Below are 227,577 nucleotides of genomic sequence, written 5' to 3' on the forward strand. Positions count from 1 at the left end.
CCTCGATATCGGCCATGAGCGCCCGCCCGAAGTCGTCGAGCCGCAACGCGCCGGCCGCCGCGGCCCGTCCCATGCACGCCTCGATGTGCGGGGTGGGCGCGGTGGTCTCCGGGCCGCGCAGCCGGGGCAGGCGGCCCGATCGCGACGCCAGCAGCACCGGGCCGGTGTGCCCGCGCGCGGCCAGCGTCAGGGCGATGTCGACGGCGGTGAGCCGGGTGCCCAGCACCGCGACCCGGGCGTCGCTCGCGATCTCCGGCAGTTGCCACGGATCGGTGAAATATCCTGCCGCACCGGCGATCCCGGGATACGGGTCCCCCTGCGGCAGCATGCCTATCCCGACGACGACGCGGTGCGCGTCGAAGCCCTGCCCGCTCGCGCACTCCACCCGCCAGCGGGCGCCGGTTCCGGTCCGCACCCCGACCGCCTCGTCGGTGATGACGTCGACAACGACCCCGGCCGCCGTCGCCTCCTTCACCGCCCGGTCGAACATGTCGCGCACGTAGCGGCCGAACCAGTACCGGGCCGGGAACTCGGTGACCGACTCGCCCGCGGCCGCGGCCTGTTCGGAGACCCAGCGGTCGTACTCCTCCGGATCACCCAGGTTCAGACTGGATTTCGCGGCCCGGGTGTTGATCAGATGGGTCGGCTCCGGCGAACCGAACGGCAACTGCGGGGCCGCCGGATCCCGGTCGATGACGACATAGCGCGATCCGGGCGGCATGGCGGGCAGCAGGTGCCGTGCCAGCGCGGTGCCGGTGGGCCCGCGCCCGATCTGGACGACCGCGCTCCCGACGTCGATGGTCATGGGCTGTGCACCTCGATCCTGTTCTGCGACAGCGGCGTCAGGCGACGATCAGCGGCTCGCCGGCCACGAATCGGTCCAGCGGCTCGGCGATGTTCATGCGCGCCGGCGGATGGAAGGCCAGGGCCCGGCAGCCGGTGTAGAGGTGCGCGGAGTCGCCGGTCATGAAGGCGATGCCGCCGAGCAGCTCGGTCGCCAGCGCCGAGGTGCGCTCGATCACCCGCTGGGTGGCGAAGCGCAGGTGCAGCGCACGCGCCACGGTGGCGGGATCGACAGCGCCCCCGTCGATGTCGGCGGCCACCGACTCGATGGCGGCCATGGCCGTGTCCAGATCGCCGACCATGGTCATCCGGTCCGCGGCGGTGCCCTTGCGGCCGTCCAGGACCCGCTCGACCAGCCCGCCGGCCATGCCGAGGTAGCAGGAGGACACCAGCACGCTGAAGGTCAGCCAGGCCGCGCTGAGCGCGTCGTTGAGGGTGTCGTCGGCGCCGCCGAAGAACGAGACGGCCTCGTCGGCGACCTCGACATCGGTGAGGACCACCTCGTGGGTCTCCGAGCCGGGGAAGATCGCGGTGCCGGGCAGCGGACGCACCTCGACACCGGGCGAGGCGGCCGGAATGACCGCCAGCGCAAGCTGATCCGCGTCGGCGCCGTCCGGGCGCAGGCGCACGCTCGCGGTCAGGATGTCCATGGACTTGGACAGGCTGCACGGCTTCTTGCTGCCGCTGATCCGCCAGCCGCCCGCCACGCGTTCGCCGTGCAGCGTCGGGGTGACGACGCTCGCCCCCGGAATCCCCTCGGCGAAGGCCGACGCCAGGTACAGCCGGGCCTGGGCGACCATGTCCAGCATCATGTCGCCCGCCGGGCCGGGCGGCATGGCGGCGACCGTGCACGAGTGCATGTTCACCGCGATGGCGAGCGAGGGCGACCGCGCGCCCAGCGCCCGGTGCACCCGGGCGGCCTCGACCAGATTCGCGCCGCTACCACCGCGTTCGGCGGTAATGAGCAGACCGGTGCCGCCCGCGTCGCGGAACAGCGCCAGGGCCGGGGTGTCGGCCGATTCCAGCAGATCCAGCGGCATGCCGGCGAGCTTGGCATCCAGTCCGGGGAGGAAACGCTCGGTTGTCTCGCGTTCTCTGACCATGAAGTTCATTGCGTTCCTTGGGAAGTCAGGTGGTTGCGGGTCAGATGACGAAGAGCTGATCGGCGAGCATCTCGTCGAGGCTCTTCTCGAACGCGTGCGCCACCTGGTCGAGATCCTCGATGGTGTGCGCGGCGCTGATCAGGAAGCTGTGCAGTTCCGGCAGGTACACCTGGTGCTTGCGCATGTAGTACGCCAGCGCGATCGTGGCCTTGAAGTTGCTGCCCGCCATACGCTCTCGGTACAGCCCGGCCTCTCGATGGCTGAAATTGAGCGAGAAGATCGAATTGCGGGCATTGATGCGGCAGGCGATCTCACGCTGCGCGGCGGCCTCGCGCATCAGATCCGCCAGGCGCCCGGTGTTCTCGTCCAGCGTGGCGTAGATGTGCTGGTTGTCGCGCAGGTACCGCAGCGCGCCCAGGCCGGCCGCACAGGTGAGCGAGTTGCCGCTCAGCGTGCCGCCCGCGAACACCTTGTTCTCGTAGTCGTAGTACGGATCCTGCGAGCTCTTGGCCATATCGATGAAGCGCGCCTCGCCGATCACCGCGCCGCACGGCAGCCCGCCGCCGATCACCTTGCCCAGGGCCGTCAGGTCGGGGTGGATGTCGGCCATGACCTGCACGCCGCCGTAGGCGACCCGGAAGCCCGAGACCACCTCGTCGAAGATCAGCGGAATGCCGAGTTCGGTGCACAGCCGCCGCAATTCGACCAGGAAGTCGCGGTGCAGGGCGACCACCGAGGTGGGCATGGGCTCGAGCAGGACGCAGGCCAGTTCGTGGGCGTGCTCGCGCAGCCGGGACAGCCCCGCGATGTCGCCGTACTGCAGCACAACGGTATTGGCCACCGCGCCGGGGTCGACGCCCTGCGATCCGGCCACCGGATCGGGCCGGTCCTTGTCGCCGGCGAAGCGGAACCACGAGCTGACCATGCCCTGATCGGAGAAGCCGTGGTAGTGGCCCTCGAACTTGGCGACCATGTTCTTGCGCCGGTAGCCGCGGCACATGCGAATGGCGAACTGGATCGCCTCGGTACCCGAATTGCACAGCAGCGCTTTGTCCGCCGCTGGGAAGGCGTCCACCAGCAGTTCGGCCAGCTCGATCTCGGCGCGATTGCCGATGCCGTTGACCAGGCCGCGCGCGGTGCCCTCGGTGATGGCGGTGTTGATCGCCGGATGCGCGTACCCGAGCAGGTGCGGGCCGTAGCCGCCGGACAGGTCGATGTACTGGTTGCCGTCGTAGTCGGTGACACTGCCGCCGGCCGCCTCGGCCACGAACACCGGGAACCCGCTCGGGAAGAAGTACCGGTCGATGTGCGTCGGCGCCACGAGCGAATCGCGGGCGCGGTCACGCAGTTCCAGCGAGGCGGGCATCTGCCGTTCGAAGTCGACGGCGAAACGCCGCTCCACCTCCGCGTTCATGTACGGCGAGTACCGGTCGGTGAACTTGCGGGCATTGGCCCAGATGTCGATATCCGGATCGATCTGGGTGGCGAAGCCCTCGCACGACAGGAAGACCAGCTCGACCTTCGTGAAATTGGTGGTGTAGCGCGAATCGTACTGACGCAGAATGGCATTCACGTCGTTGAAGTACGAGATGGTCGACCACTGACTGGAGCTGATGTCGAAGTGGAACTTCAGGACCTCGGCCATTTGCGCGTCGTAGGCGGCGCGTTCACGCTCGAGCTTGTCCCCGGCGATGACGAAGTACCGCGTGAAGCGGTCGATCGCGATGTCCCATTCCTTGCGGGTGCACGCGTAGTAGAACGACGACAGCCCCCACTTCTCGTCCTCGGTCAGCTCCACCGTCACGCCGTAGTCCAGCAGCACGAGCTTGCCGTCGGGGGTGAACAGCACATTGCCCGGATGCGGGTCGCCGTGACAGACCCCGTGCATGTACAGCATGGTGTAGATGACGTCCTGGAGCCGGCGCGCCAGCTGGTCGTCCGGGAAATCGACGGTGCGCGAGAGCTTTCCGGGAATGCCCTCCATGAACTCCATAACCAGCATGCGCGGCGTGACCAGCTCCGGGATCACCGAAGGGACCAGCACATAGGGGTGGGACTTGAAGTTCCGGTGGATCCGCTGCTGCTGACGGGCCTCGTAGGTCATGTCGGCCTGCGGCCGCAGCAACCGCGCCACCTCCGCGAAGCGCTCGGGCAGGCCCAGCTCGCGCACCTGCGGGGTCACCCGGTGCACGAGCTTCACCAGCGAGCCGATCGCGGTGAGGCTCTGATCGATCTGCTCGGGCACGGTGTTCTTGACCAGCTTGACCGCGACCTTGCGACCGTCGGGCAGCGTGCCGATGTGCACCTGTGCCACCGAGGCGCTGGCGATCGGGACCAGATCGATGGAACTGAAGGTGGATTCGAGCGGCCCGCGCAATTCCCGCTCCAGCGCCGCGCGCGATTCCTCCGGGCTCATATGGGGCGCCTGGTCCTGCAGCACCCGCAGGGTGTCGACCCAGGAGGGCGGCAGCAGATCCGAACGGGTGGCCGCGATCTGGCCCATCTTGATGTAGATGGGCCCCATGCGCAGCAGGAACGCCAGGATGGCGTCGGCGCGCCGCTGCTCGGCGCCGACGTCCTTGCGCAGAATCGACGCCACCGAGTACTCGGCGGCCCCCAGCGCCGTGCACGCGGTCGCCTTGGCTAGATGTCGCAACACTGAAATCACCTGATCCGATCGCGTGTCAGAAGACGAAAGTGAAGGCGCCGAAGGACATTCCGGCACTGCCGACCCAGCCGACGGCCCGATCACCGGGCCGGACCAGGCCCTGCTCCAGCGCCGAGGCGATGGCCGCGGGCACCGACGCGGAAACCACGTTGCCGGTCCGGTCGAAGACGTGGTGGATGGCCGAGCCCAGACCGACCTTGTCGGCCATGCCCTGCCAGTAGCGCTTGCTGGAGGCGTGCGTGAACAGCGCCTTCACCTCGTCCACGGGCGGGTCGAGCCGTTCGAACACCTCGAAGCCGTCGTCGGCGTGCTCGTGCATCTCGAAGCCGTAGGAGGTGAAGAAGCCGACGCCGTTCGCGGCCAGCTTGTCCGACGGATCGCAGAAGCCCTCGTAGCCCTCGAGGGTCACGTTGCACAGCGGCGCGAGATCGGGCCGCGACGCGAAACGGAACTCCCACGGCTCGTGGTCCTCGGCGGTGAGCACGGTGGCGGTGGCCGCCTCGCCCAGGGTGTAGGCGGGGAAGATCGACTCCAGCGCCTCGACCTTCGGAATATGGAACAGATGCGGGAACACCACGCCGCCCGAGCGCAGATTGAACTCGGCGTTCACGATCAGCGCGGTGCGGTACTGCCCGCTGCGGAACAGGGATTCGGTGACCTGCACCGCCCGCGTCCAGCTCATACAGGCATCCAGGATGTCGAAACAGTGCGCGTTGTCCAGCCCCATCGCCGCGGCGGAGTGGTACGCCCCGCCCGGTTCGATGAAGCCGCGGCCGATGCCGGTGTAGATCAGCAGATCCACGTCTTCGCGCCGCACCTCGGCCTGTTCGAGGGCGGTGCTCGTGGCCGCTCGCAGCAGGTCGATCGGGCGTTCGCCCTCGTCCAGCCACCGGCGCGATTCCGAGCCGGCGTATTTGAGGTAGTACTCAACCTTGCGCAGGGCGTCGTCGAGATCGCCGGTGAACCCGGCCGCGCTGTGCTCGGCGATGAGGGCGGTGATGTCGGCGTTGGTCACCGTGCGCGAGGGCAGACCGGCGACGGCGGATTTGAGTCTCATGTCAGCGCACTCCCACCGCGGAATCGGTGGCGGGCGCGGTGATGTGCGCGGCGATCGCCTCGATCATCTCGGCGACGGACGGCGCGTCCCACATGAGCTCGGGCGGGAAGCGCTTGCCGGACCAGGACTCCAAGTGTTCGTGCAGGGTCATCTGGTCCAGGGAGGCCAGCCCGAGCTCGGCGAGGGAACGGGACTCGTCGAGTTCGGTGTCACCCGGGTGCTCGGCGAACCATTCCCGCGTCGCGGCCAGCAGCCCCTGCTGCACGAGAACGCGCATCGAGGGCATCCCGGTGGGGCCGGATTCGGTTGTGGTGGTACTGGTTTCGGCGACAGTGGTGGTTTCCGAAGCCATGTCGGCCTCCCATCGGTAGACCTCGCTGAGCGCACCCGCGAGGTAGTCGGTTCGACATTGCTGCCGGCGGAGCTTGCCGCTGGTGGTCCGGGGCACCGTGCCCTCGGTGATGAGCACGATCGCGCTCGGCGCGATGCCGTGCGTGCGTGCGACGGCGTCGTGGACGGTCGCGACCAGACGTTCGGGGTCGAGATCCTCGGCGCGTGGCTCCGCGGCCAACACCAGGCTCTCCTGGCCGGCGCGTTCGACCGCGAACGCGAGAACGGCCCCGGCGCGCAGGGATTCGTCGCAGTTCACCACCGTGGCCTCGAGATCCTCGAGGTAGTAGTTGACGCCGTTGACGATCATCAGGTTCTTGATGCGACCGCAGATGTAGAGCTCGCCCCGGTGGAAGAAGCCCAGATCGCCGGTGCGCAGGTAGGTGCGATCGTCCTCGGCCCCGGTGATGCGAGCGCGGAAGACCGCGGCGCTCTCGGAGTCCCTGTTCCAGTACCCGGGCGCGACGATCGGTCCGCTGGCCCAGATCTCACCGATCTCGCCGTCCGGCACCCGCACACCGGATTCCGGTGTGACGATGGCGATTTCGGTGGGCAGCGTGGTGGTTCCGCAGGCGACGAGTTCGGTCGCGGGCGACATGCCGCCCGGCACCACCTTGCGCCGGCCCAGCGCCTCGTTGTCGAAACGGGTCGCGACGTAGGGCGCGGCCGAGGTGCCCGAGGCCAATTTCAGGGTGGCCTCGGCCAATCCGTAGCCGGGGGTCACCGCGGTGGGCGGCAGACCGTGCGGCGCGAACGTCTCCTGGAAGCGGTCGAGCGTCGCCCTGCGCACCGGCTCGGCGCCATTGCTGACCATGCGCCAGGAGCTCAGGTCGAGCGCGGCGCGTTGCTCCGGGGTGGTTTTCTCCGAGCACAGGTCGAACGCGAAATTCGGTGAGCCACTGTGTGTTCCGCGATAGGCGGTTACCGCGTCGAGCCAGCGGATCGGATTCTTGACGAAAGTGGCGGGTGCCATCAGTACGGCTCGGATGCCGCTGTATACGGGCAGCAGCACGCCGCTGACCTGCCCGAAGTCATGGAAATGTGGCAGCCAGGAGACCACCGTGCTGTCGGTGTCGATGCCCCAGGTGTACGCCAGTTCCGCGCACTGCTGGAGCATCATCCGATGCGTGATGATGACGCCCTTCGGGGCCGACGTGGAACCCGACGTGTATTGCAGATAGGCGATATCGAAAACGCGCGGAGTGAATTCGGAGATTGAATCCGGTGCGGCCTCGAAAGAATCCGAAGAAATTCTCGGAAGGCTCTCGAGATAGGTTTCGCCCGGTGCTTCGCGCATTCTGGACAGTGTCGCCGATGTGCTGATCACCACGCTCGCCGCACAGTCGCGCGCCACTTCGTCGATGTGATCCAAGCGTGCGCGTTGCGGTGGAAAAAGTGGTACTGCGATCACGCCGGCATACAGGCAGGCGTAGAACGAGATGACATATTCCAGTCCCGGCGGATGCAGCAGCAGCGCTCGATCGCCGGGTGAATATGTGCTGCTCAAGTGGGTTGCCAGCGCCTTTGCGCGCAGGTCGAGTTCGCGATAGGTGAGCGCTTCGGACGCACGGCCCCCGTCGTCGAGAAATTCGAATGCTGCTTTCTCGCCATTCGTGGTGGCACGGTCGCCCAGCAGCTCGATCCAGTTTTCGAATGCGGCGGACTGAATTGACGCTGAATTCATCGACTACTACTCCCGTTGGTCCCCCCAAACGGAACTGAAGACTTCGCCACGAAGATGCACTGCTGCGTCGGAGATGCAATGTGGGGCTTGAAATCCGAAGCCGACGTTAGACGAGGCGGAGGGGCCCGTCAACCGATGGAATTTAAATTCGAAAATATGACATCCATGTTAACTGGACGCGGAAACCCCCGCTACGCTGCGGGTTTAGTGAATCCGAAGTGCTTGTGTTGCAACATATTCGACCAGTATTAACCTGAATACCCTTCATCTTCAGCATGTTTCAGCGATAGCGTGTGTGAGCATGTCCGATTTCTGTGACTCAGACCTTGTCCTGCTGCCCGCCGCCGAGCTCGCACAGCGGATCCGCGGCCGGCGGGTGTCGCCGGTGGAGGTGGTCGAGGCGTACCTCGCGCGCATCGACGCGGTGAACCCGGATCTCAACGCCTACGTCAGCGTCGCGGCCGACACCGCGCGCGAGGACGCGAAGACGGCCGAGCGTGAGCTGAGCGAAGGCCGGCTGCGCGGGCCGCTGCACGGCGTCCCGATCGCCATCAAGGATCTGTTCGACTTCCAGCGGGGCGTGCCGAACACGTTCGGCGTCAAGGAGTTCGCCGGCTATCTCCCCGAGGAGACCGCCCCGCACGTCCAGCGGCTGCAGCGGCTCGGCGCGATCATCCTCGGCAAGACGAACACCCCGGAATTCGGGCACAAGGCCACCACCGACAACCGGCTGTTCGGGCCGACCAGCACACCGTTCGTGACCGGTCACAACGCGGGCGGCTCCTCGGGCGGCAGCGCCGCGGCGGTGGCCGCCGGGCTGTGCGCGCTGGCGCAGGGCTCCGACGGCGGCGGCTCCGTGCGCATCCCGGCCGCGCTGTGCGGCGTGGTCGGGCTCAAGCCCAGCTACGGCCTGCTGGCCGGTGTGGTCCGGCCCGACGCGTTCTTCGCCTTCAATCCGTTCATGGGCAACGGCCCGCTGACCCGCACGGTGGAAGACTGCGTGCTCATGTTCGAGGCCATGGCCGGCTTCGACGCCCGCGATCCCGGCAGCGTGCCGCTCCCGGCGCGGTCCTACCGCGAGGCCCTGTTCGCTCCGGCCGCGGGCCTGCGCGTCGCCTATCTACCCACCCTGGGCGGCTTTCCGGTGGCCGCCGACGTCGCCGCCGTCGTCGAGACCGCCGCGCGCACCCTCGAATCCGCGGGCGTCGTCGTCGAACAACCCGCCTTCACCCTGCCCGCCGCGCACACCGAGGTCACCGATCTGTGGCTGCGCTATACCGGCTCGGCGATGATCGGCCTCATCGAGACCTTCCGCGACTCCGGCCTCGATCTGCGCGCGGTGTCCTGGGAGAACCTGCCGCCGCAGCTGCGCGCCGCCGCCGACCGCGCCGAATCCTTCTCCGTCGCCGACACCCGGCGCGATCAGTTCCTGCGCACCGCGATCTTCGACGCGCTGGCCGCGGTCCTGGAGAACTACGACGCGATCATCACCCCCACGACGGGCGTGGCCGCCGTGCCCAACGCCGCCGACGGCTGGACCGTCGGCCCGGCCGAGATCGACGGCGAGGCCGTGGACCCCGTCCTGGGCTGGTGCCTGACGCACCCGTTCAATTACACCGGCGGCCCGGCCATCTCGGTTCCGGCGGGCCTCACCCCCGACGGGTTCCCGGTCGGCCTCCAGATCGCGAGCCGCCGCTTCCGCGACGACACGGTCCTCACCCTGGCCGCGGCGTTCGAGCGCATCGCCCCGTGGCACGACCGGCTGCGGTTCCCCCGCTGGGACTCGAACGGCACCGGGCTCACTGTGGCTCCGTCCTTACGTGCCGGTGCCGCATGAGGATTCGGGCGGATTCGCCTCGCCCGGTGACGCCCCGCGCGGGCGCGACGGCGCCGCTGATCGAATCGGCGACGGCGCCCGTTCGAACGCCCCGCGATCCACCGCTCGGTGCCCCGCGTACCCAACTCGGTGCGATGCCTGCCGCCAACTCCCGTGGCATCTCCCGCGGTCGCCGCAGGTAGACGGGCAAGGCGGTCATCGGCCACCCGCAGTGGCGTCGGCGGGGCGCAACCGCATCCGGATCGATGGGATGCCCTGTCTATCAAGGGTGATCGGGCCTTGTCGGGGACGGGACACCGCGTCCCCGGGCGCGATCGGACGACACGGTTCCCACGGGGCGCTCGGCCTGACAATGGTGCGGGGTCTCGCGCCTCGATGGCATGTCCGCTTCGCCAACGGGCCGGAAAGCTCAGGGGCGCAGGGCCGCCCGCCGGTGCTTGATCGCCCACCACACCCGCAGGGCGGTGTTCGCGGACTTCAGGTCTATCCCCGCGAGCTCCTCGAACCGGCCGATCCGGTAGCGAATCGTATTGGGGTGCAGCCCGAGCCGCTCGGCCGTCGTCTCGAACCGCATGCCCGTGTCGAGGAAGGACTCGGTCGTCTCGATCAGAGTTCGTGCCTGCTCGGCGTCACCCAGCGGGTCGAGGTAGCGGCGGGTGAGTTCGGTTCCCACGTCGGTGTCGGCGATGACCGCGGTCAGCAACCCGGCGCGTTCGAGATCGATCGGGCCGTCCAGGTCGAAGGCGCGGGCGGTCGCCAGCAGGCGACCGGCGAGCCGGAAGGAATGGTCCAACTCGCTCAGCCGGGCCGGCGGGCCGTAGCCGACGCGGTCCTCGAACTCGAACAGGGCCGTGCCGCCGCGGAATCCGGCGACGTCGCCGTCGATGGTGGTGGTGAACACCGGCGCGCCCGGGGTCGCGCGCGACCGATGCCGCAGCTCGGCGTCGACGACGGGGTGAGCTGAGGCGTGCGCCCGGAACGCCCGGTACTCGGCCTGGAGATCCAGCCCGTACTGCTGTGCGCGAATGCGCAGATCGGCGGGTGTCAGCGTGCCGAGCAGCAGGCCGCGCGTGAACTCCGCGCGCGCCTGGTGGTCGCGCCGGGTCAGGTCCAGTTCGACGTCGTGATGGCCGCTGGTGTACGCGTGGGTGGCCTCGTCGATGATGTCCAGCAGATCGTGGGTGAGCTCGAGCAGGGTGCGGTCCGATGCCCGGCACGCGCGTCCGGCGGCGGTGAGTTCGGCGCGGGCCCGGATCAGCGCGATCCGCCATCCGGTCTGCACGTCGATCAGCGAAATGCCCTGTCTGGCACGGACTTCGCCGTACTTCCGCAGGTTCCGCACATCGTCGGCGGTCAACGCGCCGATCCCGCTCAACGCGGTGAGTATGCGATCGACGATGGCGGTGGTGTCGCCAGTGATCGTGGTCTCGGACAGCGCCGCATAGGCGGGCAGGCGTTCGCGGGTCGTCTGCGCGATCGCCGCGGCGATCGCGTCGGTGCGCGCGGTCATTCGGGCGACGACTCGGGCGCGCTCGCCGGCGGCGCGGGGGGAGGGCCGACTCTGCTCGCTCAACTCGGTGGATCCTTCGGGCGGTCGGAGCGGTCGGCGACCGGCGGGGCCCGAGTTCGATCCGTCTCCATGGTCTGAGGGCGGTTGCCTTCAGATGCTGGAAACTTACAGCACGCGGTCGCGACCCCGCCGTCGGTCCGTGGCCGTCACGCCGATCGGCGTAGCGCGGGCCGGCGTCCGCGCTCTCGGCCTGGATCTATGCCGATGTCGCGTCGCGCGACGGCTCGCACGCGTTCGGCAGGGCCGTGTCGGCGATGCTGCTGCGGCCCGCGGTGGCTAGTAGAGCGTCGTGTTCCTCGATCAGCCACTTGCCGCAGACGCACCGCAGGTAGCGGACGCTGCCGTGGGTGGACACGAGGGTCGGGTCGGGCCAGGAGCAGGACGGGCAGGTGGCGGTCATGAGGCCACTCTGATGTAATGGTCTAGTGCATTTCAACCCTTACGGCGGGGCCGCGGTGGAACTGGCCGTCCGGCTGGTGAACGCGCCACCGGAACGGGACCTGAGCGACCTGCTGCGGGAGTCCGACTACCGGCCGTTCGTGCCGGTGACGCCCGCGCAGGACGCCGAACTCCGGAGCTGGATCCGGGAACTGGACGCCGTGTTCCGCGCCCCCTCGGTCGACCTGCTGAACGCGCTGCTGGCCAAAACCACCAGCCGGCCCTACATCTCCACGCACGACGGCAGAAGCCCGCACCTGCACTACTCGCAGGAGACCGCGCCCGTCGACGAACGCGTCAAGGCGTACACCGCCTTCGGCCTCGCCGCGCTCTTCTGCGAGGCGCCCACCCGCATCGGCTGCTGCGCCCGCCCGGGCTGCGCGATCGTCTTCGTCGACACCTCCCGAAACGGCAGGCGCCGTTACTGTTCCACCCGCTGCGCCACCCAGGTGCACGTCGCCGACCACCGCCGCCGCGCGTCCTGAGCAGGGTCGCGGCCACTCGCCCGCGCGGGCTCGGGACTCGGCTCGGTCGATCCTGCCGCGCATCGGCTTCGAACCGACCCGGCAGAGGCGGGACCGCTCGCGCCTGGAAGGGTTGAGGCGTGCGAATTCTGGTGACCGGCGCGGCGGGATATCTGGGGCGCGAGGTCGTGCGAGCGCTCGCCGGCGCCGGGCATACGCCGATCGCGATGACGCGGGCCGAGCCGGTGGCGATCGCCGGCGCGGCCGAGACGCGGTACGCGGACCTGGCGGATCGGGCCGCGCTCCGGGCGGCCGTCGATGGTGTCGACGCGGTGTGTCATCTGGCCGGGCTGGCCCGCGCACGGGAGTCGGTGACCGACCCGCTGCCGTTCTTCCGGGTCAACGCCGAGGGCACCGTCGCGCTGCTGGAGGCCATGGCGGTCGCGGGCGTCGAGCGCCTGGTCTTCGCCTCCACCGGGGCCATCTACGGCACCCCGGAGCGGCAGCCCATGACCGAGGACTGTCCCGACGCGCCGCCGCACCCCTACGCGAGCAGCAAACTGGCCGCCGAATACGCGATCGAGGCGCAGGCCGGGTCCGGCGCGCTGGGCGCGATCGTGGTGCGGTTGCTCAACGTGGCCGGGGGCGACGACCCGGACCCGACGCGGCTGATACCCCGGACGCTGGCCGCCGCCCGCGAACAATCGGCGTTGCGAATCAACGGCGACGGCACCGCCGTGCGTGACTACCTGCACGTCCGGGACGCGGCCGCCGCGTTCGCGGCCTGCGCCGAACGGGTGCCGGCAGCGGGGGAGTGCATCCGCTACAACATCGGAAGCGGCCGGGGCACAAGCGTTCTCGACGTGGTTGCGGCGGTCGAGCGGGTGACCGGGCTGGCGGTGCCCGTGGTGCACGGCCCGGCCGCGCCCGAACCCGCGGCGCTGATCAGCGATCCGGCCAAGGCCCGGACCGAACTCGGCTGGTCACCCGGCCGGTCGACCATCGACGACATCATCGGGGAGATGGCGGCTCGCTGACCGCGGCGCGGACTTCCCGGCGGGTGACCCGCGTCGATACCGACCTACTCCTCCGAGAACACGCCCATGACCGGCAGCCACTCCACCGCGCGCTTGTCCTCGATCAGCCCCAGCTTGGCGAACGGATCCTGCGGCAGCAGATCGGTGACGAACTCGAGGCTCTCCGCGCGGAACAGGATCAGCGCACCCGTGCCGTCGGGGTAGGGGCCGCTGGTCAGGATGGTGCCCTGATCCACCAGGTTGTTGAGCCAGGCGCGGTGCTCGGGGCGGTTCTCCAGGCGCGCGGCGGCGGTGGCCTCGGTGTAGACGTAGTGGACGGCGAAGATCGGCACGGGTGTCGCTTTCTGGCTCGAATGAATCGGGGGTGAATCGAATAGTTCAGAGGGTCAACAGCATTCGGGTGTTGCCGAGCGTATTCGGCTTCACGAAGCTCAGGTCGAGGAATTCCGCGATGCCCTCGTCGTAGGAGCGGCACATCTCCTCGTAGACCTCGGCGGTCACCGGGGTGCCCTCGATCTCGGCGAAGCCGTGCCTGGCGAAGAAGTCCACCTCGAAGGTCAGCACGAACAGCCGCGACAGGGAGAGCTCGCGCGCGACCGCGATCAACTGCCGCACCAGCAGATGCCCGGCGCCGGTGCCCTTGATGTCGGGCCGCACCGCGACCGTGCGCACCTCGCCCAGATCCGCCCACAGCACGTGCAGCGCGCCGCAGCCGATGAGCTCGCCGTCGCGCTCGGCCACCCAGAACTCCTGGACCGACTCGTACAGGGTGACCAGGTTCTTCTCCAGCAGGATCTTGCCCGCGTAGAAGTCGATCAGCTTTTTGATACCGGGCACGTCAGAGGTTCGGGCGCGACGAACGAGCGGCGCCGAGGCCGTCGTACCGTCCGCAGAACCGCTGTGGGGTGCCCGTGTTGTCATGGGGTGCACAGTAGTCGGCCCCCGTACCGATAGGCTTGGGGTGTGTCGTACTTCCAACCCCTCCCGATACCGGATAACTCCGGGAACCATGGCCGTTGCCGCGGCCGGTGGGGGTGCTGGTGACGGTGCAGCGTGATGAGGTGGAAGGTCGCTGGGCAGATGCCGCTCCGGCGAGATCCGGATTTGCCCCGGCACCCCGGACCGAACCGGGCGCGGTAGAACCGGCGGCGGTGCCGCTGATGAACATCGCCAACGTGCTGACGGTGCTGCGCATCGTGCTGGTCCCGATCTTCCTGGCCGCGCTGTTCGCCGGCGACGGGCACGATCCGGGCTGGCGCTGGGGAGCGGCCGCGCTGTTCGGCATCGCGGCCATCACCGATCGCATCGACGGTCAGCTGGCCCGCAAATACGGCCTCGTCACCGACTTCGGCAAGCTCGCGGATCCGATCGCGGACAAGGCCCTGATCGGCGCCGCCCTCGTCGGGCTGTCCATGCTCGGTGATCTGCCCTGGTGGATGACGATCGTCATCGTGGCCCGCGAAATCGGGGTGACCCTGCTGCGGCTGGCCGTGGTGCGCCGCGGCGTGATCCCGGCCGGGCGCGGCGGCAAGCTCAAGACGCTGGTCCAGTCGGTTGCCATCGGGGTGCTGCTGCTACCCCTGTCCGGCGGGTTCGAGTCCGCCGGAATGTCTTTGATGTATCTGGCCGTCGCGCTGACCGTGGTCACGGGCCTGGACTACGTGGTGCAGGCGGCCCGGCTCTGGTTCGGTTCGCCCGGCGGCAGCCGTGCGGCCTGAGCTCGACTCGGCCTCGAATCCCGGATCGCTCGATCCACTCGCCTCCGCCGTGCCCGCCGCCGATCTGGTCGCGGCCCTGAAGTCGGCCCGGCTCACCGTCGCCACCGCGGAATCGCTCACCGCGGGGTTGCTCGCCGCCACCATCGCGGGAATTCCGGGCGCGAGCGCGGTGTTGCGGGGTGGGCTGATCGTGTACGCCACCGATCTGAAACACGACCTTGCCGGTGTGAGTACCGATACTCTCACCAGCGATGGACCGGTTGCCGCGAGTACCGCCGAACAGCTGGCCGTCGGGGCCAGACTGCGCTGCGGCGCGGATTGGGGAGTGGGGCTCACCGGCGTGGCGGGCCCCGATCCGCAGGACGGTCGCGAGGTCGGCACGGTGTTTCTCGGGCTCGCCGGTCCGGACGGCACGGAGGTCATCCGGTTGAAACTCCCGGGCGACCGGTGGACGATCAGGGTGGGCGCGGTCCGCGAGGCGATCACCGAGCTCGCCCGGAGTATTCGGGGCGGGTGAGCAAGACCGGGAACGCAAGCCCGACGCCGGACGTTGTCCAGTCAAACGCTGGGTCCGGCGAGACGAGTGTGAGGAGAACGAGATGACGCTGCTGCGAGAAGCGATCGGGGAAAGCCTGCGGCGTGCTCGTGTCGCCCAGAGCCGGACCCTGCGTGAGGTCTCCACCTCCGCGCGGGTGAGCCTGGGCTACCTTTCGGAGGTGGAACGCGGGCGCAAGGAGGCTTCCAGCGAGCTGCTGGCCGCCATCTGCCAGGCACTGGATCTGCCGCTGTCACAGGTACTTTTCGATGTGAGCGCCGCCATGGCCGACGCCGATCGGGCGCAGGGTCGCACGACCCCGGCCGAGTCGCTGTCCGCGGCCACCGCTCCGGCTCCGGCGGGCGCAGCGCGCCGGGCCGAACCGGTCGGCGCCGGCGCCAAGGCCCCCGCTGCCTCGGCGAATGCCAAGATTTCGACCGCCCGCAAGGGCATGCCGCCCCGCCGCGGGGACGGTGGTTTCGGCCCGCGCATCGTCATTCCGGCCCCCAAGTCGGACCGTCTGGTGCTGGTGGCCGCGAAGTGAACGATGTGCGCTGGAGCCGAAAGGGATAAATTCTCTGTAGGCTTCGTGCCGGAGGCGTCGCGCGGCTGCGAGTTTTCCGGTCGCCGCCGCGCAGTGGATTAGTAGGGACAACCGGGTGCGTGACGGTCGCGCACTATGTCGCGCGGCAGCGCGCGGCATGTCAGATGGAGGCGGGATCAATCGATGGCTAATCCGTTCGTGAAGGCCTGGAAGTACCTGATGGCCCTCTTCGATTCCAAGATCGAGGAGCATGCGGATCCGAAGGTTCAGATCCAGCAGGCTATCGAGGAGGCCCAGCGGCAGCATCAGGCCCTGTCGCAGCAGGCGGCGTCGGTGATCGGTAACCAGCGCCAGCTGGAGATGAAGCTGAACCGCCAGCTCGACGAGGTCGAGAAGCTCAATGCCAATGCGCGCCAGGCGGTTCTGCTGGCCGATCAGGCGTCGGGCGCGGGCGACACCGAGAAGGCGATCCAGTACACCAACGCCGCCGAGGCGTTCGCGGCGCAGCTGGTCACCGCCGAGCAGTCCGTCGAGGATCTGAAGGTGCTGCACGATCAGTCGCTGCAGGCGGCCGCGCAGGCCAAGAAGGCGGTCGAGCAGAACGCCATGCTGCTGCAGCAGAAGGTCGCCGAGCGCACCAAGCTGCTGTCCCAGCTCGAGCAGGCCAAGATGCAGGAGCAGGTGTCGGCCTCGCTGCAGCAGATGGATTCGACCCTGTCCGCCCCCGGCTCCACCCCGAGCCTGGACGCGGTGCGCGAGAAGATCGAGCGCCGCTACGCCAACGCGCTCGGTTCGGCCGAGTTGGCGCAGAACTCGGTGCAGGGCCGCATGATGGAAGTACAGCAGGCGAGCATTCAGATGGCCGGTCACAGCCGTCTGGAGCAGATCCGCGCCTCCATGCGCGGGGACGCGCTGCCCGCCGGCGGCAACCAGCAGGCCGTCCCGAACCCGGCCGCGGCGCAGCCGCAGATCAACAAGGGCCAGGCCGCCCAGCAGTAGGCAGGCGCGGCACCGAAAGGCGTTGGAGTGATGGGGAGATCGCGGGCCGGACAGGACCCCGCGGCCTCCCCTGCGCGTTTTCCCCGCCTGACCCGCACGAAGAAGGCTCCGTCCCCGATCCCCGGCTTCCCGACTCTGCTGGAAGCCAATTCGCCGGGCGCGCGCGACAGCGCCCCGCCGGCCCCGGATTCCGCGCCCGGCGCCCAGCCTCCGCCGCGCGAGGACGGCGCGCACGCCCCGGACTCCGGGCGTGCCGCCCGGTCCGTGACCGGGGACAGCGCGCCCTCGCATACGGTGCCCCTCGCGGACGCGAACACCGTTCCGGCGCACGTCGACCCCGCGCGATCGCACGCCCACCCTCCGGCTCACCCCACCGAGCCGCTCCCGAATCCGGGCGCGTCGCCGACCCGCCGCTATCCGCCCGGATTCGAAAGTTCTTCCGCCGCAACCGAGTTCGCATCCGGCCGAGCGGGCGCTGGTTCTACAGCTGTCCCGCATCGAGGTGCGCCGGGTGCTGTTCCGACCGGCACTCCGCCGGGTGAGACCCCGTGGGCGGCTGCTCACGCGCCGTCGTATTCGCCGTCGGCCGAAGGGTTCTCCGCGCCGCAGGTGTCGTTCGGCGACGTCCGGCCGCGAGCCGGGGCCGAACCCCAGATGGACCCCGCCGCCGACGCGCGGGCACGGCGTCGTCGCGGCCGGGCGGCCGATCGCGAGCGAGATGTGCCGCCGCCGCCCGGATACGGGTTCGACGCGGGTGCCGCGTCCGTGCCCGGTGACAAGGGCGGCAGGCGTGAGCGGGCCACCCGCGTCGCCCGAGACTTTCTGGCTCCCACCGGCGTCGAGCCGGAGGAACTCGCGCAGCGACTGCCCGACACCCTGCGCGGGGTGGGGGAGCAGGCGCTGGTCGCGGTGCGCAAATGGGCCGACCCGCGCGAGCGGGAACTGCGCAAGCGCAGGCGGTCGCGGCGGCGCAGCTTCCGGCTCGGCACCGCCTCGGGCCTCACCACCGCGGGAACCGTTGGACTGGTGCTCATCTCGGCCCCCGCCTGGGCCGTGATCGTGGTCGGCGGCGGCGCGGTCGCCCTGGTGACCGGTGCCGCGGTGACGACCCGCCGCTACCTGCAACTGCGCAAGGAGCCGTTGCCGCAGGCCGCCTTCATCCCCCGGAAGCTGCCGCCCGGGCGTTCGGCCGCCCGCGCCTCGATCGCCCGGCTCGTGCGCGCCGAACGTGCGCTGCACGGTCTGATCGGCCAGATCGCCAAGTCCCAGCGCCTGCTCGCCGACGACCTGACCGACACCGTCGACACCGCCGCCTCGGGTGCGGCCGCCCTGCACGCCCTGGCCGCCGACGTGGTCGCCATGGAGAACGCCGCCGGCGCCCTCGGCCCCCGCAATTCCCCACTGGGCGAGCACATCCGGGCGGTCTCGATCCGCCTGGATTCCGGCGTCGTCGAGTTCGAGGGCATGGTGGCCGCCGCCGCCCGCGTCCTCGCGGTCCCCGACAGCGCCCCTCTGGCCGACGATCTCGGCTGGGCCACCCTGCACCTCCGCGACGCCGCCGACCGCCTCGATGGCTGGGCCCAGGCCCTCACCGAGCTGGCCGACGGCCGCTTCCGCGCCGGCCCCTGATCCCCGGCGCTCGGCCCGAAGCTCTTTCACGCCCGCCATCCCGCCAAGACTCGGCGCCCGACTCCGGCCTCTCGATCCGGACCGGCGCCGGGTCAGGGGGTGTGGGTGGGAACCCTGAACTTTCCCGGATATCGGGTGTGACCTGGTGCTTTTCGATCGGGAGGCGGCCAGTATGGAGGGTGTCGGATCGCGCTGACGGCGGTTCGGAGACATCTCCGGGAGGATTCACCCATGTTGTGGAAGATCATCGGCGTCGTCGCGGTCATCTGGATCGCGCTCGCCATCATCGGTGCGCTGATCAAGGGTCTGTTCCCGATCCTCATGATCAGCCTGGTGGTGTTCGGCCTGTACCTGCTCTACAAGGCGGTGTCGGGGTCGAACGACAAGTCGCCGCTGAGCAAGTTGTAGCGCTCTGTTTGCGGTGGTCGCGCCCGCACGGCGCGCGACCGGCGAGTGGGCCGTCCGGATTTCCGGGCGGCCCACCGGTGTCCGGGGAATCGATCACCGCGCGGCGACGCTACGTTGAGGTATGACAATCGCGATCGTCGCCACCGCCTACGGTGGCCCCGAGGTACTGGCTCCGCTGGAGATCGAACTTCCCGATCCGGGACCGGGCGAAGTCACCGTCGAGATCCGCGCGGCGGGTGTGAACCCCTTCGACTACAAGCGCTACAGCGGCGCGTTCGGCACCGACTCGAGCGCCCTGCCGATCCGCCTCGGCCTGGAATCCTCGGGCGTGGTGACCGCGGCCGGTCCGGACGCGGTGGGCCCGGCCGGTCCGGTCCGGGTCGGCGACGAGGTCATCGTGCGCGGCGGCGCCTACGCCACGGCGGTGACCGTGCCCGCCGATCGGGTCGTGCCCAAGCCGCTCGAGATCGGCTGGGAGGTCGCGAGCGGTTTGCTCGCCGTCGGCGGCACCGCCGTGCATCTGCTCACCGCCACCGCCGTCGGCCCGGGCGACACCGTGCTCGTGCACGGCGCGGCGGGTAGCGTCGGCTCGCTGGCCGCGCAGCTCGCCGTGGCCCGCGGGGCCCGGGTGATCGGCACGGCCTCGGCCTCGCGGCACGAACGGCTGCGGGGCTACGGGGTCGAACCGGTCACGTACGGACCGGGTCTGGCCGATCGGGTCCGGGAGCTGGCTCCCGGGGGCGTCACCGCCGCCATCGACACCGCGGGTACCGATGAGGCGGTGGATGTTTCGCTCGAGCTGGTCGCCGATCGTTCCCGCATCGCCACCATCGTCGCGTTCGGCCGCGCCGCCGAGGCCGGCTTCCAGGCCCTGGGCGGCGGCCCCGGCGCGGATCCCGGTACCGAGATCCGGGCGGGCGCGTGGCGCGAACTCATTCCGCTGACCGCCGCCGGAAAGCTGGATCTGGTGATCAGCGCGACCTATCCGCTGGCCGAGGCCGCCGACGCGCACCGGTACGTCATCGGCGGACACGCCGGTGGAAAGGTTGTTCTGCTGCCCTGATTCGGCGAATTCCCCCGTCGGGGTGACCCCACTCGCATATGTTGTTGCCCACAACATATAGCTCGCGCACGGCCGCAATCCGGTGGCCGCCGCTCGAAAGGGTCACCCTGATGAGGTCGAAAACCCCGCTCCCACAGTTGTATCCGGGCCACCGCCGCGGCCGCCGAAAAACGGCGATGCTGGCCGTCGCCCTCACCGGATTGCTCACCCTGACCGCGTGCGGCTCCAACTCCAGCGGCGACGACGCGCCCGATTCCCCCGCCGGCGGCGGCGCCAACGGCACCGTGGGCGTCATCCTGCCCGAGACCGCCACCTCCGCCCGCTGGGAGTCCTTCGACAAGCCGATGCTCCAATCCGCTTTGCGCGCTGAGGGTTTCGACGCCGACGTGCAGAACGCGCAGGGCGACGTGCAGAAGTTCAGCACCCTCGCCGACGGCATGATCGCCAAGGGCGTCAAGGTCCTCATCATCGCCTCGATCAACAGCGAGGTGGGCGGCGCGGTGGCGGCCAAGGCCAAGCGCGCGGGCATCCCCACCATCGACTACGACCGCCTCAATCTGGGCGGATCCTCGGACTACTACGTGTCCTTCGACAACGTGCGGGTGGGTGAACTCCAGGGCCAGGCGCTGGCCGGCGCGCTGAAGGACAAGCCGGGCGCCGAGGTCGTGGAGATCGAAGGCGCGCCGACGGACAACAACGCGACTCTGTTCCATGAGGGGCAACAGAAGGCGTTGCGTCCGCTGTACGACTCGGGCGCGCTGAAACTGGTGCGCAGCCAGGCCATCGACGGCTGGGACAATCAGAAGGGCGGCAGCACCTTCGAACAGATCCTGACCGGCAACGGCGGCAAGGTCGACGGCGTGGTCGCCGCCAACGACGGCCTCGCGGGCGCGGTGATCACCGTGCTGAAGAAGAACGGTCTCAACGGCAAGGTGCCGGTCACCGGCCAGGACGCGACGGCCGACGGCCTGAAGGCGATTCTGCGCGGGGATCAGTACATGACCGTGTTCAAGCCGATCCGCGACGAGGCGGAGGCCGCCGCGAAACTCGCGGTGGCCCTGGCCAAGGGCGACACCGCGGCCGCGGATGCGCTGGCGCAGGCCGTGAGTCAGGATCCCAAGGGCAAGCGCACCGTGAAGTCGGTGCTGCTCACCCCACAGACCGTGACCCGGGCCGAGGTCAAGACCGTGACCGACGCCGGATTCGTGAAGCCCGCCGACATCTGCGGCGGTGATCTGCAGGCCGCCTGCGCCGAACTCGGCATCTCCTGAGTTCTCGGCCACCGCTCGCTGACAAGGAATGACGACGTGACCGAGCCGCTACTCCGAATCACCGGTCTGAACAAGAGTTTCGGCCCGGTGCACGTACTCCACGATGTGGCCTTCACCGTGCCGGCGGGGGAGGTGACCGCGCTGGTCGGCGACAACGGCGCGGGCAAATCCACACTCGTGAAATGCGTCGCGGGCATCCACCCGGCCGACTCCGGCGAGATTCGCTTCCGGGGTGAGCCGGTCCAGGTGAAAGCGCCGAAAGACGCTGCCGCACTGGGGATCGAGGTGGTCTACCAGGATCTGGCCCTGGCCGACAATCTCGATATCGTGGCCAACATGTTCCTCGGGCGCGAGCGCGGGAAACCGTGGCTGCTGGACGAGGCGAGTATGGAGGAGGCGGCGCGGCGCACGCTGGCCTCGCTGGGCGTGCGCACCGTGAAGTCGGTGCGCACGCCGGTGGCGGCGCTGTCCGGCGGGCAGCGCCAGACGGTGGCCATCGCCAAGGCGGTGCTGTGGAACAGCGAGCTGGTGCTGCTGGACGAGCCCACCGCCGCCCTCGGGGTGGCGCAGACCAGGCAGGTGCTGGATCTGGTGCGGCGCTTGGCCGAACAGGGTCTGGGGGTGGTGCTCATCAGTCACAATCTGGCCGATGTCTTCGAGGTGGCCGATCGCATCGCGGTGCTGTACCTGGGTCGCACGGCGGCGCAGGTGCGCACCGCGGACGTCACCCACGCCCAGGTGGTCGAACTGATCACCGCGGGGCGATCGGGTGACCTGGGCCTGGCTCGCCCTGAGGCGGTGGCGCTGTGAGCGAGCAAGCGGCGGAACGGGATTCGGTGACCGAGCGGGTGACCGAGCAGGCGGTCGCCGATTTCGGTATCGACACCACCACGCTCACCACGACCGAGGCCGTGCGCGAGTACCTCACGCGGCTGCGCGCCGGGGAGATCGGCTCGCTGCCCGCGCTGCTCGGGCTGGTGGCGCTGGTGGTCCTGTTCTCGGCCCTGTCCGATGTCTTCCTCTCGCTCAACAACATCGCCAATCTGCTCGCCCAGGGCGCGGGTCAGACGATCATCGCCATCGGCATCGTGTTCGTCCTGCTCATCGGCGAGATCGACCTGTCGGCGGGCACCGCGTCCGGGGTGGCGGGGGCGGTGCTGGCCATGCACTACGTGGAGAACGGAAACCTGCTCGCGGGCATGGGAAACACCGTGTTCTTCCTGTTCATCGCCATGCTGCTGCTCGCGGCCCTGCTGGCCGGGCTGCTGCGGATCTGGCCCGGGGTCGCGTTCTCGCTGCTCGGGGTTCTGATCACGGTGCTCGGCCTGGCGGCCAACCCGTGGGTGGAGATGCTGCTCGCGGTGTGCGTCGGCGTCGGAATCGGTTGTATCACAGGATTTCTCATCGCCAGGATCGGCATGCCGTCCTTCGTGGTCACCCTCGCGCTGTTCCTGACCTGGCAGGGCGTCATCCTGCAACTCATCGGCGAGGGCGGGGTGCTCGGCATTAGCTCCTCACCCGTGCTGGACAAGGTGGCCAACGGCAATCTGTCCACGGCGGGCAGCTGGGCGCTGTGCGTGCTCGCGGCCGGGGGCTACGCGGCGGTGACCCTGGGCGGTCAGCTGCTGCGCCGGCGGCGCGGCCTGGTCACCCCGCCCACCCCGCTGGTGGCCGCAAAGGTAGTGGCGCTGTGCGTGTTCGCGGTCGGGGTGACGGCGCTGCTCACCATGAACCGCTCACCGAGCACGCTGATCGAGATCTCCGGCGTGCCCTACGTGGTGCCGATCGTGCTCGCCCTGCTGGTGGCGGGTACCTACGTGCTCACCCGCACCACCTACGGCCGGCACATCTACGCCGTCGGCGGCAACGCCGAGGCAGCGCGCCGCGCCGGCATCAACGTGACCCGTTTGCGGGCAAGCGTTTTCGTCATCTGTTCGGCGTGCGCCGCCGTCGGCGCGATCGTGTATTCGTCCAAGGTGGGTTCGGTGGACCCGCAGGCGGGCGGGCTCAACACCCTGCTGTTCGCGGTCGGCGCGGCCGTGATCGGTGGCACCTCGCTGTTCGGCGGCAAGGGCCGGGTGGCCGACGCGGTGATCGGCGGCGCGGTGCTGGCGGTGGTCTCCAACGGCCTCGGGCTGCTGAGCCAGCCCGCTGCGGTGGTGTCCATCGTGACCGGTCTGGTGCTGCTGCTGGCCGCGACCGTCGACGCCCTCTCGCGCAGGCGCGCCGCGGTCGCGACCCGATGAGGGCGGGCGTACCCGAACCGGGCGGTGCCGTCGCGGCCCGCGCGGTAGTGGTATTGCTTTCTCCATGACCGTCGCCCGACCGGACGAGGTGCGCCGCTTCAACCGGTCGAGCCTCCTGCGCCTGCTGCACACCGGGGGCCCGGCCACGCGCGCGGCGCTGGCCGCCGCCCTGGGACTGAACCGGTCCACCATCAAGATGCTGGTCGACGGGCTCGCCGAGGGCGGGTTCGTGGAGGAGCGGGTGCCGCGCCTGGCGCGCGGGGCGGGCCGTCCGTCACTGCTGGTGCTCCCGCAACCGCACGCGGCCGCGGTGCTGGCGGTGGACGTGCAGGCCGAGCGGGCGGGTATCGCGGTGATCGGGTTCGGCGGGCAGATCCTGGCCCGCAACAGCTGGAATCTGCACGGTCGCCAGCGCGAACCCGATGAGCTCATCACCCACATCGCGGAGTCGGCCGCGCTGCTCACCGGCGATCTCGGGATTTCGCCACGGGCGGTGGGTGTTTCGGTGCCGGGGGTGGTGCGCCGCGCCGACGGGCTCGTGCACACGGCGGTCGCGCTGGGCTGGTCCGAGGTGGCCCTGGGCCGACGCCTGAGCACCGTCCTGGACCTGCCGGTCGTGGTGGGCAACGACGCCGAATTCGGCGCTCTGGCCGAGCATGTGCGCGGTGCTGGACGCGGCGCGAACGACACCGTGTTCGTCGCCGCCGATGTCGGGGTCGGCGGCGGGCTCATCGTCCAGGGCGCGCTGTTGCGCGGCGCCGCCGGGTATCTGGGCGAGATCGGCCACATGAGCGTGCGCCCGGACGGCCGCCCGTGCCACTGCGGCAACACCGGGTGCTGGGAGACCGAGGTCGGCGAGGCGGCGCTGTGCCGGGCGCTGGGGTTGCCCGGCTACGGCCCGCGCGGGGTGATCGTCGCCGAACTCCGTGCGCTGCGGGGTGATTGGGAACCGGCGTTGCGCGACTACCTGGACTGGCTCACCCTCGGCCTGGTCAACGTCGTCAATATCCTGGGTCCGGAGCTGGTGGTGCTGGGTGATCTGTTCACCGCGCTGCCGGACGCGGCGGTGTCGCGGGTCGGCGAGCAGGTCCGCGCGCGCAGCATGGTCAGTCGCGCGATCGGCGGGGTGCGGATCGAGAAGTCCGGGCTGGGGCCCGATCTCAAGCTGCTCGGCGCGGCCGAAGCCGCCTTCGACGACGTGCTGTCCCAGCTGTGAACGCGCCGTGCGCCGCAGGAGTGTGCGTATTCGACCGGACGGCGGTTGAATTCAGGTATGGAACAGCTTCCCGAGGATTGGCAGCGCGGCCTGGTCATCGTCGCGCACCCCGATGACATCGAATACGGCGCCGCCGCGGCGGTCGCCCGCTGGACCGCGCAGGGCAAGGACGTGCGCTACCTGCTCGTCACCAGTGGCGAGGCGGGCATCGCGGGGTTGCCGCCCGCCGAATCGGGGCCGCTGCGCGAGGACGAGGAGCGCGCGAGCGCCAAGGTGGTCGGGGTGAGCGTGGTGGAGTTCCTCGGGTACCCGGACGGGCGGGTGGTCGAAAGTCTGGAACTCCGAAGGGATCTGGCCGCGGCGATTCGCAGGCACCGGCCGGAACTGGTGGTGCTGTTCAACTTCGGGGACATCTGGGCGCGCGGCTACGCCAACAGCGCGGACCATCGCGCCGTCGGCCGTGCCGCCCTGGACGCGGTCTCGGACGCGGGCAACGAGTGGATCTTCCCCGAAATCGCCGATCTGCCCAGGCATTCCCCGCGCTGGGCGGCGGTGGCCGGGGTCGCCGACGGCAGCCACGCGGTGGACGTCACCGACCATATCGAGCAGGCCGTCGAGTCGCTGACCTGCCATCACCGGTACCTCGCGGCGCTGAGCGACGAACCGGTCGCCGACCAGGCCCGCGCGGTGCTGGAGATGACTTCCGGTCCGAAGGAGGGCTTCCCGGCCGCCCGGGCGGTGGCCTTCGAGCTCTACAACTTCGGCTGAACCGATGCCCGGCTGGGCGACATCGGCGGTGTTGGTGCCGCCGTTCCCGGCGGGATATGACACCCTGGGCGCGTGCGAGTAGCAGTGGTGGCCGGGCCGGATCCCGGACATGCCTTTCCGGCGATCGCCCTGTGCGTCCGATTGCTGGCGGCGGGCGACGAGCCGGTGCTGTTCACCAGCCCGCGCTGGTTCGACGCGGCGCGCGACGCCGGGATCGGGGTGCGCAGGCTCAAGGGCCTGGCGCCCCGCGCCGGGGACGACGACGCCGACGCGGGCGCCCGGATTCACGAACGCGCCGCGCACATCTCGACCGAGATCCTGCCCGATCTCAGTGCCATGCTGCCCGAGCTGGTGGTCTCGGACGTGCTGACCGCCGGGGGCGGCATGGCCGCCGAACGACTCGGCCTGCCGTGGCTCGAGCTGTCGCCGCATCCGCTGTATCTGCCGTCCAAGGGGCTGCCGCCGATCGGCAGCGGGCTCGCCGCGGGCGAGGGCGTGCGGGGCCGGGCGCGCGACTCGGTGCTGCGCACGCTGACCGCCCGCGATATCCGCCGCGGGGAGACCCAGCGCGGCCACGCGCGCGCCGGTGTCGGTCTGCCGGCACAGGATCCGGGGCCGACGGCACGGCTCGTGGCGACGCTGCCCGCGCTCGAGGTGCCGCGCCCGGACTGGCCGGACAACGCCCACCTGGTCGGCCCGCTGCTGTGGGAGCCGACCCGGGATGTGCTGGCGCTGCCGCCGGGCGACGAGCCGCTGGTGATGGTCGCGCCGTCGACCGCGCACACCGGGGTGGCGGACATGGTCGAGACGGTGCTGGCGGGTCTGGACGGCGCGGGCGTCCGGGTGGCGGTGTCCACCCTGGACACCCCGCCCGCGGATCTACCCGACTGGGCCACAGCGGGTTTGGGCCGCCAGGACGAACTGCTGAAGCACGCGTCGGTCGTCATCGGCGGCGGCGGGCACGGGTTGCTGGCCAAATCGCTGCTGGCCGGCGTGCCGCTGGTCACCATCCCGGGCGGTGGCGATCAGTGGGAGCTGGCCAATCGCGCTGCGCGCCGGGGCAGTTCGATACTGGTCCGCCCGCTCACCGCCGACGCCGTGCGGGACGCGGTCGCGCGTGTGCTCGCCGATCCCTCCTATCGGGCCGCGGCGCAATCGGCCGCCGCGGGGATCGCGGTGGTGTCCGATCCGGTTCAGATCTGCCACGACGTGCTCGCGGCCGCGCGCGCGTGAATCGCAGGGGAACTCGGGTCCTCGACCCGTGCGGGTGATCGGGAGCGGCGCGGACGTCCGCACCTCGGCGGCGTTCGCGTGCGGCATGGTCACCTACCCCCGCTCTCCCGGTGCGCGGCGGTCGATTCGGCCCGTGGCGTAGGCTCGCGGCCGTGCGATTGACGGAATTCCAGGAGCTCCTGCATACCGAATTCGGCACGGCGCGCGGTGACGCGCTGCTGATCGACCATGTGCTGCCGTCGATGGGACGTACCGGCGCGGCCGCCATCGAATCGGGTGTCGACCCGCGGGATGTGTGGCGGGCGCTGTGCGCGGAGTTCGACGTCCCGCGCTCGCGCTGGTGAGCACCCGCTGATCACTCCTCGGCGCGCGTCTTCTTCGCGTAGTGCCGGGTCGCCTTGGCGCGATTGCCGCAGGTGAGCATGGAATGCCAGCGGCGGGTGCCGTTCTTGGACGTGTCGTAGAAATACAGCACGCACTGGGGGTGAGCGCACTGTTTGATGCGCTCGGGCGCCAGGCTCCACAGCCGCAGCAGATCGTCGGCGGCGAGCCAGGCCGGCAGCCAGCGGGCCTGGCCGACATCGGGCAGGTCGGCGGGCCCGTCGGGGGTGAGCCTGCGGCGCACGCGCCCGTGGTCCAGGACGGTGTTCAGCGCGTCGAACGAGTGGTCGCCGATGGCGGTGGCGATCGCCGCGCGGGCGGTGAGCAGCGCGCGCAGGGTGGGCTCGTCGGCGGGCGCGGTGAGGGCGTTCTCGGCCAGCCACTGGCGCAGGCCGTCCACATCGGTCAGCAGGTCCTGCGGTCCGTCGGGGGATATCCAGCGGGTGTTCAGCAGGTCCAGGGCGAGGGGTTCGCCGAGATGCGGGCGGGGAACGAGCACGCCTGAGGGTAACGGGCGGACGGTCGTCATCGTGGGAACACCACCTTCCACCGGGTGAACTCTAACCGGTAATCACCGTCACAGGGGTTGACGTGGTCCTGTCGACGGCCTTAGTTTCTAACCTGTCAAACAATGAACGACCGTTAGTTCTTCCGGTCCCGCTCGAGAGACAGGACGCGTGATGCGACCCCCTTTGCCACCCTTCGACCTGGATTCGGCCACAGCCAAGGTGCGGGCCGCCGAGAACGCCTGGAACACCCGCGACCCCGAGACCGTCGCCGGCGCCTATACCGAGGACTCGGTGTGGCGCAATCGCGAGGAGTTCCTGACCGGCCGAGCCGAGATCGTGGACTTCCTGAAGCGCAAGTGGTCCACCGAGAACGGCTACGCCCTGCGCAAGGAACTCTGGGGCTTCCGCGAGAACCGCATCGCCGTGCGATTCCAGTACGAATGGCACGACGAGTCCGGGCAGTGGTGGCGCAGCTACGGCAACGAACTGTGGGAGTTCTCGCCCGAGGGGCTCATGTCGCGCCGCGAGGCCAGCATCAACGACACCCGTATCGAGGAATCCGAGCGCCGGATCTTCGGCCCGCGCACCGAAGCGGACGCGGAGTGGGAATTGCCCCTGCGGTAACTTCGCGCGACGGGTTGAGTCCGGGCGCGCCGAGGATCATGATCGATATGAGCATCCCTGCTCTGGTCGCGCCCGAGCCACAGCGGTTTTCAAGATCCCGGTACCCCGCTGCGGCCGGGCGCGCCGACTCAATCGACCGGGATCGGTGCGGGCTGTCGCGCGGTCACCGCGGTTCCCGCGCGCCGCAGCAGTGCGAACGCGGCCGCGCCGAATCCGACACCGACCGCTCCCGCCACCACGAGCGCGGTATCGAGCCCGGAGACGAACTCCGCGCGCGGCAGCGGCCGCTCGTCCCCGGCCGTGCCGCGAAATACGGTGCCCAGCACCGCGACTCCCAGCGCCAGGCCCAGTTGCCTAGCGGTGTTCACCGCGCCCGCGGCGATGCCGGCCTGCCGCGCCGGAACCGCCGCCATGCTCGTCGCGACCAGCGCCGGGGCGTTGATCCCCGCGCCCGCGCCGATCACCATGAATCCGGGAATCAGTGCGGTCCACGAGGATTCGGGGCCGATCAGGGTGAGCAGGCCCGCGCCCGCGCCGATCACGATCAGACCCGCGCCGATCGTCCACGCCGGTGCGGCGTCGTGCAGGATCCGCCCCGTCGCCCCGGCCACCACGAACGCGGTGATCGCCATCGGCAGCATCGCCAGACCGGTGTGCAGCGGTGACAGATTCAGCTGCTGCTGCAGCCACAGCGAGAGCAGCGGGGCGGAGGCGAACGCGGCGAAGGTTTGCCCGGAAGCGCCGAGCAGCGTCGCGGACAGCACTCGGTTGCGCAGCAGGCCGAGCGGGAACATCGGTGCGGCGGAACGGGCTTCGACGGCCGTGAACAGGATCAGGGCCGCGCCGCCCAGCAGCAGCGCCGCGAGCGTGCCGCCGTCGGCCCAGCCGTGCTCGCCACCGCGAATGATCCCCACGGTGATGCCGGCCGCCGCGGCGGTGAAGGTCGTCATGCCCGGCAGATCCAGCCCCCGGCCCGGAACGCGTTGCGAGGCCGGGAAAGCCAGTACCGACAACGCGATGGTGAGCGCCGCGACCGGCAGGTTGACGTAGAAGATCCAGCGCCAGGACAGCAGGTCGGTGAGCACGCCGCCGAGCACCACCCCCAGCGCGGCGGCCGCGCCGCCCACCGCGCCCCACGCGCCGAAGGCGATACCGCGGTCGCGGCCGGTGTAGGTGGCGTGCAACAGGGCCAGGGTGGTGGCGAACATGGCCGCGCCGCCCACCCCCTGCGCGATCCGGGCGACGACGAGAACCGCGGTGTCCCCGGCCATTCCGCAGGCCAGGGAGGCGATCGCGAACAGGGTGAGGCCGGCCAGGTAGACCGTCTTCGCGCCGATCCGGTCCGAGATCGAGCCCATGGCCAGCACCAGCGCCGCCAGGGCCAGCGCGTAGCCGTCCACGATCCATTGCAGGCCGGACAGGCCCGCGCCGAGATCGGCCGTCATATCGGGGAGCGCGACATTGACGATGGTGACGTCGATGAGCAGCATGAGCGTGCCCAGGCACGCGGCGTACAGCGGGAGCCATTTCCGCACGGGAACCTCCGGGAAAACGAAAGAATATGTTCGCTCAGCCTGTGACTCGCGCCGGTTTTGTCCTACTCGTGGCCGGAAAATCGTTAGATTCCTCCGGTGGAGGTCGAAACACCGCACTATTCCGTCATTTTCGATGATCTAGATAAACGAATCGTCCACGCGCTGGTCGTGGACGCGCGCATACCGTTCGCGAAACTCGGTGAGATCCTGGGTGTGTCGGAGCAGACGGTGGCGCGGCGGTACCGGTCGTTGCGCGTGCGCGGAATCATCCACCTCTCCGGGCAGGTGAACGTGGTGCCGCTCGGGCACGCGCGCTGGATCATGCGCATCAGATCCATGCCGGACGCCGCGCTGCGACTGGGGGAGTCGTTGGCGCGCATACCCGATCTGAGCTGGGTGTCGCTGCTGTCCACCGGATCCGAGGTGATGTGCGTGAGCCGGGCGCGGTCGGCGCAGCGGCGCGACGCGCTGCTGCTGCAATTGATTCCGCGCGCCCCGCACGTCACCGGCCTGCTCGCCTACGAAGTGCTGCACAACTTTCCGCTCGACGAGGAGTGGCCGCGCTACAGCCGGTTGTTCGACGCCGATCAACTGCGCGAGCTGGGACCCCGTCGCCCGGTACAGGATCGGGCCGTGCACGAGTTGCCCATCGCCCTCTCGCCCGAGGACGAGGCCATGCTGGCCGTGCTCGGGCGCGACGCCCGCGCGCCGTACGCGCAGCTGGCCGCGGCCACCGGGTGGAGCCCGCCCCGGGCGGCGCGGCGCATGAGCGAGCTGATCGAGGCCGGGGTGCTGTACTTCGACCTCGACTTCGCCTTGGAGCGTATGGGTTTCGCGGTGCGAGCGGCGCTGTGGATGCGGACGAGGCCGGCGGATCTGGCGGCGGTGGGCGCGATCCTGGCCACGCATCCCGAGGTCACCTACGTCGCTGCCACCACCGGGCCGACCAATCTGACCGCCGCGCTGGTGTGCCGGGACACCTCGCACCTGTACCGCTATCTCACCGAACGGCTGGGCGCGCTGGCCGGCATCACCGACGTGGAGGTGACGCCCGCGCTGCGGGTGTTCAAACAGGCGCAGACGCTGCTGGACGCGGATCGGATCACGCCGGTGCCGTGAGTGCCGGACGATCGCGGGGGAGTCATGCGTGATCGCTATGCCCGGTGTCCGCTCGCGCGCGGATTGGTCCCGCGTGTCGCGTGGCGTGGTGTTTGCCTCGAACAGGTGTTCGTTTAAGCTGTCGTCGGAACTTGTCGGTGCCGCCCTCTAACGTGGGCGCCAACCACAGATTGAGACTCACCCGTCGAAAAGGGGACCAGACGATGGCACCACAGGCATTCGATCGCGACAAGGCACTCGAGCTGGCGCTCGCGCAGATCGAGAAGGGCTTCGGCAAGGGCGCGGTCATGCGCCTGGGCGAGGAGTCCCGTCAGCCCATCGCGGTGATTCCGACCGGCTCCATCTCGCTGGACGTCGCGCTCGGCATCGGCGGTCTGCCGCGTGGCCGTGTCGTCGAGATCTACGGTCCGGAATCCTCCGGTAAGACCACGGTCGCGCTGCACGCGGTAGCCAACGCGCAGGCCCAGGGCGGTGTGGCGGCGTTCATCGACGCCGAGCACGCGCTCGATCCCGACTACGCCCGCAAGCTCGGCGTCGACACCGACGCGCTGCTGGTCTCCCAGCCCGACACCGGTGAGCAGGCGCTCGAAATCGCCGACATGCTGGTGCGTTCCGGCGCCATCGACATCATCGTCATCGACTCCGTCGCCGCCCTGGTGCCGCGCGCGGAAATCGAGGGCGAGATGGGCGACAGCCACGTCGGTCTGCAGGCCCGCCTCATGAGCCAGGCGCTGCGCAAGATGACGGGCGCGCTGAACAACTCGGGCACCACCGCCATCTTCATCAACCAGCTGCGCGAGAAGATCGGCGTGATGTTCGGCTCTCCCGAGACCACGACCGGTGGTAAGGCGCTGAAGTTCTACGCCTCGGTCCGCCTGGACGTGCGCCGCATCGAGACCCTCAAGGACGGTTCCGACGCGGTCGGCAACCGCACCCGCGTCAAGGTCGTCAAGAACAAGGTCAGCCCGCCGTTCAAGCAGGCCGAGTTCGACATCCTCTACGGCGCGGGCATCTCCAAGGAGGGCTCGATCATCGACATGGGTGTCGAGCACGGCTTCATCCGCAAGTCCGGCTCCTGGTACACCTACGAGGGCGACCAGCTCGGCCAGGGCAAGGAGAACGCCCGCAAGTTCCTGCTCGAGAACAACGACGTGCGCGACGAGATCGAGAAGAAGATCAAGGAGAAGCTCGGCATCGGCGCCGATGTCACCGCGGAAGCGGCGGCGGCGGCCCCCGCTGACTTCTAGGCCTTCGTGCCCGATGAACGTCCCGCCACCGGGCCCCGGCAGCTTCCGCCGGGGCCCGCTGGTTCGCGCCTGGACGCGGTAGAGAACCTCCGGCGCCAGTTCGAGAACTCGAAGTCCCGAAAGTCCCGTTCTCGCGGCGGTTCCCGCACCGCCGATCCGTGGGCTCCCACCAGCCGCTGGGACGAAGGCGGCGCCGCGGGTAACTGGGATTCCGGCGCGGCCGCCGACGAATCGGCCCGCGTGGCAACCAATTCCCGCCACATCTCGGACTGGGAGAACGCCGCCCCGCCCGCCGGCGCCGATCCGTGGGGCGCACCCCCGCCGGTCGACGACGCCGCCTGGCAGGGCGTCACCACCGACGATTCCTGGGACCGGACGGGCACCCGCGAAGATCCGTGGGCCGCACCGTCCGAGCCTGACGAGGGGACCCGCACCGAGCCGGATGGCCGGAACGAACTCGGCGCGGGCGCGCGGAATGCCGCGGCGCAGCGCACAGCAGACCCGCGCGGCACCCGCTCCGCACCCGGCTCGAATGGCACACCGCCGCACCGCAGCCCCGAATACTCCGGTCGGCGTCGGCCGAACGGGCAGCGAGAGGAAGCGCCGCCCGCCCCAGGCGACGCCGACCGGCTCCGCCCCGAAAATCACTCGGCGGCAACGTATCCCGACGCCGACGCCCGGGATTCCGCGAGCTCGCCCCGTCGTGCCCGCCGCTCGCGTCCCGCACCCGAGGACTCCGGCGAGCCACCCCGCATCGAAGATTTGTTGCGCGCGGGCCTGCTCCGCCGCGGCACCGGCCCGGCGGACGAATCGGGTGACGACGCGTCGTCGGATGATGGCCGGCCGGGCGGCGGTCGTCGCTCGCGCGGTGACGATGAGCTATCTGGCGCGCGGGAGTTCGGCGCTGACGACGCGCGGGATGGCCGGTCGTACGGTGCGGCGGACACGGACGCGTTCGAGCGCGAAGATCGTGGGCGACGTCGGCGCGGGGGCCGCCGGGGCCGCGAGGATTCGGCGGGAGGCCGGGACGATGACGAGTCGCGCGCGGGCGGGCGGTCGCGGCGGGCCCGGCGGATGCCGGGGGAGCCGTTGCCGGACGGGGGCACCGAGGTCGCGGCCAAGGACGCGTGCCTGCGGCTGCTGACCGATCGGGCGCGCAGCCGGTCCGAGCTGGCGGATCGACTGGCCACCAAGGGGTTCAGCGTCGAGGTCGCGAATCGCGCCCTGGACCGGCTCACCGAGGTCGGGCTGATCGACGACGCCGCTTTCGCACAGGAATGGGTGTACTCGCGGCACACCTTCTCGGGTAGGGGCAAGAAGGCCCTCGCGCTGGAGTTGCGGCGCAAGGGCATCGACGAGGATCAGGCGCAGGAGGCGCTCTCGGCGATCAGCTCCGACGACGAAACCGAGCGCGCTGCCGAGCTGGTCCGGCGCAAACTCCGTTCCCTGCCCGCGTCTCTCGACCGCGAGAAGGCGATCCGCCGCCTGGTCGGCATGCTGGCCCGGCGCGGCTACAACCCCGGCACGGCCTACACGGTCGTCAAAGCCGAACTGGAAGGCTTCACCTTCGCCGCGCCCGGCGATGATTCCGAGGAATAGCGCACCGGCACGGTCTTTTCGACGACGTGTGCGCAGCGGGTCGCCGATCGATTGGCACCGTCCTGCGCGTGCCATTTCCGTGTCAGCGGACCTGTCAGGCGGCTGTCAGCGTGGTGTCAGCCGGGCCCGACAAAGTGTGTACATCAACGAAGCGAGCGGCACCGGGAACCGAAACACCCGGGCCGCGAACAACAATCGAGGAGTACACCATGTCGAACGCCACCGTCGCCCTGACCGCCGAGAACCAGAGCGTCCTGCGCACCGCCGCCTACGGCGCGGTCACCCTGCTGGCCGCCGCCGGCGCGCCCGCCAAGAGCGTCTCCCGCGGCTCCCACGCCCTGCTGTCCGCGACGGGTCTGGTCGGGCACGTGCTCTCCGGCAAGTCCAACGACATCCACCTGTCCGGCAAGTCGGTTGCCGACATCGCCGAGCAGGTCCTGCCGAGCCTGACCGCGACCGTGCGGCTGCTCGATCAGTACCCGGGCGAGGCGGCCAACTTCCGCGACACGGTCATGGTCGCGGTGGCGGCCGCGTCGCAGCCGAAGAAGGGCGAGCCCGCCCCCGCGGTGGTCGCGATGTCCCAGAAGATCGCCGCGGCCCTCGCGGCGTGACCCCCGCGCCGGTGGTTCCAGCCACCGCGGAAGGCCTGGCTCGAGGCCGTGCTGCGGGAGCGGCTGGGTCGCGGCGAATATGCCGCGACCCAGCGTTCTCGCCTCGGTTTTCCCACCCCGGTATCGGGGCTCGGGTGCTGTCGGCCGTGACACCGGACGGCGGTGGTGTTGCGGCCCAAGGGATGCGGCTTCGCCGAGTATCGGCGAGGCCGCATCGGCGCGGGTGCGCCGGATCAGTTGGCGGGCGCGGGCATCACCCCGCGCGGCACCACCCGGACGAAATCGGTGGGCCCCAGGTTCCCGTCGACACCGACGCAGGTGACGTCGACGCCGCCGCCGGGCACGCTCGCGGGCGCGGCGATCGTATAGAACGGCAGGTAGGTGCCGCCGTGTGCGGCGGATTCGGGTTCGGCGTCGGCCGGCGGCGGCAGCAGTTCGACCGGGCTACCCGCGGAATCGACGACCGTGCACTGCACCCAGGCGGGCTCCCACTTCGCCTTGCCCTTGATGTCGAGCACCGCGTCCGCCGGCACCGCCACCCGCTGGGTGTCGCCCAGCGGAATCCGCACGCCCCCGCCCTGTTCGCCCGGGTCGTCGCTCTCGTTCGCGGGCCCGGGCGTCGGGGTGACGGACGTGACCGACGTGACCGTCGTGACGGGCGCACTCGGCGTCCCGGCCTCGGCCCCGGCGTCGTCCTTCGTCGAACATCCGGCCATCGCCAGCCCCGCCGCCGCGACAGCCGCTACCACCACAACCTTCTTCCCACCGAACATCGCAACCTCCCGACTAGACGAATGAGTTCAGACGGTAAACCGGCAGCATTCAAACCGCTGTTACCTCGAGTGGCACCTGTCACGCCCGCCGATAAAAGCGATGAAACTAGCCTTGAAAAGCGCCTATAGAACAAAACCGCACGGTGATGATAGGCGAGTTCATCAATCGAATCGGCAGAGTCCAGCGATTGACACGCGCCGAGAAAACGATTCAGCAAACTTTTCGCACACGGTGCGTCTCATCTCCCCGAAACCCGTTCCCGCTCTCCACCGTCGCCCGATGCGATGATCGGACGGTGAACACGGATCTCGAGACGGCACTCACGGCCGTGTCCTCCGCGTTCGACACCTATCCCCGCCGCCCGGTCCTCGACCGCTGCCCCCCGGTCCACGTCTGCTCGACCACGACTATTCGCTGAGTCGGCCGCTCCCGGAACAGCGGGTTGTAGTGGGCGCTGCTCGCCGAGTTCCCGGCCGGGCGGGGTGCTTTCACCGACACGGGGCAAATTCCTCGACTCCACGCGTCGTCGGGACGCACCCGGATCACGTACGGAACCGATTGATTCAGTGCAGGATTCGGCCGGTGTGGCGGGTGGGGGCGCGGCGGGGGCGGCGGTGGTCGGTGCGGCCGGCGGGGCGCGGGGCCGGGGGGCGGGCGGGGGAATCGGGGCGTCTGGGGGGAGATTCGGCGGCGGACAGGTGGTTTCGGGCATCCTCCACCAGGCGGGCGCCGATCGCGGCGGCCAGGGCCGCGCAGAGGGCGGCGAGGGGGGCGATGACCGCGGCCACTATCAGGCCGAGGTACAGCTGCCTGCGCGCGCGGTCATGGTCGCTCATGAGATTCAGTATGGGAGCCGGGAGCGCCGATTGTCCTGCTCTCCAGTGACATTGGACGTAACGACTCGGCCCGGCGGAACCGGATCGGGCGGAATCGGACAGCGAAACGGCCCCGGAGGCGGAACCTCCGGGGCCGGTCGCGGTCGTATCTACGGGCGGGCGACTACTTCTTGCCGCCGGTCAGATCCATACCGGGGGTCGCGTCGGCGATGTTGGCGTCGGCCGACACCACCGCGCTGCCCCGCTTGCGCGTGCGCAGCCACTTCTCCAGGCGGGTGGCCGCCACGGACAGCGCGTAGTTGAGCGCGATCATCAGCGCCGCCACCACCAGCAGCGCGGGAATGGTGTTCTGCTCCGCCGCGCCCAGGCGCTTGCCCGCCCGCACCACCTCGGGGTAGGTGATCGCGTACCCCAGCGCGGAATCCTTGAGCGCCACCACCATCTGCGACACCAGCGCGGGCAGCATGGCGGTGATCGCCTGCGGCAGCAGCACCAGCCGCATGAGCTGGCCCTTACGCATGCCGAGCGCGACCGCGGCCTCACCCTGACCGCGCGGCAGCGAGCGGATGCCCGAGCGCACGATCTCGGCGATGACCGAACCGTTGTAGATGGTCAGCGCCGTCACCACCGCCGCCAGCGCCAGCTGATCGGACGGGAAGACGTTGTACTCGGAGTAGATCGCGAACAGGAAGATCATCAGGATCAGCACCGGAATCGCCCGCGACACCTCCACCACGGCGCCCGCGATCCAGCGCACCACCCGGTGGTCGGACAGCCGCAGAATGCCGAAGTTCATGCCGATCAGCAGCGCGAGGGTGATCGAGAGCACCGCGGCCACGATCGTGCCCTGCAAACCCGGCAGCAGGTAGGTCGTCCAGACCTGCCCCTCCAGGAACGGCTTCCACTTCTCCGCGGTGAACTGATCCTTCTCCGCGAGCCCGCTGTAGACGAACCAGCCCGCCGCGAGCACCAGCGCGATCACGACCACCGAGTACAGCCGGTAGCGCAGGCGCGCCTTGGGACCGGGCGCGTCGTACAGGACCGAAGCCGACGTCATCGTGCCACCTCGTATCGTTTGGCCAGCCAGCCGAACAGCAGCCCGGCGGGCAGGGTGAGCAGCACGAAGCCGAAGGCGAAGATCGCGCCGACCAGCAGCGGCGCGGCCTCGACCTCGATCATGTCGTCCATCAGCAGCGCGGCCTCGGTGACACCGATCACCGAGGCGACGGTGGAGTTCTTGGTCAGCGCGATGAACACGCTGCCCAGCGGCGCGATCACCGCGCGAAAAGCCTGCGGCAGCACCACGAGACGCAGATTCTGGAAGAACGTCAGCCCCAGCGAGCGGCCCGCCTCGGACTGCCCCAGCGGCACGGTGTTGATGCCCGAGCGCAGCGACTCACACACGAAAGCCGCCGTGTACACGCTCAATCCGAGCACCGCGTAGCGGAAGTTGTTCTCCATGAGGTCGTTCGGGCCGTCCGGCGCCAGTTTGATCTGCAGCGTCGTGTACAGGCCGAGCGAGCAGAACACGATGATCACGGTCAGCGGCGTGTTGCGGAAGATGTTGACGTACGCCGTGCCGACCCAGCGCGCGATCGGCACCGGCGAGACCCGCATGCCGGCCACCAGGGTGCCCAGGATCAGCGCGCCGAGCGCCGAATACAGCGTCAGTTTGATGGTCACCCAGAACGCGTCGTACAGCTGGGTGTCGTACCGGGAGATCAAGTCGAACACGGCTGTCGCGTCCCTCCGATCGAAATGCGAAGCGTGCCGGGCGGATTCGGAAGAACCGCCCGGCACGCGCCATCAACTCAGTAGCGGTCGACCGTCGGCGGGGTGGGGACCTCGAAGCCGACGCCCGCGAAGTTCTTCTCCACCGCGCTCTTCCAGGCGCCGCTGGTGATCATGGCCTCGATGGCGTCATTGATCTTGTTGCGCGACTCGGTGTCGCCCTTCTTCACGCCGATGCCGTACTTCTCGGTGGTGAAGGGCTGCCCGACGACCTTGAACACGCCCGGCTGCTGCGCCGCGTACCCGGCCAGGATCACCGCGTCGGTGGTGACCGCGTCCACGGCCTTGCCCTTGAGACCCTCTAGGCACAGCGAGTACGTGTCGTAGGTCTGCAGCTGGGTCTCGGGGTAGTTCTTCTCGATGTTCTGGGCCGGGGTCGAACCCTTGACCGAGCACACCTTCTTGCCCTTGAGGCTGTCCGGCCCGGTGATGTCGGTGTTGTCCGAGCGCACCAGGAACGACTGTCCCGTAATGAAATACGGCCCCGCGAAGTCGACCTTCTCCTTGCGCTTGTCGTTGATCGAATAGGTCGCGACGATGAAGTCGACCTGCCCGTTCTCGATCAGCGTCTCACGCTGCGGGGACGGGGCCTCCACGAACTTGATGTCCTCGGCCTTCACGCCCATCTTGTCCGCGACGTAGGTCGCCACGTCCACGTCCAGGCCGCTGAACGAGCCGTCCTTGTTCTGCAGCCCCAGACCCGGCTGGTCGTACTTGATGCCGATGGTCAGCTTGCCGTCGGCGGCGTTCTCGCTGGCGGTCTTGTCACTGCCGCCGCCACAGCCGCTGGCGACGACCGCGAGCGCGAGTGCGCCGGCCGCGACCTTGAGCGTGTGTGTGAACCTCATCGCGAGTCCTCTTCTCTCGGTGAAACGTCTCTCGGTACTGCTCGGTCAGTGGCTGAGGATCTTGCCCAGGAAGTCCTTGGCGCGATCGGATTCGGGTGCGGTGAAGAATTTCTCGGGGTCGGTGTCCTCGACGATCTGCCCGTCCGCCATGAACAGCACTCGATTGCCGGCCTTGCGCGCGAAGCCCATCTCGTGGGTGACCACGACCATGGTCATGCCGTCCTTGGCCAGCTGCACCATGACCTCGAGGACCTCGGACACCATCTCCGGATCCAGCGCGGAGGTCGGCTCGTCGAACAGCATGACCTTGGGATTCATGGCCAGCGCGCGGGCGATCGCCACGCGCTGCTGCTGCCCGCCGGACAGCTGCGCCGGGTACTTGTCGGCCTGGTTGGCGATGCCGACCCGGTCGAGCAGCTCCATGGCACTGGTCTTGGCCTTGGCCTTGTCGATGCCCCGCACCTTGACCGGCGCGAGCATGACGTTCTCGAGAATGGTCTTGTGCGCGAACAGATTGAAGGACTGGAACACCATCCCCACATCGGCGCGCAGCTTGGCCAGGGCGCGGCCTTCGTCGGGCAGTTGCACCCCGTCGATGGCGATGGTTCCGGAGTCGATGGTTTCGAGGCGGTTGATGGTGCGGCACAGCGTCGACTTGCCGGATCCGGACGGTCCCACCACGATCACGACCTGCCCCTTGGGCACTTCGAGGTTGATGTCCCGCAGAACGTGCAGCGAGCCGAAGTGCTTGTCCACCGTCCGCATGGAGATCATCGGCGCGGATTTCGTGACGGATACAGGCGCGTCGGTCATGACCAGTGACCTTAGAGGGATCATGCCCGAAATGCTCGTCTTTGCTCTGGCAAAGGACACTGTGCCGGGACTCGACATCCCCGCGTAACCGCGGGTTGACGCTCGTGTGACCGGGGAGAGCCAGGTCACCGTCGGTGGACGGGGTGGATGAGCCGATCCGCACAGCCATTACCCTGGTTGGGTGAATTCGTTGGGGCAGGTTTCGGCACTTGGCGTGGTTGACGGGCTCGGCGCGGACGCGGAGCTGGGTACGGCCACGCGGACCTATGAGGTCCGCACCTACGGGTGCCAGATGAACGTGCATGACTCCGAACGCCTCTCGGGTCTGCTCGAGGACGCCGGCTACCGCCGCGCCGTCCCGGGCGCCACCGCCGACCTGGTGGTCTTCAACACCTGCGCGGTGCGCGAGAACGCCGACAACAAGCTGTACGGCACGCTCGGGCACCTCGCGCCGATCAAGGCCGAGCGCCCCGGCATGCAGATCGCCGTCGGCGGCTGCCTGGCGCAGAAGGACCGCGACACCGTGGTCAAGAAGGCGCCGTGGGTGGACGTGGTGTTCGGCACCCACAACATCGGCTCGCTGCCGGTGCTGCTCGAGCGCGCCCGCCACAACGAGCAGGCGCAGGTCGAGATCATCGAATCGCTCGAGGCGTTCCCGTCCACGCTGCCCGCCAAGCGGGAGTCGGCCTACGCCGGGTGGGTGTCGATCTCGGTGGGCTGCAACAACACCTGCACGTTCTGCATCGTGCCCGCGCTGCGCGGCAAGGAGGTCGACCGCCGTCCCGGCGACGTGCTGGCCGAGGTGCAGGCCCTGGTCGATCAGGGCGTGCTCGAGGTGACCCTGCTCGGCCAGAACGTGAACGCCTACGGCGTCTCCTTCGCCGATCCCACCGAGGAGCGCGACCGCGGCGCGTTCGCCAAACTGCTGCGCGCCTGCGGGAACATCGAGGGGCTCGAGCGCGTGCGCTTCACCTCCCCGCATCCGGCGGAGTTCACCGACGACGTCATCGAGGCCATGGCCGAGACGCCGAACGTGTGCCCGCAACTGCACATGCCGCTGCAGTCCGGGTCCGACCGGGTCCTCAAGGCCATGAAGCGGTCCTACCGCAGCAAGAAGTTCCTGGGCATCATCGAGAAGGTGCGCGCGGTCATGCCGCACGCGGCCATCACCACCGACATCATCGTCGGCTTCCCGGGCGAGACCGAGGAGGATTTCCAGGCCACCCTGGACGTGGTGCGCGAGGCTCGGTTCACCAGCGCCTACACCTTCCAGTACTCGATTCGCCCGGGCACCCCGGCCGCGGACATGCCCGACCAGCTGCCCAAGGAAGTGGTGCAGGAGCGCTACATGCGGCTCATCGCGCTGCAGGAGCAGATGTCCCTGGAGGGTAACCAGGCGCTCATCGGCACCCGGGTCGAGCTGCTGGTTGCCGAGGGCGCGGGTAAGAAGAACGCCGCCACCGCCCGCATGAGCGGGCGCGCCCGCGACGGCCGCCTGGTGCATTTCCGGCCGCCCGCCGACCTGCCCGCGGGCTCGGAGATCCGTCCCGGCGACATCGTCACCGTGGACGTGACCGAAGCGGCCCCGCATCACCTCATCGCCGACAGCGCGGTCTTCAGCCATCGCCGCACCGCCGCGGGCGACGCCCACGAGCGCGGCGTCACCCCCAAGACCGCGCCCATCGGCGTCGGGCTGGGCCTGCCGCGCATCGGCGCGCCCGTGGTCGTGGAGACGGCGGCGGCCGGTTGCGGCTCGGCCTGCGGCGACTGATTCGGCCGGTGGCGGCGGATTCCGGGACGACGCGCGCCGCCTGATTCCGACACCCCGTAGTAGATCGAATCGGCGGCCGGGCATGATGTGGGTCGACACCACTCCCGCATGACTCAGGACCACACCCCATGAGCGAGCACAAGCCCACCGGCCCCGAAGATGCCGAACCGGACCGTGTCGAGAACCGGGACGCGGCGAGCGGGCGTACGGAAGATCAAGCCGCACAATCCGATTCGGCGCCCGACCGCGCGCCCGAGGCGAACGAGGAGACCATGAAGTCGGCGAAGGACAGTCAGGACTTCGAACAGTTCCGCGCGGATCTGGAAGCCGTCGAGCGCAGGATCGCCGGGGAGATCGACCCGGGCGTGCGCGCCATGGTGGTCGCGATCGCGGTGTTCGCCCTGCTGATCTCGCTGGTGCTCCCGCACGCCGGCGGCGCGCGCGGCTTCGACGTACTGCTCTACGACGCGGCCGCCCAGGCCGAGCACATCGGGCTGCCCTCGCGGATCTTCGAATGGTTCGTGGTCGTGTTCGGCATCGGCTTCTCGCTCCTGGCGCTCATGACCCGCCGCTGGGTGCTGGCCTGGATCGCGGTCGCCGGCTCGGCCATCGCCAGCGTGTTCGGCGTCTTCTCGATCTGGCACCGCAACACCCCCGGCCTCGGCAACTACCAGGGCGCGGGCCCCGGCTTCGGCCTGATCCTGGCCACGATCGCGGTGATGGTCCTGACCTTCCACTGGATTCGCGTGGTGTGGAGCCGGACCGCCCTGCACCTCGAGGCCGAGGAGCAGCGCCGCCTGGCCGCCGCCGAGGCCGAGCAGCGCGATCGCCGCCGCCTCTTCGGCGAGGACTGAGCGGTAGGTCCTCAGGAACCCAGGACGAACTCGGCGAGCAGGTCGTACTGCTCCTCGTCGATGCCGTCGTCGAGGGGAACCGCGACCAGGACCGTGCCCTCCTCCTCGCCGACGAACAGGGCGGGGTCGTTGCAGTCCGCGAAGCCGATCGCGTCGATGCCCGCGAAAGCCGCGCCGCCGCACCAGCCGTGGTCGGCGACCACCAGATCCGGCGGCGGGGCCCCGGCCGCGGCCATCGCCTCGAGGACCACCCGCGCGGCCTGGGCGGTGTGCGAATGCACCGAGTTGCCCGCCACCGCCACGGTCGCCACACCCAGGTCGAATCGGACTTCCTGTTCCTGCACCGCCCATTTCGTATCGCCCTGGAAGCGCGCGCCCGCACCGAATTCCAGCACCGTGCCGCCCGCCTCGTTCAACTCCCGCGCCAGCCGCTGATACATGCGCCGCAGCGTGCGCGGATGGCCCGTGGCGAACAGCACCCGCTCCCGCTCACGCAGCGCCCGGCGGAAGCGGACCGCGTACCGCTCCAGCGCGTCGGCGGTCAGTTCGGGGTCGATGGTGTCCACCCCGCGCCGGAAGTTCAGCCGCGGGTCGACCCCGGCCCGGCGCACCATCACCCCCAGCACGGCGTCCGCGTCCCATCGCCCGCCGAAGTCCATCCCGAACTGAAAGTATGTGTCCCCCTCCGCCATCAGGCGGTAGTGCTTGAGGTTGTTCTCCCGGGGCGTGGCCACCGACCCCGCCATGCCGGTCTTCAGCAGATGGGTGATCAGTTCGTCCCGTGTCGGAGCCATCTTCCGAGCGTAACCCCGCCCGACCCGCCGCCGTGCCCCTATTTCCCCTGGAGCCCAACACGATTGACGCACGGACCCCGGCCGGCTGCCCCACACCCACCGGCTGCCCGACAAACCCGTTCCGGGACAACGACTTCGAGACGCGAGTTCCTGGTGCGCCACGTCGCGCCGGTGAGCGTGCCGTCGCGGTCCCTGCACGACAGCGCCCGCCGACCACAAGGTCGGCGGGCGCGGTTGCTACCTCGGGGCGGGATCAGCGCTGGCTGACCGCGCCTTCGGCGGCCTCGGCCCATTCACGCCACTGCTTGGCCTGCTCCAGGGCCTTCTCGGCGTCTCTGGTCTTGCCCGCGGCCTGGGCCTTGGCGGCCTGTTCCTCGAACTGGGCCACGCGCTCGCGGAACTGGGCCGCGCGGGCCATCGCTTCGGGATCGCTGCGCCGCCACTGGGCGTCCACGGCGTCGCGCACGCGCTTCTCGACCGCGCGCAGGCGGGCCTCGAGGTCGTGGATGCGCTCGCGCGGCACCTTGCCGATCGCGTCCCACTTCTCCTGCAGCTCACGCAGCGACGCGCGGGCGGCGTCGAGACCCGTTTCGGGGTTGAGGTTCTCGTAGTGCAGCAGCAGCTCTTCCTTGGCCGTCGCGTTCTGCTCGAACTCGGCGTCGCGCTCGGAGGCGGCGGAGTTGCGGGCCGCGAAGAACACGTCCTGCGCGGCCTTGAACCGCTTCCACAGCTGCTCGTCCGCTTCGCGGGGCGCGCGACCCGAACCCTTCCACTCGGCCAGCAGATCGCGGAAGATCGCCGCGGTGCCCGCCCAGTCGGTGGAGCCGGACAGCTCCTCGGCCCGCACGCACAGCTCTTCCTTGTGCGACTTGGCCGAGGCGCGTTCGCGATCGAGCTCGGCGAAGTGCGCGCCACGGCGCCGGTTGAACGCCTCACGCGCCTTGGAGAACCGCCGCCACAGCGCGTCGTCGACCTTGCGGTCCACGCCGCGGATGGTCTTCCACTCGTCGAGGATCTCGCGCAGCCGGTCGCCGGCCACTTTCCACTGGGTGGAGTCGGCGGCGATTTGCTCGGCCTCGGCGGCCAGCGCTTCTTTGCGCTCGGTTTGCTCGTGCCGCGAGCGTTCCTTCTCCTCTTTGGCGTGCGCGGCGGCCTCGTCCGAGTGCTCGATGATGGCCCGCAAGCGCACCGTCAGCCCGTCGATATCGCCGATGACCGCGGCGGTCGGCAACGTTTCGGCAAGCGCGGTGGCGGCCGCCTTGGTCTTGCGGGCGTCGGTGCCGGCGGCCAGGCGCGCCTCCAGCAGGGCGACCTCGGTGGCCAGATCGTCGAAGCGGCGGCCGAAGTGGGCCAGCCCCTCGGTGGCGTCGCCGGCCTGCCAGGATCCGATGACGCGTTCGCCCTCGGTGGTCTTGACCCACGCGGTGCCGTCCTCGTCGACGCGTCCCCACTGGCTGGGGTCGCTCGAGGCGGGTACGACCACGGGATGCGGGTGCGGGGTGGCCGGGCCGGGAGCGGGCTTGACGGCGTGGGGTTTCGGGGCTTCCGGTTTGTGCGGCACGGGCCCGGGACGGGGTCCGGCGGCAGCGGCCGGTGACGGTCGCGCGGCGGCGCCGGACACGGGCGTCGCGGTCGACTCCGGGTGGGTAGCCTTCTCGTTTCCGCTGTTCTCGGTCATCGCTCCTCGTCCCTGCCGCGCGTCACGGCTGCCTGGTTACGCCCTAGCTCATCTGCCTAGCAGATCCCATTCAACCAGGCTGAGGTGGGAAATGCTGTCTTTGAGCCCACCTCCGTGGCGCGGCGACCCGGGCGGGGTGGGGCTGGTGAGGCACGGTAGCGCTACGGTTGACGGCGTGTTCTGTGTTGCGTCGCTGGTTCCTTCCCCGCCCGTGCTGGTGCCCCGGCTCGGGGGCGCGGCGGGTACCGCGGCCGAGGGCGAGGTAGCCGCGCTGCGTGCGGCGGTGCGCCGGGCGGCGACCGAACTCGCCGAGGCCGCCGACCAGTGGATCGTGGTCGGCGCGGCCGACGCCGATCGGGTTCTCGGGCCGGAGACGGTGGGCACGTTCCGGGGATACGGCGTGGATGTGCGCGCCGGTTTCACCGAGACCCCCCTTGACGACAATTCCGCGATCGCCGACCCGACGCTGCCGCTGCCCGCGCTGATCGGCGCGTGGCTGCGCGAGCAGGTGGCCCCGCACGCGGTTGCCCAGGCGCGCCTGGTCGCGGCCGACACCCCGGCCGCCGAGTGCGTGGCCTTCGGCTCGTGCCTGCGCGGCTCGCTGGACGCCGGTCCCGCGCGCTACGGCGTCCTCGTGGTCGGCGACGGCGCGGCAACCCTGACCACCGCCTCACCCGGCTATTTCGACGAACGCGCCGCGGACGTGCAGGCCGAGATCGATCGCGCCCTGAGCGCGGGGGACAGGCGCGCGCTGGCCGAACTCGATCCCGGCCTGTGCGCCGAACTGCACATCGGCGGCCGCGCCGCGTACCAGATACTGGCCGGGCTCTTCCAGCCCGAGGCCGCCGACCCCAAGGTCGAAACCCTGTACAGCGCAGCGCCGTTCGGGGTGAGCTACCACGTGAGCGTCTGGCATCCGGAAGGTAGCGCGTGAGGCCGCCCATCGCGGTGGTGGGACCCACCGCCACCGGAAAGTCCGATCTCGCACTGGATCTGGCCGAACACTTCGACGGCGAGATCGTGAACATCGACGCCATGCAGCTCTATCGCGGCATGGACGTCGGCACCGCGAAACTGACCCTCGCCGAGCGCCGCGGCATCCCGCACCATCAGCTGGACGTGCTGGACGTCACCGAAACCGCCACCGTCGCGGCGTATCAGAGCGCGGCCCGCGCCGACGTCGAGGCCATCCTGGCCCGCGGTCGCACCCCGGTCATCGTGGGCGGCTCCATGATGTACGTGCAGGCCCTGCTCGACGACTGGGATTTCCCGGCCACCGACCCCGCGATCCGCGCGAAATGGGAAGCGCTGCTGGCCGAACGCGGCGTCGTGGTCGTGCACGAGGCGCTGCGCGCGGCCGATCCGGTGGCCGCCGGCACGATCCTGCCCACCGACGGCCGCCGCATGGTGCGCGCGCTCGAGGTGGTCGAGATCACCGGCCGCCCGTTCGCCGCCTCCGCGCCGCAGATCGGCGAACCCCGCTGGGGCACGGTCATTCTCGGCGTGGATCGCGACACCACGGCGCTCGACGCGCGCATCGAACTGCGCACGGCGGGTATGTTCACCTCCGGCTTGGTGGAGGAGGTGCGCACCCTCATCGGTCAGGGCCTGCGCGAAGGGCAGACCGCCCGGCGCGCAATCGGTTACGCACAAGTCCTGGACTACCTGGACAACGAATACGACCTGAACGAAGCACAGGAGCGCACCTTCATCGGTACCCGGCGCTATGTCCGACGGCAGCGTTCGTGGTTCCGCCGCGACAAGCGGGTGCGATGGGTGGACGGCGCCGATCCGGAGCTGCTGGTGACGGCGCTGGCCCGCATTCACTCCGCTACGACGAGGGATGAACAGGAAGTCCGGTAATTTGACGCGCCGCGCGAACGCCCGCAACGCCTCGGTCCAGGTGTGGCAGGCCTATTTGAACAACCGGGCCAGCAGACTTCGTGACAATCGATTCCTGATACACGGCCGCCGGCCGATCACCCGCGCCCTCGAATACCGTTGGCCCCTGGAGACTCTCGTCTACCGGCTGGGCTCGACCGAGCTCTCGGAGTGGGCCCGGCAGGTGCTCGAGACCAGCGGTGTGCCGAGCGTGGGGCTGGTGCCCGAGGTGATGGCCGAGCTGGCCGAGCCGACCGAGGGGATTCCGGAGGTGGTGGCGGTGGCGGCCACCCGGCGCATGGAGCTCGAGGATTTCGCGCCGGGCAGCCCGCAGGAGCCGCCGACCGTGGTCGTGATCGACCGGCCGACCGCGCCCGCGCGACTGGGCGCGGTCATCCGCTCGGCGGTGGCCTTCGGCGCGGGCGGGGTGATCATCACCGGCACCGGCGCCGACCAGTACGACCCCCAGACCGTGCGCGTCTCCGACGGCGCGCTGTTCGCGATCCCGGTGCTGCGCGCCTCGGGACCGAGCCAGGTGGCGGTGTTCGCCGACCGGCAGGCGGCGCGGGGTATCGAGACCCGTATCGTCGGCAGTGACGATCGCGGTGGAATAGCCCTCGACGACTTCGAGTTCGACGGGGGAACCATCCTGGTTCTCGGTGACGAGCGGGAGGCGCTCGATACCTCCTGGTCGCAGGTGTGCGACGAGCTGGTGTGCATTCCGACCGACGGCACCCTCGGTGCGCCGTCGGCGGCGGCGGTGGCCCTGTACGAAATTTCCCGGCAGCGCCGGGCGGTGCGGTGAGTGGTGAGGACTATGGCGAACGAGAACGCGGCTGATATCGCATTCAGCAAAGGGCACGGCACCCAGAACGATTTCGTGGTGCTGCCCGACCCCGATGCCTGGCTGGAGCTGACCGAGTCCCGGGTGCGGGCGCTGTGCGACCGGCAGCGCGGCCTCGGCGCGGACGGTGTGCTGCGCGTGGCCCGCGCGGGCGCGCTCATCGAAACCGGCGCTCTCCCAACCCTGCCCGAGGGCGTGAGCGCCGACGACTGGTTCATGGACTACCGCAACGCGGACGGCTCCATCGCCGAGATGTGCGGCAACGGCGTGCGCGTGTTCGCCCACTACCTGGTGGCCACCGGCCTGGAAGCGCGCACCGAGTTCGTGGTCGGCAGCCGCGCGGGCGCCCGCCCGGTGGTCGTGCACCACGCGGACCCCGTGCACGGTGAGGTCACCGTCGCCATGGGCCGGGTCGGCGTCCTCGGCGCCTCGACCGCGACCGTCGACGGCCGCGAGTTCACCGGCCTCGGCATCGACGTCGGCAACCCCCATCTCGCCTGCGTCGATCCCGCCCTGACCCCGCTGCTGCTGTCCGAGCTGGACCTGACCCGCGCGCCCGCCTTCGACCGCACCTTCTTCCCGCACGGCGTCAACGTCGAGCTCCTGACCCCCCTGGCCGTCGCCTCCGACGGTCAGCGCGGCGTCCACATGCGCGTCTACGAACGCGGCGTGGGCGAAACCCGTTCCTGCGGAACCGGAACCGTGGCCGCCGCCGCGGCGGCCCTGGCCGCAGAAGGCTTCGACCTCGCCACCGACACCGGCCACATCCAGGTCCACATCCCCGGCGGCACGGTGACCGTGGGCGTCGAGTCCGGCGCCGCCTGGCTCCGCGGCCCGTCGGTCCTCCTGGCGACCGGTACCCTCGCCGCGAAGTGGTGGCAGGACGCCTGACCCCACGGAACCTCCCCGCGAATCGCGGTGAAATAACCGAATGCGTCATTCGGTTGGTCCGTGGGACCATGGAGGCGTATGAGTAAACAAGAAACGTACGAGTTCACTCCCGCTGAGGAGCACACCGACGACGCCGAGACCGGTTGGTCCGCGTCGCCGACCGTCGGTGAGTTGCAGCTCGAGGAGCGCGCCGCACTGCGCCGCACCGCCGGGCTCTCCACCGAACTCGAGGATGTCACCGAGGTCGAGTACCGGCAGCTGCGTCTAGAGCGCGTCGTGCTGGTCGGTGTCTGGACCGAGGGCACCCCCGCCCAGGTCGAGTCGAGAATGGCCGAGCTGGCCGCGCTCGCCGAGACCGCCGGTTCCGAAGTGCTCGACTCACTGATCCAGCGGCGCGACAAGCCGGACAAGGCCACCTACATCGGTTCGGGCAAGACCGACGAACTGCGCGAAATGGTGCTCGAGGTGGGCGCCGACACCGTCATCTGTGACGGTGAACTCTCCCCGGCGCAGCTGACCGCGCTGGAGAAGGTCGTCAAGGTCAAGGTCATCGACCGCACCGCCCTGATCCTGGACATCTTCGCCCAGCACGCGACCTCGCGGGAGGGCAAGGCCCAGGTCTCCCTGGCGCAGATGGAATACATGCTGCCGCGCCTGCGCGGCTGGGGTGAGTCCATGTCCCGGCAGGCCGGTGGCCGCGCGGGCGGCGCGAACGGCGGCGTGGGTACGCGCGGTCCGGGTGAGACGAAGATCGAGACCGACCGCCGGCGCATCCGCGAGCGCATGGCCAAACTGCGCCGTGAGATCCGCGAGATGAAGACCGCGCGCGACACCAAGCGCGCCAAGCGCACCGCCAGCGGCATTCCGCAGGTCGCGATCGTCGGCTACACCAACGCCGGCAAGTCGAGCCTGATGAATTCGCTGACCGGCGCCGGGCTGCTGGTGCAGGACGCGCTCTTCGCGACCCTCGATCCGACGACGCGCAAGGCGGCGCTGGAGGACGGTCGCGAGGTCGTCTTCACCGACACCGTCGGGTTCGTCCGGCACCTGCCGACCCAGCTCGTCGAAGCCTTCCGGTCGACCCTCGAAGAGGTCACCGGCGCGGACCTGCTGCTGCACGTGGTCGACGGGTCCGATCCGCTGCCCGACATGCAGATCAAGGCCGTGCGCGAGGTCATCACCGACGTCCTGCGCGAGACCGGAACCCCGGCCCCGCCCGAGATGCTGGTGGTCAACAAGATCGACGCGCTCGACCCGATGGAGCTCACCCAGCTGCGCGGCTGGCTGCCGGAGGCGTCGTTCGTCTCCGCGCACACCGGCCAGGGCATCGACGAGCTGCGCGAGCGGTTGGCGACGGCGCTGAACCTCGACGTGGAGGTCAGCGTGCTGCTGCCCTACACCCGCGGTGATCTGCTGGCCCGTATTCACGCGGACGGACGCATCCTGAGCACCGAGCACGAGGAGTCCGGCACGCGCCTGCGGGCCCGGGTGCCGCAGTCCCTCGCGGGGGTGCTCGCCGAGTTCGCTTACGCGGGAAACGAATCCACGGATTCGGACGAGTCCGCCGACTGACTCCCGATTCGGCATCCGGCGCCGAGGTGTTGCCATCACCGCGGCGCCGTCTCCGGGTGTGACCCCACACACGGTGCCCCGCACGGGATTTCGTTAGCATGCGGCTATCGAATATCTCTGCAGGGAGGGATGTCTTGTCTCGAAATGACGCCGATTCGGCCGTGACCGATCGGCTGACCGACGGTGCGCCGTTGCATGTCGAGTTGACCGATGGGGATCGCCGGTTGATCGATGTTCTGGTGGCGCCGTCGCGCGCCTGGTTCAGTCCCCGGTTCTACGGGCTGGAGAACTTCCCGACCGAGGGCCCGGTGCTCCTGGTCGGCAATCACACCCTCGCGGGTGGCACCGACGCGCCGCTGCTGGCGCACGAGATTCTGGTGAAGCACAACCGGCTGGTGCGGGGCCTGGCCGAGAACGTGCTGATCGATGTGCCCGTGCTGCGCGACGCGCTGCACCACCTGGGGATCGTGAGGGGCAATCGGCACAACTGCACCGCGCTGCTGCGCGAGGGCGAGGCCGTAGCGGTGTTCCCCGGCGGCGGCCGCGAGGCCATGCGGGGCAAGGGCCAGAAGTACAAGCTGCTGTGGGAGGGCCGGACCGGCTTCGCGCAGATGGCCATCGAGACCGGCGCGCCCATCGTCCCGATCGCCATGATCGGCGGTGACGACATCTTCGACATCGTCTTCGACGGTGACGACGCGGTCATGCGCCCGGTGCGCGGCCTGGTGCGGGCGCTGGGGTTGCGCGGCAGTCTGACGCCGCCGCTGATCCGGGGCCTGGGCCCGACCATCATTCCCAAGCCGGAGCGTTTCTACTTCGCCCTGGGCACCCCGATCGACACCGCGCCCTGGCGCGATACCGCCGACATCGCCGCCGCGGCCGCGGAACTGCAGGTGGTCGTGGCCAAGGCGGTGGAGGAGGAACTGGGGTTCCTGCTCGGCGAGCGGGATCGCGATCGCGGCCGCAGCCTGCTCGGGCGGACCCTGTCCGCCGTGGGTCTCTGAGACCCTAGGTTTACCCAGGTTCCCGCACTGTGGACTGCGGCTCTTCGGTTAGGAGTCGCAGTTCGAACCTCTTTCCGGAGACTCGAAGTTAACAGCCATTCCGTTTTCGAGTACCGTGGACCACATCGGCGATGGGCCGCTGTGGCACTCAGGAGGTTGGCGTGGAACGCACTATTTTCGAACCGGAGCACGAGCTGTTCCGGGAGTCGTTCCGAAAGTTTCTCGATCAGCATGTAGCGCCGAACCACGAGCAGTGGGAACACGACGGCGTCGTCGATCGGGCGGTCTGGCTGGAGGCGGGCAAACAGGGCTTCCTCGGCATGGCGGTGCCGGAGGAGTTCGGCGGCGGCGGGGTGAAGGACTTCCGCTACAACGCGGTGGTCACCGAGGAGGCGACCTACGGTCAGTACTCCGGCCTGGGCTTCGGCCTGCACAACGACGTCATCGCGCCGTACCTGCTGGAACTGGCGAACGACGAGCAGAAGGCGCGCTGGCTGCCCGGCTTCTGCACCGGCGAGATCATCACCGCCATCGCCATGACCGAACCGGGCACCGGCTCGGACCTGCAGGGCATCAAGACCCGCGCGGTCAAGGACGGCGATGACTGGATCTTGAACGGGTCCAAGACCTTCATCACCAACGGCATCAACGCCGACATCGTGATCGTGGTCGCGCAGACCGATCCGGCCAAGGGTGCCATGGGCTTCTCCCTGCTGGTCGTCGAGCGCGGCATGCCCGGATTCGAGCGCGGCCGCAACCTCGACAAGATCGGCCTCAAGGCCCAGGACACCGCCGAGCTCTCCTTCCAGGACGTGCGGGTGCCCGGCAAGAACCTGCTCGGCACCGAGGGTCAGGGTTTCGTGCACCTCATGCAGAACCTGCCCCAGGAGCGCCTGTCCATCGCCGTGATGGCCGCCGCCGCCATGGAGGGTTCGCTGCAGGGCACCATCCAGTACGTCCGCGATCGCAAGGCGTTCGGCAAGCCGATCGGCGCGCAGCAGAACACCCGTTTCGTGCTGGCCGAGCTGGCCACCAAGACGACCGCCGTCCGCGTCTTCGTCGACCGCTGCATCGAGCTCCTGAACGCCGGGAAGCTGACGGTCGAGGAAGCCGCCATGGCCAAGTACTGGAGCACCGAGGAGCAGCTCGACCTGATCACGAAGTGCCTGCAGCTGCACGGCGGCTACGGCTACATGCGTGAGTACCCGATCGCCAAGGCCTACATGGACGCGCGCGTGCAGACGATCTACGGCGGCACCACCGAGATCATGAAGGAGATCATCGGCCGCGGTCTGAAACTGACCTGATCCCGGCCGATGTCGCGGGGCCGCGCGGGTGTTTCCCGCGCGGCCCCGCGTGGCGTCGACGGGGGAGCGGCCGGGCGGGGAGGTGCGCCGGCGCAGGTCCGGGCCACTTCTCCCGGGCCGGAATCTCTACAGACCGAGTGGTCTCATTTAGGCGACAGTACTGAGCAGCTAACTGATAGCGAATTAGCATGGCGTGTGGGGTCGGGTCCTACCCGATGGAGACACGCAATGCGAACAACCCGAGAGATTCTCAGGAACGCACTGGCCGTCGGCATGGCTGCCGCCGGTTTCGGAGCCGCCATCGCGCTTGCCCCGGCGATCGCGCCCTCCGCGCACGCCGACGCCGACTACGGCGGCGGGTGCGTGCTCTACGACGGCGATCGCGCGGCGACCATCGATTCCTTGAGATTCAGATGCGGCCCGGGGCAGCTCGAGGCGCTGTACCGCGACGCACCGCAGGGCGCGGTGCCCATGGGCGTCAAGAACGGGTGGGTCGCCGAGCCGGCCGACATGCAGGTGTGGTCCCCGGCGCTGTGGATCGGCAAGACCTTCTTCACCGGACCCGACGGCGGCTACCTGCTCAACCGCGTCACCGGCGCGGGTGTCGAGGTCTACCAAGCGGACGTGTACCGGGGCCCCTCGGTCGTGGACGGCGGGCCGACCTGGGTCCTGAACTACCGCCCCTCACCCACCCCGCAACTGTGGGACGAGATCCGCGAAGTCACCCCGGGCGTGTGGTTCGGCTACTCCTATTGGCGTGACGGTCGCGACGCACAGCTGTTGAGTTTCATCCTCACCTGACCCCACCCCGGCTTGCGATCACCGCGCACGTAACTCTCGTGGCGGGGGAGTGTCCCTTGATAGACGTGGACTCCGTTGTCCACGAAAGGGATTCAATGACAGCCCCGCTTCACGTCAGTGCCGCCGCGCGCGGCGAGCCCGGCCGGTCCCGGGCCCTGGCCCGGATTCTCGACGGTGCCGGCCGAGGACGCGGCGCCGGGATTCGCCACGACTCGGGAGCGTGCGCGTGAGCTCGCCGCCCGATACCGAACCCGCCCTCTGGGCGCCCACCGGCCGGACCGTCGGAGCCGTCTGCGCGGTAGGAATTCTCGTGGTCGGGCAGCTGTATGTCGTTCTGCCCGTGCTGAACCGGCTCGCGCAGGACTGGGAGACCTCCAGATCCGCGGTGACCTGGACCACCACGGCCTTCGGATTGGCCTACGGCGCGGGCTTTCTGGTGACGGGTCCGCTGTCGGATCGGTTCGGGCGGCGGCCGGTCATCGTGGGCGGCCTGCTCGCCACGGTGGTCAGCTCGCTGATCGTCGCGGCCGCGCCCGGGCTCGGTGCGGGGCTGACGGCCCGGGTGCTACAGGGTCTGACCGCGTCGTTCTTCGCCCCGGCGGCCTTCGCGTACCTGTCCGAACGCATTGCCCCCGAACGCAGGATCTTCGCGCTGACCTGCTTGACCAGCTCGTTCCTCGCCGCCGGGGTGGTGGCGCAGGTGCTGGCGCAGCTGGTGGGCAACGCCTGGGGCTGGCACGCGATCTTCTTCACCGGCGCGGTCGCGTTCGCGCTGTCGGCGGGACTGCTGTGGTTCGTGCTGGGTGCGAATCCGGCGGCGAGGGAGCCGGTGCGGCGGTCCGCCGACGGCATCGGCGACACGCTGCGAACGGTTTTCGCACCCTTCGGCACGCTGCTGCGACGCTTCCGGCTGGTGCTGCTGTACGTCAGCTGCCTGGCGGTGCTCGGCTCGTTCGTCGGCATCTACACCGGAATCCAGCTCGCGCCGCCGGACGGCGTCGGCGCGAGCAACGGCGCGCTACTGGCGTTGCGCGCCAGCGCGATTCCCGCCATGATCGCGGTCCCGCTGCTGGCCGGTCGGCTGGGCGCCATCGCGCCGGAGACCCGGGTGATCGGCGCGCTCGGCATCGCCGGGTTCGCGGCGGCGGTGACCGCCGTACCGTTCGGGGGCATCTGGGTCGCGGCCTGGCTGCTGGTGTTCGTGGCGGCCATCGCGGTGGCGGCGCCCGCCGCGGTGCAAGCCATCGCGGCGCAGGCGGGCGCGGCACGGGGCGCGGCCACCGCGCTCTACACCTTCGCGCTGTTCCTGGGTGCCAGCCTGGGGCCGCAGCTGGCGAATCTCGTTGCGCACCGGGGGTATTCGTGGGTCGCGCTGGTGATCGCGACCCTGGCGCTGGCGGGCGCCGCACTGGCCTACGCCTCGACCCGGGTGGGGGCGGTCGCCGTCCGGAATTGATTTCGACCACGCTGGTTTGAATCATTGTTGGTAATACGCAGTGCCACATAAGTTTTCGAACACGGTCATGAGTTCCAGCGACAAGCCCCGGCTTGCTGGGCGGCAACCCTCCAGTGGCGGCGGGGTGCTCCGGGTGACGACCGGATGGCGGCGAACGCGTCGCCATAAGCGTCTTCGCTCTCGGAGGAAAACAATGTCTGTAGCCCAACTCTCTTCGGCGACCCCGGAATCCGCGACCCTGAACCTCCGCGAGGTGGTACTGGTGGCGGACCGATTCCGGGGTCTCGCGGAGGACGACCGGGCATTCACGGTCTCCGGTTTGGTGGCCGTGCTGCGGAGCGGGGGATTGCGGGAGGCGGCCGAGCCGCTCACCGTCCGGATCGGGCAGGGGATCACCCGGCACGACCTGGACTACATCGAGCACGTGGCGGCCATTCACGCGCCCGCCGGGCTCCGGGTGATCGACACGGTCGCCGAACCGGCGCCGCGGCATCAGGTGCACAAGTACCAGAACTCGAATGTGTTGCTGGCGAACCTGGTTCAGGAATCGGCGACCGAGTTCAGCGCCGATCTGCGCATCCACGGCGACAACGAGCTGCTGCTGGATCATCAGACCGGCGAGCACGTGCAGGGGATCGTCATCGTGGAGGCGGTGCGCCAGCTGTTCCTCGGGGCGTTCGAGCTCGAGTACGGCCGGCGCTGGCCCGAGCAGCACTTCTACATCGTCTGGAACAGCATCGAACTGAACTTCACCTCGTTCCTGTTCCCGCTGCCCGGCACGCTGCACGCGGTGCTCACCCCGATCTCGATCGAGGATCCCGGCAAGCTGGAATTCTCGATCGAGGTGCAGGTGCGCCAGGCCGGGAACAACGTCGCCGACGCCCGGATCGGGTACGCGGCGCTGCCCAACGAGCGCATCACCCGCATCGAACGGCACAAGGCCGCCAAGGCCATCGCCGCGCACCTGAACGAGGTCGCGTGAGCGCCGTCGCGCCGGTGCGCGCGGCGGCGTTCTTCGACGTCGATGAAACCCTCATCACCGTCAAGAGCATGTTCACCTTCCTGCGCTTCTGGCTCGCCGAGCACGGTGACGACGGGAGCCGCTACGCGCGTATCTCCGGCGAGATCAAGGAGCGCGCGGCCGCGGGCGTGCCGCGCGAGGAGGTGAACCGGCACTACTACCGCGCCTATCGTGGGGTGCCGGGCGCGGAACTGGCCGAGGCGGGGCAGCGCTGGTTCGCCGAGTTCGAGGCCGGTGGCGCGGCGTACTACACCGATGCCGTGCAAGCGCTTGCCGCACACAGGGATTCGGGTGCGGTCACCGTACTGCTGTCCGGGTCGTTCGCGGCGGCCATCGCCCCGGTCGCCGCGGCGCTGGGCGCGGACCGGCTCATCGCCACCACCCCGGTGATCGATGATCACGGGCTGCTGACCGGGGAGGTGCTGCGGCCCATGATCGGTGCGGCCAAGGCGGACGCGGTCTCGGAGTTCCTGCGCGAGAACGGAATCGAGTTCGAGAACACCTTCGGGTACGGCGATCACGCCAGCGATCTGCCGTTCCTGTCGGCCGTGGCGCACCCCGGTTTCCGCGGGTCGGATCCGGTCCTGCTGGAACGGGCGGGCACGCACGGCTGGATTCATCTGAGCGATCGGGTCAGCGCGGCGATCGGTGCGCCCGGTCGCGTGCTGTCCGAGCAGGAAGCGGTATCGGTATGGTGAACAAGATCTACGAGCTGACCCCGACCACCCAGGGTCCGCTGTACCCCCCGAGTGAAGTGCTGGACGCCGCGGGCGATTTCATCGTTGTCGGCTTCCTCAACGACGCGGGGCCGGACGGTTCGGTGACCAGGCGGTGGGGGCGGGCGATCGTGGCCGCCGACACCCCCGTGCCCAAGTTCGGCGCAGCCGCGCCGTACACGATCGTGCGCGAACTGGACGCGGAGCTGTCGCGTGCGGACGCGGAGAGCGTGCTCTACACGCTGCCGCTTCCGTTGCCCGCCAACAACTATCCGATCGTGTTCGCGCCCGATCAGCGTCCGGACGCGGAATCGGTCCGGCGCCCGAGCTACGCGTTCCACGAGACGCCGATCCCGGACCTGCGACCGGAGGACGGGCGCAAGCTCACCACCCCGATCACCCTCGAGCAGTGGCTGCGCGCTCGCGGGACCGTCGAGGTGAGTGTGAGCGCGGACGGCCATCACGGTGAGTTCCGGTTCGAGTTCACCGACCTGATCCCGGATTCGCTCTACACCGTGATGTCCCTGCGGGCAAAGGATCTGGACCCGGACGCACCCACCAGGCCGGGCCCGCTCGGCGTGCCGAACGTCTTCGTCACCGATGCCGCCGGCGCGGGTTCGTACCGCGCGACACTGCCGAATCCGTTCCCGGATCCGGAGTCCCCGGGCGCGAACCGCGTCATCAGCGTCGTGGTGCTCTGGCAGAGCTACCAGCAGAACTACGGCGGGGCCATCGGCCACTTCGGCCTGGGCGGGGACATCCACGCGCAGTTGAAGCTGCCCACGCCCACCTTCGAGGAGTTCCGCACCGCCTGACAGCTTGTCGCGATGGCAACGGCCGCGTGGTCCCGGACCGCGCGGCCGTTGCCGTTGCGGCGCAGGGTTTCCGGCTGTGGTGTGGGAGCCGGACAGCATCTCCCGCCGCGCTGATCCTCAGCGTTCGGCCGGGCTCCCCGCGAGCAGGCGATGCGCCTCGAGCGCGAGGTGGATCTCGGTCGCGGCGTGCGGTGCGGTCAGGCGGCGCCCGGTGAGTTCGGCGACGCGATTGAGCCGGAAGCGCACGGTGTTGCGGTGGCAGAACAGTGCGGCGGCGATGGCCGAGACTTCGCCGTCGTGGGTGAACCAGGCGCGGACGGTGTCCAGCAGGATGTCCCGGTCGTGGTCGGGCAGTGCCAGCAGCGGGCCGAGCACCGCGCCGGCGAGGGTCATGGCGGTCTCGGGGGAGCCCACCAGGAGGACCGGGATGAGGGCGTCGCTGTAGCGAACCACTTCGCGTGAGCCGGGCTCCGTTGCGGCGCAGGCGAGTTCGGCCTGGCGCAATCCGGTCGCGGCGTCGGCGAGCCCGCCGAACGGGGAACCGATCCCGACCCGCCCCACCGCGCGCTCGGTGAGCATGGTCTGCAGCCGGGCCTGGGTGAATCGCGCTGTGAGAGTGACGATTCCGATGTGGTGATCGGCGCGCAGCCGCCAGGCCGAGGCCACCCCGAGCATGGACAGTGCCTTGTCGATGCCGGGCAGCGCCTCCTCGGCGGAGTTGCCGGTCCCGGCCATGACCACCACGAACTCGCCCTGCACCGGGAGCCCCAGGGTGCGGGCGCACTCCCACAGGCGCGGCCCCTCGGCCTGGCCGCCGAGCACCGCGTCCAGTGCGGCGTCCTGGGCGCGCGCGTCCCGGCGTAGCTGCTCGGTCACCGTCTCCTGATATCCGGCGGTGAGGGCCTGGGAGTAGTCGTCGACGAGCTTCCAGATATCGGTGGCGCGGATGAGCAGTTCCCGATTGGATTCGGGGTCGGCCCCGGCCATGGTCACCAGTTCGTCCCAGATCACACCCGATCCGATGCGGAAGGCGCGCAGAATCGCGGGCAGCGGCACCCCGCTCTCGGCGCGGCGCTGACCGGTGCCGTGCGGTGCGGCGGTGTCGGGTCCGGTGTGGTTTCCCGCGAGATAGCCGAAGACCGCCTGCAGGTTCTCCCGGGTGGTGCGGCGCAGCTCGTCGGGCGAGACCTCCGCGGTCGGTCCGTAGACCGGGACGGTGCGTTCGATCTCCGTGGCCACCCGGTCCACGAAGGCGTCGAGGCGCTCCAGCAGCGCGACGCTGGCCCGGGCGAGAAAGCCGCCGGGCGGGGTGGGCGGGGTGTTCATGGACGATGATCGTACCGCCCGTCATCCCGTGCTCGCGCACCGTGACCTGCGCCTACCCGTCGCACCCCGGGTGCGCGCCCGGCGCTCGCGCGGTCGCGCCACGCCGAGGTCCACAACGGCCCGGCCACACCGGTTTCCGCCGGGCCCCGCGCGAAACACCCTCGTGGACGAGGGCTTCCGGCCTACCATCTGTGCCATGTCAGCCCCGCGAACCGGTTCGACAATGATCGAGGGGCGGGTCGCGCGCACCTCCCGGAGTCTGGAGATCACCTTCCACAGCGGCCCCGGCGACCCGCTCGCCGTCGCGGTCCGCGGCGACAGCGGCCGTACCGCGCGCATGGCGGCGTGGCTGGGCTTCCACACCGCGGGTACCGGCACCCACCGCATCACTTACTCCAACGGGACGACCCTGCTGGTTCGCTCCCGCACCAGCGCCCCGACGCTGCTCACCCGCAGCGACGGCACGGCCATCGCGACCATCTCGCGGGCGAGCACCTCCACGGCCGTGGCGGGCACCGCCGGCACCCTGTTCCACTTCGTCCCCGCGCCGAAGGACGCGGAGACCCCGGCCCTGTTCCGCCTGCACGTCCTGGATCGGATGGGCGAGAAGTTCGCCCGCCTCAACATCGTCCGTTCCGGCGAGGGCCCCACCCCGTTCCTGGGCACCCGGCTGCTGCTGTGCACCCCGCCCGACGCCACCGAACGCGACATCCTGGTGGCGGTGTGCGTGGACATCGCCCTGGGCCTGCGCCCCTACATCACCGCGATGAAGTAGCCGGATCTAGTCGGCGACCCGGATGACCGACTTCCCGAGGTTCTGCCCGACGAGCAGGCCCTGGAAGGCCGGGACCGCGTTCTCCAGCCCGTCGACGACATCCTCGAGGTAGGTGAGGCTGCCGTCGGCGAGCCAGCGGGTGGCGTCGGGGTAGAAGTCGGAGAACTGGTGCAGGAACTCGGTCTGGATGAATCCGCGCAGGGTCAGGCTCTTGCGCAGGATCAGCGACATGAGCTGCCCGAGGCGATCGGGCCCCGGCGGCAGCTCGGTGTCGTTGTAGGAGGAGACGAGCCCGCACACCGGGATGCGCGCGAACGAATTGAGCCGGGGCAGCACCGCGTCCAGGACCGCACCGCCGACGTTCTCGAAGTAGACGTCGATGCCGTCCGGCGTGGCCGCGGCCAACTGCTCGGCGAAGTCGGGCGCGCGGTGATCCAGCGCCGCGTCGAACCCGAACTTCTCGCGCAGCAGCGCCACCTTGCGCGGCCCGCCCGCGATGCCGACCGCGCGAGCGCCCTTGATCCGCGCGATCTGCCCCACGGTCGCGCCGACCGGACCCGTGGCGGCGGCGACCACCACGGTCTCGCCCGGCTGCGGCCGCCCGATGGTGAGCAGCCCGGAGTACGCGGTGAACCCCGGCATGCCGAGCACCCCGAGCGCGGTGCTCAGCGGCGCGTCCGCGGGATCGAGGGTGCGCAGGTACCGCACGTACTCGACCGAATGCGTCTGCCAGCCGCCGTATCCCAGCACGAAGTTCCCGGGCCGCAGCGCGGGATCGGCGGATTCGATCACCCGCGACACCGTCGCCCCGCACATGACGTCACCGACCGCGACGGGTTCGGCGTACGAGGGCGCGTCGCTCATCCGCCCGCGCATGTAGGGATCCAGCGACAGGTACAGCGTCTGCAGCAGCGCCTGCCCGGGCCGCGGCGGCTCGAGTTCGACGGTCTCGGTGCGGAAGTTCTCGGCGGCGGGCATGCCGGTGGGGCGGGAGGCCAGGACGATGCGGGTGCTCTTCATCGGCGGCGCGACCTTTCGATGGGCGAGAGCCCCAGTGTGGAACACCGGGGCCCGCGGCCGACCGCTATTCGGGACGCGTGTCCCGCTCAGTGGACCCGATCGGGGCTACCGCAGCGCGCTGCCTGCCACCCACTGCTCCCACGGCACGCCCCAGTCGCCGCCCTGCCAGATGTCCAGCGGGTCGCCGCCGGTGTTGCGCACCTCGAGTACGTCGCCGGGCAGCGCGAATTCGTAGAACCAGCGCGCGTTCTCGGTGCTGAGGTTCAAACAGCCGTGTGAGACATCGGTATTGCCCTGCGCCCAGATGGTGGAGTCGAGCGCGTGCACGTAGATCCCGTCGGTGCTGACCCGGGTGGCCCAGCCGATCGTCTCCTTGTAGCCCAGTCGCGAGTTGACCGGCAGCCCATAGGAAGAGGAGTCCATGATGATCGGATTGGCCTGATCCATCACGGTGTAGATGCCCGGCTGGGTCCAGAACGAGATCGTCCTGCCGCCGACGGTGGTGGATCCGCCCATCCCCATCGAGGTCGGCATGCTGCGGATCAGGTTGCCGTTCTCGAAGACGTCGATCATGTGCGTGTTGTCGTCGGCGATGGACACGTGCGCGGGGCCGATGGTGAACCCGACGCGCGAGTTCTCCTGACCGAAGAGTCCGGGCGCGAGTTCGACCCCGTACAGATCGGCCGACACGCCGACCTTGGTCCCCGGGGCGTAGTAGTCGCGCGGCCGCCAGTGCGCGAGCCGGTTGTCGAGCCAGTGCCACGCGCCCTCGACCTTGGGCTCGGTCGTCACGACCAGGTGCTTCTCGGCCGCGGCCCGATCCAGCACGTCCTCGTCGAAGTGCGCGCGGATGATCGTCCCGACGCCGTAGACCCCGCCCTCGGCCAGCAGCACCCCGCCCGAGGTCTTGAGCTGGGCCCTGGTCTGATTGGCCGGGATGAGCGTGGTGAACGTGGAGGTGACGGGCCCCGTCGGCCCGGTGACGCTGATCCCGGTGGCCGAGATCGTGTAGCTGCGCCCGTATCCCGGGGCCTCGAACGGCGTCCAGGCGGTCTTGTCCGGGGTGAGCGCGCCGTCGTGGACCCGGCCGGTGTCGTCGGTCATGGTGACCGTGCCGAGGATGCCGTTGGTCGTGCCGACCCGGACCGGCAGCGCCGGATTCACGAACTCCGCGCCGGTCGCGGGCGCGATCGTGATGACCTGCGGGGGCGGCGCGGCGGTCGGCGGTATTTCGCTCGAGGTGGCCGAGGAACACGCGGAGAACAGCAGTACCAGCGCCGCGAATGACCCGATGGCGGCGGAGGGCCGAAAACGCCGGGGTTGCATAGGCTCTCCCATCCTGCACCTTGTTACTGGGCAGCCTAGTAGATGACCCATGGATTTCCGGGCTTGTGCCGACGTGGAGTTTTATCTACTGTCTACGGACGTAGATAGTAGATAAGGACTTGCGCCGGTCGACCACCCCGGCGCGGGCATCACCGCTCGGTGATGAGCTCGGAAGAAGCCGGGGCGTGCCACCCCCTCATCGGCATGCCCCGGCTTTTCTCCGCGCGCTACTGCGCGGGCGCCGGCAACTCGCCCCGCACCAGCCCGCGCACGGTGCGGGTGGCCACGACCGCCCAGGCGGCGACGAGCAGCGCGTACAGCGCCACCGCGACCACGGCGAACAGGTCGGCCCCGGTGTGCTGGAAGAGCACGCTGCTGCCGGTGACACAGGTGCCCAGGGGGAAGGTGAAGCCCCACCAGGTCAGGTTGAAGGGCATCGACTTCCTGGCGTGTGCGGTGACCGCGACCGCGAGCGCCAGCCACAGCATCGCGAATCCCCAAGTGGGAACGCCGAATACGAGCGAGAACACGTCCATGCCCGCCGAATCGCGATCGGGCAGCGCGGTGGGCGCGGCCGCGGCGAGCATGCCCGCGGCGGTGACCGACTGTCCCAGCGGGCCCAGCACCAGCCAGACGGTGGCGACCATGCCGGCGGCGGGCAGCCCGTGATGCAGTAGCCGCGACCAGATCAGGGTGATCATGACGACGGCGGCGATCAGGCTCAGCCCGAACATCGCCAGGCAGGCGAAGAACATCGTGAGCCGGGCCTGGCCCGCGGGCAGGTGGGGGATCAGCAGCGCTCCGGTGGCGGCCGAGACCATGGGCGGCACCACGGGCATGAGCCAGCCGCCGAAGGCCGAATCGGCGTCGAAGTGGTGCCGGGTGATCATGCGGTAGGGAATGGCGGCGGCGGTGAGCAGGCCGACGACGGTGCCGGCCGACCACAGGATCCAGTCCAGGGTCAGTGCGGCGCCGAGCCCGATCACGTCCCTACCGAGCATGAGCGCGCCCGCGCCCACGGTGAGCAGCGCCATCGGCAGTGCGCCGTAGAACTGCATCATCACCGGATTCGCGCCGTGCCGCCGGGCGCTGTCGGGGTAGCGGATCCAGTGCAGCGCCCACGCGCCGACGAGGGTCAGCAGCAGCAGCGCGGCCAGCGCCCACACCAGGGTGGCCGCGGCGCGCAGGCCCGGGAACTGCAGCGGGAGGGTCGCCGCGGCGTTGCCGATGATGCCGGTGCCCATGACCACGGCGAACCAGTTGGGGGCCAGGTGCCGCAGCGGCTGGGCGGGCGCCTGCGACCGGGTTCGCCCCGCGTGCGGCGTCGACAATCCGGCCCGAGTGCGCGCGGTCGGCTCGTGTTCGGTGCGGCGGAAGGTCACTGTGGTCATGTATCGAGCATCGGCCCGGACGAGATCGCCCGGTAGCCGCCGCGATCCGATGGGTACATAGAACGGTTCTATGCCCTTGGGCCGGTCGATGACCACGGCCGGTCAACTGACGACCGAGAACCGCCTGCCCGGTGTCGCGGCCCGCAGGTGCCGGGCCAGGCCCAGATCCGTCGGCTTATCCCGGCGGCTGTCGAAGCGCTCGAACACCGCCGCCATCTCCGGTGACCAGCGCGCGAACTCCCCGCGCACCGGACCGGTGGTCCCGAGTTGACACAGCACGCCGAGCGCGGTGAGCAGGGCGCGCGCGAACGGCGTGACGTAGGCCGGAATGGTCATCTGCCGGTGCGCGTTGGTCAGCCGCGGATCCAGGACGTAGCGCACCCGGTCGCGCATCCAGGCGGTGCTGAACCGGAACTCGCTGTGCGCCAGCGGTTCCGTGACCATGGCCACGCCCTCGGCGATGGCCCGCACGTCGTAGTCGCGCCGCGGTTCGACGAAGCCGTGCCGGCGCAGCGCGGCGTCCAGGTCGCCGAGATCGCCGTTGAACACCGCGTCCATGACCTCGCTGACCAGATCCTCGAATCCGGCGTGCGGCCAGGACACGCAGGCCCCGAAATCGACGACGCCGAGCCGCCCGTCCGGCAGCACCCGGAAGTTGCCCGGATGCGGATCGCAGTAGAGCAGCCCGGTGCGCACCCACGACGAGAGCAGGAAGCGCAGGATCAGCATGCCGACCCGATCGCGCTCCTCGGGCGCGCCGGATTCGATCACGCGGGTCACCGGGGTGCCGTGCAGCCATTCGCTGACGATGACGTCCCCGCGCTGGGTGACGACCCGGGGCACCACGAAATCCGGGTCGTCCGCGTAGGTTTCGGCGAAGATGCGCTGGTGCTCGGCCTCGGCCGCGTAGTCGAGTTCCTCCACCACGCTGGTGCAGATCGCCTCGGTCACCGCGGGCACGTCGGCGCCCGGCACGAACACCGTGGCCAGCACCGACAGTCGCCGCAGCTGTTCCAGGTCCCCGCGGACCGAGCGGTGCGCGCCGGGATACATGACCTTCACCGCGACCGGGCGGCCGTCGCGCCACACCGCGCGGTGCACCTGGCCGATGGAGGCACCGGCCGCGCGCCGGTCGTCGAATTCGCGGAAGTTCCAGCGCCAGCCCTGGCCGAGTTCCGAGGCCAGTACCCCGTGCACCGCGGCGGGCATCATCGCGGGCGCGGAATCCTGCAGCTGGGACAGTGCCGTGCCGTACGGTTCGGCGAGTTCGGGCGGCAGCGCCAATTCGTAGAGCGCCAGCAGTTGCCCGAGTTTGGCGGCGCAGCCCTTCAATTCGCCGAGCACCTCGAAAATGTGCTGCGCGGTGCGCATCTGGATGTCGAGATTGATATCGGCGGTCGAACGGCCGCGGGCGCGCTGGGCGACCCCGGCGGCCTGTCTGCCCGCGAAAGCGATGGGCAGCGTGGCGATTTTGGCGTTGCGTACCGCCTTGCGAACCGGTGGTGTCCCGCCGGTACCCCCCGAACGATTGCCGATTCGACGCTTCGCCATTGTTCACCTCATTGTGTGCACGGCCTACCGCACCGCGCACGTGCAGTTTGGCATATGGAAGCATAAACTGTCTGGGACGTATCCGATAGTTGTCGAAAGGTGACGGGATGGGTGCCCGGACGGTCGTCGGCGATGTCGCCGACATCCTCGCGCGTCGTGTCGCGACCGGCGAGTACGCGCCCGGTGACCTGCTGCCCTCGGTCCGCCAGGTCGCGGACGAATTCGGAATGAACAGGGCCACGGCGCAATTGGTGCTCGGGCGACTCGAGTCCTACGGGTTCGTCGTCGCGCATCGCGGGCGCGGGTTCATCGTGCGCGACGTGCGCCGGGCCGGCGGGCTCGACGTGTACCGCCGCCTGTTCCCGCTGTCCATGCACGCGCCCGAGGTGGCGGCGGAGATGTTCGCCGACATCGTGGCCACCGAGCGGGTGATCGTGCTGGAGGCGCTGCTGGACTACACCGATGCCGGTGGCGGCGTCGACCCGATCGAATTGCACGCCGCCGTGGACGAACTCGAGGGCTTGGCGCGCGCGGACGAGCCCGATCACGCGGCCATGCTGGGTATCGAGATCGATATCGTGCGTGCGCTGCTCACCTGTCTCGGCCACGGGCTGCGGCGTTCGGTGCTGAACTCGGTGGGGGAGACGCTGTTCGAGGTGCCCGAGGCGGTACGGGCGTACTTCGCGGCCTCGCCCGATCTGCACGTGCTGGTGTGGCGGGCGCTACTGGCGGTGTGGGAGTCGGACTCCGGGCCGACCGAGGCGCAGCTGGCGCTGTTCGAGGATTTGTTCGGCCTGTACCACGAGAACGTGGTGGCCCGTTTCGGCGAACTGGCCGGGGTGCGCGCGGACGCGGTGGCCGCGCGCGGGGAGACCGCCTGAGTGCCGACCCGCCGGGATGCGGGAAGCGCAGTGCCGCAGTCCGTTTGACCTACTGTCTGAGACAATCTAGATTCGGGTTGTGTGCCCCGCGCGCACCCGCCTCGCGGTAGTGAGGCGGCCTTCGCGAAATCGAATCGAGGCACCCGATGGCGGGCAAGAGAAGAACCGGCCTGGCGCGTTCGGCGAAGATCGCCGCGTTGCCCGTGGGCATCATGGCCCGGCGCCTGACCGCGACGAGCAAGGCCATCATGACCGGGGCCGATCGCGCCACGATCGACGAGGCGCTCGTCGACAAGGCGGCGGACGAGGTGTTCCGGGTGCTCGGCGAGCTCAAGGGCGGCGCGATGAAGCTCGGACAGGCGCTCAGCGTCGCCGAGGCCGCGGTGCCCCCGCGCTTCGCCGATCGCTACCGGGATGCGCTGGCGCGCCTGCAGAATCAGGCCCCACCGATGCCGCTGGCCCAGGCGCATCGGGTACTGGACGAGCAACTGGGCACGCGGTGGCGCGAAAGATTCGCCGGCTTCGAGGATGTGCCGGTGGCCGCGGCCAGCATCGGCCAGGTGCATCGCGCGGTGTGGAAGGACGGCCGGGCCGTCGCGGTCAAGATCCAGTACCCGGGAGCCGATGTCGCGCTCATGTCGGATCTCAAACTGCTGCGCATGCTGTCGGGCACGTTCGGGGTCTTCGTGCCCGGCGTGGACGTGAAATCGCTCATCGAGGAGTTCGTCGAGCGCACCGCCGACGAACTCGACTATCGCATCGAAGCCGACCATCAGCGCCGGTTCGCGATCGCCTACGCCGATGATCCCGACTTCTTCGTGCCCAGGGTGGTCGCCAGCGCGCCCAAGGTCATGGTGACCGAATGGATGGACGCCGTCCCGCTGGGCCGCGTCATCGCCGAAGGCACCGCGGCCCAGCGGGATCGGGCCGGGGAGCTACTGGCCGCGTTCGGCCTGAGCTCACCCGTGCGGGTCGGTTACCTGCACTGCGATCCGCACCCGGGCAACTATCAGCTGCTCCCCGACGGCCGCCTGGGGATCCTCGATTTCGGAGCCGTCATCGCGCTGCCGGACGGGCTGCCGCCGGTGGTCGGCGCACTGGCGCAGCTCGCGCTCGACCGGGACTACGACGCCCTGGTGCGTGCGTTGCGCGACAACGGCTTCGTGCGCCCGGGACATCACCTGGACATGGAGCCGGTGCTGCGCGTGGTCGAGCCCATCGTCGCCGAGTTCCACGGCGATAGGCTGCGGATCAGTCGCGAGCTGGTGCAGGGGCACATGGAGCGCGCCACGGATGTGCGAAACCTGTCCGTGCAGAACACCTTCGCGGTCCGCACGCCGCCGGAGCTGCCGGATCTGGTCATGCTGGGCCGGGTGCTCGGCGGCATCGTCGGGGTATGCGCGCAGCTCGACGCCGAGGCGCCGTATCTGGCGCTCGTGCGGCGCTGGCTCCCGGGCATGCGCCCGCCGGGGGTGGCGGCCGGGCACGAGCCGCGGACCGCGGGTGAGGGGCAGGAGCCGGTCCCGGCGCTGTGACGCACCGGGTCGCTGCCCGCCGGTGAGTGTGGCTGCCCGGTCGGCAGCGGTGCTCAGCCGACCATCATTCCGGCGGCGACGAGCGCGGCGATCACGGTCAGCGCCATCGCCGCCAGGATGACCAGGTTGCGGCGCAGCGGGGGCTCGGCGGGCGCGGGCTCTCGTTGTGTGCCAGACGGTTTGCCCGCGGATGTGGTGGACGCACCTGTGCCGGAGACGGTTTCGGCGCCCGGCTCGGGCGCCGCGTCGCCGGAACCGGTCGCGGTGGGCCGGGCAGCCTCGGAATCGGCCGGGATCGGCTCGGATTCGGCGGGGGTGGGCGGAACGGCAGTCACGGTGGTTCATCTCCTCATCGGTGTCGGTGGCGACGGTGGATCATCGTATTCCGGTGGTTCCCAATAGGTTTGCAGGCCCGGTCGCTGCGGCATGAGTTCGGCCGCCTCGCGCGCGATGCCCAGGACCGCGGGATGGTCGATGGCGAAGCGCACCGCGCGCTCCACCTCGGGCCCGCTGATGGTTCGCATGAGTGCCCGGGTGAGTCCGGGAAAGGCGCGGGTGAGCCGGTATGCCAGCTGGGATTCCGCGCGCAGGGGCAGGATGTCGCGGTTCGCCGCGGCCGCTTCGACGATCCTGCGACCGGCTCGGTCCGGGTGCATGCCGAGCAGGGTCATGCCCTTGACGACCATTTGCCGGGTGATCGCGACCTGTTCCCTGCTGAGGGTGGCCAGGGTGGCGGTGGCGGCGAGATTGGTCGCGACCAGACCGGGGCAGGCGACCGTCACACCGATTCCGTGCGTGGCCATTTCGGCGCGCAGGCTCAGGCTGAAGTGCTGCACGGCGGCCGCGGTGAAGCAGTACGGGGTGCCGAGCCGCAGGGCCGCGAAGGCGGCGATCGAGGAGATGTTCACCAGGTGGCCGCCGGTCCCGCGCTCGGCCATCTGCGCGCCGAACAGCTTGCAGCCGTGGACGATCGCGGTGAGGTTCACATCGACGATGCGCCGCAGATCGGCGGGCCGGATGTCGAAGAACGGCCCGCCGACCACGATTCCGGCGTTGTTGACCACCACGTCGGGTACCCCGTGCGCGGTGCGCACGTACTCGGCGAACGCCTCCAGCGAGAGTGGGTCTCCCACGTCCAGGGCGTAGGACGCCGCGCGCCCGCCGTTCGAGCGAATCAGCGCCACGGTGTCCTGCGCTGTAGCGAAATTGATGTCCGCGACGATGACCTCGGCACCACGCGCGGCCAGCGCCTTGGCCGTGCCGCGTCCGATGCCGCTGCCCGCTCCGGTGACCACCGCGAGTGCCGGGTGGAAGGGTGTCATAGCTCGTCTCTCCTCCGGCCGGAGAGGCAGAGTGTACACTGTCTGGGACAGATGATTCCAGTCGAAATGCGCAGCGCCGCAACCGCGGACACAGGGGGCAACTCATGCCAGGCTTCGACGAAGAGGTTGTCGTGGTCACCGGCGCGGGCGGCGGAACGGGCCGCGCGGTAGCCCACCGCTTCGCGCGCGAGAGAGCGATGGTCGTCGTCGCCGATATCGACAAGGCCCGCGCGGTGCGCACGGTGGAGGAGATCGAAGCCCGCGGTGGCGCGGCCGCGCCGTTCGCGGTGGACGTGGCCGACGCGGCGGCGATGGAAAGCTTCGCGGACGACGTGCTGGCCGACTTCGGGCCGCCGAAGGTGCTGGTGAATGCCGCCGGATTCGTCACGGCCGGCCCGTTTCTCGAGCACACCCTCGAGGACTGGGAGCGATTGCTGGGCGTGAACGTCTGGGGACTGGTGCACGGCTGCACCTACTTCGGACGGCAGATGATCGCCTCGCGGCGAGGCGGGCGAATCATCAATGTCACGTCGGTGGCCGCCTTTGCTCCGAGTCCGTCCAGCACCCCGTACTGCGCGACGAGGGCGGCCGCCCGGATGCTCACCGAAGGGCTGCGGCTGGAATTCGCCGGAACCGGCGTCGGTGTTACCGCCGTCTGTCCCGAGCCGGCGCCGACCGGGATCTACGACGCCGACGGTCCGGACGGCATCGCCCGCATGATCGTTCGCATCGCGGCGCGAAATCCGGCCGTGGTACCCACACCGATCGAAGCCGGGGCGCTGTATCTGGCGAACCGGGTGTCCCCGCGCGTCGCGCGGCGAGTGGCCCGGATGCTCGAGCCGGAACCGCTGGCTCGCCTGCGGGCCCGGCGGATCCGCCCTCAATAGCGCCCGAACAGCACCGCGGCATTGTGCCCGCCGAAACCGAACGAATTGTTGAGCGCGAAGTCCACGGTGGTCCGGCGCGGCGCGGTGTGCACGACGTCGAGATCGATCTCCGGATCTAGATTGTCGAGATTGAGCGTCGGCGGTATCACCTGATCGCGCAGGGTGAGCACCGACAGGATCGCCTCGAGCGCGCCCACCGCGCCGACCGAATGTCCCAGCGCCGATTTGGGCGCGTACACCGCCGGATGCGTGCCGACCGCGGCCGCGATGCCCTTGGCCTCGGCCAGATCCCCGATCGTGGTGCCGGTGGCGTGCGCGTTGACGTGATCGACCTCGCGGGGGCCCACCCCGGCGGTCTCGAGCGCGCGGCGCATGGCTCGCGCGCATCCGACCCCATCGGGATCGGGGGCGACCAGGTGGTAGCTGTCGGCGGTGAGCCCGGCGCCGAGCAGCCGGGCGAGTGGTTTGGCGCCGCGCGCCAGTGCGTGCTCCTCGGCCTCGATCACCAGCAGCGCCGCGGCCTCGCCGAACACGAACCCGTCCCGATCCCGGTCGAAGGGCCGGGACGCGCGCTCGGGCTGCTCGGCCCGGGTGCTGACCGCCCGGGCCATCGAGAATCCGGCGATGGCAACGGGATTGATGTACCCCTCGACCCCGCCGGCCACGATCATGTCGGCCTCACCCAGCACGATCGACCGCCACGCGTGCACCAGCGCCTCGCACCCCGAAGCACAGGCCGACACCGGTGTGACGAGGCCGGCTCGCGCGCCGATCTCGAGCCCCACCACGCCGGAGACGCCGTTGGGCATCGACATCGGCACCGCGAAGGGAGACACCTTGCGGTACCCGTGATCGCGCATGGCGTCATTGGCTTCGACGATGGAATCCGCGCCGCCGAGCCCGGTGCCGATGCACACGCCGAGCCGCTCGGGATCCACCCCGGGTCGTCCGATGCTGTCCCACAGTCGTTTTCCCATGGCGTAGGACATCTGCTGCACGTAGCACATGCGCCGTTTGCGGACCCGATCCAGTTCATCGGTGGGATCGTCGACGAGTTTGCCGCCGATCGTCACCGGCAATTCGAGCCGGGCCAGTTCCGGATCGGTGAGCTTGCCGATTCCGCTGGCCCCGGTGAGCAGGCCCTGCCAGGTGCCTTCGGTATCGGCGGCGATGGAGGTGGTCATCTCCACGGCGGTGACGACGACATCGCGGAACCCGCCGCCGCGGGTGGAGAAGGTCTCGAGTGTATTCACTGTGGAACCCCTTAGCGACCAATCAGCAAGCACGGCAGTGTTATTGCGGTCTCGACGAGGGTAGCCGCCACCGTCCGCGCGGGTGGGGTGAAGCTCAGATCCGCGTGCGGAGCCCGCCGAGCGCCCAGGCGGCGAAGGGACGCACGAAGGGAGCGCCCCAGCGCAGCGGCAGGAAGCGGCCGAAGCGCGGGCGCACGGCGATGGTCCACGCCACGGTGGTGCGGCCGTTCAGCTCGGTGAATCGGTAGTCCTGGGCGAAACCGGTGACCAGTAGGGGAATCGAGAGTCCGGTGCCGGTGGCGGCGAGGCGCGTGTGCGGGGCCTGGATGATCACCCGTTCCCGTGCCGCGAACAGTGGCGCGTCGATCACGCGAGCCGCGCCCTCGTGGCGGCGGTCATCGGCGTAGCGAATGCCGTTGACCAGCGGCAGCCAGGAGTAGGCGCCGTCGAGTTGCAGCGCGTCCCAGACCCGCGCGGCGGGCGCGGCGAACTCGCGGATCGCGGTGACGGCGAAAGTGCCTCGGTCGGCGAGGAATTCGTCGACGTGCTCGGCGGACACGGGACGCACCTCGAAGCCGCCGCCGGACAGCACCGCGCGTCGCCGGCGATGCAGGACGGCGGCGCTGATCGTGGCGGCGACAGCGCTTGCCACCAGGAGAACGATCGCCGCGACGAGAAGGGTTTCGATCATGGCTCGGCTGCTTTCGGGAGAACTGCGGGGCAGCTGCTCCGAGACTGTCGACCGCAGTGCACCCAGATTGTCTCAGACACGATAGCGGCTTACGTGGAATCGTGCCGCCCATCGCCGTGCGATCGAGTGGCCCCTCTCGCTGACGGTGGCGCTCGCCGTCGGTGCCGTGGTCGCCGTCTTCGCGGTAGAGCCGCGTGCCGGGACCGAGGTCAGAAAGGTTTGACGCCCTTGGTGTTTCGTCGTCCGAGATTGGTGAATGCCGTATTCGCCGCACCGGCCGCGGCGCGGGCGGCGCGCACGCTGCGCAGCCGGAAGATCCGCCACACCCCGACCAGGGCGGCGAGTCCCGCCGGAATCAGCATCATGGCTGAGGTGAGTCCCAGCGCGGCCCAGTGTGGCATCCACTGTCCGAGCAACTCGACGACGAAGGCGAAGAAGTAGATGGTGCCGTAGACCGCGGCGACGAGCGCGAATCCCAGTGCGGCGACGATGAACGCGGCCCGCGCGAGCTCGGCGCGCACCGCTCGACCGGCTCGATGCGCCCGCGGTGCGAGCCACCTGGTGAACTCGGCGAACAGCTCGCGCGCCGCCCGTTCGAACGGGCCGGGTGGCGTCTGCAGCGCCGTGCCGTAGGTGTGCTGACGGTCGGCCATCGCGGCCCCCTCGATGCGATCGGTAGGCGACGGCGGCCCGCCGCGAGAACTGTCGCAGCCTAGCATGACCGGCTACTCTGTCTCAGACGATATTTGCGCGCGTAGGAAGAGTGTGAAGGTGATGGCACAGGTGCACACGGCCGCGGCGAAGGCGGTCAATCCGCCCCTGATCGCCCGGCGCTGGACAGCCGACGATATCCCCGACCTCAGCGGCAAGACGGCCGTGGTCACCGGTGCCAACAGCGGCCTGGGCCTGCGCACCGCCGAAGCCCTGGCGGCCAAGGGTGCGCACGTTCTCATGGCCTGCCGCAACGAGATCAAGGCCGCCGCCGCCCTGGAGTCTGTCGCCGCCGGAGCCACCGGACCCAAACCCGAAGTCCTGCCGCTGGATCTGGCCGACCTCGGTTCCGTGCGGCGCGCGGCCGACCATCTCGATGTGCGCGGTGTTCCCATCGATCTGCTGGTCAACAACGCCGGCGTCATGGCGCTCCCGCGCAACGCGCGCACCGCCGAGGGCTTCGACGCCCAATTCGGCACCAATCATCTGGGCCACTACGCGCTGACGGGTCTGCTCCTGCCCGCGCTCCTGCGCGCCCCCGCGCCCCGGGTGGTGACGGTGTCGTCCATCGCGGCCTGGGGCGGCGCGATCAACTGGCTCGATCCCCAGTGGCGCGTGGTCTATCTGCGCTGGCTGGCCTACAGCCAGTCGAAGCTGGCGAACCTGCTCTTCACCGCCGAATTGGACCGGCGAGCGCGCGCCCACGGCACGCCCCTGGTCGCCGTAGCCGCCCATCCCGGCCTGTCCGCCACCAACCTCTACGAGTCGACCCCCGAAAGCGGCTGGACCGCACGCATTTCCGCGCTACAGCAGCGCGCGCTGGTCGGCCTGGCGCAATCGGATCGGATGGGCGCACTGCCCCAGCTCTACGCGGCGACGGTCCCCGGCCTGGCCGGGAACTCCTACGTCGGCCCCGCCCTGGAGACCCTCGGCTATCCCCGGCGCACGCTGCGAAACCCGTTGGCCTACAGCCGCACCCAGGCCGGCGCGCTCTGGCGGTTGAGTGAGAAGCTGACCGGCGTCGCCTATGACTGGCCCGCGTAGACGGGGCTCGATGGCGTGCGGCTGCGGGCCGGGGCCGACGGCGGAGGAGTGCTGGAGGAGCGTGGGGAGCGTCGGCTGGGGTTGGGATTGGTGTGCAACCGGGGGAGTGGCCTCGAGAACGGAGTGCTGGCGGGGCCTGTCGGGTGCGATGGCAGCTGGATTCCCTTCCATGGGAAGGGAGCCTGGATAGCGGAGTACCGGCATAGCCGGGTTGGGTGTCCCGAGCGCGGTTGGGTGCCCAGCCGGAGCGACGAAGCCCGGATGACTGCGTGTCGCTGGGGGCGCGTCAGATGCTCGGTTAGCGGTGGGGTGCCCTACCGCAGGCGAGAAGCCAGGAGAACGGGTACCGGCAGAGCGCCTGGAAGACTCGGCGGCGGCTGGGTGTCCTACTGCGGGAAGACGCTCTGACAACGAAGTAGCGGCGGGGCATGGCGGACACGCGATCGTGGTGGAGTGCCCTACCGCAGGAGAGAGTCCTGGAAAGCGGAGTACGAGTGGGGCACGTTGGGTGCCTCGATCGCGTGGGAGCCCTGGGGAGGAAGAGAAGCCTGGACAGCGGAGTACCGGCGGGAAGAGTTGGGTGCATCGGTCGCGGCTGGGAGGGCTACCGCAGGGAAGATGCCTGGACAACGGAGTACCGGCGGGGGCACGTCGGGAAACTCGGCGGCGGTTGGTTGCCCTACCGGGGGAAAAATGCCTGGACAACGGAGTACCAGCAGGGGCACGTCGGGAGGCTCGACGGCGGTTGAGTGCCCTGCCGGAGGAAAGACGACTAGAAATCGGAGTACCGGCGGGGGCACGTCCGGAGACTCGGTTGCGGTTGGGTGCCCTACCGGGGAAGGAAGCCTGGATAGCGGAGTACCAGCGGGGGCGGGTTGGGTGCCTCGGCGGCGGTTCCAGCCCTTCCGGGCCGATAGGCGGGATCGAAGCCCTTGGATGCGTGGCCGGGTTCCGAATTCGGCACCGGGCACGGCAATCACCGCCCGGGCATAACCCCCATCCGGGGATGACGAGTCTTTGTCGGTGAGTCTCGAGAAGGTTCCCACGGCCGGCCAACCGGGCTGGAAGGGCGAACGGGCTCTCGGCTGGGGAGCCATAGGTCGGGTACGGCAGGCGAGGTAACCAGCACTGCCGCATCTGTTTTGCCTGCTCTCCCGAACCCCGCTGGAAGCCAGAGGGTGGGTTCGGGTTCGGGCTACGTCGGCCACGGGCGTGAACACCGGTGCGTGTGGTCGCACCAGCGGTGTGGGTGGGATGGCCGGGTCGGGGGGAAGGTGGGTGGGAGCACGTTCGGTGTCGAAGGACATGAGGCGGCGAGCGAAAGTGCTTAGAGCAGTGAGCGGTTCAAGGCCGGGGTGTGGTCGTGGGCAGAGTCGCCGTGCGGGGATGCCCGGTGCTGGGGTCGTGGTGGAGTTCGGGAGTGTTCGACGCCAAGGGGGTGGGTGGGGCGTGTCGGCGCACGAAAGCCTCTTCGGCATAGGTAAGCCGAAGAGGCAGAGTGGAAAGCAGTGAGCGGGGGAGTCGCGACCGGGCGTGATGGTTAGCAGCGCCATCGTGCGGGGATACCCGGAAACTGTGGATGGTGGCGGAAGTTCACACGTGGCCTACGACTTCGGTCGATGTGTGGTGGAGGAATCCACCCGGTTTTGCCTGGATTCTCCGAATCCTCGCCCATGACAACCGTTTCCCACCCGTTCGGGCCGGTGTTGATCTGGGCGTGGCAGGCATCGCACGCCAGGGTCAGGTTTTCGATGTCCGTTTCACCACCATCTGACCATTCCTTGATGTGGTGTACAGCCGAGCGGCTCGCTGGCGCGTCGCATCCGGGGCGCGTGCACCCATGTTCGGTGGCGGTGAGCGCCAACCGTTGCGCCGGGTTGGCCAGGCGCTGGCCTCGGGACAGGTGCAGGGGTCGGCCGTTGCGGTCGAGCACTACCAGGTACGGGGTGGAGTTCCTGGCGACCTGGAGGGCTTGGGTGATCGACATCGTGCCACCGGTCGCGGTCGTGGCAACCCCGGTGCGGCGTTCGAGGTCTTCGATGCTCATGGTGATGATGGTCGAGACCGGCAGCCCACGATGCGATCCCAGCTTCGTGGGTCCCATGTCCGGGCGGAAGAACACCAACAGGGCATCGTGGTGGCGCTGCTCGGCGGTGCGGCGGTCCCGTTTGGCTGCCGCGCGCAGTTTCGCACGAGCCGCAGCGCGGGCACGCTCTGCCGGGGTCAGCGAAGGATCATCGGCCCTGGCATCATCACCGATGTCGTCGCCATCGTCGAGTTCGGTATCGAGACCCAGTTCGGCGGTGGTCCACGGGCTTTCGGGGTCGTCCGGGTTGCACATGCCGGGGCGCCCGAACTTCTCGAACATCGGGATCATGACCGCACCCAACTGCGGGGTGAGGTATCCCGAGATCGGGTACATGCCGTCGATGCCCTGGTGCCCGATCTTGATGCACCGGACCCGCTGGCGGTCACGGTCCTCGGTCAAACGCCCGTCGGGATCGACATGCGCCAAAATGTGCACCCCGAGCTTGGTCACACCCTTCGGATCACCCTCACGGGCATAAGAGGTCAGATGCTCCTCGGCATGATCCTTCACTTCCGGACCGGCGGCGTCGGGGATCCGCTCGAGCGCATCCTTGATCGCTTTCACATGATCGGCGGAGATCTCCCCGGCCCGTTGCGCTTTAGCTACGAGCGGCAATTTCGGCGGCCGGGTGCTCGAACCCACAGACACCGTCGACAGCAGATCAGCGTTACGAACGCGGGCGGCGGCCTCGGCGTACGACAGGCGCAGGGTCTGTTGCAGGAACAGGATCAGGCTCTTCACACCCGCCCGAGGGCCCAAGTCTCGTGCTCCGCACTCGAGTGCGAACCGCTGCTTGACGGCTTCGAGCTTGCGGAAGCTGGTTTCGAGCTCCTGCATGACGTCGATGACCTCGTCCTTGGCCAACGAGTACATCGGCAATTCGAGCAGGTTCTCCACCGCGGCGCCGAGTGCTTTGGCACTGGTCGCGATGGTGGGTACCTTCCTCGAATCCATGCCTCTATTCTACTCCTTCATAGCGAGCATGAATAGCCCAATTCTGTTGTGACACAACGACATTCGGGCAAATAGCGCGTTTCGACCAATGGAAATTCGTGAACACCATTACGCTCGCAACCGGCCACGCCCAGAACTCCGCGGTGGAAACCTAGCCCGGCCGAAACCCGCCGCACGTGCGAGAATCTGCGTGCCGTCGGGTCCCGCCCCGCCCGCGCGGTCGCACCTGTCGAGACCACCGTGAGGAGACGTCGTTGAACGTCAAGTACCTGGCCACCCTCCCCGCCGCCGTCATGGCGGTGGCCCCGGTGTTCGTCGTCGCGGGATCGCCTTCCGCGGCAGCGGCGGCGCCCCGCGCCTACGTCTGCACCGCCGAGACCTGGGGCGGCGATCCGCTCCCCGCCGTCACCGTCGAGGCGCGCAAGAACCTGCGCCAGGCCAAGGGGCTGGCGCAGACCGAATGGCGCGGCACCGCCAAGTACGCGACCATCGAATGCAAACCCGCCTGAGTGTTCGGCGCACGGCCTCCGGGGGTTCTCGGACCCCGGGAGCCGCCCGGGTTCGCTGCTAGCGGTCGAATGCTCCGGCCCGCACGCCGGAAATGAAAGCGTCCCAGGACGTTCCGTCGAAGACGAGCGCCGGGCCGGCGGGGTTCTTCGAATCTCGCACGCCGACCATTCCTTCCGTGAGATGCGTCGCCTCGACGCAGTCCTGCTGCGGTGTGCTGCGGGAGCTCTTGAACCACCGAGCTGCTACCAGCTGCGCGGAATAGTCGATCGAGTATGTGTTGGACGGTTCGAAGTTCACTGCTCTAGATCCTTTGCGATACGACTGATCAGCGCTCGGCTTTCCTCGCTGCTGACCGATGCTTCGGCGATGCCCTCGAATGCACGGTAGTACTTCTGGACTTCCTCGTCTCGTCCCAAGTAGAGGCTTCCCGTGAAGTGCTGCAGATACACCGTCGGCGGCTCATCCGGAATCCATTGCTTATCGCTCTTCGGCGACTCCAGGACGACGAACGGCCCTGTCGCCAAACCGATGTGCGGAGTGCCCTCGGGGATGATCCGAATCGAAACGGTGGGTATTTCGACCAGCGTCAGAAGCCGCTCCAGTTGGTCGCGCATAACGGCCGCGCCGCCGATAGTTTGGCGCAGGACACGTTCTGCCAGTACCGCAACAACTTCGAGCCGGGCCTGGCTGGTCTCTTCGAGCCGCCCCTGTCTCATCGTGGCCACGGCGATACTCGACGTGACGGAGTCTTCCGGGGCGTTGGGATCGATCACGTACGCCATCGCGCGTCGATACTCGGCGGTTTGCAGCATTCCCGGCAGCAACGTGTCCTGATAACTGATCATCCGTTGTGCCGAGTTCTCGCGGGCGACGAATTGCGAGAAGCCCGGAGTCATCGCGTTGTCGAACTTCTGCCACCAACCGGACTCGCTTGCCCTGCCCAGTAGATCCAATATCGTTTCCTGCTCGGCGATGTCGGCGTCGTACAGCCTGCACATCGCCAGGATCGAGACCTTCTTGGGTGGTTGTTCCCACTGTGCTCGCTCGTATCGCCACAGTGTTTGTTGGCTCAGCCCAAGGAGTTTGGCGGCGGCCTCGCGACTCATCGCCGGTCGGATGCGCTCTCGCAGCGCCTCCAGCGTCATCCCCATCAGCCGCGCCGGCAGCGTATGGCTTTTCACAACTGTCTCCCTTTGTGTTGGAACAAAGCTTCCAAGCCGGAAGGAAAGATTGTGTCGTAGTTCACTGGGAAGCTTCCACGAGCATAACTCCGGCGCGCAGACTTGTAGGCACCCGCGGCGGGGCGACCAGCGTCGATCCCGCCGCAGCCATCATCGATCCGCGAGCCGACCGGAGCTGCCGAATGAACACCGCCGCACAGCAACTCGATCATGATCCCGTTCCCGACCATGAGCTGACCGCCGAGCGTGCCCGGCGCGAACTCGCCACCCATCGGGAGTGCCCGACCTCCGTCTGCCGTCGCAAGGCGCAGGCGAAAGCGCTGCTGGCCTTCGACATCGACGCGCCGGCCGCCGTTCCGGAACTCCCGGCGTGGGTGCGCGTCGGCGCCCGTGTCGTCGAACTCTCGCAAACCCGGGGGATCGTCCTGTCCCGCTTGCGGATCACCGCGATCACCGACCGGGCGATCGTTCTCGAAGGCGGGTACCGCTATCCGCTCGAGTCGATGCATACCTGCGTCACCACCGGGCACACTGTGTTCACCCGTCAGAACCCCTATCTCCCCAACTGCCGCCTCCGCCTCGCCGCTCCCGACCACCCCGAAGCGCGGTAATCCCATGAAATCTCCCGAGGGTCAACCTCTTCCGCACTCCGCTCCGCGACTCGGCGACTCCGTCAGTGACGCCATCGCCACCCGCTCCGCCCAGCTCGCCGAGTGCGATTTCCCCACCGACGCCTACCTCGGCGTGATCGAGGCCGCCCAGGCCCGAGCCGCACACCGCACCTGCGATCCCGACGCGTGCACCACCCTGCTGCGCGCCGATCAGATCCTGCGCGCGGCGACCGAGATGCTCTTTCCCGGCGCGCCGCAATAAACGGCGGCCCAACATTTTTCGTGATCGACTCCTCCGGGTCGCCCGAGCAGTATCCCTCGGGCTCGTCGGGCACGGTCCCGGAGTAGACCTGCGGCCTTCGCGCTCAGGGCCGGTGGTCTTCCGATCGCGCTCCATGTTCCGGCGCGGAGCGCCCGGCACCGCTCCCACGTGTGGTGATGCTCGCTACGCTGGGCGCGTGGAGTGGGACATCGCGGACAGGGCGCTCGTGTCGTGGCTCGGCACGCCCGACACGGATATCGGGTGGTGCGGGTACGAAATACCGTCACACCCCGACGCCGTGTGGGTGCTGAACGCGATGTACGAACACGACTCGGCGCCTTCGCAACTCACCTACGACGAAGCGCGCAAGCGGCGGCTGGCCGCCGGCCTGGAGCAGCCGGTCACGTTCCCGGGGCTGGCCACGCTCGATGCCAACTCCGTGGAGACGGGCGGGTCGGTGGGCCGCTCGCGCCATCCGGGGCCCGGATGGCGGCGGCTGCGCTGGGCCGAACTGGCCGAGCGCGTGGGGGAAGAGCCCGTCGCCGAGGGCGTCCTGCCCTGTTTCCGCTGCATGCCCGGCGCGACGGTGAACGGCAGCTGGCCGGTCAGCATTCGCCCGCCCGCCGAGGGCTCGCTCGACCGCGAGTCGTGGGAAGCCCTGCTCGAGGTATTGATCGCCTGGTCCCCGCAAGGCGCGGAGACACCCTGCGTGGCCTACTTCGGCCCCGGCGCGAGCGGCGAGTTCGACACCGGCGTAACGCTTTCCGGCCCGCTCGGATCGGCGACCGCGCTCTACGACCACCCCGCCGGCGCCGGTTCGCCGTCGAATCTGTGGGCCGCGGACCGATCCTGGATCACCTGGTCGGATTGGGACCTCTGGGGCACGAAGGTGACCGGCCCGCCCGACCTCGTGAACGCCATTCTTGCGAAATCGGAACTCGAGGCGCTGCGCCTGCCTTGGGGCTGACACCCGACAAGAGCTGCGGACGGGCCGGTTCTTCGCTCCCAACGGGCAACCCTGCCCGCGATCGAGGCCCCGCGCCTGCCTTTGGGCCGACACTTGACAGGGTCGGCGGACGGGCCGGTTCGCACCCAACGGGCAACCTTGCTGGCGATTGAGGCCCTGCGCTTGCCCGGGGGCGACACTCGACAGGGGCGGCGGACGGGAATTCGGACCGGCCGGTTCCTCGCTCCCTACGGGCACCTGCCGGCGGGGGCGAACGTAACCGCGTTGGCGGCGAGCATGATTCACCAACGCGGTGCGTGCACCCTGGACGCGACAACCCGTCCGCAGCCGCCGAACCGCCGTACGCCCGTGTCCTCAGTGACAATCACTCGGGCTCGACGGGCAACCACAGCTCACAGGTCGCGGTGGTGAAATCTGCCGTGCGGTCCAGGATCGCGACGATCGACGGGCCCGGGCGCAGACGCCACGGGTTCGAGGGGAACCAATCGGTCGCGGTCGCGGCCCAGGTGTCCTGGAGGGTTTTCGGGTGGGGACCGGACGTGCGGAACACCGCCCAGGTACCGGCCGGGACATCGATGGCGTCGAGGTCTCCGGGGACGGGGGTTTCCAGCTGCACGGCGACGCCGTGCAGGTAGGTCAGTTCGGTGCCCTCGACGCCGTCGGGATCCACGCCGTCCGAAACCTGCAGCAGGCCGGCGGGATCGGTGTCGTTCAGGTCCTTCAGCCGGACATGCTCCTGCGGGGGCAGCGCGGCGATGTGCTGCTGGATGTGCGGGTTGACGCCGCGATGGATGAGTGGAACCCGGGCGGCGTGCCCGACGAGCCGGAAAGCGGGGCGGTCGATGATGCGGGTGTCCATGGGGGTGCTCCCTTCTACGGTCAGGCGGAACCTGAGCTGCGGTTGTGTGCGAAGGGGGCCTCCGTCGCGGCGCACGTCACCGGGGCTCGCGCCGTGGACCGCGCGGAACGCGCGTCCGAACGCCTCGCTCGAGCCGTAACCGTGCCGGACGGCGATGCTCAGCAGATCGTCCTCGCCGCGAACGACTTCGGCGGCGGCGACGGTCATGCGCCGCCTCCGCACGTACTCCGAGAGCGGCATGCCCGCGAGCGACGAGAACATCCGCCGCAGGTGGTACTCGGTCGTGCCGAGCTCCCTGGCGAGCCCGCCGATGTCGAGCTCGTCGGTCAGCTGCTCGTCGACGAGGTCGACCAGCCTGTTGAGTGCCGAGATCACGAGGCCTCCTTCCACCATCAACCCTGTCGCACGGCACCCCGGCCGCACCCGATCACAGCGATCCGATCCGATCAGTCGATTCGACCATGCGAGTGGGGATGCCAGGGCGTTCACTTGCCGCTTGTGTCCGCGCCTCCGGGAGCTTCGATCGGCGGCCGCGCTAGTCGCCCGGTCCGCGGGCTCGCCGACCTGCCGACCCGATGGCCTGCCGATCTGATGGCCTGCCGACCCGGCGGTTTGTCGGCCCCGGCCGTGCTCCGGCGGGTTCTGGCCGGTCCCCTCCGGCCCGAACTCCGCGGGCCGAAAACCGGACTCGTGAATAGGATCGACCCGTGACCAAGCTGCGAGACCTGCAACACCGAGTGGTGACGACGGCGCAACGACACATCGGTAACCCGATCATGGGCCGGCTACCGGTACAGACCCTCCTGGAAACGACGGGCCGCAAGAGCGGTGAGCCCCGGATCACCCCGATAGGCGGCCGCCGCACGGGCACCACCTTCTGGCTCGTCTCCGAGTTCGGCGAGAAGTCCCAGTACGTCCGAAACATTCTGGCGGACAACCGCGTTCGCCTGCGCCTTCGCGGCCGCTGGCACACCGGCATCGCACACCTGGTGCCCGACGACGACGCCCGTGCCCGCCTGCGCGCTCTACCCCGGGCCAACAGCGCGGTCGTACGCGCGGTAGGCACCCAGCTGCTGACCGTTCGCATCGACCTGGACTGACCCGTCGCCGGAACTCGATCGCCCGTCCGGCTTCGCACCATCCTGAAGTCGTCTTCGCTGGTGCTCGGGGCCGGATGGGTGGCCGAACCCGAATTCCTCTGACCACCAGATCGTTTCGGTGAAGGCGGGGCGCATCGGCGGTTTCCGGTGATGACCGTGCTCACGGTCGCGGTCGCCAGTGCCCGGGTCATCCTGCACGGCAACCGTTCCCGCGCAGGAATGCGATCGCGCCCCGGCCACCCTTGCTGATTTACTGGCGCGCGTGAGAGTTCGGGACGCGAGCAAGCGATTCTGGTACCTGCGGCGCAGATTCGCGCCGTGGCGGCGGGTGGTGCAGCCGTACTACATCGCGTTCGAGAACACGTATTTCCGCTACGAGGTGCCGGCGGGTGCGCCGCAACCCATCGAAGCGGAGCAGGGGCGGCAACCGACGCCCAGAACCGTGCGCCGGGAGCGGCGGCAGGCCGAGCGCGAGGCGAAGCTCGATGGGCTCAGTGGGTGGGAATGGCTGTGGAAGTTGCCTTTTCTGCTGGTGTTCCTGCTGGTCGTGGTCGTTCTCGGGCAGGCCCTCGAGCTGCTCGCCCTGCTGCTGTGGCTCGTGCTCGTCGTCGTCTCGCTCGTCGAGATAGCGGCCCAGGTGATCGTCGGTGTGCCGTTGCTCGTGGCCCGCGTGCTCGGGCCGGCCGCCTCGCGGGTCGACGTCTTCCGGGAGCAGGGCAACCACCTGTCCTCGCTCACGGTGCTGCGGGTATCAGGTCATCGGCGGGCCGGGCAGCTCCGCAACGCCCTGGCCGAGCACCGCCGCACCGCGGACACGCCTTTCGACCCCGTTCGCGATCCGCACGTCGCCATGCTTCTGCGGCAATACGACGCCGAGGTCGTGAGCCACGACAGCCTGTACACCGGTCCCGGCGCCGAGTCGTACGCGCCGCCGCCGCAGCCCCGGCACAGCCGTGCGTAGACCACGCCGACCGGCGGCCCACGCCGCACCCGGACGCTGTCGGCGCGGGTCGGTAGTGTCTGCCCGGTGACCGACGCCAGCGACCTGATCCGGCTGTTCCTGGCCGAACCGGACCAGCCCTTTCCACCGGTCGAGCACGCGGACCCGTCGGGGCTGATCGCGTTCGGCGGGGATCTGTCCGAGCAGCGGCTGCTGGACGCCTACTCCGCGGGCATCTTTCCCTGGTACAACCCCGGCGAGATCATCCATTGGTACTGCCCGGACCCGCGCAGCATCCTGGTGCCGGGCGCGCTGCGGGTGACCAGGTCACATCGGCGGGCGGTCGCCGCCGCCGACTACACCGTCACCATGGACCGGGCCTTCACCGAGGTGATGGTGAATTGCGCCGCGCCGCGCGCCAAGGAGGCGGGCACCTGGATCGGCGCGGACATGCTGGCGGCCTACGTGCGGCTGCACGAACTCGGCCACGCGCACTCGGTCGAGGTGTGGCGCGGCGGCGAACTCGTCGGCGGGCTCTACGGGGTCGCGCGCGGGCGTTCCTTCGCCGGGGAGTCCATGTTCTCCCGTGCCCGGGACACCTCGAAGATCGCGCTGTACTGGCTGTGCGCGCAGCTCACCGCATGGGATTTCGCGCTCATCGATTGCCAGGTGACCTCCGAACATCTCGCCTCGCTCGGCGCGATCGACCTGCCGCGCGCGGACTTCCTGAGCCTGCACACCGAGGCCGCCGCGCGTACGGGCGTCCCCGGCTCCTGGCGGTTCGACATCGCGGTTCCGCACCGTGCCGGAGATCTGCCGGAATAAGGCCGAACCGTCCCGGGCAGCCATGCCGAAATGCACTGCGCGAGGTGGACATCGGTCCCGATTGCGCGAATGATCGCCCGGTCGGTGCAGAACATACTCGGGGGTCGAGTCCATGTCGTTGTGGACTTGGGGAATCGAACCCTGTCCCCGCCGACGCGCTTACTTTTCGATCTCGGCCTCGCGTGGCTGGTCGAGCCGCTGTCGGTGCTGGACACCATCTGCACGTCGAACGCGGGCTAACGCCGGCTCGCGCAGTACCGGCGACCGGGTCGTTCACTGATCGGCGGACCCGTCGCCCCGGCGCTCGATCGGCCTGTCCGCGCGAAAGGGCGGGCCGAATCGCACCGGAACGCCCGGGGAGTAGAGGACGCTGACCGGGCCCTCGCCGGTGACGGGCACGCCCGCGGCCGCGACGAGATCGTCGTCGCAGTCCAGTAGTTCGGCGCGGTGCAGCGGCCACGCCGGGTGCTCGTTGGGCATGTAGAGGGTGCGACCGCCGCGCGCGACGTGCAGCCCCCACCGGGCGGTCAGGAACTGCTCGAGCGGCGTCGGCTCCGCGATCGGCTCGCCGGGCCGCACCCGCACCCGGCTCCCGATGTCCCCGCGCCGGCGCCGGCATCGGTATTCGACAGTGCCGGAGGTCTTTTCGATCCGCAGCGCCGACCACAGATACGGCAGCGACACCGCCGCGCGCCCGGCCAGCGCCGGTATCAGGCGGGCGGCGTCCAGCGACAGGAACACCACGCCCCGCCGCCCGCGCTCGTCGACCGAGTACAGCCGCACGTTCGTCTCGCAAAACGAGCCCAGATACGGCAGCCGCAGCGTGCGTTCCATCCGGAACGGCACCAGTCCCACGTAGGCGCGCCCGTCGAACAGATCGGGCCGGGTTCCCGGCGGCAGCAGCGCCGCCACCGCGTCCGGCTCCACCGTCCAGTGCAGGAACGTGACGTCCCGCCACCACTGCGTCATCACCGCCCGCCGCACGGGCCGCGGGGTCCGCTCACTGACCGGCTCGACGACCATGACGCCAGGCTATCGAATCCGGTGACCGCTTCGGCCGACCGAGCGGGACCGGAGCGGCGCCGGTCGGATCACGCGCGGTCGTGCAGGGTGATCCGGTAGCCGTCCGGGTCGGCGAACGTGAAGGTCCGGCCGAAGGGGCCGTCGATCGGTGCGGCCACGATCGGGTGGCCGTCGGCGGCGAGCGCGTCGTGTATGGCTTGGACGTCCGTCGCGTGCAACCAGATCGCGGCGCCGATGCCCGGCTGGGCGACGGCGTCGAGGTCGGTGCCGGGGACCACGTCGCGCAGGGCGAACGCGATCGGCTTCGTCTCGAAGACGACGGCGTGGGGCGGCCCGGCGGGTGAGCGGACCAGGCCCAGGTAGTGCTCGTAGAACGCCTGGGAGGCGGCGAGGTCGCGCGCCTGGAGCGAGACGAAGTCGGGGCCGGTGACGGGCATGACGATCCTCCTCTGTTCGTGTCAGTTAACTGACACGAACCACGGTATGTCAGAATACTGACATGAGTCAAGACGCCGTCGACCTGGAGACCTCGCTCGGTTACCTGCTCAAAGAGGCGTCCAGCGCCCTGCGCACCGCCATGGAGGAAGTCCTGCGCCCGCTGGGTATGAGCGTCACGCACTACTCGTGCCTCGAACTTCTGGCCCAGCGCCCGGGCCTGTCGAACTCCGATCTCGCGCGCGGTGCGTTCGTCACCCGCCAGACCATGAACGTCCTGCTCCAGTCCCTCGAGCGCGACGGTTATGTCGCCCGGCCCGCCGAGGCCCCGGTCGGCAAGGCGCTGCCCGCCCGCCTCACGCCCAAGGGACGCCGCAGCCTCGAAAAGGCTTCCGCCGCGGTCCGTTCCGTCGAACTCAGAATGCTGTCGGGGATGACGGAACCGGAACGGTCGGCCGCGTTCCACGCGCTGCGAGGCATGATCGACTCCCTGCGCGGCGGGCCCGGGGGCGACTGACCCGCGTCCCCGTCGGCCCGGGCCACCGGACGCCCACCGACCCGCTCTCCGTGGTCCGTTCCGTGGTCGGCACGGATGCCGGCCGGTGGGGCCCGTCCATATCTTTATCGGCATGGAAAACAACACGCTCACCAGCACCGATATCACCGTTCAGCTCGAGGTCGAGGACCCCGCTGCCGCCGCCGCGATCTACGAAGCCGCCTTCGGGCTGGGTGACGCAATCGGGTTCCGGCCGACGCGCGGGGAGTCGGCGGGATTCCGTGGATTCATGCTCTCCCTCGTGGTGTCGCAGCCGTCCACCGTCGACAGCCTGGTCGGCACCGCGGTCGAGGCCGGGTTCACGATCGTCAAGGCCGCCAAGAAGAGCTTCTGGGGCTACGGCGCGGTGCTGCAGGCGCCGGACGGGTCCGTATGGAAGGTCGACACCTCGAACAAGAAGGACGTCGGCCCGTTCACCCGCAAGATCGACACCGTCGTCCTGCTGCTCGGCGTCTCGGATGTGAAGGCCGCCAAGCAGTTCTACGTCGAGCGCGGGCTGACCGTGGCCAAGAGCTTCGGCGGCAAGTACGCCGAGTTCGAGGGCAAGGGCTCGCCGGTCACCCTGGCGATGTACCCGCTCAAGGCCGCCGCCAAGGACGCCGGCATGGCCCCCGACGGCAGTGGCTCGCACCGCATCGTCGTCAGCAGCGGCATCGGATCCTTCGCCGACGCCGACGGCTTCGTGTGGGAGACGGCGGTCTGACCCGGGAATCAGACCCCGGCCGCGAGGGCCAGGGTCCGGGCGGACTGGTAATGACAGTGGGCGCGTTCGAATTCCGCCGCGAGAGCGGCCAGCGGGGTGGTGTCGCCGTCGAGTATGGCGGCGGCCCGCTCCACTATCGGACCTGCTATCGGGTTGCCGGACACCGTGGTCCGCGCCGCGGCAACGACGCCGCGCGCATCCGGATGGCCGGACAGCACCGCGGCTTCGGCGCGCAGGGCGACGTACCAGTGCCGCCAGATCCAGATGGCGCGCTCGTCGGGCGAATCCTGTTCGATCGCCAATTCGTCCAGCGCCTTTGTCGTTTCGCCGCGATCGAGCAGGACGATCGCCTCGAACACCGCGCGGTAGGCGGACTGCTGTTCCCCGGCGCCGCCGAGCGCGTCCACGATCGCGAGCCACTCACCCCGCGCGACATCGTCGCCGCGCAGCCCGTGCGCCATCGCGACCGCCGCGGCCGCCGGAGCCAGGCCGGGGGAGTGCGGGCGGCCGGACAGCTCCCACGCATCGAGGAATCCGCCACTGCGAGTGAGCACGTCGTCGAGATCGCCCGCCAGCGCCTCCGCCACCAGCAGGGCGGACGTGGCGAAATCGCCGCGCTCGGCCAGCAGCGGCAGATCGTGCAACTGCTCGGCCACCTGCCGCGCCGCCGCCAGATCGCCCACCCCGATGGCGATCTCGGCCGCCTCGGACAGCGCGTTGACGTGTTCGAGGGAACTGGCCGGCGTGGGCGGCATGGCGGACAGCAGCGCCACGCGCCGCCGGGTGGTCTCCGCGGTGGCGACGATGTCTCCGGCCCAGCACTGCGCCGCGGCCAGGGCATCCAGGGCGGCACTGCGCGCGAGCGGGTCCCGGGTGTTGTCGGCCAGGGTCACCGCGTGTCGCGCGCGCGACAGCGCTTCGGAGGCGGGACCTTCCGACACCCGGGCGGCAGCCGGATCCGAGTCGCCGACCTCGGCGTCGGCATGGGCGAGCACGCCGCATTCGGCCAGCGCCACCGCGGCCAGCGCGAGCGGATCCGTCCCGGCGAGTGCGCGTGCCTCGTCCAGCAGCGCCGCGGCCTCGCTCACCGCGATCGGGCGCGCGAACGTATCGGCCATGCGGAAGACGGTGATCGCCGCGGTGGCCAGATCCCGCGCCGCGGCGGCCGAATCGGCTGCGCCACAGGCGATCGCGGCGGCCGCCCGGTACAGGCGATACATGTCCTCGCCGCGCATCCGGCAGCCCGCGACCTCGGCGGCCCGCCGCAGCGTCTCGGCGGCGGCGGCCGGGTCCGCGGTCAGCGCGGCGGCCTGTTCGTAGCGCCGCTGGGATTCCCCGATGAGATTGCGATCGAAAGTCAACCGCGCCAGGGACATCGCGAGGGCGAACGCGTCGTCGCGCCGCTCGGCCTGCGATGCCGCCCAGGCCAGTGCCGCGCGCGTGTCGTCGGCGATCGCGTCGAACGCCGCGGACCGCTCCCGCACCGGGCGCGCGGTGTCGGCGAGCAACTCCGCGGCCGTCGTCGCGCACCAGTGTGCGTGCCGCGCAAGGGTTTCCTCGAGCTCGCCGGCGCTCACCAGCTCCTCGCGCTCGTACTGGCGGATCGTCTCCAGCGCCCGGTACCGGGTCCCGCGCGCGGACCGGACGACCGTCAGCAGACTCTGTTCGGTGAGCCGGGCCAGACCGTCGGCGACCGCGATCGAATCCAGCTCCGCCGTCCCCGCCACCGCCATGGCATCGACGGCGGTGAACGGGGCGACGAACACCGCGATCCGCCGCAACACCCGCCGATCCTCCTCGGTCAGCAGCGCCTGGCTCCAGTCCAGCATCGCGCGCACCGACCGATGCCGCTCGTCGGCCCGGCGGCCGCCGACCAGCAGCCGCAGCGGATCCGCGAGACTCGCGCCGAGCCCGTCCAGCCCGAGCGTGGGCAGCCGGGCGGCCGCGAGCTCGATGGCCAGCGCCAGTCCGTCGAGCCTGCCGCAGATCTCGTGCACGCGATCCAGCTGCTCGGCGTCCACCGGCCAGCCCAGCGCGGCGGCCCGGTCCAGGAACAGCGCGACCGCGTCCTCGGCGTCGTCGCCGAGCGAGAGCGGGGGCACCGTGAAGACCTGTTCGAACGGCACCATGAGCCGGGCCCGGCTGGTCGCGAGCACCGTCACGTTCGGGCAGTTCGCGAGCAGGTATTCGATGAACGGCGCCACCCCGTCCCGCAGATGCTCGCAGTTGTCGAGCACCAGCAGCACCCGGCGCTCGCCGAGCGTGGCCGCCACCGACTCCTCGAGGGTGCGACCCTGCTGCTCGCCGATCCCGAGCGCGCGCGCCACCGCGGCCCCTGTCATCGCCGGGTCGGTCACCGGCACCAGGTCCACGAACCATGCGCCGCCGGTGAATTCACCGGACAGGTCGGCGGCGACCGCCAGCGCCAGCCGCGTCTTGCCGACGCCCCCGGGCCCGAGCGCGGTCACGTGCCGGTGCGCCCGCACCGCCGCGCGCAGCTCGTCGCGCTCGCGGGCACGGCCGACGAACGAGGTCAGCGGCGCGGGCAGCACGGCGGCCGGCGCCCCCTCCGCCTCGGTCCGGTCGAGCTCCGCGGCCCGCTCGGCCAGCGCCCGCCGGTCCGGCACCCCGACCTTGCGCAGCAGCGAGGACACGTGGGTCTCCACGGTCCGCACGGAGATGAACAGCTGCGCGGCGATCTCGGCGTTGCTCCGGTACCGCCCCACCAGGGCGAGCACTTCGGCCTCACGGTCCGAGATCCCGCCCGCGGGCTTCGACTTCGACACGTCCACATTCTCACGCACCGGCGTGTCGCCGGCGCGGGAACACCCCGGTACGGGGTTCCGCACACCGCTGGTAACCCCGGTCCCAACCGCTCACCCACGCCGAACCGCCACCGGGCCTCGACCTCGCAGTCGCGACGACCCCCGTCGACACGGCCGCCGTCAGCACCGAACTCGAGTTCCTGGTCCTCGACGCCCAGGTCGCAGAACGATCCGGTTGCGCTGCATACGTACGAGTTTCGGCTATGGTGCGCGAGGATGCTCGTGGCGCGGAGTTCGGGAGGGCCGCGGTGACGGGGCTGGGTCATCAGCGCTGGTCGAGGGCTGATCGGCGGCGAGCTGTCGCAATGCGGTTCCTCGGACGGCGTGGCACGTGCCGTGGCGTGCGTCGCGCCCGCGATGATCTTGGAGTGGGGAGCGAGAGGCGGGCCGGACGGACCCGCCGTGAGTCAACGGGAGAGCGCACATGAAGTTTCGGTCGCAGGTCGAGCCGCCCGAGCCGATGCGCGGACTGGAGGTGCCGCCCGAGGTGGTCACCGCGCTCGGGGACGGTGCGCGGCCGCCGGTCACGATCACCATCAACGGGCATTCCTGGCGGAGCCGCATCGCCCTGATGCGCGGCCGGCATCTGATCGGTCTCAGCAAGGCGAACCGCGCGGCCGCGGGGATCGAGATCGGCGACGAGGTCGAGCTCGAGGTGGAACTGGACACCGAGCCGCGCGAGGTCGTCGAACCCGCGGACTTCGCTCAGGCGCTGGACGCGGACCCCGAAGCGCGCGCCGCCTACGACGCGTTGTCCCACAGTCGCAAGCGCGAACACGTGCTCGCGATAGAAGGCGCGAAGAAGCCCGAGACGCGGCAGCGGCGGATCGAGAAGGCGATCGCGAGCCTGCGGGGCTGAACCGGGGCGAGTATCCCCGCCGGCGGTACGCACCTCGAGCCGAGCCGAGCCGAGCCGAGCCGAGACGGGGCGGGCGGTCGGATGCGCTGTGGCGGACGGGGTCTGGCTGACCAACGTTGCCTCGGAATCGGTCTGCACGGCCAAGGCCAACATCGCCATCGCCACCACCGCGCGCTAGGTGCCCGTCGGATCCGAGCAACCCGAGCAGTCCTTCCGCTCTGCGGCTGGATTCTTCGCCGAACGCTGCGCCGAAGGGGCGCAGCGTGATTCGGATGCCGAGGCCGGACGCGGGGCATAACGCTGTACGGCGACCGTGATCTACATCCCGCCGGTCGCCGCAATCCGAGGTGATCGAAGCGGGTACGTGTTCCACGAAGTTGATGCCTCAGACGGGCGCACTTCCGGGACAACCTGCGTGGTCATCGAGCGCTCCGGCGAACGCCGCACTGCCGGTGGACATTCGGCGGCCGGGCGGTGGCAGCGACCGGTCCTGCGAAACCGGCCGATCTCTGACACACTGGCGAACCGTTTCGTCGGGCGTGGTGAAGGGGTGGGGATGATCGAGATTCCGGAGTGGTCGAAGCAGTCGCCGGCCGGTATCCGTATCGACTGGGGATTGGCGGGGGCGCGGGCGCTCGGGCCGGGGTGTGCCGCGGTCGTCGTCGTGGACGTGTTGTCGTTCACCACCTCGGTGTCGGTCATGGTCGAGGCCGGCACCCGGGTCCTGCCCTACCCGTGGCGCGACGGCAACGCGGCCGAATTCGCCGCTGCGCAGCAGGCGGAGGTGGCAGTCGGGCGCAGTGCCGTCTCCGCGCGGCAGCCGTGGTCGCTGTCGCCCGCCGCACTGCGCCGGGCGCCCGCGCCCGCGCGACTGGTCCTGCCCTCGCCGAACGGATCGGCGATCTGCGCCGCCGTCACCGGGATTCCGGTGCTGGCCGCGTCCCTGCGCAACGCGACCGCGGTCGCCGAGTGGATCGCCGGGCAGGGGTGGGGCACCGAATCCCATCCGGTCGCGGTGATCGCCGCCGGGGAACACTGGCCCGGCGCCGACGTGCTGCGTCCTGCGGTCGAGGACTGGCTCGGCGCGGCCGCCGTCATCACCGCTCTCGCACAGCGCGTTTCGGGGCCGCTCTCATCGGAAGCCGTGCTCGCCCGGGCGGGTTACGAGGGCATCGCCGACGTTCGGGCCCTGGTGCGCGACTGCGCGTCCGGCCGCGAGCTCGCGGCGAAGGGCTTCGGTGACGATGTCACCGTGGCGACGGAACTCGAATCGAGCAAGGTCGTTCCGCTGCTGGTCGACGGGGCGTTCGTCGACGCCGCCTGATCGCGCGCTGGGCGCCCGATTGCGGTGTCGCGTCGTGCAGCGCGAATGTAGTTGGCCCCCAAGCCAAGTCCGCGCGCACCGACTCGCTACGGCTAGTACGCGCGGCGGGCGAGCGGCCTCACAGATCAGCGAGTTTCTTCTCCAGCACCGACTTCTCCCGTTCGTTGCCGCACAGCCCGATCGCCTCGGTCAGCGCCGCGCGCGCCTCGGCGTTGCGCCCGATGCGGGTCAGCAGCTCGCCCCGCACCCCGGGCAGCAGGTGCGAATTCGCCAGTGCCCCCGCCGCGGTCAATTCCTCGACGATGGGCAGCGCCGCGGCCGGCCCGCTCGCCATCGACACCGCGACGGCGCGATTCAACTCCACCACGGGGGAGGGCGCGAGCCTGCCCAGCGCCTCGTAGAGCACGACCACCCGCTCCCAGTCCGTCGCCTCGACAGACGGTGCGACAGCGTGACATTCGGCGATCGCGGCCTGCAGGCCATACGCGCCAAGACCCCGCCCGGCCTCGGCGGCCTTGCCCAGCGCGGCCCGGCCCCGCCCGATAGCGGACCGATCCCAGCGCCGCCGGTCCTGCTGTTCGAGCAACACCGGCGACCCGTCGGGAGCCGTGCGGGCGGGAAAACGCGCGGCGGTGAGCTCGAGCAGCGCGAGCAGCCCGTACACCTCGCCCTCGGGCATCAGCCGGGCCAGCACACGGGCGAGCCGCACCGCCTCCGCGGCCAGGTCGGTGCGGATCAGGTCGCCGCCCGTACTGGCCGAGGACCCCTCGGTGAAGATCAGGTAGATGACGCCGAGCACCGATCCGAGCCGCGCCGGGCGCTCGGCCGCGGGCGGCACCTCGAACGCGACCTCGGCGGCGCCGAGCGTCTTCTTGGCCCGGGTGATCCGGGCCTGGACCGTCGCGGTCGGCACCAGGCACGCCCGGGCGATCTCGTCACTGGTGAGACCGCCCACCACCCGGAGCGTCAACGCCAGGCGAGCCTCGCGCGAGAGCACCGGGTGGCAGGAGATGAACATCAGGGCGAGGACGTCATCGTCGATCTGATCGGGATCCCACAGCACCTGCGCTTCCGCACCGGCCGGTTCGGCGGGCTCGCCGCCGGTCAGCGCCCCGCCCTCACCGAGATTGCCCGCCAGGGCGTTGTACCGGTCGTCGAGGGCGGCGCGGCGCCGGAACGCGTCGATCGCGCGGCGCCGCCCGACCGTGAGCAACCACCCGGCCGGCTGCCGCGGCACGCCTTCGCGCGGCCACGTCACCAGCGCTTCGGCCAGCGCCTCCTGCGCGAGATCCTCGGCCATCGCGAAGTCGCCGGTATAGCGGGCCAGCGCGCCGACGATCCGGGCGGACTCGATGCGCCAGACCGCCGCGACGGCTTCCCGGCCGGTGGGGTGCGTCATCAGAGCTGGCCGGTGGCCTCGCGCCAGGCGCGTTCCTTCTGGATCCACTGGTTGTCCTGCGGGAACTCGTCGATCGAGGTGACCCGGCGGATCTCGGTCTTGACGCCCGGGCCGGTCATCGGCATCCGCTTGGCCCACTCGACGGCCTCTTCCTTCGACGCCACGTTGAGAATGTAGTAGCCGCCGAAGAGCTCCTTGGTCTCGCCGTACGGCCCGTCGGTGACCACCGGGGTCTCCGAGGCGTAGTCCACGACCACGGTCTGGGCGGCGTCCTCGAGGCCCTCGGCCGCGACCAGGATCCCGGCCCGGATGAGCTCGTCGTTGAACTTGCCCATGGTCTCGAGGATCTCGTCGAAGTCGTACTTCTCCATCGCGGCCCAGGCGTCGTCGGTCGCGCGCATGATCAGCATGTACTTCATGGTCTTGTCTCCTGGGGTAGGTGTTCGTCTTGCTTGCATCCCTAGGTCGAACGGGGGGTGTCGGAGATCGACAAGCCGCCGAAACTTTTTTCGGCGAATTTGCCGCGACGGTTCGCCGACGGCCATTCTGCCCGCTCGGGCGGGCCGGCGGAGTCGATCCCGCCCGCGAGTCAGCGCCGGTGCGCGAGCACGTTGATCACGGTGCCGCCGGGGTCCTCGACGAAGAACCGCCGCACGCCCCAGGGCTCGTCGGTGAGCGGATAGACGATCTTGGCGCCGCACCGCACGGCCTCGGCGTGCGCGGCGTCCACACGGTCGGGGTCACCGAGATCGATGCCGAATCGCGGGGTGGGGGTCTCAGTTCCGGGGGCCAGCACGATGAGCTGCGCCGCCGGATTCCCGGGCGCGCGCAGGCCGAGCACGGGTGTCTCCATGGCGACTTCGAGACCGAAGACGCCGGAGTAGAAGCGGGCGAAGACTTCCGGGTCGTCGCCGTCGATGTAGGGGTGGATGCGTTCGATCATGTGCTGATCCTGCCGGTCGGCCGGGCGGGATCGCTTGTACGAATCGGAACGGAACGGCGCCGATCGGGTTCGCGTGAACTGCGGTTTCCCCGAAAGTTGGGATTGGTAGGCGAAGTTCGCCGCGTGTACTTACCGCATGACATCTTCTCAGTACCCCGCGAACTCCACCGGCCTCGACAAGAAGACGAGCGCGATCCTGTCCTACGCGCTCGGCTGGGTCACCGGAGTGATCTTCCTCTTCGTGGGCAAGAACGACCCGGACGTGAAGTTCCATGCCTCGCAGTCGATCGTCTTCTTCGGCGCTGTCTCGGTCCTCAACATCGTCCTGAGCATCGTGGGCTCCCTGCTCGGCGCCCTCGGCATCATCTTCAGCCTCGCCGGCCTGGCCCTGATGGTCCTGAGCCTGGCGGTCTGGATCATGGCGATGCTGCAGGCCAACCGGGTCGGCGGCGTCCGCGCCGAGCTGCCCCTGGTCGGCAAGTTCGTCGCCCCCTACGCCGACCAGCTGGCCAACTCGGTCAAGTAGTCCACATCCCCTGCCTCCCAGCACAATCCGTCCCCGATATCCGCCCTCGGCGGCTCATATACCGAAGACGAACGGCCCGAGATGATCTCGGGCCGTTCGTCTTCGGTCTGTCGGTTGTCGCCGAGACGTCGGCGACCGGGAGCCGAGGCGGCCCGCGGTCCGGCGTAAGTGGGCACTGTCGCCGGACGACATTGGGTATGCGGGCCGCCTCGCGGTGTCGTGGATCCGGCGGGGTACTCACCGGGTCCGCAACGACGGACCCAGACTATAAGTGTCTGAGACAATTTGCAACCGGTGGGCGGGCCGGATCGGTCACGCGTGTGCGAGTCGCGCGTCCCGGTGGGGCGACCGAGGCTGTGGATGGGCGAGAAGCTGTCCACAGACCGGGTTTTCGCCGTTGCGGGCGGGTGGCAGGTGGATAGGGTCGATAGCGGAAGGGGGTCGCTCATGGGGGAGATGTTGCGGGTCGACGTGGAGGCTTTGCGGGTGATGGCGGCGGGGGTGCGGGTGCAGGCCGACGTCATCGGGGGGATCGACCCGGTCGATCTGATCGCCGAAGCGGGGCGGGCCATGCCGGACTCGGCCATCGGGGTCGCGGCGGCGGGAGTCGGGGAGCCTCTGGTTGACACGTTGCGGCAGTTGGCGGATCGACTACGGCACATGTCGGACGTGGCCGAGCGGGGGATGCGGACCTACGAGGAAGCCGACGCGGCGTTGGCGGGCGAGATGGAGATGTACCTGCGCGGGCTGCCGTAGCCGTTCTCCTCGGGAACCGGCCGAAAGCGAAGCCGGGCGAAACATGCACGGCGGCAACGATTGTCGTCTGACTGCGGATGGAGCGGGCGACGTGGCTGCTGTCGATCCGCCCAGGGGTGACGACGTGTTCGCCGTCTTCCGTGCGGACAGGGAGGAGGGGGCGGGGATGCGGCAGACGGTGAGTCAGGTGTTGCGGTGGCGGCCCGACGCCGCGGTGGCCGCGGCGGACGGGGTGGTGGCGGCCAACCGGGAATTCGTCGCGGCCATGGGGGCGGTGGGGAACGCGGTCGACGTCGCGGTGAGCCGATGGGCGGGGTCCGCCGCCACCGCGCACGCGCTGCGGGCGCTGGAAGCTCAGTGGTCGGCGAATCATATCGACGCGGCGCTCGCCGACATCGCCGACGCGCTCGCCGACGTCGCGGCGCTCGCGGGGGTGTGCGCGGTCATCGCGGAGATCGACGGTGAGGCCCGGGCGAACGGCTGTGAGATCGGCGAGGACGGGACCGTGCGCGCGCCGCGCGCCGAATCCGGCAACGCGGCACTGGATGTGGCGCTGCAGGTCTGCTTCGACGCGCAGGCCCGCACGCTCCAGGCCCGGCTCGTTCCGCTGCTCGACACGGCCGGTGAGACCGACCGGGAGGTGGCCGCTCGCCTCACCGCGGCCGTCACCGCCCTCGCCGCGCTGCGACACGCACCCGGCGGCGGGCCGCTCGACCACCGCGTGGCCGACGTCCTGGCAGGCCGGGCCTTCCTGCCCGAGGACCCGAACGCGCTACGCGCACTGTGGGAATCACTGGCACCGGCCGACAAGGACGCGTTGTTCGCCTACGACCCGTCGATCGGCAATCGCGACGGCATCCCGGCGATCGCCCGCGACTTCTACAACCGCGCGGCCCTGGACCTGCTCCGCGCCGACGCGCGAGCCGATCTCGCCATCCTCGAAACGCGGCAGGCCCGGTGGACGGATGGTCACCGGCCCGACTCGCTGCGCGACTGGAACCGATGGCACGACCTGCGGGACGAGATCCAGCTGTCGCGGCAACGACTCGCCGAATACGACGCCGTCGAGGCCGTCATCGGCACGGTGCCCGCGGGCGCCGACCCGCCCGCGGACGGCCCCCGGCGCTATCTGCTCGCCCTCGACGACAACGGCCGCGCGGCCATCGCCATCCAGAATCCGGACGCCGCCCGCAACGTCGCGACCCTCGTCCCCGGCACCGCCTCGCCGCTCACCGGCATCGGCGGGGGAGTGGCCCGGGCCCGGGCGCTGTACGAATCCGCGCTCGCCGCCGACAGGCACGCGCACACCTCGGTCATCGCCTGGTACGGCTATCCGTCCCCGCCCTGGCTCGGGCGCGCACTGCTCGACCGCTACGCCGACGCGGGCGCCCCGGCGCTCGATCGTTTCCAGGACGGCCTGCGCGCCACCCACGCCGCCCTGCCCTCGCACAACACCGTCATCGGGCACAGCTACGGCAGCACCCTCATCGGCGTGGCCGCCGCGTACCCCGGCGCCCTGGCCGCCGACGCGCTCGTGTTCGCGGGCAGCCCCGGTACGGAAGTGAGTACCGCCACGGACCTCCGACTCGACGGCATCGCACCCGAGCACAATCGAGAGCACGTCTTCGCGACCGCGGACCCCGCCGACCCCGTCGCGGCCTTCGGCCCCCTCTCCCACGGCGTGAGCCCGGTCCATCCGGATTTCGGCGCCACCGTCTTCGAGTCCGCCGACCCGAATACCGGCCCGGAACACCCGCGCGTCCTCGGCTGGGACCTACGCGCGCACAGCAACTACTGGGCCGTCGGGAATCCGGGTCTGACGACCCAGGGCGAGATCATCACAAACACCTATAACCGCTAGTCGAAGGTGACCGGAACCGCACTCGCCAACAGCTGTCCTATAAGTAGCGGAATTATTGCGGACAGTCGAAAACGGTGGTTACCGGCCGGTTGACCGACTCGGTTTGAAACGGTTGGGTTCATGTTAGGGTTCCGGGGGGTTGTTCTTGGGAACCGGAGACAAATGCGCACAGAGAACATCAATAGGAAGTTCAAACTGCATGACGAGCGCAGATTAGCGGCGCAACTTCCGGAGCAACTGCATGGTCTCGATGTTGTCGGTTTCGTCAGGGTCGATGAGTTTTCGGGGGAGTTGCTGAACTCGTTCGGTCTGTTCGCGAGCGGGTCCGTGGCGCCGCAGGCGCGCATCTACCGCAACGCGCAGCCCAACCGGATCGATGCCTGGTTGCTGGACCTGTTGCGGCAGGCGGGAATCGGCGAGCGCTTCTATCTGCGCACCGGCCTCGAGTACTTCCCCTGGGCGGATTGTCGTGTTCTGGATCATCGCTGGCTGGAATCGCTGCGTCGCGTGATGGGCCCGAACCAGGCGTTCGTCGCGCACGGCAAGAACGGCGCGGCCATGACCATCGGCGCGCAGTACGAGGTCCTCGGCTTCGCCCGCGACGCCGCCGCCCTGGCCAACTCGCCGGCCGCCGCGCAGCCGGCCGGGCCCGCCATGCCGCAGCCCGCCGCCCCCGCGCCCTACACCCTGGCCGCGCTCTCGGCCGATGCGCCCGCGCCCGCGGCCTCGGTGCAGTTGCCGCCCGTGACCTTGACCGCACCCGCGACCCCGAACCCGGCCCCCGCGTTCGGCTCCCCGAGCCCCGCGCCCGGCTCCGCGTCGCCCGCGCGCCCGGAACCGCCCGATCAGGTCGCGGCCACCCACGATCCGTCTCTGCTCGGCGCGAACCACGACCAGCCGCTCGTCGGCCTGAATCCCGATCACCCGCAGCCGGGTTCCGTCCGGCTGACCGGTCCGGGCCAGGACCGGCCGACCGCGTCGCCGCACGATCAGCCCCTGGCGGGCTCCTCGCTCAGCGAGCCGCCGGTGCGTTCGGTGTCGAGCACGGGCGATCGGTCGCTGGTCGGCTCGACGCTGATCGAGCCGCCGAGCGGTGCGTCGCCCGCCATGACCGGCCCGGCCAAGACCTCGCGCCCCGGCGACTCGGAGACGACGGTGCTGCTGTCCGCGATCCCCGACCGTTCGGATGACGAACAGACCACGACCCGGATCGAGCGCCCGGACGCGGTGACCCGCCGCATCACCCGCGACCAGGTCCCCGCCCCGGAACAGAGAAACCCCGGAACCCAAGGGGCGCAGCCGGACTCGCACTGATCACCCGGGCCGATCACGGAGATCCACGCGGGCGACGGGGAGAACGCGTCCGCGCGTTCTCCCTTTTCCGTGTCGAACCGGCGCGGTCCCGCCTACGTTGTTCTTGGTACCGGAGTTGGCCGAGGTGCTGAACAGAGGGCGTCGACATGTCCACAATTCGCGGGCTCCCCGCCCATGTCCTGCTGGTGCACGGCCTCGTCGTGCTCGTGCCGCTGACCGCGGTGCTGCTCGTGCTCTGCGCCCTGTGGCCCGCGGCGCGGCACCGGTTCGTCTGGCTGACCGTCGCACTCGCGGCGGTGGTCACCGTCCTGACGCCGCTGACCACGGCGGCGGGGGAATGGCTTCAGGATCGGCTGGGCGGCGGGGGCCCGGCCATCGAGGAGCACGCGAACCTGGGTGACGACACCCTCTTCTACGTCGTTCCGCTGCTGCTCGCGGCCGTGTCGGTGGTCGTGGTGCACCTGCGGGCGGGCCGCGATCGGCCGGTGGGCCGCGCGGCGCTCGCGCTGGTGGCGGTGTTCGCGATCGCGGCCGGAACGGCGGCGACGGTGCAGATCTATCGGGTGGGCGATTCGGGCTCGCGCGCGGTCTGGACCGGCGTCGTCACCTGAGTCCCGCGCAGGGGCCCACAAGCTCGCAACCACGACTGTCGTGACCCGGCGCCCGGTCTGCGGGGCGGCCGCCGGGTCACGGCAGTCCGTGCACGGTCAGATCTTGCGGATGACCGTGACGACTTTGCCGAGAATCTGGGCGTCGTTGCCCGGAATCGGCTCGAACAGCGGGTTGTGCGGCATCAGCAGCACCTGGGAACCGGTGCGCTTGAACGTCTTCACGGTGGCCTCGCCGTCGATCATCGCGGCCACGATGTCGCCGTTGTCAGCGACGTTCTGCTGGCGGACCACGACCCAGTCGCCGTCGCAGATGGCGGCGTCGATCATGGACTGGCCGACGACCTTCAGCAGGAACAGCGAACCCTCGCCGACCAGTTCGCGCGGCAGCGGGAAGACATCCTCCACCGCCTGCTCGGCCAGTATCGGGCCACCGGCCGCGATGCGACCCAGGACCGGTACGTAGGTGGGCGCCGGGTGATCGCCCGACTCGGCCTCGGCCGTGACCGGACGCAGTTGCGCCACACCGGAAGTCGCGCGCACGGCGGTCTCGTCCAGCCCTCGGACGTCGACCGCGCGCGGGCGATTGGGATCGCGGCGCAGGAAGCCCTTGCGCTCGAGAGCGCGCAGCTGGTGTGCCACCGAGGAGGTGGAGGTGAGCCCGACGGCGTCGCCGATCTCCCGGATGCTGGGCGGATAGCCACGGTCGCTCACCGAGGTGCGGATGACCTCCAGCACCTTGCGCTGACGCACGGTGAGATCCGCCGCCGCGCCGGATGTTTCAGTGCCGCGGTCGCCGACGTGGTCCGCCGGGCCGCTCTCACTCTCCACACCGCCCTGTTCGCTCACCGCCGCAGTCCTCCGTTCACCGCTGTGTCTCACCGGAATTCGCAACCCCGCGGCGACTCCTGCCACGGCTCCGGGGATCTTGTGCCTCGACTGTAGACCGCGACGGCCGACTGATCAAACATCTGTTCGACGCATGTCGGGCAAATGCGCGACTTTGTCGGCAGGGCGTGGTAGAAATTCGAACATCAGTTCTTCGAACACATGAGCGAGTCAATCGTCCAGGGCCCACCGGCCCGTATCCCATGGAGGTTCGTTCGATGGGCACTCTGATCATCGAATTCGATACTCTCGGCGGCGATCTCGGCTTCGACAGCCTCCCCTGGGAGCTGCGCGCCGACGGCGTCCCGAGCCAGGCCGCGGGCACCGCCCGCGTGCTCACCTTCGATCGGCGCGCGCTCGCGCGCCCGCGCGTGAGCGCGACCCACCGCGTCGCCGGGCACGCCCGCGGCGCACACGCGCTGAATCGTGTGCAGCGCGCGCAGATCGGCTTCGCGGCCCTCGCGGTCTCGGCCCTGCTCACCGCGGTCGCCGTGGCCGGCCTGGTCGGTCTGGCCCAGTTGCGCGCGGGCGAATTCGGCGCCGAGACCATCCCGGTCGTGGACATCGTGCCCGCGCCCCAGCCCGCCAGATAGGCGGGCGGCGGGCCGATCGCAGTCCGGTGGCGTTGGGGAAGCATCGCCGGCCGAGGATCGCTCGCCGATTGCCCGCTCACGCCACGTTTTCCGGACATCCGCGTGGTGGCCGGAAATATAGATTGAAAAATGAAACGCGTTGCTAAGTTGCCCTCGGATGTGACCGCGGATACATTCGCGCCGGGACAGCCTGCCCGGTGTGCGGTCACACATCTCGCATCGACCGCAACAAGGGGGCGCAATGGCGCACGGCACCATAGGCACGGGGCACCACCCGTTTTCGTCGGGAACCGCACCGGGCGGCCGACGCGGCGTGCGCGGCGCGCTGCGCGTGACGGTGCTGTTGACCTGCCTGCTGGCCGGACTCGTCTCCGCACCCGCGGTGCAGGCCGAACCCGCCTACGCCGCCTATCTGGATCTGCCGTCGGTCAACGGTGACGGCGCCGGCGGCGGTGGCCTGCATCCCGCCCTGCCGCTGGATCCCGACGAGCTGCGCGTCGCCGTCGACGCGGCCCGCGCCGCGCAGATCGCCCCGCGCCGCTATGCCACGCTCCTGCACCAGTACTGGCTGACCACGGCCACCCGCAACGCCGACATCGATCTCGCCGCCTGGGACCCGGACCGCGGCGTGGCGGCCAACTCGCGGACCTTCATCCAGGTCTACGTGAACTACCTGCGCCTGAGCAACGCGCATCCGGACTTCTACTGGGTGGGCCTGGCCGGGCTGGCCGGCGGGTCCTTCGCCTCGGGCTTCTTCGACATGGGCGACGTCGCCGCCGTCGTGAGCGTGCCGGGCGTGCACCAGGTGGGCAACACCGTCGCGGATCTGCTGCGCGGCACCCCGGCCGAACTACTGGATCTGCTGCCGTCCGACCTCCGCCTGCTCGGCACCGAGGGCGAGCGCCTCACCGCCGCGGACCTGGCCTGGTACCAGACCCGGCTGATGATCATGCAGAAGCACATCTTCCTCGACCAGGTGCCGATGCACGAGGCGTACGCCGCCGAGGGGCAACCCGCCATCGAGGAGATGTACCGCGCCGGGGTCCTGGACGAGAACGCCGTCCTGGCGTGGCGCGGCATCGACTCCGGCACCCCGGCGGGGCTGGCCGACGCGGCCCTGCGCATGACCGACCGGGAGCAGAACCAGATCATCGCCGATCAATGGGACGCCACGGCCGCCGGTCGCGGGGCTATGGGCCGGGTGCTGACCTACGTCAGCACGGTTGCCGGCAAGGCGGCGGTGCCCGGCGTGCGCGCCCCCGGTGTGTTCGCGCCCACCACGATCACCGCGGGCACCATGTCGTTGCGCACGCCGCTGCCCAACTTCAACTGGGCCGACCGCGACACGCGGTGGCACTACATCACCAACGACCTGCTGCCCCGCTATCTCGAACTGTCGGTGAACCAGGTGGTTGCGAGACCCGTTCTCGCCGAACCCTTCTCGGACAAATTGGCGGCCGGTCGGCTGCTGCGCCGGCTCCCGGATCTTCTCGGTGACATGACCGCGGAATGGCGGCTGACCCTCTGATCGACGCTCGGCACCCGGGCGGACGCACGCCGGTGGCGCTCGTCCGGGTATCCTCGGGGTTGCTGAGGAGCCCAGGCCCCGACGAAGGATCACGGATGCATTGCCCGTACTGTCGCCACCCCGATTCCAGGGTTGTCGATTCACGTGAGGCCGAAGAAGGCAGCGCCATCAGGAGGCGACGTGCCTGCCCGGAGTGTGGGCGCCGGTTCAGCACCGTGGAGACCGCGATCCTGTCGGTCGTCAAGCGCAGCGGTGTGAGTGAGTCGTTCAGCCGCGAGAAGGTCATACGCGGTGTGCGCCGCGCCTGTCAGGGCCGCGAGGTCGATGACGATGCCCTCAACCTGCTCGCGCAGCAGGTGGAGGACGCGGTGCGCGCCAAGGGCTCCCCCGAGGTGCCCAGCCACGAGGTCGGTCTCGCCATTCTCGGTCCGCTGCGCGATCTCGACGAGGTCGCGTACCTGCGGTTCGCCTCGGTGTACCGATCCTTCAGTTCCGCCGAGGATTTCGAGCACGAGATCGCCGAACTCCGCAAGCACCGCGCCGAACACGCGGTGGGCGCGGCGGCGGACTGACCCGTCGGCGAGCCCGGCCCACCGGGCCCGCCATCGAACACCCGCGAGCCCCCGCCCGAGCCCGAGATCAGCGCTTGGCCGGGGGCTTTCGCGCGGCGTCGATCGCCTTCTCGATGCGCTTGACCGACACCGCGTACGGGGTGCCGAGCTGCTGGGCGAACAGGCTCACCCGCAATTCCTCGATCATCCACCAGATCTCGGTGACATCGCGTCCGCCGCGTCGCCCCTCGGGCAGCAGTTCCAGCAGCCGGTCGTAGGCGGCGTGCACGCGATCGAGCTCGGCCATGCCCTGGCGGTCGCGATTGGCCGCGGCGGGCAGCGCCTCGAGCCGCAGCCGCGCACCCTCGAGGTAGCGCGGCAACTCACGCAATCGCGCACTGCCCCACTCGGACACGAAGCCGGGGAACACCAGATCGTCGAGCTGGTGGCGGACGTCGTCGCCCGCGTCGCGATCGCGATTGTCCGCGAGCGCCGCGCGCACCCGGTGCGCCTCGGCCAGCACGGGCACCACCAGGCGCACGGTCTGCGCCACGGCCGTGGTGAAATTCGGCCGCACCTGCTCCACGAGCGCCTTGAATTGATCGGGGCTGCGCACGGGACCGCCGGCCCGGGCGATCAGCTCGTCCGCCGCGCAGGCCCGGCAGTCCTCGATCAGGCCGTCCAGCGATCCGTACGGATTCTGGCTCAGCGCAAGGCGATCGGTGGGCGGCAGCGCCGCGGTCACCGAGCGCGCCGAGGTCGGCAGCGCGTTGAGCAGCAGCGTCCGGGTGCCGGTGCGCATGGCCGCGGCCTGTTCACCGGGTGAGCTCAGCACGCGGACCGCGACGCCTTCGCCCTCGGGAACCAGTGCGGGATAACCGGTGATGGTCTGGCCGCCGACCTGACGGCGCACCGTCGGCTCCAGGGTGCCGAGCGATTCGGAGGTCCACACCGCCGCCGGCGCGCGTTCCGCGGCCGCGGTGGCGCGGGCCACCGACTTCGAGACCTGGTTCGCCAGACGGGATTTGAGCGCGGCCAGGTCCTTGTCGCGGTCGACCAGGGTGCCCGCGGCATCGGTCGCGGCGAACGTCATGCGCAGGTGATCGGGCAGTGCGCTCGGGTCGAGCTGGGCGGGCGCGACGGTCATCGCGCCGAGCCGCGACAGTTCCCGGGCCATGCCGGTGCGCAGCGGTTCGGCGCGCGGGGTGAGCTGTGCCAGTGCGGCTTTCGCGTAGTCGGGTGCGGGCACGACCGTGCGGCGCAGCTGCTTGGGCAGGGTCTTGATGAGCGCGGTGGCCAGTTCCTCGCGCATACCGGGCACCAGCCAGTCGAAGCCGACCGCGCGCACGTGTGCCAGCTGCGCGATGGGAATGTGCACGGTCACACCGTCATCGGCGTTGCCGGGCTCGAACTGATAGGTGAGCGGCAGGATCAGCTCGCCCTGTCGCCAGCTGTCGGGGAAGGCGGTCGGATCCAGCAGCGCCGCGTCCTCGTTCACCACGGTGGAGGCGGTGAAGTCCAGCAGCGCGGGATCGGCGCGCTTGGCCTGCTTCCACCAGGCGTCGAAGTGCCGGACCGACACCACGTCCGCGGGGACGCGCCCGTCGTAGAAGTCGAACAGCACCTGGTCGTCGACCAGGATGTCGCGGCGGCGGGCGCGATGTTCGAGATCGGCCACGTCCTCCAGCAATTCGCGATTGCGCTCGAAGAACTCGTGCCGGGTCTGCCATTCGCCCTGCACCAGTGCGTGCCGGATGAACAGTTCGCGGGCGAGTTCGGCATCGATGCGCCCGAAGTCCACCCGGCGCTGGGTCACCAGCGGAATGCCGTACAGCGTGACCCGCTCGTAGGCCAGCACCGCGCCGCGCTTGGACGACCAGTGTGGTTCGGAGTAGGTACGTTTCACCAGATCCCCGGCCAGGCGCTCGGCCCATTCGGGTTCGATGCGCGCGGCGGTGCGTCCCCACAGACGCGAGGTCTCCACGAGCTCGGCCGCCATCACCCAGCGCGGGGCCTTCTTGGCCAGCGACGAGCCCGGGAAGATCATGAACTTGGCATTGCGCGCGCCCAGGAACTCCCGGCTCTCGGCCTCGCGCACGCCGATGTGGGAGAGCATCCCGGACAGCAACGCCTGGTGAATCGAGGTCGTGTCCCACGGGCGCGCGGCATCGGCGGCCGCGGCCTGCGCGGCGTCGCGGCCGGACCGATCCGACTCGTTGCCCGCCGCGCCGGCGCCCGCCGAACCGCGTTGGCCCCGTGCGTTCTTGGCGCCGTCGCCGGAACCGCGTGGCGAGTTGTCACCGGCCGCCGCGGCCGTCCCGCGCCCGCGTCTGCCGCGCCCGCCGGAACGCGTACCGTCGGCCGCGCCTCGGCGACCCGCGTCCGATCGCGCCGCGCCACCGGCGTTCTCGCCGCCGCGCTCCTCGTGCGAATCCCCTCCGGCGCGGTCGGATTCGGTGGACCAACCCAGCCCGCGCGTGATGGTCCGCAACTGGCCGTGCAGATCCTGCCATTCGCGGATGCGCAGATAGTGCAGGAACTCGTCCCGGCACATGCGGCGGAACTGATTGGAGGACAGCGATTTACGCTGCTCGGACAGGTAGTCCCAGAGCATCAGGTAGGACAGGAAGTCCGAGCCCTCGACGTGGAAGCGGGCGTGCTTGGTGTCGGCGGCCTGCTGGAACTCGACCGGGCGCTCACGCACGTCCTGAATCGACAGCGCCGCCACGATTTTCAGCACCTCGGGCAGGCACCCGGTGTTGTGCGCCTCCACGAGCATGCGGGCCATGCGCGGGTCCACGGGGAGCTGCGCCATCTCCCGGCCGATGGCGGTCAGGCTCAGGCCGGTGTCGGGAACCTCGGGGGCGGTGGCCTTCTCGGACCGGCGGGCCAGCGCGCCGAGTTCCTCGAGCAGCGCGATGCCGTCGCGAATGGCCCGGCTGTCCGGCGCCTCCACGAACGGGAAGCTCTCGATGTCGCCGAGGCCCAGGGCCGTCATCTGCAGGATGACCGCCGCCAGATTCGTGCGCAGAATCTCGGGTTCGGTGAACTGCGGCCGGGATTCGAAGTCGTCCTCGGAATACAGGCGAATCGCGATGCCGTCCGCCACGCGACCGCAGCGGCCCGAACGCTGGCGCGCGGAGGCCTGCGAGATCGGCTCGATGGGCAGGCGCTGCACCTTGGTCCGCAGGGAGTAGCGGGAGATTCGCGCGGTGCCGGGATCGATGACGTATCGGATGCCGGGCACGGTCAGCGAGGTCTCGGCGACGTTGGTGGCCAGCACGACGCGGCGGCCGGTGTGCGCGCTGAAGACCCGGTGCTGTTCGGCGGCCGAGAGCCGCGCGTACAGCGGCAGGATCTCGGTGCGCGGCAGGCGCATGTCGCGCAGGGTGTCGGCGGTGTCGCGAATCTCGCGCTCACCGGACAGGAAGACCAGGATGTCGCCGTCGCCCTCGGCGAGCAGTTCGCGGACCGCGTCGCCGATGGCGTCGGTCGGGTCGCGGTCGACCACCTCGGTGTTGTCGTCGTCGGGATCGTCGGAGGTGAGCGGAACCTCCAGCGACAGCGGCTGATACCGGATCTCCACCGGATACGAGCGCCCCGAGACCTCGACGATCGGTGCGGGCGTGCCGTTCCGATCGCTGAAGTGCCGGGCGAACAGCTCCGGGTCGATGGTGGCCGAGGTGATGACGAGCTTGAGGTCGGGCCGCTGGGGCAGCAGCTGCTTGAGGTAGCCCATCAGGAAGTCGATGTTGAGGCTGCGCTCGTGCGCCTCGTCGATGATGATCGTGTCGTAGCGGCGCAGCAGCCGGTCGCGCTGGATCTCGGCGAGCAGGATGCCGTCGGTCATGAGCTTGACCAGCGTCCGGTCCGAGGCCTGATCGGTGAAGCGGACGGTGTAGCCGACGACGTCGCCCAGTTCGGTGTTCAGTTCCTCGGCGATCCGCTCGGCCACCGTGCGCGCGGCCAGTCGCCGCGGCTGGGTGTGCCCGATGGTGCCGCGCACCCCGCGCCCGAGTTCCAGGCAGATCTTGGGTAGCTGGGTGGTCTTGCCGGACCCGGTCTCACCGGCCACGATGACGACCTGGTTGGCGGCGATGGCGGCGGCGATGTCGTCGCGGCGCGCGGAGACGGGTAGCTGTTCGGGGTACCGGATCTCGGGTACGGCGGCGCGACGATTGTCGACGCGCGCGGCGGCGGCGGATATCTCGGTTTCGAGTTCGGTGAGGTCGCCGCCGCGGGCCTTGTCGAGGCGACGGCGCAAACGATGCTCGTCGCGGATCGAGAGGTCGGCCAGGCGGGATCGAAGCTCGCGAACGGTGGCGGCGGTCCTGGTCATTGCGTCGTCAAGCCTAGCGAAGTCCGTCCCGGGCCGGTCGGCGCGGTGGGGCGTTTCGGGCCGACCGGTGTTGCCCGATGTGTGCTGTATCGGCGTATCGTCCGCGTTTCGCCCCCGTGTCGTGGGACGATCGGGCGATGAGCAACGCGGCCGGCACACCGCTGTGGATCCGACTACTGCGCCTCGGTTTCGGTGCGTTCGGCGTCTTCGCGCTGGCGTACGGGCCGATCAAGGGCCTGGACGATCCGGCCTATTCGGTCGCGAACTACTTCAGCTACTTCACGATCCTTTCCAACGTGATCGGCGTGGTCGTGCTGCTGGTCGGCGCGCTGCGCGACCCGGGCGACCGGCGCTGGCAGGTCGTGCGCGGCGCGGCCACGCTGTACCTGGTCATCACCGGCATCGTGTACGCGCTGCTGCTGGCCGACATCGATGTCCAGTTGCAGGAGCAGTGGCTCAACACCTACCTGCACCGCGTCATGCCCCTGGTCCTGCTGGTCGATTGGCTGCTGGTGCCGGCGGCCATCACGCTGAGCGCGCGCCTGATCGGCAACTGGCTGGTGTTCCCGATCGTCTACGGGGTGTACACCCTGATCCGCGGTCCCATCGTGGACTGGTACCCCTACCCGTTCATCGATCCCCGGGAGCGCGGCTATCTCGCGATGTCCGGCGGTCTCGCGCTCATGGTGGTGTTCTTCGTGATCCTCGCGCTGGGGGTCGCGGCGGCGAACGGCTTCGTGGGCAAGTTCTTCAGAGAGGCGCGCGCGTCATGAAGACGCTGTGCGGATCGAGCTCGTAGTCCGCGAAGGGCCCGCACGGGACGAACCCGTGCCGTGTGTACAGCCGCACCGCGGGCGCGTAGAACTCGCTCGCCCCGGTTTCCAGGCTGAGCCGCCGATAGCCCCGCTCCCGGGCCTGGTCGAGGATGTGCAGCAGCAGTTGTGAGGCCACGCCTCGCCCCTGCCACGCGGTCCGCAGCCGCATGGATTTGATCTCCCCGTGTTCTGGGTCGAGCTCCTTGAGCGCGCCGCAGCCGGCGAGTTCGTCCCCCTCCCACACCGACCAGACGGTGATGTCCGGCTTACGCAGCGCGTCCACGTCCAGCGCGTGCATGCTGTCCTCGGGCGAGTGCGCCGCCATCTCGGCGACGTGCTCCGCGAGCAGCCCGATCACCTCGGGATCGGACAGGTCGTCCACCACAATGCGCATGCGCCCAGGCTATCGATACCGCCTGGTCTGTCGGTGTGCGCGTTCGCCCGGACCGCGCCGCGTGCTTGTGCCGACCGTGCGGATCGCGCGGCCCGGTGTTCCGGATGCGCTGAGCCGCAGCGCTAACCGCGGTTCTGGGTCTCGGCGAGGAAGATCTTCAGACCCTCGCCGATCTTGCCCGCGGCGTTCTCGAGCTGCTCGGGTGTGAGCCATTTGCCGAAGGCCGCCGCGTCCAGCAGCTGCCTGCGAACCTGCTCCAGGTTCATGGTCGCCCAGTCGCGGCGTGAGAGTTCCGGCATGGCCCGGAACGATACCTCGAGTAGAACGTTTGTTCGAGTAATTGTTCTACTCGAACGCGGCGACCACCTCGTACAGGCCCGGGTTGGCCGTCGCGACCTGGCGGGCGCGGTCGACGGACGACACCACCGCGGGGTTCATGCCCGCGGCCTCGCAGGCCTCGGCGCTGTCCCAGTGCGCGACGTTGACGAGCTGGAATCGAGTGTCCGGCAGGAGTGATCGGTGCAGGCGGACGTCGCGGAAACCGGGTGCGGTGCGCATCAGCGCGGCGCGTTCGCGCCACTGCTCGATGAACGCGTCCACCTGATCGGCGGGCAGTTCGATCGCGTTGATGAACGTGACACCCTGGTCGCTCATGGTGAGCCTTTCGTGTTGCGCTCCAAGTGAATTGGAAGCGAGCTCGCATCCTTCAGTCGGACTGAAGCTTAGCGCATCCCCGGAGTTCTGGACGGGAAAGTGATCATCGGCGCACGGCCTCCGGCGAGCGAGCACCTCGGTATCGGGCGGCGCCGGAAGCGTTTTCGCCGCGGCTCCCACGCGGTTGCCGCGAAACGGGGATCCGGAACCGTTCGCGATGCGAGCATGGAAGCGGCCTGTTCGCTGCGGTGGGAGGTGGTGGGCTGTGGCGGAATTCGTGCAGCAGTACGGTGCGCTGCGGTGGGCGGCGGTGCTCGCGTTCACCGTCGCCGCGCTGATCGTCCTGGCGCGGTTGTCGGCGGTGCGGCCGGTCGCCGCCGAACTCGCGGGCCGCACCGGGCCGGGGTCCGGCCGCGGCGGGGTGGCCGACCGCGAATCCGATGCCGCGCACCTGCTCATGTGCCTGGTGATGCTGGCCATGCTGGTCTTCCCGGCGGCGGATCCGCGCGCGCTGAACGGGGTGCTCACCGCGATGACGGTGGTCTACGCCTGCCTGCTGCTCGCGCGCGTCGCCCGGTGGCGGGCGGGGGAGCCGGCCGGGGGCGAGGTGGTGCCCGGCGCCGGCGTCACCGCCTTCGCCTATCACGTGGTGGCGGCCGCGGCCATGCTCTACGCCATGAGCGGGCACACCGGCGGCCATCACTCCGGGGGTGGCCCGGCTCCCGCGCCCATGCTCGCGCTGGCGGGGCTGTTCGTCGCGGACGCGGTGATCATGTCGGTGCCCGCCGCCAGAGGCCTACTGCGGCATATGTTTCCGCATCCGGTGGGCGCGGCCGGGCCGACCGTCGTGCTGCCGCACGTGGTGATGGATCTGGGTACCGCGTTCATGTTGGTGGCCGCCGCCTCCGCCTGACCCAAGACCGGCCGACCGGTATGTACGGGGGTAGTTCAGGCTGCTCAGGGTCGCAATGGTGTGATGGTGGGGTGGTTCGGCGCGTCCGGCGAGGGGCGGCCGGTGTCGGTGTACGGAGGTGCGGGATGGGTTCACTGTGGCATGGCTTCGCCGATATGGGCGCGGTCGAAAGTGGTGGGGCGTTCGTGGTGGCGCGCGGCGAGGGCGCCCAGATCTGGGACGAGGCCGGCAATCGGTACCTCGACGCCACGGCCGGGCTCTGGTTCACCAATGTCGGGCACGGCCGCCGTGAGATCGCCGACGCGGTCGCGGCGCAGCTGGGCGACATCGCGCACTACTCGAACTTCGGCGACCTGGCCTCCCCGGTGCTGCGTGACCTGGCCGAGCGCCTGGCCGCCATCGCCCCGGTCCCGGGCAGCAAGATCTTCTTCACCTCCGGCGGCTCGGACGGCATCGACACCGCCGCCAAACTGGCGCGGCGCTACTGGAACGTCATGGGACAGCCGGGTAAGACGCTGATCGTCGGCCGCGAGAAGGCGTACCACGGCATGCACGTGGCGGGCACCTCGCTGGCGGGCATCCCGGTCAACCACGAGGGCTACGGCGAGTTCATGCCCGACGCCCGCACCATCTCCTGGGACGATCCCAAGGCGCTGCTCGCGCTCATCGACGAGGTCGGCGCGGACCGCATCGCGGCCTTCTTCGCCGAGCCGATCATCGGCGCGGGCGGGGTGTACCTGCCGCCGGACCACTACCTCACCGAGGTGCGCCGCATCTGCCGGGAGAACGACATCCTCTTCGTCGCCGACGAGGTCGTCACCGGCTTCGGCCGCATCGGCGGGTCCTGGTTCGCCTCGTCGCGATTCGACCTGCAGCCCGACCTCATGACCACCGCCAAGGGCCTGACCTCCGGCTACATCCCGATGGGCGCGGTCTTCATCGCCCCGCGCGTGGCCGAGCCGTTCTTCGCCGGCGGCACCTGGTTCCGGCACGGCTACACCTACGGCGGGCACGCCGCCGCGGCCGCCGCGGCCATGGCCAACCTCGACATCATGGAGCGCGAGAACCTCCTCGACGCCAGCAAGAACCTGGAATCGCTGCTGCACGAGCACTTCTCGCCGCTGGCCGCGCACCCCCGCGTCGCCGAGGTCCGCAGCGGGCTCGGCGCGGTCGCCGCGGTGCAGCTGGCCGATCCGGCCGAGGCGATGCCGTTCGTGAAAACCCTGCGCGCACACGGTATCTCGGGCCGCGCGGCCGGTCAGGGCGCGCTGCAGATCTCGCCGTCGTTCGTCATCACCGAGGAACAGGTCGCGGAGCTGGCCGCGGGCTTCGCCGCCGCGCTGGGCTGAGACGAGCCGGGAGTTTCGACAGGACAGGCCCCGTGCACCCGAGTGCACGGGGCCTGTTCGACTGCGCGCGAGCCGGTTTCGCGTCGGAACCGGGGAGCTGTCACTCCCCGTGCGCCGAGGACAGCTCCCCGGCCGGCACCTGCCGTAGCCGCACCAGCGCCATCGCGGCCAGCGCGAGCGAGAGCACCGCGGTGACCCCGGTGATCAGGTGCACCCCGTCCATGAAGGCGTCCCGCGCCGCGGCCAGGACCGCCTCGCCCAGCGGTCCGGGCAGCGTCGCCGCCACCTCCACCGCCGAACCCAGGGTGTCGCGCACCAGATCGGCGTCGGGCACCCCCGGCGGCAGGGTGTCGGCCAGATCGCGGCGATAGATCGCGATGCTGAGGCTGCCCAGGATCGAGATGCCCAGCGCCCCGCCGAGTTCCGCGCCGGTCTCCGACACCCCGGACGCCGCGCCCGCCTTCTCCGGCGGCGCGGATCCGACGATCAGCTCGGTGGTGATGCCGAAGACCGGGGCCAGGCCGAGCGCGATGAGCACCGAGGCCAGCACGGCCGGAACCGGGCTGCCGGACACGCTCAGCAGCGTCATCAGCGCGAGGCCGACCGCCGCCAGGCCCATGCCGCCGCCGATCAGGTAGGCCGGGCGCACCACCCGCACCAGGCGCGGCGCGGCCTGGGAGCCGACGAGGAACCCGACGCTCGAGGGCGCCATCGCCAGGCCCGCGTGCAGCGGCGACAAACCCAGCACCAGCTGGAAATACTGCGCCACGAACAGGAAGTACCCGAAGGCGACGAAGACCCCGATCACGTTGATGGCCAGCGCCGTACGGAACAGCGCGCCGCCGAACAACCGGAGATCGAGCATGGGGTCCGGCCGCGACAATTGCCGCCGCACGAACAGCACCCCCGCCGGTACGCCGATCGCCACGGCCAGCAGCGGCAGTGCGCCCGGGCCGTCCTGCGCGAACTTCTTCATGGCGAAGACCAGCGCGATCATCGTCAGCACACTCAGGGCCGCGCTCACCGGGTCGAGCCTGCCGGGCTCCGGGTCGCGGAACTCGGGCAGCACCCGGGGTCCGAGGACCAGCACCAGCGCCATGACCGGTACCGCGAGCAGGAAGACCGATCCCCACCAATAGTGTTCGAGCAGCAGTCCGCCGAGCATCGGACCCGCGATGCCGCCCGCGGAGAAGGCGCTGACCCAGGTGCCGACCGCGAGGGAGCGCTGGCGCGGATCGGGAAACATGCTGAATATCAACGAGAGTGTGGACGGCGCGAGGGTGGCGCCGGCGATGCCGAGCAGCGCGCGGCACAGGATCAGGGTCTCCGCGGTCGGCGCGAAGGCCGCCAGGACCGAGACCGCGCCGAAGGTCGCGGCGCCGATGAGCAGTAGTCGCCGCCGGCCGATCCGGTCGCCGAGCGTGCCCATGGTGATGAGCAGACCGGCCACCATGAACCCATAGACGTCGATGATCCACAGCAGCTGCTGACCGGTGGGCCGGAGTTCGGCGCTGAGTTGCGGCACCGCCAGGTGCAGCACGGTCATGTCCATGGCGTACACCAGGCACGCCAGGGTGAGGACGCTCAGGCCGATCCATTCGCGGGTTCCCGCGCGACGGGGGACCGGCGTGCCCGTGGGGGCGGCGAGGGTGGACACGGCGAAGTCCTTCCGATGCGGAGTGCGGGGGATCGCGAGAGTGTGCGATCCACCATCTCATCGGGCACCGACGTATTCGGCAACCGATTTTCCGCGGGAAGGGTGTACTGGGCGCGACCGGATCAGATGAGTACCGGGTGGTCCGCGACGACGCGCCCGCCGAGCCGCGCCCAGCCGTCGGAGTCCCACTCGGTGAACAGGTGCGAGCCCTGCCCCTGGGTGATACGCAGTCCGCGTTGCAGTTTCGCGGTCAGCGCGATGGCCGCCGCGCCCGTGGCCTCGTCCTCGGGGACGCCGAGGGCGGGGGCGAACATGCGCGCCCGCACCCGGCTGTGCGTCTCGTCGGCCCACATCCACGCGTAGTGCGCGCCCTCGGTGAAGTCCGCCGGGTCCAGGGTTTCGAGCAGGGCCGCGTCGTCGAACTCGTGGAAGGTGAACTTGGGCGTCCACTCCGAGCGGGCCCGGATCCAGGTGAGCCCGTCGTTGGCCACCACGTCCACCGGCCCGGCGGGGACGTCGATCACATCCACCGGATGGCCGAGCATGGCCAGCCACCACGCGGTGCCGACGGTCGGATGCCCGGCGAAGGGCAGTTCGACGGCGGGGGTGTAGATGCGCAATCTGGCCCGGTGGTCGACCGGTTCCTCGACCACCACGGTCTCGCTGTAGCCCGCCCGCGCCGCCAGCGCCTGATGATCGGCCCCGGTCACGTCGCCGGCGCGCGCGATGCCGAGCGGATTGCCGAACCGGCCCGCCGCATCGGTGAACACGCGCACGACCTCGATCTGGGTGCCATCGCTCTCTGGAGTGCCCATGGCAGCTCAGCTTACCGATGGTTACCGATTAGTGGGAGGTGAGCATGTGCCCAGCATCTCGAACAGGGCGCTCTTCTCGGTGGGCTGCACGCTCAGATTCCAGCGCGATTTCACCGCCACCCAGCGGCGCGCGTATTCGCACCAGTAATCGTGCCGCGGTTTCCATTGATCCGGGGTCTTCGAGCCTTTGTCCTGATTCGCTTGTTTCTGGACGGCCAGCAGATTGCCGACGTCGTTGGCGAAATTCTGCCGCTGTCGCTGATCCCAGTGCGAGGCGCCCGAACGCCAGGCGTCACCGAGTGCGACGACGTGATCGATTTCGATGCTCGACGCCTTGAAACGGTCGTACGGCAGGCGTTCGCCGGTGTACGGATCGAGCAGGGTGCCGGTCAATACCATGCACGAATTGCTTTCCGCCAGGCGCACATCGGTGAGATCGCGTTTGAACACCACGTCCCGGGCGGTGCAGCCGTTCGCCAGTGGCGCCTCGCCGCCGTGACCCGACCAGCCGGGGCCGAACGCATTGCGTTCGTAGGATTCCCAATTGCGATTCCAGGCGACGCTGAGCCCGTCCAGATCGGCGCGCGCCCGCTGTGCGTCGGGCAGCGGGGTGCCGGTGGGATCGGCCGCTGCGGGGGTCTCCCGCTCGGGTTCCTGTCTGTTGAGCCACAGCGCGGTTCCGGCGACGGCGACCGTGGCGACAATGACCGACGTGGCGAAGAATGTGCGCCAGCGGCGCCGGGCGCTGGTCCGGGAGCGCGTGGGCATGCGGGGGAGTCTAAGGGGATATTTCGGGTTAAACGGTCAACGTTGCCGATCGGTGATCGCAATTCGGCTAACTCATGGCAAACAACTTGTGACAAACAAATGGGGCCGCACACCGGACGGTGTGCGGCCCCATTCGGGAACGCTGGATCGAACGATTCGAGCCGGACTCGCGGGATCGCGAATCAGACCGCGGCCGAGGCCAGGGCCTCGGTGGTGGCGACGGCCTGGCCGACACCGGCCACGATCGCGGCGGCGCGCAGCGATTCGAAGATCACCTCACGGGACACGCCCTCCTCACGCAGGGTGTGCTCGTGCGCCTCGAGGCAGTGTGCGCAGCCGTTGATCGAGGACACCGCGAACGACCACAGTTCGAAATCGGCCTTGTCGACCCCCGGCGAGCCGATGATCTGCATGCGCAGGCCCGCTCGCAGATCGTCGTACTTGCCGTCCAGGAACGCCTTACCCCGGTAGAACACATTGTTCATGCCCATGATCGAGGCGGCGCCCAATGCGGCGTTGTACGCCTCGGCCGACAGCGTGTCGGCGGCTTCCTCGGCGATCTCCCGCAGCGTGGTGGCCGAACGGGTGGCAGCCGCCGACGCGAGCAGGGTGCCCCACAGCTGCTGCTCGTTCAGCACGGTCGTGCGGGCGATCGAGGAGAGGTTGAGCTTGAGGTCCTTGGCGTACTCGGGGAGGGAGTTCTTCAGGTTCTCGATGGTCACAGCGCGAAATCCTTTGGGTCGTAGACTACTTGGCGATCAGTGCCGCGGTGTCGATCGAACGTGCGGGGTGATCAGACCGAAGCGGTCATGAGCTCGCCGGCCTTGATGGTCGGGTCGCCCTTCTTCCAGTTGCAGGCGCAGAGCTCGTCGGACTGCAGGGCGTCGAGCACGCGCAGCACCTCGTCGACGTTGCGGCCGACCGAACCCGCGGTCACGGACACGAACTGGATCTCGTTGTTCGGATCGATGATGAAGGTGGCGCGATCGGCGACGCCGTCGGCGTTGAGAACGCCGGTGGCGGCGGCCAGTTCACGCTTGAGGTCGCTCAGTATGGGGAAGGGGAGAGTCTTGAGGTCCTCGTGCTGCGCACGCCACTGGAAGTGGACGAACTCGTTGTCGACCGAAGCGCCCAGCACCTGCGCGTCGCGATCGGCGAACTCCTCGTTCAGCTTGCCGAAGGCGGCGATCTCGGTCGGGCACACGAAGGTGAAGTCCTTCGGCCAGAAGAAGACGATGCGCCACTTGCCGGCGTAGTCGTCGCTCGAGATCTGGGTGAAGTAGTCGTCGGGCTGCTGAGCGTTCACCTTCGTCAGGTCACCGCCGATGACAGCCTTGAGGTTGTAGGCGGGGAACTGGTCGCCGATGGTCAGCAGGGCCATGCTTGCTCCTCTATGTAGTCGATGCGATCGTGTCGTGACTGTTGCGAACGATCTTGCCTCGACCTCGGTAAAAGGTAAAGGTGATCGGTCGCACTATACTGATAGGCGTGACTGATCAAACTTATCAGCCGACCCTGTCGCAGCTGCGTGCGTTCGTAGCGATCGCCGAGTATCGCCACTTCGGTACCGCCGCGGCCCGGCTGGGGGTGAGCCAGCCCACGTTATCCCAGGCCCTGGCATCGCTCGAAAACGGACTGGGATTGCAACTGATCGAACGCAGTACGCGTCGCGTACTGGTCACCCCGGCGGGCAAACGGCTGCTGTCACAGGCCATGGCGACGCTCGAGGCGGCGGATCGTTTCGTGGCCTCGGCCGCGGGGTCCGGGCTCGGCGGCACACTGCGTTTGGGCATCATTCCCACGGTTGCCCCGTATGTGCTGCCGACGCTGCTGCCCGAGCTGCGCAGGCAGCTGCCCACCCTCGTGCCCCATGTCATCGAGGACCAGACCGGGCGGCTGCTGGACGGGCTGCGCTCGGGTGTGCTGGATGTCGCGCTGCTCGCGCTGCCGACCGACGCGTCCGGTCTGGTCGAGATTCCGCTCTACGCGGAGGAATTCGTCCTCGTGGTGCCGCGCGGGCACGAATTCGCCGGGCGCGAGGATCTGCGGCCCGCCGACCTGGACGCGCTGCCGCTGCTGCTGCTCGACGAGGGGCACTGCCTGCGCGACCAGACCCTGGACCTGTGCCGGTCCGCCGACGCGCATCCGGGCGCGGTGGGCGACACCCGGGCGGCCTCGCTGGCGACCGTGGTGCAGTGCGTCGCGGGCGATCTCGGGGTCTCGCTCATCCCGGAGATGGCGGTCCGGGCCGAAACCTCGCGTGGTACTTTGGATATCGCGCATTTCGCCGCGCCCGCGCCCGGGCGCACACTGGGGCTGGCGTATCGCTCGTCCACCGCGCGGGGCGAGGATTACGAACGACTCGCGGAGATCATTCGCAGCCATCGGCCGCACTGAGCGCCGCGCGTGTGATCGTGCGCACCCCGCGCGGGGCGCTCCGGGGTGCGCGTATACGGGCCGTGCGGGGTTCCAATTGACCGGTTCGGTGCCTTCTGGTTCGCTCGAGCCCATGCGGATCCACCATCTGAACTGCGGCACCATGGGGTTCGGGCTCGTCGATCACTGTTTGCTGATCGAGACCCGGAACGAACTCGTCCTGGTCGACACCGGTTACGGTCTCGATTGCGTGCGGGATCCGGGGCGCATGGTGGGCCTGTCGCGATTCGCGTTGGGCGCCAAACTCGCCGAGGCCGAGACCGCGGTGCGGCAGATTCAGCGACTCGGGTACGACCCGCGCGACGTGCGGCACATTCTGCTCACGCACCTGGATCTCGATCACTCCGGCGGGCTCGCCGACTTCCCCGAGGCCACGGTGCACGTGCACGGCCCCGAGTTTCGCGCCGCCATGGCGCTGCCCACCATTTCCGAGCGCCTGCGCTATCGCGCACCGCAGTGGGCGCACGGACCCAAGTGGATGGTGAACGAGGTCGAGGGCGGCGAGGACTGGTTCGGTTTCGGCACCGTGCGCGACCTGCCAGGTCTGCCGCCGGAGATTCTGGCCGTGCCGCTGATCGGGCACACCCGCGGGCACGTCGGCTACGCCATCGACTCCGGCCGGGGCTGGCTGCTGCACGCCGGTGATTCGTTCATGGTGGAGAGTTCGATCGATCCGGAGCAGCCGCACACGCCGTGGCAGGTCAAGCTGTACGAGACCGGGTCGCTGGTGCGCGGGGCCTACCGGGAGAACCAGCAGCGCCTGCGTGAGCTGCGGCGTGCACAGGGCCACCAGTTGACCGTGATCAACTCGCACGATCCGGCGATCTTCGCGCGGCTGGCCGGGCGATGAGTTCGGCCGGGCGCTGGGCGCGCCGCCGGCAGCCCGCCGCAGGCGAACCGCTGTTCGTCTACGGGACGCTGCAGTTTCCCGCGGTGCTGCACGAGTTGCTCGGCCGCACAACGGATTTGGAGGCGGCGACCGCGTCCGGCCGCCGGGTGGCGGCGCTGCCGGAGCGGGTGTACCCGGGCCTGGTGCCCGCCCCCGCCGCCGTCGCCCTCGGCTTCCTGCTGCACGGCCTGACCCCACCCGAGTGGCGGGTACTGGACGCCTTCGAGGACGACGAGTACGACCTGTGCCCGATCCCGGTGCACGCGGGCGACCGCGAGACCTACGCCTGGACCTACGTGTGGACCGCCGCCGTCGCTGAAAAAGACTGGTCCGCAACCGAGTTCAGGGTCGCCCGCCTGCCGTCGTACGTAGAGATGTGCGCCTCCTGGCGCCGCGACCTGGTCCTGCTGACCGAAACCGCCTGACCGCTGACGGATCTCGGTAACGAAACCGATGGTTCGCCGTGATCGACGCTCCGGGTTCCTACCTGCGGCTGCGGGCCCGCTGCCGCAGGCGCCCGCGTTCGACCGGGGCCGATGATCCTCGGGTGTCGTGTTCACCGGAGACCGTGACTCCGCCGGTAACCCGCGACGAAGTGCCCACGCCCGCGGCGGAGCGGGTTCCGCCCCTCGACCCTGTCGCCGAAGGACGGCTACCTCGCTGTACGTGGGCGTCAGAGTTGGTCGGCGGTGAGCAGGAGGCGGAGGTGGGCTGTCGCCCAGGTGTCGAGGGGTGTGGGAGGGATTGGGGCGGAGAGGGATTCGTGGAGGGTGGTCAGGGTCGCGGCAGCAGTGGGGAGGCCCAGGCGGCGCAGGGTCGCGGCGGACTCGGCGGCGCGGGTGAACCAGCTGGGGGGTAGGTGGCGTGCGCCGCGGTGGGGGACCTCCGCCGTCAGGGCGAGGGCGGCGGTCACGGCGGCGGTGAGGGGTGAGTGATCACCTTGGTGAGTAGTCGGGGGGAGGGCTGTGTCGGCCGTCGCGAAGCAGGGGACGTACACCGTGTCGCCGGCGACCACCGCGGTCGGATCCAGGACCAGGCGGCCGTGGGCGCGGTGCAGGGCGCCCGCGACGTAGCGGACCGGGCCGGATTCGCCCGACAGGAGGTGGGCGAGGGTATCCACCGCGCCCGGAGCGAAGCCGGAATGGGCGTGGGAGAGGGTCACCGTCCCGGTGGGGGCGTGCAGGGTGGCCTCGAGGCGCTGGTCGCCGGGGAGATAGTGCACGGCGGTGACGTCGGTGACGACCACGGCGCGAACGGACTCGCCGCGCACCCGGGGGCGGATGAGGGCGGGGGGTAGGGCGGCCAGGCGGGCCGACTCGGCGTCCAGGTCGGTGAGCAGGAGTTCGGGGGGCAGGGTGGACCAGTCGCCGGCGGAGGGCAGCACCGAGGTGCGGGCCACGCGGCTGTTCGCCAGGCGCACACTGCGATTGGCCGAGCGCACCGCGGATTCGGTGACCACGTTGCCCGCGGCGAGGTCGCGGAGGCGGGCCGCGCCGGTGCGGCGGTTGCCCAGGCTCGCGGCGCTCGGCGGCTCCGCGCCCTCGGCGATCGTGGTGTCGTGCCGCAGCGCCAGGACCAGGCGGGCGTCGTGATGCGCGAGATAGACCTCCACGCCGCGGGATTCGTCGTCGCCGGTGATGCGCGCGCCCAGGCCGGTGAGGCGCAGGTGGCGCAGCGGGGTCTGCGCGGCCTCCTCGGTACCCAGGGCGGTGACCGCCGCGCGGGACGCGGCGCGGTGCCGCGCGACGAGTTCGGTCATCAGGGCGGCGGTGTGCAGCGGATCGTGGCGGGCGCTGCGTTCGCGGTAGGCGGTCAGCTGATCCAGCAGATCGGTGAGCGCGTCGTGCGGCCAGCGGGCGCCGGCCTGATCCAGGGTGCGCTGCGCCGCGCCGAACACCCCGGGCAGCGCCGGACCCGCATGGGTCACACCGTCGTTGAGCAGATCGGTCAGCGGATCCAGCACGCTCGCCGCGGCCGTGCGGGCCGCGGAGCCGTCGGCGGCCGCACCGACCGACACCTCCAGCCGGGCCTGCCCCGGATCCGCCGCGTCCGCGGCCCGGAAGGCCCAGACCGCCAGTGCGATGGCGTCGGTGCGCGCCCCGCGGGCGGCGTCGGCCCGAGCATACCCGAGATCGCCGGGGACCAGGAAACGCACTGTCACCGCCGACAATTCGACGGAGGCGACCGGGTCGGACGCGGTGGCCCGGCGCACGGTCGCCCGGTACCCGGCCCGATGCGCGCGGCGCGCGGCGGTGAAAGCGCGGGTGCCTAGCAGGTCCTTCAGCTGGTCGTCGGTGAACTCACCGGGTGACCAAGGGGGCTGTGCCGCAGCGGGTTCCGGATCGGTCGTCGCCGCTGCCGGCTCCGCGTCGGTTCCGGGATCGTCCCCGGCCGCGTCGGACGCGGAGCCGTCGCGGTAGGCCAGCACCGCCATGACGCGATGACGGCACACCGAGGTCGCGCCGCAGCTGCACGGTGCGGCTTCCAGGGTCGCCCCCGGCGGCAGCGTGGTGTCGGTCCCGTCGGCGAACCGGACCCGGACCGTGCCGTCCGCGTCCTCGGTGAGTGCCGGTGGCGCGGAGCCGTTCTCCTTCAGCGCGCGTTTGAAGATGCCGCGGTTGGCGAGTGAGATCAGCGAGTCGTCGGTCAGGGCGAGCAGGTCGGCGCGCATCCGGGTCATCCGATCTTCTCGGCGATGAAGTTCGCCAGTTCGCCGGGCGTCATCGCGCCCATGTGCACCCCGACGTCGGCGAGCCGCTGCCCGGTGTGCCGGTCGTACTCCGGGTCCGCGTCCTCGTTCAGCGCGGCCAGCCCGAGCACGTGCACCCCTTCGGCGACCATGTCCGCGGCGGTGCGCACGAGGTAGGTCGCGTCCCCGCCCTCGTAGAAATCGCTGATGAGCGCGACGATCGTGCGCCGGGGCTGTTCGATCAACTGCGCACCGTAGGCGAGGGCGCGCCCGATGTTCGTGCCGCCGCCCAGCTGCACGCGCATGAGCAGTTCGACGGGGTCCTCCACGTCGCGGGTGAGATCGACGACGTCGGTGTCGAAGGCGATCAGGTGCGTCTTGATGCCGGGCAGGTTCCACAGGCACGCCGCCGTCACCGCGGAGTGGATCACCGAATTCACCATGGAGCCGGACTGATCCACCAGCAGGATCACCTGCCAGGTGTCCATGTTCCGCCGGGTCCGCGCCCGGAAGTGCGCGGTCTCGACGTAGAGCCGGTTCTCCTCGGGCCGGTAGTGGGCGAGGTTGGCGCGCACCGTCTTCGCGAAGTCGAAGTCGGCCGCGCGGGGGATGCGGCTGGGTCGCCGTGACCGGGTGCCGGTGAAGCACACCCGGATCTCGGTGGCCATCCGCTCCATGAGCTCGCGCACCACCTGCTCGACGATGCGCCGGGCCATGCGCAGCACCTCGGGGTTCATCAGGTGTTTGGTGCGCAGGACCGCCCCGAGCAGTTCGGCGTTGGGTTCGAGGCGCTCGAGGACGCCCGGGTCGGTCAGCACCTCGTGTAATCCGAAGCGCTGCACGGCGTCCCGCTCGAGCCGCTCGATGGTGCTCTTGGGAAAAAGGCGATGGATGTCGTCGAGCCAGTCCACCGCGTGCACGATGGAGGGTCCGTCGCCGCCGGTGCGGCGGATGTCGCGGCGGTCCAGGTCCTCGTCGCGTTCGTAGAGCCAGTCCAGGGCGGTGTCGCGCTCGGCGCCGCCGGAGCTCATGGCGACGCCGCAGGTGATCGCGGCGCCGGGCGCTCCGAGAACGAGCCGCCAGCGTTCCAGGGCCGGGTCGAGTTCGGTCATGCGTGGGGCTCGAGTTCTGTGCTGGGGGAACGGGATTCGCGCGGTGGAGGCAGCAGGTCGTGCTCGGCGAGCAGATGATCGACCCGCAGTTCGACCGCGCGGGCGTGGGCCAGGGTTTCGGCGTCGGCCGCCAGGCGCAGCAGCGCGGACACATCGGTGGTCAGCCCGCGCATGGCGAGCAGGCGTTCGCCGATCCGGGCCCGTTCCCGGGGCGGGAACCAGGCGAACGCGAGGCGCAGCGCGGGCAGCGCGGCCAGGAATTCCTCATCGCCGAAGCCCGCGACCAGTTCGTCGAGGACGGCGAGCAGCGGTTCGCCCGCGCCGGCCGAATCATCCTGTGCCGCTTCTTCCAGCAGCTGCTCGCGGGCCAGCGCGAACAGTCCCGCGAGGAAGTCGCCGAGCATCTCGGGCGTGCCCGCGAGCCGCACCGAGTGCGCGAGGTTCACCCCGGCCGCGGGGTCGAGGACCGCGACCGCGCCCACGGCCGCACCGCGCAGCGCGGGCGGCCGGTCCGCGGCGGTGCAGCGCTGGAACACCCCCGCCAGGTCGGCGCGCTCGATGCCGAGCACCGGCGCGGCGTGCAGTGCCGCGTCCCGGACGGCGGCGACGGCGTTCAGCAGTTCGCGGTCGGCGGGGGCGGGACCGCCGCGGACGCCCTCGAGCAACCACAGCAGGCGCAGCACCGCCGCGTCGATGAGCACGGCCAGGGTCGGCGACTGCGCGGCCCCGAATATCCGGTCGTAGCGCCACAATCCGAGGGCCACGGCCAGTAGTTTGCCCAGGCCGGTGGGCGCGGCGGCGGCGTCGACGAGCGCGCGCACCTGGGTGACGATGCGCCCGGACAGCTCCGAGAGCCCGCTCAGGGTGGCGTCGAACAGCACTTCCGCGAGTTCGCCGGTATCGGATCCGGCCGCGGCGAAGCGTTCGCCGAGCCGGGCCGCCGCGGCCTCGGCGCAGGTCGCCCCGAGCGCTCCGGCTTCGATGAGGGCGGGCAGCCGCAGATCCTGTTTGGTCAGCAACCACGTTTCGGTGAGCTCGGGCGCACGCCCGAGGGCCGGTCCGCCGCGGCGCGTGAACCCGGGAATCCCGAGCACCCGCAGCCGATGCAGCAGGCGGCTGGCTGCCCCGCCGGGACCGGTGGCGAGATCGAGGGTGTGACGGCCCTCCTCGGGGATGCCGTGACGCCGCAGTTCCCGCGCCACGTCGTGCACCAGCGGGGGATGCGGGGTGCCCGAATGCAAGCGGCCGACGGTGTCGCCCGACAGCGCGGCGACCATCTCCAGTACGACCGGTTCGGTGCCGGCGGGCAGGTGCCCGCGCCCGGTCCAGGGCAGGGGTCGTTCCAGCGCCTCGGTGATGAGCGCGCCGGCCAGTCCGTCGAGAACATCGGTGCGCGAGGGTGATTCGTGCCCGCGCAGCCTGCTCAACCCCACGGTGAGCGTGCGCGCGCCGATCAGCGACGCGGTGGACACGGCCTGCCCGCGTTCACGCAGCCGCCGGACGACCGACCGGGTGATCCCCTCGGCGGCCGCGTCGGCCCCGACCTCCCACAGCTGCTGGTAGTAGGCGGGCGAGGGCATCCCGGACTGGTACCCGGTGAAGGCGTCCAGTCGCCGGAAGCTGAACGGCACCAGGTAGCTGCCGCCGGTCCCGGTGGCGGGGGGCGCGGGAACGATCGGCCACCCGGCCGGATCGAGCGCCGGAGCACCCGCGGTGGCGTCGGTGCGGATCATCCCGGCTGGATCATTCCCGTCCGGCTCGAATGTGGTTGGTTCCGTGGTGGATTCGGGTTCACCGCCCGGCTGCGATGCATCCTGATCGGCCTTCGATCGGACCGGATCGAGGGCTGGGCTCGGCTCGGAACCTGGGGCCGCGCCGGAGTGCTCGCCGTCGCCGCTGCGGCCAATGTCGGCCGGGTCGCCGGTTTCAGATCGACGGTGAAGATGGCGCACCAGAGCGGGACGGTGGAAGCCGCCGGTGATCACGACGATATGCGCTGGGCCGGAAGCCGCTTCGCGCTTCTCGAGATCCGCGATGGCGGCGTCCAGCCAGCCCGCCATGTACCGCTCACGGGCGAGGTCGCCGTCCGAGGCGTCATCGTCGCCGCGGACCAGTTCGAAGTAGGCGGCGAGGCGATCGGGCAGGGTGCCCGGGTCGCCCAGCTCGAACAGGTGGTCCCAGAGCGCGTCGATGTTGTCGACCGCGAACGCCCGGCACAGGCGCTCGACGGCGCGTTCGTAGCGGCGTTCGGCGTCGGCGTACCGGTTCTCGGTGCCCGCGAAGGCGCGATGCCAGGCGGGCAGGTCGATGAAGCGGACCTGCGCGCCGGCGTCGCGGCCCGCGCGCAGTCCCACCCATTCGGGGGAGTAGTCGCACAGCGGCGCCCACGACATGTGCCGGTGCTCGTCGTCGCGGTAGCTGGTGAACACCGCGATCGGGAGGTCGTGCCCGAGCAGCAACTCCTCGAGCCGGTCGTTCATGTCGGCCGGGCCCTCGATGAGCACGTGCGCGGGCCGCAGTTCCTCGATGGTGTCGCGCACCAGCCGCGCGCAGGCCGGACTGTGGTGGCGCACACCGATCAGGGTTACCCGCACCGCGCCCACCGCTATCGCTTCAGCGTGCACGGTTGTCAGCCCGGCAGCTGGAAGCGGGCGTCGTGCAGGGCTTTCCAGGCGCGCCCCGATTTGCGCGGGGCCTGCTGCTCCAGATAGCGGCGCAGCCGGGCCAGATCGTCGGGGTCGTCCTTGGCGGCGGTGCCCGCGAGGCAGTGCACGATGTCCGCGCCGTCCCCGGCCTCGCCCCGCAGGTACCAGCCGCGCAGGCCGACCGCGTGCGCGACCGAGACCGCTTCGGCGGTGCTCATGACCGAGGACATGCGATCCAGCGGGGTGCCGGAATCGGTAGCCCCGGTGCGCAGTTCGCGGAACGTCGTGACCAGTACCTCGAGCACGTCCCGGGGCGGGGCCTGCGGAACGCCCGAACGGCGCAGCAGCGCGGCGGCCTCGGCCTCCACCAGTGCCAGTTCGGCGCCGAAATCGCCGATGGGGAAGACGGTTTCGAAGTTGAACCGGCGCTTGAGGGCGGCGCTCATGTCGTTGACGCCGCGGTCGCGGGTGTTCGCGGTGGCGATGACGTTGAAACCCTCGGTGGCGTAGACCATCTCACCGAGTTCGGGCACCGCCAGCACCCTGTCGGACAGCAGCGAGAGAATCGAGTCCTGCACTTCGAGCGGGCAGCGGGTGATCTCCTCGAAGCGCACGATCTTGCCGTCCCGCATGCCGCGCATCATGGGCGCGGGCACGATGGATCGCTCCGACGGGCCTTCCGACACCAGCAGCGCGTAGTTCCAGCCGTAGCGGATCTGGTCCTCGGTGGTGGCCGCGCCGCCCTGGATCGTGAGCGTGGAGTCGCCGGAGATGGCGCAGGAAAGCAGTTCGGACAGCAGCGATTTGGCGGTTCCGGGCTCGCCGGTCAGCAGGAGCCCGCGCGTGGTGGCCAGGCTCACCAGCGCGCGGTCGACCAGGGAGGCGTCCCCGACGAACTTGTTGGCGATACCCAGCGCCGGGTCGCCGACGATGAAGCGTTTGGCGGCGTCCACGCTCAGCGCCCAGCCGGGCGGGCGGGGCGCGGTATCGGTCTCGCGCAGCCGCGCCAGGTCCGCGGCCCAGCGCATTTCGGCGGGCGGGCGCTGGAGGTGTTCGGTCGTCGTCACTGGGCTCCTGCTTTCAGCCACGCGATGTCGCGCAGTACTTCCGAGGCGGTGACCTCGTCGAGGTCGGCGAAGGTGATGTCCCCGCGGTGGCGGTGCGAACGGCACAGCCGGGCGGTGAGGTGCTGGGTGGGATTCGCGCGCGGATCCCAGGCCATGAGACCCGGACTGGCCGACACCGACAGGAAGCGGCCGCCGGGCAGCGGCTTCTCGAAGTCGCACATGTGCGCGCCGTCGGTGTTCTTGGGCGGCAGCCACCCGCGCGCGGTGAGACCCAGCAGCCGGGTGCTGTCCACCGCCGTGCCGTCGTCGGGGATGCGGTGGTCGCCGAGCAGTTCGGGCGGAACCGGGTACACCGCGCGGCCGAGCTGCTCGAACGGTTGCAGCAGTTCGTAATCGGCGAACAGTTCGCTCCACAGCGGGACCGCGTCGGCGAACTGCAGCGGGTGCGCGATGCCGAGTTCGGCGTCCTCGGCCAGCGGTAGCGTCCGATCGTCCTGGTCCGCGCAGGTGCGGTCCTCGGCGATACGGAAGGTGGACACCAGCTTCTCGCCCTCGTACACGCCCCACACCAGCCGCCGGGTGATGTGCCGGCGCCACGGGTGCGCGATGAAGCCGGTGCGGAATTCCTCGACGGTGAAGCGCCGCTGCTCGACCATGGCGCGCTCGAGCCGTTTGATCTGATCGGCGGCCATCGTGCGCACGGTGAGCTTCATGGCGCGGAAGGTGCTGTGCGCCCGCGCGGCCAAGACGGGATCGTCCTTCGCCCCCGGCTTGGGCAGTGCCTTGACGGTGGTGCCGTCGAGGTTCGCCACGGTGGGTTGCAACCGTTCGTCGAATCCGACGATGAACTGCCTGGGACCGAAATCCAGTGTCAGCGTGCCGTTCTCGTCGAGTCCGAGGTCCGGCACGAGGCGATCGGCGAGCTGATCGGGGGTGAGTCCGCGCCGGTCGGCGATGTCGGTGATGCGCGCCTGCGCGCCCTCACGCACCCGATGCGTCTTGACCTTGTCGCCGATGGTCTTCAACGCCAGCAGCGCGGCGTCACTGCCGAGGGTGACGAAGGCGTCCAGCGCGCTCACCGAGCGCGCGTCCGAGCGCCGTTCCCGGATGTCGGCGAGCAGCAGGGCGACGGTGTCGTCGTCCCCGAGCGCGCCGAGCGCCTCGTAGATCCAGGTGAATTTGGTGGGACCGCCCGCCCGCCACCACTGCTGGTACAGCTCCCAGCCGAAGTCGGCCAGCGATCGGGTGTCGCAGTGCTGCCGGATCGTGTCCAAGCCCACGTAGGGTTCGCCGGGCAGCGCGAGCTGCAGCATGGTGATGACGTGCTCGGCGGCCGCCGGCGGCAGCGGCAGGCCGTTGGCGCGCAGCGTGATCGGCGGCAGCGCGGCGGGATTCACCCACGGTGGGATCACGGGCAGCCGGGCGGGCAGATCCGCGGCGGGATCCAGGGCCAGCACCGCCTCGACCGCGGCGACCGCGGGCGGGCCGTACTCCGCCGCGGCCGTTCTGATTTCGGTCAGATGGCCGAGTTCGGCCAGTGTGCGCAGGGTGCGACCGTGCACCCGGCGTTCCTTGACGCCCTTGCCGACCGCTCCCGGAATCAGTACGCGCGCGGCGTAGCCGGCGTGCCGTCGCAGGTACCGCACACCCGTCGCGCGCAGCGTGCGCCGCTGGAGCCACTGTGCCGCCAGGGCCACCACCTCGGGGCTTTCGAAGGCCATGATGATGTCGGGGACCTCGCGACTGAACGCGCGGGCGGCGGACAGCGCCAGCGGGTACGCCTCGGTCTCGTAGGTGGCGATGATCGCGCGCAGCGGATCGGCGCGGTCCCACACGTACTGCATCGTCGCTCCCGGCAGCAGCGGACGGGTGAATTCCGGTCCGGCGTACAGCATTTCGACGAGGTCGGTGGGGGTGAGTGCGCGCGTGGCCATGTGCGCCCGGAGATCGGGACGGGGCTTGTGGTTCGACAGGTCGACACCCGCCAGCCACCGCGCGCGTTCCTCCGGCAGCCAGGCACAGCGGACCTCGGCCGGACCGGACAGGGCGAGTGTCGCCTGTTTTGGGCGCTTGCGCAGCCACGGCGGCGTCCGCAGGATCTCCGGGAGCGCGTCGTCGTCGACGGGCGCGGCCGGTTCCAGTGCGGCGCGCACCAGGTCGGCGGTGGCGGGGGGCAGGTGCGGGAGGTGCTCGCGGGCCAGTTCGGGCCGATCGTGCACCAGTTCCCGGAGGGTGTCGGCGTCGCGCTCGGGGTCGAGCAGGCGCAGCGCCCGGCGCGGGAAGCGTTCGGTGGCCTGCCGCAGCGCGGTGAGCACCACCGGTATTCCGGTGCGCGCGATCAGTTCCTGGAAGGCGGCGTCCGTCGGGATGACCGCCAGCACGTCGGCGATCGGGGCCTGCATCTTGCGTTCCTTGACCGTGTAGTGGTCGATCCAGGAGGCCAGCAGCGGCGCGATGTCGAATCCGAACGAGTTGACCAGTGTGATCGCCTGTTTCGCGGTATCCAGCGCGACCCCGGGTTCGGGACTGATACCGCTGTGCACCCGGCCGAGCGCGATCAGCTGGTCCGGCTCGGCGGCGGCGTCGACCAGTACGCTCGCGTGCCCGTGGTCGCGCGGATCGGCGGCGCTCGCGACGGCGGCGGACACCCAGTCCCGGCGCCACGGCAGCAGCACCGCGGCGATGACGGCGCGGCGACCCAGGAGATCGTCTGCCCGGTACCGCTCCATCACCTCGATGACGGCGTTCAGCGCGGGGTCGCCGGGCTCGAACTCCGAGAGCCGATTGCGAACCGGCCCGAGAATGCGCCGCAGATCGTCGCCGGCGTCGTCACGGTGCCAGCCGATCTCCTTCCACCACAGCGGATGCGAACCCGCGAGCAGCACCGCCTCCACGATGAATTCGATACCTCGCTCGTGGTACCAGTGCTCGAGCAGCCCCAAGGTCTCCGCGTCGGCCTGCGCCCGCTGCTTGCTCGTGGCGCGCCACCCGAGCTGAGTGATTCGGGAGAGCATGCCGGCCGCCACGTCGACGGGCACCGCGCCGAGGGGCCCCGGTTCCGCCGGGAGCCCGCGTCCCCCGCTCACGGGGATCTTCGCCTCGATCCACTCCACCGCGGGCGCGTAATACGCCGCACACGACTCCGCGCGCGCCGCGGCCTCGTCCGCGGATATCCCCGGACCCGGGAACTCGAGCACCGATCCCGCCCGGTACAGCAACCCCCGCCGCTGCACCGCCGTCGGGTCGAAAATGTCCTCGGACGCCGCACTGACCTCCCCGACGGTCCGGCGTCGCGATTGTGCACCCATGAAACCCCGTTTTCCACGTTCGTAATTCGGCCCCGACTGTAAACAACCGCACCGACACCGGTGCGGTGGCCTCACCCGGCCAGGTGGGCGAGGTCGCGCAGCGCCTCCGACGCCGCGATCGGGCCGGGGACGCCGAAAACGATGGGCTCCGGCCGGAACAGGTCCTCGCCACCGTTCGCGGTCAGCAGCACGCGGGTCAGGACCTGATCACCGCACTCGTGATCACCGAACTCGGCGGAAATCTCGCGCGAGGGCGGTTCGCCGCGACCGCGGTGGTCGGTCATACGACATCGCCGCCGCGGCGCTCGCCGCCCTGGACGGCGCGTCCGATTCGGCGCTCGCGCGCAACGCGACGGAATCATTCCCGACAGCAGTCAAGGACCGCAACGCCTTCGGCGGGAGTCGCGTCCGTCGCGGTCGTCGAGACCTTCGGGGCGGAGGAGCCCAGCTACCGACTGCTCGAGGACGCTATGTCGGTGCGCCCGCTGCTCGCGGCGCTGCCGCAGCGCGAACGCCAGGTGCTCAGTACCCCGTGTCCACGGACAGCTCGGGTGGACGGTGCAGCTGGGGAAACGGTTGTTCGAGTGCGTGGTGGGAGAAGAGCTTTCGCCAGGCGGGCAGGGACTCCGCGAGGTGGGTCGGGTGGGCGACGCCGACGAGCGCGCCCGGGGTCGGAACCAGGGGCGCGTCGTCGAGATCGGTCAGAGAGCCGTCCTCGGTGATCCGGAACGACTCGAGGGCAGCGTTTCTCGTGTCGTAGGTCGCCCAGACCAGGCGGCGGGCGACGTGGGCGAGCACGGGGTGGTCGACGAACAGCTCGAGGTGCAGGTCCCGGGTCCAGCGCCTGCCGTCGGTCATCGCACGCTCGAGGCGGGAAAGAGTCTCGGGGCCGGTCGTTTTCAGCGCCTTCCGCAGGGCAGTGAATCGCTTCGACGACGCGGGTGCCAGTACGGGGTCGTCGTGGGCGTCGGGGGTGGGCAGGGTGCGGCGCGGGGAGCCGCCGGCGGTGCGGACGACGGGGCGCAGCTGTTCGTCCAGGGTGACGTGGAAGGCGCGGGGGCCGTAGTCCAGGTGCAGCGTGCCGTCGGCGGCGAAGCCGAAGTGGGGGACGAGGCGGTCGGCCAGTTCGTCGGCGTCCACGCCCTCCTCGTCGACCAGGCGCGTGAGGGTGTCACGGGCCTTGGCGCGCAGGGCCTTGAACTTCACGTCGGTGGCGATCGCGTCGAGTTCGCGCAGCGCCACCCCGGAGCCGATCGCAGTCAGCACGCTCAGGGCGGTCGCGGCGCGGGCGTGTGCGCTCTCGCCGGGCCAGGCGCGGATGCGCGGGGCGAGACGGCGCGCGACCTCGTCGTCGCCCCACCGCCCCAGGGCGTGGAAGACCCAGTTCTGCTGGACCGGGCAGCCGGCCCGTTCCCACTGCTCGAACAGCGCCCAGGCGAAGGCGGTCAGGCTCTCCGGTTCCGCGATACCGGTGAGGCGGGTGATGCCCGCGTACTCGGTGTCCGGCGTGCACAGCGCGAGCATGACGCAGACGGTGGCGAGTGCCTCGGGCGGCAGCGCGGATCGGCGCTCGCACAACACGATCGGCGGCAGCGTGGCAACGATGAGCCAGGGCGGCGGGGCGGGAATCTCCCCGGGCAGGTGGAACAGGGGATCCGCGGCCAGTTCCGTCGCGAAGGCCGCCGCCGCCTTCGCTCCCAAACCCTCTGCCGCGGTGTGGAGTTCGTCGGACCGCCCCTGCGCGGCGTATGCGCGCAGGATGGTCCAGGCCCGGACCCGATCGCGCCCGGGCTTGCCCACCGCCGTCGCGATGAGGTCGGGGGCCGCGGCCGCGAGGTGTCGATCGAACCAGGAAACGGCCACCGCCCGTCCGCGTGCGGTGTGGTACTCCTTCGTCATGAAGGTCGTGACCGTCGTTCCGGTCACCGGCAGCAGCGCCCCCGCGTTGGAGCGCGGGAATTCGACGGCCGCGGCCACCGCGGCGTCGAGGACCTCGTCGCCGAACCGGCCGAACAACCGGCACAGCACGTCTTGCCGACTGGTGCGGAAGTTCGCGCGCAGTACGTCCAGGTGCGGTGCGACCAGCTCCACCGGCGCCAGCGCGAAGACCTTCGCGGTGCCGTGGCGCAGGTACTCCAGCGTGAGGTGCCGCTCGACCTCCACCGCCCAGTCCTTCACCGGGGGCCAGGTACTCGCGGGCAGGTTCGCCCACCGTGCCTGCTCACCGGGTAGCCATCGCAGCGCGAGCGGCTGTGGCTCGGCCACGTTCCGGACCAGGGCGGGCCGGGGCACCGCCGCGCCCCGCTCCCACGGCGGTGTACTCAGAAACTCGGGCAGTTCGGCGAGCGCCGCGGTGGTGACCTTGCTCGGTGGGTGCACGATCTCGTGCTGTGGTGCGATTGTCATGTCGGGATCCATCACTGGTCGACGAGCCGGGTCAGCTCGCGCAGGAGTTCGGAGGCGGTGAGCGCGTCCAGCTCACCGAAGGGATGGTCGGTGCGGAACGAGCTCCACTCGCGCTCCTGTCCGGAATCGGTGACGAAGACCGTGATCTTCTGCTCGCTCCAGCGCAGAGCCTCGGCGACCGAGATACCCGGGTCCAGGCCGATGACCGCCGAGCGCCGCCCGGGCAGCGGCCGGTGAACGACCACGGCCATGTCGGCGTATTCCGCGCCGCCGCTGATCCAGCCGGATCGTTCCAGTCCGAGTAGTTTCACGGTGGGGACGGTGCGGCCCTCGAATCGCGTCAGCGTCAGCGCCGTGCGCTCTACCGGAGCGAGGGTGTAGCTCTCCCGCTGCAACTGCGGAAACGGCTGCAGCAGTTCGTACTCGGCGAACACCTCGGACCAGCCGGTGACGGTGTCACCGAGATCCAGCGGATGCGCGATACCGATGCGGGCGCTCGGCGTCAGGGTCACCGGGTCGTCGTGCACATCGGCGAAACTCAGATCCTCCGCGACCCGGAACGAGCCGGTGACCGCGTCGTGCTCGTCGACCGTGACCCACACCAGCCTGCGGCCGAGCGACGCCATCAGGGGATGCTCGACGAACAGGGCGTGATGCGTGTCCGGCGTCCAGCGGCGGCCGGCCGTCATCGCGCGCTCGAGGCGCCGAAGCTGTTCCTCGGCAACCGCTTTGGTGTCCTTCTTGAACGCGGTGAACGCCTTGTACGCGGCCGGAGCCAGCTCGGGATCATCCTTCGTCCCCGGCTTGGGCAGGCTCTTGCGACGCGTGCCGTCGGCGTCGAACACGACCGGGCGGAGCTGTTCGTCCAAGCGCACGTGGAACTTCCGGGTCCCGTAGTCGATCACGTGGGTGCCCAGGGCATCGAGCCCGAGGGTCGGGACCAGTCGATCGGCGAGTTCCTCGGCGGTCAGCCCGGCCTCGTCGGCCAGCTCCCGGATCTTCTCCTGCGCCTTGGTTCTGATGCCCTTGAACTTGACCTTCTCGGCAATGCTGCTGAGCTGTGTGAGCGCCGCGTCGCTGCCGATCGCGACGAGCACGTCGAGCCCGGATACCGCACGGGCGTGGGCGTTCTCGCCGGGCCACGCGCGGATCAGCGGCGCGAGGGCGCGGGCGATCTCGTCGTCGCCGAGCAGACCGAGCACGTGCAGGGCCCAGGTGTGGTCGGGCGGATATCCCGCCAGTCTCCAGGTATCGAACAGCGCCCAGCCGAAGGCGGCCAGCGACCGCGGTTCGGCGACCTCACGGACCACCTCGATCCCGGGATAATCCTCGTCCGGACCGCACAGGGCCAGCACGGTACACACGGCCGTCACCGCGGTGGACGGCAGCGCACGGCCGTTGGCGCGCAGCAGAATCGGCGGCAGCGCGCGCGGATCCGCCCACGCCGGGGGCTCGGGCACGACCTCCGGTAGGCGCTCGAGTGGATCGCTCGACAGCTCCGCCTCGATCGCGGCGGCGGCCTCGGGCCCGAGCGTGGCCGCGCCCGCGCACAACGCCGCCCGATGTCCCCGTCCGCACAGCGTCCACAGCGCCTGCCCGGCGAGTGTGCGCGCCTTGCCCGGACGGCCGAGCGCGGCCGCGACGAGATCGGGTGCGGCACTGTCGAGGTGGCGTTCGAACCAGGCCAGCGCCACGGCCCTGGTCCGGCTGCGCGAGCGCAGCAGCCGGGTCATGAGGGTGGTGACGGCGGACCCCGTCACCGGTGCGAGGACTTCGGCGCGGGTCGCCGGCGCGGCCTCCACCACCCGCACCATCAATCCGGCGGCATCGTCCCCGAAACGGCCCAGGATCCGCTGCATGATCTCGGTCCAGTCCCAGAAATGCAGTGGGTGCAGTAGCGCCAGGTGCGGCTCGACCAGCTCCCGCGGTCCAGCGGCGAAGATCTCGGCCAGGCTGTATCCGGAGGGGTGGTCGTCGCGCAGCAGGCTCTCGAGCCGGGCCTGCCAGCCCTCGCGCGGTTCGCGGGCGCGGAAACCGTTGTCGGCCCAGGCATCCTGTTCTCCGGGGAGCCACGCCGTCGCGGGCGCGCGCATCGTTCCGAGGTTCGCGATGACGACCTCGGCGCGCGGTTGCCGCTCACGCTGCCAGGGCGGCTCGACGAGCAACCGTGGCAATTCGTGCGCCGCCGCCTCCGGCACACGGCTCGAGCCGGGTTCCGCCGCGAACTCGGGTGCGAAGACCACGCGTGCCTGCCAGCGGATCAATTCGTCGTGCAGCGGGGTGCGCTCTACCTCCGTCGCGAGTATCCGCCGGGCCCGCAGGGGGAAACGGAGCATCGACTCCATGAGCGCACCCCGAATCGCCGGCCGCTCCGCCCGTTCCGCCAGCAGTCGAAACGCCGTATCGGTGGGCAGCCGCGCCAGCAGGCGCGCGATTACTCGCTGCTGCTCGGCGGCGAGCCCCGGGGTGTCCAGGGCGACGATCAGATACTCGGCAGCCTCGGGCCCGACGTGCACCAGGGCGCTGAACAATTCGGTCTGCGTCGGCGACGCCATGCCGTACCTGTGCAAGGGCACCAGCGCCAGCTGGGCGGCGGTCGTCGCCGAACACACGAGTGGGGCCCAGGCTTCACCGAAGTAGCTCGCGTTCTTGCCGCGCCGCCCGGCTCGGAGATCCTCATCGAGCCAGTTCTGTTCGGTGGGAAGCAGATACGACGTCGCCATGCGCACCGGCAACCCGGGATGTTCGGTGCGGTAGTCGCCGAGCCGCTGTACGACAGCGCGGTACTCCGGTTCGCTCAACAGCGCCAGCTGCGCCCGCAGTTTCGTCATCGCGCGCAGCGGCAGCCCGTCCGCACAGGGAGCCGAGACCCGATGCGCCGCATAGTGCAGCGATGCCCCGCTCTCCCGGATACGGTGCGAAACACTCAACTCCGCCCACAGCACCGCGGCCTCGGCCGCCACGGCCGCACCGAATCCCGCGATCCACGCATCGATCAACCGGCCGGCGGTCAGCGATGTCCCCGGCGTGTTCTGCCCATCCAGGGCTGTGGCCAGCACCCCGGTCACCGCGAGCCCGAGCGGATTCGCCTGCCCCGGATCGGCCATGACGGCCCGGGCGGCCTCCGCCAGCTCGGGATGCCGCTCCGCCGTGGCCGCCACCGACAACGCCATGAGGTCGTCCGCCAGCCACTTCCGATAGCGCCCGATCGCCTTGGTATCGACCACCGGCATCTGCACCGGCCCGCGCCCGCGGAACGGGGCGGCCTTGTCCGCCCAGCCCGGCGGCACGATCCAGCTGTCCTCATCGGTGCGTTCGAGCTCGATCACCGTGTCCCCGCCCATGTTTCCTCCATCGTCGGCGGCTCCCGGTGCCGGGCACGCCGCTGCCGCGTCCGCCCGGCACGCGGGCTCGATCGCGGTGTCATCGTTCGATCGCGGGGGCTCGGGCACACCCGAGCCCCCGCGGGCCTGATCCGTTGCCGGTCAGCCGTTGTCGCGGCTCTGCAGAATCTCCAACTCGCGCAGCAGTTCCGAACCCGCCACGGCGTCCAGGGCGGCGAAGACGGGCGGATTGTTCGAGCGGCCCCAGTAGCCCTCGGCGCCGGCGCGGGTGAGATGAACGGTGATCTTCTGGGTGTCGAACTCCAGGGCGTCGCCGGCGATGATGCCGGGATCCATGTCGATGACCGCGGAATACCCGTCGCCCAGGGGGCGGTACATCTCGAGCGAGACGCCGCCGTCCATGGGTTCCCCACGCTCCCAGCCGAATCGGCCCAGGCCGAGCAGGGTGCCGGTGGGCAGGCTGATGCCGGTCAGGCGGGCGAGGGTGGACGTCGTCAGTTCCGACTCCTCGAACGCGTAGGTCTCGCGCTGGAGCTGGGGGAACGGCTGCAGGATCTCGTAATCGGCGAACACCTCGGCCCATTCGCTCAGAGCCGATCCCAGGTGCAGGGGATGCGCCAGGGCGACGAGGGTGTCGGGCGCGACATCGATGGGCTCGTCCGCCGCGTCGGCGTAGCTGCGATCCTCGGCGACCCGGAACGATCCGGTGACCGCGCCCTCGGCGTCGAGGGTCACCCACACCAGGCGGCGCGAAAGATGCCACAGCAGTGGATGTTCCACGAACAGTCGTCGATGCTCGGCGGCGGTCCAGCGGCGACCGAGCACCATCGCGCGCTCGAAACGCCGAATCTGATCGGCCGCCGCGGTGCGCACGTCCTTCTTCAGCGCGGCGAAGAGTTTCGCGGCGGCGGGGGCCAGCTCGGGATCGTCCTTCGGGCCCGGCTTCGGCAGGGCTTTGCGGAGTCCGGCGGCCTGCCACGCGCCGTCGTCGCCGCGCACCGCGTCCGACACCGTGGGCTTCAACTGCTCGTCGAAACCGACGACGAAACCGCGCGGACCGAAATCGAGCACGAGCCTGCCGTCGGCGTTCAGCCCGAACTCCGGAACCAGGCGATCGGCGAGCTGTTCCGCCGTCAGACCCAGGCTTTCGGCGACCTCGGCGACCTTCTCCTGCGCCTTGGTCTTGAGCCCCTTGAACTTCACCTTCTCGGCGATGCCGTTGAGCTGCATGAGCGCCACGTCGGTGCCGAGCGCGGTGAGGACATCGAGCCCGGAGACGGCGCGGGCGTGCCCGGCCTCCCCGGGCCACACGCGAATCAGCGCGCCCAGCCTGCGCGCGGTCTCGTCGTCACCGACGAGGCCGAGCGCGTGCAGCACCCAGCCGTCCTTGGACGGGTAGTCCGCGAGCTTCCAGAGCTCGAAGACACTCCAGGCGAATTCGGCGAGCGACTCGGGGTCGGCGGCCGCGCGAATCTGGTCGACGCCGGCGTAGTCGCCGTTCGGGCCGCACAGCGCCAGCACCTGGCACACGTCGCGCGCCGCATCCTGCGGCAGCACCGCGCCGTTGCCGCGCAGCGCCAGACCGGGGAGCAACTCCGGCGCGAGCCACGCCGGGACGGCCGGGATCCTGGCCGGCAGCCGGTGCAGGGGATCGGTGTCGAGCAGGGCGGTCACGGCGTCGCCGGCGCGGGGATCGAGCTGCGCCGCCGCGGCCTCGATCTCCGCGCGGTGACCGCGTTCGGCCAGCCAGCACAGCGTGCTCTCGGCGCCCCGGCGATCCTTGCCCGCCTTGCCCACACTCGCCGCGATGAGAGCGGGCAGGGCCGCGGCGCGGTTGCGGTCGAACCACTCGATCGCGAACGGCCGGGTGCGCTTGCCATCGAGCCAGCGGGTCATGAGCGTGGTCACGTGCGCGCCGGTCACCGGGGCGAGCAGATGTGCCAGGTTCGTCGGATTCGATTGCACCGCACGGGTGACGAAGGAGATCGCGTCGTCCTCGAATCGAGCCAGAATGCGGCGCAGACCCGCCTCGGAGTCCCACATCCGCCCGATCGAGGTGGTCGCCAGATGCGGGCGCACCAGTTCTTCCGGCGCACTCGCGAACAAGCGCACCGCACTCCAGAACGATCCGGAATCGCTCGCGACCACCCGCGCGATTCCGGCCGCGTAGTCCATGCGCTCGGCGTCGGTGACCCACACCGCCGACTGCTCCCACTCCGCGCGTTCGCCGGGCAGCCAGGCCAATCCATCGGGCATCGGCTCGGCGAGGTTCGCCAGGGTGACCTGCTTGGTCTTGGCCCGCGCCCGCGTCCACGGTGTCACCCGCAGCACCTCGGGCAGTTCCGCGGGCGTGGCCCGGGGCCGATCATCATCGAGATAGGCGGCGGTTTCCGGCAATTCGGCGACCAGGTCGGGGTGGGCCCGCGCGATCGAGCGCAGCACGTGCCGGGCCATACCGGATCGCGCGGCGGCCGGTCCGAGCATGCGCAGGGCCCGGCGCGGGTACCGGTGCGCGGCCTCGACCAGGACCGGCGGAACGAAGCGCTGTTCGGCCCGCGCGGCCAGTCCGGCGAAGGCCGCGTCGGTGGGGAAGCCGGCCAGGATACGGGCCAGCTCGCGCACGGTGTCCCCGTCGAGTTCCCGTGCGCGCAGCAGGCGTTCGATGGCGGGCGCCGCGTCGGGCCCCAGCCGCACGAGCGCGGCGAACAGCGAGCTCCGTCCGTGGATGTAGGTGAACTGCGTGGCCTCGAACTTGCCGACCAGCTTGTCCAGCTGCGCGGTCTCGCTCACGCTCGCCGTCAGCAGGATGAATCGGCTGTCGTAGTCGACCAGCGCGGGCACGAACGCGTCGAGATCCGCCGCGACCCACTGGGTTTCGGTCGGCGCGAGATAGGAGGCGGCGATGCGCGCGGCGAGTCCGCAGCCCCCGGCGCGCAGCTCCGCCAGCCGATCGACGGCCGCGCGATAGTCCGGTTCGGTGGCGGCGGCCAGATACCGTCGCACGGCGGCCAATTCGTCCGGCGCGGAACCGCGACCCGGCTCGGCCGGATCCAGCCGGCGCACCAGGTAGTTCCAGCTGCGGGTGCCGGTGTCGTAATCCCAGTCCAGGGTCAGTTCGGCCTGGCACACCGCGGCTTCGGCCGCGAAGGCGGGCCCGCGCCCGAGAATCCAGGCGTCGGCGGCGTAGTGCACGCCGCGGACCAGTCGATGCAGCAGCAGCGTGAGCGCCGCCGCGCCGAGCGGTGTGCAGGTCGCCGCGTCCCGCAGCGCCTCGCGGCCGGCCACGGCCAGTTCGTCGCCGTAGCGCGCCGCCGAACGGTCGAGGCAGGCGAGCAGCTCTTTGCGCTGGGAGGCAACGGCTTTCGCGAAATCGAAAACCGCCGGGGGATACGGCTCGACCGTGGGGGCCGGACCCAGCCCGCGGATGGGCGCGGCCGCGGCCCACCACTCCTGCGGAACCTGCCAGATGTCCTCGCGGGCAGCGGTATCGAGAGCGGAGATTTCGGCACCGTCGGCGACGGTGCTGGCGGAGTCGAGCATGTTCCCCCGAATCAGTGGAGCGTTGACGCAGCGACTGTAGCGAGTCGCTCCGACAGCCGCCGGGTCACCGGTGCGGGGCCCGAACACGGCGATGCCCGCGCGGATCGAAATCCGCACGGGCATCGGGTGCTTCGGGAAGCGGGCCGAACTAGCCGACCGTGGCGCCCACGCGCAGCGCGTGGGGCTCGATGGCGCCGCGGACCAGGGCCCGCTCGTCGATCGTCTCCGCCTTGTACGGCAGGGTCGACAGGGTGGCGGTCATCTTCGCGACCGGATCCTCGATGGCCTTGGGGGTACCGAAGATGAAGGTCCACTCGTGCTCGTCCGAGACGTAGGGAACCACGGTCTCGAACAGGTTGTGGAAGCGAGTCCACGAGCGCTTGAGAGTTTCGTTGCGCCACATGGTCTGACAGCCGGCCTGGGCCGCGAGCACGCCGCCCTCCGACAGGATCGCCTTACAGCGCTCGAGGAAGTCGTCCTCGTACAAACGGTTGTGCTGGGCATCCTCGACGCGCTCGTCCGGCAGGTCGATGCAGATGAGGTCGTAGCGGGTGCCCGCGGCCTCGGCCTTGGCCAGGAAGTCCCAGCCGTCGGCGTAGTGCATCTTGATCGGGCCGGTCTGCGCGACCGCCTCGGCCAGATCCGCCTGCGAGTAGCCGTAGGGCAGGTGCTCCGCGCACAGCTCGACCTCGAGCTGGTCGATGTCCACGTGATCGACGAGCGTGGCGCCCGCCGCGGCCGACATCTGCGAGGCGACGCCCTCACCGGAACCGATGATCAGCACCTTGTCCAGCTTCTCGGCCAGCGCGTACCCCGGAACCAGCATGGCCTCGTGGTAGGTGAGCTGCGAGAACTCGGTGGACTGGCGATCGTCGTCGGAGAACAGGGACCGGCCCTGCTCGGTCTCGGCGATGACCATGTGCTGGAACGGGGTGTTGGTGTCCACGATGACCTCGGACATGTTCCACACCCGGGTCAGGCCCTCGCCGACCGGCTCATGGATCCGGCGCGCGGCGTGCCCGCGCTGGATGACCTCCATGTTGACCGACTTCGGGGCGAGCTCGGCCTGGAGCAGCTCCACGGCCTTGGTCGCGCCCGCGCCGATGCTGCCGCAGGTGAAGACGTCGACGAAGATATCGCCGGATTCGGGGTAGGTGTGGATCGAGGCGTGGGACTCGGCCAGTAGCGCCAGGATGGTGACACCCTGCGGCTCGAACTGCTTGCGCACGACATCACAGATGGTCACCCCCGCGGCGACCAACGATTTTCGAAGTGCGGCTTCGAGTCGTTCGAGGTCGTCGCAGAGGGCCGCGTCGACACCACCGAACTCGGCCAGCACGTGCCAGCCGGTGAATTCTGCCGTCATGGCTAAACTCACTCTCGCTCAGCGCCGATGACATGAACAGTCAAAGGCGGAAAACCGTTGAAGGACACCGACGAATAGCTCGCCGTATATGCGCCGGTCTCGAGGATCCGAATGGGATCACCGGCTCGCAACGTGGTCGGTAAGAGGACACGCGTGCGTTGATACAGTACATCGTCGCCGTCGCAGGTCGGACCGGCGACCACCACCTCGTCCACCGGATCGCCGTCGCGATCGGTCTGGAAGCGGTAGGCGATGTACTCGTTCTCGGTCTCGGCCATGCCGTTGTAGCGGCCGATATCGAGGTATACCCAGCGCCGCCCGTCCGGCGCCTGTCGAACATTGACCACCTCGCCGTGAATCACACCGGTGTTACCCACAAGGGCGCGACCGGGTTCCACGATGAGAGCGGTGTGTTCCGGGAGATGGCGGGCGGCGGCAGCGGCGATGACCGCGCCCAGCTCGTCCACGCCGGGAGCCGCGTCGGCGTACGAAATCGGAAGTCCCCCACCGATATTCACCGCCGTCACGGGAATGTCCTTGGCCGCCAGCGCTTCCGCGATGGAACCCGCCTGCTCGATGCCGATCTGCCAGGCGATGGGATCGAGTTGCTGCGACCCCACGTGGAAGTACGGCCCGGCGATCTTCAGTCCCAGATCGTGCGCGCGCACCAGCAGCTGCACGGCTTCGCCCGGGGCGCAGCCGAACTTGACGCCGAAGGGCGTCTGCGACTGCGGAGCCGAGGCCAGGAACCGGAGTTCGATCTCCGCGCCCGGCGCGTGCTCGGCGATACGAACCAGATCGTCCTCGGTATCGGAGGCGAAGCGGCGCACCCCGGCCGCGTGGGCGGCGGCGATGTGGGCGGCCTTCTTGATCGGATTGCCGTAGCACAGGACTGCCGGATCAACCCCCTGCGCGAGGCAGAGCTCGATCTCCCCGACGCTGGCGACATCGAACTCCGCGCCCTCGTCGTTCAGTAGCCGGATGATCTCCGGCACGGGACTCGCCTTGACGGCGAATCGGATTCGGGCCGAAGGTAGTGCGGCGTGCAGCGCGCGGTAGTTCGCGCGGACCCGGTTCAGGTCGATGACCAGACAGGGCGACTCGGGCGGGTTTGAAACGGACAATCTAAGGGAACTCCCCACTGTTCGGGCCGCCGAAACGGCCTCGGGCAACAGTCCGCGACAATAGCAGCGGTTGGCGTCGGAAAACGAACCGAAGAACCATCGACTTCGTCACCCCGCGGCTGGAAACCGCCACAAAACCGGCGATAAGCCCTAGGCTGGATCGCCGGTCCGGAAGAAGTTCACGCGAAGTTCAGCCCGCGGTGACCGTCAGCTCGTCGAAGACCACTTCCCCCGCCGCATCGGATTCGGCCAGGTCAACAATGGCGTCGACGGACCATCCATGATCACCCGCCGGATCGTCCAGCACCTGGCGCACATGCCAGAAACCCTCGCGCTGCTCGACCTGGAAAAGTTTCGGGCCGCGCGCGTTGGGACCCGTGCGAATTTCGTCGTACTCGGCGAAGTAGGGCTCGAGCTCGCCCTCCCAGTCGACCTCGTCGCCGAAGTCCTCCAGGGCCGTCCAGCGCTGGAGCGCGAGCAGTTCCACGCGCCGGAAGAGCGCGTTGCGCACCAGCACCCGGAAGGACCGCTCGTTCGCGGAGATGGGCCGCACGCCCTCGGCGCCGAAGGCGACCTGCTCGGTGTCGGTCTCCGCGCCCGGATTGGTGAGCTGCTCCCATTCGTCGAGCAGGCTCGAGTCGACCTGGCGAATGAGCTCGCCCAGCCACTCGGTGATGTCGTCGAGCTCCTCGGTGCGCGCCTGCTCGGGCACCGTGCGCCGCAGCGCCCGATAGGCGTCGGCCAGATAGCGCAGCACCACGCCCTCCGAGCGCGCCAGCTCGTACTGTGACACCAGCTCGGCGAAGGTCATCGACCGTTCGACCATCTCCCGGACCACGGACTTGGGCTGGGGCTCGAACTCCGACACCCAGGGATGGCCGGCCTTGTACGTCTCGTACGCCGGATAGATCAGCTCCTCGGCCAGCGGCTTGGGCCAGGTCACGTCCTCGAGGAGCTCCATGCGCTCCTCGTATTCGATGCCGTCGGCCTTCATCTCCGCGACCGCCGCGCCGCGCGCCTTGTGCTGCTGCCCCATGAGCAGCTGCCGCGGGTTCTCCAGCGTCGCCTCGATCAGGGTGATCACGTCGAGGGTGTAGGTGGGCGACTCCTTGTCCAGGAGCTCGAACGCGGCCAGCGCGAACGGGGACAGCGGCTGATCGAGAGCGAAATCACGCTGCAGATCCACCATGAGCCGCGCGTGCCTGCCGAACTCGTCGGGCTCGTCGAGTTGCTGCACCACCCCCGCGTCCCGCAGCGCGCGATAGAGCTTGATCGCCTTGAGAATGTGTTTGCGCTGCGCCGCGCGCGGTTCGTGGTTGTCCTCCAGCAGATGCCGCATGGCGTAGAAGCAATTGCCCTTGCGCGCAATCACATTGAGCAGCATGGCGTTGGTGACATTGAACCGGGAGACCATCGGTTCGGGCGAGGCCGCGACCAGGCGGTCGAACGTCTCCTCGGACCAGGACACGAAACCCTCCGGGGGCTTGCGCTTCTGGACCTTCTTGAGCTTCTTGGGATCGTCCCCGGCGCGGGCGATGAGCCGGGCGTTCTCCACCTCGTGGTCCGGCGCCTGCACCCAGACGCTGCCCATGGTGTCGAAGCCGGCGCGCCCCGCGCGGCCCGAGATCTGATGGAACTCACGGGCATTGAGCCGGCGCGTGCGCACGCCGTCGTACTTGGTCAGCCCGGTCAGCAGCACGGTGCGGATCGGCACGTTGATACCGACGCCCAGGGTGTCGGTGCCGCACACCACCTTCAGCAGACCGTCCTGCGCCAGTTTCTCCACCAGGCGCCGGTACTTGGGCAGCATGCCCGCGTGATGCACGCCGATACCGTGCCGGATGAACCGTGAGAGCGTCTTGCCGAAGCCGGTGGCGAAGCGGAACTCGCCCAGCGCCTCGGCGATCGCGTCCTTCTCGGCCTTGGAGGCGAAGTTCACGCTCATCAGCGCCTGGGCGCGCTCGATGGCCGCGGCCTGGGTGAAGTGCACGACGTACACCGGAGCGAGGCTGGTGGTGACCAGGTCCTCGAGGGTCTCGGTGATCGGGGTCTTCACGTACGAAAAGCTCAGCGGCACCGGGCGTTCCGCGCCCGAGACGATGGCGGTGTCGCGTCCGGTGCGGCGTTCGAGATCGGCGGCGAAGAAGTCGACCTCACCGAGAGTGGCCGACATGAGCAGGAATTGGGCCCCCGGCAGTTCGATGAGCGGCACCTGCCACGCCCAGCCGCGATCCGGATCGGCGTAATAGTGGAACTCGTCCATGATGACCTGGCCCACGTTCGCGCTCGGGCCCTCGCGCAGCGCGAGATTGGCGACGATCTCCGCCGTGGCGCAGATGATCGGCGCCTCCGGGTTCACCGCGGCGTCACCGGTCACCATCCCGACGCGGTCCGCGCCGAACACCTCGCACAGCGCGAAGAACTTCTCGCTGACCAGCGCTTTGATCGGCGCGGTGTAGTAGCTGCGCTGCCCGCGATTGAGCGCGGCGTAGTGCGCGCCCAGGGCCACGAGGGACTTACCCGATCCGGTCGGCGTCGCCAGGATGACGTTGGCGCCGGTGAACAATTCGAGCAGCGCCTCCTCCTGCGCCGGATACAGGGTCAGGCCCTGGCTCTCGGTCCATTCGGAGAAGGTCTCGTACAGCCAATCCGCTTCCACATCGGGGACGGCTTGATCGGGGACGAGTTCGGATAGCTGCACGCCCCTACGTTAGTGGGTGCGCACCCGCCCCGAGTCCAGCGACCGGCTACCGCAGTTCGCCGCCCTCGGGTCCGCCGCTCTCGCCGAACCCGCCCTGCTCGGCCAGGAACCGCTCGAACTCCGCGCCCAGCTCGTCGGGGGTGGGCAGCTCGGCGTCCGGGGCCAGCAGGCTCGACTGCCGCTCCTGGGCGGTGACGAAACTGTCGTACTGGCGCTCGAGCGCGTGCACGACCGTCTCCACCTCGGAGTTGCCCGCGATGTGCTCGTTGACCTGCTCGCGCACCCGCGCGGCCGACTCACTCAGCGCCGCGAGCGGCAGCTCGAGCCCGGCGTTCTCGGCCACGTTCTCCAGCAGGGTCTGCGCGGCCTCGGGGTAGGCGGTCTGGGTCAGATAGTGCGGCACGTGCACCGAGAAGCCCACCGACTCCTGACCGTGCTGGGCCATGCGGTACTCGAGCAGCGAGGACGCGCTGCCGGGCACCTGCAGCTCACCCGGCCAGCGCTGATGATCGCCGATGAGCTCGCTGTTGCTGGCGTGCGCGGTCACACCGAGCGGGCGGGTGTGCGGAATCGCCATGGGAATCGCGCTCAGGCCGATGGTGCGGCGCACGCCGAGCTGTTCGGACAGCATCCGCACGGCGGTGACGAACTTCTCCCAGCGCAGATCCGGTTCCAGCCCGGACAGCAGCAGGAACGGGGTCCCGGCGGTGTCCTTGAGCGCCCAGAGGTTGAGCTCGGGCTCGGTGTAGTCCGAGAAGTGATCGGTCTTGAACATCATCAGGGGCCGGCGCGACCGGTAGTCCAGCAACTCGTCCATGTCGAACGAGGCGACCAGTTCGCTCTCGAGGCTCTCCCGCAGATGAGTGGTGGCCAGGCGCACCGCGTGACCGGCGTCGGTGAAGCCCTCCAGTCCGTGCACCAGCACGGGACCGGAGCCGTCGGCGGATGACAGCTGCGGAGCGGGGAACTCCAGCTCGTACATTCGCGACTCGTAGTCCATCGCGTACTCCTTCCTGCGTGGCCCACCTTCGCGACCAAGTCCCATTGTCTCTCATACGCGGTCCCACATGCGCCATGGGCCCGTGCACTGCCCGCACTCCGGCTGCAACACGCCAGACCGCGACACGCATTCCCGAAGGTTGCTCACGCGGCGTGGCATTCGGTGTGAACAGCCGAATTTCGGCATAGTGGACGGAGTGACCGTGACTGCATCAGTACGCGCCGGGGGAGTCGCGGTACTGGGATTGCTCGTCGTGGCCTGCGGAACCACCGTCTCGGGTCAGCCTATCGCCGCCGAGGGCCCCGCGACCGCGGTACGGGCCGATAGCGGCCTCGCGCGACTGCTTCCCGACCCCGCGTCGTTCCCGCGCCGCTACGAGGTCGTGGAGCTACCGCCCGGTGCGGCCGATCAGGCGGCCCATGATCTGGATGGAATTCTGCCCGGAGCGAACGTCGATCCGGGCTCGTGCGTACCGCCCGTGCCCGCGGCCGGTCCGGCGGTGAGCGTCGGCACCGACGACGCCACCCGCGCGACGCTGACCGTGGAACTGGTGCGCGTCGATCAGCCGCTGGCGACCCTGCGAGATCAGTTGCGGCGCTGCGGCACCGTGACCGTGGAGCACGCCGGAACCACCGCCGCCGTCACCACCGAACTCGATCCGCCGCCGCCGCTGGACGCGGATGACACACTCGCCCTGCGCCGTACCGTTCGCTCCGAGAACGGGAGTTCGGGACTGACGCGCAGCATGCGGACGCTGCTGGGGCAGGTGGGGGATGTGCGGATCAACGTCACCCATATGTCCTACGGCGACGCCGAAGCCGATGCCGAGGCGCTGGATTCACTGTTCACCGCCGCGGTGAGCAAGGTCCGCAAGGGCTGATGCCCGGCGGCTCGGGGCTGATCCCCCCGGAAGAGCCGGCCCCTGCCAGACCCGGCTCCCGGTGGGGAAATCAGCAGCCGGAGCCGGAAACGCCCGAGCCCGAACCCACCGAGCCGGTGGTCGAACCGCTGTCGCCGGAACCGCTGAGCGCCGAGCCGCTGCCGTTGGAACCGGTACCGCCCGAACCGGAATCGCCCGAACCGCTGGGCAGCAGGCCGCACAGCGAGACGCCGCCGTTGCCCACCGAGTAGGTGATGCTCGACAGCGAACCGCTGTGGCGCGCGCTGATGGTGTGCATGCCGGTGGTGGTCGGATGCCACTCGATGGAGGCGACGCCGTTCCAGTTGGGCAGCGCCTTGCCGACGAAGACGCCGTTGACCGACACCTCCACCTCCGAGAGCTTGCCGAAGCCGTCGGTCTCGACCTGGATGGTGCAGCCGGCGCTCACGCCACACTGCTGGCCGGGGGTGAGCCCGACCACGGTGACGCCGTTGATGCCCGCCGCGGCCGGACCGGCCAGTGCGGTGAGGGTTGCCGCCGCGGTGACACCGAGCAATCCGAGTGCCTTGGAGCGTGTTCTGCTCATTGCGTACTTCCTTCCGGCACCGTCGGTGGTGCCGGGCGGACTGTAACAGCGGTGGAACTGGTCGTTAGGTGAAATCAAAAGTGCTGCATGGTGATTCGGAATCCGCATGACTGTGCAGCGCGTTTTGGGGGCTTTTGCCGGAGGGGGTTCGCGGCTGGCGCGGGGTCAACGATCGATGTACGCGGCGACCAGTTCGGCGCCCAATCGTCCCAGCTCAGCGCGTACGGACTCGGGTTCGAGCACCTCCAGGGTGGCGCCCCAGCCCGCCAGTTGCTGGGCGATCATCAGGGCTGTCGGGGCCGAGATTCGCACCCGGATCCGGCCGTCGGGGACCGGGCCTTCGACGACGCAGTGCCTACCCTGCCGGTCCTGCAGGACCGGCAGCAGTCGCGCGGGCACGAGTACGGTCGCGGCTAATGTGGAACGATTGCTTTCCATTTGCTCGACCACCTCCGACCAGGCCGCGGAGAGGTCGAATTCGGCCGGGCGGTCCGACTTTTCGGCGGTGATCCGGACCCGGGCCATGCGGTCGACGCGGAAGGTGCGCTGCCCGCGTTCGGTGCCGGCGATCAGGTACCAGATGCCGTCCTTGTCGACCAGGCCCCACGGATCGACGGTGCGTTCGGTCGTGGCGCCCGCGCGCGGGTAGGTGAACTCGGCCCGGCGGCGGCGCACCACCGCCTCCTGCAGGAGCTCGACCTCCGGCGGGGTCCGGTCGTCGAGTTCGCCCCAGCCCGCCGCGTCGACGATCACCGCGCTCGCCGCGGCCTCGGCCTCGGTGCGGAAGGTCTGCGGCAGGGCGCGCAGCAGTTTGCGCAGGGCGGTCTTGCTCGCCGGGGTGGCGGTGGTCATCGGGCCGAGCAGCAGGAACAGGGACTGCGCCTCGGTCGCGGTGAGACCGCTCAGATCGGTGCGCGCCCCGCCGACCAGGGCCCAGCCGCCGCCGCGTCCCGGCTGCGGATAGACCGGGATGCCCGCGGTGGACAGTGCCTCCAGGTCGCGGCGCGCGGTCGCCACCGACACCTCGAGTTCGGCGGCGACCTCGGCGGCGGTCACCCGGCCGCGGGTCTGCATGAACAACAGGGTGGCCACCAAACGGTCCGCTCGCATGAATTTCATATTGCCCGAGAAAGTGCTCATTCGGTGAGCACTTTGGGGCCGATGCTGGATTCATCACCAATGAAAACCTGTGAAGGAGTACGGACATGCTGCGTGGAATGGCCACCGTGAACTACTACGCCGACGACCTCGAGGCCGCGAAGGACTGGTACACCGAGCTGCTCGGCGTGGCGCCGTACTTCGCCGTGCCCGGCGGTTACTACGAGTTCCGCATCGGCGACTACCAGGCCGAACTCGGCATCATCGACGGCCGGTACGCCCCGGCCCGCCCCGATCGCCCCGGCGGCCAGATCCTGAACTGGCACGTGGACGACGTCCACGCCGCCTTCGACCGCCTCCTGGCGCTGGGCGCGACCGAGTACGACCCGATCACCGAACGCGGCGCGGGCACCGGCTTCGTGACCGCCGCGGTGGTGGATCCGTTCGGCAACGTCCTCGGGATCATGACCAACCCCCACTACCTGGAGATCCTCGCCCGAGATCGTTCCGCGGCGCCCGCCGGCGCGTAGGCCCGTACGCCGATTCCGGTGCGCCGCACCGGGATCGGCACGCTCGGCGGTAGCCGGTCGTTGTTCTGGGAAAACCGCCGCGCACAACCGGTTCCATCCGGAACGGCTCGAAAAACGTTGCATAGTAATGCCTATGAAGCATTAATGAAGGGGCTCTTTTCTGGCTGAATCCAGCCCGGCGAGGTGCCGGTAGACGGGTCGTCGACGCGCCATACCTGCTCCGTCGCAGGGCCGGCCGCGAGCAGACCTCGTGCCCGCCTCACGACCGAACCCGACGCAGCGCAAGATCGAGTTGATCGAGCGTTCCCTCGCGGCGGGGCTGAGCCGGATCGAGGCGGTGAGCTTCGTGAATCCGAAGGCGGTGCTGCGGATAGCCGACGCCGAGGCGGTTATGGCTGGCGTGCCGCGGCCGTGGTCGGCCCCGCTGACAGCCGCTGACCCCGGTCCCGGGCAGTCTGGAGTCCTTGTCGGCGAGCCCGGAATCCCCACGAGCCCGCGCACGGTAACAGCGCCCACCGACAGGTCCGAAGACCTCGATCTTGTCCCACGCCGAGTACCCCACACCCGCCACAACTCTCCACAGCCCCTGAAAAACCCCAGGTCGCCGTAGAAGGCCCGACAACCCACCCGCGCACCCTCGATGCCATGACAACGCCCACCGAACCCACCCCGCCCCGTCCCGCGACCACCCGCCTCGGCCCACCTCCGTCGGTGGCAGCCCTCGGCTCGTCGAACCTGTCCGCCGGGCGCGCGCCCGAACCTCCGCTGCCGCCGCACACCCCGGCGCTGTCCGCCATCCACTCGGATCCGGTGCTCGGCGAAGTGTCCGGCGGCATTCGGGTCTCCGGCGCGGACCCGGCAGGCATCGCCGGCCGATCGAACGGTGCACTCGCAGATATCGGCTGCCCCGGGCCGGCGGCTGTTCCGCCTGTGCGCTCCGATTCGCGGGACATGGACGACCGTGTGGGTAGGACCGTGCAATCAGAGGTAGCGCCGACCGCCGTTGGGCCCGGTGACGAATCGGACTGTGCCGGCAGTTGTCTCGATCACCCGGCGGGGTCCTGCCCAAGGCCCGGGATACAGGGCCTTGGTGGAAATGATGTCGCCGCGTGGGTTGGCCGCTCGCCGCGCGAACTCGCGCGATGGGCCGGTGCCGGCGCGGGTGGCGAGGACGCGGAGGAGAGCGACGGCGCAGACCACCCGGCACGAGATCTCGCGGGATGCGGGGGAGAGGCCGGGGGAACCGGGGCCCGTGACGACGCCGACAACCGAGGCGGTGAGCGGTCCGACCTCCCCGAAGGTGAATCCACCGGATCCGCCGGTCGGACCGGCGGTATCGAGCCGCCGGGAGCGGGTGACAGACCCGCTGACATGGATCGGGTGGCGAGCGGGATCTCGGGCGAGGGGGCCGGAGAGACGGCTGCCATCGACGCGGTCAGCGTGGGGGCGGTCTCGCTCGGGGCGGAGCCGCATCTGCGGGACCCGGGAGACTTCATCGCGGCGGTGCCGGCGATCCTGGGGTTCATGCCGGAGCGGTCGCTCGTGGTCGCGGTGTTGCGGGCCACGGCGGAGCAGCCGGGAACGGCCACGGTCGACGTGGTGGCGCGGATCGACCTGGACGAACCGGGGCGTTCGGAGACCGGGGAGATTGTCGAGCGGGTGGCGGGAATCTGCTTGCGCGACAGCGCGAGTGCGGTGCTGGCGCTCATCGTCGACGACCGGGCCACACCGCCGGGGGACCGGCACCGGCGGCATCGTGATCTCGCGGGCGCGCTCGAGCATCGGCTCGACGCGGGGGCGCTGCCGCTCGCGGGTGCCTGGGCCGTCAACGCCATCGGCGCGCGGCTGCCGTGGTGGAGCGTGTGCGGGCCGGTGCGGCGGGGCAGGCAACCCGACCCGGCGACTTCGCTGGTCACGCTGCGGCACGTGCTGCACGGGCGGCCTTTGCGCGCGTCACGCGCCGAACTGAGCGAATCGGTCGCGGTGGACCGGGTCGCGCGGGCCCGGGTGCGCGAGCGGCTCCCCGCCGCCGCGGCGGCCGCCGCGCAGCGCCTCGCGGCCGCGGTGCGCCGGTGCGAGCCGGACTCCCACACCCGCGACGAACTCCGGAAGATCCTGCGACAGCTGGAGAACATAGAGGCCGGCGCCCCACCCGACGACGGCGCACTCGCCGAACTGGCCGTCGCCCTGCGGGTGACCGCGGTGCGCGACATCCTGTTCGGGCTCATCCCCGGCAGGCACGCCGACGCCGCCGAAGCACTGTGGCTGCGCCTGACCCGCACGCTCCCGGACCCGGACCGGGCCGAGGCGGCCATGCTGCTGGGCTACGCCGCCTACGTGCGCGGCGACGGCCCGCTCGCCGGGGTCGCGTTCGACACCGCCCTGGCCGTGGACCCCGGCCACCGCCTGGCCGCGCTCCTGGACATCGGCCTGCAGACCGGCATGCACCCGCACCGGCTGAACAAACTGGCCGCCGCCGGCCGGGAGGCCGCCGCGGATCTCGGCATCGCCCTGGATGCGGAGCAGCCGTGACGGCCCGTGGGCCTCAGCGGGCGCTGTGCGCCCGGTCGCCCAGACCGCGCAGGAAATCCCACGCGTCGGAGACGATCTCGTCCAGATCGGTGTGCTCGGGCCGCCAGCCGAGTTCGGCGACCGCCTTCTCGCTCGACGCGATGAGCACCGCCGGATCGCCTGCCCGCCGCGGCGCGTCGACCGCCGAGATCGGCAGCCCCGTGACCCGCTCGCACGCCGAAATGACCTCGCGCACCGAGAAACCGGTACCGCTGCCCAGATTGAAGATGCGGTGCTTGCCCGGCTGCGACTGCGCCAGCGCCAGCAGATGCGCCTGCGCGAGATCGCGAATGTGGATGTAATCGCGCACCGCGGTGCCGTCACCGGTCGGATAGTCGTCACCGAACACCGAGATCGATGCCCGATGGCCCAGCGCCGTCTGCAACACCAGGGGGATGAGATGGGTTTCCACCGAACGGTTCTCGCCGAGCCCGGCGTAGGCGCCGGCCACGTTGAAATACCGCAGGCTGGTCGCGGCCAGACCGTGCGCGGCCGCGTACGAGGTGATCGCGTAGTCGATCGAAAGCTTCGAGGCCCCATACGGATTGGTCGGCGCCTTGGGCGCCTCCTCGACGATCGGCACCTGGTCGGGCTCGCCGTAGACCGCCGCCGTGGACGAGAACACCAGTCGCGGCGTCCCCGCGGCCCGCATGGCCTCGAGCAGTGCGAGGGTCTTGACCACGTTTCCGTGCCAGTACTTCTCAGGCTGCACCACGGACTCGCCCACCAGCGACTGCGCCGCGAAATGCAGCACGCCGTCGAAGGATTCGGACCCGATCAGCTCCACGCCGGCGGTGGCGATATCGCCCTCGACGAACTTGGCCCCGTCGGGAACGCCGTCGGCATTGCCGGTCGAAAGATCATCGACGACCACGACCTCGTGACCGTCTTCGAGCAGAACCTGCGCGCATACGCCACCGACGTAGCCCGCGCCTCCGGTAACCAGCAGTTTCACGGGTCAGACCAACTTCACCTGGACGGCGTGCGCCATCTCTTCGGACAGTTCGTACCCGTCGTGCCCGGGCACCAGGATGACCACCGAACCCGGCTTTGTCTCCACGGTCACGCGCGCGTCCGGCACCACACCGGCCTCACGCAGCTGGCCGATGATCTCGGGGTCGGTCTGAATGTGCTCCGACAGACGGCGAACCACCACCGCGGCCGTCTGACCGGTCGGCAGGTCCGAGAGCCGGACCAGCTTCTCGGGCGTATCCGAGGCCGGCGCCACACCCAGCTCGTCCAGCCCCGGGATCGGGTTGCCGTACGGCGAGGTGGTGGGGTGGTTGAGCACCTCGATCAGGCGGCGCTCGACCTCGTCGCTCATGACATGTTCCCAGCGGCACGCCTCGGCGTGCACGTTCTCCCAGTCCAGGCCGATGATGTCGACGAGCAGGCGCTCCGCGAGGCGGTGCTTGCGCATGACGGACACTGCCATGGCCCGGCCCTTGTCGGTCAACTCGAGATGACGATCACCGGCGACGGTCAGCAGACCGTCACGCTCCATGCGCGCTACCGTCTGGCTCACCGTGGGACCGCTCTGCTCGAGGCGCTCGGCGATGCGCGCGCGCAAGGGCGTGACGCCCTCCTCCTCGAGGTCGTAGATGGTACGGAGGTACATCTCCGTGGTGTCGACCAGATCCTTCACCTGTTAACCCCTTCGTCGGCACGAATTCTACCCATGCACGGCGGCTCAACCGGGCGCCAGCTTATTTCGCGAATGCCGGGAGAACATCGAGGAAGGCCTGCGTGTTCCCTACGGGTTTCCCGCGTCACAGCCGCGCGGCTCCGGTATGAGGGTCGCTTTGCCCGAGCAGCGGTGTCCCACAGCCTACGAATCCCTCCGACGCACTAGCGTGGCAGGTATGCCTGGCCGCGCGCGTGGAGACGGAACCGTTGTCTGGACGGATCGGTTCCTCGATTACACCTGGACGCCCGAGCATCCGATGCGACCGGTCCGGCTGCGGTTCACGATGGCGCTGGCGGAGAATCTCGGACTGCTCGACGGGGTGGAGACGTTGAACCCCGCGGCCGTCGGGGACACCGAACTGCTGCGGGTGCACACCCACGACTACGTGGAAGCGGTCAAACACGCGCGGCAACCGCCCGGTCCGGCGCCCGCCGCGCCGCCGTTCGGCCTGGGCTCGGCCGACAACCCGGTGTTCCCGCGCATGCACGAGGCGGCCTCGGTGATCGTCGGCGGCACCCTGGCCGCCGCGCAGGAGATCGCCGCCGGGCGCACGAAACGCGCGGTGAGCATCGGCGGCGGCATGCACCACGCCATGCCGGACGCCGCGGCCGGGTTCTGCGTGTACAACGATGTGGCGGTGGCGATTTCGTGGCTGCTGGACAACGGCTTCGACCGCATCGCCTACCTCGACGTCGACGTGCACCACGGGGACGGCGTGCAGCGGATGTTCTACGGCGATCCGCGCGTGCTGACGCTGTCCATCCATCAGCATCCCGCCACGCTCTGGCCCAACACCGGCTGGCCGGAGGAGACCGGCGCGGGCAAGGCCGAGGGCACCGCGATCAATCTGCCCATCATGCCCGGCACCCGGGATCAGCTGTGGCTGCGCGGGTTCCACGCCGTCGCGCCGGGCGCGCTGGCCGCGTTCCGGCCGCAGATCGTCATCAGTCAGTGCGGCGTCGACACCCACCGGGAGGACCCGCTCGCGGATCTGGAATTGAGCGTGGACGGGCAGCGTGCGGCGTTCATCGCCATGCGCGAGCTGGCCGACCGCTACGCCGAGGGCCGCTGGCTCGCGGTCGGCGGCGGCGGATACGGCTTGATCCGGGTGGTCCCGCGCGCCTGGACGCACCTGCTCGCCACCGCGCTGGATCGCACGATCGACCCCGGCACCGCTATCCCCGAGCAATGGCGGGAATTGGTAGGGGCCTATGCACCCACGATCGCCGCACCCGAGTCCATGGGCGACGGCGCCGACACCGATTTCGAACGCTGGGAGGGCCCCGGCGGCGGCCGGGAAACCGGCGACGAACGCGCCGACCGGGCCCGCCGCGCCCTCGACGTATCCGTATTGGCCACTCGCCGAGCGACTTTCGGTCTCCTCGGCCTGGATCCGGAGGATCCCCGTGACTGACCCCGCCGATCCCGCACTACCGGACGGCCCCGCGTCCGCACCGCCGCCGGTGCCGGATTCGCCGGGGACACCGGTGAATCCGCCGCCGCCCCCGCAGCACTGGTTCGCCGATGTCCTGGCCTCCGACGGCGGAGTGGTACGGCTCGGGCCCATCACCCCCGAGGACGCCCCGGCGCTCGAGCGCTTCCACGCCCGGCTGTCCGATCGCACACGCTATCTGCGCTACTTCGGCCCCTACCCGCGCATGACGCCGAAAGACCTGTGGCGCACCACCCACGTCGATTACCACGATCGCGTCGGCCTGGTCATCGAGCTCGGCGAGGACATCATCGCGGTCGGCCGCTACGAGTATCTCGCCGAGCGGACGGGCCCGCGCGCCGCCGAGGTGGCGTTCGTGGTCGCCGACGAACACCAGGGCCGCGGACTGGGTTCGATCCTGCTCGAGCATCTCGCCGGCGCGGCGGCAGAGCACGACATCGAATCCTTCGTCGCCGAGGTGCTGGCCGAGAACAACGCCATGGTGCAGGTGTTCCGCGATGCCGGATATCAGGTCGAGCGCAGCCGCGACGGGTCGGTGCTGCACCTGGAATTCGCCATCGATCCCTCCGAAGCGCTGCAGTCGGTGCGGGATTCGCGCGAGCGGGCCTCGGAGGCGCGCAGCGTCGGAAACCTGCTCGCCCCCAAGTCGGTCGCGGTCATCGGCGCTACGCCCTCGACCTCGCGGGTGGGCGGCGCGGTGCTGGCCAACCTGCTCTCCGGGGCGTACCAGGGCCCGATCTTCCCGGTGAGCCGCACCCGGCAGGCGGTGCGCGGCGTGCGCGCCTACGCGACGGTGCGCGATGTCCCGGACGAGGTCGACCTGGCGGTCATCGCGGTACCCGCCGCCGAAATCGGTTCGGTGCTCGACGATTGCATGGCCAAGGGCGTCAAGGGCCTGGTGGTGCTGACCGCCGGATTCTCCGAAACCGGCCCGCACGGTCACGCGGCCGAACGCGAACTGGTCGAAGCGGTGCGCGCGCACGGCATGCGCGTGGTCGGGCCGAGCGCGCTCGGCATCGCCAACACCGATCCCGAGGTCGCGCTCAACGCCACCCTCGCGCCGGTCCTGCCCGGGCGCGGACGCATCGGATTCTTCTGTCAGTCCGGCCCTTTGGGCGCGGCCATCCTCGGCGAGGCCGCGGCCAGGCAGCTGGGCCTGTCCACCTTCGTCTCGGCGGGCAATCGCGCCGACGTCTCGGGCAACGACCTGCTGCAGTACTGGGACAGCGATCCCGGCACCGACGTGGTGCTGCTATACCTGGAGACCTTCGGCAATCCGCGCAAGTTCTCCCGCATCGCGCGGCGGGTGGCGCGCACCAAACCCATCGTGGCGGTGAACAGCGGCCGCAACGTCGTGCGCGTGGACGCCGAGCACGATCTGGATCGGTCGCTGGTGCGCAATCTGTTCGCGCAGGCGGGCATCATCCAGGTCGATTCCATCACCGAGCTCTTCGACTGCGCCATGCTGCTGGCCTACCAGCCGCTGCCGGCCGGACCGCGGCTCGCGGTGATCGGCAACAGTGCCGCGCTGAACTGGCTGGCGGTCGACGCCGGGCGCAACGAGGGCCTCGCGGTGGGCGAACCCACGCACCTGGGCCCGCAGGCCGGGCCGGGCGACTATCTGACCGCCGTGGCCGCGGCGGTCACCGACAGCGCGGTCGACGCGGTCATCGTCATCTACTCCCCGCCGGTGCCGACCGCGGTCGCGGCCTTCGCCGAGGCCATCCGCGCGGGCGCGCTCACCGGACCGGACACCCCGGTGCTGACCACCTTCGTCGCCGATCAGGGGATGCCGAACCTGCTGGCCACCCGCGGCGAGGGCGGCATGCTCGAACGCGGATCCATTCCCTCCTACGGCGATCCCGAACGCGCGGCCCGCGCGCTGGCGCGGGTGCGGCGCTACGCCGACTGGCGCACGCGCCCGGTCTCGCCCATCGCCCGGCCCGGCGGCGCCGACACCGCGCGGGCCCGCGACCTCGTCACCCGCTGGCACGCCGATGACGCGCACTGGCTTTCGGATCTGGAGGCCGCGGAACTGCTGGGCTGCTACGGCATTCGGGTCGTCGAGTTCCGGGAGGCGCGCGACGCCGACGACGCCGTGGCCGCCGCCGAGGAACTCGGATTCCCGGTGGCCGCCAAGGCGACCGGGGAGATCTGGCGCAACCGGCCCGATCTGACCGGGGTGCGACTGGATCTGTGGCGGCCCGACGAGGTGCGGCGCGCGCACACCGAACTGGCCGAGATCTCCGGCAATCCCGTGCACATCCAGCGCATGGCCATCAAGGGCCTGGGTTGCGGATTCCGGGTGCAGGACGATCCGTCCTTCGGCTCGGTCATCAGCTTCGGGCTCTCGGGCACGATCATCGACCTGCTCGGGGACCGGGTGTACCGGGCGCTGCCGCTGACCGAGGCCGAATCGGCCGAACTCATCGACGCGCCCCGCGCCGCCCCGCTGCTGTCGGGCACCGTGCGCGGGCGCGATATCGGCAAACCCGTAGACAAGGCGGCGCTCGCCGAACTGGCACAGCGCATTTCGGCGCTCTGCGACGATCTGCCCGAGGTGCGCGAGCTGCAGTGCGAACCCATCATGGCCTCGCCCGACGGTGCGGCCGTGCTCTACGCGCGGGTGCGGATCGGGCCCGAACCCAATCGGTTCGATATCGGCCCGCGGCGTATGGGCTGAGTCACGAAGAACACCGCCGGAGGGCGCGAACGGCCATATTCGAATAATCGTCGGCTCGGAGAGGTGATCAGTAGTGCGAGACAACCAGATCGAGACAGCCACAGCCACCGCGCCACTGCGCGACGACATTCGGTACCTGGGCGGCATACTCGGGGACACCATTCGCGACCACGAGGGCGCGGAGGTGTTCGATCTCATCGAACGGGTGCGCGTCGAGGCGTTCAAGGTGCGGCGTTCGGAGGTCGATCGCAGCGCGGTCGCGGACATGCTGCGCGACGCCGACATCGGGACGGCCATTCCGGTGATCCGCGCCTTCAGCCACTTCCTGCTGCTGGCGAACCTGGCCGAGGATCTGCAGCGCGATCGGCGCCGGGCGGTGCACGTGGCGGCGGGGGAGGCCCCGCAGGATTCCAGCCTGGCCGCGACCTACCGCAAACTCGACGCCGCCGGGCCCGACGGTGATCTGGTGGCGGAGCTGCTCACCGACGCCCTGGTCTCGCCGGTCATCACCGCCCATCCCACCGAGACCCGGCGCCGCACCATCTTCGACGTGCAGTCGAAGATCACCGAGCTGATGCGGCGGCGCCAGCGCTACGACGAGCACGAGCCGGAATTCGCCGAGGTCGAGATCGATCTGCGCCGGCAGGTGCTGCAGCTGTGGCGCGCGGCGTTGATTCGGCTGGCGCGCTTGCGGATTCAGGACGAGATCGAGGTGGGTCTGCGGTACTACGACCTCACGCTCTTCGACGTGATCCCGCGGATCAACGATCAGGTGCGCGCGGCCCTGCGCGCCCGCTGGCCCGAGCACGAGCTGCTCGCGCGCCCGATCCTGCGACCCGGCTCCTGGATCGGCGGTGACCGCGACGGCAACCCGTTCGTCACCGCCGAGGTGGTGCACCGGGCCACCCACCGGGCCGGCTCGGTCGCCTTCGAGCGGTACTCGACGTCGCTGGTGGAGCTGGAGAAGACGCTCTCGCAGTCGGCGCGGCTGGTGCCGGTGACGCCGGAGCTGGCGGCGCTCGCCGACGCCGGATTCGACGATTCGCCGCAGCGGGCCGATGAGCCCTACCGGCGCGCCATTCGTGGGATCCGGGCACGGCTCACCGCCACCGCGCGCGCCGCGCTGGACGAGATTCCCACGGAGGGAATCGATGTCGGCGCCGAACCCTACGGCGGGCCGGAGGAGTTGCTCGCCGAGCTGAACGTCGTCGACGCGTCCATGCGGGCCTCGGGAGACGGCCTGCTCGCCGATGATCAGCTCGCGGCCCTGCGCGGTGCGGTGGAGACCTTCGGATTCCATCTGCAGGGGCTGGATCTGCGGCAGAACTCGGAAATGCACGAGCAGGTGGTGGCCGAGCTCTTCGCCTGGGCCGGAGTGCATTCCGACTACGCGAGTCTGGACGAGGCGCAGCGGGTGGAGCTGCTGGCGGCGGAGTTGACCACGCGCCGCCCGCTCATCGGCCCCACCGCCGAACTCAGCGAGCTCGCCGCCAAGGAACTCGCCGTGGTGCGCGCGGCCCGCTCCGCCATCGCGGATCTGGGCCCGGATACGGTGCCCAACTACATCATCAGCATGTGCACCTCGGTCAGCGACATGCTCGAGGCGGCGCTGCTGCTCAAGGAAGCCGGCATTCTCGATCCGGGCGACGCGCAGACCCCGCCGTCCAGCCCGGTCGGGGTGGTGCCGCTGTTCGAGACCATCGACGATCTGCGCCACGGCGCGGAAATCCTGTCCGCCGCAATGGAAGTGCCCGCGTATCAGCGACTGGTGGCGGCGCGCGGCCGCCAGCAGGAGGTCATGCTCGGCTACTCCGACTCGAACAAGGACGGCGGCTACCTGGCCGCCAACTGGGCGCTCTACCGTGCCGAACTCGATCTCGTCGAGGCCGCGCGCAAGACCGGAATCCGGTTGCGGCTGTTCCACGGTCGCGGCGGCACCGTGGGCCGCGGCGGCGGTCGCAGCTACGACGCCATCCTCGCCCAGCCCGCCGGCGCCGTGCGCGGTTCGCTGCGGCTCACCGAGCAGGGTGAGGTCATCTCCACCAAGTACGCCGATTCCGGTGCGGCGTACCGCAATCTGGAGGCCCTGGTCGCGGGCACCCTCGAATCCACGCTGCTCGATGTGGAAGGGCTCGGCGAGGATGCCGAACCCGCCTACGAAGTCCTGGACGAGCTGGCCGAACTGGCGCGCCGGGCCTACGCCGGCCTGGTCCACGACACCCCCGGTTTCGTCGAGTACTTCCGGGCCTCGACCCCGATCGCCGAGGTCGCCGACCTCAACCTCGGCAGTCGCCCGGCCTCGCGCAAGCCCACCAACTCGGTCTCGGACCTGCGCGCCATCCCGTGGGTGATGGCCTGGAGCCAGTCGCGGGTCATGCTGCCCGGCTGGTACGGCACCGGCACGGCCCTGGAGCAGTGGATCGGTGACGACCCGGCCCGCCTGGCGACCCTGACCGACCTGCACCGCCGCTGGCCCTTCTTCCGGACCGTGATGTCGAACCTGGCCCAGGTCATGGCCAAGGCCGATATGGACATCGCCGCCGCGTACGCCGACCTGGTCCCCGACGAGACCCTGCGCGCGACGGTGTTCGGCATGATCCGCGACGAGTTCGCCCGCACGACCGCGATGCACGCCACGATCACCGGCGCCGACGACCTACTGACCGACAACCCCGCCCTGGCCGAGTCGATCCACAACCGCTTCCCCTACCTCGAACCCCTCAACCAGCTCCAGATAGATCTCCTACGCCGCCGCCGCGCCGGCGACACCTCCGAGTTGGTGGAACGCGGGATCCTACTGACCATGAACGGCCTGGCCACCGCCCTGCGCAATTCCGGCTAACGCCGTGGCCCCGGGAATTCGGGGGTGCGGATTTGGTGAAAGCACTATGTTTCATAGTTTGTGAAACGCTAGCGTTCATCGACCCCTCGAGTCTGGGGGGAGATGAACAGGAGTGTGCGATGAACACCAGTGCCAGGCTCGGCCGCGGGATCGGCTGGGGTGTCCAGGTGGCGGCGGCGGTCGCGGCCGTCAGCTTCGTGATGGCGCCGAACGCGTCGGCCGACATCACCTCGGTCGACGTGGAGGGGCTCGGGGACGGGGACGCCGTCGTCGGGCAGCTGTACTACCTCACCGCGACCATCGACGCCGAGGACGGGCTGGGGAACAAGCCGGAGGTCACGTTCCTGAACGGGTCCAAGTGCCTGGGCACCGTGACGCTCTCGTCGCCGGATCAGCAGGCGCGGCTGGCGTGGGTGCCGACCAAGGCCGGGCGGGCCTCCATCTTCGCCAAGCAGGGCGTGGACAAGGACTGGGTCACCATCACCGTGGTCGACGCACCCGCCGGGAGCAAGCCCGTCCCGCAGCCCGCCACCCCCGGGTGCGCGGCCGGTGAGGGCAGCGTAGACACCGGGAGCGCGGGCTCGTCCTAGCCGCCGGCCGCGTCAGTTCACCGGAGCGGGCGCGGCGAAACCCGGGGCATGATCTCGCGCCCACTCCGCGTACGAGCGGGGTGGGCGGCCCAGGACCTGCTCCACATCCGCGGTGACCACGGCGTTGCGGCCCGCGCGCACGTACTCCTGTCCGGCCAGCGCGCCCGCCGCGAACTCGGCCGACATCCCCGCGGCGAGCATGTGCTCGCGGGCGATCTCGTGCGGCACGTCCACCACCTCGATCGGCGTGCTCAGCACGGCGGACAGCGCCGCCGCCTGATCGTGCGCGGTCAGCGCCTCGGGCCCGGTGAGGGTGTAGACGCGCCCCGAATGCTTGTCCGACAGCAGCGCCGCCACGGCCACCGCCGCGACATCGCGCGGATCGACCACACCCTGCGCGCCCGTGCCCGTCAGATTCGGGACCGGCTGCCCGGCGCGAATCGGGTCCGCCCAGCTGTAGGAATTGGTGGCGAAAGAGCTGGGCCGCAGGACCGTCCACGCCACCCCGCTCTCGCGCACCGCGCTCTCACCTGGCAGGTGCCACGTGCCGACCCGGCCCAACTCCGTGTCGCCGGTCCCGATGGCCGAGAGTTTCACCAACCGCCGCACCCCCGCCGCCACCGCCGCCGCGGCCAGCGCCCGATCGAGCTCCACGAACTCGGGCCCGAGCACACCCACCAGGAACGCCGCCTCCGCGCCCGCGAAAGCCGCTGCCATGGACGCGGAATCGGTGTAGTCGCCGCGCACCACCTCCACGCCCGCGGGCAGCGCGGCCCGTTCCGGATCCCGGGTCACGGCCCGCACCCGTTCACCCCGCGCCGCCAGCTGCCGGACTATTTCGCCGCCGATGGTGCCCGTGGCACCGGTAATCACGATCATGGGGACCACGATGCCGCCGCACCCGGGCCCGGCTATAGGAAAAACCGGCACGAACAACCGCGCCACGAAGGTCCTACAGTGGCGGGGTGACCACCCTCGAGGCCCCGGCAGCGTTCATCACCGACGAACGCTACGAGCGACCCCTCGCGCCGCCGGACGCCCTGCGCCCCTGGATCACCGGCATCGGGCACATTCCCACCCTCTACGACCTGCCACCGGCCTTCACCCGGGTGCCGGACACCGCCACCACCATCGTGCTGCGCACCGAACCCTCCGGCCGCCGTGACGCTTTCGTCGTCGGCCCGCAGACCCGCGCCGCATACACCGCCCCGGAGCGCCCGGCGGGCTGTACGCGCCTGCGCCTGACCCCGGGCGCGGCCCGGCCCCTGCTCGGCCTGTCCGCCACCGACCTCACCGACCGGATGTATCCCCTGGGCGCGGTACCCGGCGTTGCGGCCGAATTCGCGGACCGGCTCACCGATCTCGACGCCGACGAAGCCCTCACCCTGCTGGAAACACAACTGCCGCAACGACTCACCGAGAATCGGACGCAACGCCACCATCGCCGCCTGCTCGCCGGCGCGCTGGACGCCATGGCCGCCGGGACCGAATCGGTCCCGGCTCTCGCCGCGCGCCTCGCGGTCAGCGAACGCCAGCTCCGCACCCTCTTCACCGCTGGAATCGGCCTCTCGCCCAAGCATTTCGCGCGCATCACCCGACTGCGCCGGCTACTCGCGGAGACGGGGGAGACCACCTGGTCGGAACGGGCCGCGGCGGCGGGCTTCTACGACCAGTCCCACATGACCGCGGAGTTCCGCACGCTCATGGGCGTCACCCCCGGCCGGTTCCTCCGGGGAGAGCTACCGGGCTCGACGGGCTGCCGAGCCCTCGGATCCGCCACGCGCTGAACGAGATTCGAGGCACTTCACGATCCCGCGTGTGCGCGCAGGAACGCGGTCAGTGGAGTCGCCACCGCCTCCGCGTCGTCGATGAACGGCCAATGCCCCAGCCCGTCCAGCACGTGCACCTGCGCCTCGGGGAAATACCGCCGCTGCTGCTCGGCGAATTGCACCGGAATGTAGGGATCCTCGGACCCCCAGAGCACACAGGTCGGCAGCCCGTTCACCTCGATGCCGAGATTGCGCTCCGGAAACGCCCCGGCCGGGTCCCGGGACGAGCGATACAACCGCAGCACCGCGCGCTTGTGCCCCCAATCGGCGTGCCTGCCGACCCGCTCGATGTAGCTGCGCGGCAGTGGCCGGGGATTGTCCCGATTCAGCGCCATGTGCATCAGACGCGGCGAACTCAGCAGCTGGAAGAGTTCACCCAGCCCGGGCACCTGCCAGATCCGCGCGTACCGGTGCCACCGATATCCCTCCAGCACACCGCAATCGATCAGCGTCAGACTGCGCAGCCGCGCCCGGTGATCCAGCGCCCAGCGCAGACCCCACGCCCCGCCGAAATCGTGCAGCACCAGGTGAACCCGCTCGACCCCGAGCTGATCGAGCAGCCTGCCCAGGAACCGCGCGTGCCCGATCACGCTGTGATCGAACGACTTCGGCCGCTGCGCCCGCCCGAATCCCGGCATGTCCATCGCGATCACCCGCGCGAAACCGGTTATCTCCGGGACGATCTCGCTCCAGTCCGCCATCGGCCCCGGATTGCCGTGCACGAACACCACGGCCTCCGCGCGATCCCGCGGCCCGCTGTCGAACACCGAACATCGCACACCGTCGACCCACTGCTCGCCGCCGAGCAATTCCGGTGGTTCCCGCCTGTTCCCGGCCATCGGCCGCCCTCCCCGCGTCGTCCGTCGCCGTCGCGTGCGCCACCGTCCCCGCCCGGTCGCACGGCCGGCCCTGCGTCCGACCGTACCGGCCCGCACCTCGTCGCCGCACCCGCGATGAACAACCTTGGCGCACAATGGCCTCCGGCCCGTACCGGACGTGTCCCAGACCCGCCGCCGGATCGGCCGGACCGTCGAATTCGCCAGCGGCCTCGGTCGAACGCGCGAAACTCCGTCCAGATCCAGGGCTTCCGCGGCACGGCACACCGGGCACGGCGGATCAGAACCCGCCCGGACATGGCGAACGCCGGACGGCTCGGCGCTATCCGGAGGGGGACGTACGGATAGCGGGAACCGCCCGGCGTGTATCGGACCGGCGCCTCGTAGACGGTCCGAAGTGCGTCGCGGGCCCGGCCGCGGTGTCCGGCCGAGCCCGTCGCTGCGTCAGCTCGCGTAGGCGCGCAGGCGATCGGCGCGCTCGCCCTTGCGGAGCTTGGTCATGACCTCGCGCTCGATCTGGCGGACACGCTCGCGGGAGAGCCCGAAGAGCTTGCCGATCTGATCGAGGGTGCGCGGCTGGCCGTCGTCCAGGCCGTAGCGCAGGCGGATGACCTGCTGTTCGCGCTCGTCGAGGGTGGCCAGCACCACGCGCACGTCGCGGTGCAGCAGGCCGGCAATGACGGCGCTCTCGGCCGAGGTGGCCTCGGAATCCTCGATGAAATCACCGAGCGGGGCCTCTTCGTCGTTGCCGACCGGCATGTCCAGGCTCACCGGATCGCGGCTGTGATCCAGCAGGTCGGCGATCTTCTCGACCGGAATGCCGGACTCGTTGGCCAGTTCCGCGTCGGTGGCCTCACGCCCGAGCTGCTGATGCAGCTCGCGCTTGATGCGCGCCAGCTTGTTGACCTGTTCCACGAGGTGGACGGGGAGCCGGATGGTGCGGCTCTGATCGGCCATACCGCGGGTGATCGCCTGACGAATCCACCAGGTGGCGTACGTCGAGAACTTGAAGCCCTTGGTGTAGTCGAACTTCTCCATGGCCCTGATCAGACCCAGATTGCCCTCTTGAATGAGGTCCAGCAGCGGCATGCCGCGACCGGTGTACCGCTTGGCCAGAGAGACCACGAGGCGCAAGTTGGCTTCGAGCAGATGCTGACGGGCCGCGCGGCCCTCACGTACGAGAATCGCGAGGTCCTTCTTCTTGACCGCGGACAGCCGCTTGCTCGTCTCCAGCAGGTGCTGAGCGTAGAGGCCCGCCTCGATGCGCTTGGCCAGCTCGACCTCGTCGGCGGCCGTGAGCAGCGCCGTCTTGCCGATTCCGTTCAGGTACACGCGTACCAGGTCGGCAGCGGGGCTCTGGGCGTCGAGGTCCTGTTCGCTGGGGCGCACATAGGTAGTGGCGGGGCTTGTCATGACTTGCCTCCTGTCGGTGGTGTCTCGCTCCGTTCAACGGGCCCGACACCCAGAAAGTTCCCCGCCGGGCCGTTCATAAACCGCATCTGAGCTGCGGTTTTCACGGCGCACGGCTGAGAAGTTCCTGAGAAGCGCGCACTGCGGGGAACATGGGCGCTCCGGCGGTCCCGGCCGGTGTCCGTGCGGTTGCCGCCGTCGATGCCGAACTATGGAGCGCGACAATCGAATACGTGATCACGGGCACTGCCCTACCGCCGTCGTACGGGGGAGTTGGTGCAACGGAGTGGTCGAGACAGGCATTCCCGAGGTTCCCGGACTTGAACCCCAAATTGTGATACGTCTCACCGATCGACGATAAACGCCTGGTCACGGGACGGAAACGACTCGGCCACCGGGCGCGGGCGCCGGCGGCCGAGACGGGATGGGAGTACAAGCGGAGCGGACACGCCGGAAGGGTCAGCGCGGATGCACGAGCCCGTGCCGGACCAGACTCACCACGATGCCCAGCGCCGCGGCGACGAAGTCCGGCGTCGCCGTCGTCCCGGTCTCGCCGAACGCGAGCAGATCGATGAGATCGCTCAGCGGCAGCCCGTCCGGGCGCATACCGGCCAGCAGCGCGGCCGTCGCGTCGTCGGCCTCGTGCTGCCAGCGCGGCCCGTCACCGCGATGCAGGCGCGCGACCTGCTGCTCCCAGCCCTCGGTGCCGGGCAGGTACACCCGTTCCAGGGCGGTCGCCGGATCGACCTCGAATCGGGAGGCCAGGATCCGCTCGGGGTCGTTGTCCACCGCGCGCAGCCAGGCCGAGCGCTCGAAGTAGCGCAACGCCTCGGGACCGAGCGGGTCGTCGAACAGATGGGTGAGGTCCTCGGCCAGCAGTTCGGTGGGCCCGTCGATCGCGCGGAGATAGACGAATCCGAATCCGATGCCGTCCACGTCATTGGCGGCGAGGGCCTCGAGCCAGGTCTCGGCGCGCTCCTGCGCCCGCGGGTCGCGCGGATCGAGGCCGGCGTCGCGCAGCCAGGTGCCCACATAGAGGGCCGGATCGGCGATGTCGCGCTGCACCACCCACGCCTCGACGCCGTGATCGGGCAGCCAGCTCGACACCCGGGTGCGCCAATCCTGGCCCGTCACATGCACCCACGCGGACAGCATCGCCGCGGTGCCGCCGGGCGCGAGCAGGTCGGGCGCCGTGGAGATCACCAGCTCGCTCGCACCGTCCAGTGCCAGGCCGGAATCGCGGTAGGTGTGCTCGACGCGGGCCGGGCCGACCACGAACGGGGGATTGGCCACCACCTGGTCGAAACGGCGACCGGCCACCGGCTCGAACCAGGAGCCCTCCAGCAGTTCGACGTCCACGTCGTTGAGCCGCGCGGTGGCCTCGGCCAGCCACAGCGCCCGCCGGTTCACATCGGTGCCGGTGACGGTGCCCGCGTAGGTCGTGGCGTGCATGGCCTGCACGCCGCAGCCGGTGCCCAGGTCCAGCACGCTGCCGACCGGGCGGGTCGGGGTGGCCTGCAGCAGCGACAGCGAGGCCTGCCCGACGCCCAGGACGTGATCGGTGTCCAGGGTGCGCCGGCGCATCGAGTCGTCCAGGTCCGAGAACATCCACTGGGTGCCGGCGCCCAGATCCATCGGGCGCAGATCCAGGGCCGCGCGCACCTGCGAGCCGTCGCGTTCGAGCAGTCCGGCCGCGACCGCGTGCGCGATATCGGCCGGGGCCAGCGCGGCCGCGACCTCGCGCTCGGGCATGGGGTCGCCGAGCAGCAGCAGGCGGATGAGGGTGCCGAGTTCGCCCAGCGCGCGGGCGGCCCGCCGCACCGGCACCGGTTCCTGGCGGCTCAGGGCGGCGTGGGTGGCCGGGCCGAGCGCCTCGAGGAGCGTCACGGCGTCGTAGCCGACGCGGACGAAAGCCGTGCGCAGGTCCGGGGCCAGGTCGGCGAGCGGGGACGAGGTGGTCGTCTGATTCGTCGGCATGGCATCGAACTCTGCCATCGCACTCGTCGGGGGTCGGCCGGTGGGTGGGGTTCGCGGGGTCCGGCCAAGCCGGGTAAAAGCAGCGCCCAATCGCTGGAAAAGTGCTTACCAAACATCGCAAAAGAATTCTGCGGGGACACGCGCGGACGCGCAGGTGAGCCCAGAATTGTTGTAACCCAACCTGGTTCGCGGGTGTATCGTTCGATCATGGTGGATCCCATGGTTGCTGGGATCGTCGGCAAGGCGGTGTTCTCGTGGTCGTCAAAGTGTCGCGGATCTGCCGGGTGGCCGTTGTCACGGCCGCGTTCGGCGTACTTGTAATGTCGGCCACGGGTGTGATGGGCCGACTGTCCCTGGGCGGCCACATCATTGTCGCGGTGGTGCTGGGCGCGTCGATGAAAAGCGTTGTCCCGCCGGTGCGCACGGTCGTGGAATCGGCCCGGGGCGCCATTCGGCGTCGGCTCGCGGACGCCGAAGCGCCGACCGATCAGCTGGTCGACGTCAAAGCCGCCTACGACAGCGCACTCGCCGAAGCCCGGGCCGAACTCGACGGTATGCGCGCGGACGCGCGCGCCGACGCCGAGAGCATCCTCGAGCAGATGCGCCAGGCCGCGGCGGAGGAGGTCGACCGGATACGGCGGCGGGGCGAGTTGATCCTGTACTCGAGCGAACAGCGCGTGCGCGATCTCGAGACCGACCTGTCGGCGGCCCTGGTCGACCTCGCCGGGGAGGGCGCGCGCGAGCCCGCCGACGACCGGCGTCCCAGGTCCGAGAGCGTCGAACGATTCCTCGACGGCCTGGAGGCACTGGCGAATTCGGCGCACCGGCGGCCGCTACCCGGCTTCGGCTGAGCCGAAAGGTGTCAGACCGGCGGCCTGCTCGTCAGGCAGTACGGCTGACCGGCCGGATCCGCCATGACGATCCAGCTGCGGCCGGTCTCGATCCGTTTCGCGCCGAGTTCGGCGTGCCAGGCCGCACTGGCTTCGATGTCGGTGCAGGCCAGGTCGATATGGGCCGAGGTCGGGCGATCCGTGCCGAGCTTCTGCAGCAGCAGACCCAGCGGCAGCGCGGGGTCGGGTTTCAGGCGCGAGTATTCCGGCAGGGTGCTCGAATGCGGTGTCCAGCCGGTCAATTCGGTCCAGAACCGGGCCTCCTCGGCATGATCGGACGGGCCGATGTCGAGGCAGATCTGGTCCAGGCGGGTCTGCTCGCCGCCGGGCGCGGTGAACGCGGGGGACCGCTCGCCGACGCCGTCCTCGGCGGTGGTGAAGCAGAAGGTCATACCGTGCGGGGAGCGCAGCACGGTGTAGCTCGGCTGCTCCAGGACCGGCGTCGCGCCCAGGCGGACGGCACGCTCGGCCTCGGCCCGGACATCGTCGACGTCGAGATCCAGGTGCACGCGCGGTGCGCCCTCCAGCACCTGCATCTTCACCGCGGGCGTGCCGGAATCCGGTAGCAGCGTGACGAATTGGCCCTCCGCGCCGCGCCGGGGTGACAGGTGAGTGCCGGTGACCGTGGTCCAGAACTCGGCGCATTCGTCGAAATGCGCTGCGGGACGGTCGAGGAAGGCCCAGATCCAGCGAATTGTCATGCCGTCTCCCAGTGTTCGCGAAAGGTCTTGCGGTAGGCCAGCGGTGGCACGCCGAGTTCGGCGCGCATGTGATGGCGCAGCGCGGCGGCGGCGCCCATGCCCGCGCGGCGCGCCACGTCGTCGATGGTCAGGTCGGTGGTCTCCAACAGGTGCCGGGCGTGCCGCAGGCGCTGCTGCAACACCCATGCCCCGGGAGCCATTCCGGTCTCGGCCTTGAAGCGGCGGGTGAAGGTGCGCACGCTCATGTGCGCGTGCGCGGCCAGCGCGGCCAGATCCAGCTCGTGGTCGAGGTGATGCAGCGCCCACAGGCGGGTCGGGGCGGTGCCGTCGACGCCGGGCTCGGGCACGTGCCGTTCGATGAACTGGGACTGACCGCCCTCGCGCCACGGCGGCACCACGCAGTAGCGGGCCGCGTGGTTGGCGGCGGCGCTGCCGTGATCGGTGCGGATCAGATGCAGGCACAGGTCGATGCCCGCCGCCAAACCCGCTGCGGTCCAGACATTCTCGTCCTGCACGAACAACAGGTTCTCATCCAGGTGGACGCGTGGGTAGAGCGAGCGGAACATCTCCGCGAACTTCCAGTGCGTGGTCGCGCGCCTGCCGTCCAGCAGGCCGGCTGCGCCGAGCACGAACGCGCCGGTGCAGATGGATACGATGCGGGTTCCGGGCGCGATCGTGGCCAGGGCGGCGGCGAGGTCGGGGTCGAGCAGGCCCCGGGTCCGGGGTCCGGCGACGCGGGTGCCGGGCACGATGACGGTGCTCGCGCGGGCCAGCAGCTCCGGGCCGCACTCGGGGACGACGGCGTAGCCGTTGGTGGAGGCCACCGGCCCGGTGCCGAGGCCGCACACGCGCACGTCGTAGAGCGGATTGCCCGCCTCGTCCCGCGCGGCGCCGAGCACCAGCGGCGGGATGGTCATGTCGAAGCCGACGATCGGTTCCAGCGCCAGCACGGCCACCAGGTGTGGTTCGGGCATCGCGGCATCCCTTCGAATCCTCGGCCGGCGACGCATCTTTGGCCGGATATCGATGCATTGTGTCATTCAGGCCACTCGTGCGCGAGGCGCGCGTCGGTCAGGCTCGATCGGTGAGCGAACTCCGAGACGACCCGGCCCTCGAATCAGGGGCACCGACATTCGACGGCGCGCCAGGTGTCGTACCGCGGGAATCCGCGGCGTCGGATGGCTCCGGCGACGCGTCGCGGGACCGGGCCGACGCCGCTCCGGGGACGGATCGGGTCGCGGTCGCCGGCGGCGGCCGCCCTGCCTGGCTGCATCCGGCGTGGATCGTGGCGGCCGTCGGCTTCGTCGCGCTGGTGGGCGCGGCGGCCTTCCGGTCGGTGCCCGGGGTGCTCATGGCGCCGCTGCACGACGAGTTCGGCTGGTCGCACGGCACCATCGGGGCGGCCGTCTCGGTGAACGTGCTGCTGTACGGACTGATTTCGCCGTTCGCGGCGGCACTGATGGACCGGTTCGGCATCCGCCGGGTGGTGGCCTGCGCGCTGGTGCTGGTGGCGGCGGGCGCGGGGCTGACCGTATTCATGACCCAGCCGTGGCAGCTCATGGTGACCTGGGGACTGCTGGTCGGGGTCGGCGTCGGGTCGATGTCCATGCCGTTCGTGGCGACGATCACCGGGCGGTGGTTCGTCGCACAGCGGGGGCTCGTCACCGGCGTGCTCACCGCGGCGGGGGCGGCCGGGCAGCTGGTGTTCCTGCCGCTTGTCGCGGCGCTGGCCAACGATCACGGTTGGCGCGCACCGTCTCTGGTGGTGGCGGGCCTGGCGCTGGGGGTCGTGCCGCTGGTGTGGCTCTTCATTCGCGACTATCCCAGCGATATCGGCGTCACCGCGTACGGGGCCGAGCCCGGCAGCACGGTCGGGGTGCGCAATCCCGCGCCCGGCGGGGCGCTGCGCGCGCTCACCGTGCTCGGGACCATCGTGCGCAAGCCCGTGTTCTGGTTGCTCGCAGGCGGATTCGCCATCTGCGGCATGTCCACCAACGGGCTCATCGGCACGCATTTCGTGAGCGCGGCCCACGATCACGGCATGCCCGCCACCACGGCGGCCGGGCTGTTGGCGCTCATCGGGGTGTTCGACGTGGCGGGCACCATCGCCTCGGGCTGGTTCACCGATCGCGTCGACTCGCGCTACCTGCTGGTCGTGTACTACTCGCTGCGCGGGCTGTCGCTGCTCGTCCTGCCCGCGCTCTTCGCGCCGGACGTCGAGCCGAGCATGTGGGCGTTCGTCATCTTCTACGGGCTGGACTGGATCGCGACCGTGCCGCCGACGGTGGCGCTGTGTCGGGCGCATTTCGGGGACGACGGGCCGGTGGCCTTCGGGTGGATCTTCGCCTCGCATCAGGTGGGGGCGGCGATCGCGGCCTTCGGTGCGGGCCTGATCCGCGATCTGCAGGGCAGCTACACCCTGGCCTGGTACATCGCCGGCGGGTTGTGCGCGCTGGCGGCGCTCATGTCGGTGAGCATCCGGCGGTTGCCCGCGGCGGCGAATTGACGGGCGTCACAGGGAACGGGCGTCAGGATTCGATGGTGCGATGTGAGCGGGCTTCGAGCGCGGCCTGCTCCTCGCGCCGCCCGTCCCAGCGGCTGGGCTCCTCCTTGGTGCGCGGCGGCCGGTCGTTGGCGATCAGCACCGCGATCCACGGCAGCGGAATCGACACGCCGATGATGAGCAGCGAGATCACCCAGTTCTCCCACAGGGTGTAGGCGATCGCGGCGCCGACCAGGCAGGGGATCCGGAAAGCCATGATCATGACGTAGCGCCGGACGCGGTTGCGATGCTGCTGGTCCAGCGAGGTCGCGGCCTCGGTGATCAGGGCCGGGTGCTCCTTCTCACCGACGAAGAAGCCCTGTGACTTGCGCTCGGGCATAGGCATCGAGCCGGGTGGGAGGATTTCCGCCTCGGGGCGGTCGCCGCCGCCGCTGACCTCGGCCTGAGAATCGCCGTCACGCTGCATTACCCGAGTCTTGCACTCCGGCTCGCCGAATGCACATGGCGGTGGTAACGGTGATGCGCCGGCCGCGGGCTGGCATCATGGACGGGGTGAGCACAGACACCCTGGTCCGCCCGGATACGACCACCGACGAGACGACCGACAACGACGCGCCCAAGGTCTTCCACTACGTGAAGAAGAACAAGATCGCCGAGAGCGCGGTCATGGGCACCCACGTCGTCGCCCTCTGCGGCGAGGTCTTCCCGGTCACGCGTTCGGCCAAGCCCGGTTCCCCGGTCTGCCCGGATTGCAAGAAGGTCTACGAAATGATGAAGAAGGACTAGCTGATCGAGCGGTGAACTGCTGAACCGGGCTGTGTGCGCCCAGAGGTTCAGCAGTTCCTTGGCGTCGGATTCAGCGGGGGTCAGGCGCAGGGCCGGGTGGTGGCGGGGCCACGGTGCGGGACGCGCTGTCGATCGTGACGAAATCCATGGCCGCGCCGAGCGGCCGGGGCCCGCAACGCACGAGGCGCCCGAATCGCTTCGGGCGCCTCGTGGCGAACTCGGGTCTGCCGGACTCAGTAGGTGTAGAAGCCCCGGCCGGTCTTGCGGCCGAGGTAGCCCGCGTCCACCATGCGGCGCAGCAGCACCGGCGGCGCGTACTGGGGCTCGCCGAACTCGGCGTAGAGGGACTCGGCGACGGCCAGGGTCACGTCCAGGCCGACGGTGTCGCACAGGCGCAGCGGGCCCATCGGGTGGGCGCAGCCGCTGACCATGCCCTCGTCGATGTCCTCGGCCGAGGCGAAACCGGTCTCGAACATGCGAATCGCGCTGCACAGGTACGGAATCAGCAGGGCGTTGACGATGAAGCCCGCCTGATCCTTGGACTCGATGGTGCGCTTGCCCAGCACGTCGCGCGCGTAGGCGGTCACCTTGTCCACGACCGCGCGATCGGTCTTGAGGGTCACCACGATCTCCACCAGCGGCAGCACCGGCACCGGGTTGAAGAAGTGCACGCCCACCACGCGGGCCGGGTTCGCGGTGGCGTTGGCCAGCCGGATCACCGGGATCGAGGAGGTGTTGGTGGCCAGGATGGTCTCGGGGGAGACGATGCCGTCGAGCTTGGTGAAGAAGTCGGCCTTGAGCGACTCGATCTCCGGCGCGGCCTCGATGACCAGCTCGCGGTCCGCGAAGTCGTCGATGGCGGTGGTGAGGGTGATGCGCGCCCGGGCGGCGTCGGCGTCGGCCTGCTCGAGGCGGCCGGACTTCACCGCCCGCGCCAGGGACTTCTCGATGCGGCCCACGGCCGCGTCGGCCGCCTCGGTGTCACGTTCGAGAACCAGGACCGAGCTGCCGTTGCGGGCAGCCACCTCGGCGATACCGGCACCCATGGTGCCGCCGCCGATCACGCCGATGCGTTCCACTATTTCTCCTTGCGCTCGAAAATTTCGCACGACCATCTTCGTCGACGCGTCCGCCCCCACTTCCCATCGGGCACCGATTGTGAGGTCCGCCACGGCGCGCACGCGCGGTACGGGTGGCCGTCGCGGGACGGGATCCCCACCGCGCCAGTGATATTCGCGGCTGGCGAGATGGCGGCGCGGTCCGACATCATGGTCCGGATCTGGCGAACGATGGGGAGCGATGGCAGCGGTATCGGATACGAACGACGGGCTCGGCGACAACCGGGTCGAGGCGCAGGGCGAGGTCGCGGTGGCGGTGCTCGCGCTCGACGGCGGGGACCTCGCGCACGCGGCGGACCACATCGCCGGGGCGCTGCACCTGGACCCCGGGCTGCCGGAGGCGCACGAGGTACTGGCGAGGCTGGGGGCGGCGGCCGGGGGACCCGAGTCCGCGCTGGCGCTGTACCCGCCGGACCGGCCCTACATCGGCGCGATGGCCGCGCGGACCCACCTGCTGGCGGCGGCCGGGCAGGTCGACGCCGCGGTGTCCCTGCTCGCCCAGGTCGTCGCCTACGACCCGAGCCTGCCGTGGTCGCGGGTGCCGTGGCTCGAACGGCCCGGACTGGCGGGCGAATTGGGCGCGGACACGATTCTGAACGCGCTGCTCGCGCTCAATCGAGAACTGCCCGAACCGGTGGCCGAGCCCGATCGCACGGCGATGGCGCCGCTGTACCGGGTGCTGTGCGCCGCGGTCGAACTGCACGCGCACGACGCCGGCCTGCTGGCGATCGGTTCCGGGCTGGCGCGGCGCATGACCGCGTTCGGGCGCGCGGAGTCCTTCGCGGAACGGGCGTATCGCCTGGACCCGGGGCGGATGTCGAGCATCATGCTCGGGAACGTGTACCGCGCGATGGACCGCGCGCCCGAGGCGATCGCGGTGTGGACCGAACAGTTGCGCCGCGATCCCTCCGACGACTACCTGCGCGTCGACCTCGCCGAACTGCACGCCGACACCGGTCACCCCGAGCTCGGGCTGCCGTGGCTGCTGCGGGTGGTCGAGACCACGCCCGATCACGAGAAGGCCGCGCCGGCGCTGCTCGGGCTGCGCTATCGAATCGACCGGGACACAAAGCATCTGGTCGCCCTGGCCGACCACCTGCGCGAGTACCCCGAGCACCGCTACGCCGCCGACCTCCTCGCGCGTTTCTGCGCAGACCTGCCCTGGCTCGGCGGCGTCCACGCGTCGACCGAATCGATCATGAACGTGCTGCGCCAGGTGCTCGACCAGGTGGCGGATCCGGAATCGATCGAGATCGAGTGCACGGTGTCGGCGATCGAACCGCCGAGCGCGCTGATGACCGTGCGCCGGGTGATCCCGCGCGCCGAGATCACCGTCACGGACGTCGGATTCCCGGACCCCCGGACCGGCACCGCCGACTGGGACCGGTCCGGTATCGAGGTCTGGCGCTACAAGGACGATGCCCGGATCGCCGAGCCGGTGTTCTTGCGCCCATTACCCGAGTCGGCCGAGAAGATCAGGCGCACAGCGCAGTTGAGCTGGCCGCATCCGATCGCCGCCTACGACCACGCCGTCGCGCTGTCCGACATCTCCCTGCCCGGTCTCCTCGGAGCCCTGGCGCGTCCGCCCGCGCCACGCGACGACGAGGCCGGGCATCCCTACCTGGTCCGCAATCCCGATCTGTGGATCCGTGCCGTTCAGGTGTTCGCGTGCCTGGGTGTGGCCCATCATGGCGTGGAGCAGCCGTGGCTCGAATCAATCCGGCGCACAGCGCTTTTCGATCTGCTCCACGGTCCGGAGGACTGGGTCTGCGAGGCCGCCGCGATGGCTCTGGTCACGGTCGCCTGGACCGACCCGGACACTCGGGAGGACATCGGCTTCGCGATCTGCTTCCGCTTCGTCGATCTGTGTCACGCCGCGAGCTCCCGCGCGGTGTCGATCCTGGACTCGTTCTGCCATCTCGTCCTGGCCTGCCCCTGGGTCGACGAGACCTACCGGTCCCTGGCCTGGGACATGCTCGCCCGCAACGCGGAGCAGTGACCGGCGCGCGTCCCCGGTGACGGGTGCGGGCCGCATGAATCGTGCGCCGGCGGGTAGGCGGGGAACAGCGCCCGTTCCCGTTCCGAGGAGATGAGCATGCGGCCCGCAAGCGTGGAGAGAGCTTTACCGCAACCCTGCGGCGAACTATCGGGGTGGGTGGTAGAGACGCTGCGGAATGTGCCGGGAACGGCGACACCGATCGCGGACCAGGGCGCCGATCCCTACGGCCGGGACCTGCAGTCGGCGCTGCACACCCTGTACGCGCTGCACTACGACGGGCTGATCGGAGTCGATCCGGACTGGGAGTGGGATCCGGGGCTGCTGGCCGTCCGGGCGCGCTGGGAACGGAGTTTCCTGGCGGCGTTGCGGGCCGATACCGCGGTGGGTGACGACGTCGCCACCGAACTCGACGACTTGCTGATCGTGCCGGACGAGGAGTCGGGGGTGGGCGCGTTCCTGCGCGACGAGGGCGCGCCCTGGCACCTGCGCGAGTACCTCGTGCACCGCTCGATCCTGCACCACCAGGAGGCCGACCCGTACGCGTGGCTGATTCCGCGCCTGCGCGGGCAGGCCAAGGCGGCGCTGGTCGCGGTCGAATTCGACGAGTTCGGCGGCGGGCACGGCGAGCGCGTGCACCAGCGGCTGTACGCGAACCTGCTGGCGGGGGCGGGCTTGGACGCGGGCTACCTGAGCTACCTCGAGGTGGTGCCCGCGCCCATGCTCGCCCTGGTGAACATGATGTCGCTGTTCGGGCTGCGGCGGTCGTTGCGCGGCGCGGCCGTCGGGCATTTCGCGACGGTCGAGATCACCTCCTCGCCCGCGTCCCGCCGCATGGTGGACGCGCTGCGACGGCTCGACGCGGACCCGGACTGCGTGTTCTTCTACAGCGAGCACGTGGAGGCCGACGCCGTGCACGAACAGCTCATGCGGCGCGAGGTCATCGGGGACCTGCTCGCGGCCGAACCGGAACTTGCGGCCTCGATCGTCTTCGGGATCCGCGCCACCGAACTGCTCGAGAATCGTTTCGCCGGCCACGTGCTGGGCTGCTGGCGCGCGGGCCGCACATCCCTGCTCGAACCGGTGCTGCCCGAACGTGCCGGCGACGATTCCCTCGCCGATTCTCGAGTAGGCGGCGAATTTCGGGCTACTCGGCATTCGTGATGTTGATGCGAACGCCCGGGGTGTATCGGCCGCAGGCCGACACCCGATTGCTCGCCGGTGCGCTGGCGGTGGCGGGCATCCCGCCCCGCAGTCGTGTCCTGGATGTCTGCACAGGCACCGGGGCGCTCGCCATTTCGGCCGCCCGCCTGCCCGTCGCAACCGTTACGGCGGTGGACATCTCGCGCGGTGCGCTCGCCTCGGCGTGGCTGAACAGCCGCCTGCGCGGGGTCGACATCGAACTCGTGCGCGGCGACTTCCGCTCCGTTCTGCGCGGTCGGCGTTTCGACCTGGTGCTGGCCAATCCGCCCTACGTGCCGTGCGGTGACGCCGAGCCGCCGCGCGGCGCGGCGCGGAGCTGGGACGCCGGTGTCGACGGGCGCTCGCTGATCGACTCCCTCTGCCGACTGATGCCTGAAATACTTTCCGGCACAGGAACATTACTGATGGTCCACTCCGCGATGTGCGGCGTCGACGAGACGCTGACACGGTTGCGGACCACCGGTCTGAAGGCCGCGACGGTCGCTCGCGCGAGCGTTCCATTCGGGCCGGTGCTGCGTGAACGGGCGGGATGGCTGGTTGATCGCGGTCTCATCCGGCCCGGCCAAAACCGTGAGGAACTGGTGGTGATCCGTGCCGACCGACCCCGCACGTGACCGGCGCACGGTCACCTATACGGCCGACGGCCCCGCGATGGTCGAAGGTCCGCTGGACCTGGTGACCGCGGACGGTCGCGTCATCCACTGCGATCGGTGCGTGATCGCGCTGTGCCTGTGCCGGCGATCCGCGATCTATCCGCTCTGCGACACCAGCCATCGCAGGCGCCGGCGCTCCGCCGGCTGAACGCGGGCCGCCGGGTCAGGACTGGTCGCGCAGGCGCTGGTTGTCGTCGGCCAGACGCCGGTTGTCGGCGGTGAGGTCGGCGTTCGAATCCTCGAGATCGAGAATCCTGGCGATGGCGGCCAGGTTCACGCCCTGGTCGGTCAGGTCGGTGATGCGGCGCAGGCGGGCCAGGTCGTCGCCGCTGAATCGGCGGGTGCCGCCCGCGCTGCGCGCGGGGGTGAGCAGGCCGTGCTGCTCGTACAGGCGCAGGGTCTGCACGCTGATGCCGGCCAGCTCGGCGGCCACCGAGATGCCGTAGACGCCGCGCGCGGCATCGGGCAGGTGAGGGTCGGGTAGGGGCGCCCCGGGATCGGGCACGGGCAGTCCTCCTCGGCGTGCGCGAGAAACTCTCTGGGTAGGTATTGCGACTTTATCGCATCGATGCTAAAAGAAATCTGTACCTTTTGCCATAGATATTCTATGCAAGGCGAACCATAAACGACGTCATCCGAACAGGAGGGACATCCGATGACGCGCGAGCATCGCCCGCACCTGCCCACCTCGCATCGCGGGCGCGCACCCGAGCCGCGGACGGACCTCGCCGGGGCGCAGACATCGCCCCCGCGTACCGGGCCGATGACGGGCAGCTTCCGGTTCTGGTTCGCCTCCCAGCGCTGGGAATGGTCACCCGAGCTGTACCGCATGCACGGGTACGCACCCGGCCAGATCGAGCCGACCACCGAACTGCTCCTGGCACACAAACATCCGGACGATCGCGAACTGGTGGCGGCGTCGATCGGGCGTTCCATCGAGCAGGGCCTGCCGTTTTCCAGCAGGCATCGGTTCCTGGACACCGAGGGGCAGGAACACACCGTCATGGTGGTCGCGGACCGCATCGTCGGCGATGACGGAAATTCCGTGGGCACCAGCGGTTTCTACATCGATCTCAGCGAGACCCTGGCTTCGGCCGAACAGGTAGCGGTCGACGAGCGCCTGCCCGAACTGGTGCAGGCGCGCGCGGTGATCGAACAGGCCAAGGGCGTGCTCATGCGCATGTACCGCATCAGCGCGGAGCAGGCGTTCAGCGTGCTCGCGTGGCGGTCCCAGGAAGCCAACGTGAAACTGCGGTTGCTGGCCGAGCAGTTGATCCTCGAGCTTTCGGCGGTGCCGGCCGAGTCCCCGGTCACCGTGGCCGCTTTCGATCACGTGCTGCTCACCCTGCACGAACGGCTTCCGTCGGGAACCTGAGCCGGATCAGCGGTCACCGTCGAGCGCCCGCAGGGCCGCCAGCAGCGGCTCGGCCGCCTCGGCGAGGAACCGATCCTGCTGCTCGTCGCCGACCTGGACGAGGGCGAGATCGGTGAATCCGGCGTCCGTGAACTGCCGCGCCGCCGCGACGACGGCGTCGAGATCGGGTCCGCACGGGATGGTTTCGGCGATGTCCTCGGGCCGGACGAACTCGGTCGCGGCGGCGAATCCCGCCGGGGTGGGCAGGTTCGCGTTCACGTCCCAGCCGCCGGCGGACCAGCGGAACTGCTCGTGCGCGCGGCGCACCGCCGCATCGCGGTCGGGGTCCCAGCTGATGGGGAGCTGCCCGGTGACGCGCGCCGTGGCATCGGAATCGCGTGCGGCGCGCCAGGACTCGACCAGCGCCCGCTCCGGACTGGTGCTGATCATCTCGTCGGCCAGCGGCGCGAACCGCCGCACCGACCTGTCCCCGGAGACCGCGACGGCGATCGGGATCGGCTCCCGCGGCAGATCCCAGATCTTCGCCGCGTCGATTCGGTACCAGTGCCCGTGCATGTCCACCGTCTCGCCCGAATGCAGCGCGCGAATGATGCCGATGGCCTCGGCCAGCCGATCCTGGCGTTCCTCCAGCCCGGGCCACCCGGCGCCGATCACGTGCTCGTTGAGGCTCTCCCCGCTGCCGAGGCCGAGCGTGAAGCGGCCCTCGGCCAGGATTTGCAGGGTCGCGGCCTGCTGCGCGACCAGCGCGGGGTGATAGCGCATGGTCGGGCAGGTCACGTAGGTCATGAAGGGGATGTGGCGGGTCGCCTGCGCGACCGCGCCGAGCATCGTCCAGGCGTGCGGGGCATGGCCCTGTTCGGCCAGCCAGGGTGAATAGTGGTCGCTGCTGACCAGGAAGTCGAAACCGGCCGCTTCGGCGGCCACCGCGTAGCGGACCAGCTCGCGCGGGCCGCTCTGCTCTGTCATCAGGGTGTATCCGAACCTCACCGCTCACTCCTGTTCGCTCGGGAACGTCATGGGGCGGGGGCCGCCGGGCCCGTCGTCAGGACACCGCGACCTCGCCGGTGACGCTCTCCACGCTGTCCACCAGATCCGACTCGGTGAGCTCCGCGGCCGCCGGCGCGGTCAGCGAGACCACCACCGGCCCCGGATAGGCGCCGTACACGAGCATCCCGCCGAGCTCGTGCAGGCGCTCGTCGAAGGCGTCGCCGGTGGGCGGGCATCCCGCAACGAATTGCACCCGATACACACTCTCGTCGACCATGACGACTCCTTCGCGAATCGATGGACAGGACCTGCCGACGTGGGTGTTCCCATTTCCGGCACGAATACACACCGCCCGGTCGGAACCGGGAAAGCGCGGTGCGGGCGCCGTCGGACCCCGATTCGTCGCGGTGCGCCGGGGTATTGCCACTCGAACGACCGCAGAACCCGTTCAGGAGGACCCCGTGGGTGTGATCGACAACAGTGTTTCCGGCCTCTTCGCCGCGGCGGCACGGCTGCGGCGGGGGCGGGTGTTCCACCCGAACGGCGCGCCCCTCGCGGGCATGCTGCACGTCGTGGACCCGCAGTTCGAGAAGCTGATCGGAACCTCGGAACGGCCTGCGGCGGTGCGGATTTCGAAAGGCACCGGGCTGCCGGGCGGAATTCCTGACGTGCTCGGGCTGGCGATCCGCGTACTGGACCGGGACGAGCGGCCCTGGGATCTGGTCCTTGCGACCACCGGCTCCGGGGCGGCCACCCGCCTGCTTCCGCTGCCCGCGCGCGGCTGGGAATCCGCCCGCTACGGCAGCCTCATGCCCTACAGCTTCGAGGACGGACCCGCGCTGTGGATCGGTGCGCGACCGGCCGCCCCGCAGCCCGACACCGCCGACCTGTCCGACTTCACCGCCGGTGTGAGCGACGGCGGCAGCGGATTCGAGTTGACCGCCGCCCCGCGCAGCGGTCCGGAACGCACACTGGCCCACCTGGTGGTCAGTGAACTGGAAGTCGGCGCCGCGCCCACCTACTTCGATCCGGTCCGCAACCGACCGACGGGCGTCGACCTGCTGCCCAGGTCTCTGGCCGCCGTCCGTGAATGGGCGTACACCGGAAGCCGTTCGGGCCGTGGCCGCCCCGCCGACGCGGACTACGCCGACGCCCTCTTCGCCCGCCACTGACAAATATCGCCCGGCGTCCGCGGGCCGGCTCACCGGGCGACGACACGCAGGGTGTTCAGATCGGGGTCGGCGGGGTCGGGGATGTTCATGCCGGCGGCCTTGCCCGAGCGCAGGTAGTCCACGACGGCGGTGTCGATCAACTCTCCCGGGACGATGACCGGGATGCCGGGCGGATAGGGCGTGACCTGTTCGGCGGCGATGCGGCCGGGGGCCTGCTCGATCGGCACGGCCTCGCAGGGGCCGAAGAAGGCGTCGCGGGGCAGCAGCACCGACTCCAGCTGTAACTCGCGGGGCGAGGGCAGCCGGATGTCATGGGGGACGGGATCTTTCAGTTGCAGACGCCAGGCGGTGAGCGCCTCGACCAGGGCGTCGATGGTGGACTTGTCGTCCGCCATCGACAGGGTGGCCAGTATCCGGCGGTGGTCGCTCAGCCCCAGATCGAGCTTGCGGTGTTCGCGCACCCAGTCCGCGACCTCGTAACCCGTTGCGCCCGTGTCGGATACGTCCATCAAGACCTGGAGCCGATCCAGATCGTGCGAGGCCTCGGCGCCCAGCAGCTCGTCGTGCATCACCGATATGCCCGGGATCCGGGCCAGCGCCTCACGGGCGCGCTCGGCGGTATCCAATGCGGCGGACAGCAATTCATGGCCCTGCTCGGCCATGTGCCGTCGCCAGCCGTCGATGGCGGCGTACAGCAGGACATTGGGACTGGTCGTCATGAGCAGATCGGCGCACTGGCTCAGGTGTTTCCGGTCGACGAGATCGCCCTGCACGTGGAACACCGAGCCCTGCTCGAAACCCGCGCCCATCTTGTGCACGCTGACCACGCACACGTCCGCGCCCGCGTCCATGGCCCACGTCGGCAGATCCTCGTGGAACGGCAGGTGCGCGCCCCACGCCTCGTCCACGATGAGGGGCCTGCCGTACTCGTGGCAGATATCGGCGATCGCGGCGATGTCCGCGCAGGTGCCGTACGGGCTGGGGCTGACGATGAGCGCGCCGGCGGCATCCGGGTTGCGCCGCCACGCCTCGCGGACCTGTTCGGGTGACGGCGGATGCGAAAGGTGCCGTTCCGCATCCCATCTCGGCGGAATCCACAGCGGGGACACCCCGGAGAAGATCAGTCCGGCGACGATGGATTTGTGGCTGTCGCGGCCCAGAATGAGCCCGCCGTCGCCCCCGGCTACCGCGAGCATGGCCGCCTTGACCGAGAGCGAACTGCCGCAGGTGGAGAAGAAGGCGTAGTCCGCGCCCACCGCGTCGGCCATCAGTTCCTCGGCCTCGCTCAGATGCCGGCCGCGCGAGAGCCGATCGTCCATGCCGGGCGCGGCGAGCACGTCGGCGCGCAGGGCGTCCCCGAGCACGGCGTTCACGCGTGGATCGGCGCCGCGGCCCTGGCGATGGCCGGGCGGGGTGAAGCCGTAGCGGTCGGTCCGGTGGTAGTCGGCGAGTGCGTCGAGAACCGGAGCGCGACTCTGATCCATCTTCCCTCCAGGTGATCGGGAACCGGCCGGTTGGGAATGGCCGTATCGCCGGGGTAGCCGGTTCGTCGCGGGCTAATCGCGCGGGCGGTGCGTGGCACGGCGGATTGATCCGGACCTCGCGGGGTATGCGTTCAATGTCCGATTTATGGCGCTCGAAGAGCTCACCGCTCCGCCACGGCGGCGCGGCTTCCGGACCGCACACCGTCAACGGCGACGGTCACCTCGATGGCGAGGCGAGCGTGTGGGATCGGATGCCGGGCGTCAGGCCCGATGACCCGGGCGCAGATCCGCGACCGCGGCGAAACGCAGCGGCTGCGCGGTCTCGTCCACCGGCACATCGGCGGCGGTGGGGGCGAGCAGGAAGCCGACGTGGTCACCCAGATCGGTCGTCTGCACGATCTCGCCGGTGAACCAGCCCGACACCGCCGTGAGAATCGGCAGCGAATGCGGACCTTCCTGCCACTCGCTGTGCTCGAATTTGTTTATCTCCGTGCCGGTTTCGGCACCGAAGAGTTGCGCGAGGGCCAAACCCTCCGCCGGGAGCAGTTGCAGTGCCAGATGCTGGGCGCGGGTCGCCACGCCGTACGTGTGGTTGCGCTTGGACAGGCAGGCCAGAAACCGGCGCGGGGTGATGCTCACCTGGGTGCCGAAACCCATCAGGCAGCCCGCACGCTCGCCGTCGGCGACCGTGGTGACGATCCACATCGAGTCGTCGGCCCGCGCGATGAGCGAGTCGAAGGTGCTGTTCGTCGTACGGGCGGTAGGTGGCACGCGGATTCTCCCAGCTCGAGCGAACGCGGAGGCCGGACCGGCGGGTTCAGCCTACTCAGCTCGATCCGCCCGCGCGCGCGTGCGGTGCGGCGTGCGGCCGGGGTGATCCGAATCTCGGTGTCCCAGAATCTGTTTCGGGGGCGAACTCACGGGTAGGCCCGGAATGTCACTGTTAATCGATCGGGAGGAACATCCCATGTCCGAACATGACAAGAGTGGCCCGCGCGAAGGCTTCGAAGGCGCCGTCGAGGGTGTGAAGGGCAAGGCCAAGGAGGCCGCCGGCACCGTCTTCGGCAACGAGGGTCTGCGGGAAGAAGGCCGTAGCCAGCAGGACAAGGCGCAGTCGCAGCGCGACGCGGCGAAGAAGGAAGCCGAGGCCGAGAAGGAACGGACTCAGGCCGAACTCGACGAGCAGCGCCAGCGCGCTCATCAGCAGCGCTAGGTTCGCGCGAGTCGGGTAGTCACAGACCTGCGCAAGGGTGGTGGGGCATGTGCTCCGCCGCCCTTTGTCGTACCGTCATCTGCTCCCCGACGGGAACAGTCTGCCGTCGCCGTCGCGGCCGGTTCCGGCGTGATCATGGGTCTGGCCGGGCTCGGGCCGGGTGTCCTTCGAGATCCGCACCGGCGGCCGCGCGGGGCCGATCTCCGGATCGGCGGTGCCCGCTTCGGCCTCGCGTCTTCGTTTGCGCGCCTCCCACCACCGCCGGATCTGGGCCATGCGGGTGTCACGGGCCGGCCAGAACTCCTGCACGCTGGCGTTGAACTCCGCGCCCAGGATGACCGCGAAACCGAGGAAGAACGTGAACAGCAGGAACGCGATGGGCGTGGCGAGCGCGCCGTAGCTGATCCCGGTTCTGGTGATCCAGGACAGGTATCTGCGCAGCCCCTCGCTGGCCGTCATGAAGAACACACCCGCCACCAGCGCGCCGCCGAACAGGCGATGGAACGGCAGCGTGCGGTGCAGCGCGAGCTTGTACAGCGTGGCCAGACCCGCGATGAGCAGCAGGCCCACACCCGGGTAGTAGAACGAGTCGATGAGCCGCAGGCCGGGTTCGCGCCAGCCCGAGGGCAGCACGCGCCCGATGAGCGAGGGTCCCAGCGCCACCAGCGGCAGAATCAGCACCGAGGCCACCAGGAACAGCACGTACAGCCACAGCGCGAAGATGCGCTGCCAGACCGGGTGCCGGGCGTTGGCCTGCCCGTGCGCGGCGGTGATGGCGTCCACGAAGGTCGCCATGGCCGAGGACCCGGCCCACAGCGACAGCACGAAACCGACCGAGACCACCCCGCTGTGCCCGCGTTTGAGCACGTCGGTGACGGTGGGTGCGATGAGATCGTCGACCACGCTCGGGCTGAACAGCTCGCGGCTGAAGGTGATGATCTTCGATTCCACGATGCCGACGGTGTTCGGCCCGAACCAGTGCCCGACGTAGCCGAGACTGCCCAGCAGGCCCAGCAGCAGCGGGGCCAGCGACAACGTCTGCCAAAACGCCGCCGCCGCCGACTTCGCGAAGATCGAGTCGTTCCACGCCTTCACCGCGACATGGGCGATGAGCTGACGAATGCGTCCCCAGCGCGTGGCGGCGCGCACGCTCGTCCCGTCCGGCGCGGGGGCGTCGGCGTGTTGCGGGGGATTCTCGTGCTCGTTCATCGTTGCTACAGCATCTCCCACCAGGGTTTCGAATGTGCGCGGACCCATGATGTGTCGTGCGGCACTACTCGGTGCTGTGTCGGATTGGTGGAGTGTCGGTTCCGATCGCTACTCTCTACCGAGTGACTTCGGGTGGTGGCGGTTCGTTACGTGCATGGCAGCGCAGGGCTCTCACCAAATATTTGACGAGCAAGCCCCGCGATTTCCTCGCCGTCGCCACGCCGGGCGCCGGCAAGACGACCTTCGCGCTGCGCGTGGCCTCGGAGCTGCTCACCGACCGCACGGTCGATCAGGTGACGGTGATCGCGCCGACCGAGCATCTCAAACACCAGTGGGCGGCCTCGGCGGCGCGCATCGGCCTGCAGCTGGACTCGAACTTCTCCAACACCACCGGGTCCACCTCGGCGGACTACCACGGTGTCGTGGTCACCTACGCGCAGGTCGCCTCGCACCCCTTCAAGCACCGGGTGCGCACCGAGAACCGGCGCACGCTGGTGATCATGGACGAGGTGCACCACGCCGGTGACGCCAAGAGCTGGGGTGACGCGGTCGAGGAGGCGTTCGGTGACGCCACCCGGCGGCTCTCGCTCACCGGCACCCCGTTCCGCAGCGACGACTCCAAGATTCCGTTCATCACCTACGAGGCCGACGAGTCGGGTTTCGAGAAGTCACGCGCGGACCACACCTACGGCTATTCCGAGGCGCTGGCCGACGGCGTCGTGCGGCCGGTGGTCTTCCTCGCCTACTCCGGTGAGGCGCACTGGCGCGACAGCGCCGGCGACGAGTACTCCGCGCGTCTGGGCGAGCCGCTGAGCCCCGAGCACACCGCGCGTGCGTGGCGCACCGCCCTGGACCCCGCCGGGGACTGGATGTCCAAGGTGCTGCAGGCCGCCGACACCCGGCTGCGCCAGCTGCGCGCCACCGGCATGCCGGACGCGGGCGGCCTGGTCATCGCCACCGACCAGGACAAGGCGCGCGATTACGCCGAACTGCTCGAACATATTTCGGGCACCAAGCCGACCGTGGTGCTCTCGGACGATCCCGGCTCCTCGGATCGGATCGGCGAATTCAGTAACAGCACCGACCCGTGGATGGTCGCGGTGCGCATGGTGTCCGAGGGCGTGGACGTGCCGCGCCTGGCGGTCGGCGTGTACGCCACCAGCGCGTCGACGCCGCTGTATTTCGCGCAGGCCATCGGCCGGTTCGTGCGTGCGCGCAGAACGGGGGAGACCGCGAGCGTCTTCCTGCCCTCGGTGCCGGTGCTGCTCGACCTCGCCGCGCAGCTCGAGGTGCAGCGCGACCACGTGATCGGCAAGCCGCATCGCGAGGCCAACTCGCTCGAGGACGAGCTCCTCATCGACGCCAACAAGCAGAAGGACGAGCCCGGCGAGGAGGAGAAGAAGTTCGTCGCGCTGGCCGCGGACGCCGAGCTCGATCAGGTCATCTACGACGGCGATTCCTTCGGCACCGCGACCTTCTCCGGCAGTGACGAGGAAGCCGACTACCTCGGGATTCCGGGGCTGCTCGACGCCGACCAGATGCGCACCCTGCTGCAGGACCGGCAGAGCCGCCAGCTCCAGGAACGCAGTGCGGCAGCCGATTCCGGGCGGCCGGGTGGCGCGGGCGGGGTCGCCGCGGCCGAGCGGGCCGCCACCGCCGACAAACTGGGCGAGCTGCGGCGCGAGCTGAACAGCCTGGTGGCGATGCATCATCACCGGACCGGCAAGCCGCACGGGGTGATTCACGGCGACCTGCGCCGCGAGTGCGGCGGGCCGCCGACCGCGCTGGCGACCGCCGACCAGTTGGTCGAGCGCATCGCGGCGCTGAGACGTTCGTAGCCGCGACCCGGTTCGCGGCAGGCGCATACCGGTCCGCTCGCCGCGGACCCGCTGCGAACTCGGCCGCCGGGATCCTCGTGCCCTGACCCGGCCGGACGCCTGGTACAGAGCCCGGTTCCGCGCTGCCGCCCGCCCTCGCCGGCTCGGCGCGGGCTCAGCTCTCGGCGATCTCGATGTCCACGTGCAGCGCCTCGCCGGCGACCAGATCCTCGGCGACGCGGACCGGCTTCTTCACCGGCAGGATGTACGTGGCCCGCTTCTTGTCCGGGAACATGGACGTGGTCCAGGTGGTCTTCCCGACGGTCGCGTGCACCTTCACCGACCCGAACCCGTTGGCGTTGTGCCCGTGCAGCGCCTCGATCTCATCGGCGAGTTCCTCCGGCACGCTCACGAAATGCCACGAGGCCTTGCCCTCCCACTCCCATAGCTCCCCGTCGAAGCCGTACCGCGCGTTCGCCATGGCTCGACCGTAGCGCCGGCCACCGACACCCTCGGCGGTGGACACCGCGACAGAGAACGACCCGGCTACGGCGCCGACGTCGCGGCCCTGCGCACCCGCACCGCGGTCCTGTCCGGCCTGGAGATCGATGCCGCCCTGGCCGCCCGCCTCCGCGCCCGCCACCCCCGCCTGGACCTCGTGCACGGCGACGGCACCGCGATGCCCCTGCCGGACAACGACTTCAGCGCCGTGGTCGCCTTCACGATGTTCCACCACGTCCCCACTCCCGCCCGCCAGGACGCCCTCTTCACCGAGCCGTTCCGCGTCCTGCGCCACGGCGGGGTGTTCGCCGGCATAGACGGCCGCGACACCCTCCCCTTCCGCCTGATGCACATGAACGACGTCTGCGTCCCCGTCCCGCCCACGATCCTCCCCGCCCGCCTGGAGTCCGCGGGCTTCACCGACATAGAGGTCCGCTCGAACCCGACGATGTTCCGCTTCCGAGCCCGCCGCCCCTGACTGTCCGGCCGGTTTCGCAGCGAGCGGGTCAGTGTCGGAGTCGTCGAGGTCCGGTCCGGCTCAGGGGGTTCCGCTTCCGGGCGTGCCGGCCATCAGCGTGCGATGTCGCAGTGTCCTGTGATTTCCCGGGTGAAAGTGATGAACCTGTCGGGGCGGTGCGGATTTCACCCCCGGTCCGCCGCGATCGCGGGGCTCACTTTGCCGCGAAAAGCACTCCGCTGGTGCGGAGTTCAGCAAAGCGGGATAGGGCCATGCCTACCTCGATACCGACTCGAAGAATGTTTTCGGGTCGAGGGTGTTGATCGGGGTCCAGCGGGCGGGGGGTTGGGTCTCGTCGGTCTCGGGTCCGGGGGTGGCGTTGCGGTAGCCCAGGAGATCCAGGGCCAGCCAGGGGGTTTCGTCCACCTGGCGGGCCAGGGCGTAGCAGGTGGCGAAGAAGTGGAGGCAGCGATCGTTGCGGGCACGGCAGGAGCAGTCGATCCGGGCCAGGTGGGGTGTCAGGGGAATGCCGAGGGCCGCCACGGCGGCGCGGTGCTCGTCGGTCAGGGTCAGGGCCGTCGGCGGGATCACCTGCTCCAGTGCCCGGATCGTGGGGCCGTCCAGTGGCGTCACCTCCAGGTACGTCACCGAGGCTTCGGAACCGCGGTGGATGTTCGCCTGGACGTGATTGCCCTCGATCAGGGTCTGCACGCCGTTGTTGCGGGCGATGCTGCGGGCGCGGGGGAGCAGGGGCTCGGGTTTGGTCTGGTTCAGGGGCTCGGCCACCCGCACCCAGTCCATGCCCCAGCCGGTGTAGCCGAATTCGTTGTCGGGCATGTCAGTTGGCTCGCTTTCGGCGCAGGATCTCGAACAGCCGGTCGTCGTCGAGGCGGGCGAGGGCCGCGATGCCCGCGGTGTCGGACAGATCGGTGAGGGCGGACTTGCGGTCGTGCATGCCCGCGATGTGCTCCTCGATGGTGGTGCCCGAGGTCAGCGTCGTGACGGTGACCGTGCGGGTCTGGCCGATGCGATGCGCGCGATCGGAGGCCTGCGCCTCGACCGCGGGGTTCCACCAGCGGTCGAAATGGATGACGTCGGCCGCGCGGGTCAGGGTGAGCCCGGTGCCCGCCGCGCGCAGGCTCAGGATGAGAATCGGTGGCCCGTCGGGGGATTGGAAGCCGGTGACGATCTCGGTGCGCTCGGCCTGATCGAGCCCGCCGTGGAAGAACGGCGCGGTGATCCCGAACTCCCGCGCGCAGTGCCGCACCAGCAGCTCACCGGTCCTGCGGTACTGGGTGAACACCAGGGTCGGCGCCCCGGCCTCCACGTTGTTGGCCAGGATGTCGGCGCACACGTCGAATTTCCCGGAGCGCCCGGCCAATTCGCCCAGGTCGCCGGTGATCAGCCCGGGATGGTTGCAGACCTGCTTGAGCTCGGTGAGCACCGCGAGCAGCCGGGTGTGGCGCTGCCCGCCGGAACCGAAGCCCTCGGATTCGGCGCGCTCGAGCAGGCTGTCGTACAGCCGCTCCTGCTCCGCGGTCAGATCGCACACCACGTCGCAGTGGATCTTGGGCGGGAGCGAGGCCGCCACCTCGGTCTTGCGGCGCGCCAGCGCGAGCGGTTCGATAGCGTCGCGCAACCGCAGCACCGCCGGGGCCGACCCCTCGTTGATGGGCCGCACGAACCGCCGCCGGAATTGCGCCTTGTGCGTGAACTCCTGCGGCGCCACCAGATTCAGCAGCGCCCACAGCTCCTCGAGGTGGTTCTCCACCGGCGTACCGGTCAGCGCGACCCGCGCGTCGGCGCGCACGGTCCGCGCCGCCTTGGACACCTGCGTGCGCGGATTCTTGAGCACCTGCGCCTCGTCGAATACCGCGGCGGCCCACTGCGTCCCGGCCAGCGCGGGTCCGTGCCCGCGCAGCGTCGGATACCCGGTGACGACCACCGTGCCCGGCCCGGCCGCGGGCAGTTCGCCGCCGCGCCACCCGATCGCGCGCAGCCCCGGCGCGAACCGTTCGATCTCGGCCACCCAGTTGCCCACCAGCGAGGTCGGGCACACCACCAGGCTCGCGCCTGCGCCGGCGCGCCCCAGCAGATACCCGATGGCCTGCACGGTCTTGCCCAGACCCATCTCGTCGGCCAGGACCGCCCCGCCGTGCACCGCGGTGGTCTCGTGCAGCCACGCGATGCCGCGCGCCTGATACGGCCGCAACTCGGCCTTCAGGCTCGTCCGCAGCTCACCCGCGAGCGCGACCGTGTCCCGCAGCGTCCGCACGGCCCGCTCGGCGGACACGATGGCCGTCCCGGTGGCGTTGGGCACCGCGTGCGCGGCCACGGGCAGCGCGTCGGACTCCCCGTCCAGCACCGCCCGCCACACCCGCGCCGCGGCGGGCGCGCCGGCCAGGAACTCCTCGGGCTCGACGAGCGCGCAGGGCACCTCGGTCACCGCGATGGCGTCCCCGTCGGGAACGGCCAGCGCGATGGTCTCGGTCTCGCCCGCGGTGGCAGGCGCGGGACCCGGCCCGGACCCGGTCCAGGTCCACAGGGCGAACATGTGCCGGTCGGTCAGATAGGTGGCGTGCGCGGTGGACAGAGCGCTCTCCTTCGGAATCGGATTCCGGCCGGAGATACGACGAATCCGTTTCGCGCAAGTCCGGCCGGGAAAACTGGACAACGGGCGACCCGTGGGGTCGCCCGTTGCCGGTAATTCTGTTGGGAAGATTCAATTTTCGAGCGGACCCCCCGAGGGCCGGAACACTGCCCCGAGGTGGAGGAGCTGATTAGAGCGCCGGTGCCGACTCCGTGTCGATCACGGCTTCGAGCTCACGGAGACGATCCATGTGCTCATTGGCGTGATGCTGGCAGAAGAGCAACTCGCCACCGGCGGGAAGGGTTGCGCGCACGCGCGCAGCCGCCCCGCAGCGGTCACAACGGTCGACCGCGGTCAGTGGGGTGCTTGTCAGGGTTCCTGGCATGACTCCTCCGTCCTGGCTCCCGGGGCTCGCGCACCGTTCGCCTGGTGTGGGGCCCACAGTCCACTCTGTGGGCTCGCTACCGCTACTTCCCAGCAGTGGTTGATGACTACTCTGTCAGACGTTCGAGCGGAGGTCTTTGTTCCCGTGGAGTTTCCCGTGTGTTTTGCCTAACACGACCTGGGGTTTCGCTAAGAGCGAACAGGCCCAGGCTGGAGGCGGACCGGCCGCTGCCGGTACTCCCCGGGGCCCTGGGGGACCCCCTTGCGAGCCGCTTATCGAGTTGTCTACCGGGAGACTACCCGCGAGCACCGACACCCACACTCCTATTCGATAACCCTCGGGACACAGGTAGCAAGCTCACAGCCAAGAAGGGTCGAGTGCGAGGGTCGTGCGGTCCCCGGAGTCCAGGAGATCGAACTGCGGACCGGTGCGCGGCAATTCCCAGTGGAAGAAGTAGCGGGCGGCCGCGCGCTTGCCGAGCCCGAACGCCTCGCCGCGTTCGGCGCGCGGGGTCGCGGCCAGCGCCTGTTCGAGCCAGATCCAGGCCAGCACGATGTGCCCGAACGCCTCGAGGTAGGCCGCGGAATTGGCCAGCGCCGACACCGGATCGCCGTCGCGCCACAGTCCCGCCGTCGTGGCGGCGAGCCGCCCGGCGGCGGCCTCGAGCGCGGTCGCGAAGCCCGCGAGTTCCTCGTCACCGCTCGCGCGGGCCGCGGTGACCGTGGCCGCGAACACCTCGAGCAGGGTGACGAGGGCGGCACCGTTGTCCAGGGTCACCTGCCTGCCCAGCAGGTCCATGCTCTGGATGCCGTGCGTGCCCTCGTGAATGGGATTGAGCCGGTTGTCGCGGTAGTGCTGCTCCACGTCGTAGTCGCGGGTGTAGCCCGCGCCGCCGTGCACCTGGATGGCGAGGTCGTTGGCGGCCAGGCACCACTGGCTCGGCCAGCTCTTCGCGATGGGCGTGAGCACGCGCAGCAGGGTGCTCGCCCGCGTCCGCTCGGCCTCGTCGCGCGCGGTGCGCTCCAGATCGACCAGCCGGCCGCAATAGAGCTGCAGCGCGAGTGCGCCTTCGGCATAGGACTTCTGGGCCAGCAGCATGCGGCGCACGTCGGGATGTTCGACGATCGGGGTCTGCGGGCCGCCGCGCACGCCCATCGCCCGGCCCTGCGGCCGGCCGCGCGCGTAGTCGAGGGACTTGAGGTAGCCGGTGTAGCCGAGCGCGGTGGCGGCCAGCCCGACGCCGATACGGGCCTCGTTCATCATGGTGAACATCTGCGCGAGACCGTGATTGAGCGTGCCGACCAGGTATCCCACCGCGCCCGGCTGCCCGCCGGGGGTGAAGTTGCCGTCGCCGAAGACGGGCGCGGTGTTGACCGTGCCGCGCCAGCCCATCTTGTGGTTGATGCCCGCGAGCACCACGTCGTTGCGTTCACCCGGGGCCCCGTCCGCGCCGGGCAGGAACTTGGGGACGATGAACAGCGAGATGCCGCGGGTGCCCTCGGGCGCCCCGGGCACGCGAGCCAGCACCAGGTGGACGATGTTCTCCGAAAGGTCGTGGTCGCCACCGGAAATCCACATCTTGCGGCCGAAGATCCGGTAGGTGCCGTCGTCCTGGGGGACCGCCCGGGTGGTGATGTCGGCCAGGCTCGACCCGGCCTGCGGTTCGGACAGCGCCATCGTGCCCATCGCGCGCCCGTCCAGCATGGGGCGTACGAAACTCTCGAGCTGCTCCGGGCTGCCGTGGACGGCAAGCAGATTGGCGTTGCCGGTGGTGAGCAGGGCGTAGGCGGTGGTGCCCACGTTGGCGGCGTGGAACCAGGACATGCACGCGGTGTAGACCACGTGCGGGAGCTGCATGCCGCCGATCTCGTAATCCATTGCCGCGCCGACCATTCCGGCGTCCGCGAAGGCGCGTACCGCCTTGGCCACCGCCGGGATGATGCGCACCCGCTCGCCGTCGAACTCCGGCTCGTGCAGGTCGTTCTCGCGATTGTGCGGCGCGAAGTAGGCGGTGGCGAGGTCCTGGCACAGGCGCAGCACCTGATCGAAGGTGTCGCGGGAATGGTCGGTGAAGCGCTCGCGATCGGTCAGGGACTCCACGTCGAGCCAGTCGTAGAGCAGGAACTCGATATCGCGGGCGGACATGATCAGGGACGGGCTCATGGTTCCTCGCAGATCGGGCAGGTCGGGTACGTCGTACCCGACGGTCTACCACGTGTGCGGGAACACGGACGGGACCGCACCCCGGCCGCCGCCGAGAACACCCGGTGACGCGGCTGTGCGCCGTGTCACGGACGAGTGGGACGACGCGCTCAGGACCGCACGGTGGCGCGCCCGCGATGCAGCCGGCCGAAGTGCCCGGGTGACTGTCCCTTCCAGGTGCGGAACGCCGAGGCGAAGGCGGACACGCTGGAGTAGCCGAGGCGCTCGGCGGCCTGTTCCACGGTGAGCCCGGCGATGAGCAGTTCCTCGGCCAGCAGGCCGACGGTCTCGGTGCTGAGTTCGCGGAAGGTGGTGCCCTCCTCGGCGAGGCGCCGGCGCAGGGTGCGGACGCTGACGTCGAGGTCGGCGGCGATCCGGGATTGGTCGGCCGAACCGGCGTGCCGGATGAGCAGCTGTCTGACGCGGCCGCTGAGGCCGCTGCGGCTGTGCCTGCTCTCCATGAGGTCGTTGCACTGCTGCTCGTAGAACCGGGCGGTCGATATGTTCGCTTGCGGCAAGGGAGTCTCCAGCGTGCTCGCTTGAAAACAGATGCGGGACTGGGGCATATCGAACGTGACCTCTTCGACGCCGAAGACCGCGCCGAACATCTCGTAGATCGGGTGCGCCTCCACCCGCAGCTCGACCCGGACGGCCGGAATGCGCATGGGCAGCAGGTCCTGCTGAATGGTGGCGATGGCGGCCAGATCGCGCTCGAGGGTGAACCGTCTTATCTCCGAAGGCAATTCGCTGTCGTCGCGCACCACCCACACCTGAGCGCCGCGGTTCTCGAGCCGGTGCTGCGCCGCGGTGAAGGACAGGTCGGCGTAGCGCAGCGCGATGTCCATGGCCTGGCGCAGCGTGGCGCTGCTCATCAGGGCGAAACCGAGCACGCCCATGGACGGCGGATGGCACAGCAACCCGGCCAGCAAACCCAGCCCGGGCTCGTCGTTGATGCCGGCGACCACGTTGCGGGTGACCGAGAACTCTTGTTCCAGAGTGATTTCGGTGGACGGATCGCGCAGATCCGGTTCCTTGATCCCGCTACCCGCCAGCACCGCCGGCAGCGTCAACCCGCGACCCAGCGCGAAATCGGCCAGCAGCGCGGTGCTGGTGATGGAACGTAGCTGCGCCAACTCTTCCGTCACTCAGGCATACTCGCAAACTTTCGGCGTCCCCGGGCCGTTACCGGCCGGTAGGTTGCCCGGTTGCGGCCCATATTCGCCGATTCGTGGCCGATTGCAAGCTGGTTGGCCGAAACCCTCAGTCATACGGTGAGATTCATGCGCACAGCGCAACGCACACACAGCAAGGTTCAGGACGCCGGAAAGGTCCTCCCGCCCATGCTCACCGTCATCGCCCCCGCCGACGGCCGGGTCGTGGACATCATCGCCACCGAATCCCCGGATCAGGTGCGTGACACCGTCGAACGACTCCGCGACCGCAGCGCGCTATGGCGATCACTCGGCGTGGTCGGTCGCGTCAATTGGCTCGGAGCGTTCCGAAATTGGATGCGGGACAACAGGGATGGGCTCACCACCCTGCTCGCGCTGGAAACCGGGAAGACCGCGGCCGAAGCCGGAGCCGAGGTGAGTCTGGCCCTGCAGGCTCTCGACCACCATCGCTCGCACGCCGCGGAATTCCTGCGCGGCGGGCATCCGCAGCACGCCGCGCGGCCCGGGGCGGGCACGCAATCCGCGCTCGCGCACCAGTCCTGCGCGGTGACCGGGGTCATCGGGTCCTGGACCTATCCGCTGGCGCTGGCGGTGTTCGACGCCGTGCCCGCGCTGGTGGCCGGGTCGGCGGTGCTCGTCAAGCCCTCGTCGCGAACGCCGCTGTCGGTGCGCGCCCTGGTCAACGGCTGGGCGAGCCTCGGCGCGCCCGCGGTGTTCGAGACCGTCGCCGGGCACGAGGCCGGCCCGGCCCTGCTCGACAGCGTCGACTACGTGCGCTTCACCGGCAGCGTCGAAACCGGCAAGGTCGTGGCGTTGCGCGCCGCCGCCCGGCTCATCCCCTGCTGCCTCGATCTGGGCGGTAAATCCGCCGCCCTCGTCCTGGCCGACGCCGACCTGGACAGGGCGGCCGCCTGCATCGCCCTCGGCGGGCTGGCGAACAGCGGGCAAAGCACCGGCAGCGTCGAGCGCGTCTACGTGGAAGCCGCTGTGTACGACGAATTCCTGAGCAAACTCGCGCAGGAGGCCGCCGCCTTCGGGCCGATGATCGGCGACGAGCCGGGTCTGGGCGTCATGACTTCGCCGAGCCACCTGGGCACCGTGCGCGAGCAGGTGCGCGACGCGCTGCTCAAGGGCGCCACGCTGGTCTGCGGCGGCACCGGAATCGGCCACGTCTTCGAACCCACTGTGCTCGGCGACGTCGACCCGACCATGGCCGTGCTCACCCACCAGACCCTCGGACCGGTGCTGCCGGTGGTGCGGGTGGCCGACGCCGCCGAGGCGTTCGAACTGACCCTGCGGACATCCACCGCCCCCGCGGTGAGTGTGTGGACCGCCGACGCCGCCGTCGGCGCCCGGGCGATCGGCCGCTTCGCCCCCTCACGCGTCGGGGTGAACGACATCGCCGTCCACCTCGCCCGTCCCGCGTTCCACTGAGCCGCCCGCGCGGCGGGCCGGCTCGACATGCCGTACCGCCGCGCGCGCCCGAGTAGGTTGGGGCCGTGGGAATTCACGCGGACACGACGCCGACGACGCTGCTGCACATCTGCACCGGGGCGGACTGGGAGGCGGCCCGGGTGGTGGGGGAGTACCGCTCACCGTCCCTGACCACCGAGGGCTTCATCCACCTCTCCGCGCCGTACCAGGTGCACCTGCCCGCGAACCGGCTGTTCGCCGGGCGGCTGGACATGGTGCTGCTGCGACTGGACACGGACCGGCTGCCCGCGCCGGTGCGCTGGGAACCGGGCGTGGCGACCGATCCCGAGTCCATGCGCTTCCCGCATTTGTACGGTCCGCTGCCGGTCGCCGCGGTACTCGACGTGTCGCCCTACCTGCCCGAATCCGACGGATACTTCGCTCCGCTCACGGACGAGCAATCGCTCTGACGGACGGTCCACCGAGAACCGCACACCCTGTCCTAGTCTGAACGGGTGAACGTCGATGTGACAGCGCTGCCCGGGATCGGTGTGCGTAAGGATTTCGAGGTGCGCTCCGGCCGCCGGATCGGGGTGGTCGCGCACCGGGACGGGGCGATCGACCTGATCGTCTCCCAGCGCGAGGACCCCGACGCCTGTCTGGCCCAGGTGCCCCTGACCACCGATGAGGCCGCGGTGCTGGCCAATCTGCTGGGCGCGCCGCAACTGGTGGAGAAGCTCAAGGAGGATCACCGGGATCTGCCCGGGATCACCACCCGGCAGCTGCCGATCGCCACCACCTCCCCCTACCGCGGCCGCATGCTCGGTGAGACCGGAATGCGTACTCGCACCAAGGCATCCATCGTGGCGGTCATGCGGGCGGGACAGCTGCACCCCTCGCCCGGCCCCGATTTCGTTCTCGACTCCGGCGACCTGCTCGTCGTCGTCGGCACCCCGCACGGACTGGACGCCGCCGCGCGCATTCTGGCCGACGGCTGAGCCGGTGGACACGACCGCCTTAGCCATGGTCGAACTCGGCGCGATCCTCTTCGCGCTCGGCATGATGGGGCGGTTCGCCGCTCGCTTCGGCATGTCCCCGATTCCGCTCTACCTGCTGGGCGGCCTCGCCTTCGGGGAGGGCGGAATCGTTCACCTCCGGGCCGCCTCGGAGTTCGGGCACCTCGCCGGGGAGATCGGCGTGGTGCTGCTGCTGCTCCTGCTCGGATTGGAGTACACCGCAGCGGAATTGGTGACCGGGCTGCGCCAGTCGTGGCTGGCGGGCATCGTCGACGTCCTCGCCAACGCCACACCCGGCGTGCTGGTGGCGCTGCTGCTGGGCTTCGGCCCGATCGGCGCGGTGACGATGGGCGGCGTCACCTACATCTCCTCGTCCGGGATCGTGGCCAAGGTGCTCAACGACCTGGGCAGGCTGGGTAACCGCGAGACCCCGGTGATCCTGTCGATCCTGGTCTTCGAGGACCTGGCCATGGCGGTCTATCTGCCGATCCTGACGATGATGCTGGCGGGCCTGAGTTTCGCCGCCGGCCTGAAGTCCCTGGCCATCGCGCTGCTCGCGATCACCGTGGTGCTGGTGGTGGCGCTGCGCTACGGCCGCTACGTCTCCGCGGTGGTGGACAGCAACGACCGGGAACAGTTCCTGCTCAAACTGCTGGGCGCCGCGCTGCTCGTGGCGGGGGTGGCCTCGGCGCTGAACGTGTCGGCGGCGGTGGGCGCGTTCCTGCTCGGCATCGCCATCTCCGGATCCACCGCGCAGGAGGCGGTCAAACTGCTGGAACCGCTGCGAGATCTGTTCGCGGCGATCTTCTTCGTGGCGTTCGGGCTCAACACCGACCCGCAGGCCATTCCGCCGGTCCTGGGCTGGGCGGTCCTGCTGGCGATCGTGACCGCGCTGACCAAGGTCGGCACCGGCTGGTGGGCGGCGGGCAGGCAGGGCATTCGCCGCATGGGCCGGGCCCGCGCGGGCGCCGCGCTGGTGGCACGCGGCGAGTTCTCCATTGTCATTGCCGGGCTTGCGGTCTCGATGGGCGGGGTCGACTCCGACTTCGCCGCGCTCGCCTCGGCCTACGTGCTATTGATGGCCGTGCTCGGCCCCATCGCCGCCCGCCTGGTGGAGCCCGCCGTGCGATTCGTGCAGCGCGACCGGAACGTCGCCGACGCCGTCGCGCCCTGAGGCCGGGCTCCCGGCCCGGGCGGCCCGGCGGCGCAGGGCGCCCGAGAGCCTGCGTGCCACCAACAGTCCGGCGGCCCCGGTCAGCAGGCCGAGCAGCAGGGCGAACAGGTGCCCGTAGTCGGTGAAGGTGCGATCGTCCACCAGGGCGATGCCGTACCAGATCAGCAGTCCGGCAATCCAAGCCACCCGCGCCCTGCCGCGCAGCCGGAACGCGAACGCGCCCAGCATGGCCGAAATCCCGTAGCTGGGGCCGACATCGGTGGCCACGGTGACCCGCAGCGGAATGAGGTCGCGTTCCACGGCCCGGGAAATGCCCAGGGCCACTATGAGAGTCGCCCCGATGTGCCCGATCGCCACCACCAGGATCCAGCGCAGCGAACCGAGCCAGCGCTCGGCCGCCGCCATCACGGTGAGCAGGATCAGGATCTCACCCCACGGAAAGCCGCCGTCGGTCCAGAACGCCGAGGCCACCAGCACCTGGATCGGATCGTCCTGCAGATTCCGCAGATTCGTGGAGGCGGACAGGATCAGCCGGTGCCCGACCTTCTCGTTCGTGCCGTGCAGGGTCCACCAGGTCACGAAGAGGGTGAAGGAGTAGGCGATACAGGCCGGGGTCACCGCCAGCAGATCGCGGTAGGCCCGCACGGCGCGCGGGAACCGGTGCGGCGCCCGCCACCAGGCCCGGATCTCGTGCACCGCGGACCCGACCTCGACGGTGCGAAGCCACGGCGGGTCATAGGCGGGCAGAGCCATGAGGGGGTCCGTTCTCCCGTGCGCCGACGCTGGTAGGCCGCCGAGCCGGCCGCGAGGCCGGCCCTCGGCCGGTGGGTGAGCCGATACCGGATCGGCCGACCGCCCTGTCGCACCGAACCTGCCTCGAACGCTACTCGTGCCCGGCGCGCCGGGTGCGTATCGCGCCGTGGGGTGCGGGTGTCCGGTGGCTCAGCCCGCTTTGGTGCGCAGGTCCAGGCGGCGCATGACGCGATCCACGACATCGGGGGCGATGCCGGGTTCGCGGCGCGCGGACAGGGCCTCGGCGCGCCCGGCCTCGAGCACCTCGTTGGTGACCGAGCGCATCTGTTTGCTGAACGCGACGGCGCGATCGGTCGACAGCTTGGCGTTGGTGTCGGCCGCCTCCGGATCCGCCTGGGCCAGACGGCGTTCGAAGCCGTCGCGCAGGCGTTCGTACACCTCCTCGGGCATGTCCTGACGGGCCGCGATCTCCTTGAGCCTGGCCAGTTCCGCGTCGAGCACCCGGGTCCACAGCGCGCGTTCCATCTCCCGCTCGCGGCCGGTGTCGGCGTGCACGCCGGTGGCGCGGACCACCGCGGGCAGGGTCGGGCCCTGCAGCAGCAGGGTGAACAGCACCACCGCGAACGCGGTGAACAGGATCTCGGTGCGCCCGGGGAAGGGCTCGCCGGTCGCGGTGGTGAACGGAATGGCCAGCGCCAGCGCCACGGTCGCCACCCCGCGCATGCCGGCCCACCAGGTGACCAGGGTCTCGCGCCAGGTGTACGGCTCGTCGGCGTCGCGCTGACGCCACCAGCGCTGGAACGCCAGGGTGGTGCACATGAGCCACACCAGGCGCAGGCCGACCACCACGCCGATCACCACGGCCGCCCCGCCGAGGAAGCGCGGCCAGTCCGGGCCCGCGTCGCGCAGCACGGTGCTGAGTTCGAGACCGATGAGGCCGAAGGCGAAACCGGTGACCAGCATCTCGGTGATCTCCCAGAAGGAATCGCCGACCAATCGGTAGTCGCTGTCGCTGAAGTCGGTGGCGGCGTCGGTCAGATACAGCGAGCACACGAGCACGGCCAGCACGGCCGAGCCGCCGCCCAGCTCGGAGAAGCCGTAGGCGGCGAACGGCAGCATGAGTCCCAGCGCCACCCGCCAGGGCGCTTCGTCCAGCCACTGCATGATCTTGCTGCCCAGCCAGCCGAGCAGCAGGCCGACCCCGACCCCGACCAGTGCCGAGACGGCGAAGTCGCGGGCCGCGTGCCAGGCCGAGAACGTGCCGGTCACCACGGCCTGCAACGCCACCGAATAGATGACGATCGCGGTCACGTCGTTGAACAGGCCCTCGCCCTCGAGCACCGCGACCAGGCGGCGGGGCAGGCCCAGCCGCCCGGCCAGCGCCGAGACCGCGACCGGATCGGGCGGGGCGACCACCGCGCCCAGCACGATGGCGGCGCCGATCGGGATGGAGGGATACCAGGCGTGGAAGGCCGCGGCCACGACCACCGTGGTCACGATGACCAGCACCACCGCGCGCAGGCTGATCGCGCCCCAGTTGTCGGCGAAGGTCCGCCACGAGGTGCGGCGGGCCGCGGCGTACAGCAGCGGCGGCAGCACCAGCGGCAGGATCATCTTCGGGTCGATGTGGATCTCCGGCACCTGCGGTATGAGGGCCAGCACGACGCCGAAGGCGGTCATGAGCACCGCGGGAGCCTGGCCCAGCCGCTTACCGAGCGGTTGGGCCAGAATCGTCGCGAACAGGACGACGAAGATCAATTCCAACTGGTGGCCTGCCACGCCAGTCAGTTTGCTGCCGATGCGCTGGAAAGTCGAACGCCCGCACGATGTTCTCAGCGAGTCCTGCGGAATCTCAGGTTCTTCTGCGGATCTCTCAGGATGCGCTGGATTCGGGGTACTGTCCGCGCAGGTTGCCGGGCTGCGTGCCCTGGGGGATGCCCGGCTGCGGCGGGAAGCCCGGGGTGTAGTCCTGCGGGGACCCGGGCCGGCGCGGCGCCGCGGCGGAATTCGAACGCAGGGACCAGGATTCGCGGGACTCCGGTTCCGGTGGCACCGGGCGGATCGGGGCGGTGATGCGGCGGCTCGCCTCGTCCACCTCGGTCAGTCCGACGTGAATCAGCAGCACCATTGTCACCATGCTGACCGTGACCATGAGCGGGGCCAGGAGTTGCATGGCGCCCGCGCCGGAAGGATCGCCCGCATTCGCGACGTGGTGCGCGCTCATCGACGCCATACCGGTGTAATGCATGCCGCACACCGCGACACCCATGATCAGCGCGGCGAGGGTCGTGGCGAGAATCCCATTGATGTTCAACGTGAACCACAACGCAACCGTTGCGGCGACCACCGCGATCACCATGGAAAGGGTGACGAGCCAGGGGTCGTAATTGAACTCGGCGTCGGACTGCATGGCGTACATGCCCGCGTAATGCATGGCGCCGACGCCGAGTCCGGTGAGTGTGCCGCCGGCCGGCAATTCCCAGCCGCCCCAGCGCACACTGGCCACGACCGAGAGTCCGAGCCACACCACGAGCATGGCGATAGCGGCGCTGAGCAGGGTGATGGGCACGTTGTAGCGGATCGTGGCGCCGTGGACCGAGAAGCCGAGCATGGCGATGAAATGCATGACCCAGATGCCGGTTCCGCCGATCGCGACCGCGGCGGCGATCAGCCAGCCGCGCCTGCCCTCGCCGGTGCGGGCGCGGGCGGTACAGCGCAATCCGAGCAGGGATCCGACGACGGACATGATGTAGGCCAGTACGGGGGTGACCCACCCGTAACTGAAGTGATGAATCTCCAGCACTTCGAACTCCATTGCCACAACGGTCTTTCCGCGACTCGTATTCGGTCGCGACGAGCGCACACTACAGGTCGGTTGACCGGTTGGGAAATTGAAAGACGCTATTTTCGGGGGGTTGCTTCCACCTGGAGATTTCGCAGGTCCGGGGTGTGATGCGAATTATGCGGAGACCGTGTAACGCAACGAAACTCACCGTGGAAACGATTACCCGCGCCCGCGCGTGAAATGGCCGCCGGCATTCAGCGGTGCGGTCGAATTACTGCGATTCGCAGTGAACCTCCGGGTGGGCCTAGGGGGCGACCTGGGAGCCGAGGAAGTCCAGCATCGTCTGGGTGTCCTCGAGGTAGTCGACATGCGCGCCCGAGGAATAGAAGTTGGCCATGTCCATGCCCTGGCGGCTCAGCTCGAGCAGGTCGTTGACGCTGTCGGGCTCGCTGAGGTTGAGCAGGGTCCGGGTGGCCACGCCGAGATCACCGCGCACGGCCGTGGCGAACGGGCCGAGCACCGAGCCCGCCAGGTCGAGACCGGTGGGGATCAGGGCGGTCATCTCCGCCGCCGCGGCGAAGGGGTCCTGGCGGGACAGGGATTCGACCGCGCGCCACAGGATTTCCTGGAGCTGACCGACGTTGCCCGCGATGTGCAGGATGTCGATCTCGGTGAGCACGTCGGCGATGACGCTGGCCGAGGCGGTCCAACCGGAGGGGTCCACGGTGGCGGCGGCGCGGATGACCGAGGCGACCAGGGGCAGATCGACCCCGGCCGCCGCTTCCACGATCGGGCGCAGCGCGACGTTCACCTCGCTCGCGATCCGATGTGCGCCCCTGATGTCGCCGGACTCGATCAGGCCCGGCAGGCTGGTGAGGCCGTCGAGCACGCTCGGCAGATTCTGCGCGGTCGCCGCCCAGCCCGCGCCGACCTGAACCGCCTGCGCGACAAGCTGGTTCGGGTCCGAGGTGTTCGGGATGAGATCGGCGATCGGTGCGGGATCGCCGCTGAGCACCTGACCCAGCGCGGCCAGGAAGGGGGAGGCGGTCGCGTTGAGCGAGCAGTACAGGTCGCCGTCGGCGCAGACGGTGCGCACCCGGTCGGTGAGCGCGCCGAAATCCTGGCCCCGGGTGCCCGCGATGCCGTGACCCGGCTGCGGATTGCCTAGGGAGAGTGTGGTGTTCGGGTCCCGGTGGGGATCGGACAGCAGGCCGACGCCCAGCACCCGGCCCGGGTCGATCGGGCCCGCGTCGTTGCCGATCTCGGTCGCGACGTCCCCGATGCCGTCCGCGCCCTGGCTGTATCCGGCGAGCAGCACCTTGGTCGAGGCGCACAGGCTCCCGAGCGTGTCGTGCAGTCCGGACCGGAGCGTGCTCAGCGATTCGGAGTAGCTCAGCCCCTGGTCGAAAGCGCTTGCGGCATAAGGGGTGTAGAGCACGGTGATGTCGCGGCCGAACTGGCGCTGCAGTCCGTCCCCGATGGGTCTGAGCATGCCGACCGGGACCGTGGGATCGGCGTCGAAGCTCGTCTCCCAGGTGCCCGGCGCGAAGATCGCGGTGTACGGGGTGCAGGGGTGTGCGCCCCGGGGCGGCTCCGCGCGCGCGTCGCCGGTCACCGCGGTCCCGATCATGACGGCCGCGGCGACGAAGGTCGCCGCGCAAGAGGTCGCCAGGCTGCTCATTGTTCAATTCCTCTGTTGCCGATAGTGTTTCGAGGCAGTGCGGTGGAGGTTGGGCTCCACCGCACTGCCGAGCCTCATTCTCGCGACTCGGCGGCTCACGCGCACCGGTTTTCAGACACGGTTTCATTTCAGATTTACGATTCCGGGGACGGTCGGCGTGGGCGCGCCCGGGGGATCAGCCCAGGATGCCCGCGTCGCGGGCGGACCGGACCGCGTCCCGGCGATTGGTGACCCGGAGCTTGGTGAGAATCGCCGAGACGTGATGGTCGACGGTCTTCACCGACAGGAACAATCGTTCGGCCACTTCGGCATTGGTGACACCGTCGGCCAGCAAGCCGAGGACCTCGATCTGCCGTGTCGTCAGCCCCGCCGGATTGGCCCGCGTCGTCGCGCGCCGCGGCGCGGGCACCCCGCGCGCGCCGTTCGCGCGCAGGTCGTAGCGGACCTTGGCGGCCACCGCGGTCGCACCGAGTCCGTCGAGAATGTCCAAACCCGCGCGTACCGAAGGGGTTTCGCCGGACTCGGCCAGCGCCAGCGCCGCGTCGTACGGTGTGCCCAGCTCGGTGAAGGCCGCGGCGGCCCGCCCGTGGTGCCCGGCGGCGAGCAGCCGGTAGGGCTCGGCCACGGCGTCGGCGGTCACCCGCTCGCCGACGCGGCGCAGCCACATCGCCAGTTCGCCACGCGCCCATTCCAATCCGAGCGCGGGCGCGGTGTCCAGCAGGTCCCGGCACAGCGGCAGCCGTTCGTCCGGGACCCCGGTCAGCCAGACGCGCTCGACGATCGCGGCCGCGACCGGCAGCATCCGCACCGGCTCGCCGTACCCACACGCGAGCTGCCAGGCGCGATCGATCCCGCCGCCGTCGTCGCCGTCCCGGCGCAGCGCGACCACCGCCCGGATCAGCAGCGGCCACCCGCGCGCCAGCGGCGCACCGGCGGTGTCCAGCACCGCGTCCGCGTCGGCCAGCGCACCCTGCCAGTCACCGGTGAGCAGTTTGAGCCTGCCGCGCGAACCCAGTTGCACCACATGGCAGACCGGCAGATCGTGCTCGATCATCAGCGGCAGGCACACCTCGAGCAGTTCGGCGGCCGGGCCGAGCCTGCGCTGCTCCACGTCGAAGTAGGACAGGTTCGTGTAGCCGCTGGAGTAGATCTCGTCGATGTGCTTCGGGCCGGTCGCCAGGGTGTGCAGCAGTTCGGTGCGCGCCTCGATCCGCCCGGACACGACCGCGTGAATGTTCGCCACGATGCCGACCCGCGCCAGCAGCAGCGGATCGGCGGCGGCGCCGGCGATCTCGCGGGCACGGGTCAACAGGCCGGCGGCGGCGTCGAGCCGGGTCGATTGGATCGCGAGGTACGCCTGCAGCGCGAACGCGTGCCCGACCTGGGCGAGGGTGGCGGGGTCGGCGCCGGCCCCGCCGTCCAGGGCGGCGATCGCCGCGCTCACATGGTCGTCGGCCAGGGCGCGCTGGGAGTTGTACCACCGGTACACCGCGAGGGCGTGATGGTCGGCACTCACGGCGACCCGGGCGTTCATGGCCTCGCGCAGGTGCATCGCGGTGCGGCAGGCGACGATCGCGTCGTCGAGGCGATCGGTGAGGTAGTACTCGGCGGCCAGTAGTTCGAGCAGTTCCGCCTCGGTCTCCGGCGGCAGTTGACGCTGATCGAGGGCGAGGCGGAAGAACTCGGTCGCCTGGGTGTGCGCGCCCGAGCGGGCGGCGGCGCGCCCGGCCGCCGCGGCGGCCTCGGTGATCAGGTCGCGGTCGCCCGCGCCCACCGCGTGATGGGTGATGATCGCGGGATCCGGGTCGGCGGCGGCGTGGTGGGCGCGGATGAACCGGCGGTGCAGGCTCGGTTCGGCGCCGGGCGGGATGACGCTGGTGACCGCCAGCCGGCACAGGTCGTGCCGGAACGCCACGCCGCGATCGTTGCGCCGGATCAGCCCGGCGTCGTCGAGGGCGCGCAGCGCGGGCAGGGTGACGCCGAGATCGACGAGCAGATGATCCGCGATGGCGCCGGGCGCGCAGCTCAGCAGATGCAGCAGATCCCATGCGGCGGTGTCCAATCCGGCCGTGCGGGCCAGGATCGCGTCGCGCACGGTGGCGGGCAGGTCGCCGGTGCGATGGTCGAGCATCTCGCACACGAAGAAGGCGTTGCCGCCGGTCATATCGTGCAGCCGGCGCGGGTCGACGGGCCGGTCGGCGACCAGGGCGGTGACCGCGTCCAGACTCAGCGGCGGCACCGTGAGGGTGTGCGCGTGCGGTGACCGTGCGATGTCGCCGAGCAGGGCGCGCAGCGGATGGGCGACGCCGACCTCGTCGTCGCGGGCGATGCCGATCAGCAGCAGCGGTGTGCGCGCGAGGCGGCGCAGCAGGAAGCGGAACAGGTCGAGGGTGCCCTGATCGGCCCAGTGCAGGTCGTCCACGACCAGGATCGACGGTCGCGCGCGCAGGGCGTCGAAGGCCGCCGCGAAGATGTCGTAGGACTGTTCGCCGCCGCGCAGCAGGGTGCGGGTGGCGTCGTCGAAGCGGTCCGCGAGATCGTGCAGGGGACCGAGCGGGCGGGGCGTGGACAGCGGATCGCACGCGCCCCACAGCACCTGTTCGCCGCCGGTCAGCCGGTCGAGGAAGGCTTCGACGAAGGTGGTCTTGCCCGCGCCGGACTCACCGCGGACCAGGACCGCGCCGCCTCGGCCGGCGCGGGCCGCGGCGGCCCGGGACTCGAGCTCGCCGAGCTCGTACTCGCGCTCGGTGAGTCTCACCTCCGGGATATTACCGCCGGTCGGGGACCTCGAACAGCCTCGTTACCGGGGTACGGGACCCGGGTGGACAACCCGGAAAATAGGGAATCGACCCCCATGATTTCGCCCCGCCGATGGCCGAGTGTTGGTGTCACCGATAGCGACCGCATCGGTGTCCCCACCGCCACAGGAGTCCGAATCATGAAGCGCTACCTCATCGAACGCGAGATCCCCGGCGCCGCCGACCTCACCTCGGCCGAGCTCGCGGACATCGCGACGAAGTCGAACGCCGCCGTGACCTCGCTCGGCGTGCCCTACCGCTGGATCACCAGCTACGTCGCGGGCGACAAGCTGTACTGCCTGCACGAGGCCGAGGACATGGGAGCGGTGCGCGAACACGCCCGCCGCGGCGGCTTCCCCGCGAACCTCGTCGTCGAGGTGTCCGGCGAGTTCGGCCCGCACACCGCCACCCCCTGATCGCCGACCCGACCATACGAAAGAGGTTGTCCCAGTGCAGGTCCCCGTGATCGCGGGCGCGATAGCGAGCGCGGTCTTCGCCGCCAGCACCCTACCCATGCTGGCAAAAGCTCTCCGCACCAAGGACGTACGGTCCTACAGCCCCGCCAACATCACCCTGGCCAACCTGGGGAACCTGATCTACATGGTGTACGTCCTGGACCTGCCGCCGGGGCCGATCTGGGCCCTGCATCTGTTCCACACGCTCAGCTCGGCCCTGATGCTGGTCTGGTACGTGCGCTATGTCCTTCTCGCGGAGCGGGTTTCGCCGGAGCAGGGCGGCGCGATCTGAGGGGCTCCGACCATCTGGCGCACCGGTGGCCCGCCCAGGGCGTTGTCGACGACGCCCCGGGCGGGCCCGCTACTCGTCGCTGTCGGGCATCCCGAACCCCCGGCCGATCTCGAGCACGCGTTCCTCGGGCAGCTCTGCCGCGATCCACCCGCGAGCCGTCGCGTGCGCCACGAATTCCGCCGGGGGAGCGACCAGGTGCGCGCCGACGAAGTCCTCCCACTCCAGCCCCCACACCCACTCGCCGTCGGTCACGACCCCGATCCCCACCCGTGCGCCCGGCCGGCCGAGCGCGAACGGGTCCGGCCGCCTGCTCGCCGCCACCACGATCACCACCCCCGATCGCAGATATCTCAGCAGTCGTCGGGCGTCGTCGGCTGACAGTGTTCCCGGCACACCCTCGAACGCTTCGGCCTGCTCGCCGACGCGATGCGGGGCAGCGACGGTCCGCCCGCCGACCAGCTCCGAATGCTCGGCCGCCGAATCACTCTCATGTCCCGCTTCGATCTCGACCCGAGCCCCGTCCGCCCGCAGCAGCCTCGCGAGGACTTCCACCTCGACCCGCGTCCCCGCGACCCCCTCCGTCATCACCTCTCCGGCCCGGATCCGTGCCTCGGCCACCGACAGCGCCTCACCTCGGCGTAACACCCGCATGACACCCGCCACCGAGATGCTCCCCGCCGCGATCCGCAGCCGGCTGGCCCCGTTCCCCGCGAGCAGCGCTTCCCGAAGCCCCGCGGGCGGCCGCCCGAATTCCGATTCCTGCGACTCGTTCCCACAGTCGAGGCACTCGCCCGCGAGACTCCACCACCGCGCGTCCTCGTCCAACACTTCACGGATCACCGCGACGCCCTCGACCCCGCACCGCCCGCAGTCACGCGCCAGCCGGACGCTCTCGGTCACCAGCCCCACGTCGCCGAACCGCCCGCCTACGGTGCGACCCCGGCCGGCGCCGGTGGGCCGATCCGCTGGAGGCCGCGGGTGGTCGCGGCGAGGATGCCGGTGTGAGGCGCCACCGCGAGATCGTGGACGATCGCCGTGCTCACGTGGTCGCCGGTCGAGACCTCGAACCAGGGGATCGCGATTTCCACCGCCATCGCGGGGTGATTCCAGCTCACCTGCGGTCCCATGGCCCTCCCTCCGAAATCTCGTCAAGGGTCATCCAACCACCCGGCGCAACGAAACAGATTCGGGCGCTGCGCGATCGGGAATCGCGCCCGGTGTCGGGCTCGTCGGCGACCGGAAACGTGTGCCGCAGCGCCCGAGTCCCGCTCAGTGGACACCGAGTCCCGGACAGTGGCTGCCGAATAGCTGTTTACCTGTGACTTTGGTGAAACAGATACATTCCAGATGTTTGCTGGGCTAGGTTTCCGGGCACGCCGGACAGTCGGCGCTGATTAGCTCGGAGGAACATCGTGGAATACGTAGGGTCTGTCGCCGGAGTTTTGCAGACGATCATCCTGACCATCCTGGCCAACACCGGATCGGGCGGTTCCGGCTCCGGTCTGTGAACCTCGGGGGGTTCGGGTTGGCGGGGCCGGGCCGAACCCCTTTCGCCGGAGACGATCTCTATTGGCGAAACTGACTGTTACATAATGCAATTCAACAAACCGAACCTGGCATATGAACGTGGCGTGGGTGGTTCGGAAATTGGCGTAATCGAGTGGTTGACCGGCCTCGGATCTGTGATGATCGAGGTGTTGCCGTTACCGGGGTGGGGGCGGCGGACGGAGGCCAGCCATGGTCGGTGTACTCGCCGGTGTCCCTTTGCATTCGACAGTGGTCGCCGCGCTGCGCAGCGCCGCTATCGCACGGATGGGCGATCCCGTCGACACCCGTACGCTGCTGGTCGAGATCATGCGGGCGGACATCGCGGGCGACTGGTCACGAATCTGCCTGCATGCCGGGGATATCGAGGCGATCGCGGACAAGCTCGTCACCGACCCGATGGCCGTCGGGCTGTGGCACTGGGAGAACGTTCAGCTCACCGGCCGTTGCGCGATGGCCCTGGATATCGCGTGGCGGCTCGCACACCGATACGCGCTATGGCCCATACCGGCCGGGCTGGTCGTGCTCGGGCTGATCGCCGACGACTCCGTCGGTGCCGCGCGGGCACTGCGAGACGGTCTGAGTCGGCCGGATTTGCTGGATCTCGTGCAGTCCGACGTACTCGGGACGACCCTGAGCGGCATCGACTACACGCTCGCGACCGTGGTCGGTGAGGCGAGGACAGCGCAACCCACTCGGAATCCGCGCGGAAACCCGCCGTTGCCAGACGACCGCATTCGGTCGCCACGCTCGCGTGCCGCCGGAAACTGGCCGGTGGCCGAGTCGCCCGGCCCACAGGCCGATCAACGGACCGGCACCAACCGGCGCGGGGTGTTCCTCGCAGCGGCTATAGCCCTCGTGGTGCTCCTCATCTTCAATGCGGAGAAGCCCGAGGAATCGGAACGGCGCCCGTCTCGGGTCACCCCCACACCGGCTATGACTTCCTGGACGCCATTGCCCACGTTCGACTGGACCCCGCCACGCATGCCCCGATACACCATCACCTTCCGCACCCAGCCCAGAGCCGGCAACGGTTCGGGTCCGCCGTGTACGCCGTGCGGACAATAAACCCATCCCGTCGGCAGCCGAGCCGCATACGGAGCTGATTCGGCCGAGTATGCCGCGACTCGCGGTCGTAGACCACGATAAACAGATGTTCGAGGACAGTCCGAGGGCAGCCGTGAGCGTCTGCCCGCTGTCATGCCTCAGACGCAGCTGTCCTGATGCGGCACGTGGACGGGGTCAGCTATTGGGTTGCGGCACTTCAGCATCCGGCCGCTGATTCGGAGTGCGCAGGGGAGCACCGACGTGATGCAGATGCTTCAGCGCCTCGCGATAGGACGAGATCAGGCCGGTCTCGTGGTACGGCACGCCGACCTCGGCGCAGTAGTCGCGCACGATCGGCCGGGCGTGGCGCAGGTTCGGGGTCGGCATGCTCGGGAAAAGGTGATGTTCGATCTGATAGTTGAGCCCGCCCAGCGCGAAATCGGTCAGCGCGCCGCCCTTTACGTTGCGTGAGGTCAGGACCTGGCGGCGGAAGTAGTCGGGCCGATCGTCACCGGTCAGCGTCGGCATGCCCTTGTGGTTCGGGGCGAAGATGCAGCCCATGTACAGGCCGAACAGGCCCTGGTGCACGGCGAAGAACACCAGCGCCTTGTCGGCGGGCAGCACCGTGAACAGCGCGGTGAGGTAGATCGCGAAGTGGCCGAACAGCAGCGCGCCCTCGAGCCCCCGGTGTTTGACGGATCGATTGCGGAGCGCGCGGACGCCCGCGACGTGCAGGTTCAGGCCCTCCAGCAACAGCAGGGGGAAGAACAGGAACGCCTGCGCCCGTCCGATGATCCGCGCGACCCCGCGACTGGACCGGGCCTGCCGCTGCGACCACACCAGAATGTCCGGCGCGACATCGGGATCCAGCTCCTCATGGTTGGGGTTGGCGTGGTGCCGCGTGTGCTTGTCCTGCCACCATCCGTAACCCAGCCCGATGCCGGCGTTCCCGACGATCCGCCCCATCAACTCCGTGGGCCGCCGCAGCCGAAAGACCTGCCGGTGCGCCACGTCGTGCATGACGAGTGCGACCTGCGCGAACGTCACCGCCATGAACGCCGCGATCCCGATCGTCCACCACGAGTCGCCGACGAGCACGAACCCCGCCCACCCACCGACGAACGCTGCCCCGACGAGCCCCAACCGAACCCCGTAGTACATCGGCCGCCGCTCCATGAGCCCCGCGTCGGAAATCCGCCGCAACAGCCGGGCGTAGTCGCCCTCCGCGCCCCGTCGCGGTGACCGCGGAGATGACTGGGACCCCAACGCAGATGTCGTCATGCCCCGACGCTAACGGCGGATTTCTCGTCCGCTGTAACCCTTTGGTATGACATGGAATTGGACCGCGGTGTGGTATCCGCCCGGCTTCGGATGCCCGAATTCCGTTCCAGCCCTCCATTTCCGAACGCGACCATTCGCGCAGACGCAAGTCCGCCAGCCGGTTCGCGACCGTATCAACGCGGAACAGCCATCCCCGAAAATCGGAATGGGCCGCCGAGCTACAGCTCGGCGGCCCATTCCGTGGGATCGAGAATTTAATCCAGGTAATCCCGCAGCACCTGGGAGCGGCTCGGGTGGCGGAGCTTGCTCATCGTCTTCGACTCGATCTGGCGGATCCGCTCGCGAGTCACGCCGTAGACCTGGCCGATCTCGTCCAGGGTGCGGGGCTGGCCGTCGGTCAGGCCGAAGCGTAGGCGGACCACGCCGGCCTCGCGCTCGGAGAGGGTCTCCAGGACCGACTGCAGCTGATCCTGCAGCAGGGTGAAGCTCACCGCGTCGACCGCGACAACCGCCTCGGAATCCTCGATGAAGTCACCGAGCTGCGAGTCACCCTCGTCACCGATGGTCTGATCCAGGGAGATGGGCTCACGCGCGTACTGCTGGATCTCCAGCACCTTCTCCGGCGTGATGTCCATTTCCTTGGCGAGCTCTTCGGGCGTGGGCTCGCGGCCCAGGTCCTGCAGCAGCTCGCGCTGGATACGGCCGAGCTTGTTGATGACCTCGACCATGTGCACCGGGATACGGATGGTGCGGGCCTGGTCGGCCATCGCGCGGGTGATGGCCTGGCGGATCCACCACGTCGCGTAGGTCGAGAACTTGTAGCCCTTGGTGTAGTCGAACTTCTCGACCGCGCGGATCAGACCGAGGTTGCCTTCCTGGATCAGATCCAGGAACGCCATGCCGCGGCCGGTGTAGCGCTTGGCCAGCGACACCACGAGCCGGAGGTTCGCCTCGAGCAGGTGGTTCTTGGCGCGGTTGCCGTCACGCATGATCCACTGCAGATCGCGCCGCAGCTGAACGGTGAGCTTCTCACCCTTCTCGGCGAACTCGCGCAGCTTCTCGGTGGCGTAGAGCCCGGCCTCGATGCGCTTGGCGAGCTCGACCTCCTCCTCGGCGTTGAGCAGCGCGACCTTGCCGATCTGCTTCAGGTACGCGCGGACCGAGTCGGCCGAGGCCGTCAGCTCGGCATCCTTGCGGGCCTGGCGCAGGGCCTCGGATTCCTCCTCGTCCCAGACGAAGTCGCCGGAGGCCTTGTCCTTCTCGGAGGGCTCCTCGGCCTCTTCGGCCTCGGGGCTGTCGCCCTCCTCTGCCTCCTCGGCCTCGTCCTCGACGACCTCGTCGACCAGATCGGTCTCGTCGACCTCCAGGTCGCCGAGATCATCGAGCTCGACCGACTCGTCGTCGGAGATCTCGATCGGTTCGCCGTCGGGCCCGACCTCGGCCTTCTTGGCGCCGGCCTTCTTCGGAGCAGCCTTGGCGGCCTTGGCGGGAGCCTTCTTGGCAGCGACCTTCTTGGCGGCGGCCTTCTTGGCCGCCACCTTCTTGGCCGGAGCTTTCTTGGCGGCAGCCTTCTTGACCGGCCGTGCTGCGGTGGAATCTGCGGAGTCGGCTTCGTCAGCCGATTCGGCGGTCTCTCGGGTATTCGTGGCTACCACGTACGCCCTTTCGTGACGGTCTCGTGCGGCGTCACGCCAGAGTGGTGATCCGGCGGAGCGGTCTGTCGGGGGATACCGGCGCGAGTGCCGGGTTGGTTTTACCGGCTTGCCGCCGGTCTTGTTCCATTGTAACGATCGAACCAGGCTGCTTACGGTGCGATACCGCTAGACACAGCCATCGCGGCTCCGACAATGCCCGCGGTGTTCTTCAGATCCGCCGCCACAACGGGAGTTCTGTTGGTGAGCAAGGGAATCCATTCGTGGTGGTCACGACTGATGCCGCCACCGGCCACGAACACGTTCGGCCAGAAGAGGTTTTCCAGCGTCACCAGCACCTTACTGACTTCGGCGGCCCATTCCGGGTAGCTCAGCCCCTGGCGATCCTTGATCGAGGCCGCCGCCCGGTGCTCGGCCTCGCGCCCGTCGACCTCGATGTGGCCGAGTTCGCTGTTGGGCACGAGCACCCCGTTGTACATGATCGCGGACCCGATGCCGGTCCCGAAGGTCAGCAACACGACCAGCCCGTGCAGATCCTTGGCCGCGCCGTAGGTGTCCTCGGCGAGCCCGGCCGCGTCGGCGTCGTTGAGGACGGTGACCTCCCGCCCGCCCAGCGCCGTGCTGAACAGCGCCCGCGCGTCGACCCCGATCCAGGTCTTGTCGATATTGGCGGCGCTGCGCACGAGCCCGCCGATCACCACGCTCGGCATGGTGATACCGACCGGGCCGTCCCAGCCGGCCTGCGCGACGACCTTGGCCACCGTCTCGGCCACCGCCGCGGGCGTGGCGGGCTGCGGGGTCGCGACCTTGATTCGTTCCTGGACCAGTTCCCCGGTAGCCAGGTCCACCGCCGCGCCTTTGACACCGCTGCCACCGATGTCGATCCCGAACGCGTGGCCCCGCTTGGACATGACGAACTCCCCGTTCTCCCGGCTGGATGAGCTGTGGCGTGCACGACAAGCCTAATGCGCGGTGTGCCGGATCTGTGCTGCGATGGGAATCGTGCCGGAATCCGATATCACCTCCACCGCATCGAACACCACCTCGACCGCCGCCGTGGCCGACATCGCCGAACTACGCCGCGTAGCGGTACATCTCGCGCAAACCGCCGCCGCGCACGTGCGCACGCGCCGCCCCCAGGTCTTCGAATCGGGAGCGGTCGCCGGAGACGCCGTGCAATCCAAGAGCACACCCACCGACCCGGTCACCGTCGTCGACACCGAGACCGAGCACCTGGTGCGCCGGCTGGTCGCCGAACTGCGCCCCGGCGACCACGTGGTCGGCGAGGAGGACGGCGGCACACTGCTGGCCGATCCCGACGCCGTGCAGTGGGTGGTCGACCCCATCGACGGCACCGTCAACTTCGTCTACGGCATCCCCGCCTACTCGGTCTCGGTGGCCGCGGTGCGCGGCGGCCGCTCGGTGGCAGGGGCGGTGGCCGACGTGGCGGCCGGGGTCACCTACAGCGCCGGGCTCGGGCAGGGCGCGCATCGCACCGGCCCGGACGCCTCGCAGATTCCCTTGCACTGCAATCGGATTGCGGAGGTCTCGCTGGCGCTGGTGGCGACCGGATTCGGGTACGGCACCGCGCGCCGCGCCCGGCAGGGCGAACTGCTGGCCCAGTTGCTCCCGCACATCCGTGACATCCGCCGGGTGGGTTCGGCCGCGCTGGACCTGTGCATGGTCGCCGAGGGCCGCGTGGACGCGCACTACGAGCACGGCTTGAACCTGTGGGACTGGGCCGCCGGCGCGCTCATCGCCGCCGAGGCCGGCGCCACGCTCATCCTGCCCGCGCCGGGCACCGGGGGAGCGGCGGGTGAACTGGTGGTCGCGGCCGCGCCGGGCATCGCCGACGAACTGAGCGGTCTGCTCGACAAGCTCGGTGTCACGGCCCCTATCCCGCAGTAGGACAGCCCGGTTGACAGAACGCGAATCGCCGCGCCCACCATGGGCGCGGCGATCGGTGTGTGGCGTTCGACCGGGCAGGTCAGCGGCCGTGCGTCAGCACTTGGCGTGCCGGGCCGCCGACAGCAGTTTCGAGTCGATCGCCGGAGCGGTGCCCGCCGGCGCGTTCTTCAGGGCCCGCAGCACCTCCTCGGCATCGGTGCTCGGCCGCAGATCACGGAAGAGCGATCCGAGGACGAAATCCACCGTGTCGTCCGCGCGGGAGTCCTCGATGAGTTCCGCGCACGGCGCGACCAACTGCACCGCCGCGGCGGCCGGGCGGCCGCTCACGCCGAAGCGAATCTGGCCGGTGCACTCCAGATCTCCGTTGACGTAGACCGGGTCGTTGCCCACCTGCACGTCCGGCGCGCTCGCGAAACCGAGGTCGCCGAGCCCGGCCGCGACGTGCGCCGCCTGCCCGCGCTGCCCGTTCGCGTTGAACACGCGCACCTTGGACTGCGACAGCGGCACCGGCTCCACGTCGCGCAGGAACCCCTGTCCCTGGCGCGTGCCCATCGGAACCGGGGCCGGAGCGCTGGTACTGGACGCCGGGCTGGGTGAATTGCACGACATCGCAGCCTGATCCGATTCGGTCGTCGTCAGCGCGCGAAACCACACCACGACGGAGATCAGAGCGATGACACCCACCATGGCTGCCCACGGCTCCCAGCGTCGCCGGATGAATTGCCGCCCCTTGGGGTCGGTCGAGTTGCCTTGGGTGATCAGTGAAACCACGGACATCACTCTACGAACACGAAGGGTCCGGTGCGCGCAAGGCACCGGTAAGCCGCCCTACTTCTCGGCAAGTCGGCCGGATCGTGATCCGGGCGCGAGAAGATCACGGCAGCGGTGAGCCAGGTCTCGGACCGTTCCCCCGGTGATGACGATTACCCCTCAGTTTCGAATCACGCGTGTTTTGATTGCGACTTTTGGGCCGGGGTCCGCTATTGTCTGGCGGCCCAGATCGTATCGCCCGGGTTGAATCGGGGGTTCGATTTCGGGAACAACAAGGGCATGTCCTGCGTTGACCGAGCGCGATCCGGTGCGGATCAGGAGCATCCGGCCCGATCGGTGACCGGTGTACGTGTGGCGTACACCACGGGCGGGGCGGCGAAGGCCGGTTCGGTTCCCTCGGGAGCCGGGACGGTGGGAGCCGGTCCGGGATCTACGGAGTAAGGACGAGGGGAAGACGACATGGCAACCGACTATGACGCACCACGGCGTAGTGAAACCGACGAAGTGTCGGAGGACTCGCTGGAGGAGCTGAAGGCTCGTCGCAACGAGGCGGCATCCGCCGTCGTGGATATCGACGAATCCGATACCGCGGAGTCGTTCGAGCTTCCCGGCGCGGATCTGTCCGAGGAGGTGCTCTCGGTCCGGGTCATCCCGAAGCAGGCCGACGAGTTCACCTGCTCGAGCTGCTTCCTGGTGCACCACCGCAGCCGTCTCGCCAGCGAGGCGAGCGGGCAGCTGATTTGCATGGACTGCGCGGCCTGAGTACTTCTGCCGAACAGCCCTGAGCAGGAAGTTCCGTCTGCCCGCGCTCGGTCCACCGAGCGCGGCCAGTTTCAGCCCGGGTAACAACGAGCGCTGGCCGGTACTGGCCGGCGCTCGACACAACGCACACATCCGGATTCGTTTCGGGTCGATGAAACGCTGCCCCGTCAGGCAGCGTTTTTTGGCGTTGTGCGGGGGTATTTCTCGGCGTTGTGCGGGGTGTCGCCGACTCAGCTCGCGTTCTCGATACCGAGCGCGGCCAGCACCCGCTCCGGACGGCGCGTGCTCACCAGCCAGTACGGCGTCGGGTCGTCCGGATCGTCGAGCACCAGCAGCACCAGCGACCCGATCCACGCGCGATGCTGCACGTAGGCGGCCGGATCGAGCTGACGACCCAGCGCCGCGCTCTTCGCGCTGCCGGGCACACTCGCGCCGCGCGCGACGAAGGTGGCGGGCAGATGCGCGCGATCGACACGCAGTTCCGGCGTGCCCGCGGCGTCGCGAACCACCTCCACCCGATGCCGGGACAGCCACAGCAGCACCCACACCGGAATCGGGAACAGCAGCACGTACGGCAGCCAGGCCCGGATTCCCGGTGCGCCCATGTGGATTTCGGCGGCCAGCAGGCCGGTGATCGCCAACCCGACGGGCCACCACCACAGGGGCACCCAGAGGCGCTCGGAGTAGAGCGGAACGCTCCGCTGCTCGGTTTCGGTACTCACCTGAGGGGACTGGTCGGACACGACATCAGACTAGGTCAATGAGTTGGACGCCGAACGCGTAGGCTCGGCCCACGTGACCGGTATTCCGACTGTTCCCCTGCTGCGGCTCGATCCCAGCATGCCCGTACCGACGCGCGCCCACGAGGGCGACGCGGGCGTGGACCTGTGCACCACCGAGGACGTCATCATCGAACCGGGAGAACGGGTGCTCGTCGGCACCGGGCTCGCGGTGGCGCTCCCGATGGGCACCGTCGGGCTGATCCATCCCCGTTCGGGGCTGGCGGCCAAGGCGGGTCTGTCCGTCGTCAACACCCCCGGCACGGTCGATGCCGGGTACCGGGGCGAGATCAAGGTGTGTCTGATCAATCACGATCCGCGCACACCCATCGAGCTCCGGCGGGGTGACCGCATCGCGCAGTTGCTGGTGCAGCGGGTGGAACTGGTGGAATTCGTGGAAGTGGACTCGCTCGACGACACCGAGCGCGGCGCAGGAGGATACGGATCGAGCGGTGGGCACGCGAGCCTGACCGCGGGATCCGGTGGGGTGGGCCAGGTGGCCGGTAAGGAGGCATGACGATGTTCGGGAAGAAGAAGCGCAGCGGTGAGCCGGAGGATTCCGGTCAGTACGACGACGAGTACTACGACGAGTACGACGACGCCGAATACTCCGATGACACCGACGAGTTCGAGACGCAGGGCTACGCCGAGCCCGAGCCCGAACCCGCGTACGAGGCGCCGGAGCGTGATGACCGCACCGGCCCCTACAACTACGACGATGTCGTCGATCGCCTCGCCACCGTGGCCGAGCAGCGCCTGGACCTGGGATCGGTCATCGTGCCGGTGCCGCCGGGCGGGCAGCTGCAGGTCGAGATGACCCCGGACGGCACCCCGCAGGCGGTGCACCTGGCCACCGAGCACGGCCGCATCACGGTCGCCGCCTACGCCGCACCCAAGTCGGCCGGTCAATGGCGTTCGGTGGCAGCCGATCTCGCCGAGACCCTGCGCAAGGACGGCGCCCAGGTGTCGGTGCAGAACGGCCCGTGGGGCCGGGAGCTGCACGCGGTCACCGAGGGCGCGGACCTGCGCTTCATCGGCGTGGACGGCTACCGCTGGATGGTTCGCCTGGTCGCGGCCGGCCCGTCGGGCGCCGCGGTCGACGGCGCGCCGCTGGTCACCGCGGCCCGCGCGATCATGAGCGAGACCGTGGTCAGACGCGGGGACGAGCCGCTGCCCGTGCGCGAGCCGCTGCCGGTGGTCCTACCCCAGGAGCTCGCCGATCAGCTCGCCGCGGCCCATCAGCAGCAGCTGGCCGCCCAGCAGCAGGCGATGGCGGCCCAGCTGGCCGCCATGAACGGCGGCCCGCAGCCGATCCCGACCGCGGCCCCCCAGGAGCCGCGCCGCGGCGCCGAGGGCTCGGCGATGCAGCAGCTCGGCCTGAACTAGGTAGCTGCCCGGAACACGGCGGGTTCACGAACGGTCTTCGCATCCAACAGATGCGAAGACCGTTCGCCTGTCATGAGATTCGGCACACCGAGCGCCGGGCGTGGCGCGACATCGGTTCGCCACACCGCGGCGGTTGTGGGTCACCCGAACTGGTGCGGCCGGACCTGCCGAGGCGGCAAGACGGTCGCCGGTCACCGAGGGGTGCAGGGTCGCGCGGAATTCGTTGCGGGCTCGGGGTGGTCAGCGGGACGCGACGCGGGGGAGCAGTCCTGCGACGCCGCGGGCGCCGAGAATCGCGGGGTCCGCGCCCAATTCGTCCAGGGTGATCCGGTGCAGATGGGCGTCGGGGATCAGGGCGGCCCAGCGTTCGGCCACGGCGATCGGGTGCACGGGATCGTCGACCGCGCCCACGATGTGCACCGGCGCGGTGATCGAGGCGAGCAGGCCGGGTTCGGGCCACGCGTACGAGGCCGCTTCCTCCAGGGCCGCGGGCAGATCCGGCCACTGGGAGCGCCAGGAGCGGGTCAGGGCCTCGGCCAGCCAGGCGGGGCTCGAGGCGCGCATGCGCTCGATCATCGCGTCGAGGCCGTCGGCGCGGAGCTGGGCCGCGGTGGCCGCGGCGCTCAGGGCCGCGGGGCAGCCGGTGGTGTCCGCGCCGGTCCAGGCGGGCAGGGCCGCGACCACGCCGTATGTGGATTCGGGGTGCCGGGCCGCCCAGTCCACCGCGACCGCCGCACCCAGGGAGATCCCCGCGATCAGAACCGGGCCCGACCGCGCCGCGGTGTCCAGGGCCGCGTGATAGCTCTCGATCACGCGCAGCGGGTCGGGATCCACCGCGACGCAGGGCACACCGGCTGCGGTGCAGGCGGATTCGAAGGCGCGACGGGCGAAGTGGGCGTCGGAGCCGGTTCCGGGCAGGGCGACGGCGACCGCCGGAATGGAGAGATCGGGCACCGGGCGAGCGTACTGCGACGGGCGCGCGTGGCGAGGGGAGGCTCTCACCTCTACAGTGGCGGTGTACGGCCACAGCCGGTTGTGTGGGCGGTGCTGCGAGAACGTCGTCGGCCACAAGCAGTTGGCGGCAGCAGCGGCCCATCGGGTGTGTGGCAAGAACGAACGACGTGCGACCCACGCCGTGTTGCTCTACAGGAGAGCGTGCGAGATGCCATCCACGGGTGGGAAGGACACCCCGTCAGGCTATTTCCGGCGACTGAGCCGGAGACTGACGGCGGACCTGGATCATTTGGATGCCGAAGAGCTCGCCGAGACGTCCGAAGCGTCCGGCGCGTGTCAGGCATCGCAGTGCAGGCGCGGCGAAGAGGTCACCATGCTCGGGCGGCTGCGCAGCGTCGAAGCCTGTCCGAAGTCCGCGGGCGCGGAATTCTCGGCCGAGTTCTTCGACGGCACCGACAGTGTGTCGCTGGTCTTCATCGGCCGGCGTCGCATCCCCGGTCTCGAGCCGGGGCGACGTATTCTGGTCCGCGGCCGCGTCGGTGAACGACGCGACGGCGGCAAGGTCATCTACAACCCCTACTACGAACTCCGTGGGAATTCCTGACGCATGTCGATACCGACCAGCAGCAACGACGAGGGCCGTAGGCCCACCGAGACCCGGAGGCCGCTGGAGGATCGCGGCGCGTACTCCGAGCCGGGCGCCGAGCTTCTCGAAGCCGACCGCGCCGCGGTGGAGGCCGAGGAGGAACGCGAGGCCGAGACCCAGCAGACGCTGCTCGAGCAGCTCGGCGGTTTCAGCGGCCTGATCTACTCCTCGCTGCCGGTGCTGGTGTTCGTGCCGGTGAACTCCCTGCGCGGGCTGGGGCCCGCGCTGTGGGCCGCGATGGGTGTGGCCATCGCGATTCTGATCTGGCGTCTGGTGCGCAAGGACCCGATCCAGCCGGCGATCTCCGGCTTCCTGGGCGTCGGCGTGTGTGCGTTCATCGCCTGGCGCATGGGTGAGGCCAAGGGCTTCTTCCTGTTCGGCATCTACGCCAGCCTGGTGTACGGCGGCGCGTTCCTGCTGTCCCTGGTGGTGCGCTGGCCGCTGGCGGGTGTCATCTGGGGTGTGCTGAACGGGCACGGCAGCGACTGGCGTTCCGACCGCCGCGCGATGCGCCTGTACGACCTGGCCACCGCGGTCTGGGCCGTGGTGTTCGGCGCCCGCTACCTGGTGCAGAACCACCTCTACGCCTCCGACAGCACCGGTCTGCTGGCCGTGGCGCGCCTGGCCATGGGCTGGCCGCTGACCGCGGTCGCGCTGGTGGTGACGGTGTGGGCGGTGCGCAAGGCGGGTCATCTGCCGGTCGCCTCCGCCAGAGCCGCCACCCGCGACTGATTTCCCGGGCGCGATCGCCCACGCACCACCTATCCGCTGTTCACGACCTCGCAGGGGCCGTTCGAGTATCGAGCTCGAACGGCCCTTATCGCGCTATGTGCCCACCGCGCAACACCTTCGGTAACGGTTAGGGGTGGGGAGGGGGTGCCCACCCCACCCCTGGGGTACCTATTTCGGCGGCGCCGATCATCGCAGGATCGTTGTGAGACGAACGGCGAAAGGATCGCGGAGTGATTACCGACGGCAAGGCAGTGGCAGCGCAGGACCGTAGCGAGGGGCGCGGTGCGGCGGTGCAGGCGACAGCCTCGCGCCGGCATTCGGCGGGGCGGGGTACCGGCAAGAACAACAGTGCGGCGACCTCGGAATCGCGGCGCGCGGCAGCGGAATTGGAGAAGCTGATCGGTCCCGCCGCGAGCGGTGACAAGCACGCGGTCTCCGACATCCTCAAGATCGTGTACCCGCTGGTGCGCCGCTACTGCGCGGCCCGCATGGGCGGCGGCGGTCACCTGCACGTGACGGCCGACGACGTGGCCCAGGAGATCTGCATGGCGACCGTGCAGGCCATCCCGCGCTACCGGGATCAGGGCAAGTCGTTCCTGGCCTTCGTGTACGGGATCTCGGCCAACAAGGTCGCCGACGCGTTCCGGCGGGCGCAGGTGCACCCGGCCTACCCGGTGGCGGAGTTCCCGGACGAGCCGGGCCACGAGGCCGGCCCCGAGGAGCGCGCGCTGCAGTCCGAAACCCGCGCCGCCACACGCGAACTCATGAAGGTGCTCGCGCCGACCCACCGCGAGGTGCTGGTCATGCGCATCGTGCTGGGCTGGACCGCGGCCGAGACGGCCGAGGCGATCGGCACCAGCCCGGGCGTGGTGCGGGTCATGCAGCACCGCGCGCTGAACAAGCTGCGCGCCGAACTGAAGGTCGCCTAGTGCCGGGGCCGTTCTCAGGCCACGCCGAGATTGTTGTCGAACCCGTTGACGCCGAGGGCTTTGCGTAGCTCGTCCTCGGCTTCCACGGACGTGACGAACAGCAGTTCGTCCTCGCCCTCGAGCGAGTCGTCGGCCTGCGGGACGATGACCCGGCCGCCACGCAGAATGGTGACCAGCGCGGCATCGCGCGGCAGCTTCAGCATGCGAACGGCCTTGCCCGCCAAGGGCGTATCGGTGGGCAGTGTGATCTCCACCAGATTGGCCTGACCCTGGCGCAGGGTCATGAGCCGCACCAGATCACCGACCGACACCGCCTCCTCGACCAGTGAGGCGAGCAGGCGCGGGGTGGACACGGCCACGTCCACGCCCCACGAGGTGTCGAAGAGCCATTCGTTGCGCGGATCGTTGACCCGCGCCACCACCCGGCCCACGCCGAACTCGGTCTTGGCCAGCAGGCTGAAGACCAGATTCACCTTGTCGTCGCCGGTGGCGGCGATGACCACGTCGTAGGTTTCCAGGCCCGCCTCTTCGAGCGTCTCGAGCTCACAGGCGTCGGCGTGCGTCCAGACCGCGGCGGGCGCGCTGGTGGGATCGATGTGATCGAGGCGGCGCTCCAGCAGCATGACCTGGTGGCCGCCGCGCAATAGCTCCTGGGCGATGGATCGGCCGACGGCGCCGGCGCCCGCAATGGCTACCTTCATTGCTCAGTCCTCGCTCGCGGGGGGATTTCCGGCCAGGGCGACGGCCTCGCCGACGGTCCCCGAGGTGGCGGCGATGTAGACGGTGTCATCGGCCTGCAGCATGGTCTTGGCGTTGGGCAGCATGCCCTGTCCGAAGCGGATCAGGAACGCCACGCGCGCGCCGATGGTGTTCTCCAGCGAATGGACCGTGCGCCCGTACCACTCCTCGTGCAGGGTGAGTTCGGTGACAGCGACGGTGCCGGTGGGATCGCGCCAGGTGGTGGTGGACTGATCGGCCACCAGGTTGCGCAGGAAGCGGTCGGTGGTCCACGGCACGGTGGCGATGGTCGGAATGCCGAGGCGCTCGTAGACGGCGGCGCGCTTGGCGTCGTAGATGCGGGCCACGACGCGTTCGACGCCGAAGGTCTCGCGGGCCACGCGGGCGGAGATGATGTTGGAGTTGTCGCCGGAGGACACCGCGGCGAAGGCTCCGGCGCGTTCGATTCCGGCCCGGGTCAGCACGTCCCGATCGAAGCCGACGCCGGTGATGCACAGTCCCGGGAAATCGCGGCCCAGGCGCAGGAAGGCACTGGAGTTCTGATCGATCACCGCGACTTCGTGGCCGATGCGGACCAGGGCGCGTGCGAGCGAGGAGCCCACCCGTCCACACCCCATGATCACTACGTACACCGTGCTGTCCCCATTTCCGAAACCGTGGTGTGCGGTCTGGTTGCTTGTCCGGGTCGCAACCGTACCGCTCTAGTTTTCCCGAGCCTTTTTCCCCCTCCGATCGGTATTCAAACCGGAGCCGGGAAAAGCTCACAGCGTCTGCCCCCGCTGTCGCAGCCACGTCGGTGCTTGTATCCGGTAGCAAGCGTACGGCCGCGAGGTGAACCCGTCGCGCCGTGGACGCGACCGCGCTCGCGCTCCCCTATGCTCGCAAAAGTGTCGAAGTTGACGACGGCCGCCAAACGCATGCTGGTTGGCCGCCCCTTCCGTAGTGATTCGCTGGGTCACACCCTGCTACCCAAGCGAATCGCGCTGCCCGTGTTCGCCTCCGACGCGCTGTCCTCGGTGGCCTACGCGCCGGAGGAGATCTTCCTGATGCTGTCGGTGGGCGGACTGTCCGCCTACGTGTACGCGCCATGGGTGGGTGTGGCGGTGGTGCTGGTGATGGCCGTCGTGGTCGCCAGCTATCGGCAGAATGTGCACGCCTATCCCTCCGGCGGCGGCGATTACGAGGTCGCCACCAAGAATCTGGGTCCGACGGCGGGTTTGACGGTCGGCAGCGCGTTGCTGGTCGATTACGTGCTCACCGTCGCGGTGTCCATTTCCTCGGCGGCGTCGAATATCGGTTCGGCGGTGCCGTTCGTCTCCACGCACAAGGTGTTGTTCGCGGTCGCGGCGATCGCGATTCTGACCGCGTTGAATCTGCGCGGCGTCCGGGAATCGGGCACCGCGTTCGCGATTCCCACCTACGCCTTCATGATCGGCATGTTCGTCATGCTCATCTGGGGTTTCACCCGGATCGGTCTCGGGCAGGAGGTGCACGCGGAGTCGTACGGATTCGAGCTGAAGGCCGAGCACGACCAATTGTTCGGTATCGCGCTGGTGTTCCTGATCGCGCGCGCGTTCTCCTCGGGGTGTGCGGCCCTGACGGGTGTGGAGGCCATCAGCAACGGCGTTCCCGCGTTCCGCAAGCCCAAGTCCCGCAATGCCGCGACCACGCTGCTGCTGCTGGGCACGATCTCCATCACGCTGCTGATGGCCATGATCGTGCTGGCCCAGGAGGTCGGCATCGTCTACGCGCACGACACCAGCCAGCTGGGCGGCGCGCCCGAGGGCTACGAGCAGAAGACGTTGGTCGCGCAGCTGGCCGGTGCGGTGTTCAGCGGTTTTCCGGCCGGGTTCTACTTCATGACGATCGTCACCGCGCTGATCCTCGTGCTCGCGGCCAACACCGCGTTCAACGGCTTCCCGGTGCTGGGTTCGATCCTGGCGCAGGATCGTTTCCTGCCCCGCCAGCTGCACACCCGCGGTGATCGCCTGGCGTTCAGCAACGGCATCATCTTCCTGGCCGGCGCCGCGGTGGCGTTCGTGGTCATGTTCGGGGCCGAGGTCACCAAGCTGATCCAGCTCTACATCGTGGGCGTGTTCGTCTCGTTCGTGCTGAGCCAGACCGGCATGCTGCGGCACTGGACGCGGCTGCTGCGCACCGAGACCGATCCGGCGCAGCGCGCGCGGATGAAGCGCTCGCGGGTGATCAACGCGATCGGCCTGACCATGACCGCGACCGTGCTGGTGATCGTGCTGATCACCAAGTTCCTGGCGGGCGCGTGGATCGCCATCGTGACCATGGCCGCCATCTTCGGCATCATGAAACTCATTCGCCGGCACTACGACACGGTCTCGCTCGAGCTGGAGGCCTCGGAGTCGGAATGGGACGGGGTGCTGCCGAGCCGGACGCATTCCATCGTGCTGGTGTCCAAGCTGCACATGCCCACCCGGCGGGCGCTGGCGTACGCCCGGGCCGGGCGGCCCGACACGCTCGAGGCGATCACCGTCAACGTCGACGAACCCGACACCCGCACCCTCGTGCGGGATTGGGAGCGCAGCGATATCTCGGTGCCGCTCAAGGTGATCGAGTCCCCGTATCGCGAAATCACCAAGCCGGTGGTCGATTACGTCAAACGGGTGCGCAAGGACGCCCCGCGTGATGTGGTGACCGTGTTCATCCCCGAATACGTGGTCGGTCACTGGTGGGAGCAGCTGTTGCACAATCAGAGCGCGTTGCGGCTCAAGGGCCGGTTGCTGTTCGAGCCGGGCGTGATGGTGACGAGCGTGCCGTGGCAGCTCAGTTCCTCGGCGAACGCCGGGCGGCGCACGCACATCGTCAACGCGCCCGGTTCGGTGCGGCGTGGTTTCGGGGACGAGTCGTGAGTTCGGGAACCGATTGGCGCGGAACGACGGTCGAGGTCCGGCTCGGCGCGCCGGGGCACGGTGGTTTCTGCGTGGCGCGGCACGAGGGCCGGGTGCTGTTCGTGCGGCACGGCCTGCCCGGTGAGCTGGTGCGCGCGGTCGTCACCGAGGATCGCGGCGGGTCGTTCTGCCGGGCCGACGCGATCGAGATCCTGGAGGCTTCGGCCGATCGGGTCGATCCCACCTGCCCGGTCTCGGGTCCCGGTGGTGCGGGCTGCTGCGATTTCACCCACGCCACCCCCGCCGCCCAGCGCGGGCTCAAGCACAGCGTGGTCGCCGAACAGCTGTTGCGGCTCGCGGCCTGGGAGCCGGAGTTCGAGGTCGAGGTGATTCCCGCGCCGGTGCGCGGGGTGTCGGCGCCGCTGGGAAGCGGTGCGGGCGGCACGGTGCCGGCTGCTGTCGCGCCCGCCGCGGGCGGGGAATTCGAGGCTGCACGGTCGGTGGCGCTCGGCGTGTCCGCGGGTTTCCGGCCGGCGGCGAGTGGCACACCTGCCGGTGTGGCTCCGACCTCGGCCGGTGGCTGGCGCTCGCGGGTGCGACTCGTGGTCGATGCCCAGGGCCGGGCGGGCGTGCACCGGTACCGCAGTACCGACGTGATTCCCGACCTGCGCTGCCCCCAGCCCATGGCCGGGGCGATGGAGGGCATCGCCGAGCGCACGTGGAAGCCGGGCGCGGACCTCGTGGTCGCCGTGGACGGTGACGGCGTGCGGCATCTGCTGGAGCTGTCCCCGGTGGTGCAGTCGGGCCGGAGCAGGCGCGGCGGCAACGGTTTCCGGCGCGGCAGCGACCGCAACAGCACGGTCGCCCGCCGGGCGGCCGCGCACAGCCCGCGCGTGGAGAAGGTGTTCGACGGCACCGGCCGCGCCGCGCAGTACGTGGCGGGCCGCCGCTGGGAACTCTCGGCCACCGGCTTCTGGCAGCCGCATGTCGGTGCCGCGCAATGCTATTCGGATGTGGTGGCGGAGTGGTCCGACGCCGCCCCCGGCGCCCTGACCTGGGATCTGTACTGCGGCGTGGGCGTTTTCGCGGCTCGCCTGGCCGGTCAGGTCGGTCCCGAGGGCGGCGTGCACGGCGTCGAGTTCGCCCGCACCGCCGTCACCGAGGGCAAATCCGCCCTGCGCGACCTGCCCTGGGTGGACCTGCGCGCCGAACGCGTGGAGCAGTGGATTGTGGAGCAGCCGCCGACCGCCCCCGACGTGGTCGTTCTGGACCCGCCCCGCGCGGGCGCGGGCAAGGAGGTCATCACCGCCCTGACCGAGCGCACCCCCCGCCGCATCATCCACATCGGTTGCGACCCCGCCTCGTTCGCCCGCGACCTGGGCCTGTACCGCAATGCGGGCTACCAGCCCGCCGCCCTGCGCGTCTTCGACGCCTTTCCCGGCACCCACCACGTGGAGTGCATCGCGCTACTGGAGCGCTGAGGCCGAGCCGCCGCCTTCGCATCTCGATCGCCCAGGCGCGTGCCGCCTGGGCGGAGAACCGTTCGCGCGAGCCGAATGGTCTCGCCGGCAACGGAAGTGCGCTCGTTACCGCCGGTGGGCGAGGTCGGGCGTGCTCCGCATCCCGTCGCATCGGGCGATGCGGCATCACGCCCATCGCTCCGCACGGCGGGCTCGAGCCGAATGCGTCAGCCGAGCTGCCAGGTCACCCGGACCGAGGCCGACAGCTCGCTCTCACCGAGCTCGACCGGGATCGCGCCGGCGTCCATCGGGGCGGACTTGGCGGCGAAGGCGATGCGCGGCGCGGGAAGTGATGCGCCCGAGGTGTTCTCGGTGATCTCGAGCACCGGGCCGAGGGTGCGCCCCGCCCGTGCGGCGTACTGTTCGGCCTTCGCGCGGGCGTGCTCCCAGGCCGCGTCGCGGGCCCGGGTCAGCAGGCTCTCCTCGTCGGCGACGCCGAGCGTGAGCCCGCCCAGCCGCACCTCGTCCCCGCCCGCGTCGACGGCGTGCGCGATGATCGCCTCGGGCCCGGGTTGCGCGGGTTTCTCCTCCGCCTCGATGTCGCGCAGCACGACGGTCAGCGAGGTGCTCGCCACGTATCCCACGACCTGCTCGCGATTGGCCTCGGTCCACACGGTCTCGGTGCGTACCGACAAACCGCTGGTCGAGACGTCGCGCGCGGGCACGCCGTCGCCGCGCAGCGACCGAATCAGCGCGTCGGCGCGCGCCCCGGCCCCGGCGTAGGCGGCGGCCACGGTGTCGGCCTTCTTCTCCACCGAGATGCTCACCCGCATGAGATCCGGTGTGGCGCTCGCACTTCCGGCGCCGAACGTGGTGATGGTGCCGGTCTCGCTCGCACTGCTGGTCACGACGTCCTCCTAGATCGGTTCCGGGGGCACACCGATGCTACCGACGCCCGCCGATTCACCCGGCCCGCCGCGCGTCGCGAGCCCGATCCGGCCCGGCTCTCCGCCCCCCGCCGTCCACGTCCGCAAGTGGCACCAGCGAGTGAACAAGCGTACTCTCCACCTATCGCGGTAGGTGCGTTTACAGTGGATACAAAGGGGTTCCAGGGTATGAGATCTCATTTTTTCGGTGAACAAGCGTACGTCGAATCGGCGGTTCGGGGGGCGGTCCGATGAGCGCCTTCGGCGAACTCGTCCAGGAACTCGCGCGGGCGGGGCGCCGCAGCGGCCGCCGGCTGTCCCGCGTCCGCGTCGACGCGACCCAGCGCACGGTCCTCGAGGTCCAGGACCTGCTCTCGGAGAGCCGCGACATCGTCTTCGGCGCGATCCGTGCCAAGACCGACGACCTGCGCGCCAGGACCGACGACATCCGGATCAAGACCGAAGACCTGGCCGCCCGCAAGAAGCGCTACTGATCGCTGCCCGGGCCGCCGCGCAGCACCTGCGGGTCGGCGGCCCGGTCCGAGCGTATCGGTGAATTCCCGTCCGAGACCAGGCCGTTCGTCCCGTCCGGGCGAAATTGGCGGGTCGGGTCAGCCGCCCGGTCAGGCCCCGCCGTGGGCCGCCAGCGCCCGCACCGCCGCGTCCGTCTGTGAATACGCCGCCGTCGCCAGGCGTTCCAGCAGCGCCAGCTTCACCTCGGGAGCCTGACTGGTGAGCCGATCGAACTTCTCCGGGGACAGCACGGCCAGGCGAACCGTGGTCTCGGCGTAGATGTCGTTGCTGAAGTGCACGCCGGTCAGCAGGGAGATCTCGCCGAACGACATGCCGGGGGAGAGGGTGATCAGGCGGTGGCGGCGACCGGCGTTGTCCTCGAACGTGATCCGCACCCGCCCGTCCAGAATGAGGAACAGGCCGGCGCGGGGACTGTCGCGGGCGATCACCAGTTCGCCGCGCGCGATCGTGCGGATCTCGAATTCCCTTGCCAGCCGCACACATTCGTCGTCCGGCAGCTCGGCCATCGCCGGATGCTCCTCGACCCGCAGTGCGGCGGGCGCGGTGTATCCGGGCGGCCGGTGCCTGTCGAGCACGAGCTGCTCGCACCATTCGGTGGCGCTGTCCCGGTCCACGAACACCCGCCCCACCGGATCGGCCGGATCCAGGCTCGAGGACATGTGCCCGAGCTTGGCGTCCGGATCCACCAGCGCCACACGGCATCCCGCCGCCGCCAGCTCGGCCTGCACGTCGGCGAGCATGCGCGCGGCGATATCGCTGACGTCGCCGACCTCGCGCAGATCCAGCACCAGCGCCTCCAGGTCCCCGGGCAGCTGTTCCACCGCGCGCACGGTGGATTCCGCGCCCGCGAACAGCAGGTCGCCGGCCAGTTCGACGATGCGCACCCGGTCGCCGTGGGCGCGCAGCAGCTCCAGCTCCTCGGGATCGCGCCGCAGTCGCGAGGGCGCCTCGGCCACCGAATAGGAGGCTCGAATCGCGGTGTGCGCGCCGCGGGTGACGTGCAGGAAGTGCAGGCCGAGTCGATGCGACAGTTCGCGGCACGCCTTGACCCCGCGCACGCTGCTGCCGTGCTCGTCCAGTCGCGGCGAGTACACCGCGATGCCGAGCTGTCCCGGCAGCACGGCCAGAATCCCGCCGCCCACGCCGCTTTTCGCGGGCAGCCCGACCGTGGTGACCCAGTCCCCGGCGGCGTCGTACATGCCGCAGGTGGTCATGACGCTGAGAACTTGCTCGACGAGCGGGGCGACCAGCGCGCGTTCGTGGGTCAGCGGATGCACGCCGTTGTTGGCCAGTGTCGCGGCCATGAGTGCGAGATCACGGCAGGTGACGTCGAGTGAACACTGCCGGAAGTATCGATCGACCGCTTCGTCCGGATCGCCGTCCACAATCCCGACTCCGCGCAACAGATATCCGATGGCCCGATTGCGAAATCCGGTGCGCGCTTCCGAGGCGTACACGGCCTCGTTGAGTTTCAGTTCGCGCCCCGCGAATCGGCCGTAGCTGCGTTGTATCCGAGCGAACCGGTCGGCCGGGTCACGACCCTCCACGAGCGACGCCGCGGTGATCGCGCCCGCGTTGATCATCGGGTTGCGCGGGCGCTGTGTCCTGGGGTCCAGACTGATTTCGTTGAACGGTTCTCCGGTGGGTTCCACGTCGATACGCTGGGCCACCGCCGCTGGTCCGCGGTCCGCGAGGGCCAGTGCGTAGGTGAACGGTTTCGAGATCGATTGAATGGTGAACGGGGTGTGCACATCCCCGCTCCCGTACACCTGACCGTCGGCGGTTGCCAGGCAGATGCCGAACGAATCGGGTTGCACCGCCGCGAGTTCCGGGATGTAGTCGGCGAGTTCTCCGGAGGTGTCGGTCCGGCAGAGTTCGTATACCTCGTCGATGAGCCGGGCAACCACCCCGGGGGCGGCCGAAACCGGATTTCCTGCGGTCGAATCGGAGTGGACCACGTGGCCACTGTATCCGGGTAATGTGTGTGGAGCCTCACATCCGAAGTGGATGTCGCAGGTGGCGTTCAGTTCCTGACTTAGCGGGCCGGTCGCGGCTCCGTAGACTGTTGCAAACACAGGAGACATCCGGAGGGAGCAATAGCCGTGGGAGTGCTTTCCCGGGTCGACATGCCCGAGGACCTGCGCCGGCTGTCGGTATCAGAGCTGCGTGAGTTGGCCGAGGAGATTCGTGAGTTCCTGGTGCGGAAGGTCGCCGTCACCGGCGGGCACCTGGGTCCGAACCTCGGCGTCGTAGAGCTGACCATCGCGCTGCACCGGATCTTCGACTCGCCTGCCGACCCCATCATCTTCGACACCGGTCATCAGTCGTACGTCCACAAGATCCTGACCGGTCGCAAGGACGGGTTCGACACCCTGCGCAAGGAGGGCGGCCTGTCGGGCTACCCGTGCCGGGCCGAGAGCGCGCACGACTGGGTGGAGTCCTCGCACGCCTCGGCGTCGCTGTCCTACGCGGACGGCCTGGCCAAGGCGTTCGCGCTGACCCGGCAGAAGCGCAGTGTGGTCGCGGTCGTCGGCGACGGCGCGCTCACCGGCGGCATGTGCTGGGAGGCGCTGAACAACATCGCCGCCGGGCAGGACCGCTCGGTGGTGATCGTGGTCAACGACAACGGCCGCTCCTACGCCCCGACCATCGGCGGCCTGGCCGACCGGCTCAGCGCCCTGCGCATGCAGCCGGCCTACGAGCAGGCCCTGGACGCGACCAAGCGGATCGTGCAGTCGATTCCCGGTGTGGGTGATTCGGCCTATTCGATGCTGCACGCGCTCAAGACCGGTATCAAGGACGCGGTCGCCCCGCAGGAGCTGTTCGGCGATATCGGCCTGAAGTACGTGGGCCCGGTCGACGGCCACGACACGGTGGCGCTCGAGGCGGCGCTGCGGCGCGCCAAGGATTTCGGCGGCCCGGTGGTCGTGCACGTGGTGACCCAGAAGGGCCGCGGCTACAAGCCCGCCGAGGATCACGTCGCCGATCAGATGCACGCGATCAGCCGCATCGATCCCGAGACCGGTGAGCCGGTGGGCGGTTCGTCCGCGCCGAGCTGGACCTCGATCTTCTCCAAGGAGCTGATCGCGCAGGCCGAGCAGCGCGACGACATCGTCGCCATCACCGCCGCCATGCCCGGCCCGACGGGATTGTCGGCCTTCGGAAAGCGCTTCCCGGAGCGCATGTTCGACGTCGGCATCGCCGAGCAGCACGCGATGACCTCCGCCGCCGGCATGGCCCTGGGCGGTCTGCACCCGGTGGTCGCGATCTACTCCACGTTCTTGAACCGCGCCTTCGATCAGCTGCTCATGGATGTCTCGCTGCTGAACCTGCCGGTGACCCTGGTCCTGGACCGCGCGGGCATCACCGGTGACGACGGCGCCAGTCACAACGGCATGTGGGATCTGTCCGTGCTGGGCATCATTCCGAACATCCGGGTGGCCGCCCCGCGCGACGGCGCGACCCTGCGCGAGGAACTGGGCGAGGCGCTGCACATCGGCGACGGCCCCACCGCGATCCGCTTCCCCAAGGGCAGTGTCGTGGAGGACATCGCCGCGGTGGAGCGCCTGGACGGGCTGGACGTGCTGCGCGTGCCCGAGCTGCTGGACGGCGATTCGGCGCAGTCGGTGCGCGGCGATGTGCTGATCGTGGCCGTCGGCGCGTTCGCGGGTCTGGGCCTGCAGGTCGCCGATCAGCTGGAGGCCGACGGTGTTTCGGTCACCGTCGTGGATCCGCGCTGGGTGCTGCCGGTCAACGACGCCCTGGTGAAGATGGCCGAGAACTACCGCCTGGTGGTGACGCTGGAGGACAGCGGCCTGCACGGCGGCATCGGCTGTACCGTGTCGGCGGCGCTGCGCGCGGCGGGTGTGGACATCCCGGCCCGCGATATCGGTGTGCCGCAGCAGTTCCTGGATCACGCCTCGCGTGCGCGGGTGCATCAGGATCTGGGCCTGACCCCGGACGACGTGACCCAGCGGATCAGCGGCTGGCTCGGCGGCAACGCCACGGTCGAGCTCGATCAGGTCGGCGCCGATCCGGTGCTGGTCATCGAGCCCGAGCGGGCGCT

206 protein-coding genes, 1 pseudogene and 1 riboswitch (1 of these 208 only partly in view) are annotated in these 227,577 nt (G+C 69.9%); of the genes and pseudogenes, 104 read left to right on the forward strand and 103 right to left on the reverse strand.

Annotated features, from left to right (window positions below):
* From ACWDOP_RS08150 to ACWDOP_RS08170, 5 genes are all read right to left on the reverse strand, one after another.
* Positions 1-805 (reverse strand): FAD/NAD(P)-binding protein (locus ACWDOP_RS08150; RefSeq protein WP_456344492.1); only part of this gene is annotated, 805 nt, incomplete at its 3' end.
* Between the two features lie 37 nt (positions 806-842).
* Entirely contained in the window at positions 843-1,955 is a 1,113-nt protein-coding gene (locus tag ACWDOP_RS08155) for an acyl-CoA dehydrogenase family protein (RefSeq protein WP_456344493.1), read from the reverse strand.
* A 31-nt stretch (positions 1,956-1,986) separates the two neighbouring features.
* Entirely contained in the window at positions 1,987-4,605 is a 2,619-nt protein-coding gene (locus tag ACWDOP_RS08160; RefSeq protein ID WP_456344494.1) for an aminotransferase class III-fold pyridoxal phosphate-dependent enzyme, read from the reverse strand.
* 25 nt (positions 4,606-4,630) lie between these two features.
* Complete coding sequence (locus tag ACWDOP_RS08165) at positions 4,631-5,671, reverse strand: 3-oxoacyl-[acyl-carrier-protein] synthase III C-terminal domain-containing protein (RefSeq protein WP_456344495.1); 1,041 nt, start codon at positions 5,669-5,671, stop codon at positions 4,631-4,633.
* 1 nt (position 5,672) lies between these two features.
* Positions 5,673-7,745, reverse strand: a complete 2,073-nt coding sequence (locus ACWDOP_RS08170; RefSeq protein WP_456344496.1) for an AMP-binding protein — start codon at positions 7,743-7,745, stop codon at positions 5,673-5,675.
* A 301-nt stretch (positions 7,746-8,046) separates the two neighbouring features.
* Between ACWDOP_RS08170 and ACWDOP_RS08175 the strand changes: the two genes are divergently transcribed.
* Entirely contained in the window at positions 8,047-9,582 is a 1,536-nt protein-coding gene (locus ACWDOP_RS08175; protein ID WP_456344497.1) for an amidase, read from the forward strand.
* Positions 9,583-9,991: 409 nt separating this feature from the next.
* Here the strand turns inward: ACWDOP_RS08175 and ACWDOP_RS08180 are convergent, their stop codons facing one another.
* Positions 9,992-11,155, reverse strand: coding sequence for a PucR family transcriptional regulator (locus tag ACWDOP_RS08180; protein ID WP_456344498.1), 1,164 nt, complete (start codon positions 11,153-11,155; stop codon positions 9,992-9,994).
* 193 nt (positions 11,156-11,348) lie between these two features.
* Entirely contained in the window at positions 11,349-11,552 is a 204-nt protein-coding gene (locus ACWDOP_RS08185) for a hypothetical protein (RefSeq protein ID WP_456344499.1), read from the reverse strand.
* A 25-nt stretch (positions 11,553-11,577) separates the two neighbouring features.
* Here ACWDOP_RS08185 and ACWDOP_RS08190 point away from each other — a divergent pair, with 25 nt between their 5' ends.
* Together ACWDOP_RS08190 and ACWDOP_RS08195 are read left to right on the forward strand one after the other, a co-directional pair.
* Positions 11,578-12,075: a CGNR zinc finger domain-containing protein gene (locus ACWDOP_RS08190; protein WP_456344500.1), complete on the forward strand. Its 498-nt coding sequence runs from the start codon at positions 11,578-11,580 to the stop codon at positions 12,073-12,075.
* Between the two features lie 119 nt (positions 12,076-12,194).
* Positions 12,195-13,091, forward strand: coding sequence for an NAD-dependent epimerase/dehydratase family protein (locus ACWDOP_RS08195; protein ID WP_456344501.1), 897 nt, complete (start codon positions 12,195-12,197; stop codon positions 13,089-13,091).
* A gap of 44 nt (positions 13,092-13,135) precedes the next feature.
* Here the strand turns inward: ACWDOP_RS08195 and ACWDOP_RS08200 are convergent, their stop codons facing one another.
* The gene (locus ACWDOP_RS08200; protein WP_454204071.1) at positions 13,136-13,423 is read right to left on the reverse strand and encodes a YciI family protein; all 288 of its coding nucleotides are present in this window, start codon (positions 13,421-13,423) and stop codon (positions 13,136-13,138) included.
* Positions 13,424-13,469: 46 nt separating this feature from the next.
* The gene (locus ACWDOP_RS08205; protein ID WP_454204072.1) at positions 13,470-14,012 is read right to left on the reverse strand and encodes an amino-acid N-acetyltransferase; all 543 of its coding nucleotides are present in this window, start codon (positions 14,010-14,012) and stop codon (positions 13,470-13,472) included.
* A 119-nt stretch (positions 14,013-14,131) separates the two neighbouring features.
* On the opposite strand from ACWDOP_RS08205, the gene pgsA reads away from it, so the two are divergent.
* From pgsA to ACWDOP_RS08275, 14 genes are all read left to right on the forward strand, one after another.
* A complete protein-coding gene (gene pgsA, locus ACWDOP_RS08210) occupies positions 14,132-14,809 on the forward strand; it encodes a CDP-diacylglycerol--glycerol-3-phosphate 3-phosphatidyltransferase (protein WP_456344502.1) in 678 nt (225 codons plus the stop codon).
* Positions 14,799-15,326 carry a CinA family protein gene (locus ACWDOP_RS08215; RefSeq protein ID WP_456344503.1) on the forward strand — a complete coding sequence of 176 codons (528 nt, stop codon included), beginning with the start codon at positions 14,799-14,801 and terminating at the stop codon, positions 15,324-15,326. The genes pgsA and ACWDOP_RS08215 overlap by 11 nt, the downstream gene beginning before the upstream one ends.
* An 82-nt stretch (positions 15,327-15,408) precedes the next feature.
* Complete coding sequence (locus ACWDOP_RS08220) at positions 15,409-15,888, forward strand: helix-turn-helix domain-containing protein (protein WP_456344504.1); 480 nt, start codon at positions 15,409-15,411, stop codon at positions 15,886-15,888.
* A 183-nt stretch (positions 15,889-16,071) separates the two neighbouring features.
* Entirely contained in the window at positions 16,072-16,887 is an 816-nt protein-coding gene (locus tag ACWDOP_RS08225; RefSeq protein WP_454204076.1) for a PspA/IM30 family protein, read from the forward strand.
* Between the two features lie 654 nt (positions 16,888-17,541).
* The gene (pspM, locus tag ACWDOP_RS08230; protein WP_456344505.1) at positions 17,542-18,516 is read left to right on the forward strand and encodes a phage shock envelope stress response protein PspM; all 975 of its coding nucleotides are present in this window, start codon (positions 17,542-17,544) and stop codon (positions 18,514-18,516) included.
* Between the two features lie 231 nt (positions 18,517-18,747).
* Positions 18,748-18,924 (forward strand): hypothetical protein, encoded by a 177-nt coding sequence (locus tag ACWDOP_RS08235; RefSeq protein ID WP_454204078.1) that lies wholly within the window; start codon positions 18,748-18,750, stop codon positions 18,922-18,924.
* 121 nt (positions 18,925-19,045) lie between these two features.
* Entirely contained in the window at positions 19,046-19,987 is a 942-nt protein-coding gene (locus tag ACWDOP_RS08240; protein WP_456344506.1) for a quinone oxidoreductase family protein, read from the forward strand.
* 176 nt (positions 19,988-20,163) lie between these two features.
* Positions 20,164-21,258 (forward strand): sugar ABC transporter substrate-binding protein, encoded by a 1,095-nt coding sequence (locus ACWDOP_RS08245; protein ID WP_456344507.1) that lies wholly within the window; start codon positions 20,164-20,166, stop codon positions 21,256-21,258.
* A gap of 36 nt (positions 21,259-21,294) precedes the next feature.
* Complete coding sequence (locus ACWDOP_RS08250; protein WP_454204081.1) at positions 21,295-22,068, forward strand: ATP-binding cassette domain-containing protein; 774 nt, start codon at positions 21,295-21,297, stop codon at positions 22,066-22,068.
* Positions 22,065-23,504 (forward strand): sugar ABC transporter permease, encoded by a 1,440-nt coding sequence (locus ACWDOP_RS08255; protein ID WP_456344508.1) that lies wholly within the window; start codon positions 22,065-22,067, stop codon positions 23,502-23,504. The genes ACWDOP_RS08250 and ACWDOP_RS08255 overlap by 4 nt, the downstream gene beginning before the upstream one ends.
* A gap of 64 nt (positions 23,505-23,568) precedes the next feature.
* Positions 23,569-24,720: an ROK family protein gene (locus tag ACWDOP_RS08260; RefSeq protein ID WP_456344509.1), complete on the forward strand. Its 1,152-nt coding sequence runs from the start codon at positions 23,569-23,571 to the stop codon at positions 24,718-24,720.
* A 57-nt stretch (positions 24,721-24,777) separates the two neighbouring features.
* Positions 24,778-25,488, forward strand: a complete 711-nt coding sequence (locus ACWDOP_RS08265) for a PIG-L deacetylase family protein (RefSeq protein ID WP_456344510.1) — start codon at positions 24,778-24,780, stop codon at positions 25,486-25,488.
* A gap of 72 nt (positions 25,489-25,560) precedes the next feature.
* Complete coding sequence (locus ACWDOP_RS08270) at positions 25,561-26,721, forward strand: glycosyltransferase (protein WP_456344511.1); 1,161 nt, start codon at positions 25,561-25,563, stop codon at positions 26,719-26,721.
* A gap of 152 nt (positions 26,722-26,873) precedes the next feature.
* Positions 26,874-27,065 (forward strand): DUF3046 domain-containing protein, encoded by a 192-nt coding sequence (locus ACWDOP_RS08275; protein ID WP_454204086.1) that lies wholly within the window; start codon positions 26,874-26,876, stop codon positions 27,063-27,065.
* An 11-nt stretch (positions 27,066-27,076) separates the two neighbouring features.
* Here ACWDOP_RS08275 and ACWDOP_RS08280 read toward each other — a convergent pair whose 3' ends face one another.
* Entirely contained in the window at positions 27,077-27,631 is a 555-nt protein-coding gene (locus tag ACWDOP_RS08280) for a CGNR zinc finger domain-containing protein (RefSeq protein WP_456344512.1), read from the reverse strand.
* A 148-nt stretch (positions 27,632-27,779) separates the two neighbouring features.
* Between ACWDOP_RS08280 and ACWDOP_RS08285 the strand changes: the two genes are divergently transcribed.
* Positions 27,780-28,235: a nuclear transport factor 2 family protein gene (locus tag ACWDOP_RS08285; protein ID WP_456344513.1), complete on the forward strand. Its 456-nt coding sequence runs from the start codon at positions 27,780-27,782 to the stop codon at positions 28,233-28,235.
* 128 nt (positions 28,236-28,363) lie between these two features.
* Here the strand turns inward: ACWDOP_RS08285 and ACWDOP_RS08290 are convergent, their stop codons facing one another.
* Positions 28,364-29,770 carry an MFS transporter gene (locus ACWDOP_RS08290; RefSeq protein WP_456344514.1) on the reverse strand — a complete coding sequence of 469 codons (1,407 nt, stop codon included), beginning with the start codon at positions 29,768-29,770 and terminating at the stop codon, positions 28,364-28,366.
* Between the two features lie 96 nt (positions 29,771-29,866).
* On the opposite strand from ACWDOP_RS08290, the gene ACWDOP_RS08295 reads away from it, so the two are divergent.
* The 4 genes and pseudogenes from ACWDOP_RS08295 to ACWDOP_RS08310 all read left to right on the forward strand — a co-directional run bounded on the left by ACWDOP_RS08295 (position 29,867) and on the right by ACWDOP_RS08310 (position 34,346).
* Positions 29,867-30,889: an Lrp/AsnC family transcriptional regulator gene (locus tag ACWDOP_RS08295; protein WP_454204090.1), complete on the forward strand. Its 1,023-nt coding sequence runs from the start codon at positions 29,867-29,869 to the stop codon at positions 30,887-30,889.
* Positions 30,890-31,092: 203 nt separating this feature from the next.
* Positions 31,093-32,136 carry a recombinase RecA gene (gene recA / locus ACWDOP_RS08300; protein ID WP_456344515.1) on the forward strand — a complete coding sequence of 348 codons (1,044 nt, stop codon included), beginning with the start codon at positions 31,093-31,095 and terminating at the stop codon, positions 32,134-32,136.
* A gap of 1,035 nt (positions 32,137-33,171) precedes the next feature.
* Positions 33,172-33,735: pseudogene (recX, locus tag ACWDOP_RS08305) on the forward strand (recombination regulator RecX); the annotation flags it as partial.
* A gap of 209 nt (positions 33,736-33,944) precedes the next feature.
* Positions 33,945-34,346 carry a hypothetical protein gene (locus ACWDOP_RS08310; protein ID WP_456344516.1) on the forward strand — a complete coding sequence of 134 codons (402 nt, stop codon included), beginning with the start codon at positions 33,945-33,947 and terminating at the stop codon, positions 34,344-34,346.
* Between the two features lie 233 nt (positions 34,347-34,579).
* Here the strand turns inward: ACWDOP_RS08310 and ACWDOP_RS08315 are convergent, their stop codons facing one another.
* The 6 genes from ACWDOP_RS08315 to ACWDOP_RS08340 all read right to left on the reverse strand — a co-directional run bounded on the left by ACWDOP_RS08315 (position 34,580) and on the right by ACWDOP_RS08340 (position 39,369).
* Positions 34,580-35,095 carry a hypothetical protein gene (locus ACWDOP_RS08315; protein WP_456344517.1) on the reverse strand — a complete coding sequence of 172 codons (516 nt, stop codon included), beginning with the start codon at positions 35,093-35,095 and terminating at the stop codon, positions 34,580-34,582.
* Between the two features lie 588 nt (positions 35,096-35,683).
* A complete protein-coding gene (locus tag ACWDOP_RS08320; protein WP_456344518.1) occupies positions 35,684-35,956 on the reverse strand; it encodes a hypothetical protein in 273 nt (90 codons plus the stop codon).
* 163 nt (positions 35,957-36,119) lie between these two features.
* Positions 36,120-37,013, reverse strand: a complete 894-nt coding sequence (locus ACWDOP_RS08325; protein WP_456344519.1) for an amino acid ABC transporter permease — start codon at positions 37,011-37,013, stop codon at positions 36,120-36,122.
* Complete coding sequence (locus tag ACWDOP_RS08330) at positions 37,010-37,690, reverse strand: amino acid ABC transporter permease (protein ID WP_454204097.1); 681 nt, start codon at positions 37,688-37,690, stop codon at positions 37,010-37,012. Before ACWDOP_RS08330 ends, ACWDOP_RS08325 begins: the two co-directional genes overlap by 4 nt.
* Positions 37,691-37,767: 77 nt before the next feature.
* Positions 37,768-38,595 (reverse strand): glutamate ABC transporter substrate-binding protein, encoded by an 828-nt coding sequence (locus tag ACWDOP_RS08335; RefSeq protein ID WP_456344520.1) that lies wholly within the window; start codon positions 38,593-38,595, stop codon positions 37,768-37,770.
* A gap of 45 nt (positions 38,596-38,640) precedes the next feature.
* Positions 38,641-39,369 carry an amino acid ABC transporter ATP-binding protein gene (locus ACWDOP_RS08340; protein ID WP_456344676.1) on the reverse strand — a complete coding sequence of 243 codons (729 nt, stop codon included), beginning with the start codon at positions 39,367-39,369 and terminating at the stop codon, positions 38,641-38,643.
* Positions 39,370-39,652: 283 nt separating this feature from the next.
* Between ACWDOP_RS08340 and miaB the strand changes: the two genes are divergently transcribed.
* Both miaB and ACWDOP_RS08350 read left to right on the forward strand, forming a co-directional pair.
* The gene (miaB, locus tag ACWDOP_RS08345) at positions 39,653-41,179 is read left to right on the forward strand and encodes a tRNA (N6-isopentenyl adenosine(37)-C2)-methylthiotransferase MiaB (RefSeq protein ID WP_456344677.1); all 1,527 of its coding nucleotides are present in this window, start codon (positions 39,653-39,655) and stop codon (positions 41,177-41,179) included.
* A 272-nt stretch (positions 41,180-41,451) separates the two neighbouring features.
* Complete coding sequence (locus tag ACWDOP_RS08350) at positions 41,452-42,033, forward strand: Rv2732c family membrane protein (protein WP_454204166.1); 582 nt, start codon at positions 41,452-41,454, stop codon at positions 42,031-42,033.
* Between the two features lie 11 nt (positions 42,034-42,044).
* Here the strand turns inward: ACWDOP_RS08350 and ACWDOP_RS08355 are convergent, their stop codons facing one another.
* A complete protein-coding gene (locus ACWDOP_RS08355) occupies positions 42,045-42,827 on the reverse strand; it encodes a phosphatase (protein ID WP_456344521.1) in 783 nt (260 codons plus the stop codon).
* A 253-nt stretch (positions 42,828-43,080) separates the two neighbouring features.
* Positions 43,081-44,505: a DUF349 domain-containing protein gene (locus ACWDOP_RS08360; protein ID WP_456344522.1), complete on the reverse strand. Its 1,425-nt coding sequence runs from the start codon at positions 44,503-44,505 to the stop codon at positions 43,081-43,083.
* A 175-nt stretch (positions 44,506-44,680) separates the two neighbouring features.
* On the opposite strand from ACWDOP_RS08360, the gene ACWDOP_RS08365 reads away from it, so the two are divergent.
* The 12 genes from ACWDOP_RS08365 to ACWDOP_RS08420 all read left to right on the forward strand — a co-directional run bounded on the left by ACWDOP_RS08365 (position 44,681) and on the right by ACWDOP_RS08420 (position 56,813).
* Positions 44,681-45,439 carry a hypothetical protein gene (locus ACWDOP_RS08365; RefSeq protein WP_456344523.1) on the forward strand — a complete coding sequence of 253 codons (759 nt, stop codon included), beginning with the start codon at positions 44,681-44,683 and terminating at the stop codon, positions 45,437-45,439.
* Positions 45,436-46,368, forward strand: coding sequence for a tRNA (adenosine(37)-N6)-dimethylallyltransferase MiaA (gene miaA / locus ACWDOP_RS08370; RefSeq protein ID WP_456344524.1), 933 nt, complete (start codon positions 45,436-45,438; stop codon positions 46,366-46,368). Before ACWDOP_RS08365 ends, miaA begins: the two co-directional genes overlap by 4 nt.
* Before the next feature lies 1 nt (position 46,369).
* Positions 46,370-47,191: a TrmH family RNA methyltransferase gene (locus ACWDOP_RS08375; RefSeq protein ID WP_456344525.1), complete on the forward strand. Its 822-nt coding sequence runs from the start codon at positions 46,370-46,372 to the stop codon at positions 47,189-47,191.
* 12 nt (positions 47,192-47,203) lie between these two features.
* Entirely contained in the window at positions 47,204-48,121 is a 918-nt protein-coding gene (gene dapF / locus ACWDOP_RS08380) for a diaminopimelate epimerase (RefSeq protein ID WP_454204104.1), read from the forward strand.
* 78 nt (positions 48,122-48,199) lie between these two features.
* On the forward strand, positions 48,200-49,693 hold the full coding sequence (hflX, locus tag ACWDOP_RS08385; RefSeq protein ID WP_456344526.1) for a GTPase HflX: 1,494 nt from the start codon (positions 48,200-48,202) through the stop codon (positions 49,691-49,693).
* Between the two features lie 134 nt (positions 49,694-49,827).
* A complete protein-coding gene (locus tag ACWDOP_RS08390; protein ID WP_456344527.1) occupies positions 49,828-50,697 on the forward strand; it encodes a lysophospholipid acyltransferase family protein in 870 nt (289 codons plus the stop codon).
* Positions 50,698-50,858: 161 nt separating this feature from the next.
* Positions 50,859-52,004 (forward strand): acyl-CoA dehydrogenase family protein, encoded by a 1,146-nt coding sequence (locus ACWDOP_RS08395; protein WP_454204107.1) that lies wholly within the window; start codon positions 50,859-50,861, stop codon positions 52,002-52,004.
* Between the two features lie 228 nt (positions 52,005-52,232).
* Positions 52,233-52,805: a hypothetical protein gene (locus ACWDOP_RS08400; RefSeq protein WP_454204108.1), complete on the forward strand. Its 573-nt coding sequence runs from the start codon at positions 52,233-52,235 to the stop codon at positions 52,803-52,805.
* Between the two features lie 226 nt (positions 52,806-53,031).
* Entirely contained in the window at positions 53,032-54,261 is a 1,230-nt protein-coding gene (locus ACWDOP_RS08405; protein WP_456344528.1) for an MFS transporter, read from the forward strand.
* A gap of 63 nt (positions 54,262-54,324) precedes the next feature.
* A riboswitch (SAM riboswitch) is annotated at positions 54,325-54,438 on the forward strand.
* A gap of 16 nt (positions 54,439-54,454) precedes the next feature.
* The gene (locus tag ACWDOP_RS08410; protein ID WP_456344529.1) at positions 54,455-55,243 is read left to right on the forward strand and encodes an AfsA-related hotdog domain-containing protein; all 789 of its coding nucleotides are present in this window, start codon (positions 54,455-54,457) and stop codon (positions 55,241-55,243) included.
* Entirely contained in the window at positions 55,240-55,980 is a 741-nt protein-coding gene (locus ACWDOP_RS08415; protein ID WP_456344530.1) for an HAD family hydrolase, read from the forward strand. Before ACWDOP_RS08410 ends, ACWDOP_RS08415 begins: the two co-directional genes overlap by 4 nt.
* Positions 55,974-56,813, forward strand: coding sequence for a hypothetical protein (locus ACWDOP_RS08420; RefSeq protein ID WP_456344531.1), 840 nt, complete (start codon positions 55,974-55,976; stop codon positions 56,811-56,813). The genes ACWDOP_RS08415 and ACWDOP_RS08420 overlap by 7 nt, the downstream gene beginning before the upstream one ends.
* A 117-nt stretch (positions 56,814-56,930) precedes the next feature.
* On the opposite strand, the gene ACWDOP_RS08425 is transcribed toward ACWDOP_RS08420, so the two are convergent.
* On the reverse strand, positions 56,931-58,139 hold the full coding sequence (locus tag ACWDOP_RS08425; RefSeq protein WP_456344532.1) for a PucR family transcriptional regulator: 1,209 nt from the start codon (positions 58,137-58,139) through the stop codon (positions 56,931-56,933).
* Positions 58,140-58,335: 196 nt separating this feature from the next.
* On the opposite strand from ACWDOP_RS08425, the gene ACWDOP_RS08430 reads away from it, so the two are divergent.
* On the forward strand, positions 58,336-58,914 hold the full coding sequence (locus tag ACWDOP_RS08430; protein WP_456344533.1) for a hypothetical protein: 579 nt from the start codon (positions 58,336-58,338) through the stop codon (positions 58,912-58,914).
* Positions 58,915-58,920: 6 nt separating this feature from the next.
* Here the strand turns inward: ACWDOP_RS08430 and ACWDOP_RS08435 are convergent, their stop codons facing one another.
* The 4 genes from ACWDOP_RS08435 to ACWDOP_RS08450 form a co-directional block, all read right to left on the reverse strand.
* Entirely contained in the window at positions 58,921-59,934 is a 1,014-nt protein-coding gene (locus tag ACWDOP_RS08435) for an NADP-dependent oxidoreductase (protein ID WP_456344534.1), read from the reverse strand.
* A 105-nt stretch (positions 59,935-60,039) separates the two neighbouring features.
* On the reverse strand, positions 60,040-61,272 hold the full coding sequence (locus ACWDOP_RS08440; RefSeq protein ID WP_454204117.1) for a L,D-transpeptidase: 1,233 nt from the start codon (positions 61,270-61,272) through the stop codon (positions 60,040-60,042).
* A 215-nt stretch (positions 61,273-61,487) separates the two neighbouring features.
* The gene (locus ACWDOP_RS08445) at positions 61,488-62,651 is read right to left on the reverse strand and encodes a TDT family transporter (protein ID WP_456344535.1); all 1,164 of its coding nucleotides are present in this window, start codon (positions 62,649-62,651) and stop codon (positions 61,488-61,490) included.
* A gap of 102 nt (positions 62,652-62,753) precedes the next feature.
* On the reverse strand, positions 62,754-64,202 hold the full coding sequence (locus ACWDOP_RS08450; RefSeq protein ID WP_456344536.1) for an ABC1 kinase family protein: 1,449 nt from the start codon (positions 64,200-64,202) through the stop codon (positions 62,754-62,756).
* Positions 64,203-64,309: 107 nt separating this feature from the next.
* Here ACWDOP_RS08450 and ACWDOP_RS08455 point away from each other — a divergent pair, with 107 nt between their 5' ends.
* Positions 64,310-65,083: a GntR family transcriptional regulator gene (locus ACWDOP_RS08455; RefSeq protein WP_456344537.1), complete on the forward strand. Its 774-nt coding sequence runs from the start codon at positions 64,310-64,312 to the stop codon at positions 65,081-65,083.
* Between the two features lie 146 nt (positions 65,084-65,229).
* Entirely contained in the window at positions 65,230-66,618 is a 1,389-nt protein-coding gene (locus ACWDOP_RS08460) for an ABC1 kinase family protein (RefSeq protein ID WP_456344538.1), read from the forward strand.
* Between the two features lie 53 nt (positions 66,619-66,671).
* Here ACWDOP_RS08460 and ACWDOP_RS08465 read toward each other — a convergent pair whose 3' ends face one another.
* On the reverse strand, positions 66,672-66,953 hold the full coding sequence (locus tag ACWDOP_RS08465; RefSeq protein WP_456344539.1) for a hypothetical protein: 282 nt from the start codon (positions 66,951-66,953) through the stop codon (positions 66,672-66,674).
* A gap of 6 nt (positions 66,954-66,959) precedes the next feature.
* Positions 66,960-67,940, reverse strand: coding sequence for an SDR family NAD(P)-dependent oxidoreductase (locus ACWDOP_RS08470; protein ID WP_456344540.1), 981 nt, complete (start codon positions 67,938-67,940; stop codon positions 66,960-66,962).
* A 104-nt stretch (positions 67,941-68,044) separates the two neighbouring features.
* Between ACWDOP_RS08470 and ACWDOP_RS08475 the strand changes: the two genes are divergently transcribed.
* On the forward strand, positions 68,045-68,827 hold the full coding sequence (locus tag ACWDOP_RS08475) for an SDR family NAD(P)-dependent oxidoreductase (protein WP_456344541.1): 783 nt from the start codon (positions 68,045-68,047) through the stop codon (positions 68,825-68,827).
* On the opposite strand, the gene ACWDOP_RS08480 is transcribed toward ACWDOP_RS08475, so the two are convergent.
* From ACWDOP_RS08480 to ACWDOP_RS08490, 3 genes are all read right to left on the reverse strand, one after another.
* Positions 68,821-70,080 carry a KasA/KasB family beta-ketoacyl-ACP synthase gene (locus tag ACWDOP_RS08480; protein ID WP_456344542.1) on the reverse strand — a complete coding sequence of 420 codons (1,260 nt, stop codon included), beginning with the start codon at positions 70,078-70,080 and terminating at the stop codon, positions 68,821-68,823. The two genes, ACWDOP_RS08475 and ACWDOP_RS08480, sit on opposite strands and share 7 nt — an antisense overlap.
* A gap of 94 nt (positions 70,081-70,174) precedes the next feature.
* Positions 70,175-70,771 carry an SRPBCC family protein gene (locus ACWDOP_RS08485; RefSeq protein WP_456344543.1) on the reverse strand — a complete coding sequence of 199 codons (597 nt, stop codon included), beginning with the start codon at positions 70,769-70,771 and terminating at the stop codon, positions 70,175-70,177.
* Between the two features lie 209 nt (positions 70,772-70,980).
* The gene (locus ACWDOP_RS08490; protein ID WP_456344544.1) at positions 70,981-71,424 is read right to left on the reverse strand and encodes a phage holin family protein; all 444 of its coding nucleotides are present in this window, start codon (positions 71,422-71,424) and stop codon (positions 70,981-70,983) included.
* Between the two features lie 121 nt (positions 71,425-71,545).
* Between ACWDOP_RS08490 and ACWDOP_RS08495 the strand changes: the two genes are divergently transcribed.
* Positions 71,546-72,526 carry an oxidoreductase gene (locus tag ACWDOP_RS08495; protein WP_456344545.1) on the forward strand — a complete coding sequence of 327 codons (981 nt, stop codon included), beginning with the start codon at positions 71,546-71,548 and terminating at the stop codon, positions 72,524-72,526.
* 1,540 nt (positions 72,527-74,066) lie between these two features.
* On the opposite strand, the gene ACWDOP_RS08500 is transcribed toward ACWDOP_RS08495, so the two are convergent.
* Positions 74,067-75,569 (reverse strand): DUF222 domain-containing protein, encoded by a 1,503-nt coding sequence (locus ACWDOP_RS08500; RefSeq protein ID WP_456344546.1) that lies wholly within the window; start codon positions 75,567-75,569, stop codon positions 74,067-74,069.
* 254 nt (positions 75,570-75,823) lie between these two features.
* Between ACWDOP_RS08500 and ACWDOP_RS08505 the strand changes: the two genes are divergently transcribed.
* The gene (locus tag ACWDOP_RS08505) at positions 75,824-76,078 is read left to right on the forward strand and encodes a hypothetical protein (RefSeq protein WP_456344547.1); all 255 of its coding nucleotides are present in this window, start codon (positions 75,824-75,826) and stop codon (positions 76,076-76,078) included.
* A gap of 58 nt (positions 76,079-76,136) precedes the next feature.
* Here ACWDOP_RS08505 and ACWDOP_RS08510 read toward each other — a convergent pair whose 3' ends face one another.
* Positions 76,137-76,376, reverse strand: coding sequence for a DUF397 domain-containing protein (locus tag ACWDOP_RS08510; protein WP_456344548.1), 240 nt, complete (start codon positions 76,374-76,376; stop codon positions 76,137-76,139).
* On the reverse strand, positions 76,373-77,260 hold the full coding sequence (locus ACWDOP_RS08515) for a helix-turn-helix domain-containing protein (RefSeq protein WP_456344549.1): 888 nt from the start codon (positions 77,258-77,260) through the stop codon (positions 76,373-76,375). The genes ACWDOP_RS08510 and ACWDOP_RS08515 overlap by 4 nt, the downstream gene beginning before the upstream one ends.
* 182 nt (positions 77,261-77,442) lie before the next feature.
* On the opposite strand from ACWDOP_RS08515, the gene ACWDOP_RS08520 reads away from it, so the two are divergent.
* The 3 genes from ACWDOP_RS08520 (at position 77,443) to ACWDOP_RS08530 (ending at position 79,100) form a co-directional block, all read left to right on the forward strand.
* Entirely contained in the window at positions 77,443-77,871 is a 429-nt protein-coding gene (locus ACWDOP_RS08520) for a hypothetical protein (protein WP_456344550.1), read from the forward strand.
* Positions 77,872-77,875: 4 nt separating this feature from the next.
* Complete coding sequence (locus tag ACWDOP_RS08525) at positions 77,876-78,133, forward strand: hypothetical protein (protein ID WP_456344551.1); 258 nt, start codon at positions 77,876-77,878, stop codon at positions 78,131-78,133.
* 196 nt (positions 78,134-78,329) lie between these two features.
* The gene (locus ACWDOP_RS08530) at positions 78,330-79,100 is read left to right on the forward strand and encodes a hypothetical protein (protein WP_456344552.1); all 771 of its coding nucleotides are present in this window, start codon (positions 78,330-78,332) and stop codon (positions 79,098-79,100) included.
* Between the two features lie 364 nt (positions 79,101-79,464).
* Here the strand turns inward: ACWDOP_RS08530 and ACWDOP_RS08535 are convergent, their stop codons facing one another.
* Entirely contained in the window at positions 79,465-80,334 is an 870-nt protein-coding gene (locus ACWDOP_RS08535; protein WP_456344553.1) for an AraC family transcriptional regulator, read from the reverse strand.
* Positions 80,335-80,675: 341 nt separating this feature from the next.
* Here ACWDOP_RS08535 and ACWDOP_RS08540 point away from each other — a divergent pair, with 341 nt between their 5' ends.
* From ACWDOP_RS08540 to aat, 3 genes are all read left to right on the forward strand, one after another.
* Complete coding sequence (locus ACWDOP_RS08540) at positions 80,676-81,059, forward strand: nitroreductase/quinone reductase family protein (RefSeq protein ID WP_456344678.1); 384 nt, start codon at positions 80,676-80,678, stop codon at positions 81,057-81,059.
* A gap of 262 nt (positions 81,060-81,321) precedes the next feature.
* Positions 81,322-82,020, forward strand: a complete 699-nt coding sequence (locus tag ACWDOP_RS08545; RefSeq protein ID WP_456344554.1) for a hypothetical protein — start codon at positions 81,322-81,324, stop codon at positions 82,018-82,020.
* Positions 82,021-82,086: 66 nt separating this feature from the next.
* Entirely contained in the window at positions 82,087-82,824 is a 738-nt protein-coding gene (gene aat / locus ACWDOP_RS08550; RefSeq protein WP_456344555.1) for a leucyl/phenylalanyl-tRNA--protein transferase, read from the forward strand.
* A 273-nt stretch (positions 82,825-83,097) separates the two neighbouring features.
* Here aat and ACWDOP_RS08555 read toward each other — a convergent pair whose 3' ends face one another.
* Both ACWDOP_RS08555 and ACWDOP_RS08560 read right to left on the reverse strand, forming a co-directional pair.
* Complete coding sequence (locus tag ACWDOP_RS08555) at positions 83,098-83,847, reverse strand: YqjF family protein (protein ID WP_456344556.1); 750 nt, start codon at positions 83,845-83,847, stop codon at positions 83,098-83,100.
* Positions 83,848-83,915: 68 nt separating this feature from the next.
* Positions 83,916-84,284, reverse strand: a complete 369-nt coding sequence (locus ACWDOP_RS08560) for a VOC family protein (protein ID WP_454204141.1) — start codon at positions 84,282-84,284, stop codon at positions 83,916-83,918.
* Between the two features lie 62 nt (positions 84,285-84,346).
* On the opposite strand from ACWDOP_RS08560, the gene ACWDOP_RS08565 reads away from it, so the two are divergent.
* Positions 84,347-84,799 carry a MarR family winged helix-turn-helix transcriptional regulator gene (locus ACWDOP_RS08565; protein WP_456344557.1) on the forward strand — a complete coding sequence of 151 codons (453 nt, stop codon included), beginning with the start codon at positions 84,347-84,349 and terminating at the stop codon, positions 84,797-84,799.
* Between the two features lie 112 nt (positions 84,800-84,911).
* Positions 84,912-85,541, forward strand: coding sequence for a glyoxalase (locus ACWDOP_RS08570; RefSeq protein ID WP_454204143.1), 630 nt, complete (start codon positions 84,912-84,914; stop codon positions 85,539-85,541).
* 8 nt (positions 85,542-85,549) lie between these two features.
* Here the strand turns inward: ACWDOP_RS08570 and ACWDOP_RS08575 are convergent, their stop codons facing one another.
* Positions 85,550-88,327: an ATP-binding protein gene (locus ACWDOP_RS08575; RefSeq protein ID WP_456344558.1), complete on the reverse strand. Its 2,778-nt coding sequence runs from the start codon at positions 88,325-88,327 to the stop codon at positions 85,550-85,552.
* 463 nt (positions 88,328-88,790) lie between these two features.
* Between ACWDOP_RS08575 and ACWDOP_RS08580 the strand changes: the two genes are divergently transcribed.
* Complete coding sequence (locus ACWDOP_RS08580; RefSeq protein ID WP_456344559.1) at positions 88,791-89,225, forward strand: YdeI/OmpD-associated family protein; 435 nt, start codon at positions 88,791-88,793, stop codon at positions 89,223-89,225.
* Between the two features lie 556 nt (positions 89,226-89,781).
* A complete protein-coding gene (locus tag ACWDOP_RS08585) occupies positions 89,782-90,549 on the forward strand; it encodes a 2-phosphosulfolactate phosphatase (protein WP_456344560.1) in 768 nt (255 codons plus the stop codon).
* Positions 90,550-90,667: 118 nt separating this feature from the next.
* On the opposite strand, the gene ACWDOP_RS08590 is transcribed toward ACWDOP_RS08585, so the two are convergent.
* The 3 genes from ACWDOP_RS08590 to ACWDOP_RS08600 all read right to left on the reverse strand — a co-directional run bounded on the left by ACWDOP_RS08590 (position 90,668) and on the right by ACWDOP_RS08600 (position 92,891).
* On the reverse strand, positions 90,668-91,948 hold the full coding sequence (locus tag ACWDOP_RS08590; RefSeq protein ID WP_456344561.1) for an RNA polymerase sigma factor: 1,281 nt from the start codon (positions 91,946-91,948) through the stop codon (positions 90,668-90,670).
* Positions 91,948-92,367, reverse strand: coding sequence for a YciI family protein (locus ACWDOP_RS08595; protein ID WP_454204149.1), 420 nt, complete (start codon positions 92,365-92,367; stop codon positions 91,948-91,950). The genes ACWDOP_RS08590 and ACWDOP_RS08595 overlap by 1 nt, the downstream gene beginning before the upstream one ends.
* Before the next feature lie 170 nt (positions 92,368-92,537).
* Positions 92,538-92,891 (reverse strand): VOC family protein, encoded by a 354-nt coding sequence (locus tag ACWDOP_RS08600; protein WP_454204150.1) that lies wholly within the window; start codon positions 92,889-92,891, stop codon positions 92,538-92,540.
* Between the two features lie 136 nt (positions 92,892-93,027).
* Here ACWDOP_RS08600 and ACWDOP_RS08605 point away from each other — a divergent pair, with 136 nt between their 5' ends.
* The 5 genes from ACWDOP_RS08605 to ACWDOP_RS08625 all read left to right on the forward strand — a co-directional run bounded on the left by ACWDOP_RS08605 (position 93,028) and on the right by ACWDOP_RS08625 (position 97,959).
* Positions 93,028-93,417: a DUF4870 domain-containing protein gene (locus ACWDOP_RS08605; protein WP_456344562.1), complete on the forward strand. Its 390-nt coding sequence runs from the start codon at positions 93,028-93,030 to the stop codon at positions 93,415-93,417.
* A 447-nt stretch (positions 93,418-93,864) separates the two neighbouring features.
* Positions 93,865-94,173 carry a hypothetical protein gene (locus tag ACWDOP_RS08610; protein WP_456344563.1) on the forward strand — a complete coding sequence of 103 codons (309 nt, stop codon included), beginning with the start codon at positions 93,865-93,867 and terminating at the stop codon, positions 94,171-94,173.
* Between the two features lie 91 nt (positions 94,174-94,264).
* On the forward strand, positions 94,265-96,034 hold the full coding sequence (locus ACWDOP_RS08615) for an alpha/beta hydrolase (protein WP_456344564.1): 1,770 nt from the start codon (positions 94,265-94,267) through the stop codon (positions 96,032-96,034).
* Between the two features lie 162 nt (positions 96,035-96,196).
* A complete protein-coding gene (locus ACWDOP_RS08620; RefSeq protein ID WP_456344565.1) occupies positions 96,197-97,348 on the forward strand; it encodes a hypothetical protein in 1,152 nt (383 codons plus the stop codon).
* Positions 97,349-97,494: 146 nt separating this feature from the next.
* Positions 97,495-97,959, forward strand: a complete 465-nt coding sequence (locus tag ACWDOP_RS08625; protein ID WP_456344566.1) for a DUF2231 domain-containing protein — start codon at positions 97,495-97,497, stop codon at positions 97,957-97,959.
* 96 nt (positions 97,960-98,055) lie between these two features.
* On the opposite strand, the gene lexA is transcribed toward ACWDOP_RS08625, so the two are convergent.
* The gene (gene lexA / locus ACWDOP_RS08630) at positions 98,056-98,787 is read right to left on the reverse strand and encodes a transcriptional repressor LexA (RefSeq protein WP_456344679.1); all 732 of its coding nucleotides are present in this window, start codon (positions 98,785-98,787) and stop codon (positions 98,056-98,058) included.
* Positions 98,788-99,062: 275 nt separating this feature from the next.
* Here lexA and ACWDOP_RS08635 point away from each other — a divergent pair, with 275 nt between their 5' ends.
* From ACWDOP_RS08635 to nrdR, 3 genes are all read left to right on the forward strand, one after another.
* Positions 99,063-99,437, forward strand: coding sequence for a hypothetical protein (locus tag ACWDOP_RS08635; RefSeq protein WP_456344567.1), 375 nt, complete (start codon positions 99,063-99,065; stop codon positions 99,435-99,437).
* Positions 99,438-99,678: 241 nt separating this feature from the next.
* The gene (locus ACWDOP_RS08640) at positions 99,679-100,965 is read left to right on the forward strand and encodes a hypothetical protein (RefSeq protein WP_456344568.1); all 1,287 of its coding nucleotides are present in this window, start codon (positions 99,679-99,681) and stop codon (positions 100,963-100,965) included.
* Positions 100,966-101,060: 95 nt separating this feature from the next.
* A complete protein-coding gene (nrdR, locus tag ACWDOP_RS08645) occupies positions 101,061-101,537 on the forward strand; it encodes a transcriptional regulator NrdR (RefSeq protein WP_354991087.1) in 477 nt (158 codons plus the stop codon).
* Positions 101,538-101,604: 67 nt separating this feature from the next.
* Here the strand turns inward: nrdR and hrpA are convergent, their stop codons facing one another.
* Positions 101,605-105,855, reverse strand: coding sequence for an ATP-dependent RNA helicase HrpA (gene hrpA, locus ACWDOP_RS08650; protein WP_456344569.1), 4,251 nt, complete (start codon positions 105,853-105,855; stop codon positions 101,605-101,607).
* Between the two features lie 137 nt (positions 105,856-105,992).
* On the opposite strand from hrpA, the gene ACWDOP_RS08655 reads away from it, so the two are divergent.
* On the forward strand, positions 105,993-106,628 hold the full coding sequence (locus ACWDOP_RS08655) for a Pr6Pr family membrane protein (protein WP_456344570.1): 636 nt from the start codon (positions 105,993-105,995) through the stop codon (positions 106,626-106,628).
* Here ACWDOP_RS08655 and ACWDOP_RS08660 read toward each other — a convergent pair.
* The 3 genes from ACWDOP_RS08660 to ACWDOP_RS08670 all read right to left on the reverse strand — a co-directional run bounded on the left by ACWDOP_RS08660 (position 106,606) and on the right by ACWDOP_RS08670 (position 107,718).
* Positions 106,606-107,064: a GNAT family N-acetyltransferase gene (locus ACWDOP_RS08660; RefSeq protein WP_456344571.1), complete on the reverse strand. Its 459-nt coding sequence runs from the start codon at positions 107,062-107,064 to the stop codon at positions 106,606-106,608. The two genes, ACWDOP_RS08655 and ACWDOP_RS08660, sit on opposite strands and share 23 nt — an antisense overlap.
* A gap of 122 nt (positions 107,065-107,186) precedes the next feature.
* A complete protein-coding gene (locus tag ACWDOP_RS08665) occupies positions 107,187-107,363 on the reverse strand; it encodes a DUF6374 family protein (protein WP_454201858.1) in 177 nt (58 codons plus the stop codon).
* Positions 107,364-107,409: 46 nt separating this feature from the next.
* A complete protein-coding gene (locus ACWDOP_RS08670; RefSeq protein WP_456344572.1) occupies positions 107,410-107,718 on the reverse strand; it encodes an antibiotic biosynthesis monooxygenase family protein in 309 nt (102 codons plus the stop codon).
* Between the two features lie 265 nt (positions 107,719-107,983).
* On the opposite strand from ACWDOP_RS08670, the gene ACWDOP_RS08675 reads away from it, so the two are divergent.
* Both ACWDOP_RS08675 and ACWDOP_RS08680 read left to right on the forward strand, forming a co-directional pair.
* Complete coding sequence (locus tag ACWDOP_RS08675) at positions 107,984-108,631, forward strand: DUF5134 domain-containing protein (RefSeq protein ID WP_456344573.1); 648 nt, start codon at positions 107,984-107,986, stop codon at positions 108,629-108,631.
* Between the two features lie 125 nt (positions 108,632-108,756).
* Entirely contained in the window at positions 108,757-109,980 is a 1,224-nt protein-coding gene (locus ACWDOP_RS08680; protein ID WP_454201861.1) for an aminotransferase family protein, read from the forward strand.
* A gap of 100 nt (positions 109,981-110,080) precedes the next feature.
* On the opposite strand, the gene ACWDOP_RS08685 is transcribed toward ACWDOP_RS08680, so the two are convergent.
* From ACWDOP_RS08685 to ACWDOP_RS08705, 5 genes are all read right to left on the reverse strand, one after another.
* Entirely contained in the window at positions 110,081-111,637 is a 1,557-nt protein-coding gene (locus ACWDOP_RS08685) for an MFS transporter (protein WP_456344574.1), read from the reverse strand.
* A 122-nt stretch (positions 111,638-111,759) separates the two neighbouring features.
* A complete protein-coding gene (locus tag ACWDOP_RS08690; RefSeq protein ID WP_456344575.1) occupies positions 111,760-112,452 on the reverse strand; it encodes a PhzF family phenazine biosynthesis protein in 693 nt (230 codons plus the stop codon).
* A 21-nt stretch (positions 112,453-112,473) separates the two neighbouring features.
* Positions 112,474-113,220: an HNH endonuclease family protein gene (locus ACWDOP_RS08695; RefSeq protein ID WP_456344576.1), complete on the reverse strand. Its 747-nt coding sequence runs from the start codon at positions 113,218-113,220 to the stop codon at positions 112,474-112,476.
* Positions 113,221-113,402: 182 nt separating this feature from the next.
* Positions 113,403-113,942: a carboxymuconolactone decarboxylase family protein gene (locus ACWDOP_RS08700; RefSeq protein ID WP_456344577.1), complete on the reverse strand. Its 540-nt coding sequence runs from the start codon at positions 113,940-113,942 to the stop codon at positions 113,403-113,405.
* Between the two features lie 71 nt (positions 113,943-114,013).
* The gene (locus tag ACWDOP_RS08705; RefSeq protein WP_456344578.1) at positions 114,014-114,601 is read right to left on the reverse strand and encodes a peroxiredoxin; all 588 of its coding nucleotides are present in this window, start codon (positions 114,599-114,601) and stop codon (positions 114,014-114,016) included.
* Between the two features lie 107 nt (positions 114,602-114,708).
* Here ACWDOP_RS08705 and ACWDOP_RS08710 point away from each other — a divergent pair, with 107 nt between their 5' ends.
* The 3 genes from ACWDOP_RS08710 (at position 114,709) to ACWDOP_RS08720 (ending at position 116,970) form a co-directional block, all read left to right on the forward strand.
* Positions 114,709-115,617 (forward strand): hydrogen peroxide-inducible genes activator, encoded by a 909-nt coding sequence (locus tag ACWDOP_RS08710; RefSeq protein ID WP_456344579.1) that lies wholly within the window; start codon positions 114,709-114,711, stop codon positions 115,615-115,617.
* A gap of 112 nt (positions 115,618-115,729) precedes the next feature.
* On the forward strand, positions 115,730-116,506 hold the full coding sequence (locus ACWDOP_RS08715) for an MBL fold metallo-hydrolase (RefSeq protein WP_454201868.1): 777 nt from the start codon (positions 115,730-115,732) through the stop codon (positions 116,504-116,506).
* Positions 116,503-116,970 carry a gamma-glutamylcyclotransferase family protein gene (locus ACWDOP_RS08720; RefSeq protein WP_456344580.1) on the forward strand — a complete coding sequence of 156 codons (468 nt, stop codon included), beginning with the start codon at positions 116,503-116,505 and terminating at the stop codon, positions 116,968-116,970. The genes ACWDOP_RS08715 and ACWDOP_RS08720 overlap by 4 nt, the downstream gene beginning before the upstream one ends.
* 248 nt (positions 116,971-117,218) lie before the next feature.
* Here the strand turns inward: ACWDOP_RS08720 and ACWDOP_RS08725 are convergent, their stop codons facing one another.
* The 13 genes from ACWDOP_RS08725 to ACWDOP_RS08785 all read right to left on the reverse strand — a co-directional run bounded on the left by ACWDOP_RS08725 (position 117,219) and on the right by ACWDOP_RS08785 (position 142,847).
* Positions 117,219-119,225, reverse strand: coding sequence for a hypothetical protein (locus ACWDOP_RS08725; protein ID WP_456344581.1), 2,007 nt, complete (start codon positions 119,223-119,225; stop codon positions 117,219-117,221).
* The gene (locus ACWDOP_RS08730; protein WP_456344582.1) at positions 119,222-120,346 is read right to left on the reverse strand and encodes a VWA domain-containing protein; all 1,125 of its coding nucleotides are present in this window, start codon (positions 120,344-120,346) and stop codon (positions 119,222-119,224) included. Before ACWDOP_RS08730 ends, ACWDOP_RS08725 begins: the two co-directional genes overlap by 4 nt.
* Positions 120,343-122,970, reverse strand: coding sequence for a DUF5682 family protein (locus tag ACWDOP_RS08735; RefSeq protein ID WP_456344583.1), 2,628 nt, complete (start codon positions 122,968-122,970; stop codon positions 120,343-120,345). The genes ACWDOP_RS08730 and ACWDOP_RS08735 overlap by 4 nt, the downstream gene beginning before the upstream one ends.
* Before the next feature lie 5 nt (positions 122,971-122,975).
* Positions 122,976-124,019: an ATP-binding protein gene (locus tag ACWDOP_RS08740; protein WP_456344680.1), complete on the reverse strand. Its 1,044-nt coding sequence runs from the start codon at positions 124,017-124,019 to the stop codon at positions 122,976-122,978.
* Between the two features lie 35 nt (positions 124,020-124,054).
* On the reverse strand, positions 124,055-127,366 hold the full coding sequence (locus ACWDOP_RS08745; RefSeq protein ID WP_456344584.1) for a DUF4132 domain-containing protein: 3,312 nt from the start codon (positions 127,364-127,366) through the stop codon (positions 124,055-124,057).
* Positions 127,367-127,437: 71 nt separating this feature from the next.
* Complete coding sequence (locus tag ACWDOP_RS08750) at positions 127,438-127,650, reverse strand: hypothetical protein (RefSeq protein WP_456344585.1); 213 nt, start codon at positions 127,648-127,650, stop codon at positions 127,438-127,440.
* A gap of 238 nt (positions 127,651-127,888) precedes the next feature.
* Positions 127,889-129,772, reverse strand: a complete 1,884-nt coding sequence (locus tag ACWDOP_RS08755; protein ID WP_456344586.1) for a DUF4132 domain-containing protein — start codon at positions 129,770-129,772, stop codon at positions 127,889-127,891.
* A gap of 11 nt (positions 129,773-129,783) precedes the next feature.
* On the reverse strand, positions 129,784-133,116 hold the full coding sequence (locus ACWDOP_RS08760; protein ID WP_456344587.1) for a DUF4132 domain-containing protein: 3,333 nt from the start codon (positions 133,114-133,116) through the stop codon (positions 129,784-129,786).
* 141 nt (positions 133,117-133,257) lie between these two features.
* Positions 133,258-136,656 (reverse strand): DUF4132 domain-containing protein, encoded by a 3,399-nt coding sequence (locus ACWDOP_RS08765; protein WP_456344588.1) that lies wholly within the window; start codon positions 136,654-136,656, stop codon positions 133,258-133,260.
* Between the two features lie 148 nt (positions 136,657-136,804).
* Positions 136,805-138,022, reverse strand: a complete 1,218-nt coding sequence (gene speD / locus ACWDOP_RS08770) for an adenosylmethionine decarboxylase (RefSeq protein WP_456344589.1) — start codon at positions 138,020-138,022, stop codon at positions 136,805-136,807.
* Between the two features lie 8 nt (positions 138,023-138,030).
* The gene (locus tag ACWDOP_RS08775; protein WP_456344681.1) at positions 138,031-139,146 is read right to left on the reverse strand and encodes a type III PLP-dependent enzyme; all 1,116 of its coding nucleotides are present in this window, start codon (positions 139,144-139,146) and stop codon (positions 138,031-138,033) included.
* Between the two features lie 190 nt (positions 139,147-139,336).
* Entirely contained in the window at positions 139,337-141,847 is a 2,511-nt protein-coding gene (locus ACWDOP_RS08780) for a DEAD/DEAH box helicase (protein WP_456344590.1), read from the reverse strand.
* A 46-nt stretch (positions 141,848-141,893) separates the two neighbouring features.
* Positions 141,894-142,847, reverse strand: a complete 954-nt coding sequence (locus ACWDOP_RS08785; RefSeq protein ID WP_454201881.1) for a PAC2 family protein — start codon at positions 142,845-142,847, stop codon at positions 141,894-141,896.
* A 202-nt stretch (positions 142,848-143,049) separates the two neighbouring features.
* On the opposite strand from ACWDOP_RS08785, the gene ACWDOP_RS08790 reads away from it, so the two are divergent.
* On the forward strand, positions 143,050-143,727 hold the full coding sequence (locus ACWDOP_RS08790; protein WP_456344591.1) for a sensor domain-containing protein: 678 nt from the start codon (positions 143,050-143,052) through the stop codon (positions 143,725-143,727).
* A gap of 70 nt (positions 143,728-143,797) precedes the next feature.
* Here ACWDOP_RS08790 and ACWDOP_RS08795 read toward each other — a convergent pair whose 3' ends face one another.
* Positions 143,798-144,313: a hypothetical protein gene (locus ACWDOP_RS08795; protein WP_454201883.1), complete on the reverse strand. Its 516-nt coding sequence runs from the start codon at positions 144,311-144,313 to the stop codon at positions 143,798-143,800.
* A 165-nt stretch (positions 144,314-144,478) separates the two neighbouring features.
* Positions 144,479-145,423, reverse strand: a complete 945-nt coding sequence (locus ACWDOP_RS08800; protein WP_456344682.1) for a helix-turn-helix transcriptional regulator — start codon at positions 145,421-145,423, stop codon at positions 144,479-144,481.
* Positions 145,424-145,518: 95 nt separating this feature from the next.
* On the opposite strand from ACWDOP_RS08800, the gene ACWDOP_RS08805 reads away from it, so the two are divergent.
* Positions 145,519-145,941, forward strand: coding sequence for a VOC family protein (locus tag ACWDOP_RS08805; protein WP_454201885.1), 423 nt, complete (start codon positions 145,519-145,521; stop codon positions 145,939-145,941).
* Between the two features lie 1,371 nt (positions 145,942-147,312).
* Positions 147,313-148,473, forward strand: a complete 1,161-nt coding sequence (locus ACWDOP_RS08810; RefSeq protein WP_456344592.1) for a DUF4192 domain-containing protein — start codon at positions 147,313-147,315, stop codon at positions 148,471-148,473.
* A gap of 13 nt (positions 148,474-148,486) precedes the next feature.
* Here the strand turns inward: ACWDOP_RS08810 and galE are convergent, their stop codons facing one another.
* Together galE and ACWDOP_RS08820 are read right to left on the reverse strand one after the other, a co-directional pair.
* Positions 148,487-149,467 (reverse strand): UDP-glucose 4-epimerase GalE, encoded by a 981-nt coding sequence (gene galE, locus ACWDOP_RS08815; protein WP_456344593.1) that lies wholly within the window; start codon positions 149,465-149,467, stop codon positions 148,487-148,489.
* A gap of 3 nt (positions 149,468-149,470) precedes the next feature.
* On the reverse strand, positions 149,471-150,157 hold the full coding sequence (locus tag ACWDOP_RS08820) for an iron dependent repressor, metal binding and dimerization domain protein (protein ID WP_454201888.1): 687 nt from the start codon (positions 150,155-150,157) through the stop codon (positions 149,471-149,473).
* 217 nt (positions 150,158-150,374) lie between these two features.
* Here ACWDOP_RS08820 and ACWDOP_RS08825 point away from each other — a divergent pair, with 217 nt between their 5' ends.
* The 4 genes from ACWDOP_RS08825 (at position 150,375) to ACWDOP_RS08840 (ending at position 157,767) form a co-directional block, all read left to right on the forward strand.
* Positions 150,375-151,613, forward strand: a complete 1,239-nt coding sequence (locus ACWDOP_RS08825; protein ID WP_456344594.1) for an acetoin utilization protein AcuC — start codon at positions 150,375-150,377, stop codon at positions 151,611-151,613.
* A complete protein-coding gene (locus ACWDOP_RS08830) occupies positions 151,606-154,335 on the forward strand; it encodes a bifunctional acetate--CoA ligase family protein/GNAT family N-acetyltransferase (RefSeq protein ID WP_456344595.1) in 2,730 nt (909 codons plus the stop codon). Before ACWDOP_RS08825 ends, ACWDOP_RS08830 begins: the two co-directional genes overlap by 8 nt.
* 73 nt (positions 154,336-154,408) lie before the next feature.
* The gene (gene ppc / locus ACWDOP_RS08835) at positions 154,409-157,177 is read left to right on the forward strand and encodes a phosphoenolpyruvate carboxylase (RefSeq protein WP_456344596.1); all 2,769 of its coding nucleotides are present in this window, start codon (positions 154,409-154,411) and stop codon (positions 157,175-157,177) included.
* 119 nt (positions 157,178-157,296) lie between these two features.
* Positions 157,297-157,767 (forward strand): hypothetical protein, encoded by a 471-nt coding sequence (locus tag ACWDOP_RS08840; RefSeq protein WP_454201892.1) that lies wholly within the window; start codon positions 157,297-157,299, stop codon positions 157,765-157,767.
* Positions 157,768-157,779: 12 nt separating this feature from the next.
* On the opposite strand, the gene ACWDOP_RS08845 is transcribed toward ACWDOP_RS08840, so the two are convergent.
* Complete coding sequence (locus ACWDOP_RS08845; RefSeq protein WP_456344597.1) at positions 157,780-158,646, reverse strand: NAD(P)H-binding protein; 867 nt, start codon at positions 158,644-158,646, stop codon at positions 157,780-157,782.
* Between the two features lie 86 nt (positions 158,647-158,732).
* Here ACWDOP_RS08845 and ACWDOP_RS08850 point away from each other — a divergent pair, with 86 nt between their 5' ends.
* The gene (locus ACWDOP_RS08850) at positions 158,733-159,554 is read left to right on the forward strand and encodes a helix-turn-helix domain-containing protein (protein WP_456344598.1); all 822 of its coding nucleotides are present in this window, start codon (positions 158,733-158,735) and stop codon (positions 159,552-159,554) included.
* Positions 159,555-159,571: 17 nt separating this feature from the next.
* Here the strand turns inward: ACWDOP_RS08850 and ACWDOP_RS08855 are convergent, their stop codons facing one another.
* From ACWDOP_RS08855 to ACWDOP_RS08865, 3 genes are all read right to left on the reverse strand, one after another.
* A complete protein-coding gene (locus ACWDOP_RS08855) occupies positions 159,572-160,435 on the reverse strand; it encodes an alpha/beta fold hydrolase (RefSeq protein WP_456344599.1) in 864 nt (287 codons plus the stop codon).
* Positions 160,436-160,876: 441 nt separating this feature from the next.
* Positions 160,877-161,845 carry a sigma-70 family RNA polymerase sigma factor gene (locus tag ACWDOP_RS08860; protein WP_354987040.1) on the reverse strand — a complete coding sequence of 323 codons (969 nt, stop codon included), beginning with the start codon at positions 161,843-161,845 and terminating at the stop codon, positions 160,877-160,879.
* 456 nt (positions 161,846-162,301) lie between these two features.
* Entirely contained in the window at positions 162,302-163,819 is a 1,518-nt protein-coding gene (locus tag ACWDOP_RS08865) for a DUF7782 domain-containing protein (RefSeq protein WP_456344683.1), read from the reverse strand.
* Between the two features lie 254 nt (positions 163,820-164,073).
* Here ACWDOP_RS08865 and ACWDOP_RS08870 point away from each other — a divergent pair, with 254 nt between their 5' ends.
* On the forward strand, positions 164,074-164,670 hold the full coding sequence (locus tag ACWDOP_RS08870) for a F0F1 ATP synthase subunit B family protein (RefSeq protein ID WP_456344600.1): 597 nt from the start codon (positions 164,074-164,076) through the stop codon (positions 164,668-164,670).
* Positions 164,671-164,681: 11 nt separating this feature from the next.
* On the opposite strand, the gene ACWDOP_RS08875 is transcribed toward ACWDOP_RS08870, so the two are convergent.
* Positions 164,682-165,410, reverse strand: coding sequence for a VOC family protein (locus tag ACWDOP_RS08875; RefSeq protein ID WP_456344601.1), 729 nt, complete (start codon positions 165,408-165,410; stop codon positions 164,682-164,684).
* Entirely contained in the window at positions 165,407-166,384 is a 978-nt protein-coding gene (locus ACWDOP_RS08880; protein WP_456344602.1) for a GlxA family transcriptional regulator, read from the reverse strand. Before ACWDOP_RS08880 ends, ACWDOP_RS08875 begins: the two co-directional genes overlap by 4 nt.
* A 293-nt stretch (positions 166,385-166,677) precedes the next feature.
* On the opposite strand from ACWDOP_RS08880, the gene ACWDOP_RS08885 reads away from it, so the two are divergent.
* On the forward strand, positions 166,678-167,916 hold the full coding sequence (locus ACWDOP_RS08885; RefSeq protein WP_456344684.1) for an MFS transporter: 1,239 nt from the start codon (positions 166,678-166,680) through the stop codon (positions 167,914-167,916).
* Positions 167,917-167,938: 22 nt separating this feature from the next.
* Here ACWDOP_RS08885 and ACWDOP_RS08890 read toward each other — a convergent pair whose 3' ends face one another.
* On the reverse strand, positions 167,939-168,298 hold the full coding sequence (locus tag ACWDOP_RS08890) for a DUF3099 domain-containing protein (RefSeq protein WP_454202260.1): 360 nt from the start codon (positions 168,296-168,298) through the stop codon (positions 167,939-167,941).
* Positions 168,299-168,465: 167 nt separating this feature from the next.
* Here ACWDOP_RS08890 and ACWDOP_RS08895 point away from each other — a divergent pair, with 167 nt between their 5' ends.
* On the forward strand, positions 168,466-168,699 hold the full coding sequence (locus tag ACWDOP_RS08895; protein WP_454201899.1) for a DUF3039 domain-containing protein: 234 nt from the start codon (positions 168,466-168,468) through the stop codon (positions 168,697-168,699).
* Between the two features lie 233 nt (positions 168,700-168,932).
* On the opposite strand, the gene ACWDOP_RS08900 is transcribed toward ACWDOP_RS08895, so the two are convergent.
* Complete coding sequence (locus ACWDOP_RS08900; RefSeq protein ID WP_454201900.1) at positions 168,933-169,778, reverse strand: 3-hydroxybutyryl-CoA dehydrogenase; 846 nt, start codon at positions 169,776-169,778, stop codon at positions 168,933-168,935.
* 220 nt (positions 169,779-169,998) lie between these two features.
* On the opposite strand from ACWDOP_RS08900, the gene ACWDOP_RS08905 reads away from it, so the two are divergent.
* The 4 genes from ACWDOP_RS08905 to ACWDOP_RS08920 all read left to right on the forward strand — a co-directional run bounded on the left by ACWDOP_RS08905 (position 169,999) and on the right by ACWDOP_RS08920 (position 173,817).
* Positions 169,999-171,816, forward strand: a complete 1,818-nt coding sequence (locus ACWDOP_RS08905; protein ID WP_456344603.1) for a tetratricopeptide repeat protein — start codon at positions 169,999-170,001, stop codon at positions 171,814-171,816.
* A 90-nt stretch (positions 171,817-171,906) separates the two neighbouring features.
* Positions 171,907-172,977 (forward strand): iron-containing redox enzyme family protein, encoded by a 1,071-nt coding sequence (locus tag ACWDOP_RS08910; protein WP_456344604.1) that lies wholly within the window; start codon positions 171,907-171,909, stop codon positions 172,975-172,977.
* Positions 172,977-173,630 carry a HemK2/MTQ2 family protein methyltransferase gene (locus ACWDOP_RS08915; protein WP_456344685.1) on the forward strand — a complete coding sequence of 218 codons (654 nt, stop codon included), beginning with the start codon at positions 172,977-172,979 and terminating at the stop codon, positions 173,628-173,630. Before ACWDOP_RS08910 ends, ACWDOP_RS08915 begins: the two co-directional genes overlap by 1 nt.
* Positions 173,608-173,817 (forward strand): CDGSH iron-sulfur domain-containing protein, encoded by a 210-nt coding sequence (locus ACWDOP_RS08920; protein ID WP_456344605.1) that lies wholly within the window; start codon positions 173,608-173,610, stop codon positions 173,815-173,817. Before ACWDOP_RS08915 ends, ACWDOP_RS08920 begins: the two co-directional genes overlap by 23 nt.
* Positions 173,818-173,832: 15 nt before the next feature.
* Here ACWDOP_RS08920 and ACWDOP_RS08925 read toward each other — a convergent pair whose 3' ends face one another.
* Positions 173,833-174,174: a MerR family transcriptional regulator gene (locus ACWDOP_RS08925; RefSeq protein ID WP_454201902.1), complete on the reverse strand. Its 342-nt coding sequence runs from the start codon at positions 174,172-174,174 to the stop codon at positions 173,833-173,835.
* 150 nt (positions 174,175-174,324) lie between these two features.
* Here ACWDOP_RS08925 and ACWDOP_RS08930 point away from each other — a divergent pair, with 150 nt between their 5' ends.
* Entirely contained in the window at positions 174,325-175,044 is a 720-nt protein-coding gene (locus ACWDOP_RS08930; protein WP_456344606.1) for a PAS and ANTAR domain-containing protein, read from the forward strand.
* A gap of 6 nt (positions 175,045-175,050) precedes the next feature.
* Here ACWDOP_RS08930 and ACWDOP_RS08935 read toward each other — a convergent pair whose 3' ends face one another.
* Both ACWDOP_RS08935 and ACWDOP_RS08940 read right to left on the reverse strand, forming a co-directional pair.
* Positions 175,051-176,031, reverse strand: a complete 981-nt coding sequence (locus ACWDOP_RS08935; RefSeq protein WP_456344607.1) for a TIGR03557 family F420-dependent LLM class oxidoreductase — start codon at positions 176,029-176,031, stop codon at positions 175,051-175,053.
* 55 nt (positions 176,032-176,086) lie between these two features.
* Positions 176,087-176,308 carry a hypothetical protein gene (locus ACWDOP_RS08940; protein WP_456344608.1) on the reverse strand — a complete coding sequence of 74 codons (222 nt, stop codon included), beginning with the start codon at positions 176,306-176,308 and terminating at the stop codon, positions 176,087-176,089.
* Between the two features lie 184 nt (positions 176,309-176,492).
* On the opposite strand from ACWDOP_RS08940, the gene ACWDOP_RS08945 reads away from it, so the two are divergent.
* A complete protein-coding gene (locus tag ACWDOP_RS08945; RefSeq protein WP_456344609.1) occupies positions 176,493-177,203 on the forward strand; it encodes a phosphodiesterase in 711 nt (236 codons plus the stop codon).
* Between the two features lie 29 nt (positions 177,204-177,232).
* Here the strand turns inward: ACWDOP_RS08945 and ACWDOP_RS08950 are convergent, their stop codons facing one another.
* Positions 177,233-178,687 carry an aminotransferase class I/II-fold pyridoxal phosphate-dependent enzyme gene (locus ACWDOP_RS08950; RefSeq protein ID WP_456344610.1) on the reverse strand — a complete coding sequence of 485 codons (1,455 nt, stop codon included), beginning with the start codon at positions 178,685-178,687 and terminating at the stop codon, positions 177,233-177,235.
* A 261-nt stretch (positions 178,688-178,948) separates the two neighbouring features.
* Positions 178,949-179,458: a flavin reductase family protein gene (locus ACWDOP_RS08955; RefSeq protein ID WP_456344611.1), complete on the reverse strand. Its 510-nt coding sequence runs from the start codon at positions 179,456-179,458 to the stop codon at positions 178,949-178,951.
* A gap of 196 nt (positions 179,459-179,654) precedes the next feature.
* Here ACWDOP_RS08955 and mbp1 point away from each other — a divergent pair, with 196 nt between their 5' ends.
* Positions 179,655-179,900, forward strand: a complete 246-nt coding sequence (mbp1, locus tag ACWDOP_RS08960; RefSeq protein ID WP_456344612.1) for a microaggregate-binding protein 1 — start codon at positions 179,655-179,657, stop codon at positions 179,898-179,900.
* 75 nt (positions 179,901-179,975) lie between these two features.
* Here the strand turns inward: mbp1 and ACWDOP_RS08965 are convergent, their stop codons facing one another.
* Complete coding sequence (locus ACWDOP_RS08965) at positions 179,976-181,109, reverse strand: YihY/virulence factor BrkB family protein (RefSeq protein ID WP_456344613.1); 1,134 nt, start codon at positions 181,107-181,109, stop codon at positions 179,976-179,978.
* 122 nt (positions 181,110-181,231) lie between these two features.
* Here ACWDOP_RS08965 and ACWDOP_RS08970 point away from each other — a divergent pair, with 122 nt between their 5' ends.
* Positions 181,232-182,947 carry a DEAD/DEAH box helicase gene (locus tag ACWDOP_RS08970; protein WP_456344614.1) on the forward strand — a complete coding sequence of 572 codons (1,716 nt, stop codon included), beginning with the start codon at positions 181,232-181,234 and terminating at the stop codon, positions 182,945-182,947.
* Positions 182,948-183,101: 154 nt separating this feature from the next.
* Here the strand turns inward: ACWDOP_RS08970 and ACWDOP_RS08975 are convergent, their stop codons facing one another.
* The gene (locus ACWDOP_RS08975; RefSeq protein WP_456344615.1) at positions 183,102-183,590 is read right to left on the reverse strand and encodes a DUF1905 domain-containing protein; all 489 of its coding nucleotides are present in this window, start codon (positions 183,588-183,590) and stop codon (positions 183,102-183,104) included.
* Here ACWDOP_RS08975 and ACWDOP_RS08980 point away from each other — a divergent pair.
* A complete protein-coding gene (locus tag ACWDOP_RS08980) occupies positions 183,531-183,905 on the forward strand; it encodes a class I SAM-dependent methyltransferase (protein WP_456344686.1) in 375 nt (124 codons plus the stop codon). The two genes, ACWDOP_RS08975 and ACWDOP_RS08980, sit on opposite strands and share 60 nt — an antisense overlap.
* 255 nt (positions 183,906-184,160) lie before the next feature.
* Here the strand turns inward: ACWDOP_RS08980 and ACWDOP_RS08985 are convergent, their stop codons facing one another.
* The 5 genes from ACWDOP_RS08985 to ACWDOP_RS09005 all read right to left on the reverse strand — a co-directional run bounded on the left by ACWDOP_RS08985 (position 184,161) and on the right by ACWDOP_RS09005 (position 190,206).
* Positions 184,161-184,721, reverse strand: coding sequence for a hypothetical protein (locus ACWDOP_RS08985; RefSeq protein ID WP_456344616.1), 561 nt, complete (start codon positions 184,719-184,721; stop codon positions 184,161-184,163).
* 1 nt (position 184,722) lies between these two features.
* Entirely contained in the window at positions 184,723-186,438 is a 1,716-nt protein-coding gene (locus ACWDOP_RS08990; protein ID WP_456344687.1) for a DEAD/DEAH box helicase, read from the reverse strand.
* Between the two features lie 226 nt (positions 186,439-186,664).
* On the reverse strand, positions 186,665-186,859 hold the full coding sequence (locus ACWDOP_RS08995) for a DUF7455 domain-containing protein (RefSeq protein WP_033087939.1): 195 nt from the start codon (positions 186,857-186,859) through the stop codon (positions 186,665-186,667).
* Between the two features lie 357 nt (positions 186,860-187,216).
* The gene (locus ACWDOP_RS09000; RefSeq protein ID WP_456344617.1) at positions 187,217-189,022 is read right to left on the reverse strand and encodes an acyl-CoA dehydrogenase; all 1,806 of its coding nucleotides are present in this window, start codon (positions 189,020-189,022) and stop codon (positions 187,217-187,219) included.
* Positions 189,023-189,171: 149 nt separating this feature from the next.
* Positions 189,172-190,206 carry an AraC family transcriptional regulator gene (locus tag ACWDOP_RS09005; protein ID WP_454201914.1) on the reverse strand — a complete coding sequence of 345 codons (1,035 nt, stop codon included), beginning with the start codon at positions 190,204-190,206 and terminating at the stop codon, positions 189,172-189,174.
* 135 nt (positions 190,207-190,341) lie between these two features.
* On the opposite strand from ACWDOP_RS09005, the gene ACWDOP_RS09010 reads away from it, so the two are divergent.
* The 4 genes from ACWDOP_RS09010 (at position 190,342) to ACWDOP_RS09025 (ending at position 193,836) form a co-directional block, all read left to right on the forward strand.
* Positions 190,342-191,667 (forward strand): aldehyde dehydrogenase family protein, encoded by a 1,326-nt coding sequence (locus ACWDOP_RS09010; protein ID WP_456344618.1) that lies wholly within the window; start codon positions 190,342-190,344, stop codon positions 191,665-191,667.
* Between the two features lie 71 nt (positions 191,668-191,738).
* Positions 191,739-192,116: a DUF952 domain-containing protein gene (locus ACWDOP_RS09015; RefSeq protein ID WP_456344688.1), complete on the forward strand. Its 378-nt coding sequence runs from the start codon at positions 191,739-191,741 to the stop codon at positions 192,114-192,116.
* 45 nt (positions 192,117-192,161) lie between these two features.
* A complete protein-coding gene (locus tag ACWDOP_RS09020; protein ID WP_454201916.1) occupies positions 192,162-192,644 on the forward strand; it encodes a cation:proton antiporter regulatory subunit in 483 nt (160 codons plus the stop codon).
* Positions 192,645-192,648: 4 nt separating this feature from the next.
* On the forward strand, positions 192,649-193,836 hold the full coding sequence (locus ACWDOP_RS09025) for a cation:proton antiporter (protein ID WP_456344619.1): 1,188 nt from the start codon (positions 192,649-192,651) through the stop codon (positions 193,834-193,836).
* Here the strand turns inward: ACWDOP_RS09025 and ACWDOP_RS09030 are convergent.
* From ACWDOP_RS09030 to ACWDOP_RS09050, 5 genes are all read right to left on the reverse strand, one after another.
* Positions 193,735-194,589, reverse strand: coding sequence for a rhomboid family intramembrane serine protease (locus tag ACWDOP_RS09030; RefSeq protein WP_456344620.1), 855 nt, complete (start codon positions 194,587-194,589; stop codon positions 193,735-193,737). The genes ACWDOP_RS09025 and ACWDOP_RS09030 overlap by 102 nt on opposite strands.
* A 189-nt stretch (positions 194,590-194,778) precedes the next feature.
* Positions 194,779-196,368 (reverse strand): Na+/H+ antiporter, encoded by a 1,590-nt coding sequence (locus ACWDOP_RS09035; protein WP_456344621.1) that lies wholly within the window; start codon positions 196,366-196,368, stop codon positions 194,779-194,781.
* A gap of 94 nt (positions 196,369-196,462) precedes the next feature.
* Positions 196,463-197,404, reverse strand: coding sequence for an MHYT domain-containing protein (locus tag ACWDOP_RS09040; RefSeq protein ID WP_456344622.1), 942 nt, complete (start codon positions 197,402-197,404; stop codon positions 196,463-196,465).
* Positions 197,405-197,678: 274 nt separating this feature from the next.
* Positions 197,679-199,055, reverse strand: coding sequence for a cutinase family protein (locus ACWDOP_RS09045; protein ID WP_456344623.1), 1,377 nt, complete (start codon positions 199,053-199,055; stop codon positions 197,679-197,681).
* 175 nt (positions 199,056-199,230) lie between these two features.
* On the reverse strand, positions 199,231-201,813 hold the full coding sequence (locus ACWDOP_RS09050; RefSeq protein ID WP_456344624.1) for a helix-turn-helix transcriptional regulator: 2,583 nt from the start codon (positions 201,811-201,813) through the stop codon (positions 199,231-199,233).
* Positions 201,814-201,993: 180 nt separating this feature from the next.
* Here ACWDOP_RS09050 and ACWDOP_RS09055 point away from each other — a divergent pair, with 180 nt between their 5' ends.
* Complete coding sequence (locus ACWDOP_RS09055) at positions 201,994-202,269, forward strand: DUF4242 domain-containing protein (protein WP_456344625.1); 276 nt, start codon at positions 201,994-201,996, stop codon at positions 202,267-202,269.
* A 34-nt stretch (positions 202,270-202,303) separates the two neighbouring features.
* A complete protein-coding gene (locus tag ACWDOP_RS09060) occupies positions 202,304-202,600 on the forward strand; it encodes a hypothetical protein (RefSeq protein WP_456344626.1) in 297 nt (98 codons plus the stop codon).
* A gap of 69 nt (positions 202,601-202,669) precedes the next feature.
* Here the strand turns inward: ACWDOP_RS09060 and ACWDOP_RS09065 are convergent, their stop codons facing one another.
* The gene (locus ACWDOP_RS09065) at positions 202,670-203,500 is read right to left on the reverse strand and encodes a hypothetical protein (protein WP_456344627.1); all 831 of its coding nucleotides are present in this window, start codon (positions 203,498-203,500) and stop codon (positions 202,670-202,672) included.
* A 26-nt stretch (positions 203,501-203,526) separates the two neighbouring features.
* Complete coding sequence (locus ACWDOP_RS09070; protein WP_456344628.1) at positions 203,527-203,727, reverse strand: hypothetical protein; 201 nt, start codon at positions 203,725-203,727, stop codon at positions 203,527-203,529.
* Between the two features lie 610 nt (positions 203,728-204,337).
* Between ACWDOP_RS09070 and ACWDOP_RS09075 the strand changes: the two genes are divergently transcribed.
* The gene (locus tag ACWDOP_RS09075) at positions 204,338-205,213 is read left to right on the forward strand and encodes a hypothetical protein (RefSeq protein WP_456344629.1); all 876 of its coding nucleotides are present in this window, start codon (positions 204,338-204,340) and stop codon (positions 205,211-205,213) included.
* Between the two features lie 174 nt (positions 205,214-205,387).
* On the opposite strand, the gene ACWDOP_RS09080 is transcribed toward ACWDOP_RS09075, so the two are convergent.
* The 3 genes from ACWDOP_RS09080 to ppgK all read right to left on the reverse strand — a co-directional run bounded on the left by ACWDOP_RS09080 (position 205,388) and on the right by ppgK (position 209,036).
* Positions 205,388-206,473 (reverse strand): fatty acid desaturase family protein, encoded by a 1,086-nt coding sequence (locus ACWDOP_RS09080; RefSeq protein ID WP_456344630.1) that lies wholly within the window; start codon positions 206,471-206,473, stop codon positions 205,388-205,390.
* 254 nt (positions 206,474-206,727) lie between these two features.
* Positions 206,728-208,128 carry an RNA polymerase sigma factor gene (locus ACWDOP_RS09085; RefSeq protein WP_456344631.1) on the reverse strand — a complete coding sequence of 467 codons (1,401 nt, stop codon included), beginning with the start codon at positions 208,126-208,128 and terminating at the stop codon, positions 206,728-206,730.
* A gap of 149 nt (positions 208,129-208,277) precedes the next feature.
* Complete coding sequence (gene ppgK, locus ACWDOP_RS09090; protein WP_454201931.1) at positions 208,278-209,036, reverse strand: polyphosphate--glucose phosphotransferase; 759 nt, start codon at positions 209,034-209,036, stop codon at positions 208,278-208,280.
* Positions 209,037-209,118: 82 nt separating this feature from the next.
* Here ppgK and ACWDOP_RS09095 point away from each other — a divergent pair, with 82 nt between their 5' ends.
* Positions 209,119-210,033: an inositol monophosphatase family protein gene (locus ACWDOP_RS09095; RefSeq protein WP_456344632.1), complete on the forward strand. Its 915-nt coding sequence runs from the start codon at positions 209,119-209,121 to the stop codon at positions 210,031-210,033.
* Between the two features lie 93 nt (positions 210,034-210,126).
* Here the strand turns inward: ACWDOP_RS09095 and cei are convergent, their stop codons facing one another.
* Entirely contained in the window at positions 210,127-210,804 is a 678-nt protein-coding gene (gene cei / locus ACWDOP_RS09100) for an envelope integrity protein Cei (RefSeq protein ID WP_454201933.1), read from the reverse strand.
* Between the two features lie 459 nt (positions 210,805-211,263).
* On the opposite strand from cei, the gene ACWDOP_RS09105 reads away from it, so the two are divergent.
* Entirely contained in the window at positions 211,264-211,566 is a 303-nt protein-coding gene (locus tag ACWDOP_RS09105; protein ID WP_327145210.1) for a DUF4193 domain-containing protein, read from the forward strand.
* A gap of 230 nt (positions 211,567-211,796) precedes the next feature.
* Here the strand turns inward: ACWDOP_RS09105 and ACWDOP_RS09110 are convergent, their stop codons facing one another.
* Positions 211,797-212,309, reverse strand: a complete 513-nt coding sequence (locus ACWDOP_RS09110; protein ID WP_454201934.1) for a DUF3093 domain-containing protein — start codon at positions 212,307-212,309, stop codon at positions 211,797-211,799.
* Positions 212,310-212,361: 52 nt separating this feature from the next.
* On the opposite strand from ACWDOP_RS09110, the gene dut reads away from it, so the two are divergent.
* Together dut and ACWDOP_RS09120 are read left to right on the forward strand one after the other, a co-directional pair.
* Positions 212,362-212,862 (forward strand): dUTP diphosphatase, encoded by a 501-nt coding sequence (dut, locus tag ACWDOP_RS09115; RefSeq protein WP_354991599.1) that lies wholly within the window; start codon positions 212,362-212,364, stop codon positions 212,860-212,862.
* A gap of 2 nt (positions 212,863-212,864) precedes the next feature.
* On the forward strand, positions 212,865-213,731 hold the full coding sequence (locus tag ACWDOP_RS09120; protein ID WP_456344689.1) for a DUF3710 domain-containing protein: 867 nt from the start codon (positions 212,865-212,867) through the stop codon (positions 213,729-213,731).
* Positions 213,732-213,971: 240 nt separating this feature from the next.
* Here the strand turns inward: ACWDOP_RS09120 and ACWDOP_RS09125 are convergent, their stop codons facing one another.
* On the reverse strand, positions 213,972-214,685 hold the full coding sequence (locus ACWDOP_RS09125; RefSeq protein WP_456344633.1) for an alpha/beta fold hydrolase: 714 nt from the start codon (positions 214,683-214,685) through the stop codon (positions 213,972-213,974).
* A gap of 208 nt (positions 214,686-214,893) precedes the next feature.
* On the opposite strand from ACWDOP_RS09125, the gene ACWDOP_RS09130 reads away from it, so the two are divergent.
* The 3 genes from ACWDOP_RS09130 to ACWDOP_RS09140 all read left to right on the forward strand — a co-directional run bounded on the left by ACWDOP_RS09130 (position 214,894) and on the right by ACWDOP_RS09140 (position 216,992).
* Positions 214,894-215,289 carry an OB-fold nucleic acid binding domain-containing protein gene (locus ACWDOP_RS09130; RefSeq protein WP_454201937.1) on the forward strand — a complete coding sequence of 132 codons (396 nt, stop codon included), beginning with the start codon at positions 214,894-214,896 and terminating at the stop codon, positions 215,287-215,289.
* A 9-nt stretch (positions 215,290-215,298) separates the two neighbouring features.
* Positions 215,299-216,063: a DUF3159 domain-containing protein gene (locus ACWDOP_RS09135; RefSeq protein WP_456344690.1), complete on the forward strand. Its 765-nt coding sequence runs from the start codon at positions 215,299-215,301 to the stop codon at positions 216,061-216,063.
* A 230-nt stretch (positions 216,064-216,293) separates the two neighbouring features.
* Positions 216,294-216,992 (forward strand): sigma-70 family RNA polymerase sigma factor, encoded by a 699-nt coding sequence (locus ACWDOP_RS09140; protein ID WP_454201938.1) that lies wholly within the window; start codon positions 216,294-216,296, stop codon positions 216,990-216,992.
* Positions 216,993-217,006: 14 nt separating this feature from the next.
* Here the strand turns inward: ACWDOP_RS09140 and ACWDOP_RS09145 are convergent, their stop codons facing one another.
* Both ACWDOP_RS09145 and ACWDOP_RS09150 read right to left on the reverse strand, forming a co-directional pair.
* Positions 217,007-217,693: a potassium channel family protein gene (locus ACWDOP_RS09145; RefSeq protein ID WP_454201939.1), complete on the reverse strand. Its 687-nt coding sequence runs from the start codon at positions 217,691-217,693 to the stop codon at positions 217,007-217,009.
* A gap of 3 nt (positions 217,694-217,696) precedes the next feature.
* Positions 217,697-218,362: a potassium channel family protein gene (locus ACWDOP_RS09150; RefSeq protein WP_379000461.1), complete on the reverse strand. Its 666-nt coding sequence runs from the start codon at positions 218,360-218,362 to the stop codon at positions 217,697-217,699.
* A 255-nt stretch (positions 218,363-218,617) separates the two neighbouring features.
* Between ACWDOP_RS09150 and ACWDOP_RS09155 the strand changes: the two genes are divergently transcribed.
* A complete protein-coding gene (locus ACWDOP_RS09155) occupies positions 218,618-220,612 on the forward strand; it encodes an APC family permease (protein WP_456344634.1) in 1,995 nt (664 codons plus the stop codon).
* Positions 220,609-222,072 carry a class I SAM-dependent RNA methyltransferase gene (locus ACWDOP_RS09160; protein WP_456344635.1) on the forward strand — a complete coding sequence of 488 codons (1,464 nt, stop codon included), beginning with the start codon at positions 220,609-220,611 and terminating at the stop codon, positions 222,070-222,072. The genes ACWDOP_RS09155 and ACWDOP_RS09160 overlap by 4 nt, the downstream gene beginning before the upstream one ends.
* A 206-nt stretch (positions 222,073-222,278) precedes the next feature.
* On the opposite strand, the gene ACWDOP_RS09165 is transcribed toward ACWDOP_RS09160, so the two are convergent.
* A complete protein-coding gene (locus ACWDOP_RS09165; RefSeq protein WP_456344636.1) occupies positions 222,279-222,959 on the reverse strand; it encodes an SIMPL domain-containing protein in 681 nt (226 codons plus the stop codon).
* Positions 222,960-223,228: 269 nt separating this feature from the next.
* Here ACWDOP_RS09165 and ACWDOP_RS09170 point away from each other — a divergent pair, with 269 nt between their 5' ends.
* On the forward strand, positions 223,229-223,471 hold the full coding sequence (locus ACWDOP_RS09170; RefSeq protein ID WP_454201943.1) for a hypothetical protein: 243 nt from the start codon (positions 223,229-223,231) through the stop codon (positions 223,469-223,471).
* Positions 223,472-223,600: 129 nt separating this feature from the next.
* Here ACWDOP_RS09170 and glsA read toward each other — a convergent pair whose 3' ends face one another.
* Positions 223,601-225,469 (reverse strand): glutaminase A, encoded by a 1,869-nt coding sequence (glsA, locus tag ACWDOP_RS09175; RefSeq protein ID WP_454201944.1) that lies wholly within the window; start codon positions 225,467-225,469, stop codon positions 223,601-223,603.
* Between the two features lie 144 nt (positions 225,470-225,613).
* Here glsA and dxs point away from each other — a divergent pair, with 144 nt between their 5' ends.
* On the forward strand, positions 225,614-227,577 hold the 5' portion of the coding sequence (gene dxs, locus ACWDOP_RS09180) for a 1-deoxy-D-xylulose-5-phosphate synthase (RefSeq protein WP_456344637.1). 10 nt of this gene lie beyond the right edge of the window; 1,964 of the gene's 1,974 nt are visible here — the first part of the coding sequence; the start codon lies at positions 225,614-225,616; its stop codon lies beyond the right edge, outside the window.

The sequence above is a fragment of the Nocardia sp. NPDC003693 genome (genome assembly GCF_053981095.1).

What these genes read in the sequence shown, in the direction of transcription:
- ACWDOP_RS08865 (WP_456344683.1), bottom strand. Translation starts at nt 163,819, where the DNA reads ATGCCGACGAATCAGACGACCACCTCGTCCCCGCTCGCCGACCTGGCC.
- ACWDOP_RS08940 (WP_456344608.1), bottom strand. Translation starts at nt 176,308, where the DNA reads ATGGTCGACGAGAGTGTGTATCGGGTGCAATTCGTTGCGGGATGCCCG.
- ACWDOP_RS08730 (WP_456344582.1), bottom strand. Translation starts at nt 120,346, where the DNA reads ATGACCGAACTCGACCCGGCCCTGGAACGCTGGCGGCTCGTTCTCGGA.
- ACWDOP_RS08740 (WP_456344680.1), bottom strand. Translation starts at nt 124,019, where the DNA reads ATGCGCTGGGCCGCGGACCTGGCGCGGCTGCGCGAGACCGATACCGCG.
- ACWDOP_RS08695 (WP_456344576.1), bottom strand. Translation starts at nt 113,220, where the DNA reads ATGCCCACGCGCTCCCGGACCAGCGCCCGGCGCCGCTGGCGCACATTC.
- ACWDOP_RS08495 (WP_456344545.1), top strand. Translation starts at nt 71,546, where the DNA reads ATGGCACAGGTGCACACGGCCGCGGCGAAGGCGGTCAATCCGCCCCTG.
- ACWDOP_RS08640 (WP_456344568.1), top strand. Translation starts at nt 99,679, where the DNA reads ATGGCGCACGGCACCATAGGCACGGGGCACCACCCGTTTTCGTCGGGA.
- ACWDOP_RS09045 (WP_456344623.1), bottom strand. Translation starts at nt 199,055, where the DNA reads ATGAGCAGCCTGGCGACCTCTTGCGCGGCGACCTTCGTCGCCGCGGCC.
- ACWDOP_RS08860 (WP_354987040.1), bottom strand. Translation starts at nt 161,845, where the DNA reads ATGACAAGCCCCGCCACTACCTATGTGCGCCCCAGCGAACAGGACCTC.
- ACWDOP_RS08720 (WP_456344580.1), top strand. Translation starts at nt 116,503, where the DNA reads ATGAGTTCGGCCGGGCGCTGGGCGCGCCGCCGGCAGCCCGCCGCAGGC.
- ACWDOP_RS08245 (WP_456344507.1), top strand. Translation starts at nt 20,164, where the DNA reads ATGCTGGCCGTCGCCCTCACCGGATTGCTCACCCTGACCGCGTGCGGC.
- ACWDOP_RS08595 (WP_454204149.1), bottom strand. Translation starts at nt 92,367, where the DNA reads ATGAAGTACATGCTGATCATGCGCGCGACCGACGACGCCTGGGCCGCG.
- ACWDOP_RS08620 (WP_456344565.1), top strand. Translation starts at nt 96,197, where the DNA reads ATGCGCACAGAGAACATCAATAGGAAGTTCAAACTGCATGACGAGCGC.
- speD (WP_456344589.1), bottom strand. Translation starts at nt 138,022, where the DNA reads ATGACGGCAGAATTCACCGGCTGGCACGTGCTGGCCGAGTTCGGTGGT.
- ACWDOP_RS08155 (WP_456344493.1), bottom strand. Translation starts at nt 1,955, where the DNA reads ATGAACTTCATGGTCAGAGAACGCGAGACAACCGAGCGTTTCCTCCCC.
- ACWDOP_RS08485 (WP_456344543.1), bottom strand. Translation starts at nt 70,771, where the DNA reads ATGATCGAAACCCTTCTCGTCGCGGCGATCGTTCTCCTGGTGGCAAGC.
- ACWDOP_RS08400 (WP_454204108.1), top strand. Translation starts at nt 52,233, where the DNA reads ATGCGAACAACCCGAGAGATTCTCAGGAACGCACTGGCCGTCGGCATG.
- ACWDOP_RS08170 (WP_456344496.1), bottom strand. Translation starts at nt 7,745, where the DNA reads ATGAATTCAGCGTCAATTCAGTCCGCCGCATTCGAAAACTGGATCGAG.
- ACWDOP_RS08490 (WP_456344544.1), bottom strand. Translation starts at nt 71,424, where the DNA reads ATGGCCGACCGTCAGCACACCTACGGCACGGCGCTGCAGACGCCACCC.
- ACWDOP_RS08610 (WP_456344563.1), top strand. Translation starts at nt 93,865, where the DNA reads ATGGGGGAGATGTTGCGGGTCGACGTGGAGGCTTTGCGGGTGATGGCG.
- ACWDOP_RS08260 (WP_456344509.1), top strand. Translation starts at nt 23,569, where the DNA reads ATGACCGTCGCCCGACCGGACGAGGTGCGCCGCTTCAACCGGTCGAGC.
- hrpA (WP_456344569.1), bottom strand. Translation starts at nt 105,855, where the DNA reads ATGACCAGGACCGCCGCCACCGTTCGCGAGCTTCGATCCCGCCTGGCC.
- ACWDOP_RS08990 (WP_456344687.1), bottom strand. Translation starts at nt 186,438, where the DNA reads ATGTTCGCCCTGTGGACCTGGACCGGGTCCGGGCCGGGTCCCGCGCCT.
- ACWDOP_RS08310 (WP_456344516.1), top strand. Translation starts at nt 33,945, where the DNA reads ATGTCGAACGCCACCGTCGCCCTGACCGCCGAGAACCAGAGCGTCCTG.
- ACWDOP_RS09055 (WP_456344625.1), top strand. Translation starts at nt 201,994, where the DNA reads ATGAAGCGCTACCTCATCGAACGCGAGATCCCCGGCGCCGCCGACCTC.
- ACWDOP_RS08655 (WP_456344570.1), top strand. Translation starts at nt 105,993, where the DNA reads ATGAGCAACGCGGCCGGCACACCGCTGTGGATCCGACTACTGCGCCTC.
- ACWDOP_RS08690 (WP_456344575.1), bottom strand. Translation starts at nt 112,452, where the DNA reads ATGGGCACTCCAGAGAGCGATGGCACCCAGATCGAGGTCGTGCGCGTG.
- ACWDOP_RS08670 (WP_456344572.1), bottom strand. Translation starts at nt 107,718, where the DNA reads ATGAGCGACCAGGGTGTCACGTTCATCAACGCGATCGAACTGCCCGCC.
- ACWDOP_RS08335 (WP_456344520.1), bottom strand. Translation starts at nt 38,595, where the DNA reads ATGAGGTTCACACACACGCTCAAGGTCGCGGCCGGCGCACTCGCGCTC.
- ACWDOP_RS08265 (WP_456344510.1), top strand. Translation starts at nt 24,778, where the DNA reads ATGGAACAGCTTCCCGAGGATTGGCAGCGCGGCCTGGTCATCGTCGCG.
- ACWDOP_RS08585 (WP_456344560.1), top strand. Translation starts at nt 89,782, where the DNA reads ATGATCGAGATTCCGGAGTGGTCGAAGCAGTCGCCGGCCGGTATCCGT.
- ACWDOP_RS08800 (WP_456344682.1), bottom strand. Translation starts at nt 145,423, where the DNA reads ATGCGAGCGGACCGTTTGGTGGCCACCCTGTTGTTCATGCAGACCCGC.
- ACWDOP_RS09010 (WP_456344618.1), top strand. Translation starts at nt 190,342, where the DNA reads ATGCGCACAGCGCAACGCACACACAGCAAGGTTCAGGACGCCGGAAAG.
- ACWDOP_RS08965 (WP_456344613.1), bottom strand. Translation starts at nt 181,109, where the DNA reads ATGAACGAGCACGAGAATCCCCCGCAACACGCCGACGCCCCCGCGCCG.
- ACWDOP_RS08450 (WP_456344536.1), bottom strand. Translation starts at nt 64,202, where the DNA reads ATGGCGAAGCGTCGAATCGGCAATCGTTCGGGGGGTACCGGCGGGACA.
- ACWDOP_RS08460 (WP_456344538.1), top strand. Translation starts at nt 65,230, where the DNA reads ATGGCGGGCAAGAGAAGAACCGGCCTGGCGCGTTCGGCGAAGATCGCC.
- ACWDOP_RS08325 (WP_456344519.1), bottom strand. Translation starts at nt 37,013, where the DNA reads ATGACGTCGGCTTCGGTCCTGTACGACGCGCCCGGTCCCAAGGCGCGC.
- ACWDOP_RS08445 (WP_456344535.1), bottom strand. Translation starts at nt 62,651, where the DNA reads ATGACCACAGTGACCTTCCGCCGCACCGAACACGAGCCGACCGCGCGC.
- ACWDOP_RS09095 (WP_456344632.1), top strand. Translation starts at nt 209,119, where the DNA reads ATGGGAATCGTGCCGGAATCCGATATCACCTCCACCGCATCGAACACC.
- ACWDOP_RS08910 (WP_456344604.1), top strand. Translation starts at nt 171,907, where the DNA reads ATGAGCATGCGGCCCGCAAGCGTGGAGAGAGCTTTACCGCAACCCTGC.
- ACWDOP_RS08235 (WP_454204078.1), top strand. Translation starts at nt 18,748, where the DNA reads ATGTTGTGGAAGATCATCGGCGTCGTCGCGGTCATCTGGATCGCGCTC.
- ACWDOP_RS08985 (WP_456344616.1), bottom strand. Translation starts at nt 184,721, where the DNA reads ATGCCCGACAACGAATTCGGCTACACCGGCTGGGGCATGGACTGGGTG.
- ACWDOP_RS08905 (WP_456344603.1), top strand. Translation starts at nt 169,999, where the DNA reads ATGGCAGCGGTATCGGATACGAACGACGGGCTCGGCGACAACCGGGTC.
- nrdR (WP_354991087.1), top strand. Translation starts at nt 101,061, where the DNA reads ATGCATTGCCCGTACTGTCGCCACCCCGATTCCAGGGTTGTCGATTCA.
- ACWDOP_RS08360 (WP_456344522.1), bottom strand. Translation starts at nt 44,505, where the DNA reads ATGACCGAGAACAGCGGAAACGAGAAGGCTACCCACCCGGAGTCGACC.
- ACWDOP_RS08600 (WP_454204150.1), bottom strand. Translation starts at nt 92,891, where the DNA reads ATGATCGAACGCATCCACCCCTACATCGACGGCGACGACCCGGAAGTC.
- ACWDOP_RS08590 (WP_456344561.1), bottom strand. Translation starts at nt 91,948, where the DNA reads ATGACGCACCCCACCGGCCGGGAAGCCGTCGCGGCGGTCTGGCGCATC.
- ACWDOP_RS08680 (WP_454201861.1), top strand. Translation starts at nt 108,757, where the DNA reads ATGGGTTCACTGTGGCATGGCTTCGCCGATATGGGCGCGGTCGAAAGT.
- ACWDOP_RS08425 (WP_456344532.1), bottom strand. Translation starts at nt 58,139, where the DNA reads ATGAACACCCCGCCCACCCCGCCCGGCGGCTTTCTCGCCCGGGCCAGC.
- ACWDOP_RS08845 (WP_456344597.1), bottom strand. Translation starts at nt 158,646, where the DNA reads ATGATCGTGATTACCGGTGCCACGGGCACCATCGGCGGCGAAATAGTC.
- ACWDOP_RS08825 (WP_456344594.1), top strand. Translation starts at nt 150,375, where the DNA reads ATGCCTGGCCGCGCGCGTGGAGACGGAACCGTTGTCTGGACGGATCGG.
- ACWDOP_RS08715 (WP_454201868.1), top strand. Translation starts at nt 115,730, where the DNA reads ATGCGGATCCACCATCTGAACTGCGGCACCATGGGGTTCGGGCTCGTC.
- ACWDOP_RS09040 (WP_456344622.1), bottom strand. Translation starts at nt 197,404, where the DNA reads ATGGAGTTCGAAGTGCTGGAGATTCATCACTTCAGTTACGGGTGGGTC.
- ACWDOP_RS08810 (WP_456344592.1), top strand. Translation starts at nt 147,313, where the DNA reads ATGGATCGGGTGGCGAGCGGGATCTCGGGCGAGGGGGCCGGAGAGACG.
- ACWDOP_RS08855 (WP_456344599.1), bottom strand. Translation starts at nt 160,435, where the DNA reads ATGGCCGGGAACAGGCGGGAACCACCGGAATTGCTCGGCGGCGAGCAG.
- ACWDOP_RS08605 (WP_456344562.1), top strand. Translation starts at nt 93,028, where the DNA reads ATGACATCTTCTCAGTACCCCGCGAACTCCACCGGCCTCGACAAGAAG.
- ACWDOP_RS08635 (WP_456344567.1), top strand. Translation starts at nt 99,063, where the DNA reads ATGGGCACTCTGATCATCGAATTCGATACTCTCGGCGGCGATCTCGGC.
- ACWDOP_RS08705 (WP_456344578.1), bottom strand. Translation starts at nt 114,601, where the DNA reads ATGGCCCTGCTGACCATCGGCGACCAGTTCCCCGCCTACAACCTCAAG.
- ACWDOP_RS08240 (WP_456344506.1), top strand. Translation starts at nt 19,046, where the DNA reads ATGACAATCGCGATCGTCGCCACCGCCTACGGTGGCCCCGAGGTACTG.
- ACWDOP_RS08175 (WP_456344497.1), top strand. Translation starts at nt 8,047, where the DNA reads ATGTCCGATTTCTGTGACTCAGACCTTGTCCTGCTGCCCGCCGCCGAG.
- ACWDOP_RS08225 (WP_454204076.1), top strand. Translation starts at nt 16,072, where the DNA reads ATGGCTAATCCGTTCGTGAAGGCCTGGAAGTACCTGATGGCCCTCTTC.
- ACWDOP_RS08805 (WP_454201885.1), top strand. Translation starts at nt 145,519, where the DNA reads ATGCTGCGTGGAATGGCCACCGTGAACTACTACGCCGACGACCTCGAG.
- ACWDOP_RS08785 (WP_454201881.1), bottom strand. Translation starts at nt 142,847, where the DNA reads ATGGACTACGAGTCGCGAATGTACGAGCTGGAGTTCCCCGCTCCGCAG.
- ACWDOP_RS09130 (WP_454201937.1), top strand. Translation starts at nt 214,894, where the DNA reads ATGCCATCCACGGGTGGGAAGGACACCCCGTCAGGCTATTTCCGGCGA.
- ACWDOP_RS08950 (WP_456344610.1), bottom strand. Translation starts at nt 178,687, where the DNA reads ATGGATCAGAGTCGCGCTCCGGTTCTCGACGCACTCGCCGACTACCAC.
- ACWDOP_RS09030 (WP_456344620.1), bottom strand. Translation starts at nt 194,589, where the DNA reads ATGGCTCTGCCCGCCTATGACCCGCCGTGGCTTCGCACCGTCGAGGTC.
- ACWDOP_RS08580 (WP_456344559.1), top strand. Translation starts at nt 88,791, where the DNA reads ATGAAGTTTCGGTCGCAGGTCGAGCCGCCCGAGCCGATGCGCGGACTG.
- ACWDOP_RS08525 (WP_456344551.1), top strand. Translation starts at nt 77,876, where the DNA reads ATGAAATCTCCCGAGGGTCAACCTCTTCCGCACTCCGCTCCGCGACTC.
- ACWDOP_RS08555 (WP_456344556.1), bottom strand. Translation starts at nt 83,847, where the DNA reads ATGGTCGTCGAGCCGGTCAGTGAGCGGACCCCGCGGCCCGTGCGGCGG.
- ACWDOP_RS08725 (WP_456344581.1), bottom strand. Translation starts at nt 119,225, where the DNA reads ATGACCCGGATGCGCGCCGACCTGCTCGCCCTGACCGACGACTCGCTG.
- ACWDOP_RS09000 (WP_456344617.1), bottom strand. Translation starts at nt 189,022, where the DNA reads ATGAGCCCGTCCCTGATCATGTCCGCCCGCGATATCGAGTTCCTGCTC.
- ACWDOP_RS08565 (WP_456344557.1), top strand. Translation starts at nt 84,347, where the DNA reads ATGAGTCAAGACGCCGTCGACCTGGAGACCTCGCTCGGTTACCTGCTC.
- ACWDOP_RS08440 (WP_454204117.1), bottom strand. Translation starts at nt 61,272, where the DNA reads ATGGGAGAGCCTATGCAACCCCGGCGTTTTCGGCCCTCCGCCGCCATC.
- ACWDOP_RS08430 (WP_456344533.1), top strand. Translation starts at nt 58,336, where the DNA reads ATGTCAGCCCCGCGAACCGGTTCGACAATGATCGAGGGGCGGGTCGCG.
- ACWDOP_RS08930 (WP_456344606.1), top strand. Translation starts at nt 174,325, where the DNA reads ATGACGCGCGAGCATCGCCCGCACCTGCCCACCTCGCATCGCGGGCGC.
- ACWDOP_RS08665 (WP_454201858.1), bottom strand. Translation starts at nt 107,363, where the DNA reads ATGCCGGAACTCTCACGCCGCGACTGGGCGACCATGAACCTGGAGCAG.
- ACWDOP_RS08560 (WP_454204141.1), bottom strand. Translation starts at nt 84,284, where the DNA reads ATGCCCGTCACCGGCCCCGACTTCGTCTCGCTCCAGGCGCGCGACCTC.
- ACWDOP_RS08165 (WP_456344495.1), bottom strand. Translation starts at nt 5,671, where the DNA reads ATGAGACTCAAATCCGCCGTCGCCGGTCTGCCCTCGCGCACGGTGACC.
- ACWDOP_RS09105 (WP_327145210.1), top strand. Translation starts at nt 211,264, where the DNA reads ATGGCAACCGACTATGACGCACCACGGCGTAGTGAAACCGACGAAGTG.
- ACWDOP_RS08455 (WP_456344537.1), top strand. Translation starts at nt 64,310, where the DNA reads ATGGGTGCCCGGACGGTCGTCGGCGATGTCGCCGACATCCTCGCGCGT.
- ACWDOP_RS09120 (WP_456344689.1), top strand. Translation starts at nt 212,865, where the DNA reads ATGTTCGGGAAGAAGAAGCGCAGCGGTGAGCCGGAGGATTCCGGTCAG.
- ACWDOP_RS08915 (WP_456344685.1), top strand. Translation starts at nt 172,977, where the DNA reads ATGTTGATGCGAACGCCCGGGGTGTATCGGCCGCAGGCCGACACCCGA.
- ACWDOP_RS08435 (WP_456344534.1), bottom strand. Translation starts at nt 59,934, where the DNA reads ATGAAGAGCACCCGCATCGTCCTGGCCTCCCGCCCCACCGGCATGCCC.
- ACWDOP_RS08660 (WP_456344571.1), bottom strand. Translation starts at nt 107,064, where the DNA reads ATGCGCATTGTGGTGGACGACCTGTCCGATCCCGAGGTGATCGGGCTG.
- ACWDOP_RS08795 (WP_454201883.1), bottom strand. Translation starts at nt 144,313, where the DNA reads ATGAGCAGAACACGCTCCAAGGCACTCGGATTGCTCGGTGTCACCGCG.
- ACWDOP_RS08520 (WP_456344550.1), top strand. Translation starts at nt 77,443, where the DNA reads ATGAACACCGCCGCACAGCAACTCGATCATGATCCCGTTCCCGACCAT.
- ACWDOP_RS08760 (WP_456344587.1), bottom strand. Translation starts at nt 133,116, where the DNA reads ATGGGCGGGGACACGGTGATCGAGCTCGAACGCACCGATGAGGACAGC.
- ACWDOP_RS08220 (WP_456344504.1), top strand. Translation starts at nt 15,409, where the DNA reads ATGACGCTGCTGCGAGAAGCGATCGGGGAAAGCCTGCGGCGTGCTCGT.
- ACWDOP_RS08420 (WP_456344531.1), top strand. Translation starts at nt 55,974, where the DNA reads ATGGTGAACAAGATCTACGAGCTGACCCCGACCACCCAGGGTCCGCTG.
- ACWDOP_RS09075 (WP_456344629.1), top strand. Translation starts at nt 204,338, where the DNA reads ATGGTCGGTGTACTCGCCGGTGTCCCTTTGCATTCGACAGTGGTCGCC.
- mbp1 (WP_456344612.1), top strand. Translation starts at nt 179,655, where the DNA reads ATGTCCGAACATGACAAGAGTGGCCCGCGCGAAGGCTTCGAAGGCGCC.
- ACWDOP_RS08745 (WP_456344584.1), bottom strand. Translation starts at nt 127,366, where the DNA reads ATGGGTGCACAATCGCGACGCCGGACCGTCGGGGAGGTCAGTGCGGCG.
- ACWDOP_RS08765 (WP_456344588.1), bottom strand. Translation starts at nt 136,656, where the DNA reads ATGCTCGACTCCGCCAGCACCGTCGCCGACGGTGCCGAAATCTCCGCT.
- ACWDOP_RS08185 (WP_456344499.1), bottom strand. Translation starts at nt 11,552, where the DNA reads ATGACCGCCACCTGCCCGTCCTGCTCCTGGCCCGACCCGACCCTCGTG.
- ACWDOP_RS08355 (WP_456344521.1), bottom strand. Translation starts at nt 42,827, where the DNA reads ATGGCTCCGACACGGGACGAACTGATCACCCATCTGCTGAAGACCGGC.
- ACWDOP_RS08840 (WP_454201892.1), top strand. Translation starts at nt 157,297, where the DNA reads ATGAACACCAGTGCCAGGCTCGGCCGCGGGATCGGCTGGGGTGTCCAG.
- ACWDOP_RS08500 (WP_456344546.1), bottom strand. Translation starts at nt 75,569, where the DNA reads ATGGATTCGAGGAAGGTACCCACCATCGCGACCAGTGCCAAAGCACTC.
- ACWDOP_RS09145 (WP_454201939.1), bottom strand. Translation starts at nt 217,693, where the DNA reads ATGAAGGTAGCCATTGCGGGCGCCGGCGCCGTCGGCCGATCCATCGCC.
- ACWDOP_RS09080 (WP_456344630.1), bottom strand. Translation starts at nt 206,473, where the DNA reads ATGACGACATCTGCGTTGGGGTCCCAGTCATCTCCGCGGTCACCGCGA.
- ACWDOP_RS08570 (WP_454204143.1), top strand. Translation starts at nt 84,912, where the DNA reads ATGGAAAACAACACGCTCACCAGCACCGATATCACCGTTCAGCTCGAG.
- ACWDOP_RS08755 (WP_456344586.1), bottom strand. Translation starts at nt 129,772, where the DNA reads ATGACAATCGCACCACAGCACGAGATCGTGCACCCACCGAGCAAGGTC.
- ACWDOP_RS08470 (WP_456344540.1), bottom strand. Translation starts at nt 67,940, where the DNA reads ATGACACCCTTCCACCCGGCACTCGCGGTGGTCACCGGAGCGGGCAGC.
- hflX (WP_456344526.1), top strand. Translation starts at nt 48,200, where the DNA reads ATGAGTAAACAAGAAACGTACGAGTTCACTCCCGCTGAGGAGCACACC.
- ACWDOP_RS08280 (WP_456344512.1), bottom strand. Translation starts at nt 27,631, where the DNA reads ATGACGACCGTCCGCCCGTTACCCTCAGGCGTGCTCGTTCCCCGCCCG.
- ACWDOP_RS08875 (WP_456344601.1), bottom strand. Translation starts at nt 165,410, where the DNA reads ATGACAATTCGCTGGATCTGGGCCTTCCTCGACCGTCCCGCAGCGCAT.
- ACWDOP_RS08750 (WP_456344585.1), bottom strand. Translation starts at nt 127,650, where the DNA reads ATGACCGACCACCGCGGTCGCGGCGAACCGCCCTCGCGCGAGATTTCC.
- ACWDOP_RS08880 (WP_456344602.1), bottom strand. Translation starts at nt 166,384, where the DNA reads ATGCCCGAACCACACCTGGTGGCCGTGCTGGCGCTGGAACCGATCGTC.
- ACWDOP_RS08340 (WP_456344676.1), bottom strand. Translation starts at nt 39,369, where the DNA reads ATGATCTCCATGCGGACGGTGGACAAGCACTTCGGCTCGCTGCACGTT.
- recA (WP_456344515.1), top strand. Translation starts at nt 31,093, where the DNA reads ATGGCACCACAGGCATTCGATCGCGACAAGGCACTCGAGCTGGCGCTC.
- ACWDOP_RS08350 (WP_454204166.1), top strand. Translation starts at nt 41,452, where the DNA reads ATGAAGTCGGCGAAGGACAGTCAGGACTTCGAACAGTTCCGCGCGGAT.
- ACWDOP_RS08625 (WP_456344566.1), top strand. Translation starts at nt 97,495, where the DNA reads ATGTCCACAATTCGCGGGCTCCCCGCCCATGTCCTGCTGGTGCACGGC.
- ACWDOP_RS08410 (WP_456344529.1), top strand. Translation starts at nt 54,455, where the DNA reads ATGTCTGTAGCCCAACTCTCTTCGGCGACCCCGGAATCCGCGACCCTG.
- ACWDOP_RS09070 (WP_456344628.1), bottom strand. Translation starts at nt 203,727, where the DNA reads ATGGGACCGCAGGTGAGCTGGAATCACCCCGCGATGGCGGTGGAAATC.
- pspM (WP_456344505.1), top strand. Translation starts at nt 17,542, where the DNA reads ATGGACCCCGCCGCCGACGCGCGGGCACGGCGTCGTCGCGGCCGGGCG.
- dapF (WP_454204104.1), top strand. Translation starts at nt 47,204, where the DNA reads ATGGCGAACGAGAACGCGGCTGATATCGCATTCAGCAAAGGGCACGGC.
- ACWDOP_RS09170 (WP_454201943.1), top strand. Translation starts at nt 223,229, where the DNA reads ATGAGCGCCTTCGGCGAACTCGTCCAGGAACTCGCGCGGGCGGGGCGC.
- ACWDOP_RS08995 (WP_033087939.1), bottom strand. Translation starts at nt 186,859, where the DNA reads ATGCCAGGAACCCTGACAAGCACCCCACTGACCGCGGTCGACCGTTGT.
- ACWDOP_RS08205 (WP_454204072.1), bottom strand. Translation starts at nt 14,012, where the DNA reads ATGACAACACGGGCACCCCACAGCGGTTCTGCGGACGGTACGACGGCC.
- ppgK (WP_454201931.1), bottom strand. Translation starts at nt 209,036, where the DNA reads ATGTCCAAGCGGGGCCACGCGTTCGGGATCGACATCGGTGGCAGCGGT.
- ACWDOP_RS08475 (WP_456344541.1), top strand. Translation starts at nt 68,045, where the DNA reads ATGCCAGGCTTCGACGAAGAGGTTGTCGTGGTCACCGGCGCGGGCGGC.
- ACWDOP_RS08890 (WP_454202260.1), bottom strand. Translation starts at nt 168,298, where the DNA reads ATGCCTATGCCCGAGCGCAAGTCACAGGGCTTCTTCGTCGGTGAGAAG.
- ACWDOP_RS08320 (WP_456344518.1), bottom strand. Translation starts at nt 35,956, where the DNA reads ATGAGCGACCATGACCGCGCGCGCAGGCAGCTGTACCTCGGCCTGATA.